Source organism: Streptomyces sp. NBC_01450, assembly GCF_036227505.1.
In the GTDB taxonomy this organism is placed as follows: Bacteria; Actinomycetota; Actinomycetes; order Streptomycetales; family Streptomycetaceae; genus Streptomyces.
Map to the genome: position 1 here is coordinate 6,845,933 of NZ_CP109480.1, position 230,686 is coordinate 7,076,618.

Consider the following 230,686-nt stretch of genomic DNA (forward strand, 5'->3'; position numbering starts at 1 on the left):
CCCGACGGCAAGGTGATCATCGTCCTGTCCGAGGGCCGCCTGCTGAACCTGGGCAACGCCACCGGCCACCCCTCGTTCGTGATGTCCAACTCGTTCGCGGACCAGACCCTGGCCCAGATCGAGCTGTACACCAAGCCCGAGGAGTACCCGATCGACGTCTACGTGCTGCCCAAGCACCTCGACGAGAAGGTCGCCCGTCTCCACCTCGACGCCCTCGGCGTCAAGCTCACCACGCTCCGCCCGGAGCAGGCCGCCTACATCGGCGTAGAGGTCGAGGGCCCGTACAAGTCGGACCACTACCGCTACTGAGCACCCCGCCGAGCAGCGGTACCACCGCTCGGCACACGGATGTCAGCAGGCCCCTGCCCTCGCGGCGGGGGCCTGTCCCCGATGAGGACCTGAACGCCCATGCCCCGCGGTCGATATTCGCTCCATGATCCGCACGATCACACCCCCCTCGCGGAAGAACACTTCCACTGCGCGCCCGGCCCCTCCGGCTGGCGCTATGTCTCCCAACTGACCACCCCCTCCGGGGATCACGCCGGCTCCGTCGATCTGGCCCTCGACGAGCTCGGCCGCCCCATCCGTCTCGAACTGCACGCCGCGAGCTGGCAGGTGCGCGGCGCCGCACTCGACGGCGTCACCTGGGTCCGCACCGATCCCACCGGCACCGAGGCCACCGAAGGCAATGTCCGCGCCCACGCCTTCACCGGCACGTCTCCCGCGTTCCTCATCGCCACCGCCCGTCTCCTGCGCCTCACCCCCGATGCCTCCGCGACCCGCGTACGCCTCGTCGCCTTCACCGACCCGGTCCTCGCCCCCCGCACCGTCGACCAGTCCTGGGCCTTGATCTCGAGAGAAACACACGCCACTGACAACGGCCCCCTGACCGTGGACGAATACCAGGTCACAGCCCTGGACACAGGGGAGCAGCACGCCGTGCACCTCGCGGGAGACGTGGTCCTGACAGCGCCCGGCATAGAGCTCGAGCACCTCGAATCCCCGCCGTCGGTCTTCGCCTGACGACGCCGTGGCACGGTTCGGAACAGGTTCAGGCGGGCGGCGCGAACCCGGTCGCGGGGCGTTCGACCGGCACGTCCCGCGGCGCAGCAGGCGCTGCGGGCGGCGGCGCCTGCTGCGCCGACGCTGCCGGGTGCTCCGGGGCCGCGGAGACCGAGGGATACGAGTCGCCCGCCGCCGGTGACGAGGGAGCCGCCGGTGGATAGGCGTAAGCCTCCGGTTGCCGCGCGACCGGGCCACCGCCCGCGCCGGGCATCCCGGCGACGAGCCCAGCCGGGCCCCCGTGCACCGCCGGAGCGGTCCCGCCGCCGAAGGCCCGTCGAGCGTCGCGCGCCTGTCGTTCCTGCACCACGGCCGCCAGATACGCGGCCGCCGGAACACCCTGCGGCGCCGGAGACCCCGTACGGGCGGCAAGATCGGACGCGAGCCGCTCCGCCATCGCACCGCCGACCTGAGGATCCAGCTGCTGCATCCGCGTCAGGTACTGGCGAATGGCCAGCCACAGCCCGTCCGGCACGGCCGACAGATCAAGGCCGGAGAACCGTCCCGCCAGCCAGGGCGGCGGCGGGGGCACGAAGGCCGTACGTCCGACCGGAATCCGCTCCCGCACGACCAGGGTCCCCGCGAAGACGTCACCGAGCCGTCGCCCCCGAGCCGACACGAGCGACGCGATGCAGGCGATGATCCCGAACGTCATCAGAATCTCGACCACACCGATCGCACCACGCACCAACGCGTGCCGGAACCGGATCGGCCCCCCGTCGTCCCGCACCACCCGCAGCCCGAAGGCCAGCTTCCCCAGCGAACGGCCGTGGCTGAGCGTCTCGACCGCGATCGGCCCGCCCACCAGAAGCAGAAGGAAGCTCGCGATCGACACCGCGATCCGCGCCGCGTCGTCCAAGGCCGCCGTCGCAGCCAGCAGGCCGATGGTGACGACCAGATAGGCGGTCATCGACACGACCAGATCGAGCAGCACGGCCAGCGCCCGGCTCGGCAGTTTCGCGGGGCGCAACTCCAGCGCCACCGCCTCGCCCGTCACTAGCTCACTCACGCTCGCCGTCCTTCCCCTGACCTGCCTTGAGAGTGGTCAGTCTGCCAAGCTGAGGGCGCATCGCGCCGCAGTACGACAAGCTGACACGCAGTACGAGAGGACGAGGAGCAGCAGAACCGATGGACCTCGACGTCTTCGTGTCCGCCCACCGCGCCGAGTGGGACCGTCTCGACGCCCTGCTGCGCCGCCAACGCCGGCTCACCGGAGCCGAAGCCGACGAACTCGTCGCCTTGTATCAACGTACGGCCACACACCTCTCCCTGATCCAGTCCAGTGCCCCGGATCCGCAGCTCACCGGTCGCCTGAGCCAACTGGTGGCACGCGCGCGTGGCGCGGTGACAGGCACCCGCCGCGCCTCCTGGCGCGATGTCACCCGCTTCCTCACGCACGGTTTCCCCGCGGCGGTATACCGCTCGCGCCACTGGTGGGTCCCCACCGCGCTCGTGTCGACCCTGGTCGGTGTCGTCCTGGGGTGGTGGATAGGCACGCACCCCGAGGTCCAGTCCTCGATCGCGGCCCCCAGCGAACTGCGCCAGCTCACACGTCCGGGCGGCGAGTACGAGACCTACTACTCGAGCCACCCGGCCGCGTCCTTCGCGGCCCAGGTGTGGACGAACAACGCTCAGGCCGCCGCGATGTGCCTGGTCCTGGGCGTCTTCCTGGGGCTACCGGTCCTCTGGATCCTCTTCCAGAACATGCTCAACCTCGGCGTGGGCATTGGCCTGATGTCGTCGGCGGGCCGACTCGACACTTTTCTGGGCTTGATCCTTCCGCACGGCCTCCTGGAACTGACCGCCGTCTTCGTTGCCGCGGGCACCGGTCTGCGGCTGGGATGGACCCTGATCGACCCGGGCCCCCGCTCGCGCCGCACGGCACTCGCCGAAGAGGGCCGCGCCGCGCTCGGCATGGCGATAGGGCTGGCGCTGATCCTCTTCGTCTCGGGCGCCATCGAAGGGTTCGTCACCCCGTCCGGTCTCCCCACCTGGGCCCGTGTCGGCATAGGAATCGTCGCTGAACTGGCCTTTCTCACGTACGTCTATGTCCTGGGCGGTCGCGCCGTACGGGCCGGCGACACCGGTGACGTCGACGAGTCCGAGCGCAGCGCGACTCTTCCGACGGCCGCCTGATGTGCGTTTACCCCCGTTGACCTGCTAGTCTCCTCTTCGCCCCACAGGAGCCGTTGACACGGAGCCGGTGGGGAGGTAGATTCGAACAGTTGCCTAGAGCTGGACAAGTCCAGACGGTGACAGTGAGCATCTGTCAGCTTCTCGTGAAGACGATTCCGAGAAGCACCTCCCGATTATTCAGGACTGAGTGGCCGGTAAGGCCGGTCAAAAACTTCTGATAAAGTCGGACTCGCCGAAAGAGAGCCGCAAGGCAATCGAAAAGGCAAAGGCCCTCCAACGGCCACCGGAAATGAATTCCGACCGGAAACGGAACGGAAAACGGATCTGGTAAGGTTGGAAACACCGAAGGGAAGCGCCCGGAGGAAAGCCCGAGAGGGTGAGTACAAAGGAAGCGTCCGTTCCTTGAGAACTCAACAGCGTGCCAAAAATCAACGCCAGATATGTTGATACCCCGTCTCCGGCCGATCGGCTGGGGCGAGGTTCCTTTGAAAAAGTCCTGCCGGGCACTGCCTGGTAGGCGCACAGCGAGGACGCTGTGAACCGGGGGGATTATTCCTCTTCCTGGTTCCGCTCTCGTGGTGTCGTCCCGATTACGGGAAAACATTCACGGAGAGTTTGATCCTGGCTCAGGACGAACGCTGGCGGCGTGCTTAACACATGCAAGTCGAACGATGAAGCCCTTCGGGGTGGATTAGTGGCGAACGGGTGAGTAACACGTGGGCAATCTGCCCTTCACTCTGGGACAAGCCCTGGAAACGGGGTCTAATACCGGATAATACCTGCCTGGGCATCTGGGTGGGTTAAAAGCTCCGGCGGTGAAGGATGAGCCCGCGGCCTATCAGCTTGTTGGTGAGGTAGTGGCTCACCAAGGCGACGACGGGTAGCCGGCCTGAGAGGGCGACCGGCCACACTGGGACTGAGACACGGCCCAGACTCCTACGGGAGGCAGCAGTGGGGAATATTGCACAATGGGCGAAAGCCTGATGCAGCGACGCCGCGTGAGGGATGACGGCCTTCGGGTTGTAAACCTCTTTCAGCAGGGAAGAAGCGAGAGTGACGGTACCTGCAGAAGAAGCGCCGGCTAACTACGTGCCAGCAGCCGCGGTAATACGTAGGGCGCAAGCGTTGTCCGGAATTATTGGGCGTAAAGAGCTCGTAGGCGGCTTGTCACGTCGGGTGTGAAAGCCCGGGGCTTAACCCCGGGTCTGCATTCGATACGGGCTAGCTAGAGTGTGGTAGGGGAGATCGGAATTCCTGGTGTAGCGGTGAAATGCGCAGATATCAGGAGGAACACCGGTGGCGAAGGCGGATCTCTGGGCCATTACTGACGCTGAGGAGCGAAAGCGTGGGGAGCGAACAGGATTAGATACCCTGGTAGTCCACGCCGTAAACGGTGGGAACTAGGTGTTGGCGACATTCCACGTCGTCGGTGCCGCAGCTAACGCATTAAGTTCCCCGCCTGGGGAGTACGGCCGCAAGGCTAAAACTCAAAGGAATTGACGGGGGCCCGCACAAGCAGCGGAGCATGTGGCTTAATTCGACGCAACGCGAAGAACCTTACCAAGGCTTGACATACACCGGAAACGGCCAGAGATGGTCGCCCCCTTGTGGTCGGTGTACAGGTGGTGCATGGCTGTCGTCAGCTCGTGTCGTGAGATGTTGGGTTAAGTCCCGCAACGAGCGCAACCCTTGTTCTGTGTTGCCAGCATGCCCTTCGGGGTGATGGGGACTCACAGGAGACTGCCGGGGTCAACTCGGAGGAAGGTGGGGACGACGTCAAGTCATCATGCCCCTTATGTCTTGGGCTGCACACGTGCTACAATGGCAGGTACAATGAGCTGCGAAGCCGTGAGGCGGAGCGAATCTCAAAAAGCCTGTCTCAGTTCGGATTGGGGTCTGCAACTCGACCCCATGAAGTCGGAGTTGCTAGTAATCGCAGATCAGCATTGCTGCGGTGAATACGTTCCCGGGCCTTGTACACACCGCCCGTCACGTCACGAAAGTCGGTAACACCCGAAGCCGGTGGCCCAACCCCTTGTGGGAGGGAGCTGTCGAAGGTGGGACTGGCGATTGGGACGAAGTCGTAACAAGGTAGCCGTACCGGAAGGTGCGGCTGGATCACCTCCTTTCTAAGGAGCATCTAGGCTGCCGGGCTTGCCCGGTGGTCCAGGGCCATTACGTCGGCAAATGTTCGACGGTGGTTGCTCATGGGTGGAACGTTGATTATTCGGCATTTTCGGTCATCTCAGGCTGTGAGTACTGCTCTTCGGGGCGTGGAAAGCTGATCATGGGTGGCGGGGATGCCGGGCACGCTGTTGGGTGTCTGAAGGTACGGCCGATTGTTGGCTGCCTTCAGTGCCGGCCCCAGTGCACTCGAACCGGAAGGTTCGGGGTGATGGGTGGTTGGTCGTTGTTTGAGAACTGCACAGTGGACGCGAGCATCTGTGGCCAAGTTTTTAAGGGCGCACGGTGGATGCCTTGGCACCAGGAACCGATGAAGGACGTGGGAGGCCACGATAGTCCCCGGGGAGTCGTCAACCAGGCTTTGATCCGGGGGTTTCCGAATGGGGAAACCCGGCAGTCGTCATGGGCTGTCACCCTTGCCTGAACACATAGGGCAAGTGGAGGGAACGCGGGGAAGTGAAACATCTCAGTACCCGCAGGAAGAGAAAACAACCGTGATTCCGGGAGTAGTGGCGAGCGAAACTGGATGAGGCCAAACCATATGCGTGTGAGACCCGGCAGGGGTTGCGTATGTGGGGTTGTGGGATTTCTCTTTCACGGTCTGCCGGCCGTGAGACGAGTCAGAAACCGTTGATGTAGGCGAAGGACATGCGAAAGGTCCGGCGTAGAGGGTAAGACCCCCGTAGTCGAAACGTCAACGGCTCGTTTGAGAAACACCCAAGTAGCACGGGGCCCGAGAAATCCCGTGTGAATCTGGCGGGACCACCCGCTAAGCCTAAATATTCCCTGGTGACCGATAGCGGATAGTACCGTGAGGGAATGGTGAAAAGTACCGCGGGAGCGGAGTGAAATAGTACCTGAAACCGTGTGCCTACAAGCCGTGGGAGCGTCGCGCATTGAGTTTACTCAGTGCGTCGTGACTGCGTGCCTTTTGAAGAATGAGCCTGCGAGTTTGCGGTGTGTTGCGAGGTTAACCCGTGTGGGGAAGCCGTAGCGAAAGCGAGTCCGAATAGGGCGATTTAGTAGCGCGCTCAAGACCCGAAGCGGAGTGATCTAGCCATGGGCAGGTTGAAGCGGCTGTAAGAGGTCGTGGAGGACCGAACCCACCAGGGTTGAAAACCTGGGGGATGACCTGTGGTTAGGGGTGAAAGGCCAATCAAACTCCGTGATAGCTGGTTCTCCCCGAAATGCATTTAGGTGCAGCGTCGTGTGTTTCTTGCCGGAGGTAGAGCACTGGATAGGCGATGGGCCCTACCGGGTTACTGACCTTAGCCAAACTCCGAATGCCGGTAAGTGAGAGCGCGGCAGTGAGACTGTGGGGGATAAGCTCCATGGTCGAGAGGGAAACAGCCCAGAGCATCGACTAAGGCCCCTAAGCGTACGCTAAGTGGGAAAGGATGTGGAGTCGCAGAGACAACCAGGAGGTTGGCTTAGAAGCAGCCACCCTTGAAAGAGTGCGTAATAGCTCACTGGTCTAGTGATTCCGCGCCGACAATGTAGCGGGGCTCAAGCGTACCGCCGAAGTCGTGTCATTGCAGCAATACTCCCAACGGAGGCTGTGATGGGTAGGGGAGCGTCGTGTGCCGGGTGAAGCCGCGCCGGAAGGCAGTGGTGGACGGTTCACGAGTGAGAATGCAGGCATGAGTAGCGATACACACGTGAGAAACGTGTGCGCCGATTGACTAAGGGTTCCTGGGTCAAGCTGATCTGCCCAGGGTAAGTCGGGACCTAAGGCGAGGCCGACAGGCGTAGTCGATGGATAACCGGTTGATATTCCGGTACCCGCTGTGAAGCGTCAAACATCGAACCAGGCGATGCTAAGTCCGTGAAGCCGCCCCGGAGCCTTCGGGCAAAGGGGAGTGGTGGAGCCGACGGACCAGACCTGTAGTAGGTGAGTGATGGGGTGACGCAGGAAGGTAGTCCATCCCGGGCGGTGGTTGTCCCGGGGTAAGGGTGTAGGCCGTGTGATAGGTAAATCCGTCACACATTAAGGCTGAGACCTGATGCCGAGCCGATTGTGGTGAAGTGGATGATCCTATGCTGTCGAGAAAAGCCTCTAGCGAGTTTCATGGCGGCCCGTACCCTAAACCGACTCAGGTGGTCAGGTAGAGAATACCGAGGCGTTCGGGTGAACTATGGTTAAGGAACTCGGCAAAATGCCCCCGTAACTTCGGGAGAAGGGGGCCATCACCGGTGATGAGTCTTGCACTCTGAGCTGGGGGTGGCCGCAGAGACCAGCGAGAAGCGACTGTTTACTAAAAACACAGGTCCGTGCGAAGCCGTAAGGCGATGTATACGGACTGACGCCTGCCCGGTGCTGGAACGTTAAGGGGACCGGTTAGTCACTCTTCGGGGTGGCGAAGCTGAGAACTTAAGCGCCAGTAAACGGCGGTGGTAACTATAACCATCCTAAGGTAGCGAAATTCCTTGTCGGGTAAGTTCCGACCTGCACGAATGGCGTAACGACTTCTCGACTGTCTCAACCATAGGCCCGGTGAAATTGCACTACGAGTAAAGATGCTCGTTTCGCGCAGCAGGACGGAAAGACCCCGGGACCTTTACTACAGTTTGATATTGGTGTTCGGTTCGGCTTGTGTAGGATAGGTGGGAGACTGTGAAGTGCGGGCGCCAGCCCGTGTGGAGTCGTCGTTGAAATACCACTCTGGTCGTGCTGGATGTCTAACCTGGGTCCGTGATCCGGATCAGGGACAGTGTCTGATGGGTAGTTTAACTGGGGCGGTTGCCTCCTAAAGAGTAACGGAGGCGCCCAAAGGTTCCCTCAGCCTGGTTGGTAATCAGGTGTTGAGTGTAAGTGCACAAGGGAGCTTGACTGTGAGACCGACGGGTCGAGCAGGGACGAAAGTCGGGACTAGTGATCCGGCGGTGGCTTGTGGAAGCGCCGTCGCTCAACGGATAAAAGGTACCCCGGGGATAACAGGCTGATCTTCCCCAAGAGTCCATATCGACGGGATGGTTTGGCACCTCGATGTCGGCTCGTCGCATCCTGGGGCTGGAGTCGGTCCCAAGGGTTGGGCTGTTCGCCCATTAAAGCGGTACGCGAGCTGGGTTTAGAACGTCGTGAGACAGTTCGGTCCCTATCCGCTGTGCGCGTAGGAATATTGAGAAGGGCTGTCCCTAGTACGAGAGGACCGGGACGGACGAACCTCTGGTGTGCCAGTTGTCCTGCCAAGGGCATGGCTGGTTGGCTACGTTCGGGAGGGATAACCGCTGAAAGCATCTAAGCGGGAAGCCTGCTTCGAGATGAGTATTCCCACCCCCTTGAGGGGTTAAGGCTCCCAGTAGACGACTGGGTTGATAGGCCGGATCTGGAAGGCGGGTAACCGCTGGAGGTGACCGGTACTAATAGGCCGAGGGCTTGTCCTCAGTTGCTCGCGTCCACTGTGTTGGTTCTGAAACCACGAACAACCCCGTTGTCGGGCCACGGCAATGGTGCGGTAGTTTGAAAAGTTTCATAGTGTTTCGGTGGTCATAGCGTGAGGGAAACGCCCGGTTACATTCCGAACCCGGAAGCTAAGCCTCACAGCGCCGATGGTACTGCAGGGGGGACCCTGTGGGAGAGTAGGACGCCGCCGAACAAATTTTATAGGGAACCCCCGTACCGGGATATCGGTACGGGGGTTTTCTGTGTTCACGGTCATTTTTTTGGGGCCTCTCGGTTCGAGAGGCCCCTTTTTTGTGCCGGTTTACAGTCGTCCCGCTGCCTTGAGGGCCAGATACGCATCCGCGAGGGCTGGCGCCAGGTCGTCCGGAACCGCGTCGACGACGGTGACTCCATGGCGCTGCAGCTGCTCGGCCGTGCGATGGCGTTCCGTCTGGGCCTGGGCCGCGGCCGCCGCCTCGTACACCGCCTCGGCGCTTCCCCGAGACGTCGCCATTTGCGCGATGTGCGGGTCGGCGACTGAGGCCACGAGGACTGTGTGGCGATGGGTGAGACCGGAGAGTACGGGGAGCAGGCCCTCTTCGATGGGGGCCGCGTCGAGGCTGGTCAGCAACACGATCAGCGAGCGGCGAGGGGCCGTACGGAGGGCCATGGCGGTGAGGCCGCGGGCGTCCGTTTCGACGAGCTCCGGCTCCAGGGCCGCCATGGCGTTGACCAAGGACGGGAGGACGTCGCCGGCTGAGCGGCCCTGAACCAGGGCGCGTACTCGGCGGTCGTACGCGAGGAGGTCCACGCGGTCGCCGGCCCGGGAGGCCAGGGCGGCGAGGAGGAGTGCCGCGTCCATGGAAGCGTCGAGGCGTGGGACGTCGCCCACGCGACCGGCCGAGGTTCGGCCTGTGTCGAGGACCAGAAGGATGTGGCGGTCGCGTTCGGGACGCCAGGTGCGTACGGCGACCGTGGTCTGGCGGGCTGTGGCACGCCAGTCGATGGAGCGGGTGTCGTCGCCGGGGACGTACTCGCGCAGGCTGTCGAATTCCGTGCCCTCGCCGCGGGTCAGGACGCTGGTGCGGCCATCGAGTTCTCGCAGGCGGGCCAGTTTGGAAGGGAGGTGCTTGCGGCTGGTGAAGGGTGGCAGGACTCGTACCGTCCAGGGGACCTTGTGGCTGCCCTGGCGGGCGAAGAGACCGAGGGGGCCGTACGAGCGGATGGTGACGCGGTCCGCCTGGCGGTCACCGCGGCGGGTGGGGCGCAGGTGGGTGGTGAGGCGTCGACGCTCGCCTGCGGGGACCGTCAGGCGGTGACGGGAGGCCGCCACCTCGGTGCCCGGCTCCCAGCTGCTGGGGGGCCAGGCGTCACGGAGGCGGGCGCGCAGGAGCCGGCCGGAGGGGTTGGTGACGGTCAGGGTGACATCGGCGGTCTCGCCGAGGCGTACGGAGGTGTCGCCGGAGCGGGCCAGGCCGAGGCGGCGTACGGGTGCGGCCAGGGCGGCGTCGCAGGCGCAGGCCAGGGCCAGGGGAGCGTTCACGGCGAGGATGCCCGCCCAACTCGGTCCCCAGATGCCGACGGGGAGTGTGCCGAGGGCCGCCAGCAGGGCGGCGCGTCCGGTGAGTGCCATCAGCGGGGGACGGGGACGTGGGCGAGGATCGCGTTGATGACCGAGTCGGCCGTCACGCCCTCCATCTCGGCCTCGGGGCGGAGCTGGATGCGGTGGCGGAGGGTGGGCAGGGCCAGGGCCTTCACGTCGTCGGGGATGACGTAGTCACGGCCGGTCAGCCAGGCCCAGGCGCGGGCTGTGGCGAGGAGGGCGGTCGCGCCGCGCGGGGAGACGCCGAGGGTGAGGGACGGCGATTCGCGGGTGGCGCGACAGATGTCGACGACGTAGCCGGTGATTTCGGGGGAGACCGATGTCTTGGCCACGGCGGCGCGGGCGGCTTCCAGGTCGGCCGGGCCCGCCACGGGGCGTAGACCGGCGGCGCGCAGGTCGCGCGGGTTGAAGCCCTCGGCGTGCCGGGTGAGGACGTCGATCTCGTCCTGACGGGACGGCAGAGGGATCGTCAGTTTCAGGAGGAAGCGGTCCAGTTGGGCCTCGGGCAGAGGATACGTTCCCTCGTACTCGACCGGGTTCTGGGTCGCGGCGACCAGGAAGGGCTCCGGGAGCGGGCGGGGGGTGCCGTCGACCGTGACTTGACGTTCCTCCATCGCTTCGAGGAGGGACGACTGGGTCTTGGGCGGGGTGCGGTTGATCTCGTCGGCCAACAGGAGGTTCGTGAAGACCGGGCCGGGCTGGAACGAGAACTCGGCGGTGCGTGCGTCGTAGACGAGAGAGCCGGTGATGTCGCTCGGCATCAGGTCGGGAGTGAACTGGACGCGCTTGGTGTCGAGTTCGAGCGCGGATGCGAGCGCGCGGACGAGCAACGTTTTGGCGACTCCGGGGACTCCTTCTAGTAGAACGTGTCCGCGGCAGAGGAGGGCGACGACGAGGCCGGTCACGGCGGGGTCCTGGCCGACCACGGCTTTGGCGATCTCGGCGCGCAGGGCTTCCAGAGAGGAGCGGGCGGTGCCCGGATCCCCGGTGTACCCGGCGTTGTCAGTGGTCGGGTCCATCATGAACGGCGTACCTCTCTTTCGAGGGCGTCGAGTTGGTCGGCGAGGGAGATGAGGGCCGCGTCGTCGCTGGGCGGCGGGCCGAAGAGGAGGGCGTGCAGGGCCTGTCCGTCGCCGGAGAGGCGGGCTGACAGAGCGGGGAGCAGTGCTTCGGGGGCGTGCGCCTGGACGGGGGATACGCCGATGAGGGGGGCGAGTCGGGTGCGGGTGGTGGAGCGCAGAGCGGCGGCCGCGCGGTCGCGGGCGTTGGCTTTGCGGTAGAGGCGGGCGCGGCCTTCGACGGTTTCGGAGGCGCGGATCGCGACGGGGAGGCGTTCGGGTACGAGGGGGCCGAGTCGGCGTGCCCTCCAGAGGGCGGCCAGGGCTGCCGCGATGAAGAGCTGAAGGGTGCCCCAGAGCCAGCCCGAGGGGAGCAGGTCGAGGAAGGTCTTTTTGCCCGCGTCGGTGGCCGAGGCGTCGGAGAGCGAGGGGAGGTACCAGACCAAGTGGGGGCGGGAACCGAGCAGTTGGAGGGCGAGCGAGGCGTTGCCCTGCTTGTCGAGACGGTTGTTGTAGAGGATGTCGGGGGCTCCGATGACGACGGTGTCGCCGTTCCCGGTGGCTGCGGGGATGCGCAGCAGGGTGGGGAGGCCGTCGCTGGGGTAGCAGACATCGGCGTCACGGGCGCTGGTGCTGTAGCGGATGCCGCCGGTGTCGGCGCTGCCCGCGCGACGGGCGGCGGGCAGGTCGCAGTCGGGGGAGAGCGTCGAGTCGAAGCTGATCGCGGGATCGGCGGTGACTCCGGGGGCGAGGGTGCCCAGGGAAGGCGAGTCCGGGGCGATCAGGATCGTACGGCCGCCGGAGTTCTTGGTCGCCGCGCGAAGGCTGGACTGCTGATGGTCGGTCAGCAGGTCCGGGGCGGCGACGAGGAGAGTGGTGTCGGCGCCGGCCGCGGCGCGGGCCTCGTCCAGGGTGGTGACCACGCGTGTGGAGACACCGCGGTCGCCGAGGAGTTCGGCGGTGGCGCGGCTGCCGTAGGGGTCGGCGGAGCGCGGGTCGAGGCGGCCGTGCTGGGCGCCGGAGCGGATCACGGCGATGGCGACGGCGGCCGCGAGCAGGATCACGACGGCGAGGGCGATGCCTCGGGTGCGGGTCCACAGCTGGCGGGCGGTGGGCGAGGCCGAGGTGGACGTGAGGGTGGCCTCGGTCATGAGGCGGCCCCCTGGCGGGTGTTGCGGTCCGTGCTCTGGGCGCCGCTGGTGAGTTCGGGCTTGGTGCGCTCGATGTCGCGGTCGAGTTCGGTGAGGCGTTGGTATGTGTCGGAGCCCGCGGCCCGGCCGCCGTATGTGACCTCGTCGAAGTCCCTGGCGGCGGCGCGCAGTCGGTCCGTGTGGGAGGGCAGCGTGCGGCCGGCTTCGGCGGCGGCCTCGTCCGCGGTGCGGCCGGGGCGTGGGTCGAGCAGGGCACGCTCCTCGAGGGAGCGCACGACGGCGCGCATGCGTTCCTGGACGGCTTGGTTCCAGTGGCCCTGGGCGGCGTGTGCCTCGGCGGCCGCGCGGTGCTCGGCGGCGCTGCGGGGGCGGTCGTCGAAGAGTGCGGCGGACGAGGTGGGGGTGCGGTGCGGGGTGCCGAGGCGCCACCAGAGGGCGGCCACGACAGCCAGCACCGCCACCACGATGACGACAAGTCCGAGCGCGCCCCCGGGAGTCGCGGTGGAGGCGGCGCCGAACAGTTTGTCGACCCAGTCCCAGAAGGCGTTCAGGGCGCGTTGCACCGGGCTGGGGTCGTTCTCGTGGTACATCCGCTTGGACAGCTCCCGCTTGGCCGCCTCCCGTGCGGGGTCGCGCGGGATCGTCACCGGTGGTTCGTCGCCGCGCGGCAGCGCTAGTACGGCCGTGGCGCCGGTGTGCGGCAGTGCCAGTACCGCTGTGAGAACTCCCCCCGCCGGACTCACCGCATCAACTCCCCGGAGTGGTGCCGGGGGTGCTGGAGCCGTAGTCCTGGACACCGGCGGCGCGGGCCAGGTCGAGGTCGAGGGCCTCGCGGCGGATGCGCTGGTCGATGTAGAGGAGCACGGTGACGCCCGCGGAGATCGGGAAGGTGATCATGGCTCCGATCACCGAACCGATTCCGCTGACGATGAGGAACGTCCAGCCGGCGCTGCCGGCGCCGCTGAGGAAGCCGGTGATGCCGTCGCCGCTCAGGGCGGAGGCGATGAGGGCGAAGGGGATCACGACGATCGACGCCACGATGTTGGCGATGATCGTGGCGAGCAGCTGGATGCCGAAGACTCGCCACCAGGAGCCGCGGACGAGTTTCGCGGAGCGGCTCATCGACTTCAGGACGCCTTGCTTCTCCAGCATCAGGGCGGGCGAGGCGAGCGAGAAGCGGATCATCAGCCAGAGGGCGACGACGCTCGCGCCGAGCCCGCCGAGGACCGCGAGCGCGGTGCCCGCGTCGCTCGAGCCGGCGATCGCGATGAGCAGGCCGGGAAGAGTGCCGACGGTGATGATCGCGATGGCGATGAGCGGCAGCAGGAAGGTGAGGCCGAACAGCTTGGGCAGCTGGGGTTTGGCGTCGCGCCAGGCCTCGGAGGTGGTCACCGACTTGCCGAGCACCGCGCGGCTGGTGACGGAGGTGAGCAGGGCCGTCGCGACGATGGTGCCGAGCAGGCCGATGAGCACGACGACGCCGGAGCTCAGCAGGGTGTCGCCCAGGGCGCGGCTGAGCTCGCCGGCGGTGGCGCTCGGGTCGTTGAGGACGTCCGTGCTCGCGCTGTCGTCCAGGACGAGGCCCTGGAGCAGGATGACCGCGATCTGGGTGACGACGGCGACGGTGAGGGAGATGCCCAGGACGGTGCGCCAGTAGGTCCGCATCGTGGAGACCGCGCCGTCGAGGATCTCGCCGACGCCGAGCGGGCGCAGGGGGATCACGCCGGGTTTGGCGGCGGGCGGCGGGCCGCCCCAGTTGCCGCCCCAGCCACCGGGACCTCCTGGGCCACCGTAGCCAGGGCCGGGGCCTCCCCAGCTGCCGTAGCCACCGCCCTGGCCTCCGTGGCCACCCGTGCCCGGAGGCCGCTGGCCGCCCCAGCCGGGGCCGGGGGGTGGTGGCGGCGGGGCCTGGCCGGGGCCCTGTGGGCTGGGAGCGGACCACTGGCCGGGCGGGGGCTGCTCCTTGGACCACTTCGAGGGCGGCTCCGGATGGTTCGTGCCACCTTGGTCCGCGGGCTGCTCCGGGGGCTCGGCGGCGCCGGAGTTGTCCGGCTCCTGCCCGTCGGAGGGGGCAGATCCGGGCGAGGCCCAGCCCGGAGTGTCTTTCATCGTCGCTCCTTCACGGTGCCCGTCCGCGGTCGCGGCGGCAGGTTGGCAGCCATCGTGCCACGGTGTGCCCGGCATGGGACCGGCCCCCGTATGGGGTGGACATCTTCAATTGTCCGCCTGCTACGGGGCAGACTGGGCGGATGGCTGATCAGAACGCGCAATTCCGCGAGGACGAGGGGCCACTGGAGATACCGGCGATCCGCTGGGACGAGCCCCCCGAAGGGCCGGTGCTGGTCCTTCTCGACCAGACACGGTTGCCGGCCGAGGAAGTTGAGCTGGTGTGCACGGACGCTCCCGCGCTGGTGGAGGCGATCCGCACGCTGGCCGTACGAGGGGCGCCGTTGCTGGGCATCGCCGGGGCGTACGGGGTCGCGCTCGCCGCCGCGCGCGGGTTCGACGTGGACGATGCGGCCCAGGCGCTGGCGGGCGCCCGGCCCACCGCGGTGAACCTCGCTGTCGGTGTGCGCCGGGCGCGGACGGCGTATCGGGCCGCGCTCTCCGGCGGTGGTGATCAGCGGCAGGCTGCCCGGGCGGCGCTCGAAGCGGCGCGGGCGCTGCACCGGGAGGATGCCGCGGCGAGCGCGCGGATGGCCGGGCACGGGTTGGCGCTGCTCGACGAGCTGCTGCCGGGAGGTGGGCACCGGATTCTGACCCATTGCAACACCGGGGCGTTGGTGTCCGGTGGGGAGGGCACGGCCTTCGCGGTGGCACTCGCGGCGCATCGGGCGGGGCAGCTGCGGAGGCTGTGGGTGGACGAAACGCGTCCGTTGCTGCAAGGTGCTCGCCTGACGGCTTACGAGGCGGCGCGCAGCGGAATGGCGTACACCTTGCTCACGGACAACGCGGCGGGATCACTGTTCGCGGCGGGGGAGGTGGACGCGGTGCTCATCGGGGCCGATCGGATCGCTGCCGACGGTTCGGTGGCGAACAAGGTGGGGAGCTATCCGCTCGCGGTGCTGGCCCGGTATCACCATGTGCCGTTCATCGTGGTGGCGCCGGTGACGACGGTGGACCCGGACACCCCGGACGGAGCATCCATCGAGGTCGAGCAGCGCCCCGGTCATGAAGTGACCGAGGTCACAGCACCGCAGGTGCCTGTGGCGGGAGTGGAAGCGGGAGGCGGGATACCGGTGGCACCCCTGGGGACCCAGGCGTACAACCCGGCGTTCGATGTGACGCCCCCCGAGTTGGTGACGGCGATCGTGACCGAAGAGGGCGCTGTGTCGCCCGTGACGGCTGAGGCACTCGCTGAGCTGTGTGACAGGTCACGCCAGGTAACGATTTAGTTAATGGGATGATGTCGTTTATGAAGGGACGAGTCCTTGTCGTCGATGACGACACCGCACTGGCCGAGATGCTCGGCATTGTGTTGCGTGGTGAAGGTTTTGAGCCGTCTTTCGTAGCCGACGGCGACAAGGCGCTGGCCGCTTTCCGTGAGACCAAGCCCGATCTGGTGCTCCTGGACCTGATGCTTCCCGGCCGGGACGGTATCGAGGTGTGCCGCCTGATCAGGGCGGAGTCCGGGGTGCCGATCGTGATGCTTACCGCGAAGAGCGACACCGTCGATGTCGTGGTCGGCCTCGAGTCGGGTGCCGACGACTACATCGTGAAGCCGTTCAAGCCAAAGGAGCTGGTGGCCCGGATCAGGGCACGGCTGCGCCGTTCCGAGGAGCCGGCACCCGAGCAGCTGGCCATCGGCGATCTTGTGATCGATGTGGCCGGTCACTCTGTGAAGCGGGACGGGCAGTCGATCGCGCTGACGCCGCTGGAGTTCGATCTGCTGGTGGCGCTGGCCCGCAAGCCGTGGCAGGTGTTCACGCGGGAGGTGCTCCTCGAACAGGTGTGGGGCTACCGGCACGCGGCGGACACCCGTCTGGTCAACGTCCATGTCCAGCGGCTGCGCTCCAAGGTCGAGAAGGACCCGGAGCGGCCGGAGATCGTGGTGACCGTTCGTGGTGTCGGTTACAAGGCCGGACCGAGCTGACATGTCCCGGGACAGTGCCGCTTCGGCGCCCGGTGAGCCGGGGGTCCGTTCGGGGCGGCCTGTCGGCCGGAAGGTGACAGGCTCCCGTTGGGGACGTTTCTTGGAGGGCGGGCTGCTGCAGGGCGGAGTCCAGGGCAGTCCGGTCCTTCGGTTGTTCATGCGCTGGGTGCGCCGTCCGCTGCTGCCCGTGATGCGGCTGTGGCGGCGCAACATCCAGCTCAAGATCGTCGTCACGACGCTGCTGATGTCGCTGGGTGTCGTGCTGCTGCTCGGCTTCGTGGTCATCGGGCAGGTGCGCAACGGTCTGCTGGACGCGAAGGTCAAGGCCTCGCAGAGTCAGGCCACGGGTGGCTTCTCGGTGGCCAAGCAGAAGGCGGACGCGGCCGTGACGGCCACCGGCGACGACGGTTCGAGTGCTGATGGCCGCCCGTCCAGGAACGTCATTAATTGGATGAGCGACCTCGTGGTGTCCCTCTCCAGTGGTGGGCAGGGCGCCTTCGACGTGGTGACGCTCAGCTCCGGTGGGGCCGGAAACGGCGGCGCGGGGCTCGGGCCGCGCTCCTCGGGCAGTGTCGATCCGACGGTCAGCGTGCCGGTGGCCCTGCGCGCACGCGTCGACAGCAGCACGCTGGCGGCCCAGAGCTACACCCGCGTCGTCTACAAGGACGACAAGGAGTCGCAGCCGGCGCTGGTCATCGGCAAGCAGGTCAACGACCCCAACGGAGAGCCCTACCAGCTCTACTACCTCTTCCCGCTGACGCAGGAGGAGAAGTCGCTGAGCCTGGTCAAAGGGACGCTCGCGACGGCCGGACTGTTCGTCGTGGTGCTCCTGGGAGCCATCGCCTGGCTGGTGGTGCGCCAGGTCGTCACTCCGGTGCGGATGGCGGCCGGGATCGCCGAGCGGCTCTCCGCCGGGCGCCTGCAGGAACGGATGAAGGTCACCGGCGAGGACGACATCGCGCGGCTCGGTGAGGCCTTCAACAAGATGGCGCAGAACCTTCAGCTGAAGATCCAGCAGCTGGAGGACCTGTCGCGGATGCAGCGCCGGTTCGTGTCCGACGTGTCGCACGAGCTGCGTACGCCGCTCACGACCGTCCGGATGGCGGCCGATGTCATCCACGACGCGCGCGTGGACTTCGATCCGGTGACCGCTCGGTCGGCCGAACTGCTCGCCGATCAGCTGGACCGGTTCGAGACGCTGCTCGCGGACCTGCTGGAGATCAGCCGGTTCGACGCGGGCGCGGCGGCGCTGGAGGCCGAGGCGATAGACCTCCGGGAGGTCGTACGGCGTGTCGTCAGCGGGGCCGAGCCCCTCGCCGAGCGCAAGGGCTCGCAGATACGCGTGGTCGGCGACCAGCAGCCGGTGATCGCCGAGGCGGATGCCCGGCGGGTGGAGCGGGTGCTGCGCAACCTCGTCGTCAACGCAGTGGAGCACGGCGACGGCAAGGAAGTGGTGGTCAGGCTCGCCGCGGCGGGCGGGGCGGTCGCCATCGCGGTGCGCGACTACGGCGTAGGCCTCAAGCCCGGCGAGGCGACCCGGGTCTTCAGCCGCTTCTGGCGTGCCGACCCGGCGCGCGCGCGAACCACCGGCGGCACGGGGCTCGGCCTGTCCATCGCCCTGGAGGACGCCCGGCTGCATGGCGGCTGGCTGCAGGCGTGGGGCGAGCCGGGTGGCGGTTCGCAGTTCCGGCTGACGCTGCCGCGGACCGCGGACGAGCCGCTGCGGGGGTCCCCGATACCTCTGGAGCCGATGGACTCGCGGCGCAATCGTGGACTCACTGACGCGGGACTGCCCTCCGGCGGTGGCGACAAGCTCGCCACGGTGCCGGTGCAGAACACGGGCGGGAAGACGGCACCCCACATGCAGCGGGCGTCCGTGGTGCCGCGGCTGGCCGGGGCGTCGCCCACGGCCGATCCGACGGCGCTGCCGGGCAACGGCGCGCGTGTGGTGCCGAGGCCCTCCGGGGCCGTGCGGCGGCCGGACGACATGCCTCCCGTGGGTGGGGAGCGGACCGTGCAGGAGCGTGGCCGGGACGGCGGCGGGCCTGAAGGACTCGGACAAGGAGAGCCCGAGGAACTCGGGCAAGGGGAGGCATTTCGTGGGCGCTGACCGCGAGGGGAGCGGCCGTCTGCGTCCTGCGCGTGTGGGGGTGTACATCGGCTGCGGCGCATTGCTGCTGACCGGGTGTGCCTCGATGCCCGACAGCGGGGATCTGCGCGGGGTCGAGTCGACACCGAGGCCGGACTCGCAGGTCCGCATCTTCGCCCTGCCGCCGCGCGAGGACGCCCCGCCGGCGGATATCCTGCAGGGCTTCCTGGAGGCACTGACCAGTGACGACCCGCAGTACGAGACGGCGCGCAAGTATCTGACGGCGAGCGCCCGCAAGGCGTGGGATCCGTACCGCTCCACGACCGTTCTCGCGGACGGGCCCAACCCCGAGTCGGAGCACTCGGGCACCAGGGAGGGCGACGACTCGTACACGCTCTCCGGCAGCAAGGTCGCCACGGTGGACGCACAGCACGCGTACGCGCCGGACGCCGGTTCGTACCGGACGACGGTGCACCTCACGCTGCAGAAGGACACCAAGCAGTGGCGTATCGACGCGCTGCCGCAGGGCGTGGTGATGGGCAACTCCGACTTCCAGCGCAACTACGTGTCCGTCAACAAGTACTACTTCGCCTCGAACGTGCCCTCCGGCTCGGGCGGACTGCTGGGGACCGTCGCCGATCCCGTCTATGTGCGGGACAAGGTGGACCCGATGACGGAGATGGTCCGATCCCTCCTGAAGGGGCCCACGCGCTGGCTGGATCCGGTGGTGACGTCGAGCTTCCCCTCCGGCACGGAGTTGAAGAAGGGCGTCACGTCGTTGTCGCCCGACGACCGCAACAGGGTGACGGTCCCGCTGAACAAGAAGGCCGACCGGGTCGGAGAGACCCAGTGCGACAAGATGGCCACCCAGCTCCTCTTCACGCTCCAGGATCTGACGCCCACGGGCGTCGAGGAGGTGGAGCTGCAGCGCTCGAACGGTTCGCAGTTGTGCGTGGTCACCGAGAGCCGGGCGCAGACCATCGCTTTGCACGGCACGGCCAAGCACCCCGAGTACGAGTACTTCATCGACGGCAAGCAGCGGCTCGTACGGCTGCCCAGCGGCAACAGGGACAAGCAGCCCGAGCCGGTGCCCGGTGCGCTGGGAGTGGGCGACAAGAAGCTGCGGTCGGCCGCGGTGTCGCGGAGCGAGGACAGCGCGGCCGGTGTGTCGGCCGACGGGAGTTCGCTGTACGTCGGATCGCTGGTGTCGGGCGCCTCACTGGGGGACGCGGTACTGCACAGCCAGGGGGCGACGACGGACGACCGGCTGACGACGCCCAGTTGGGACGGACAGGGCGACCTGTGGGTGGCCGACCGCGATCCGAAGAACCCGCAGCTGCTCCTGCTGGAGAAGGGCGCGGGTACTCCGCTGGAGGTCACCGCGCCGGGCATCGACGGCCGTGTCCAGGCGGTGCGGGTGGCCGCCGACGGGGTGCGGATCGCGCTGATCGTGCAGAAGGACGGCAAGAGCTCACTGCAGATCGGGCGCATCCAGCGCGACACCAGGACCGGCGGACGGCCCCTCATCTCGATCCTCGAGCTGCGCTCCGTGGCGCCGCAGCTGGAGGAGGTCACCGCCATGTCGTGGGCCGGGGACAGCCGGCTCGTCGTCGTCGGGCGTGAGTCCGGTGGAGTGCAGCAGATGCGCTACGTCCAGGTCGACGGGTCCACTCCGGTGGGCGCCGCGCCCTCCGCGCTCACGGGGGTGAAGGAGGTCGCCGCGTCCGAGGACGAACGGCTGCCGCTGGTGGCGCACTCGGAGGAGGACGGAATCGTGCGGCTGCCTGCCGGGGCGCCGTGGCAGAAGATCGTCAAGGACGGCACGGCACCGGTCTATCCCGGGTAGGGATTTTCGCCGGGCCTCCCTTTTCGGGCAGGCCCGGCCGCCGTACGGGTGGACCTGGCCGCCATTACGCGGTGGTTCCCCCGGACGGGTGACGGCCGTGGAGTTGTCCACAGGCGGTTGTCCACAGGGGTGGCTGGTCGGCCCGCGCGTTGGCACAGTGGTGGACATGCGGGGGTGGTGGCAGGACCTCACCGATCTGGTGCTGCCGGCCGAGTGCGGAGGCTGCGGAAGGCCTCGCACGGTGCTCTGCCCGGAGTGCCGTGCCGCCCTGAGTGGGGCCGCACCGCGCCGGGTGCGGCCGGATCCGGAGCCGCCCGGGCTGCCGGTGGTGCACGCGGCGGCCCCATACGAGGACGAGGTGCGCGCGACGCTCCTCGCCCACAAGGAACGGGGGGCACTGACACTTGCGACTCCCTTGGGGACGGCCCTGGCGGGGGCTGTGCGGGCAGGGCTGGGGCACAGGTGCCTCTCGGTCCCGGAGAGGCTGCCCACGGCCTCGGACGGGTGCCTGAGGGGCGGGAGCGGGCAACGGTGGCCCGGCGGTGGTCAAGGGTCCGCGCTGCCTTCCGGCCCAGGGCCTCTGCTGCTTGTTCCCCTGCCGTCCTCGCGGCGGGCGGTGCGGGCGCGGGGACATGACCCGGTGCGGCGGATCGCGCTCGCGGCGGCGGGGGAGCTGCGGCGTACGGGGATGCCGGCCCGGGTGCTGGCCGTGCTGCGGCAGCGGCGTGCCGTGGCCGACCAGGCGGGACTCAACTCCCGGCAGCGACTGGACAATCTCGCGGGCGCCCTGGAGGTGGCCGCCGGAGGCGCCCGGCTGTTGGCGGTCGGCGCTCGGGTCGTCCTCGTGGACGACCTGATGACGACGGGCGCCTCGATGGCGGAGGCGGCCCGTGCCGTACGGGCGGCGGTGGCGGGCGTCGATCCAAGCCCGGACACTGATGCATGCCCGGATTCCGACGCATGCGTCGCGCAAGCGGGGGAAGCAACGGGGGAACGGATGACCGAGGCAACGACAACGGGTACGGACCGGGCACAAGCAGCCCAGGGAATGGCGGGTGTGAGCGGAGCCGGCGACATGATCTGCGCGGCCGTGATCGCGGCGTCGCCAGACTCTTTCGAAATAAACTGGAACTGACCGAGAACTTCCATCGTTGCAGGTAATGACCAGGTCAATTCACCTGAACGGAGGTACGCCGCAGTAGAGGGTGACGACATCCGTCCGGGCGAGATATGTTCGGTTGTGAGGCAATGGCGCAGGCCGTACCTCGACCATCCGGATGCCGTGCTGCGGGTTTCTGAATCACCCGTAGCGCTGGGGTGTAGATCTTGCCCATGGGGGAGGAGGAGGTGAAAGTCACCAAGTCCGAGGTTCCGGCACTCACCGGGGCCTGGTGCAAAAGGGAGACGCTCCGCCAGTGCAGCGGAGCAATCCGGGAACGGAGTTCTGCGTGGACATCGTCGTCAAGGGCCGCAAGACCGAGGTGCCCGAGCGGTTCCGCAAGCACGTGGCCGAGAAGCTGAAGCTGGAGAAGATCCAGAAGCTCGATGGCAAGGTGATCAGCCTCGACGTGGAGGTGTCCAAGGAGCCCAACCCCCGGCAGGCCGACCGTTGCGACCGAGTGGAGATCACGCTCCACTCCCGCGGTCCGGTGATCCGGGCGGAGGCGGCGGCAAACGACCCGTACGCGGCACTCGACCTGGCGGCGGACAAACTCGAAGCCCGCCTGCGCAAGCAGCACGACAAGCGCTACACCCGCCGTGGCAACGGCCGGATCTCGGCCGCCGAGGTCGCCGACCACGTCCCCGGCGCCGCGACGCTCAACGGGAACGGGGCCGTCGTCCACGAGGACGACATGGACAGCGTGCCGACGAAGAAGATCGGCTCCCTCGAGGTCATGGGCGAAGGCCCCCTCATCGTTCGCGAGAAGACCCACGTGGCCGCCCCGATGACGCTCGACCAGGCGCTCTACGAGATGGAGCTGGTCGGGCACGACTTCTATCTCTTCGTCGACTCCGAGACGAAGGAACCCAGTGTCGTCTACCGGCGGCACGCGTACGACTACGGCGTCATCCACCTCAGCACGGACCCCATGGTCGCCCAGGCCGGATCGGACGCGCCGGGCGGTGCGCTCGGCGGCTGACCCGTCCCGATGACGGCTGAGCCGGTGCCCCTGGAGCGCGCGTGCGCCCCCAGGGGCACCGGTGTGCGACCACTTCACGGCCCGCTCTGTCACCGCACTGTCGTCCCGGCATGGAATCATGGCCGAACCGGCCCCAACCGGTGGGCCGTTGCCTCGGATTGGCGATGGCACAGGAACACAGGCCACGGCCTTCAGGGGGAGGAACGATGGCGGACAGCTTCGGACCGATGCGTGACGGGGATGCCGACGGCGGCGTCGTCGGCATGGGCCCGGACGCGGGCTCTTCACGCAAGGAGCCCATTCGGGTCCTCGTCGTGGACGACCATGCCCTCTTCCGCCGCGGTCTGGAGATCGTGCTCGCGGCCGAGGAGGACATCCAGGTCGTCGGCGAGGCGGGTGACGGGGCGGAGGCGGTCGACAAGGCAGCCGACCTGCTACCGGACATCGTGCTGATGGACGTACGCATGCCGAAGCGGGGCGGCATCGAGGCGTGCACCTCCATCAAGGAGGTGGCTCCGAGCGCGAAGATCATCATGCTGACGATCAGCGACGAGGAGGCCGATCTCTACGACGCGATCAAGGCGGGCGCGACCGGTTATCTCCTCAAGGAGATCTCCACGGACGAGGTGGCCACGGCCATTCGCGCGGTGGCGGACGGGCAGTCGCAGATCAGCCCGTCGATGGCGTCGAAACTTCTCACCGAGTTCAAGTCGATGATTCAGCGGACGGACGAGCGCCGACTCGTGCCCGCGCCGCGGCTCACGGATCGCGAGCTGGAGGTTCTCAAGCTCGTCGCGACCGGGATGAACAACCGGGATATCGCCAAGGAGCTGTTCATCTCCGAGAACACCGTGAAAAACCATGTGCGCAACATCCTGGAGAAGCTGCAACTGCACTCCAGGATGGAGGCGGTGGTCTATGCGATGCGGGAGAAGATCCTCGAGATCCGGTGAGTGAGCGTGAGGCTGGTCGGTCCGGCCGGGCCGGTCAGTCCAGTGCGCGGGCGAGTTCCTTCGCGAGGGGCTCGCGGAGCTCCGGGGCGTCCACCCGCTCCACCCGTACGTTCGTGCAGTCCACCCAGCTCGCTGCCTCCAGCAGGGCCTGGGCCACGGCGGGGACCGCCTTGGGGCCGTCCAGCGTGACCTGCTTGGCGACCAGGGTGCGGCCCTCCCGGGCGGGGTCCACACGGCCGACGAGCCCGCCGCCGGCGAGGACCGGCATCGCGAAGTAGCCGTACACCCGCTTCGGCTTGGGCGTGTACGCCTCCAGACGGTGGGTGAAGCCGAAGATCCGCTCCGTGCGGGCCCGCTCCCAGATGAGCGAGTCGAACGGGGACAGCAGCGTCGTACGGTGGCGGCCGCGCGGCGGTGTCTCCAGGGCCGCCGGGTCCGCCCACGCGGGCTTGCCCCAGCCCTCCACCGTCACCGGGACCAGGCCCGAGTCCGCGATCACCGCGTCGACCTGCTCGCCCTTGAGACGGTGGTAGTCGGCGATGTCCGCGCGCGTACCGACGCCCAGGGACTTGCCGGCCAGGCCGACCAGGCGGCGCAGGCACTCCGTGTCGTCCAGCTCGTCATGGAGCAGGGCCTCGGGGACGGCGCGCTCGGCGAGGTCGTACACCCGCTTCCAGCCGCGGCGCTCCGTGCACACCACCTCGCCGTACATCAGCGCGCGCTCGACGGCCACCTTCGTGCCCGACCAGTCCCACCACTCACTGGTCTTCTTCGCGCCGCCCAACTCCGTGGCCGTGAGGGGGCCCTCGGTACGGAGCTGCTTGATGACCTGGTCATAGGTGCCGTCCGGCAGGTCGTGGTTCCAGTGCGGGCGGGCTCGGTAGGCGCGGCGGCGGAAGGCGAAGTGGGGCCATTCCTCTACGGGGAGGATGCAGGCGGCGTGGGACCAGTACTCGAAGGCGTGCGTGTCGGTCCAGTAGGCCTCGTCGACGGTTTTGCGGCCGACCGCGCCCAGGCGGGCGTACGGGATGAGTTCGTGGGAGCGGGCCAGGACGGAGATCGTGTCGAGCTGGACCGCGCCGAGGTGTCGCAGGATTCCGCGGACGCCGGCCCTGCGGTCGGGGGTGCCCAGGAAACCCTGGGCCCGTAGGGCGATGCGGCGGGCTTCTTCGGCGGAGAGGTCGGTGGTGGGACGCGGGAGGCTCGTCATGTTCCACACCGTAGGCGGTGCCACTGACAGTGGACTCGCCCCCGCCGCCCCTACCCGTCCCATCCCTGGGGCTCCGCCCCAGCCCCCGCCAGGGGCTACGCCCCCGCACCCCCGCGGGGCTGCCGCCCCTGAACCCCGCCAGGGGGCTGTGCCCTCGGGCCCCGTGGGGTTGCCGTCCCTGCACCCCGCCAGGGGGCTGTGCCCTCGGGCCCCGTGGGGCTGTCGACCCTGCGCCGTGCCGGGGCTGTGCCCCCGCACCCCGTGGGGCTGTCGCCCCTGCGCCGTGCCGGGGGGCTGTGCCCTCGGACCCCGTGGGGCTGTCGCCCCTGCGGGCCTGTAGGGCTGCCGCCCGGCCCCTGTGGAGCTGCCGCCTCGGGGTTCGGTAGAGCTTCTGCCCGGGCCCCTGTGGAGCTGCTGCCTCGGGGTCCGTAGGGCTTCCGCCCGGACCTGTAGGGCTGCTGCCCCGGACCGTTGTAGGGCAGCCGCCCAGGGACCCCGTCGGGCTTCCGCCCGGACCTCTATGGGGCTGCTGCCCGGACCCCTGTAGGGCTGGGCCCCTACCCCGCTTGGGCTGTTGGACCAAGCCTGTGAGGCTTTGGCTCTGTGTCCCGCTGGGGGTGTGCTTCGGGGGCTGCCGGGCTGGTGCCTTGGATTGGCGTGGGGCTTGTTTCTACGGGGTGGAGGGGGGTGGTGCGGGGAGGTACGGGGCCGTTGATGCCAGGCCCAGGTCCGAGGGGAGCAGGGAGCCGATCCAGCAGTCTCGGCGTACGCCCTTGTTGTTGAGGGCGGAGCGGAGGGTGCCCTCCAGGGTGAAGCCGGCGCGTTCGGCGACCGCGCGGGAGCCCTTGTTGCCGACCTCGGCGCGCCATTCCAGGCGGTCGACGGCGAGGCTCGTGAAGGCCCAGTGGGCGGCGGTGAGGGTGGCTTCGGTGATGTAGCCGTTGCCGCGGTGCTCCTTGGCCGCCCAGAAGCCGACCTCGCCGACCCCCAGAGAACGCATGCTGATGGAGAGCATGCCCGCCAAGTCCCCCGACAGGAGGAACGCACCGAAGGCGAACATGGAGCCGTCCGCCCAGCCGTCCGGCACCATCTGGTCCGTGAAGCCCGTCGCGTGCTCGCGGAGATAGGGCGAGGGGATCGTGGTCCAGCGCTGGATGTCGGGGTCCTGGACGGCTTCGTACACCGCGTCGGTGTCGCGCGAGTCCACGGCGCGCAGGAGCAGCCGGGCGGTGGTCAGTGTGACGGGGTCCATCGGCCGATTCTGCTCGGGCCACCGGAAGGGCGCCATTCCTTTGCGATGAGTGACGGTTCGGTTACTTTTCGCAGCGCGGACGCGGCACCTTCTGCAACGCCTGCCCGTTGTCCTAGTGGCTGTCACCGGCAGACCTCCCGGCGCGGTGGGGTCCTCGCTTACGATAGCCGTTGCTCAAGCTGTGATTTGAATCTGACATTGAACCCGACCGTCCCAGGCCCGACCGGCAAGGAGACAAACCCCCGTGTCCGTCCTCTCGAAGATCATGCGTGCAGGCGAAGGCAAGATCCTGCGCAAGCTGCACCGCATCGCGGACCAGGTCAACTCCATCGAAGAGGACTTCGTCGACCTCTCCGACGCCGAGCTGCGCGCCCTCACTGATGAGTACAAGCAGCGGTATGCGGATGGGGAGAGCCTGGACGACCTGCTCCCCGAGGCCTTCGCCACCGTGCGCGAGGCCGCCAAGCGTGTCCTCGGCCAGCGTCACTACGACGTGCAGATGATGGGTGGCGCCGCGCTCCACCTCGGCTATGTCGCGGAGATGAAGACCGGTGAGGGCAAGACCCTGGTCGGCACGCTGCCCGCGTATCTGAACGCTCTCTCCGGAGACGGCGTTCACCTGATCACGGTCAACGACTATCTGGCCGAGCGCGACTCCGAGATGATGGGTCGCGTCCACAAGTTCCTGGGTCTGACCGTCGGCTGCATCCTCGCCAACATGACGCCGGCCCAGCGCCGTGAGCAGTACGCGTGCGACATCACGTACGGCACGAACAACGAGTTCGGCTTCGACTACCTCCGCGACAACATGGCCTGGTCGCAGGACGAACTCGTCCAGCGGGGCCACAACTTCGCGATCGTCGACGAGGTCGACTCCATCCTCGTCGACGAGGCCCGTACGCCGCTGATCATCTCCGGCCCGGCCGACCAGGCCACCAAGTGGTACGGCGACTTCGCCAAGCTGGTCACCCGGCTGAAGAAGGGCGAGGCCGGCAACCCCCTCAAGGGCATTGAGGAGACCGGGGACTACGAGGTCGACGAGAAGAAGCGCACCGTCGCCATTCACGAGCCCGGCGTCTCCAAGGTCGAGGACTGGCTGGGCATCGACAACCTGTACGAGTCGGTGAACACGCCGCTGGTGGGCTACCTGAACAACGCCATCAAGGCCAAGGAGCTCTTCAAGAAGGACAAGGACTACGTCGTCATCGACGGCGAAGTCATGATCGTCGACGAGCACACCGGCCGTATCCTCGCCGGCCGCCGCTACAACGAGGGCATGCACCAGGCGATCGAGGCGAAGGAAGGGGTGGACATCAAGGACGAGAACCAGACGCTCGCCACGATCACCCTGCAGAACTTCTTCCGCCTCTACGGCAAGCTCTCCGGCATGACCGGTACGGCGATGACCGAGGCCGCCGAGTTCCACCAGATCTACAAGCTCGGCGTCGTCCCGATCCCGACCAACAAGCCGATGGTCCGCAAGGACCAGTCGGACCTGATCTACCGCACCGAGGTCGCCAAGTTCGACGCGGTGGTCGACGACATCGCCGAGAAGCACGAGAAGGGCCAGCCGATCCTCGTCGGTACGACGTCGGTCGAGAAGTCCGAATACCTTTCGCAGCAGCTCTCGAAGCGGGGTATCCAGCACGAGGTGCTGAACGCCAAGCAGCACGACCGTGAGGCGACGATCGTCGCCCAGGCCGGCCGCAGGGGCGCCGTGACCGTCGCGACGAACATGGCCGGTCGTGGTACGGACATCAAGCTCGGCGGCAACCCCGAGGACCTCGCCGAGGCCGAGCTGCGGCAGCGCGGACTCGACCCCGAGGAGCACATCGAGGAGTGGGCCGCCGCGCTGCCCGCCGCCCTGGAGAAGGCCGAGCAGGCCGTCAAGGCGGAGAACGACGAGGTCAAGGAGCTCGGCGGGCTCTACGTGCTCGGCACCGAGCGCCACGAGTCGCGTCGTATCGACAACCAGCTGCGTGGTCGCTCCGGCCGTCAGGGCGACCCGGGCGAGTCCCGCTTCTACCTGTCGCTCGGTGACGACCTGATGCGCCTGTTCAAGGCCCAGATGGTCGAGCGCGTGATGTCGATGGCCAACGTGCCGGACGACGTGCCGATCGAGAACAAGATGGTCACGCGCGCGATCGCCTCCGCGCAGTCGCAGGTCGAGCAGCAGAACTTCGAGACGCGTAAGAACGTCCTGAAGTACGACGAGGTGCTCAACCGGCAGCGTGAGGTCATCTACGGCGAGCGTCGCCGCGTCCTGGAGGGCGAGGACCTGCAGGAGCAGATCCAGCACTTCATGGGCGACACGATCGACGCGTACATCGCGGCCGAGACCGCCGAGGGCTTCGCCGAGGAGTGGGACCTGGACCGGCTGTGGGGCGCCTTCAAGCAGCTCTACCCGGTGAAGGTCACCGTCGACGAGCTGGAGGAGGCGACCGGCGACCGTGCCGGGCTGACCGCCGAGTTCATCTCCGAGTCCATCCAGGACGACATCCACGAGCAGTACGCGGCCCGTGAGGAGCAGCTCGGCTCCGAGATCATGCGGGAGCTGGAGCGGCGGGTCGTCCTGTCGGTCCTCGACCGCAAGTGGCGCGAGCACCTCTACGAGATGGACTACCTCCAGGAGGGCATCGGCCTGCGCGCCATGGCGCAGAAGGACCCGCTGGTCGAGTACCAGCGCGAGGGCTTCGACATGTTCTCCGCCATGATGGACGGCATCAAGGAGGAGTCCGTCGGCTATCTGTTCAACCTGGAGGTCCAGGTCGAGCAGCAGGTCGAGGAGGTCCCGGTCGAGGACGCCGCGCCCTCGCTGGAGAAGAAGGAGGACGTCGTGCCCGCGGGTGCGCGTCCCGAGATCCGCGCCAAGGGGCTCGACGCCCCGCAGCGTCCCGACCGGCTGCACTTCTCCGCGCCGACCGTGGACGGCGAGGGTGGCATCGTCGAGGGCGACTTCGCCAACGATGATGACGAGCCCGTGCGCTCCGAGGCGGACGGCCTCACGCGCGCGGAGCGCCGCAAGCAGCAGAAGAGCAACGGGCGGCGCCGCAAGAAGTGACTCATCGGCTCGTGAGAGCTGATGAGAGTGAGAGCTGAGCAGTGGTGAAGGGCCGGGCACCTGTGGGTGTCCGGCCCTTCACGTTGGTTGGTGAGGGGTGCAAGGGCCCTCAGGAGCGGCTCAGTGGCCTGTTCAGGGCCCGCAGGAGCGGCTCGGAGGGCTGGTCATGGACCCCAGGAGTTGCTCAGTCGTCGTCCCGGCGGGGCATGCGGGGGCCGCCCAGTTCCACCGCCGTGCAGCGCCAGCGGAGGTCGGGGCCCTGTTCCAGGCGGAAGGCCATCGCGCGGAGCCGGTCGCCCGCGCCGATACGGGCGAAGGCCTCGATCGCGCCGGGCCGTGGCACGTAGTAGCCGATGTCCCGGACGACCGGACGGGCGCCGTGGGTGCGCAGTGGGCCGCGTTCGGCGAGCCAGGCCAGCTCGTCGTAGGCCCGGCCCGCGGTGTGGCGCAGCATGCAGTGGACGGGACGCTGACCGCTGAGCACGGCGAGGAGGCGGTCGGCGAAGAGGTCGGTGGGGCGGGGCTGCGGCGGCGGTGAGGACGGCGGCGGCGAGGGCCGTGCGTGGTCGCCCGGTGGGGGCAGGAGAAGGGTGCGGGACGCGGCTTCGGCCGGGGGAGTCGGCGGTGGGGAGTCTCCCGGGGCCGGGCGGGGTGTGCCCGCGCCCGGGGCGCGTGGTGGTGTGGTGCCGGGGCGGCGGGTGTCGTGGCGGCCCGGCGGGCGGGTGCCCGGGCGGCGCTTCGTCCTGGTCATCACCTTGTTCATGAGTCGTCCCCGTTCATGAGTCGTCCCGGTTCACGCGTCGGCCCGCTCGCCGCACCCGGTCGATACCGGGCGGTAACTTCGTGTTGGGGATCTTCTACGAGGCGGGAGCGGGCCCCCGCAAGGACGCTCGGCGCGCGCCGCGGCGGCCGGAAGGTTCACCTATCAGAGTGAGCGGGAGCGGCGGGAGGCCAGGCGGGGAAGGGGCGTACCGGGTGAATCGCGGGCCGGGGGTGGACGTCGTACGGAGGAGGGACCGGGACCCGAAAGGGGACGCCCACACGTATCCTGAAGGCCTTCCCGGGAGGCGCGGGACCGCCCTTCCAGGAGCCCTCCGACCCGGGAACCCACCCGACTACGAAAGCGGCCAGCCATGCGCGTCTACGTCCCCCTGACCCTCTCCGGTCTCGCCGAGGCGTACAAGACGGGGGAGCTGGCGGCGGGACCGGTCGTCGCGTACGCCGTCACGCCCGCGTTGCGCGAGTGGTACCTCTCCGACGACATCGAGGAACTCGAGTACGCGGCGCTGAACCGGGCCGCGCTGGCCTCGCTGCGGCTGCTCGCGGGGGAGCCTGGGGCCGTACGGCGGCGGGTGGTCGTCGCGGTCGACGTTCCCGACCGGGCCGCGGTCGCCGATCCCGACCGGGGGCTCGATCCGGCGGCGCTCGGTGAGGTGCGGGTGCCGGGGCCGGTGGCCCTGTCCAAGGCGGCCGCGGTGCACGTTGACGCCGATGACGCCGGGGAGGACGTCTCAGCCGCCGTGGACGCGCTCGGGGCGGCCGATCACGGGGACGACGACGCGCAGTTCACCGTGGACGGGGCCGAGGACCACGAGTTGTTGTGGTTCGCGACGCAGGAGATTCCCAACCTGGTGGGGCTGGAGGACTGAGCCCGCGCCGAGGGGCGCTGTCAGTGCGGGCGGGTAGTTTCTTGGTATGGGGAAGCAGGGCGCAGCAGCGCACATCGTGTGGGACTGGAACGGGACGCTGTTCCACGACAACGCCGCGATCATCGGGGCGACGAACGCGGCGTTCGCCGAGTTGGGGTTGGAGCCGCTCACGCTGGAGCGGTACCGGGAGCTGTACTGCGTGCCGGTGCCGAAGTTCTACGAGCGGCTGCTGGGGCGGCTGCCGACCGGCGCCGAGTGGGAGGTCATGGACGACACCTTCCATCGGTACTACGCGGAGCACCGCACAACGTGCGAGCTCACCGAGGGGGCGGCGACGCTGCTCGCGGACTGGCGGTCGGCGGGGCGCAGCCAGTCACTGCTGAGCATGTATGTGCATGAGGAACTGGTGCCGCTGGTCAGGGGGTTCGGGATCGAGCCGCACTTCGTGCGGGTGGAGGGGCGGGTCGGGCCGTCCGGCGGCAGCAAGGCCGAGCACATGGTGCGGCACATAGGTTCGCTCGCGGGCGTGGACCCGGAGCGCACGGTGGTGATCGGGGACGCCGCCGACGACGCGGTCGCCGCCCTGCACGTGGGGGCGCGGGCCGTGCTCTACACCGGCGGTTCGCACAGCCGCGCCAGCCTCGAAGGGGTCGGCGTGCCCGTGGTGGACAGCCTGGAGGAGGCGGTCGAGGAGGCCGAGCGACTGGCGGCGTGAGCGTGCGCGGGAGCCGCGGGTTGAGGAGGACGCCTACCGCGGGGTGGGGTGGGCCCTTTCGCCCGGCCCCGGCCCAGCAGCGCCCTCTCAAGCGCGTCGGCACCCCCTCGGCCCCGCCGGTGCACTCCCCGCAGCGTCCTCCCTGCCCACCGGGACTCCCTGCCCACCGGGACTCCCTGCCCACCGGGACTCGTTCAGCCCGCCGGTGCCTTCGCCCTGAGCACCGTGAGGAACTCGCGCATCCAGGCCGGGTGGTCCGGCCAGGCGCGGGCCGAGACGAGGGTGCCGTCGACCACCGCCTCCGCGTCCTGGAAGGTCGCGCCGGCCGCCTGCATGTCCAGTTCCAGTGCCGGGTACGCGGTGACGCGGCGGCCGCGCAGGGCGTCGGCGGCGGCCGTGAGGAGAGGGCCGTGGCAGATCTGGGCCACGGGCTTGTCTGCGTCGAAGAAGGACTTGAGGATCTTGCGGAGTTCGGGGTCGTTGCGGAGGTACTCGGGCGCGCGGCCGCCCGGGATCACCACGGCGGCGTACTGGCCGGGATCGACCTCCGAGAACGCGAGGTCGGCGGGCCAGGTGTAGCCGGGCTTCTCCGTGTACGTGTCGAAGCCGGGTTCGAAGTCGTGGACCACGAAGCGGAGCTTCTTGCGGGTGGGGGCCGCGATATGGACCTCGTAGCCCTCTTCGAGCAGGCGCTGGTAGGGGTACAGGACCTCCAGTGATTCCGCCGCGTCGCCGGTGACCATCAGGATCTTCGGTGTCATGTCGGTGCCGCTCCCTTCGGTGGAGCTTCAGCGGGGCCCAGCCGGTCCCAGCGGGACGCGGAGGGGCTACAGCTCTATTCCGCCTCCACCCCGCCGTCCTCGTCAACGTGATGCCGCGGGAGGGGGTTGCCGGGGGACTGCACGTTCCCGCCCCTTTCGGCCCTGTGCATATTGTCAAAGTTGCACCCCCGGTTTTGTACACATACGGCTCATGACGGGCCGGGGGTAGGGAGCGATAGCCTGGTGGCGTGATCAGCGCGATATCTCGCGGGGGCCCAGTTGCCCCTGCCCCGCGCCCGGAGCGCACGGACGACATCCGTGACCGGGCGGCGGTCGCTGATCTTCAAGGGCGGGACGGAGCGGCGACCGCGGCAAGCACCAGCGGAAACGCGGCCGCAAGCAAAAGCGCAAGCGCGGGCGGTGACGCGGGCGCAAGCGAAATCGCAGGCGCCGGCGGGATCACGAGCGTGCTCCGTGGGCCGCGGACACCCCGGGGACGGACGCCGCAGAGAGCAGCGTCACAGTCGCCGCGGGCCCCGAGAATGGCCGATAACCCCCCGCTCATCTCTCCATGCGGCATAGCGTCGGACCAGACCGGACACCCCGCGTCACGGCGCTACGTCGGAGAAGAGACCGTACTTCTTTCTACGTCACGCAACGGCGCGCGACAGGAGCCAGAGGACAATGCAGACCAAGCTGGACGAAGCCAAGGCCGAGCTGCTCGAGAGGGCTGCCCGGGTAGCTGAGAACAGCCCGGTCGGGGGGCACCTACCGACTGGGACGACGAGCGAGGGCACTCCGGACAAGGACACCGTGCTCGCGTTCCTCCAGCGCTACTACCTGCACACCGCCCCGGAGGACCTGACCGACCGCGACCCGGTCGACGTCTTCGGAGCCGCCTTCTCGCACTACCGGCTGGCCGAGAATCGCCCCCAGGGCACGGCCAACGTCCGAGTGCACACGCCCACCGTCGAGGAGAACGGCTGGACCTGCAGCCACTCCGTCGTCGAGGTCGTGACCGACGACATGCCCTTCCTCGTCGACTCGGTCACCAACGAGCTGTCCCGGCAGAGCCGTGGCATCCACGTCGTCATCCACCCGCAGTTCGTCGTACGGCGCGATCTGACCGGCGAGCTCATCGAGGTGCTGCCCGGCCGGCCCACCCTCGAGGAACTGCCGCACGACGCGCACGTCGAGTCCTGGATCCATGTCGAGATGGACCGCGAGACCGACCGTGCCGACCTGAAGCAGATCACCGCCGATCTGCTGCGCGTCCTGTCCGACGCCCGCGAGGCCGTCGAGGACTGGGAGAAGATGCGCGACGCCGCGCTGCGCATCGCCGAGGAACTGCCCACCGAGCCGACCGCCGACGACCTGCGCGACCAGGAGGTCGAGGAGGCCCGTGAGCTGCTGCGCTGGCTCTCGGACGACCACTTCACCTTCCTGGGGTTCCGCGAGTACGAGCTGCGCGACGACGACTCGCTGGCCGCCGTCCCCGGCACCGGACTCGGCATCCTGCGCTCCGACCCGCAGCACGGCGGTGAGGACAGTCACCCGGTCAGCCCGTCCTTCGAGCGGCTGCCCGCCGACGCCCGCGCCAAGGCCCGTGAGCACAAGCTGCTCGTCCTCACCAAGGCCAACAGCCGCGCCACCGTGCACCGGCCGTCGTACCTCGACTACATCGGTGTCAAGAAGTTCGACGCCGAGGGCAACGTCATCGGTGAGCGGCGCTTCCTGGGCCTGTTCTCCTCGGCCGCGTACACCGAGTCCGTGCGCCGCGTCCCCGTGGTCCGCCGCAAGGTCGAGGAGGTCCTCAAGGGCGCGGGCTTCTCGCCCAACAGCCACGACGGCCGTGACCTGCTCCAGATCCTGGAGACCTACCCCCGCGACGAGCTCTTCCAGACGCCCCCCGACGAGCTGCGCTCCATCGTCACCAGCGTCCTCTACCTCCAGGAACGGCGGCGGCTGCGCCTCTACCTGCGCCAGGACGAGTACGGCCGCTACTACTCGGCCCTCGTCTACCTCCCGCGCGACCGCTACACCACCGGGGTGCGCCTCAGGATCATCGACATCCTGAAGGAGGAGTTGAACGGCACCAGCGTCGACTTCACCGCCTGGAACACCGAGTCGATCCTCTCCCGGCTGCACTTCGTGGTCCGGGTCCCGCAGGGCACCGAGCTGCCGCAGCTCAGCGACGCGGACAAGGACCGGATCGAGGCGCGCCTGGTCGAGGCCGCCCGCTCCTGGGCCGACGGTTTCGCCGAGGCGCTGAACGCCGAGTGCGGCGAGGAGCGCGCGGCCGAGCTGCTGCGCCGCTACGGCAGTGCCTTCCCCGAGGGCTACAAGGCCGACCACACCCCGCGCGCGGCGGTCGCCGACCTGGTCCACCTGGAGAAGCTCACCCAGGACCGGAGCAAGGACTTCGCGCTCAGCCTGTACGAGCCGGTCGGTGCCGGTCCCGGCGAGCGCCGCTTCAAGATCTACCGCACCGGCGAGCAGGTCTCGCTGTCCGCGGTCCTGCCGGCCCTCAACCGGATGGGTGTCGAGGTCACCGACGAACGCCCGTACGAGCTGCGCTGCTCGGACCGTACGACGGCCTGGATCTACGACTTCGGGCTGCGTCTGCCCAAGTCCCTGAACGGCAACGGCGACTACCTCGGCGACGACGGCCGCGAGCGCTTCCAGGAGGCCTTCGCCGCCACCTGGACCGGCGAGGCCGAGATCGACGGCTTCAACGCCCTCGTGCTGAGCGCCGGGCTGAGCTGGCGGCAGGCGATGGTGCTGCGCGCGTACGCCAAGTACCTGCGCCAGGCCGGCTCCACCTTCAGCCAGGACTACATGGAGAACACCCTCCGCAACAACGTCCACACCACCCGGCTGCTGATCTCCCTCTTCGAGGCGCGGATGTCGCCGGAGCGCCAGCACGCCGGTGTCGAGCTGACCGACGCCCTGAGGGAGGAGCTGGACGCCGCTCTCGACCAGGTGGCCAGCCTGGACGAGGACCGGATCCTGCGTTCCTTCCTCACCCTCATCAAGGCGACCCTGCGCACCAACTTCTTCCAGGAGACGCTGGGCGGCAAGCCGCACGAGTACGTCTCCATGAAGTTCGACCCGCAGGCCATCCCGGACCTGCCGGCGCCGCGACCGGCGTACGAGATCTGGGTGTACTCGCCGAAGGTGGAGGGCGTGCACCTGCGCTTCGGCAAGGTCGCGCGTGGTGGTCTGCGCTGGTCCGACCGGCGGGAGGACTTCCGTACGGAGATCCTGGGCCTGGTCAAGGCGCAGATGGTGAAGAACACCGTCATCGTGCCCGTCGGCGCCAAGGGCGGCTTCGTCGCCAAGCAGCTGCCCGACCCGTCCGTGGACCGCGACGCCTGGCTCGCGGAGGGCATCCGCAGCTACCGGACCTTCATCTCGGCGCTGCTCGACATCACCGACAACCTGGTCGCCGGTGCGGTCGTGCCCCCGGTGGACGTGGTCCGGCACGACGGGGAGGACACCTATCTGGTCGTCGCCGCCGACAAGGGCACCGCGACCTTCTCCGACATCGCCAACGAGGTCGCCGAGAGCTACAACTTCTGGCTCGGGGACGCCTTCGCCTCCGGCGGCTCGGCCGGTTACGACCACAAGAAGATGGGCATCACCGCGCGCGGTGCCTGGGAGTCCGTGAAGCGGCACTTCCGGGAGCTGGGCGTCGACACCCAGACCGAGGACTTCACCGTCGTCGGCGTCGGTGACATGTCCGGTGACGTGTTCGGCAACGGCATGCTGCTCTCCGAGCACATCCGTGTGGTCGCCGCCTTCGACCACCGGCACATCTTCCTCGACCCGACCCCGGACGCGGAGACCTCGTACGCCGAGCGCCGCCGTCTCTTCGAGCTGCCGCGCTCGTCCTGGGCCGACTACGACACCGAGCTGATCTCGGCCGGCGGCGGTGTCTTCCCGCGGACCGCCAAGGCGATCCCGGTCAACGCGCACATCCGCGAGGCCCTCGGCATCGAGCGCGGTGTCACCAAGATGACCCCGGCCGACCTGATGAAGGCGATCCTGCAGGCGCCGGTCGACCTGCTGTGGAACGGCGGCATCGGTACGTACGTCAAGGCGTCCACCGAGTCGCACGCGGACGTCGGCGACAAGGCCAACGACGCGATCCGCGTCGACGGCGCCGACCTGCGCGTCAAGGTCGTCGGCGAGGGCGGCAACCTCGGTCTGACCCAGCTGGGCCGCATCGAGTTCGCGCAGCACGGCGGCAAGATCAACACCGACGCCATCGACAACAGCGCGGGCGTGGACACCTCCGACCACGAGGTGAACATCAAGATCCTGCTCAACGCGGTGGTGGCCAACGGCGATCTGACCGTCAAGCAGCGCAACAAGCTGCTCGCCGAGATGACCGACGAGGTCGGCGCCCTGGTCCTGCGCAACAACTACGCGCAGAACGTGGCGATCGCCAACGCGCTGGCCCAGTCCCCGAGCATGCTCCACGCCCAGCAGCGCTTCATGCGCTTCCTGGTCAGGGAGGGCCACCTCGACCGGGCGCTGGAGTTCCTGCCCAACGAGCGGCAGATCCGTGAGCGGCTCAACTCCGGGCAGGGTCTGACCGGTCCGGAGACGGCCGTGCTCCTCGCGTACACGAAGATCACCGTCGCCGACGAGCTGCTCGCCACCTCGCTGCCCGACGACCCGTACCTGCAGAGCCTGCTGTTCGCGTACTTCCCCACCGCGCTGCGCAAGAAGTTCCGTGAGCAGATGGAGGGGCACGCGCTGCGCCGTGAGATCGTGACGACCGTTCTGGTCAACGACACGGTCAACACGGGTGGTACGAGCTTCCTGCACCGCCTTCGTGAGGAGACGGGCGCGTCGCTGGAGGAGATCGTCCGGGCGCAGACCGCGGCCCGCGCGATCTTCGAGGCGAGCGAGACGTGGGACGCGGTGGAGGGGCTCGACAATGTCGTCGACGCGGGCGTCCAGACGCGGATCCGGCTGCACGCGCGCCGGCTCGTCGAGCGCGGCACGCGCTGGCTGCTCAACAACCGGCCGCAGCCGCTCCAGCTCGCCGAGAACATCTCCTTCTTCCACGACGGGGTCGCGCAGGTCTGGGGCGAGCTGCCCAAGCTGCTGCGCGGCGCGGACCTGGAGTGGTACCAGCAGATCTTCGAGGAGCTGACGGGCGCCGGTGTGCCCGAGGAGCTCGCCACGCGCGTGGCAGGCTTCTCGTCGGCCTTCCCGACGCTGGACATCGTCGCGGTGGCCGACCGCATGGACAAGAACCCGATGGCCGTCGCCGAGGTCTACTACGACCTCGCCGACCGCCTGAGCATCACCCAGCTCATGGACCGCATCATCGAGCTCCCGCGTGCCGACCGCTGGCAGTCCATGGCCCGCGCCTCGATCCGCGAGGACCTGTACGCGGCCCATGCGGCGCTCACCGCGGACGTGCTCGCCGTCGGCAACGGCACCTCGACCCCGGAGCAGCGCTTCAAGGCCTGGGAGGAGAAGAACGCCGCGATCCTGGGCCGTGCTCGCACCACCCTGGAGGAGATCCAGACTTCGGACTCCTTCGATCTGGCGAACCTGTCGGTGGCGATGCGCACGATGCGGACGCTGCTGCGGACGCACTCGTAGGTCACCTCTGGGTGCGCTCGAGTCACTCCTGAGTGCACCTGTTTCACTCGATCGGAAGTACGTCGATGGGGCAGCCCCGGCCGGAATGGCCGGGACTGCCCCTGTTTGCGCAGGTGGGGGCAAGCGTCTTGGCCGCCCTCTTGCCTCGCTCTTGCAGATCTCTGGGGGAAACCGCAACCAGAATTTACCTATTGCTGATAAAAGGGACAATTGTGACTGTGAACCTCTCCGAGGGGCGGGCCCGTGTAGGCCGACAGGCCCCCGCACCGGCCCAGCCCGCACCAGCCGCCGCTCCTCCCGGGGTGATCGGAAGGGCCCGGCGGATCGCCCTCGAAGTGGTGAAGTTCTCGGCCGTCGGCGGCAGCGGCATCGCAGTCAACTTCCTGGTCTTCAATCTCCTCCTGCACGGCCTGAAGTGGCCCCCGATGGTCGCCACGGTCATCGCCAGCTGCGTCGCCATGGGCAGCAACTACCTCGGCTTCCGCTTCTTCGCCTACCGTGACCGGGCCTCGCGCACCCGACGTCAGATCGCCCTGTTCTTCGTCTTCAGCGGCATCGGCGTCGTCATGGAGAGCGCGCTCTTCTACGTCGGCTACCACGGCCTGGGCATGACCAGCCCGCTCGGCTCCAACCTGGCCAAGGCGCTGTCGATCGTGCTGGCCTCGGCCTTCCGGTTCCTGGTGTACCGCACATGGGTGTTCGAACAGGTGAAACACGGTCGCTAGACAGCCGCTCGCAACCCTTTGCGGGTGATCCGCATCTACCTAAGCGGTACGCAAATGGAGTAGATCGCCTAGGTTGAACCGTCAGGAATGTCTAGCATTAATAGGATGAGTGTGGATCACCCCCGCCCGCCAGCAGAAACAGCAGCCGTGCCCGCCGTGTCCGTGGTCGTGATCGTCTACAACGACGCGTCCCGGCTCACCACGGCCGTGCGCTCCGTCCTCGACCAGACCCTGCGCGGTGTCGAGGTCGTCGTCGTCGACGACCGCAGCACGGACGGCTCGTACGACGTGGCGCAGAGGCTGGCCGCCGCGCACCCGGACCGCGTCCGGGCCTTCAGGCTGCCCGAGAACAGCGGCGGCTGCGGCGCCCCCCGCAACCACGGCATCCAGCAGGCCCGCGGCGACTACGTCCTCTTCCTCGACAGTGACGACGTCCTGGAGCGCAACGCCTGCCGCAACATGCTGGAGGCCGCCGAGTCCACCGGCGCCGACCTCGTCTCCGGCCTGTGCGTGCGGGTGCACGTCGACTCGCGCACCGGCAAGGAGGTCAAGTGGTACCCCTGGCTGTACGACCGCACCCGCACCCTGGAGTCCATCTCCGAGCTGCCCGACCTGCTGGTCTTCGACACACTGTCGACGAACAAGTGCTACCGCAGGCAGTTCCTGCTCGATGAGGGCCTCGAGTTCCCGGTCGGGATCCACTACGAGGACCTGCTGTTCTCCGCGCAGGCCTACGTGGCCGCCCGCCGCATCACGCTCATCCCGAACAGGGTGTACGACTGGCGGATCGTCGAGAAGACGGCCGCGAAGTCCATCAGCAACCGGCGTGACGAGATCGCCAACTTCACGCACCGCATGGAGATCCACCGCCGGGTCGACCAGCTCCTGGCCGACCACGGCCTGCTGGAGCTGAAGTTCGCCAAGGACGTCAAGTGGCTCAAGCACGACCTGGTGCTGCACCTGCGCGAGCTGCCCTTCCGTGACGAGACCTACCGCCAGGAGTTCGCTCAGATCGCGCGCGCCTACCTGGAGTCGATCGACCGCATCGCCTTCGACGAGATCGAGCCGATCCACGCCATCTGCGCGTACCTCCTCCACGAGGCCGACTGGGACAACCTGCTGCCCGCCGTGGACACGCTCAGCAACCGCGACAAGATCTCCTCGCCGCTCGTCGAGCACGACGGACGCGTGTACTGGTGCGCCGAGCACATCGAGCACGACGCCTTCGCCCGGCACGTCCTGGACGTCACCGAGCTCGGTTACCACACCAAGCCGGTCGAGAAGATGTTCCTGCGCAACGCGCTGACCGGATACGCGGAGACCGACGGCACCGTCCGGCTGACCGGCCGCATCACCAACCCGCTCGGTGTGATCCCGCCCGACGCCCGGCTCTCCGCGCAGCTGGAGTTCTACGCCCGCCGTCCGGGCGTGCGCTTCCAGACCTTCCGCTTCCCCGTGGCCACCGTGCGGCACGAGGGCGAGGCCATCGTCTGGGAGGCCTCGGCCAACCTGGCCAAGGGCCTGCGCCCGCTCGGCATCGTGGACGCGGTGTGGGACGTACGCCTCCACCTCGCCGTCGCCGGTGAGGGCGAAGGCGCGGGCACGGTCCGCACCACGACCCGGCTCACGGCCTCCGAGCCCGAGCTGGCCCAGGGGCACCTGCCCGTCCGGCCCCGTCTGACCCGGCTGGTCGCCGACCGCATCGAGCCCGAGGTCTCCTCCCGCGGCCATCTCTCCTTCCGGCTCGTCCCGGACAAGAAGGCCAACGAACTGGTCCAGCGCGGTGTGCAGGGCCCGACCGGTCGGCTCGCCAAGACCGGCTATCGCAAGGCCAAGGCGCTGCGCAAGGAACTCGCCTCCGGCGACACCAAGCTCCGCGTCTACCACGACGTGTTCAGCCGCCTGCCCGTCAAGAAGGGCCTGGTCGTCTTCGAGAGCCACCTGGGCCGGCAGTACAGCGACAGCCCCAAGGCCATCTACGAGGAGATGCGCCGCCAGGGCCTGGAGTTCGAGGCCGTGTGGGCCTACGCGGACAGCCCCCAGGGCTTCCCGGAGGACGCCACCCTCGTACGCCGCTGGTCGCTGCCCTACCTCAAGGCGCTCGCGCAGGCCGAGTACTGGGTCGACAACCAGAGCTACCCGCTGAAGGTCACCAAGCGGCCCGAGACGACGTACATCCAGACCTGGCACGGCTCGGCGCTCAAGCGGATGGGCTTCGACGAGCCGGAGTGGAAGCTCAAGTCCCGTGCGGAGCAGGCCGAGCAGCAGCGCACCCTCGACCGCTTCGACCGCTTCCTGATCCGCTCCGAGCACGATGTGCGCACCCTCGCACGGGCGTTCCGGCTCCAGGAGCGGACGCTGCTGCGGGTGGGCTACCCGCGCAACGACGCGCTCGTCCAGGCCAAGCAGCGCGAGGAGGCCACCGGGCACCGTGAACGCGGCGCACTGGCGGCCGAGTTCGGCATCCCGGAGGACAAGCAGGTCCTGCTGTACGCGCCGACCTTCCGCCAGCGTGGCGGCAAGCGCCGGTTCGAGCTGCCCTTCGACGTGGAGCGCTTCGCCGACACCTTCGGCGACCGCTATGTCCTGCTCGTCCGCTCGCACTACCTCAACCACGTCGTGCTCCCGCCCTCCGTGCGCGGCCGGATCATCGACGTGAGCAGCTACCACGACATGACCCCGCTGCTGGCGCTCGCCGACGGACTGATCACCGACTACTCGTCCGTGATGTTCGACTACTCCCTCCTCGACCGCCCGATGTTCTTCTTCACCTACGACTACGACGAGTACGTGCACGAGGGCCGCGGAACCTACTTCGACCTGCTGGAGAGGGCCCCCGGCCCGGTCGTCCGCACCGAGGACGAGCTGCACGCGGTCCTCGACTCGCTGGAGGAGCAGACGGTGAAGTACGCGGCCCCGCGCGAGCGGTTCGTCGCCGACTTCGGCGAGTTCGACCAGGGCAACGCCGCGCAGAGCATCGTCGACCAGTTCTTCTCCCAGTGGAGGCGCGCGTGACCGCGTACAGCGAGCGGGACGTCTTCTTCGTCTCCAACAGCGTCGACGAGCTCGGCGGTGTGACCAGCTGGTCGCACCAGATGGCCCGGCTGTTCACCGAGCGCGGCCACCGCGTCCACGTCATCGGCATCACCGAGCCCGCGGTCGTCCAGGAGCTCGGTGAAGTCCCGTACCCCACCACGACGTTGTACGACGTCCACCCGCCGCGCGTGGGCTCCGCGCGCGGCATCAAGGGGCGGCTCAACGTGGCCGAGCGCAGGCTGCGCGCCGAACGCGCCGCCGGGATGCGCGAGCAGGCCGCCAAGCTGACCCGGTTGTTCCAGGCCGCGCGGCCCGGCGCCGTCGTGATCGTCACGCAGGTGTGGGCGATGGAGTGGGTGGAGCTCGCCGACACCACCGGCCTGACCGTCATCGGCATGAGCCACGAGTCCTTCGCGTACTCGAAGGCGACCTCGCGCTTCGGCCGGGTGCAGAAGCACTACAAGGACGTCGACCGGATGCTCGCGCTCACCCGCGAGGACGCCGACCTGTGGATCCGGCAGGGCCTCGACAACGCGTCCTTCATGCCGAACCCGATCCCCTTCATGCCCGAGGTGCCCTCGACGCGCAGCGAGAACGTCGTCGTCAGCGTCGGCCGGCTCTCGGACCAGAAGGGCATCGACATGCTCCTCGACACCTGGGCCGAGGTCGCACCCCGTCATCCCGACTGGACCTTGCGGATCTTCGGCTCCGGCGAGGACGAGGAGATCCTCAAGAAGCAGTGCACCGCGCTGGGCCTCGACGAGTCCGTCGAGTGGATGGGCCGCACCAGCGACGTACCGGGCGCCCTGCGCGGCGGCTCCGTCTTCGTCCTGTCCTCCCGCGGCGAGGGCTTCCCCCTCGCCCTCATGGAGGCCATGGCGACCGCCCTGCCGTGCGCCGCCTTCGACTGTGCCCCCGGCGTCCACGAGATCGTCCGGGACGGCGAGGACGGCCTGCTCGCGGCCCTCGGCAACACCGGCGAACTGGCCCGCCGCCTCGGCACCCTGATGTCCGACAAGGACCTGCGCGACCGCATGGGCGAGGCGGCCCGCGTCAACATCCAGCGCTACACGACGGACGAGGTCGTCCGCAGGTGGGAAGACCTGTTCACCTTCTTGGAGAGGTGAGCGGAGGCGCCCCAAAGGGGCGCGGGGAACTGCGCGCTCAGCCACATACAACCCGCGGCCGACAGCGCACAGTTCCCCGCACCCCCTGAGTCGCCCCTACTTCCCCGTGAACTTCTCGTACTCCTTGAGCACGTCCTCCGTGGGCCCGTCCAAGCGAAGCTCCCCGCGCTCCAGCCACAGCACCCGGTCGCACGTGTCCCGGATCGACTTGTTGTTGTGGCTCACCAGGAACACGGTGCCCGCGTGCTTGCGCAGCTCCCGGATCCGCTCCTCGGAGCGCTTCTGGAAGGAGCGGTCTCCGGTGGCCAGGGCCTCGTCGATCATCAACACGTCGTGGTCCTTGGCGGCCGCGATGGAGAACCGCAGCCGCGCCGCCATCCCGGAGGAGTACGTCCGCATCGGGAGGGTGATGAAGTCGCCCTTCTCGTTGATGCCGGAGAAGTCGACGATCTCCTGGTAGCGCTCCTTGACCTGCTCGCGGGACATGCCCATGGCGAGCCCGCCGAGGTAGACGTTCCGCTCACCCGTGAGGTCGCTCATCAGGGCCGCGTTGACGCCGAGCAGCGAGGGCTGGCCGTCGGTGTAGATCTTGCCGTTCTCCACGGGAAGGAGGCCGGCGACCGCCTTGAGCAGGGTGGACTTGCCCGAGCCGTTGGTGCCGATCAGACCGATGGCCTCGCCGCGGTAGGCGGTGAAGGACACGTCCTTGACGGCGTGCACCTTGCGTACGCCCGCGGCCTTCTCGGTCTGCTTGCGCCGCAGCATGCGGTTGAGCGCGGCGGTCGCGCTGCCCCGCCCCGCACCGGTGCCGTTGACCCGGTAGACGATGTCCACGTGGTCGGCGACGACGGTGGGGACGAGCGCGTCGGCGCCGCCTGCCGCGGCCTGGGGCCGGGCGTCCTGCGTGAGGGTGTCAGCCATGTCAGCCACGTCCGTACGTCTCCTCGGCCTTCCAGAAGTAGATGAAGCCGCCGACCCCGGCGAGCAGCGCCCAGCCGGTCGCCAGCGCCCATACGTGGTGCGGCAGCTGGTGGGCGTGGAAGCTGTCGATGAGCGCGTAGCGCGTCAGGTCGATGTAGACGGCGGCCGGGTTGCTCTCCAGCGCGACCATCGCCCAGTGCGGCATGTGGCTGTGCTTGAGCGTCGAGGCGATGCTCCACATGACACCGGAGACGTACATCCAGGTGCGCAGCACGAACGGCATGAGCTGTGCGATGTCCGGCGTCTTGGCGCCCATCCGCGCCATGATCATCGCCACGCCCGCGTTGAAGACGAACTGCAGCACCAGGATGGGCACGACGAGCAGCCACGACGCGCTCACGGGAACGCCGAAGCCGAGCAGGATGACGACCAGCGCGGCCATCGAGAACAGCAGCTGCTGGAGCTGCTGGATGGCGTACGACACCGGCAACGCGGCCCGTGGGAAGTGCAGGGCGCGGACCAGGCCCAGGCTGCCGGAGATCGCCCGGGTGCCCGCCATGATCGAGCTCTGTGTGAAGGTCCAGACGAAGACGCCGGTGACCAGGAACGGGACGAAGTCCGGCACGCCGCGCTTGGTGCCGAGCAGCACACCGAAGATGAAGTAGTAGACCGCCGCGTTCAGCAGCGGGTTCATCACCTGCCAGAGCTGGCCGAGCTTCGCCTGGCTGTACTGGGCGGTGAGCTTGGCGGTGGCGAAGGCGGTGATGAAGTGACGCCGTGCCCAGAGCTGGCGGACGTACTCCGGCAGGGTCGGGCGGGCGCCGCTGACGGTGAGGCCGTACCGGGCGGCGAGCGCCGCGGGATCGTCGGTGGGGGCAACCGACGTCGGCGGTGTGTGGAGGACCTGGCTCACATCCGCTGCTTTCGCTCGGGGGGTGGGATGCGCGGGCCGTCCTTGACGTTTCTTAACTGCGGCTTTGCCAGTTTCTTACGTCGGAACGGGACCGTATCGTCGCAACGCGAGACTAGAGCTTCTCGACGTCGGAACGCAACCGTTTCGTCGTAACGCCCTATGCTGGAGGACATGACGACCAACGCCGACACCACGAGTGCCGCCGCGGAGGCGGAGAGTGCCACCGGGAAGGCCCCGCGTCGCAGGGCTCCGGCGGGGGCGGCCGTGCTGCGCGAGGACGTGACCGAGGCGATCAGGGCCGCCGTCTTCGAGGAGCTCGCGGCCGTCGGCTACGCCCGGATGTCCATCGAGGGCATCGCGCGCCGCGCGGGCGTCGGCAAGACGGCGGTGTACCGGCGATGGCGTTCGAAACTGCACCTGGTGCTCGACCTGGTCTCCGCCATCGCGATCCAGGGACTGCCCGCCCCCGACACGGGTTCCCTGGAGGGCGACCTGCGTCTGCTGTACGAGGTCAGCTCCCGCGCGCTGCGGCACCCCGTGGCCGGCCAGATCATCCCGGACCTCCAGGCGGAGGCGGCCCGCAACCCCGACATCGCGGACGCCATGCAGAAGGCGCTGCGGGAAGGCCAGCAGGGAGTGGCGAGCGGGATCGTCGCGGCCGCGGCCGCGCGGGGCGAGGTGCGCGAGGGGATCGATCAGGAACTCGCGCTCGACCTCATGTCGGGCCCGCTGTACTGGCGGGCGGTGGTGGTCCGCGGGCCCAAGCTGCCGAAGGGGTACCTGGCGAGCCTGGCCCGGGCCACGGCCGCGGCGCTGCGCGCGTTGTGATCACCCGGTCACCCGGTCACCTGTTCGCCCATGAGGGCTGCCGTTCGCCTAACCTGTGGCCATGCGGGAGACGGTGCGGCAGGCGGCGCGGGCCACGGCCGGCCTTGTCATGGCCGCCGCGCTGGCCTTCGGCACGATCCTCTTCATCACCGTGCTGCTGATCACGGCCACGTTGACGCTCGTGGTCGTCGGCGCCGGGCTGCTGCCGGAGACGGTGCTGCCGATCCGGCGGATCGCCGGGGCCAAACGGAACATGGTGGCCGCGTGGACGGGGCGCGAGATCCCCGAGGCGTACCAGCCCATCGAGGGCCCGCTGCGGCAGCGGCTGCGCACGGCGGTGCGCGGCCCCGGCACCTTCGGCGACCTGCGCTGGATGGTCTTCCACTACGTCTACGGCTTCCTCGGACTGCTCACCGCCCCGCTGTGGCTGCTGGGCCTGCCCGTCGACGGCGTACGACAGGGGCTGCTCGGTCGTTCCCCGCTCGTCCTGCCGCTGATCAGCCGCCTCGCGGACCTCGACGCCGCCTGGTCGACCGCGCTGCTCAAGCCCTCCCCGGAGGCGCTGCTCGCCGTACGGGTCGAGGAGCTGACCGAGACCCGGGCCGGTGCGATCGCCGCGCACGGCGCCGAACTTCGCCGTATCGAGCGCGACCTGCACGACGGTACGCAGGCCCGGCTGGTCGCCCTGTCGATGCGGATCGGTATCGCCAAACGCGCCTACGAACGCGACCCGGAGACCGCGCTCAGACTTCTCGAGGACGCGCAGAGCCAGGCCGAGGAGGCGCTGACCGAGCTGCGCCACGTCGTCCGCGGCATCCATCCGCCGATCCTCACCGACCGGGGACTGGCCGGCGCCGTACGGGCGCTCGCCGCGAGCAGCGGGCTCGACGTCACCGTGGTAGTGGACGGCCTGGAGGACGGGGCGCGGAGCGGGTCCCGGGCCCCGGCGGCGGTCGAGGCGGCGGCGTACTTCGTGGTCGCCGAGTCGCTGACGAACGCGGCCAAGCACAGCGGATCCGAGCGCGCCGAGGTACGGCTGGTCCGCAACCGGGGCGGGCTGAGCGTCCGGGTCGCCGACGAGGGGCGGGGTGGCGCCGGGGGCACCCCCCAGGCTTTCGGCTCCGGGGGATCGGGGGGCGGCTCGGGGCTGCTGGGTATGCGGCGACGCGTGGCCGCGCTCGACGGGACCCTGTTGATGACCAGCCCCGTCGGGGGGCCGACCGTGATCGAGGTGGAGCTGCCGTGCGTGTGGTGACCGGGACAGGGGAGACGAGGCCGCCGTGCGTGTGGTGATCGCCGAGGACAACGCCCTTCTGCGGGAGGGGATGGTGCTGCTGCTGACCTCCGCCGGGCACGAGGTCGTGGCCGTCGCGGGCAGCGGCCCGGAGGTGCTGCCCGCCCTCCTCGAGCACCGGCCGGACGTCGCCGTGCTCGACGTCCGGATGCCCCCGGGCTTTCGCGACGAGGGCCTGCGCGCGGCTCTGGAGGCACGCAAGGAGATCCCCGGCCTGCCGGTGCTCGTGCTCTCCCAGTACGTCGAGGAGTCGTACGCCGCCGAGTTGCTCGGCGGTGGTGCGAGCGGGGTCGGCTATCTGCTCAAGGACCGGGTGGGCCGGGTCGACGAGTTCCTCGACGCCCTCGACCGGGTCGCGACGGGCGGTACGGCTCTCGACCCCGAGGTCGTCACCGAGCTCCTCACCCGCCGTCGCGACGACCCGCTCGACACGCTCACGCCCCGCGAGCGCGAGGTCCTGAAGCTGATGGCCGAAGGCCGCGACAACACGACCATCGCCAAGACGCTGGTCGTCACGGAACGCGCCGTCAGCAAGCACATCGGCAACGTGTTCCTGAAGCTGGGCCTGCCGCCGAGCGACAGCGGCCACCGCAGGGTGCTCGCGGTACTGGCGTACCTCAACAGGGATTCGTAGACCGCGCCGGTTCCTCGACCGCCCGGGGTCCTCGACTTCCCGGGGGCTGGGCGTGGGGTCAGCGCGGTGCGGGGGCGTCCGGGGCGCAGCCGCGCAGGGTGTGGGCGATGACGTGTTCCAGGTCCCTGTCCAGGGTTTCGCCGGGCAGGGTGACGCTGACGGCGAGCCGCGCGAAGCCGTTGAGGGTGCTGAAGATCGGGATCGCGATGGTCTCCAGGGGGCCTTCGCGGACCTCGCCCCGGCGCTGGGCCTGCGTGATGAGTTCCGAGGCCAGGCCCCCCATGCTCTGAGCGGCCTTGACCAGGGCCTCGGACGCCTCCGGGTCGTGCTTGACGGCGAACATGAGGTCGAGGAGTTCCGCGTTGGCGGTGGCGAAGCCCACGTAGGTGCGGGCCAGGGCACCGAGCCGGTCGGCGAAGGACTCGCCCGCGGTCTTCTGTGACGCGGTCAGGGTGGCCAGGAGCCGTTCGAAGCCGGCCAGGGCCAGCGCGTCCAGCAGGGCCTGCTTGTCCTTGAAGTGACGGCTCGGGGCCGCGTGACTGACGCCCAGGTCGCGGGCCAGTTCGCGCAGGGACAGCGCGCCGGGCCCCTTCTCCTTGAGTGTCTCCTCGGCGCGGGTCAGCAGTGCGGCGCGCAGGTCTCCGTGGTGGTAGCGGCGGGGGCGGGTCTGCATGCCCGACAGTCTATCCGGTATGTAACCGGCGACTACATTGTTGGCACTGTCATCTTTGTTGTCGTCGCCACCATTGTTGTCGTTGACATCATTGTTGGCGACGCCTACATTCAATGCATGGCTACCAAGCACTCGGCTGACCAGAACAGCAAGTGGAACGCGGGCGACATCGGTGACCAGCGCGGCCGTACCGCCGTGGTGACCGGCGCCAACAGCGGGCTCGGCATCGCCACCGTCGACGCCCTCGCCCGGGCCGGCGCCCATGTCGTCCTCGCCGTACGCGACCCGAAGCGCGGCGAGGCCGCCGCCCTCACCGTCAACGGAAGTGTCGAGGTGCGCCGACTGGACCTCGCGGACCTCGCGTCGGTGCGCGAGTTCGCCGCGTCCTGGCGGGGCGAACTCGATCTGCTGATCAACAACGCGGGTGTCATGAACATCCCCGAGGCCAGCACGAAGGACGGCTTCGAGACGCAGTTCGGGACCAACCACCTGGGGCACTTCGCCCTGACGAACCTGCTGCTGCCGCACATCACCGACCGGGTGGTCACCGTGTCCTCGGGGGCGCACAAGATGCCCCGCGGCAATCGCATCCACTTCGAGAACCTGAACCTGGCGGGCGAGTACTCGCCCATGGCCGCCTATAGCCAGTCCAAGCTCGCCAATCTGCTGTTCACCCTGGAGCTCCAGAGCCGGCTGGCCGCCGCGGGTTCGTCCGTACGGGCCCTCGCCGCGCACCCCGGCTGGGCCGCCACCAATCTCCAGAGCCGGGACGCCAGCGTCCTGCGGCGCACGCTGATGGCGGCGGGCAACCGGTTCGTCGCCCAGGACAACAGGGCCGGCGCCCTGCCCACGCTGTACGCCGCGACACAGGACCTGCCCGGCGCCAGCTACGTCGGACCCGACGGGCTCGGTGAGATGCGCGGCGCGCCGACACTGGTCGGGCGCTCGGCCGCGGCCAGCGACCCGGTGTCAGCGGTCCGCCTGTGGGCGGCCTCCGAGGAACTGACCGGCGTCACCTTTCCCCGACTGGAGTCCGAGCAGAACCAGAGCTGGACCCCGCAGGCCGTCTCCGTCTAGGTCCTTGTCCGCGGGACAAGCACCAGGTCGGCAGGGGCCCAGGGGCGACAAGGCCCAGGGGTGACAAGCCCTACGAGCGCGCCGCGCCGGGGTGCAGTCGCACCCACCCCGCCCACGCCGACGTGATCATGTCCTGGACGTCGTACTTCGCCTTCCAGCCCAGTTCCACCGCGATGCGGTCGGCCGAGGCGACGACGCGTGCCGGGTCTCCGGGGCGGCGCGGTGTGGTCACCGGGGGACGGTCGTAGCCGGTGATCGCGTTGATCCGGTCGATCATCTCGCGGACCGAAACGCCTTCCCCGCGGCCGATGTTGAGGGTCAGGTCCCGCCCGGGCGAGGCCTCGAGGGCACGGGCCGCGGCCACGTGGGCCTCCGCCAGGTCCACCACGTGGATGTAGTCCCGTACACACGTTCCGTCGGGGGTCGGGTAGTCGTCACCGAAGATGCGCGGCGGCGCGTCCTCCGTGAGTTTCTCGAAGACCATGGGGACGAGGTTGAAGACACCGACGTCGGCGAGTTCGGGGGTCGCCGCCCCCGCCACGTTGAAGTAGCGCAGCGACGCCGTGGACAGGCCCGTGGCGCGGCCCGTCGCGCGGACCAGCCACTCGCCGGCCAGCTTCGTCTCGCCGTACGGGCTCATCGGCACGCACGGGGTCTCCTCCGTCACCAGGTTGACGTCGGGCATGCCGTAGACCGCGGCGGAGGACGAGAACACGAAGGAGCCGACGGACGCCGCCGTCACGGTCTCCAGGAGGACCCGCAGGCCCTCGACGTTCTCGCGGTAGTAGTGCAGCGGGAGGTCGACGGACTCACCGACCTGCTTCTTCGCCGCGAGGTGGACCACGCCGGTGATCGCGTGCTCCTCGATCGTGCGGGCCAGCAGCTCGGCGTCCAGGGTCGAGCCGACCACCAGCGGTACGTCGGAGGGGACCCGCTCGGCGATGCCCGTGGACAGATCGTCGTAGACCACGGCCTGCTCGCCCGCGTCCCGCATCGCGCGCACGACGTGCGCCCCGATGTAGCCGGCGCCGCCGGTGATCAGCCAGGTCATGAACGGTCGTCCCCTCGTGAGTGAGATCGGTGTGAGATCGGTGATGCGGGTGAGGTCGGTGAGCCGACGGTGATACCGGTGTCGCCTCGCTCGCGTATCAGTGAAGCAGGCGCTTGAGCCGACGGCGTACCACGTCGGTCAGTCCTCGCCATCCGGGCGCCAGGCGCAGCGCCAGCGCCCCCGCGTGGGTGCGGTACGGCTGCACCAGCAGGACGCCGTGCCGCAGGTCCGGGACCGCGCGGCGGCGCAGCAGGCCCGCGCCGCCGACCGCGTGCGCGGTGACGTCCCGGCTCGAGCCGTCACGGTAGTGAACCCGCAGTCGCAGGTCCCAGGTGCCCCAGCCGAGCGCCGACAGGTCCACCGGCAGTTCGCCCGACCAGGTGGCCCGGTCCGCGTCCTGCGTCAGCTCGACCGGCCGGCTCAGCCCGATCCGCCCCTCGTCCCGGTGCACGAACTCCACGTCGGCCGAGGCCGGTCCGGCCTCGGCGAGCCGTCCGTACAGGTCGTGCAGGCGCAGCCGCAGCCGTGCCGCACGGGCGCGGGGACGCAGTTGCGCGTCGACCGCGGCGGGCAGCACGTGCGCGGGGCGTCGCAGGTAGTGGTCCAGGGTGACCTGGGGGAGGTCGTCCGACCAGACGGGCGTGCCGTCGGCGGCGCGGGCGTACGGCGGACGCAACCGGGCCGGGCGGGCGGCGAGTTCCTTGAGGCGGGGCAGGTCGCGGGGCTCTTCGGAGGCGAGCACGACACGGGCGATCAGCCGGCCGGGGGCGGTCGGGTTGACGGTGAAGTCGCTCGCGTCGAACGTCGACAGGTAGGTGCGCGTGAGCTCCCACCAGGCGCGCCGGTAGTCGGCGTCGCGCAGCTCCAGCTCGCGTGCGTACATGCGCAGTTCGTGGTCGAGGAACTTGGCGTTGGCGGCCCGGGCGAGCCGTTTCTCACCGGCGCCGAGCAGGATCTCGTAGGCCGTGTGGTGCGCCTCGGTGCGGGAGCGCCAGTTCGCGATGTCCGCGCGGTCCAGCGAGATCGACAACCGCTCGGCGCCGCGCCGCACATGCCACACGTACACCGTGTCGGGGATCAGCGCGACGCGCGGCCCGGCGGCCAGCATGCGCGCGGTGAAAACGAAGTCCTCGTACGGGTGACGGCCCTCGGGGAAGCGGATCGCGTGTTCACGAAGGAAGTCGGTTCGGTACAGCTTGTTGACGCACAGCGTGTCGTGGACCAGACGGGGCCGCTGGGACGGGTGGGGGATCAGCGCGGGCTCCGCGTACAGGTCGCGCTCCCAGGGGACCTCCCGGCCCGAGGGCAGTTCGCGGCGTACGCACAGCCCCGCCGCGACCTCCGCGCGCTGCACCCGGGCGGCCTCGAGCAGCGCGTCCACGGCGCCCGGCGGCAGCACGTCGTCGCTGTCCAGGAACATCACGTACGGGGCGGTCGCCGCGTCGATCCCGTCGTTGCGGGGGCTGCCGCAGCCGCCGCTGTTCTCCGAGCGGCGTATGACCTTCACGCGCGGCTCATCGGCGGCGAGGCGGTCGAGGAGGTCGGCGCTGCCGTCGGTCGAGCGGTCGTCGACGGCGAGCACCTCCCGGACGGCCGGGCCTTGAGCGAGTGCCGAACGCACCGCGTCCGTCACGTGGTCGGCGTCGTTGTAACCGATGACGACGACAGAGACCTGCGAGTGATGAGGTTTCATGGGATCCACGGGACGAAATCGTAGGGCTTGACAGTAATTTTCCGTTAAGAGGTACTTAGTGTCTGGTCCGGAAGACGACAGGAATCGGGTGCGGGTTCCGCTTCGGGGCGTCGTTTTTCGGTTGATCCGCGACGAGCACGGGAAGACCGGAATGCCAAAGCCGGGTGTAGGAGAGGACTGCCGCGGACGTCAGCAGACCGTTGCGGACGAGCATGAGCAAACAGCCCGTCCAGGTGCTGTCGACGACCTCGCTGTACAGGGCAGGGTAGGCGACGGAGCTGACCGCGGTCGCCGCCGCGACGAGCGCCGCCACCGGGCGCTGCGTGGTGTGCCGCGAGGTCAGGCACACGGCGGCCAGACCGAGCAGCCACACCATGTACTGGGGGCTGATCACCCGGCTCGTCACCGTGAACATCAGCACGGCGGTGAGCGCGGCGTCGTAGGGGGTCGCCGCCGTCCAGTGCCGCGCGCGCACCCGCCACAGCAGCAGGAGCGCGAAGGAGACGGCCGTCAGGGCGAGCGAGAGGGTCGCGACGGTCTGGACGTGGGGGCCCACGAACTCCATCGCCCCGTACTGGTAGCGCACGTTGCCGGGCCAGCCCGCGCGGCGCGCGAAGCCGAGCACCGTGCCGCCGAGCGACTCGATCTGCACGCCCCGGCCGCCCTGCTGGCGCAGGAAGTCGAAGGGGCTGCTGAAGGCCGTGGCGAGGACGGCGAGCAGAGTGACCGCGGTGAGCACCGCCGATGTCCAGGCTTCCCGGGTCGTACGGCCCCGGGGTGTGCCGATGAGGGCGAGCGCGGGCCAGACCTTCACCAGGGCGCCGAGTGCGGCGAACGCGCCGCCCACGCGCGGGGAGCGCTTCAGCGCGAGCAGGGAGACGACGGCGAACGCCGTGACCTGTACGTCGTAGCGGGCGAGCGGAATGTGCAGCAGCAACGGCAGGCCCAGCGTCCACAGTGCCGCGCCGCGCGGACTGCGACCGGGTCTGCTGCCCACGCGCGCCAGGGCCAGCGCGATCACGGCGTCGGCGAGGAGCGTCAGGGCCACGAAGGCGTGCAGGTACGTCAGGCCCGGCAGCAGCCCGGGCGCCAGGAGCACGGGGCCCGCGCCCGGCGGGTACTGCCACAGCCGGTCGCCCGCCGGAAGGGCGCCGTGCGACAGGGTCCCGTACCAGCGGAAGTACAGGTGACTCACCTCGCGGGAGACCCCGCCGCTGCCCAGCACGCGGAGGTCGTCGTGGGCGAGCAGCCACAGCATCAGGGCGCGGGTCGCCACCCAGGCGGCGGCGAGGGGGACGTGGCGGGATCGGCCTCGGGGGTTCAGGTAAGAGCTCATCAAGGCCGGATCGTAAGCCTCTCGGATGCCTCACGAGAGCTGATACCTCATCAAGTGCCAGTGAAGGTCAGCTAATAGTAAGAAATCGGACGTGGGGGTAAGGGTGTTGATGAAACGGTCCGACGCCGGCCGCCAAGAGGCCGCGGCGGTCTCGGCCGAGCCCGTGGCGCGGGTCGTCGCGGTGGTCCTGCCCATGGTCGTCATGCTCGCGCTCGGGCTCTGGAGGCTCGACCGCGGGGGCATGTGGCGCGACGAGGCGGCCACTTACCAGGTCGCGCGGCGCTCGGTCCCGCAGATCTGGCATCTGTTGCACCACGTCGACGCGGTGCACGGCCTGTACTACCTGTTCATGCATCTCGTCCTCGTCCCCGCCCCCGGCGAGGTCGCCCTCCGTCTGCCCTCGGTCGTCGGTGCCACCGCGACCGCGGGCCTCGTCGCCGCCCTCGGGATCCGCCTGGGCAACCCTCGCGTCGGCCTCTGGGCGGGCCTGCTGTACGCGGTCACCCCCCTGGCCGGGCACTTCGCGCAGGAGGGCCGCTCGTACGCCCTCGTCGAGGCCGGGGCGACAGGGGCGACGCTGCTCCTGGTGAGGGCCCTGCGCGGGGGCAGGGGCTGGTGGGCGTACGGCGTGACCGTCGCCGTCACCTGCCTGCTGCACGAGTTCGCCGTACTCCTCCTGCTCGCGCACGGCGCGACCCTGGCGCTGACGCGGACGCCCTGGCGGGTGTGGTGGCGATGGGGCGTCGCGGCGGGGGCCGCGGTCCTCGTCCTGGCGCCGCTCGCGCTCGTCTCGCGGCGGCAGTCGGCGCAGGTGGCGTGGCTGGCGGTGCCGAACCGCGAGAGCGTGGACGACCTGGTGCACGCGTTCCTCGGGCAGGCCCAACTGGTGTTCGTGCCCTACCTGTTCCTGATCGCGCTCGCCCTGTGGCGCCCGTTCGCGCGACGCGGTGAGGTGACCCTTGTGGCGGTCGCCCTGCCGCTGCTGCTGGTTCCGCCGACGGTCCTGATCGCGGTCTCCCGCTTCCGGCCGCTGTACGACGAGCGATATGTGCTGTACGCGATGGCGGGGGCGCCGCTGCTGGCGGCGGCGGGGGCGGACCGGCTGACCCGGCGGGTGTCGCGACTGCCGGGCGCCGCGGCTCCCCGCCTCGTCACCCTCGCCGGTGTCCTCGCCGTCTGTCTGGTCCTCGCCGTCCAGTTCCCCCTGCTCCGCGAGGACCGGGACCCCGACCGCCGTCCCGACAACCTCGCCGCCGTCTCCGCCGTGGCCGGTCGTGAACTACGGCCCGGTGACGCGGTGTTGTACATGCCGTCGCTCGCACGCCGTTCGGCGGTGGCCTATCCGGCGGGCTTCCGCGCGGTGCGGGACGTCGCGCTGAAGACGTCCGCCATAGCGTCCGGGACGCTGTACGGGACGGAAGTGGGCCCGCGCGAACTGCGCAGCCGCCTCGACCGGCTCGACCGGGTGTGGCTGATCTGTGAACCGTTCGTGTTCCGGCGGAACTGGCATCCGGACACCTCGGTCGCGACCGAGGAAACCAAACGCGCCGTACTCGCCGAGGATTTCACCCTGCGCGAGCGGATCGTCCGCAGGGGCGTCACCCTTCGCCTGTACGTACGCCACCGCCAGAACCTGTCCGCACGCCACCGCTAGGAGGCGTCCGCTCCGGCCGCATCGAGGACCGGGGGGTCGAGCGCCGCCGCGTCCAGCGCCGCCGTCAGCCGATCCAGCCGTGCCTGCAACTCCCGGATCTCCTCCAGGTCCGCGCCCGTCGCCGCCGCGATCCGGCGCGGCACCCGCAGCGCGCGCTCGCGCAGGGCCGTGCCCTCGTCCGTGAGGTGGACGTGTACGGAGCGTTCGTCCAGCGCGCTGCGCTCCCGTCGCACCAGCCCGGCCGTCTCCAGCCGCTTGAGCAGCGGAGACAGCGTCCCTGAGTCGAGCCGCAGATGCTCGCCGACCTTCTTGACGGGCAGCTCGCCGTGCTCCCACAGCACCAGCATCACCAGGTACTGCGGGTAGGTGAGCCCGAGGTCCTTGAGGATCACTCGGTAGACGCTCCCGAAGGCGCGCGAGGCGGCGTTCAGGGAGAAGCAGATCTGCTGGTCGAGACGGAGGTAGTCCCCGTCGGACGGGGCCTGGGGGCTCGGCGTCGGCATGGCGGTCATGACTCCAGGATAGCTCTCGCCCGCCATTAAGTTGTGCACAATTGAATTGCGTGCTCTAATTGAGGCCGTGAGGCGGTCGGACCGGCCGCCCCGGCAAGACCTTGACTTGAGAGGGACGGTCTCCATGGACACGCTCTACACCGCTGTCGCCACCGCCACCCACGGCCGCGAGGGACGCGCCGTCAGCTCCGACGGCAAGCTCGACCTCCAGCTGGCCCTCCCGGTGGAGATGGGCGGCAATGGCCAGGGCACCAACCCCGAGCAGCTGTTCGCGGCCGGCTACGCCGCCTGTTTCGCCAGCGCCCTCGGCCTCGTCGGCCGCGCCGCGAAGGTCGACGTCAGCGAGGCCGCGGTGACCGGCGAGGTCGGCATCGGCAAGCAGGGCGAGGGCTTCGGCCTCGCCGTCACGCTCCGCATCGAGCTTCCCGACTCCGTGGACCAGGCCACCGGCCGCAAGCTGGTCGAGCAGGCCCACCAGGTCTGCCCCTACTCCAACGCGACCCGCGGCAACATCCCGGTCGAGCTCGTCGTCGAGTAGTTCGGGAGCGAGCGGTCCGGAGTCGGTCCGCAGGTCGTGACGCCGCCCGGCACCCGCGCCCCGTCAGGGACGCGGGGCTGTGGCGTGTGCGGCTCCGCCGCGTGGGCGCGACCAGTCACAGTCGACCCCGCGCCCTACGAATCACCCGCGGCCTCCTGCCCACCCCGCGGAGCGACCCGCGCGAGCACCTCGCCCGTGCTCCGGCTCCAGTCGACCACCGTCGCCTCCTCCGGCACCCGACGCTCCCGAGTGAGCAGCAGCCACCGCACGTGATAGCGACGGACCACGGCGGCGCGCTCGGTGCGGGTCGACGCGGGGTCGAGATAGCCCCGGACGGCCGCGAGCCGCCGTGCCCGCTCCCGCTCGTCCAACGCCGCGTCCGGCCGCGTGGGCGCGGCGAGGTTCGGGCCGTAGCCCGCGATCAGATGGGCGGCGTAGTACCCGTCGGCGATCACCACCTCGCCGGGCTTGATGTGCCGTGCGGCCCAGTCGTACGTCGGCCAGCGCGGCGGCTGGTCGAAACTCACCGGATCGAGTGAACGCGGTACGACGGCACCGGCCTGCACCGTGAGGAAACCGACGCAGGCGCCGGCGGCCGCCACCGCCCCCAGGGCCCGCCGCCACACCGGCCACGGCCGTGTCGCCGCCAGTTCCACCGCGAGCGCGAACTGCGGTGCCACGAGCGCGAGTCCCAGGATCCTGCCGTAGGTGTAGTGCCCGCTGACCCAGCCGTACGCCACCGCCAGACAGTCCAGCGCGAACATCAGCACCAGCGGGTCCCGCCAGGAGCGCCGCGCCCGCAGCCACAGCGCCGGTACCCCGATCAGCGCCAGCCAGAAGTGCCCGGGCACCCCCTCGTACAGCCGCCGGTACAGCGCGTCCATGCTGTGGTCCCCGGGCAGGGTGAAGACGTCGAAGTACGGCCAGAGGTGGGCGATCATCAGCGCCGCCGCCCCCGTGAGCGCCCAACGGGCCGCCACGGCCGCCCGCCATCCCCGCTGCCATCCGGCCACGAACGCCACCGCTCCGAGCGCCGCCGCGAACGCGGTGATCGGATGGACGAGCAGGATCAGACCGTAGAGGACGCCGAGCCCCTTGTGCCCGGACAGGCCCCGCAGCCCGCTCGGGCCGACGTACCGGACCGGGCCGCCGAGCCCTACCGCGAACGTGGCCGTGAGCGCCCAGGCCCAGAAGGTGAGTCCGATGGCGAACGTCGACGGATAGCCGAGGTTCCCCGCCATCGACATCAGCCCGAGGTAGCCGCTCGACCAGGCCCGCTCGGTACCCCACAGCAGCGCCATCGCGAGCAGCGCGCCCACGGGTGCCCAGGGACGGCGGGGCGCCAGGACGCGGACGAAGCGGCCGATCCCCGTCAGCAGCACCAGCAGGTTCAGCGGGGTCGAGAGGCGGACCACCTCCCAGCCCGCGAGGCCCGTCAGCCGGGCGAAGGCGCCCTGCGCCACGGTGTACGGCGAGTAGTACGGGCTGCCCTCGCCCGGCAGGTCCGCCATCGGATGGGCCGGATGGAGGAGGTTCGCCTTGAGGCGCTCGACGACCGCGGCGTGCTGGCCGAAGTCGCAGCACATCGGCACCCGCCAGGAGGCGAGGCACATCACCATCCAGAACAGACCGCCGAAGACTTGGTAGGGCGTGGGGCGCCTGGGGGTGCCGCCACGCAGTGCGGTCGCGCCGGGGGCGGTCCGTCGGACGAGGAGGCCGACGCCGGCCTGAGCTGTTCGGAGCATTTGTCGTATATGCCCACTGAGATCGGCGGCTTTGCCGAAGTTCACCTCATCGAGCGACTCCGGCGTCCAGCTCCGCGTCCGCCCGAAGGGGTCCCGGCACCGTGTCCAGCCCCTGCACCCGAGGCCGTACGACCTGTTCCAGCAGCAGCGGGAGCCCCACCACCGGCAGCACCCACGCCAGCACGATCAGCCGGTCGCCGTAGATGTCGATGTCGGGATGTCCGGCCTGGTTGAGGACGCCGGTGAGCGCGCCCGCGACCAGGAACACCCCGAAGTCCGGACGCCGCCGCAGCGCGCCCCAGGCCCCGGCCGACAGGGCCGTCAGGAAGAACGGCTCCCAGAGCTCGCGGCGCAGCCACTCCACCCAGAAGTTGACCTCCAGGTCCAGGAACTCCGGCCACGGACGGCTGCGGTCGGGCCGGGAGAAGTGGGCCGTGAGCAGGTCCTGGAGGGACTCCGACTCGGACGGGTAGCCCAGCACCTTCGCCGCGAGCAGGGTGACGGCGACCCCGCAGGCCGCCACCACCCCCACCTCCCGCAACGGCCGTGCGAGCCTGCGCAGCGGTTGCCGTAGCCCGCCGCGCCGGACGCCCAGCACCGCGCAGGCGCCCGCCAGGCACAGCCCGAGGAACAGCGCCTGCGAGTGCTTGACGGCGAAGAGCGCGGCCAGGGACCCGCCGACCAGCGCGGTCGCGGCCCGCGTCCGGCCCTGAAGGGCGAGTGCGCAGCCCCACAGCGCGGCCAGTGTCAGCGCCAGCAGCAGACCCTCGGTCATGGGCCGCATGGCGGTCGTGCCGCACGGCAGGACGTAGAAGAGGACCTGTCCGGTCAGGGCCGCGACGGTGGGGGCGCGCAGGGTGCGCAGCACCAGGAAGGCGAGTACGCCCCCGGCGACCGCGATGAGGACACTCGACGTCCACAGGCCCCACTTCACGCCGAGAACGGTGATGAAGGGGACCAGGAACGCCGGATATCCGGGCCGCGCCTCGAAGATTCGCATGAAGCGCGGCGGTATGAACGGCACGGTGTGGCCCGTCGTCTGCCCGGCGCTCAGCCGCTTCGACACCCACCCCCACTGGTCGCGCCGGCACTCCTCGACGACCTGCCGGGCGGGGCTCGGCTCACGGAAGTGGACGACGTCGACGCTCTGGTCGCGGCGCGCGATGGACGCCAGGCCGGCGCAGGCGTAGTCGATGGTGGCCGCGGCCGCCTCGTGCTTGCTCGCGCCGCGCAGACTGAGCGCGTACGAGAGGTAGTTCTTGGTGTCGGGAGTGTCCCGGCCGGTGACGTTCGCGAGCTGGAGCAGGGCGAAGACGGCGGCCAGGGCGAGAACCCAGAACCGGGGCGCACGCGGCTTCGTGAACAGGCCGACGACGGTCATGAGGGCCCTCACGACGATGTGAGGGCGTCGTGTCCCGCCTGCGCGGGCACCACCGCCACCGGCACCGGGCCCTCGAAGCGCTCGCCGAGCATCAGCGTCCGTACCACCCGCTCGGCGGCCCGCCCGTCGTCGAACGCGCAGAACCGCGCCCGGAACCCGGCCCGCAGCCGTGCCGACTCCTGGTCGTGCCAGGACCCGGACGCGAACAGCCGCGCGAGCTCACGGTAGGAGCCCGTCACATGGCCCGGCGCGTCGGCCGTGATGTCGAAGTACGCGCCCCGGCTCGCGGCGTAGGCGCCCCAGTCGTCCGCGTGGATCACGATCGGCCGGTCCAGGTTGGCGTAGTCGAACATCAGGGCCGAGTAGTCCGTGACCAGCACGTCGGAGGCGAGCATCAGGTCCTCGACGTGCGGCTCGTCGGTCGCGTCGAGGACGACACCTCGCCGGTGCAGCTCCGACAGGCCCATCCCGCGCGAGGGGCCGTCCGTGAGGGAGGGGTGCAGCCGTACGAGGAGGGTGTGGCCCTCGCCGAGGTCGTCGGCGAACCGGGCCAGGTCGATGCGGTCGACGAGCCCGCCGCGGACGTAGTCGCGGCGTGTCGGCGCGTACAGCACCACCCGGTGGTCGGCCGGGATGCCGAGGCGGGCGCGGACCGCCGCACCGTGCTCGGGGCGCGCCCGTACGAGGACGTCGTTGCGGGGGCTGCCGGTGCGCAGCGAGGTGAAGTGGCAGGGGTAGGCGCGGTCCCAGACCAGTTCGGAGTGGCGGTTGGCGACCAGGCTGTAGTCCCAGCGGTCGGCGCGGCGCAGCATCTGCGGCACGTCGAAGCCGTGCCGGGCGCCGGGCTTGTCGAGCAGGTCGGCTCCCATGTACTTCAGCGGGGTGCCCTGGTGGGTGTGCACATGGACGCTGCCCTCGCGCTTGACCTGGGTGCCGGGCCAGTTGACGTTGTTGATCAGGTAGGTGGCGCGGGCGGTGACCCGGCGGTGGCCGAGCGAGTCCGGCAGGACGTACTCGACGCCGGGCGGCAGCAGCGGCACCTGGTCCCCGCGCACCACCCACACCCCCCTGATGTGCGGGGCGAGTTCACGCGCCGCGTGGTAGATCGCGCCCGGGTCGCCGAGCACACCGCGGTGCGAGAACGCCGAGTACACCGCGAGGTCCGGGTCCAGCGGCCGGCGTTCGTGCACCGCGGACCAGCCGCTCTTGACCCTGGTCGCCGCCGCCTTGCGCACCTGCAGCCGGCGCCGCCCGAGCTCCGCGCCGAGACGGCCGGACTGCCGCCGGGCGAGGTAGGCCACGTAACCGTCCTGCAGCACGCGCAGTTCACGCGGCACCGGGCCGCCGTCCTGGTGCTTGCGGAAGAGCGCGGCCGTACGCCGGAAGAACTCGTCCTTGTCGGACGCGGGCAGCCGGTCCGGCTTGGCGAGGATGTCGAGACAGTGCTCGCCCATCTTGCGGTGCAGATACGGGCGCCAGCTCGACAGCTGTGGGCGGGAGTCGACGAAGGCGAAGACCCGCTCGTACTGGTCGTGGATGTCGAAGTGCCCCCGGCTGGTGGTGGACAGGATGTTGCCCTGGCGGCGCTGCCGGTAGTTCAGACAGATCCGGTCCAGGGTGGCGATCCGCTCCGCGCTCAGCATGACCGGGAAGGTCCAGGGGGTGTCCTCGTAGTAGCCGGGCGGGAAGGTGAAGCCCTCCCGCCCGACGAACGCACGGCGGTAGACCTTGTTCCACACGACCATCAACAGGTCGAGGATCTCCGGGTGTTCGGCGGCCGTGAAGCAGCCGTCGCCGCCCTCGGCCAGCACCTGCGCGAGGACGTTGCGGCGTGTTCCGCCCCACCAGTAGGTGCGCGCGTAGTCGAAGACCAGCACATCGGGGTCGGCGGTCTCCTCGAGGCGGTCGGCGATGGCACGCAGGGCACCCGGCGTGAGGGTGTCGTCGCTGTCGAGGAAGAGGAGGAAGTCCCCCGTCGCGAACGGCATCCCGGCGTTGCGGGCCCGGCCGAGGCCCACGTTCTGCGGCAGGTGCAGCACCCGCAGGCGCGGGTCGCGGGCCGCGTACTCGTCGAGGATCGCGCCGCAGCCGTCCGGTGAGCAGTCGTCGACCGCGATCACCTCGATGTCGGTGTACGACTGCCCCAGGACCGAGTCGAGACACTCGCGCAGAAAGCCCTGCACCTTGAAGACGGGGACGATGACGCTGAAGCGGGGCACGTCAGCTCCTCACAAGGGTGGACGCGGCCGGGGCCGGAAGGCGTTCGAGGAGGGGGATCACCGCGGGGATCGCCTCGGGCGGCTGGCCCAGCAGCACTCTGCGGACCACCCGTTCGGCGGCCTGCCCGTCGTCGAACTGGCAGAAGCGCTCACGGAACGCGGCCCGCAGGGCCCGCGAGGAGTCGTCCGCGTAGGTGCGGTCGCGAAAGGCCCCCGCGAGCTCCCCCGGGGTGCGCACCACCGGGCCCGGCGGTGCCTCCATCAGGTCGAAGTAGACGCCCCGCGTCTCCCGGTAGATCTCCCAGTCGTCCGCGTACACGACGATCGGGCGGTCGAGGTTGGCGTAGTCGAACATGATCGACGAGTAGTCCGTGATCAGCGCGTCGGCGGCCAGACAGACGTCCTCCGAGGACCGGTGCCGGGTCACGTCGATGATCCGGCCGCTGCTTCTGCCCCTGCCCTCGTCGTAGAAGTAGTGGGCGCGCAGGAGCACGACGAACTCGTCGCCGATCTCCTCGCAGAAGGCCTCCAGGTCGAGCCGGGACTCGAAGCCGGTGCTGTAGTCACGGTGCGTGGGCGCGTAGAGGAGGGCGGTCCTGCCCTCGGGGACGCCCAGCCGGGCGCGGACGCGGGCCACGTCGTCGGCGGCCGCCGTGTAGTAGACGTCGTTGCGCGGATAGCCGTACTCCAGCGTCTCGTACGTGCCGGGGAAGGCCCGCTCCCACATCTGGGTGGAGTGCCGGTTGGAGGAGAGGTTGTAGTCCCAGCGGTCCACCCGGGCCAGCAGCTTGGCGAAGCTGCCGGTCGCGGCGGCCACGATCGGATACGTCGATTGGTCGACGCCCATCGTCTTCAGCGGCGTGCCGTGCTGGGTCTGGAGGTGCACGCTGCCGGGCCGCTTGACGACACCGTCCGCGAAATTGGCGTTGTTGATCAGGTACTTGGCACGGGCCAGCACCTCCCAGGCGCGCGGGCTGCCGATCACCGCGTGGTCGACACCGTCCGGGACCTGGTCCACCGCGTCGGCCTCGACCAGGAACACCGAGCGCAGATGCGGGGCGAGTTCGAGGGCCTTGGCGTGGATCGCGGCCGGACTGCAGGCGTAGCCGCGCCCCCAGTACGCGCAGTACACGGCGAGGTTCTCGTCGAGGGGAAGGCGCAGCCGCGCGGCGTACAGCGCACGGGCGTTCAGCAGGCGGGAGAGCGGCAGCTTCCCCCAAGTGCTCGACCTCGCCCGGCCGGGGGAGACCCCCGTCCCCGCCCTCGTCATCCGCCGGCTGACGCCGCGCAGCGCGCGGAACGCGCTGTACGCCCCGGCCGCCAGGAGCCGGTACTGCACCCCGATCCGGCCCGGCGGCGGCCGGAACCCGGCGGGCCGGTGGCGCCGGTAGAGCCGGCCCGCGCGCCGGAAGAAGGCCCGGCGCCGGTGCGGCGGAAGCCGCTTCGGATGGGCCGCCGACTTCAACACCACCGTGAAGAGGTCACCGAACAGCGCCCGTGACCGCTCCACGGACAGCCCCCGCTCGGCCGCCCGGGTCAGCACCAGGTCGACCTGGTCGAGGAGCTGGAACTGGTGCTCGCCCGGCGTGTTCAAGCGGCTGCCCTGCCGGCGCAGCCGATGCCGTACGACGGTCTGGCGCAGCACCGCGACCCGCTCGGCGGCCACCGTCACCAGGCCGCCCCAGCCGAGATCCGTGAAATGTCCCTGGGGGAAGGTCAGGCGCCGCTCACGCAGGAACGCCCGGCGGTAGGCCGCGCTCCACGCCGGAAGGCCCGCCCCGGTCAGCCGCGGCGCCCGGTCCGGGGTGAACACCCCCTCCGGAGTCCTCGGGAGCGGCGGTGTGCTGGTCCCGACGTCCCACCAGTGGACGCGTTCGTGCCCGAAGTAGAGGACGTCCACCTCCTCGGGCTCCTCCTGGAGTCTGTGGTCCAGGGTGGCCAGCGCGCCCGGCATCAGGACGTCGTCGCCGTCGAGGAAGAGCAGATACGTGCCGCTCGCCGCCCCGATCCCGGTGTTGCGTGCCCCGCTCAGTCCGTCCGTGGGCGGCGAGTGGACCGGGGCGACCCGGGAGTCCCGTGCGGCGTACCCGGTGGCCACCTCGCTCGCCGGGGAGTCCGGCCCGTCGCAGACCGGGATCACCTCGAAGTCGCCGAAGGACTGGTCGAGGACCGAGTCCAGTGCGAGGGCCAGTCGCCCGGCGACTCCATGGGTGGGGACGATGATGCTGAAGCGGGGCATTCTGCTCTTTCTCTGCTTACTTCTCTGGGCTTACTTCTCTGGTTGCTTCTCGGGTCCCGGTGCGGGGTGGCTTCGCCGGGCGCCGATGGGTGTCAGCGCCCGGGCCGCCCGGCGGGGCGCCAGGTGACGGGTCTCGTCGGTGTGGGCCGGGAGGGGCTGGAGGGCATGCCTGCTCCGGTTCAGAGGGTCTCGGCGACAGGGACGGCGGTGACGGGCGCGGCGGCGGGCGCGGGCACGGTGGCCAGGTGCGTCACCGGGCGCGCCGCGGCGGCCGACGGGACCGGGTGGCGCTGCGTGGGCGGCAGCACCCGCGGCAGCCCGCCGCTCTCGCCCAGCACGACATGGCGTACGACCCGCTCGGCGGCGCGCCCGTCCTCGTTCGGGCAGAACCGCTCGCGGAACGCGGTGCGCAGTTGGGTCGAACGGGAGCCGCGCCAGTGGCCGGTCGCGAAGATGTCGATCAGCTCGTCCTCGCTGCGCGCGACCGCGCCCGGCGGGAAGGCGCGCAGGTCGAAGTAGGTTCCCCGGGACGCCTGGTACGCCTCCCAGTCGTCCGCGTGGATCACGATCGGCCGGTCCAGGACCGCGTAGTCGAACATCAGGGACGAGTAGTCGGTGACCAGCGCGTCCGAGGCCAGGCAGAGGTTCTCGACGCTCGGGTGGTCGGAGACGTCGATGAGCCGGGCCCCGGAGTGTGCGCTCAGCGCGGCCGCGTACGAGTGGTGGGCGCGGGCCAGCACGACGAACCGGGGGCCGAGCCGGCGCAGGACGCGCTCCAGGTCCAGGGCCAGGCGCTGGGTGCGGCGGTAGTCGCGGTAGGTCGGCGCGTACAGGAGGGCGACCGTGCCCTCGGGGATGCCGAGGGACTGGCGCAGCCGGGTGACGTCCGTCGAGGTCGCCCGCTGGAACACGTCGTTGCGGGGGAGGCCGTACTCCAGCGTCGTGTACGAGGCGGGGAAGACGCGCTCCCAGACCAGGGTGGAGTGGCGGTTGCCGGACAGGCAGTAGTCCCACTTGTCGGCGCTGCGCAGCAGCTCGGCGAAGTCGGTGTCGCGGGCGGCCGCCGGGCGGTCCTGGAGGTCGAGCCCCATGTACTTGAGCGGGGTGCCGTGCTGGGTCTGGATCATGATCTGGCCGGGGCGCTTGACCAGCCGGCGGTCGAAGTTGACGTTGTTGACGAGGTACTTGGAGCGGGCGAGCGCCGTCCAGTACGCCGTCGTACCCGGCCGCAGACGGCGCGTCGAGGCCGGGATCGTGTGGTGGTGCTCGGGGTGCGCGATCCACGCCGTACGGATGTGCGGGGCGAGAGCGCGGAACGCGGACTCCAGGGCGCCCGGGTTGCAGCCGTGGCCGCGCCCCCAGTAGCTGGAGAAGACGGCGCGGTCGGCGCGCAGCGGCAGCCGGAGCTGGACCCGGTAGTGGAACTGGAGGGCGCCGCCGCGGACCTTGCGCAGCAGTCCCTTGACACGGCGCAGGGCCTTCTTGTGGGCGCTCGTGGCCAGGGCCAGCAGACGGTACGTGCGGTGGTTGCCGAGCCGGACCAGGGCGTGCCGGAGGCGGGTGCGGGGGCGGACGGGGGCGCCCGGCGTGCGGTAACGGCGGTAGTGGGTACGGGCCTTGCGCAGGAACTCGGCGCGGGTGCCGCGCGGCAGCCGGCCCCGCTTGGAGAACACCGTCGAGAGGTGGTCGACCATGCGGCGGAACAGGACCGGGCGCCAGCGCGCCAGCTCCGGGTGCGCGTCGAGATGCGCGAAGACCCGGTCGTACTGCTCGAAGATGTCGAAGTGACTGCGGCTGCTGGTGCCGAGGATGTTGCCGCGGCGGCGCTGGCGGTAGTGCACACAGACCCGGTCGAGCGTCGCGATCGTCCGGGCGGAGATCAGCGCCGGGTAGGTCCAGGGGGTGTCCTCGTAGTAGCCGGGCGGGAAGGCGAGGCCCTCGCGCTCGACGAACTCCCTTCGGTACGCCTTGTTCCACACCACCATCAGCACCCTGAGCAGCCCCGGCCGGTCGTCGAGCCGGAAGGGCGCGGGCCCTCGCTCGCTGAGCTGATCCGCGAAGCGGTTGCGGACGATGTCCCCGTTCCAGTACGTGCGCGCGTAGTCGTAGACCAGGACGTCCGGTTCGGCGGTGTCCTTCAGCCGGTCGGCGATCGCGCGCAGGGCGTCCGGGGTGAGGGTGTCGTCGCCGTCCAGGAAGACCAGGTAGTCGCCGGTCGCGTGGTCGAGCCCGGCGTTGCGGGCGAGGCCGAGGCCCACGTTCCGAGGCAGGTGGACGGGGCGGACCCGGGAGTCGCGGGCGGCGAACTCGTCGACGATCGCGCCGCAGCCGTCGGGCGAGCAGTCGTCGACGGCGATCAGTTCGAGGTCCGGAAAGGACTGCTCCAGGACGGATTCGAGGCATTCGTGGAGGTACGCCTGAACCTTGTACGCGGGGACGATGACACTGAACCTGGGCAACGGACATCCATGGGTCGGCTCGGGCATACTGCCCGGCAACGGCCGAAGGGGTGACTTGGTTACGCCAGATGTGGCATACGGGGGAAACCCCGGGTGAACGCCGAGGGGCGAACCGGCATCCGGCCCGCCCCTGATGTGGTTGTCCGTCCGGCTACTTCACCGCGCCCGCCATCACCCCGGACACGAACTGCCGTTGGAACGCGAAGAACACGGCCAGCGGGATGACCATCGAGATGAAGGCGCCGGGCGCCAGCACGTCGATGTTGTTGCCGAACTGGCGCACCTGGGTCTGGAGCGCGACCGTGATCGGCTGGCTGCCCGCGTCGGAGAACACCAGCGCGACCAGCATGTCGTTCCACACCCACAGGAACTGGAAGATGCCGAGCGAGGCGATCGCGGGACCGCCGAGCGGCATCACGACCCGCAGGAACAGGCGCAGTTCACCCGCGCCGTCCAGCCGGGCCGCCTCCAGCAGCTCCCGGGGGATCTCCGCGAAGAAGTTCCGCAGCAGGAACACCGCGAAGGGCAGGCCGAAGCCCACGTGGAAGAGGATCACCCCGAAGATCGTGCCGAAGATGCCGATCTTGCCGAAGAGTTCGGCGATCGGGATCAGCGCCACCTGCACGGGCACGACCAGCAGACCGACCACCGCCAGGAACCACCAGTCGCGGCCCGGGAACTCCATCCAGGCGAAGGCATAGCCCGCGAGCGCGCCGATGACGACGACGAGGACGGTCGCCGGGACGGTGATCAGCACCGTGTTCCCCAGCGAGCTGGTGATGTCGCCGTTCTCCAGGAGCTTCTGGTAACTGTCCACGGTGAGCTGGGACGGCTCGCTGAAGACCTTCCACCAGCCGGACGCGCTCATGTCCTCCGGTGTGCGCAGCGAGGACAGCAGCAGCCCGATCGTCGGCACCAGCCAGAACAGGCCGACAAGCAGGAGGAAGACCCGGACGATCCCGCCGCTGACACCGCTCGCGAGCCGGGAGCCGAGCGACTGCCTGGCCTTGACGGCGGTGACGGGCGCGGTCTTCGTGAGACCGTCGACATGAGTGGTCATCGTCGTACCTCCCGCCGCAGACGACGCACGTTGAACCACACCACCGGGATCACGAGCAGCAGCAGGAACACGGCGATCGCGCTCGCGATGCCCGGCTGGTCCTCGGAGAAGCCCTTCCGGTACAACTCCAGGGCCAGCACGTTCGCGTCGTCCTGGGACGAGCCCGGCGGGATGATGAAGACCAGGTCGAAGACCTTCAGCACATTGATCATCAGCGTGACGAGGACGACGGCGAGGACGGGCGCGAGCAGCGGCACGGTGACTCTTCGGAATACCTGCCACTCGTTCGCGCCGTCCACCCGTGCCGCTTCGAGGAGTTCACGCGGCACACCCGCGAGCCCCGCCGCGATGAGCACCATGGCGAAGCCGGCCCACATCCAGACGTACGCGCCGATCACGGCCGGGGTGACGAGCGACGGGCCGAGCCAGTCGACGCCGTTGTACGGCTCACGGAAGTTGCTGGCCGGAAGCCGCAGTCGAGCCCCGTCCGCCTTCTCGGAGAGCGTGAAGGTGCCGTCGCCCCGCACCTTCGCCGAATCGACGACCTTGCCGTCCTTCACCGCCTCGATCCTCATCCCCACATAGCCGAGTTCGCCCGGGTCGACCTGGCCGAGCCTGCCGACGCCCTTGCCCCGGGTGAAGTCCTGCCAGGCGGTGCCGGTGACCTTGCCGGGCTCGGACGGGGCCTGCGCGGCCCTCTTCGCGTCGCTCGGCATCTTGTCGGGGGCGACCCCGACGAGGGGAAGGGTGACGGACTGCCCGGCGTGCACGGCCTGTTGCGTGATGAACCCGCCCTTTTCCGCCCGGAGCGGCGACTGCCGTCCCGGATGGGCCTTCGGGAACGCCGACGACTCGGCGAAGGTGTCGTGCACCCCCACCCAGACCGCGTTCGCGACCCCCTTGTCCGGGTCCTGGTCGTACACCAGCCGGAAGATGATCCCCGCGGCGAGCATCGAGATCGCCATCGGCATGAAGACGACCAGCTTGAACGCCGTGCCCCAGCGGACCCGTTCGGTCAGGACCGCGAAGACGAGACCGAGCGCGGTCGCGACGGTGGGCGCGAACACGACCCAGATGACGTTGTTCTTGAGGGCGGTACGGATGCCGTCGTCGGTGAACAGGGCCTTGTAGTTGTCGACTCCGGCGAAACCGTCGCCGGACTGGTTGAGGAAGCTGCGGATCAGCGAGTACCCGATCGGGTAGACCACGAGCGCGCCGAGCAGCATGAGGCAGGGCAGCAGGAACAGCACCGCCACGGTCCTGCGGGTGCCGGTCACGCTTTTGCGTGTACGGGCCGGAGGAACCGGTGGGGTTCCTCCGGCCGTTGCCGACGTCATCGCCGGATCAGCTTCCGCTGCCGTACGCCGCCGCCGCGTCCTTCTCCAGCGTCGCCTGGGTGCCGGCGACGTCGGTCGGGTTCTTCAGGAAGTCCTGGAGGTCCTTCCACTCACCCTTGCCGGGCGTGCCGCCGAAGGCCTGCGGGGCCTGGTCGGACATGTCGAAGCGGAAGTCGTCGCCCGACGCGATCAGGGACTTGGCGATCTTCTGCTGCACCGGGTTCGGGTACGCCGAGTTCGGCACGTTCTTGTTGGGGGAGAGGTAGCCGCCCAGCTTCGCCTGGATCGTCGCCGCGTCCGGGGAGGCCAGGAAGGTGGCCAGCGCCTGCGCCGCCTTGGAGTCCTTGAGGATGACGGCCGCGTCGCCGCCGGACACCACGGGTGCCGTGCCGCCCACGGCCGGGAACGGGAACACCTTCGCGTCCGTGCCCACCTGGGCCTTGGTCTCACCGATGTTGACCTGTGCGAAGTCGCCCTCGAAGACCATGCCCGCCTTGGGCTGGTCGCCGCCGGTGAAGGTCTGGGTCACGGAGCCCGGGAACTCCGTCTGCAGGGCGCCCTTCGCGCCGCCCGCGATGTAGTTCTTCTTGCCCCAGATCCCGGCGAGGGTGGTGAGGGCCTGCTTGACGGACGGATCCGTCCACTTGATCTTGTGCTGGCTCAGCTGGTCGTACTTCTCCGGGCCCGCCTGGGAGAGATACACGTTCTCGAACCAGTCGGTGAGCGTCCAGCCGTCGGCGCCGCCGATGGAGAACGGGGTGACACCGGAGTCGTAGACCGTCTGCGCGGTGGTCAGCAGGTCCTGCCAGGTCCCGGGTTCCTTCGCGCCCGCGTTCTCGAAGACCTTGGCGTTGTACCAGATCAGCGACTTGTTGGCGGCCTTGTAATACACGCCGTACTGCTTGCCGCCCACCTTGCCGATGTCCTGCCAGCCCTGCGAGTAGTTCTTGGCGAGCTCGGCCAGGGCCTCGGGGCCCAGGGGCTTGGCCCACTTCTTGTCGACGGCCTGTTTGATGGCGCCGGGCTGCGGGAGCAGCGCGACGTCCGGCGGCTGGCCGCCCGCGATCTTCGAACCGAGGAAGTTGATGATCGGGTCCTGGGCCGCCACGAAGGTCACCTTCGCGCCGGTGCGCTTCTCGAACTCCGCGAGGACCTTCTTGAAGTTCTTCTGCTCGTCGCCGGTCCACACGGCGGCGACTTCGAGGCTCGCGCCGTCGAGCTTGGGGAGGGTGACGGTGTCGCCGCTGCCACTGGGACTGCTCGTACCGCCGTTGTCGTTCTTGTCCTTGCCGCCGCCACACGCGGTGAGGGCGAGGGCGCCGACGACGAAGACGGCTGCGGCGGCCTGTACGGCCCTGGGTGACCTGCGGTTCCGTGCGGCTCTGGGTGACCTGTGCGTCGAGTGATTGGGCGACCTGTGCGTACGAAGAGCTCTGTCCATCACTGCCCCGTTCTCGTTCCTCGTCGAACGTCCGGCGCTGTCCCGTGCGCTCTGGTCTACGCCGGGGCATCGAGGGCGGCAAGAGCGCCTGCGCTGTCAAGTGGGTGATCGTGACTGGGTCGTGACGTGGTCGGCTGTGAGAACGCGGTGCGAACTCCGTGCGGTGGCCGGTGGGGTGAGGAGACGGCGGTCGGTGGGGCTGGGAGAGATGGAAGATATGAACGCCGGGTGATGGCCGGTCAGCCGGGCGGGGTGGAGCGGACCGTGCCGTCGAGGGGGCCGTCGGTACGGGTGCCCTCGATGACGGCGGCGTCGGTGAAGGCGCCGTCGGTGAGGACGGGCACGGTCGTACTCGCGTCCACCTCGACCGCGATCGCCACGTCGTCGGCGAAACCGCTTCGGGCCAGCTCCAGGGCGGAGGAACAGGCGGCCACGGCGCCGGCCGCGTCAGGGGTCGCGGTGAAGGCGGCCCGTACGGCGGCGGCCTCGGGCGACAGCGGTCCGGTGCCGCCCGTCGCCTGGAGCGCGGCGATGACCGCTCCGGCCCCCAGCAAGTCCTCCAGCCCGGGCCGCAGACTGCCGTCCGGCCAGCGCTCGCCCGAGGCGATCACGGCGAGTGACCGTTGCGGTGTTCCATAACCATGGAGGGCCAGCCACCGGCCGACGGCCGACGCGTTGCGCAGACAGCCCGCGACCACCGCCGATCCGCCCGCCGCCGCGGCGATGGCGGACCCGTTGGGCGAGGGCAGTACGAGCCGGGGGGTGAACGGGGCCCGCCGGAGCGCGGCGGGGGACAGCGACCAGGGAGCGTCCGGGGTCACCGCCCGCCGCCCGACCGCCAGTTCCGCGGCGTTGCTCCGGGCGAAGGCGGACGCCGACTCGTCCCGCCAGGCATAGGGGTGGACCCGGGTCCCCGCCTCGACGGCGACGCTCACCGAGGTGGTGAACGACAGCACGTCCACCACCACGAGACACGCGACGTCGGCCGCGAGCCGCTCCGCCCCGGCGGCCCCCCATTCGAACCGGACTCCGTACTCCCGCTGCAGATACCAGTCACTCATGAGGGCGGAGTCTCGCGCACGTTCCTTCGAAGTGCGCGCACGGACACGTCCTACAGCAGAGACGGCACCTCCACCGCGGCCACCGACCTCGCCGCCCGCTCCAGCGCGCTGGCCAGCAGGGCCAGGTCCGTGGGTCCGTTGCCGAGTTCGCGGACGGGGCGGCGGGCCGGGGGGTCGCCCATGCGGTGCCATTCGAGGGGGACGACCGTGGGGCGGAGGGTGGCCGTGCGGGGGATGCGGCCCGTGACCCGGCCGGCCTGGAAGGGCGTGAGGCGGCCGTCCGGGGTGGACAGGCGGCCACGGCCGGGGGCGGGTTCGTCCGCACCGGGGGACACCGGGTCGAGGGCGATGCGCAGGGAGGCGGCGCGGCCCAGTTCGGTGCTCGCCGTGCGGCCGTCGTCCGCGGCGGCGGCCACAAGGTGCACGCCGAGGCGGTCGCCCTCGCGGGCGACGGCCTCCAGAGCCCGTACGACCGAACCGGCCGCAGGCCGTCCCGGAGATCCCAGCGCCGGGGAGAGCAGCGCGTCCAGGTCGTCGATGATGACGACGAGACGGGCCAACGGGGGGCCCGGATCCGTGCGTTCGCGGGCAGCCGCCGGGCGCAGCCGCAGGGTCGAACTGGGGGGCGTGTCGAGGTCCGCGGCACCGGAGGAGGAGGCGGAGCCGGGCTTCGCTCCCGGGGCGGGTTTGGGTGTGCGCTGGGCGACCATCCGGCCCGACACCTCGCCGCGCGTGTGCCACTCCGCGAAGCCGAGCCGGCCCAGGAGCTCGGCCCGCCGCTTCAGCTCGGCGCTGAGGGACTGGGCGAACTCCCGCATCCGTACGGGGTCGTTGGCGGTGAGGTGGGTGGTGACGTGGGGCAGGTCCGTACACACCCGCAGCCCCTCGGCCCCTTGGGCGGTGCCGTGGCCCCCGGTGCTGTCCCGCCCGTCCATCAGCACGATCCCGAGCCGGTCGGGGCGCTCCGCGGCGGCCAGGGACGCGGCGATCGCGCGGAGCAGCTCCGTACGACCGCTGCCGGGCGGGCCCTCGATCAGCAGGTGCGGGCCCTCGGCGGGGAGGTCCACGGCGACCGGGCCGCGCGGGCCGGCGCCGAGGACGGCCCGGCCGCGGCCGCCAAGAGCCTCCGTGTCGTCCGCCGCGTCCGCCCAACGGGCCATGAGTGACGCCGGGGTGGCCCGGGCCAGTCCCAACTCGTCCAGCAGACGGGCCGCTTGGGGGAGCGGCGCGGACACACGCGCGTGGCGGTCGGCGTGTGTGCCGTCCGTGCGAAGGGGGGCGAGGGCGCGCGCGAAACGCTCCGCCCAGGCCGGTGACACCGCGTCCACCGCGGCGACCGTGCCGTGTCCCACGGGCCCGCTGGATCCCACCCGCATCAGGCGCAGCGCCGTCGCCACGTCCCCGCTGAGCAGTGCGACCGCCCCGCACTCCCGGAACGCCGGTGACGCCGCGCAGGCCGCCTCGTACGTCTCCGTCACCGGGGACGAGGGCGACGCCGACGCCGTCTCGGCCAGACACACCACGTGGATCCCGGCCCGTGGGCCCTCGTGCGTCAGCCGCAGCACCGCCTCCCGCACATCGGCGCCTCCGGGATCCCCGTCCACGACGAGCACGGTGAAGGGCCCCTCGAAGTCCCGGTCCGCGCCCGTCGGGCCCTCGTCGCGGGCCCAGGACGGGCGCCGCGCGCCGCCCCGCGCGTCCACGGGAGCGCGATCGGCCTTGTCGTACGCGCCCCGGGTGCCGCCCGCTTCCGTCAGGTGGTCCTCCAGGCGGCGCAGGAGCTCGTCCGTGCGGGCCGTCGCCTGTTCACGGTCGTAGGCGAGGAGGAGGCGGCAGTCCTGGCCGTGGGTGGGGCGCAGATGCGGGAGCCAGCCGAGCCAGGACCACTCGGTGGTGCGCTCCTCCACCGTGCGGGAGCGGTCCGCGCTGATCAGAACGATGTCGAGGGCGTCGGGGGAGTGCAGCGCGGCGAGCTGGGCGACCACCGAGCGGGCCAGCCCGGCCAGCCGGGTGCGCGGCCCCGCCAGGCCCAGCGAGCCGACCTCCCGCAGGCCCGCGGTCACCGGCACGGCGGGCACCAGGCCCGAACCGTCGGGCGCCGCCCGGTCGGCCGTGCCCAGCCGCACCGTCAGCGTCTCCGGGTGGCCCGGGCCGCGCTCCCACAGCCGCGGTCCCGGGCCCAGCGCGGTGAGCAGCAGCGTCGCGGGGTCGGGCCAGCTCTCCGGGGCCCGTGTGGGCAGCGAGGCCGCCAGGAACTCTGCCGCCCCGTCGTCCCCGTCCGTGTCGTACGGATCCCCCGGACCGGCGCCCGGCAGCTCACCCCTGCCGCCGGTCAGCCGACGCGCCCACGCGCCGATTCCGCCTCGCCTGCGCACTTCCGGCGATATGTCGGTGCCCCGCGTGGGGGTGCCTTTGCGGGTGCCCGGCTCGGGGCGGGCCGAGGCGTGGGCGGTGGCGCCACCCGCCGACGGGTCGGGGCCGGACGGCCGCGCGGGCCTGTTCTCGATGCGGGGCGCCCGGCCCTGCCCGGGCACGACAGGGCCGTGCTCCTGCGCTTCGGGGACGCCGTCCGAGGCTCCCCACTCCGCCGCTCCGAAGCCGTGATGTGTGTCACCGGCGGGCGGGACGGGCAGCGCTCCGGCACCGGAGGCACCCCCTACGCGCGTGTGGGGCACGACAGGGGCGGACGGGGCGGCGGAGGCGGCAGGAGCAGCGGAGGACGACGAGGGTCCGGGGTCGGCGGGCGGCTTCGGGCGGGTGTCCGTACCGGTGGCTGTACCGGTGGCCGTGGTCACCCGGACGTGGCCCTCCCCGTCGGGCGTCGTGCCCAACGGGTCCGTGCCGTCGGGCGGAGCCAGTCGCAGGGCGGACTCGCCGACGCGCAGGAGCGCGCCCTGCCCGAAGCGGACCGGGCGGGTGCCGACGTGGGCGCCGTCCAGCGTCGTGCCGTTCGTGGAGCCCAGGTCGGTGACCGAGACGCGGCCCTCGGGGGTGACCGTGACCGCGCAGTGCAGGCGGGAGACGTCGGGGTCGTCCAGTGGGACGTCCGCGTCGGCGGAGCGGCCGATGTCGATCCGGCCGCCGTGCAGCAGGTGGACGCCGCCCGCGTCGGGGCCCGCGACGACATGGAGCTGGGCCGCGACCCCGTCCACGTCCGGACCGGGTTCGGCGGGACAGCCCAGGGACAGCACGGCGCCGTCGGTCAGCGGCGGCTCGCCCAGCGTGCAGCGCTGGCCGTCGAGGCGCTCCGCGCCCGCGTACAGCACGACGGGACCTCCGCCGAGCTCTCGGCCCCGGTCGTGCTGGCCCGCGCCCTCGCCGCCGACCGCCGAGGCCAGACCCGCCGCCACCGCCGCCAACGCCGTCCCGGCGGGAGCGGTGACCAGCACATCGCAGGCCGCGGCCCGCCCCCGCGGCTCCGAGGGCGAGCCCAGCGGGTCTACGACGGTCAGCCGGATCTGCATCGCCGCCAGCGGTCCCTTCCGCGCAGGCGCCCGCGAGGAGGGCGAGGCTGCGCCGCGGTCCCCCACCGCAGAATCCCCCACCGCACACGGGCACGTCGGCCAGTACTGAAGGCATCCTCGCACCTGTCACTGACAACACGCCCGCCGCCCACCGGCAAGTGATCTTGATTGGTCGGCTCTGCCCGTAAAAGTGCCTGACCAGTGCCCGACCGGTGCCCGCTTGAGATCGGTCACGTCGCCCCCGCGGGCGCTGTCCGGCAACCAACCGCCGAATGCGAGCGTCTTCCCATCGAACATGTGCGGGAACGCGTACGTAAGCGCTTATGCGAAGCACAAGCGCTATGTGGGAAGTAGTGGGAAGCACACGCGGACGACAGCCCAGTGTCATGTACCTCGGCACTACAGTGGGGCGGAAACCGCCGCAGCACGCTGACAACGGCGGACGGACCAGGCAAGCAAGCAACAGGGAGCGCATGACGTGCGGCCGGTAGGGAGCAAGTACCTCCTTGAGGAGCCGCTGGGGCGCGGCGCCACAGGCACCGTCTGGCGAGCCCGCCAGCGGGAGACCGCGGGCGCCGAGGCGGCCGTAGCGGGCCAGCCCGGTGAGACCGTGGCGATCAAGGTCCTGAAAGAGGAGCTCGCCAACGACCCGGACATCGTGATGCGGTTCCTGCGCGAGCGCTCCGTTCTGCTGCGCCTGACCCACCCGAACATCGTGCGGGTACGCGACCTCGTCGTCGAGGGTGACCTGCTCGCGCTGGTCATGGACCTGGTCGACGGCCCCGACCTGCACCGCTACCTCCGTGAGAACGGCCCGTTCTCACCGGTCGCCGCCGCCCTCCTCACCGCCCAGGTCGCCGACGCGCTCGCCGCCAGCCATGCCGACGGCGTCGTGCACCGCGACCTGAAGCCCGCGAACGTCCTGCTCAAGCAGGACAGCGGCCAGATGCACCCGATGCTCACCGACTTCGGCATCGCCCGGCTCGCCGACTCCCCGGGCCTCACCCGGACCCACGAGTTCGTCGGCACGCCCGCCTATGTCGCGCCCGAGTCCGCGGAGGGGCGCCCGCAGACGTCCGCCGTCGACATCTACGGCGCGGGCATCCTGCTCTACGAGCTGGTCACCGGGCGTCCCCCGTTCGCCGGGGACTCGGCACTCGAAGTGCTGCACCAGCACCTGAGCGCCGAGCCGCGCCGCCCCTCCACCGTCCCGGACCCCCTGTGGACCGTCATAGAGCGGTGCCTGCGCAAGAACCCGGACGAGCGGCCCAGCGCCGAGAACCTCGCCCGTGGACTGCGCACCGTCGCCGAGGGCATCGGTGTGCACGCCACCTCCGCGCAGATCGCCGCCGCGGAGGGCGTGGGCGCACTGCTCGCCCCCGACCCGACGCCGGCCGCGGTGCCGGGCGTGCCCGGTGCGGCCGACCCCACGCAGGTGCTGCCGCACAGCGCCCCGGGGGCGTACGACCCGAACGGCGCGACCAGCGTCCTGCCGCACACCGGCGCCCCCGGCATGCCCGGTGCCGCCGACCCCACCGCCGTACTGCCGCACCGCGGCGCGGCCGACCCGACCGCCGTCATGCCGCCGGTGCCCCAGCACCAGCCGGGCGGACAGCCGGGACAGCCCGGGCAGCCGGGGCAGGGCGAGGACCCGCACCCCTGGCAGAGCCAGCTGCGGGCGGCCCGCGACCGCAACGAACAGACCCAGGTCCAGTACCTCGACCCCGACCAGGACCCGCTGCGCCGTCGTCCCCAGCGACAGGTCGCGCGGCCCCAGCAACAGCAGCGCCCGCCACAGGGGCAGCAGCCGCCGCCCGGATACGGGTATCAGCAGCAGCAACAGCCGCAGCAGTACGCGCAGCAGCAACAGCAGTACGCGCCCCAGCAGCAACAGCCGCAGCGCCAGCAGCGCAGCCAGCGGCAGCAGCAGCCGCAGGGGTACGCCCCCGCGCCCCAGCAGCAGCCGCAGCCTCAGCGGTACGCGCCCCCGCCGCAGCAGCCCGAGGCGCCGGCGCCCCGGCAGTCGCGCGAGCCGCGGCAGCGCAGCGCCAACCCGATGAAGATCCCGGGACTCGGCTGCCTCAAGGGCTGCCTGTTCACGATCGTCATCCTGTTCGTCGCGGCGTGGCTGGTCTGGGAGTTCAGTCCCCTGCAGGACTGGATCGGGACCACCAGGGGCTTCTGGGCTGAGCTACGCCACGAGTTCAACACCGTGAAGGACTGGATCGGGGATCTCGGCGGAGGCTCTTCCGGCGACTCTTCCACCAACTAGTTCCCTTAGTTCCTGTTAGCTCCCATGCGACTCTGGGGACTTGTCGACATCTGACGGGTGATTTCCGTCTCCGGAGTGAAGGTTGGCTCTTCGGACGCGTACTTTTAGCGACAACACGCGTCAGTAGGAGCAGTCTTGGCACGCAAGATCGGGAGCCGGTACACCGCCCACCAGATTCTGGGGCGGGGCAGTGCCGGCACGGTGTGGCTCGGTGAGGGACCTGAGGGGCCCGTCGCCATCAAGCTGCTGCGCGAGGACCTCGCGTCCGACCAGGAGCTCGTGGGCCGCTTCGTACAGGAGCGCACGGCCCTGCTCGGGCTCGATCACCCGCATGTCGTGGCGGTGCGGGACCTCGTCGTCGACGGCAATGACCTCGCGCTCGTCATGGATCTCGTACGGGGTACGGATCTGCGCACCCGGCTCGACCGGGAACGGCGGCTGGCGCCCGAGGCCGCGGTCGCGATCGTGGCCGACGTCGCCGACGGGCTGGCGGCGGCGCACGGGGCCGGGGTCGTGCACCGGGACGTGAAGCCGGAGAACGTGCTGCTCGACATGCAGGGCCCGCTGGGCCCGGGGGGCTCGCACCCCGCGCTGCTCACGGACTTCGGTGTGGCCAAACTCATCGACTCACCGCGGCGGACCCGGGCCACGAAGATCATCGGCACGCCGGACTATCTCGCGCCCGAGATCATCGAGGGGCTGCCGCCGCGGGCCGCCGTCGACATCTACGCCCTGGCGACCGTCCTGTACGAGCTCCTCGCCGGGTTCACACCCTTCGGGGGCGGGCATCCCGGTGCGGTACTGCGGCGGCACGTGACGGAGACCGTCGTACCCCTCCCCGGCATCCCCGAAGAGCTGTGGCAGCTGCTCGTGCAGTGCCTGGCCAAGGCGCCGGCGTCGCGGTTGCGGGCGTCCGAGCTGGGGGCGCGGCTGCGGGAGCAGCTGCCCCTGCTGGCCGGGATGCCGCCGCTGGACGTCGACGAACCGGACGGGGAGTCGGCGGAGGACGCCCCCGAGGGCGGCGAGGCGCCGGCGGAGCCGACGGCGCCGGCGTCGCGGGTGCGGCGGGGGGCGGTGCCGTTGGTGCCGGGGGCCGCGCCGGACTCCAATCGGGACACGCACACGTCGATGAGGGTGCCGGGGCCGGACGAGCTGGCGGGTGGCGCGCGGGGGACGGCCCGGGCGCCGCGGGCGGCGGGGGCGCCTCGGCCGGGGTCGGCTCGGCACCGGGCGTCGGCGCGGCGCCGCCGGATCACTCTGGGGGTGGCGGGGGTCGTTCTCGCCGCCGTGGTGGGGGTCGGTACGTGGCTGGCTACGTCGGGTGACGATGCGGGGGCGACTCCGCACGACACGAAGAACTCGGCCCCGGCGTCCCCCTAGCCCCCATCCCGACCTGGGGCTCCGCCCCAGACCCCGGGTGTGTTCTTCGGCTGCGGGTGGGTGGGGGCCGGTCGCGCAGTTCCCCGCGCCCCTGGGGGCCGGGCTGCGCCCGAGCCCTGGGTGGTCGGTTTTCGGCTGCGGGTGGGTGGGGGCCGGTCGCGCAGTTCCCCGCGCCCCTGGGGGCCGGGCTGCGCCCGAGCCCTGGGTGGTCGGTTTTCGGCTGCGGGTGGGTGGGGGCCGGTCGCGCAGTTCCCCGCGCCCCTCGGGGTCGGGCTGCGCCCGTGCCCCTGGGGGCTGGGGCTGTGCCGAGCTCCCCGGACCTTCCAGCCTGTCCGGCGATTGAGGACGAGGCCGTTCAGGCCGGTGGGGGCCGGGGCGGAGCCCCCGGGGAGGCCTTGCGCTGCCCCCGTCGGACGAGGGGCGAGCCTCGCTTGCGGCAGCCGTTACGCTGGAGGCGTGGCAGTCGTCGATGTATCCGAAGAGCTCAAGTCCCTCTCCTCGACCATGGAGTCGATCGAGGCCGTCCTGGACCTCGACAAGCTGAGGGCAGATGTCGCCGTGCTCGAGGAGCAGGCGGCCGCGCCGTCCCTGTGGGACGACCCGGACGAGGCGCAGAAGATCACCAGCAAGCTGAGCCACCTCCAGGCGGAGGTCAGGAAGGCCGAGGCGCTGCGCGGGCGTATCGACGATCTGAGCGTGCTCTTCGAGATGGCCGAGGAGGAGGACGACCCGGACACCCGTGCCGAGGCCGAGTCCGAGCTCGTCTCCGTCAAGAAGGCGCTGGACGAGATGGAAGTCCGGACGCTGCTCTCCGGGGAGTACGACTCCCGTGAGGCCGTCGTCACCATCCGTGCCGAGGCCGGCGGCGTCGACGCCTCCGACTTCGCCGAGAAGCTCCAGCGCATGTACCTGCGCTGGGCCGAGCGCCACGGGTACAAGACGGAGCTCTACGAGACCTCGTACGCGGAAGAGGCGGGCATCAAGTCCACCACCTTCGCCGTCCACGTCCCGTACGCGTACGGGACGCTCTCCGTGGAGCAGGGCACCCACCGCCTCGTGCGCATCTCGCCGTTCGACAACCAGGGGCGCCGCCAGACGTCCTTCGCGGGTGTCGAGATCCTGCCCGTCGTCGAGCAGACCGATCACATCGAGATCGACGAGTCCGAACTGCGCGTCGACGTGTACCGGTCGTCCGGCCCGGGCGGTCAGGGCGTCAACACCACCGACTCCGCGGTGCGCCTCACCCACCTCCCCACCGGCATCGTCGTCTCCTGCCAGAACGAGCGGTCGCAGATCCAGAACAAGGCGAGCGCGATGAACGTGCTCCAGGCCAAGCTGCTCGAGCGGCGCCGCCAGGAGGAGCAGGCCAAGATGAACGCCCTCAAGGGCGACGGCGGCAACTCCTGGGGAAACCAGATGCGTTCGTACGTCCTGCACCCGTACCAGATGGTCAAGGATCTGCGGACCGAGTTCGAAGTCGGTAACCCCGAGGCCGTTTTCGGCGGCGAGATCGACGGATTCATCGAGGCCGGAATTCGCTGGCGCAAGCAGCAGGAGAAGTAGTTCGAGGCTTCAACATCATCTTGATGCCGCTTTGTCGACAAGGCAACTGCCGCCCATCGGGCGGCAGTTGCCTTTTGTGTGGGGGATTTCTGGGTTTTACGTCACAGTCACATGTCCGCACGGCAGGCAAATGTCATTGATCCGGACATCGCGTACGCAACGACCTTGACGTTGCTGTGAAAACTGGGAATGGTGGCGCGTGGCATGCGTATCTCTGGGGCGCATGTGAACCGGGGGGCTGAGAGAGCCACCTGTGACGCCGTGGCCCCGGGCGCTGCTCCATTGACGATCAGCTACTGGGGGTAGCAAACATATGACCAAGAAGACGCGGATCCGCGTGGCACGCATAGCAGCCGGTGTGGTGATCGCCGCCGGTGCTTCGCTGACTGCCGCGGGTGCCGCCTCGGCTCTCGACATCAATGTCGGTGTCACGGTCGACGGGGACCCGAGCGCCACCCCGACCGAGACGGGCATTCCCACCACCCTCCCGACCGATCCGACGACGGACCCGGGTACGCCCACCGATCCGACGACGGACCCGGGTACGCCCACCGATCCGACGACGGACCCGGGTACGCCGACCGACCCGACGACGGACCCGGGTACGCCGACGGACGACCCCACCGACCCCACCGAGAACCCCACCGAGCCCACCGACCCGACGGACGACCCGACGGACGGTTCCGGCACGGGCACCGGCACCGGTGGCAATGACACCAACCCCGACGGTGGCTCCAAGCCCGTCGAGCAGGGCAAGGGTTCCTCCGTCCTGACCGACACCGGAGCGAACACCTCGTCCGACACCTCCGCCCAGGGCAAGAAGGGGGAGCTGGCCGAGACGGGTGCCGGCGAGACCGCGTTCCTGCTGGTCGGCGCCGCCACGATGATCGCGGGCGGTATCGGCTTCCGTCTGCTGCCGCGCCTCGCGAGCGGCCGCGGCGCCGCTGCCTGACGCAGCTGAACACAGCACGAGAGGGGCCCGGAGCGGCTTGCTCCGGGCCCCTCTCGTGTCAGGCGCGCCGTCACGCACGTCGTCGGGCGCATCAGGGGTGCTTCAAAGAGTGATCGCCTCGGATGGCGACCGCCTCGGATTCAGATGGTGACCACCTCGGATGGTGACAGTGGTCACACCGCCGCTCTCGCGAGACTCATGCCGTCTGGTGCGCCAGCAGTGCCACCGCCGCGATCAGTACGGCGAGCAGCGCGATCAGCGCCATCGGGTTCAGTCCCGCGAAGGGGCTCTCCTGCTGCAGCCGCTCCCGGTTCGCACGGCAGACCGCGCAGCGGCCCTCGCTGACGGGCGCCGCGCAGTTCGCGCACACCAATCGGTCGTACGTCATGCGCTTGCCCTCCTTGCGCCGTTCACCGCTTACATAACGCTGCGGGGAACGCAAGCGTTCCCCCTCCACTGTGCCAGGTTCCGCGGAAATCGGCGCGGCTCGCCTTATCCTGCCCTGCGCTCCGCGGGTTAGGCGGGGAAACGGGCGCTTCCGGAGGGGCGGGCGGGGTCGGGTCCGCGGCTGCCGACCGGTGGAGACCGGTGGAGACCGGGCGCGCGGTTCACCGTGCGCCTACGGGGGTGCCCGTACAAAGGCCCGTACAAAAGGGCCCCGCAAAAGACCTGCACAAAAACGCACAAGCCCCGCACAACCCCCGCGCAACCTTGACCGGCGACTGCGCTCGTGCACCCGGTTCGCGTATGGTCACGCTCACCTACCCCCGGCGACCCGTGGTGCATCCGTGATCCGATTCGACAGTGTCTCCAAGGTCTACCCCAAGCAGACCCGCCCCGCTCTCAGGGATGTCACCCTGGAGGTCGAGCGTGGTGAGTTCGTGTTCCTCGTGGGGTCCTCCGGCTCCGGAAAGTCCACCTTCCTGCGGCTGATCCTCCGCGAGGAGCGGACCAGCCAAGGCCAGGTGCACGTCCTGGGCAAGGACCTCGCACGCCTCTCCAACTGGAAGGTGCCGCAGATGCGCCGCCAGCTGGGAACCGTCTTCCAGGACTTCCGCCTGCTGCCGAACAAGACGGTCTCCGAGAACGTCGCCTTCGCGCAGGAGGTCATCGGCAAGTCCCGTGGCGAGATCCGCAAGTCCGTGCCCCAGGTGCTCGACCTCGTCGGGCTCGGCGGCAAGGAGGACCGGATGCCCGGCGAGCTGTCCGGTGGTGAGCAGCAGCGCGTGGCCATCGCGAGAGCCTTCGTGAACCGGCCCAAGCTCCTCATCGCGGACGAGCCGACCGGCAACCTCGACCCCCAGACCTCCGTCGGCATCATGAAGCTGCTCGACCGCATCAACCGGACGGGCACCACCGTGCTGATGGCGACGCACGACCAGAACATCGTGGACCAGATGCGCAAGCGCGTCATCGAGCTGGAGCAGGGCCGCCTCGTCCGCGACCAGGCGCGCGGCGTCTACGGCTACCAGCACTGACGACGGTCCACGGAAAGGCTTAGCAGACGCCATGCGCGCCCAGTTCGTTCTGTCGGAGATCGGTGTCGGTCTCCGTCGCAATCTGACGATGACCTTCGCGGTCGTCGTCTCGGTCGCCCTCTCCCTCGCCCTGTTCGGCGGTTCGCTGCTGATGAGCGATCAGGTGAGCACCATGAAGGGCTACTGGTACGACAAGGTCAACGTCTCGATCTTCCTCTGCAACAAGAGTGACGCGGAGTCCGACCCCAACTGCGCCAAGGGGGCCGTGACCGCCGAGCAGAAGACCCAGATCAAGAGTGACTTGGCCAAGATGAACGTCGTCGAGAAGGTCTCGTACGAGTCGTCGGACCAGGCGTACAAGCACTACAAGGAGCAGTTCGGCGACTCCCCGCTGGCCAGCTCCCTCACGCCGGACCAGATGCAGGAGTCGTACCGCATCAAGCTGAAGGACCCGCAGAAGTACCAGGTCATCGCGACCGCCTTCGACGGCCGTGACGGCGTGCAGTCCGTGCAGGACCAGAAGGGCATCCTGGACAACCTCTTCGGGCTGCTCAACGGCATGAACTGGGCCGCGCGCGCGGTGATGGCGATGATGCTCGTGGTCGCCCTGATGCTGATCGTCAACACGGTGCGTGTCTCGGCGTTCAGCCGGCGCAGGGAAACCGGCATCATGCGGCTCGTGGGCGCCTCCGGGTTCTACATCCAGGCGCCGTTCATCATGGAGGCCGCGGTCGCCGGACTGATCGGCGGAGGCGTCGCCTGCGGATTCCTGTTGGTCGCGCGGTACTTCATCATCGATCACGGCCTCGCGCTGTCCCAGAAGCTGAATCTGATCAACTTCATCGGCTGGGACGCCGTGCTCACCAAGCTGCCGCTCATCCTCGCGACGAGTCTGCTGATGCCCGCGCTTGCCGCGTTCTTCGCGTTGCGCAAGTACCTGAAGGTGTGACGCATGCCAAGGGGGCCGTACTGCCAACCGGCGGTACGGCCCTTTGCGTTGTCCTAGACTCACCGCCATGTCAGGCCGAGACCTGTTCTGTCAGCCCCGCCGCGCAGGCCGCGGGGCCGCCCTGACATTGCTTTTCGCGAGCGTTCTCGTCGCGGGGGCCGCGACCGGGTCGTTCGGTGACCCCGACCGGAGAACCCCGCCCCCTTCGGCGCGTACGACCCCGGCGGCCCACCGGGAGACGGTCACCGACGCGGCCGCCGAGGCGATGGCCGACGGCAAGTCCCCGATGGAGGCCGCCGAGCGGGCCGTCAGCCGCAGCGGAGACCGTTGGGGCGCCGTCTACTCCCAGGGCGAGTACGAGGAGTTCGAGGAGGCCCTCGACGGCCAGTACACGGGCGTGGGGCTGTGGGCCCGGCGCGAGCGTGACGGCCGGATCGAGGTGACCCGGGTGCAGAGCGGCTCGCCCGCGGCGGCCGCCGGGATCCGCAAGGGCGACCGGCTGCGCAGCGTCGACGGCGAGAAGGTGGACGGCCGGCCGGTCACCGAGGTCGTCTCCTTACTGCGCGGGGACGCGGACGACGCCGCCGCCGGTACGAAGGTCTCCCTCGGCCTCGAGCGCGGCACACGCGCGTGGAGCGAGACGCTGCGCCGGGCGAGGCTGTCCACGGACTCCGTGACCGTCCACAAGCTTCCCGGCGGCGTGACCGTGATCAAGGTCGCCGCCTTCACCAAGGGCGTCGGCGACGCCGTACGGACCGCCGTCGAGCAGACCCCCGAGCACGCCGGGATCGTCCTCGACCTGCGGGGCAACTCCGGCGGACTGGTCACCGAGGCCGTCACCGCCGCCTCCGCCTTCCTCGACGGCGGCCTCGTCGCCACCTACGACGTCAACGGCGCGCAGCGCTCCCTGCACGCCGATCCCGGCGGCGAAACCACCAGACCCCTGGTCGCGCTCGTCGACGGCGGCACGATGAGCGCGGCCGAGCTGCTCACCGGGGCCCTCCAGGACCGCGGCCGTGCGGTCGTCGTGGGCTCCAGGACCTTCGGCAAGGGCTCGATCCAGATGCCGAGCCGGCTGCCCGACGGCTCCGTCGCCGAGCTGACCGTCGGCCACTACCGCACCCCCGCCGGGCACACCGTCGACGGACGGGGCATCACCCCCGACCTGGAGGTGGACGCGGAGGCCCTGGAGCGGGCGGAGACCGTACTCAGCGGCCTCGGCGACCCTTCGTAGTCACCAGCGCGGTGCCGCTGTAATCGGCTTTCCCCCGGACCCCCCTGTAGTGCGAAAATGGTCAGCACTATGAGCAAGGGAATGTACGTACCGAAGGAGTCCCAGCCCAAGCAGGGCGGAGGGGCCGCGAAGGCCAAGGACGGCAAGCGCAAGATCGTCGCGCAGAACAAGAAGGCACGGCACGACTACGCGATCATCGACACCTACGAGGCCGGACTCGTGCTCACCGGCACCGAGGTCAAGTCGCTGCGCCAGGGACGCGCCTCGCTGACCGACGGCTTCGTCCAGATCGACGGGAACGAGGCGTGGCTGCACAACGCCCACATCCCCGAGTACAGCCAGGGCACCTGGACCAACCACACGGTGCGCCGCAAGCGCAAGCTGCTCCTGCACCGCGAGGAGATCGACAAGCTGGCGTCGAAGTCGGAGGAGACGGGTCACACGATCGTGCCCCTCGCCCTGTACTTCAAGGACGGCCGCGCGAAGGCCGAGATCGCGCTCGCCCGCGGTAAGAAGGAGTACGACAAGCGGCAGACCCTGCGCGAGAAGCAGGACCGCCGGGAGTCGGACCGCGCGATCGCGGCGGCGAAGCGGAAGCAGCGGGGCGCGTAGCCACGGGTATGGCGCGTGGCCACGGGAATATGGTGGCACCGTCGTGCGTTGGTCACGTACGATGGGATCTGCACCTCACAGCGGGTGCGCAACCCTCCTCGGAGGGGCTTGAAAAAACAACATGGGGATGATCGGTTTCGACAGCGGATGTCGAAGCAGGGGAAGCGTGTCGAGGAAGCGACAATGATCTCGTTAACCATATGTCGCAACCAATAATCGCCAATTCCAAGAGCGATTCCCAGTCCTTCGCCCTCGCTGCCTAATAAGCAGTGAGTGAAGGACCCTTAATGGGTGTCAGCCCGGGGGTGTTCCCGACCCGGATCCTGGCATAATCTAGGGAACTAAACCACCGAGCCCGGTCACGGGGTTCGATGGGAAATCAAACAGTGGCTGGGCCCGTCGGCGACTTGTTCGCGTGATCACCGGGGCCGAGAAAATCGCAGCGAACTGCACACGGAGAAGCCCTGATTCTGCACCGGTGGACGCGGGTTCGATTCCCGCCATCTCCACGATCAGGAGGTCCTCGGGCCTCCACATCCCATGTGGGCAAAGGCCCCTTCGCTTTCGAGCGGCGGGGCCTTTGTCATGCCCGGTGACCGACGGCCGACCCTGCCGAGTGGTCGACCGGTGGGTGGTTTTCGGCCGACTCTGGCGCGGGACGGCCTGCCGGGCCCACCCAGTCGGCCTCCATCTTCACGGGAGGCGCACAGGTAATCCCCTGTTTGTGCACGGGACTTGCTCGCGTCGGGGGCCGTGGACCGCCATGGGCGCTATCGCGCCACGCCGTTCCGGCCTCGAAATATTCCTTGTCCTGTCCCGGTCATCCCTGCCTATGGTGATCGCCGCGCCTGGCCGAGTCTGACCCCTCGGCCGACGCGCGAGTCGATGGGCGACCGGGGGAACACCGTCGCCACGGGAGGGAAAGACCGTCATGCCGCGATACCGCCGTGCCTGTGTCTGCCGCCGCCGCCTCCATGCCGAGGCAGCGAGCTGAGCTTCACGCATCTCCTCCGCCCCTCCGGACGGGCGTCCCCGCCTGCCCTCCGCCGCGATGAAGGACTGGGAAGTCCGCAGCGAGACGGACGTGCTCGGAAAGGTGTTCAAGAAGGGCGGTCCCGGGGCCGGTGAGGAGTCCGGCAAGTCGGTCCGGATCGTGCTGAGGTATGTGGCGAAGAAGGACCCCGTACAGCCGCACAAGCCGACGAACTTCGTCGTCCACACGTCCTATCCGCTCCCGAAGATGCAGTAGAAGCGAGTACGAGCAAGGTCTCGGGCCTCTTGGCACGAAAGAAGGGGCCTGTGACCGTGAAAGGTTCTGTGATGGCGCACCGCGAGGTGTACTACGTGGACTACTCGGCGGACTTCGGCCTCAGCGGTCTGGCCGGGACGGTGTGTGACCGCACGAGGTTCCGTATCGACGAGCCGACGATGGCGGCCCTCGCCGCGCGGGCGGTCCTCGACGAGGACGACCGACTCGGCAGGGACGTACGGCTGTTGCTGGAGTCGCCGCTGCCCGAGGAGACGCTGCGCGCCGTATGGCTGGCCGCCACCCGGCGCGGCTTCGACCCGGCCGAGCACGGCCTGGACGCGCGGGCGTGGCTGCGCCGCGTCCTCGAGACCTGCCCGCCGCGCCCGCCGGCCGGCTCCGAGGGCGGTCCGACGGTGACCGAGGAGGAACTGCGCGACGCCGTGTCGGCGGAACTCCGGCTGCTCGCGCCCGCCCTGACGACCGCGGTCCCGGTGCCGGATCTCGTGTCCGCACTGGAACGGGTGGTCCGGGAGGCCGACGCGGACCTGGGCCTGCGTCTGCTGCTGCGCGCCCTGAAGACGTACTCGGTGAGGGTGGCGGACGATCAGTACCACCGGTTCCTGGACCTCGGTGAACGGCTCGACTACCCCCTCACCGCCGTTTTCGAGGAGCTGAGCGTGTGCTGGCCGCCCCTCGGCGCCGTCCGGCGGGACTTCGAGTTCGGCTTCGGACTGCCGGCGCTCTCCCGGCAGTTCGACGGGGAGTGGGACGCGTGGCGGTACGAGGGCACGGGGACGCCGCGCGAGCATGTCGTCCGGTTCGTGCACGCCGATGCCGGTCTCGTGCCCGGGGTGCAGGCGGCCGTCCTGCTGGAGGACGTCACCTGCCTCCTGGACTCCCCGCTCACCGGCGAGCAGATCACCGCGGTGTGGAGGACAGCCTCCCGTCGGCGGTACACAAGTGAGGAGTTCGACGCCGACGGACGGACCTGGCTGCGCCAGATCGCCGAGGTGTGCCGGGAGCGGCTGAACGAGGTCGACCCCGCGTACACACCCGGGCCACGTCCCCCGCGCACCGATCTCGCGGACGCCGTTCTCACCGAGGTCCAGGCGGCCGCTCCGGCCCTGGGCGCGACCTGCGCCGCCCTGATCGGCGAGGTCGTGACGGAAGCCGATCCCGACCTCGGCTTCCGCCTCCTGCTGCGGCTCCTCGACGCCTACGAGGCTCCGATCACCGAGGCCCGGTACACCCGCTTCGAGCGGCTCGCCGATCGGCTGGGCTGCGGCGAGGACTATGTACGCCGAGAGCTGGAGCGCCGCATCACCCGATAGAGCAATCTGTTCACCCTGCGGTGGTCGGCCCTCTCAAGGCCCCGCCCACCGCTCGCTGCAAAGGCAAGGAAGCGATGACAAAGCTCGTGTCCTTCCCCTCCGGAGGGGAAGGAGAGGACCTCGACTGGTTCGCCACCGCCACCCTCTTCGGCGATGCGGTCGCCTTCATTCTCCGGCGGGTGACGGACGAGCACGCAAAGCGTGATGTCGCCGCGGGCGCCGTATCGGGTTACGTGTTCATCGGCGACCTTCCCGAACCCGATCAGACGAACGTTCTGACCGCGCTGCGTGACGAATTCCCCGACCATGTGGATTCCGTGATCTACCCACCGGATGTGACCTCCAGGATGGACGACACGGAGATCTTCGTCGCGCGTGCCAAGTCGCTCGCGCGGATGGCGAGTAAAAGCATCGCCCTGCGCGAAGCTTCCGGAGCCCTACCGGAAGGGAAGGGATGATGGATTTCTTTCCCCACACGGTTGGCCGTCCATCGTGATCCACAACGAACCCCGGCACCTGCTCGTCCGCGCCCGGGGCGAGCGGTCTCCGTTGTACGAGCCGGCGGATCCCAAGGACCACGAGGACATCGGCGCCTTCACCCGTAACACCCCGCTGGACGATGACGGGCTGGTCCTCCCGGCGGACTTGGCGGATGCGCTGCGTTCCTGGTCGTTGTCCCGCCCATCGGACGGTTTCCCGTCCCGCCGGCACATGCGGAGGTACGTCGAACGAGGCCTGGAGATCGCCCAGGCCGTGGCGAGGCAGCTGGGGCCCACGTGGGTGGTGCGGTACTGGGACGAGAGGCAGGCCAGGGCGAAGTTCGTGTGCTGGGGATGCGGACGCCTGGACTGGGCCCTCGACGAGCACGGCGAGCCCCCGCACCCGCTCCACATCGTGGTCGAAGGCGAGTTCAAGTGGTATCCGCTCCGCGCGGACGGGTTCGGAGACTTCGCGCCGGACGGTCCCGTGGGCAGTCTGCATCTGTCCGAGGAACTGGTGGCCGATCTGTACGCGTGGGCGAAGAGCATCGACACCACGGTGAACCTGGACCTGCGGGACCGGGAGGACTGTAAGTACGACGATGAGTGGGAACGGCTCTTCCACGAAGGGACGGAACTGGCGAGACGCGTCGCGCACGAGCTCGGCCCTGCCCGGAAGGTGACCTACAAAGGCCTGGCGAACGGCGGTCCGGCCGCCATGACGTCGGTCACCTGGCAGGGGGACCGGGAGGTGTGAGAGTCCGCTGAACGCGACCGGTGAAGTGCGGCTCGTGTATGCCGTGAGAGGCCTGAAAAGCCTGAAAAGGTGGAGGGAACGACTGTGACAGGACGGCAAGAGCCGTACTACGTGGACTACGACACGGACTTCGGGCTCAGTGGGCTGACCGAGGCGTTCGCCCTCTCACCCGCTCCGGAGAACACCGACGCGGCACTGGGGCTCGTCACGGCGAAGCTCGACGCGTATGACCGTGAGCGTCCCGTGGGCAGCGTCGACCATCTCGGCGCGGATGAGCGGAGCATCCTCGGCTATGACACCAGCCACGACGAGTGGGGGTACGCCGACGATCTGCGCGAGGACGTGCGCGGGCTCGTCGAGTCGCCGCTGACGGACGAGGCGATCCGGACCGTGTGGCGAGCGGCCGCCGGGGGCGTGTGGGATCCCGCGGCGCACGGCATGAGCGCCCGTGACTGGCTGCGGCGCATCGACGAGACCTGCGCCGCCCGCCCACCCCGGAAAGTCCCCGGGCGGCGCCCGGCACCTTCCCCGCTGTGGGACGCCCGGCCGCCGGCGGCCGACGAGGTGCGTGACGACGTCGTCGCGGAGATACGGTTCTGCCGCAAGCGATCGGCAGGGTCCCTCCCTTCCCCCGACACCCTGTCGGCCCTCGAAGAGGTGGCCGTTGTCCATCCCGAACTTGGCTTCCGGCTCTTCCTGCGGGCCTTGAAGGCCTACTCCGTACGGATCGACAAGGAGTGGTACGACCGGTTCCAGGCGCTCGCCGACAGGTTCGAGCACCACTCCGCGCTGGTCGACTCCGGTCTCGACATCGCGTGGCCGCCCATCGACCCCGCCCGCCGCGATGCCGGGAGACAGCGCCCGCGGTGGTGGACAAGGCCATCAGGCCCCACTGGCATCCCGTTCTCGCCGCGGATGTCATGGACGCGCTGGAACACGTGGTCACCCGGATCGATCCCGACCTCGGGTTCCGGTTGTTCCTCCGCGTCCTGAGCGCGCTGTCCGTGCGACTCACGCAGGAGCAGTACGACCGGTACGAGGCGATCGGCGAGCGGTTCGGGTACGGCGAGTATCACGTCTCCTACGTGGACTATCTGATCGAGGCCGACTGACGGGGCTCAGTGCGAGGTGAGTCACGGCTCCTCAAGGGTTCAGCGTGCGTGGTGCGGTACTCGCGCGTTCCGTCAGCCGGGGTGCGAGGAGCGTGGCCTCGGGTACGCCGGTGCCGCCCAGCTTCCTCATCAGCAGCTCCACCGCCCGCGTGCCCACCTCGGTGGACGGGATGGCGACGGAGGTGACGGGGACGCGGACGTTCTCGGCGAGCTCGTCCGGGCAGATCGCGGTGACGGAGAGATCGACGGGGACCCGCAGACCGAGCTGCTCGAAGGCGTCGATCAGCGGTTCCAGGATCGGCTCGTTGTGCACGACGACGCCGGTGAGCGCCGGCTGTTCGCGCAGAAGCTGTTCGGCGACCCGGCGGGCGGCGGCGGGCGAGGCCTCGCAGGGGTGGACGGAGGACGCCAGCCCGCTCCGGTCGGCGGCGGCGGTGAAGCCCTCCACCACGCGCTGGGCGAACGCCGTCCCCCGTACGTACACCTCGGGCGGCGACCCGACCAGCGCCACGACCCGGTGCCCGAGCCCCGCCAGCCGCTCGACGCACAGCTCGCCCGCCGCCTTGAAGTCCAGGTCGATGCAGGTCAGCCCGGCGGGCCGGGCAGGGAACCCGATGAGGACCGAGGGGCGGTCCAAGGCGCGCAGCAGCGGCAGCCTGGGGTCGTGGAGCTGGACGTCCATCACGATCAGCGCGTCCACCAGCGCGGTGTCCGCGACCCGCCGCAGCCCCTCCTCGCCCTCCTCCTGCGTCAGCAGCAGGACGTCGTGATCGTGCTGCCGCGCCGCCGTCACCACCGACACCGCGAACTGCATCACCACCGGCACATGGATGCCCGCCCGCAGGGGCACCACCAGCGCCAGTACGTTGGACCGGCTGCTGGCCAGCGCCCGTGCCCCCGCGTGCGGGCGGTAGCCGAGCTCGCGGATGCTGGCCTCGATGCGCTGCCGGGTCTCCTCGGAGATGGGGCGCTTGCCGCTGAGGGCGTAGGAGACGGTGCTGGGGGAGACCCCGGCGTGCCGCGCCACGTCAGTGATCTTGACCATCAGGCGGGCTCCACCGTGAGGAACCCGGTCCCCGCCCGCGCCCGCGCGGTCCGCTCCCCGGAGGCCAGCCCCCAGGGTGCCGAGGGATCGCTGCAGGACGCCCGGAGCGTGTCTCCTTCCCGTACGACGGTGAAGGTCACCTCGCCCACCGGCACCGTGACCTGGGCGCCGCGCTCCAGGCCGTACGCGCGCAGGGTGACCCCGTCGGCGTAGGCGTAGTCGGGCCGGTCGTCCACCGCGCCCACCGGGATCACCGCGCCCGGCCGGACCAGCAGCGGCACGCTCAGGAAGCCGTGCCGCTCGCGCACCCAGCGCGGACCGGTCACCGTCCGCCCCGTGAGGAAGTGGGTCCAGGTGCCGTCCGGAACGTAGTAGGAGACGTCCCCGTCGTCGCTGAAGACGGGCGCGACCAGCAGGTCGGGGCCGAGCATGTACTGCCGTTCCAGGTGCGCGCACCCCGGATCGTCGGGGAATTCGAGGACCATCGCCCGCATCATCGGGACGCCCTCCGCGTGGGCGGCGCGGGCGGCCTCGTACAGATAGGGCATGAGGCCGAGCTTCAGCCGGGTGAACAGCCGCAGTACGTCCACGGCCTCCTCGTCGAACAGCCACGGCACCCGGTACGAGGACGAGCCGTGCAGCCGGCTGTGGGAGGAGAGGAGCCCGAAGGCGATCCACCGCTTGAACAGGGCGGGGGTCGGCGTCCCTTCGAAGCCGCCGATGTCGTGGCTCCAGAAGCCGAACCCCGACATGCCGAGGCTCAGTCCGCCGCGCAGCGACTCGGCCATCGACTCGTACGTCGCCTCGCAGTCGCCGCCCCAGTGCACCGGGAACTGCTGGCTGCCGGTCGTCGCCGAGCGCGCGAAGACGACGGCCTCCGCCTCGCCCCGGTGCTTACGCAGCACTTCGAAGACGGTGCGGTTGTAGAGATAGGTGTAGTAGTTGTGCATGCGTTCCGGGTCGGCACCGTCGGCGTACGCCACGTCGACGGGGACCCGCTCGCCGAAGTCGGTCTTGAAGCAGTCGACGCCCTGGGCGAGCAGCGCCTCCAGTTTCGACGCGTACCAGTCACGGGCGGCGGGGCTGGTGAAGTCGACCAGCGCCATGCCCGGCTGCCACAGGTCCCACTGCCACACACTGCCGTCGGGTTTCCTGAGGAGATGGCCCAGGGCCTTGCCCTCGGCGAAGAGCGGGGAGCGCTGCGCGATGTACGGGTTGATCCAGACGCAGATGTGCAGGCCCTTGTCCTTCAGCCGGGTCAGCATGCCTTCCGGGTCGGGGAAGACGCGCGGGTCCCACCGGAAGTCGCACCAGTTGAACTCGCGCATCCAGAAGCAGTCGAAGTGGAAGACGGAGAAGGGGAGTTCGCGTTTCCGCATGCCGTCGATGAAGGAGGTGACGGTGGCCTCGTCGTAGGAGGTGGTGAAGGACGTCGACAGCCACAGGCCGAAGGACCAGGCGGGTGGGAGGGCCGGGCGGCCGGTGAGTTGCGTGTACTTGCGCAGGATGTCCTTCGGGGTCGGCCCGTGGATGACGTAGTACGTCAACTGCTGTGTCTCGGCACTGAACTGGACCCGGGAGACCGCTTCCGAGGCGACCTCGAAGGAGACCCGGCCCGGATGGTCGACGAAGACGCCGTAGCCCGCGTCCGTCAGATAGAACGGCACGTTCTTGTAGGCCTGCTCGGTGGCGGTGCCGCCGTCGGCGTTCCACATGTCCACGACCTGGCCGTTCTTGACGAGCGGGCCGAAGCGCTCGCCGAGGCCGTAGACCTGGGTGCCGACGCCGAGGTTCAGCTGCTCGCGCAGATAGTGGGCGCCGGCCGCGTCCCGCATGATGCCCATGCCCTTGGGGCCGCTGGTGGTGAGGACGCGGCCGTGGGCGAGGAAGTCGACGTGCCAGGGGGTGGTGCGGGCGACCCGCACGGACAGGGCGCCCGCGGTGAGGGTCGCGTGCTCGTCGTCGTACTCCACGGTGGGGGAGCCGTGCTCTTCCGGGGGACATCCCCCAGACCCCCGGACGCTTCGGTGGAGTTCGAAGCGGGGGCCGCGCGGTTCCTCGCCCTGGAAGTGTGTGAACGTGACGCCGATGACGTCCGGCATCGGCGTGTGCGCGCTGATCGTCACGACCGGTCCCTTCAGCAGGTCGCCGCGGTGGCGGATGGGCTGGGTCGGTGCGTGGATCTCGAGGGTTCCCTGTGCCGCGCTGACGTCGAGGACCTCGACCGGGTGGGCCGCGGTGACGCCTTCGCGCAGCAGCCAGTAGCCGTCGGTGAACTTCACGCCCACACCCCTTACTTGACCGCGCCCACGGCGATGCCGCGGGTCAGCGTCCGCTGGAAGACGAGGAAGAAGACGATCGCGGGGAGCACGCCCAGGAGGGCCGCCGCGTTGGTCATGGTCGCGTCCATCAGGCGTTGGCCCTGGAGGACGCCGAGCGCCACCGACACCGTCTGGTTGTCGTTGGAGATCAGCATGACCAGCGGCAGCAGGAACTCGTTCCAGGTCCAGATGAAGAAGAAGACCAGGAGGACGCCGATGGTGGGGCGGCTGACGGGGACCACGATCCGCCACAGCACCTGCCACTTGTTCGCCCCGTCGATCCGGGCCGCCTCGATGATCTCGCGCGGGAACCGCCCGAGGACGGAGGACAGGAGATACGTGCCGAAGGCCGCCTGGACGACGGTGAACACGATGATCACGCTGAGCCGGGTGTCGTAGAGGCCCGCCTGCTTGCTCAGGTAGTAGATCGGGTAGACCAGCGCCTCCTGCGGCAGCATGTTCGCCAGCACGAAGAAGGCGAGGACCCAGGTGCGGCCCTTGATGCGGCCGATGCCGATCGCGTACGCGTTCAGGACGGACAGCACGGCGGCGCCGATCGCCACCGAGCCGGAGATCAGGATCGAGTTGACCAGCTTCTGGCCGTAGTCGACGCGCTGCCAGAAGTCCTTGAGGCCGTCGAGGTAGAGGCCGTGGGGAAGGCTGAGGGGCCCGTTCGAGGAGTACTCGGCGGGGGACTTGAACGCGTTGATCGCGACGATGCCGAACGGCAGCACCATGAACAGGGCCGCGATGATCAGGGCCACGAGGACGGGACAGCGGCGTACGGCGGTCATGTGCGGAGTCCTTCCTCGGCGTCCTCGGCGCGGGTCTGGAGCTTCAGGCCGATCAGGGCGAGGACGAGGATGATCACGGTCAGCACGGTGGAGATCGCGGCGCCGTAGCCGACCTGGGTCTTCTCGAAGAAGGTGGTGAAGGAGAAGTAGGACGGCACGTCGGTCGCGCCGCCGGGGCCGCCCTTGGTGAGGACGTACACCGCTCCGAACACCTTGAGCGCGGCGATCGTGCACCAGAGGAGGACGACGTGGATCTCCGGGCGGATCTGCGGCAGCGTGATGTGCCAGAAGCGGCGCCACCAGCCCGCGCCGTCCAGCTCCGCCGCCTCGTACAGCTGCGGGTCGACGCGTTGCAGCCCCGCCATGAAGACGACCAGCGGGAAGCCGATCTGCACCCACACCATCACGCCCATGACGCTGTAGAGGGCGAAGTCGGGGTCGCCGAGCCAGTCCCGCTGGAGCGAGCCGAGGCCCACCGCCTTCAGGAGTGCGTTCAGGGAGCCGTTGTCGGGGGCGAGGATCCAGCTCCAGACGATGCCGGCGACGGCGATGGGCAGGACCTGGGGGAGGTAGAAGCAGGCACGCAGGACGGCGGCGATCCTGCTGCCGAAGTGCTTGCCGACGAAGTCGAAGAGGGCGGCGGCCAGCACGAGCCCGAGGACCGTGGGTACGGCCGCCATGGCGACGACCATGAACAGGCTGTGCCGGAAGGACGCCCAGAACTCGGAGTCGTCCATCAGCTCGCGGTAGTTGGCGAGCCCCGACCACTTCGGGGAGCCGACGCCCTGCCAGTCGGTGAAGCTCACGCCGGTGTTCATCAGGAACGGGACGACGATCACCGCGAGGAAGGCGAGGACGCCGGGGAGGAGGAAGAGGACGTAGGAGGAGTCGGGGCGGCGCGGGCGCGCCGTACGGCCGTGCTGCCGGTGGTGCCCCCGGGCCACCCGGCCGCCCCGTTCGACGGTGACCGTCATGTCTTCGGCGCGCCCTTGTCGTACGCCGTCTGCAGCGCGCTCAGATAGGCGTCCGGTTTCTCGCTCCCCGTGATCAGCTTCTGGGTCTCGGAGACGAGGACGTCGTAGAAGCCGGCGACCGGCCAGTCGGGGTAGAAGGCCAGACCGTCCTTGCCGGAGAGGGTGTTGAAGTCGGCGATGAGGGTCTTGGCCTTCGGGTCGGTGATGGCGGCGGTGTCGGCGGCCACCGGGACCCCGCCCTTGTTGCCCAGCAGGTTCTGGATCTTCCGCGACATGGTGATGTCGATGAAGTCGTACGCGAGGTCCTTGTTCTTCGCGCCCTTGGGGACGACCCAGAGGTTGCCGCCGGAGCCGAGGGTGAGGTTGCTGCCCGGCCAGAGGAAGGTGCCCCAGTCGAACTTGTTCTCCGTCTGGAAGCGCCCGTACCACCAGCTGCCGCTGAACAGGATCGGGCTCTTGCCCTGGATGAAGGAGAGGCCCGCGTCCTCGGCCTTGAGCGAGGTGGACTTCTCGCTGATGTAGCCCTTCTTCACCCAGTCGGCGAAGGTCGTGGCGGCGTACGTCCAGGCGGCGTCGTGGAAGTCCGTCTTCCCCTTGTAGAGCTCGTACTTGTCGACCCACGAGCGGTCGGCCTTGGAGAGGGCGAGCTGGTACAGGTACTGCTGGGCCACGTACTCGGCGCCCGCGTTCGCCAGCGGGGTGATGCCCTTCGACACGAACGTGTCCATGGCGGCGGTGAGTTGGCCGAGGGTGGTGGGCTCGGCGATGCCGTACTTCTTGAAGAGGTCCTTGTTGTAGAACACCATCGTGTACTCGGCGTAGTTGGGCACGCCGTACCACTTGCCGGAGCCCATGACCCCGCTCGCGTCGTACTGGCTGGTGGTGCGCACACCCGCGCTGAGCTTCTTGTCCCAGCCGCGCTTGGTCGCCTCGGCGGTCAGATCGGTGAGCAGCCCCTGCTTGGAGAGCAGCCCGGCCGTCGCGTTGCCCTTGTTGTACTCCATGATGTCGGGCGCGTCGTTCGAGTTGAGGACCATCGGGGCCGTCTTCTGGATCTGCTCGAAGCCCTTCTCCTCGAACTTCACCTCGACGCCGGGATGCTGCGCCTCGAACTCCTTGATGGCCTCGTTCCAGGCCGCACCCATCGCGCTGTCCGACCCTTCGTAGTGCCACAGCTTCAGGGTCTTGCCGTCCGAGGAACCGCTGTCCGAGCTGCCGCAGGACGCCAGCAGCAGGGAGCCCGCCAGGGCCACCGCCGCCGTCGCCACCGCACGCCTTCGTGTCGTCGACATCCATTGCCTCCAGGGGAGTTGGATGGGTTTCGGGACCGTCACGCAGCGTTCGTCGAATCGTTTCGATGCGTGACGTCGAAGCGCTTCGACGGGGGAAGGTATGTGGGGGTCCCGGGCGCGTCAATGGGGTGCGCGGGAATTGGGGCCGAGGGATGGGCGCCGGTTCGACGGGCCGGACGCCGGTGGGGTCGCGAGGGAGATCGAGAGGGAGATCGCGAGCGCGCTTCCCGCCGCCGCGACCGGTACGCCGTAGCCCGCCGTCGCCGAGATGTGTTCGACCACCCAGCCGCCGGTCGCCGAGCCGCAGGCGATCCCGCCGAGCAGGCCGGTCACCGCGAGGGTCATGCCCTCGTTCAACCGGCCCTCGGGAGTGCGCCGCTGGACGAGGGCCATGCCGGTGACCATGGTCGGGGCGGTCGCGGCTCCGGCGAGCAGCAGCGCGCCCGCCAGGGCCGGGAGCGAGCCGGTCAGGGCGGCCGCGAGCAGAGGGAGGGTCAAGAGGGCCGTCATGGCGGCGAGGCACAGCGGATGGCGCCGCTCGGCCGGACCGGTCGGCTTCCGTGCCCCGTACAGCAGCCCCGCCACGCACGACCCGGCCGCCTGGAGGGCGAGCACCACGCCCGCCGCCGAGCGGTGCCCCTGCGCGTCCGCGAAGGCGATCGTGACGACATCCATCGAACCGAACACGGCACCGGTGGCGAGGAAACAGAGAAGCAGGGGCGGCATTCCGGGAGCCAGGAGAGGGGACTTGGAGGGGGTACGGGGCTGGGGCGGCGGCTCCGTCGAACGCTGGGCGGCGAAGATCAGTACGCCGGTCATCATCAGGACGCCGGCCACCAGCGTGCCCGCCTCCGGGAAGAACGTCCCGCACAGGAAGGACGCGCAGACCGGGCCCAGCATGAAACACAGCTCGTCCGCGGCCTGTTCGAAGGAGTTCGCGGTGTGCGTGGCGGCCGGGTCGTCCCGCAGGAGGTGGGCCCAGCGGGCGCGTGACATGCCACCCGTGTTGGGTGTGGTGGCGGTGGCGGCGTACGCGGCGAACAGGGTCCAGTCCGGCGCCCCGAAGCGCACGCACAGCGGCAGCGCGACGCTTCCCAGCAGGGCGAAGGCCGTGGCAGGCACCGCGATGCGGGCCTGGCCGTGGCGGTCGACGAGCCGTGCGGTCCAGGGGGCGACCAGCGCGGTCGCCGCGAGGCCGGTCGCCGTCACGGCGCCGGCGAGCGCGTACGAGCCGCGCGAGCCCGCGATCATGATCACCGCGCTGACGCTGAACATGCCCATGGGGAGCCGGGCGAGCAGGTTCCCGACGGTGAAGGCGCGGGCGCCGGGGATGGTGAAGAGACGGTGGTACGGGGAGCGCCGCGAGACCTCGCGGCGAGGGCGGAAGTCGACGGCGATCGCGGTGTCGCCGGTGACGGTGAGGAGCTGTACGGGCGGTTGTCCGGAGGGCTGTTGCGGCATGACTCAACCGTCGCCGGGGGCGGTGCGGACGGTCCAACACCTATTCCGTGGTGATTGACGCACCTGCGTTGTAGGTTCGCGTGATGCCCGCCCCCGCCGACCGCTCTCTCGGCCTGCCGCACCGTCATCTCGACCCCCGACTCCTGCGCGGATTCCTCGTCGTCGCCGAAGAACTGCACTTCACGCGGGCCGCCGCCCGCCTGTACGTCGCCCAACAGGCCCTCAGCCGTGACATCCGGCGACTGGAGCGCGAACTCGGGGCGGAGCTGTTCGTACGGACGACCCGGCAGGTGACGCCGACCGCCGACGGTGAGCGGCTGCTGCCGTACGCGCGGCGTGTGCTGGAGGCGCAGGACGCGCTGCTGTCCGCGTTCGCGGGGGACGGCCCTGAGCGGCCGCTGCTCGTCGACGTCAACTCCCCGGGCCTCGTCTCCGGCCGCGTCCTGGACCGGGCCCGTGCGCTCGCGCCCGACTGCGAGCTGATGGCCCGCTTCGAGAGCGGGCTCACCGGCGCGGCGGGGGAGATCCTCGCGGGGCGCCTGGACGCGTCGTTCGGACGGTTCGCGGGCCTCGATCCGGCGGTCAGGGCCCGGCTCGAACAGCAGCCCGTACGGTACGAGCCGATGGCCGTCGTGCTGCCCGAGGATCACCGTCTCGCCGCCCTGGACGTGGTACCGCTCGACGCGCTCGCGGGCGAGACCGTGTACGCCGGGGCGGGGAATCCGCGGACGCGGGAGTGGACCGACCTCGCGCTTCACCTTTTTGAGGGACGCGGTATCGCGCTGGCGCCGCCCGCGCCGGTGGCCCTCGGGGCCGATGAGTTCCGGCGGGTCATGGCCAAGAAGCGGAATCCTGTCCTCGCTGTGGTGGATTTTCCGGCCATGTCTGAAACCGTGCGGAAACCCCTTGTTGGACCCGTTCCGTTGTCACCCGTGTCACTGGTGTGGCGAAAGGGGCTGGTGCACCCCGGGATCGATGCCCTTCGACGCGCCGCCGGAGAGCTGGCTGCCGAGGAGGGGTGGCTGACGCGCCCTGCGGACGGTTGGATTCCGGCCAGCGACGAGCTGGTGATGGCGGGGCAGGATTGACACATAAGCACACGGGTCTTCCCCATGCGCTACATTCATGGTCCGGGTGCAGTGTGGTAAAGGGGGGCGCTCGGGACGAGTGGGGGCTCGTTCCGGACGACATGTACGTAATGCCCGGAGTCGTGCGCGCACCCGAAACCTGTCCCTGGGGGGATGTGCGTGCACGTGGAGAAGTGGCGAAAAGACGCCCAACCCGATCACCGAGATGTCACTCGGCCGGACGGGCGTGGAGCCGAAGAGCCGGCCGCGCCGACGGGGTCCGGAGAGTCCGTGGTGTGGCCCGAGGCCGCCCGCGCGACGTCGACGTGGCCTCAGATCGGAAGTGGCGCCGCCGTGCGGCTCGCCACGGAAGCGGAATCCGACACCGATGTCGAACGCGGTGTCGAAAGAGAGTCTGGAGCTGGCGCGGAAGGCCGCTCGGGCGCCGATGCGAGAACTGGGGCGGAACGTGGATCGGCTACGGAGGGTGCCATCGGCGCGGACCGGTCGCCGGGTGCGGACCGTTCGTCCGGTGCCGGGCGCCGGCCGGGCGTTGAACGACGGTTCGGTGTGGACCGTCGGGTGAGCGCGGACGACGACGCGGGCGCCGATCGTTCTGACGCCGAGCGTCACGACGAGGCGAACCATGGGGAAGAGGCCGGCCCGCGGGCCGGGTCGACCGACGGTGCCGGGGCGGCCGACCGGCCCGCCGGGCCGCGTGACCCTGCGGGAGCGGATCGAGGAGAACAGGCTGACCTGCGGGCCGGGGCGGTCGCCCGCACCAGGCTGGCCGGCTGGGCCGGCGCGGTCGGCCGTGCCGAGGCGGACCGTCGTGCCGAGGCGGACCGTCGTGCCGGGGCCGTCGACCGGACGGCCGGACCGGACGGCCTTGCCGGGGTGCCCGGCCGGCCCGCCGGACGCGAGGCCGGCACCGGGTTGTCCGATCAGCCCGCTGCACCCGACTCCAGTGCCGGGGTGCCCGACCAGCCCGCCGCGCGGCGTGAACGCACCGCGCCGGATCACCTCCCCGGAGTACCTGAGCAGCCCGCCGGACCGCGCGACCGCGCCGGAGCCGATGGCCGCGTCGGCAAGGACGAGCGGCCGGCCACGAGCGGCTGGCCGGACGCGCGCAGGCGCCCCGACACCCTGGGCCGCTCCGACACCCTCGGCCGCTCCGACACCCTCGGCCGCCCCGACACCCTCGGCCGTTCCGACACCCTCGGCCGTTCCGATACGCCTGGCCGACCCGTGAGAGGAGGCTGGCCGGTCGCGGACCGCAGGGCGGACACGCTCGGCCGGTTCGAGGCGGACGGCCGGTCGACCGCGGGCCGTGGGGCCGACACGCCCGGCGGCCCGGCGGCCCCGCCCCGGGAGCGGTTCGACGAACCGGGACACACCCACGATCCGCACGAGGTGACGGTTCAGCTCGACGGAGTCGGACGGCGGAAGACGGAGGACTGGCTGGTCCGGCAGGCCAAGGACGCCCCGGGCGTCCAGGACGGCTCGGACGGCCCGGTGTTCGTCGACGAGTCCGGCCGCCGCAGCCGCAGGTTCCGCCGGCTCGGCATCCTCGTCGGCGTCGCCTGCGCCGTGTACGCCGTCGTCATCGTCGCCACGCTCCTGTCCGGCAACTCCAACGCGCCCTGGCTGCCCGTGCCCGGCCAGCAGGACGACACGCCGGCCGGGAAGGTCGAGACCTCACCGCTGCCCACCGACTCGGTGTCACCGTCCGGTTCGAGCAGCGCCGCACCCGGCGCGAGCGCCTCGGTGAGCGACGGTACGGTCCCGGCACCGGGCGTCAGCCCGACACCGGGCGCCTCCGCCAGCGCCACCGCCCCGGGTACGTCCGCGGACCCGAAGCCCTCGACGTCCGTCACCACCAAGCCGAAACCGAGCACCAGCACCACCAAGGACCCCGTCACCCCGCCGTCTCCCCCGGTGTCCGCCTCGCCCGACCCCAGCCCCTCGGAGGACGGCGCGGCCTCGCCGAGCCCCTCGCAGAGCACGGTCGGCGCCGGCGGCACCGGCACGGTCGCCGACAGCCCCGTGGAACCGGGGCCCGTCGCGTCCGAGCCCGGCATCACCGACTCCTCGTCCCCGGAGAACCCGGAGAGCCCGGCGACTCCGCAGAACCTGGAGAACATCCTCTGATGGCATCCCGCACCAACGCGCACGGGCCCGCTCCCCGTGCGCGGCGTCCGGCACCCGATGTCCGGCGCCGACGGCTGCCCATGCGCTGGCTGCTGCCCTCGCTGCTCCTCGTCGCCATGCTGGCGATGCTGATGCTGCGCGGCTATGTGCACAGCGAGATCCTCGCCGACCACCGCATCCAGCCCGAGGCCGCCACCGACAAGGTGCCGGAGAAGATCCTCGACGGCGGCCCGGTCATCGACACCCGCGGCGGCCGCACGAACAGCCTGAGCGTCCCGGACCACCGTCTCGTCCTCACCTTCGACGACGGCCCGGACCCCACGTGGACAGCCAAGGTCCTGGACGTCCTGAAGAAGCACCACGCCCACGCCGTCTTCTTCGTCACCGGCACCATGACCTCGCGCTATCCCGAGCTGGTGAAACGCATGGTCGAGGAGGGCCACGAGGTCGGCCTGCACACCTTCAACCACCCCGACCTCTCCTTCCAGTCCACGAAGCGCATCGACTGGGAGCTCTCCCAGAACCAACTGGCGCTGGCCGGCGCGGCGGGCATCCGCACCTCGCTCTTCCGGCCCCCGTACTCGTCCTTCGCGAACGCCATGGACAACAAGTCCTGGCCGGTGACGGAGTACATCGGCACGCGCGGTTACATCACCGTCGTCAACAACACCGACAGCGAGGACTGGCAGAAGCCGGGCGTCGACCGGATCATCCGCAATGCCACGCCCAAGGGCGGCAAGGGCGCGATCGTCCTGATGCACGACTCCGGCGGCGACCGCCACCAGACCGTGCAGGCGCTGGACAGGTTCCTGCCGGAGCTTCAGGAACGGGGGTACCGGTTCCAGAACCTCACCGAGGCCCTCAACGCACCCAGCGCGCACACCCAGGTCACCGGCCTCGAACTGTGGAAGGGCAAGGCCTGGATCTACCTGGTGCGCGCCTCCGACGGCGTCACCGACGTCCTGGTCGTCGGCATCGCGATCATCGGCGTGCTCGTCTTCACCCGCTTCGGCATGATGCTCCTGCTCTCCGCCCTGCACGCCCGCCGGGTGCGGCGCAAGGACTTCCGCTGGGGCCCGGCGCCGGTCACCGAACCGGTGTCGGTGCTCGTGCCGGCGTACAACGAGGCCAAGTGCATAGAGAACACGGTCCGTTCCCTGATGGAGAGCGAACACCCCGTCGAAGTGCTCGTCGTCGACGACGGTTCGAGTGACGGCACGGCGCGGATCGTGGAGGACCTGCGGCTGCCGAACGTCCGCGTGGTGCGCCAGCACAACGCGGGCAAGCCCGCGGCCCTCAACCGGGGCCTGGCCAACGCCCGTCACGACATCGTCGTGATGATGGACGGCGACACGGTCTTCGAACCGGCCACCGTCCGCGAACTCGTGCAGCCCTTCGCCGACCCGAGCGTCGGCGCGGTCGCGGGCAACGCGAAGGTCGGCAACCGCGACTCCCTCATCGGGGCCTGGCAGCACATCGAGTACGTGATGGGCTTCAACCTCGACCGCCGGATGTACGACATCCTCGGCTGCATGCCGACCATCCCTGGTGCGGTCGGCGCCTTCCGCCGCTCCGCGCTGGAGAGGGTCGGCGGCATGAGCGACGACACGCTCGCCGAGGACACCGACATCACGATGGCCCTGCACCGCGACGGCTGGCGGGTCGTCTACGCGGAGAAGGCACGCGCGTGGACGGAGGCACCGGAGTCCGTCCAGCAGCTCTGGTCCCAGCGCTACCGCTGGTCGTACGGCACGATGCAGGCGATCTGGAAGCACCGCAGAGCGCTCGTCGAACGGGGCCCGTCGGGCCGCTTCGGCCGGGTGGGCCTGCCGCTCGTCTCGCTGTTCATGGTCCTGGCCCCGCTGCTGGCCCCGCTCATCGACGTCTTCCTGCTGTACGGGCTCGTCTTCGGCCCGACGCAGAAGACGGTCCTCGCGTGGCTGGGCGTCCTCGCCGTCCAGGCGGCCTGCGCGGCGTACGCCTTCCGGCTGGACCGTGAGCGCATGAGGTACCTCATCTCGCTCCCGCTCCAGCAGATCCTCTACCGGCAGTTGATGTACATGGTCCTGATCCAGTCCTGGATCACCGCGCTCACCGGAGGCCGGCTGCGCTGGCAGAAGCTGCGGCGCACCGGCGTCGTGGAGGCACCGGGATCGATCCCGCGTCAGCGGGCGGTACAGAGCGGGAACGATCGGAGGCCGGTCGCATGACCACGCACGAGTACACGGCGGGTGCGACGCCCCCCTCGGGATCCGCCCGAGTCCACTCCGAACAGGCACCCGCGCCGACATCCGCGCCGACATCCATGTCGACATCCGCGCCGACATCCATGTCGAAACCCGCCCCAGGCCCCGCCCCGCAGTCCGCCGCCGCGCCCAAGAAGCCCGGCCGTGACCGCTACCTGGACCTGCTGCGCTCGATCGCCCTGGTCCGTGTGGTCGTCTACCACCTCTTCGGCTGGGCGTGGCTGACGGTCGTCTTCCCCTCCATGGGCGTGATGTTCGCGCTGGCGGGCTCGCTGATGGCCCGCTCGCTCGGCCGCCCGGCCCTCGGTGTGATCCGAGGCCGCGTCCGCCGCCTCCTGCCTCCCCTGTGGGCGTTCAGCGCGGTGGCCCTCGCGCTGATGTTCGCGGGTGGCTGGAACGTGGTGAAGGACCCGGACAACGGCGGCACCTGGGGCCTGATCAAGCTGATCGACTACGTCGTTCCGATCGGCGCCCCGCCCTTCCCCTGGCACGTCGGTTCCAAGTCCGGCCTGCTGGAGGACACCTGGGCGGTCCAGGCGGCGGGCCCGCTCTGGTACCTGCGCGCCTATCTGTGGTTCGTGATCGCCTCGCCCCTGCTGCTGTGGGCCTTCCGCAGGGTGCCGTGGGCGACGCTGCTGGCCCCCCTCGCCCTGACGGCGGTCCTGGGCACCGGCCTGGTCACCATCCCCGGCGAGGCGGGCAACGCGATCTCCGACTTCACGGTCTACGGCGGCTGCTGGGTCCTGGGCTTCGCCCACCACGAGGGCGTCCTGCAGCGCGTCCCCCGCTACCTGGCGATCTCCTGCTCGGCACTGCTCATGGCCTTCGGCCTGTGGTGGGCCTCGGGCCATCTGGGCCCCGACGGCTGGGACCTGAACGACATCCCGCTCGCCCAGGCGGCCTGGTCGTTCGGCTTCGTCGTCATCCTGCTCCAGTACTCCCCGTCCTGGCAGGAACTCCCCGGCCGCCTGGCCCGCTGGGACAAGTTGATCACCCTGTCCAACAACCGTGCCGTCACGATCTACCTCTGGCACAACATGCTGATCATGGCCACGGTCCCGATCATCGACCAGGCCTACAACCTCCCCTTCATGCAGAGCGACAGCGCGGTGGCCGCGCTCGACTCCTCGTACATGGTGTGGATGTTCCTCCTGGTCTGGCCCCTCATCGGCCTGACGATCCTGGCCTTCGGCTGGATCGAGGACATCGCCGCCAAGCGCAGCCCGCGGCTGTGGCCCAACGGGGCGAAGACGAAGAAGGGCGCCCCACGGGCCGGCCAACGGGGCAGTCACCGGGGCTAGGGCCCAGGCAGGGGGCGACGGCACCCCGGACATCCGCACCCGCAGTCCTCACCGTCGCCCCCGCGCTCCCGTGAGAGCAACGTTCCTTTCCGGTCACTCACAGCCACAGCCTCGAAACGCGCCCTCCCTACCTTCGGGACTCAGTCAGTCGTTGTACGACACCTGGGCACCGCACTGGAGAACCGTGGAGGCGTCATGACAGCCCCTAGTACAGCCCCCGCACCGAGCAGGGGAGGCCGCTGGATCCAGGAGTGGGATCCGGAGGACGAGACCTTCTGGAAAGAGACGGGTGAGAAGGTCGCCCGGCGGAATCTGCTCTTCTCCGTGCTCTCCGAGCACATCGGGTTCTCGATCTGGACCATGTGGTCGGTGATGGTGCTCTTCATGGGCCCCGAGTACGGGCTCACCCCGGCCGACAAGTTCATGCTCACCTCGATGGTGACGCTCGTCGGAGCCGTGGTGCGGGTGCCGTACACCTTCGCGGTGGCGGTCTTCGGCGGCCGGAACTGGACCATCGTCTCGGCGAGCCTGCTGCTCGTCCCGAGCGTCGCCGCGTTCGCGGTGATGAAGCCGGGGACCTCGTTCGACACCTTCCTGCTGGTCGGTCTGCTCGCCGGCATCGGCGGCGGCAACTTCGCCTCGAGCATGACCAACATCAACGCCTTCTTCCCGTTGCGGAAGAAGGGCTGGGCGCTCGGCCTCAACGCCGGCGGCGGAAACATCGGCGTGCCCGTCATCCAGCTCGTGGCGCTCGCGATCATCGGCGCGAGCGGGGGACCGAGGGTCCTGCTGGGGATCTACATTCCGCTCATCGTCGTCGCCGCCGTGCTCGCCGCCGTCTACATGGACAACATCGCGTCCGTGAAGAACGACACCGGCGCCGCCAAGGACGCCGCGAGGGACGCCCACACCTGGATCATGTCCTTCCTCTACGTCGGCACCTTCGGGTCGTTCATCGGCTACAGCTTCGCCTTCGGGCAGGTGCTGCAGAACCAGTTCGGGCGTACTCCGCTGCAGGCGGCCTACGTCACCTTCATCGGCCCGCTGCTCGGCTCGCTGATCCGGCCCGTGGGCGGCTGGCTGGCCGACCGCTACGGCGGGGCCCGCATCACGCTGTGGAACTTCGTCGCCATGGCCGGCGCGACCGGTGTCATCGTCGTCGCCTCCACCCAGAAGTCGCTGCCCCTGTTCACGATCGCGTTCATCGCGCTGTTCGTGCTCACCGGCCTCGGCAACGGCTCGACGTACAAGATGATCCCCGGCATCTTCCAGGCCAAGGCCGTCGCCAAGGGCCTCGAAGGGGAGGAGGCGGCCTCCTACGGACGGCGGCTGTCCGGCGCCTCCATGGGCCTCATCGGCGCGGTGGGCGCGCTCGGCGGCGTCGGCATCAACCTCGCCTTCCGGCAGTCCTTCCTGTCCTACGGCTCCGGCACCGGCGCCTTCGTGGCCTTCCTCGCCTTCTACGCGGTGTGCTTCCTGGTGACCTGGGCCGTATACCTTCGCAGCCCCGCCACCCAGACCCGGACGACCACGACCGCAGAGACGAAGCCGCAGCTCAGCTACGTCGAGGTCTGACGTAACACGGGCGACATCAAGGGGAACCGAGCCTGTCACGGGGCGTTGACAGGCTCGGTCGGCGGTGACCGTACGTAGACCCCCAGCGCGAGACGAGAGCCATGGACGACGAACAGCAGCGACCGGCCGGGCAGGGCTGCGGCCCCCTCGCGGGGTTCACCGTGGGCGTGACGGCCGCGCGTCGGGCCGACGAACTCGGAGCACTGCTCCAGCGGCGCGGCGCCGCCGTCCAGCACGCGCCCGCCCTGCGCATCGTGCCGCTCGCCGACGACAGCGAACTGCTCGCCGCCACCAAGGACCTCATCGACCAGGCGCCGGACATCGTGGTGGCCACCACCGCGATCGGCTTCCGCGGCTGGATCGAGGCCGCCGACGGGTGGGGGCTCGGCGAGGCCCTGCTCGGGCGGCTGCGCGGAGTCGAACTGCTCGCGCGCGGACCCAAGGTCAAGGGCGCCATCCGCGCCCAGGGGCTGACCGAGGAGTGGTCGCCCACCTCCGAGTCCATGGCCGAGGTGCTGGACCGGCTCCTGGAGGAGGGTGTCGAGGGCCGCCGTATCGCCGTACAACTGCACGGCGAGCCGCTGCCCGGGTTCGTGGAGTCGCTGCGGGCCGCCGGAGCCGAGGTCGTGGGAGTCCCCGTCTACCGGTGGATGCCGCCGGAGGACATCGGGCCCGTCGACCGGCTCCTCGACGCCACCGTCACCCGCGGCCTGGACGCGCTCACCTTCACCAGCGCGCCCGCCGCCGCCTCCCTGCTGTCCAGGGCCGAGGACCGCGGCCTGCTGTCCGAACTCCTCGCCGCCCTCCACCACGACGTCCTGCCCGCCTGCGTCGGCCCCGTCACCGCGCTCCCTCTGCAGGCGCACGGCATCGACACCGTCCAGCCCGAACGCTTCCGGCTCGGCCCCCTCGTCCAGTTGCTCTGCCAGGAACTCCCCGGCCGGGCCCGTACGTTGCCCATCGCCGGCCACCGGGTCGAGATCCGCGGCCACGCCGTGATGGTCGACGGGGCGCTGCGGCCGGTACCGCCGGCCGGGATGTCGCTGCTGCGGGCCCTGTCCCGCCGCCCCGGCTGGGTGGTGGCCCGCGCCGAGCTGCTGCGGGCGCTGCCGGGTGCCGGGCGGGACGAGCACGCCGTCGAGACGGCCATGGCCCGGCTGCGTACGGCACTTGGCGCGCCCAAGCTCATCCAGACCGTCGTCAAGCGCGGCTACCGGCTCGCGCTCGACCCGGCGGCCGACTCCAAGTACGCCGACGTATAAGGCCGTCGGTACAGGAGCAGGGCGCGGGCGAGGCAGGCCAGCGCGAGCGTCGACAGCAGGGCCCGTGCGACGTTCCAGGCGACCCAGGTGTCCTCGAACCTCTGGCGTACGGCGGCCGGGTCGGCGATCGTCGCGGGGTTCCCGGCGTCCGCCAGGCGGTTGTTGAGCGGGATGTTCACGGCGACCGTGACCAGGAAGGCCAGCGCGTACGCGGAGAGGGCGGCGAACACCCACCACCGGTGGGGGGACTTGCGTGACTGCCAGGCGGAGACCGCCGTGAGGACCAGCGCGCCCATGAAGCTCAGGAAGAACACCGGGTCCTGGATCACGTCGTTGACGTTCTGCATGACCTCGATGAAGACGCGGTCGTCACTGCGGGCCAGTGACGGCATGACGGCGCAGGCGAAAATGTAGAAGACCCCGGCGATCAGGCCCATCGCGACCGTGGCCGCGCTCAGGACACCTCCGGCGGTGGTACGCCGCCCCGTGCTGTTCTCTGTCATGCCGTCGAGTCAACCGGCGTGGTCCGGCGCCGGACATGGCCGAGGCGCGCGGCCCCATAAGCAGGCGTCCACTCCCCGACGGGCACAGGTCTTCCGGTCACGCGTGCAGCCATGCACTGTAGGGGGTACGACCCTTACCGACCCTCACGGCGGTAACCCCAAGGCGGTGACAGGCGCATGGCATCGGGCATGGCCACGGCCTCGTACGAGCTGCGATTCGACTCCGGGCGGATCTGTCTGGACCTCCTGGCGACCACCCACCCCGAGGAACGGCTCGACTCGCTGGACCGGCTGCGCACCTGGATCACCCGCTCCGGACTGGTCCCCGCGGGCACTCCGCTCGCGGCGGCCGACATCTCCTGGCTCGTGGGCTTTCGCGAACTTCGCGGCCATGTCGCCCAGTTGGTCCGCGGTGAGCTGGACGCGCGGCCCGCGGACGCCGCGCTCGCCCGCGTCAACGCCGTCGCGCTCGCCGCCCCGCCCGCCCCCTGGGCCGTACGCGCGGACGACGGCTCGCTGCGGAGCCGGCTGCACACCCCGCCCGGCTGCCCCGGGCTGCTCGCCGTCATCGCCCGCGACGCCCTCGAACTGCTCACCGACCCGGCGGCACGGGCGAGCCTCAGACAGTGCGAGGGGGACAGCTGTCCGATCGTCTACCTCGACACCTCCCGGGGGCGGCGCCGGCGGTGGTGTTCCAGCGAGGTGTGCGGAAACCGGGAGCGGGTGGCCCGGCATCGGCGTCGGGCGGCCCTCGCCCGGGCGTGAATCATGCGCGAACCGTGTGTGAAACGCGTCACAGTGCCGGGATCCCGGCGAGTCGATCCGGAACCTTCACTTCACCCCTACGTGATCTTTCGATCGCTTCCAGTGATCAACAAACTTCCTTCACAACTCTTCCAAGAAATATGTCCTATCTCTTTGAACATACGCACGCCCAGACGCGTACTCCGGGATGAGCGACCGACTGGGGGATCCCCCGGACACCGGAGGTAGGCGTGCGCAAGGATTCCGCCGTGGCTGATGAACGAAGGTCAAGGGCCCGACATCGCATGAATCCGTCTGCGTCGGCTTCGTCTAACGAACCCGACGAGGAGCTGATGCGTGCGCTGTACCGGGAACACGCGGGTCCGTTGCTCGCGTACGTGCTGCGGCTGGTCGCGGGGGATCGGCAGCGTGCCGAGGACGTTGTGCAGGAAACACTCATCCGTGCCTGGAAGAACGCCGGTCAGCTCAACCGGGCGACCGGTTCGGTACGACCCTGGCTGGTGACGGTCGCCCGGCGCATCGTCATCGACGGCCACCGCAGCCGGCAGGCCCGGCCGCAGGAGGTGGACCCGTCACCGCTGGAGGTCATTCCCGCGGAGGACGAGATCGACAAGGCGTTGTGGCTGATGACACTGTCGGACGCGCTGGACGACCTGACCCCTGCTCACAGGGAAGTTCTGGTCGAAACGTACTTCAAAGGGCGTACGGTCAATGAGGCTGCCGAGACTCTCGGCATACCCAGCGGCACCGTGCGCTCCCGGGTGTTCTACGCCCTGCGGTCGATGAAGCTGGCGCTGGAGGAGCGGGGGGTGACGGCATGAACGCATACGGGGGTTACGGAACAGGCGGTCCAGGAGCCATGCAGGGACCACGGGGACAACAGAACCCCGGTGACAACATCCACGAAACCGTCGGCGCCTACGCCCTCGGTATCCTCGACGACGCCGAAGCGACGGCCTTCGAGGCCCACCTCGCCACCTGCGAGTGGTGCGGCCAGCAGCTCGACGAGCTCGCCGGGATGGAACCGATGCTCGCCGCGCTCGCGGATCTGCCCGCCTCGCAGGGCACCCCGGCCATCGGTGAGTCGCTGGCCGCCCGCCCGAGCCCACAGCTCGCGGAACGGCTGGTCGACGAGGTGTCGGAGCGACGCGCGGTCAAGCGCCGGCGCGGCCTGTACCTCGTGGCGGCCGCGGCCGCGCTGATCATCGGCGGTCCGCTGACGGTGATGGCGGTCAGCGGCGGCGGCACCACCACCACCGCGTCGCCCGACTCGGCGATGGCCACCAGCCCGGCCAAGGCCGCCTTCGACGTCATGACGGACAAGAAGTCGGCCACGGACCCGAGCACCAAGGTCAACGCCGTCGTCGCGATCGAGAAGAAGGACTGGGGCACCCACGCCGTCCTCCAGCTCAAGAACGTCAAGGGTCCGCTGAAGTGCTCGCTGATCGCCGTCGGCAAGAACGGTGAGCGCGAGACGGTGACCTCCTGGGCGGTCCCGAACTGGGGCTACGGCATCGCCGACGCCAAGACGGAACAGGCGAAGAACCCCCTCTACGTCCACGGCGGCGCGGCCTTCACCCCGAACCAGATCGACCACTTCGAGGTCATGACCTTCGACGGGAAGCGGCTCGTCGAGGTGAACGTGTGAGCGAACTCAGGGCGCGCACGTAGCCTCACGGGGCCCCCTTCGCGTACGGTTGACGGCTGCCCAGCACGTCAGAAGGGGGCCCGGTGGCCGCTCAGGCTCAGCAGGAAACCGCGCTCGACCAGATCCACGATTCCGCACAGGACGATTCCGTACGGGATCGTGAGATCAGCGTCGAGCAGCAACATCTGGACCGGGTGTACCGGCGCCTCGAGGAGAAGATCCACGAGGCGGAGTTCCTGATGAACGACGCCGCCCAGCGCGGCCAGGTCGGTACACCGGGGGCGCTCGCGGAGCGCGACGCCCAGGTGTTCCGCGCGGGGGTTCATCTGAACCGCCTGAACAACGAGTTCGAGGACTTCCTCTTCGGCCGGATCGACCTGCTCCTCGGGAAGGACGGCAAGAAGGGCCCGGACGGCGCCTACACGGCCGTCGAACCGGCCGAGGGTGTCGTACGGGCGGACGAGACCGGCCAGTACGCCTCCATCGCCGAGACGCTCCACATCGGCCGCATCGGGGTGCTGGACGCGGAGTACGCGCCGCTGGTCATCGACTGGCGGGCGCCTGCCGCGGCCCCGTTCTACCGCTCGACGCCGGTCGACCCGGGACGGGTCGTACGCCGCCGGGTCATCCGCTCCAAGGGCCGCAAGGTCCTCGGCGTCGAGGACGACCTGATGCGCCCCGAGCTCAAGGCCACCCTCGACGGCCAGGAACTCCCCGTGATCGGTGACGGCGCCCTGATGGCCGCGCTCGGCCAGGCCCGCAGCCACACCATGCGGGACATCGTCGCGTCCATCCAGGCCGAACAGGACCTCGTGATCCGCGCCCCCGCGGCGTCGGTGACGTACGTGGAGGGCGGCCCCGGCACCGGCAAGACGGCCGTGGCCCTGCACCGGGCGGCCTACCTCCTGTACCAGGACCGCCGCCGGTACGCGGGCGGCATCCTGATCGTCTCCCCGACCCCGCTCCTGGTCGCCTACACGGAGGGCGTGCTGCCCTCCCTCGGCGAGGAGGGCCAGGTCGCCATCCGCGCCATCGGCTCCCTCGTCGACGGCGCGGAGGCGACCCTGTACGACTCCCCGGCCGTCGCCCGCGCCAAGGGCTCCTACCGGATGCTCAAGGTGCTGCGGAAGGCCGCCAGGGGCGCGCTGGAGACGCCCGGCGCCAGCCCGGGCCGGTCCACCGCCGACGGGGACCGGTCGGAGCAGCTCGCCTTCGGCGAGGAGGCCGCCCCGGCCCCCTCCGGCACCCCCACGCGCCTGCGTGTCGTCGCCTTCGGGCGGCGGCTGGAGCTGGAGGCCGCCGAGCTCGACCGCATCAAGCACAACGCGCTGAGCGGGACCGCGCCGGTGAACCTGCTGCGCCCGCGCGCCCGCAAGCTGCTGCTGGACGCGCTGTGGGCGAAGTCCGGGGCCGGTACGCGGCACACGGACCCGGAGCTGGCCGCCGAGCTGCGGTCGTCCTTCGACGAGGACGTCGCCTCCGAGGACAGCTTCATCGACTTCCTGAACGCGTGGTGGCCGGAGCTGACCCCGCGGGGCGTCCTCGCCGCCATGGCCGACGAGCGGCGCCTGGGCCGCTGGGCGCGGCGGATCCTCAACCCCGGCGAGGTGCGCCGGGTCGCGCGCTCGCTCAAGCGGGACGGGCTGTCCGTCCACGACGTGGCGATGCTGGACGAGCTCCAGGCGATCCTGGGGATGCCCGCCCGGCCCCGCAAGCGCCGTGAGCTGGATCCGCTGGACCAGCTCACCGGTCTCGAGGAGCTCATGCCCGTACGCGAGGAGACGCAGCGCGAGCGGGCCGAGCGGCTGGCGCAGGAGCGTGTCGAGTACGCGCACGTCATCGTCGACGAGGCGCAGGACCTCACGCCCATGCAGTGGCGGATGGTGGGCAGACGTGGCCGGCATGCCACCTGGACCGTCGTCGGCGACCCGGCGCAGTCCTCGTGGTCAGACCCCGACGAGGCCGCCGAGGCCCGTGACGAGGCCCTGGGGACCCGTCCCCGGCGCCGCTTCACCCTCACCGTCAACTACCGCAACCCCGCCGAGATCGCCGAGCTGGCCGCCAAGGTCCTCGCCCTCGCCATGCCCGGCTCCCAGTCGCCCTCGGCCGTACGGTCCACCGGCGTCGAGCCGCGTTTCGTGGCGACGAACAACGCGGGCGCCGTCGCACGGGACTCGCTCGCGCAGACGGTGCGCGGCGAGGCCGCGCGGCTGCTGGACCGTGTGGACGGCACGGTGGGCGTCGTGGTGGCCATGAACCGGCGCGAGGAGGCCGCGCGCTGGCTCGCCGGGCTCGGCGAGCGGGTGGTGGCGCTCGGGAGCCTGGAGGCGAAGGGGCTGGAGTACGACGCGACGGTGGTCGTCTCTCCGGCGGAGATCGCCGACGAGTCGCCCGCGGGTCTGCGGGTGCTGTACGTCGCCCTCACCCGGGCCACGCAGCAGCTGACGATCGTCTCCGGCGACCGCGACGAACCCGACGCGAACGGGGTGCCGGATCTGCTCCGGGACTGACACTCCCGGGGCCGACGCCCCGAATGAACTCTCGGGGTGGGAATTGCCTTACGGGGATCCTTTGTTACCTTGGATGTGACACCGGCCCGATCCAAGCCCCCGGGCCCAACCTTCGTCGCTACGAGCGACCACTTGCCGCGAGGCGAGCATGGCGGGTCGGTGTCATTGAACGAGAAGAGGCTCACGTCACCTGGTGACGTGAGCCTCTTGCGTTGTCCGGCTTTCGGCGGCCGACCGTTTCCCATAAGGCCGCGCGCTCTCGTACCGTGGAAGCGTTCTTCCGAAATCGCAGGCCTCAGCTGCGAACAAAACGTTCGCAATCCGGGGCGGCTACCACGTACCGAGGGGTAGGTGCGACGATCGGACGGCGTACCCGCGACACAGCAGTACCCGGTGAAAGCAGAGGAAGTCGGCCATGGCAACGGCGCCCAGCGTCTCCTACTCGATTACGGTCCGGCTGGAGGTGCCCGCGAGCGGAACCGCGGTCTCCCAGATCACCACGGCCGTAGAGTCCCACGGAGGCTCGGTGACCGGCCTCGACGTGACCGCCTCAGGCCACGAGAAGCTCCGCATCGACGTCACCATCGCGGCGAGCTCGACGGCCCACGCCGACGAGATCGTCCAGCAGCTGCGCGGCATCGAGGGCGTCACGCTGGGCAAGGTCTCCGACCGTACGTTCCTCATGCACCTCGGCGGCAAGATCGAGATGCAGTCGAAGCACCCGATCCGCAACCGTGACGACCTCTCCATGATCTACACCCCGGGTGTGGCCCGTGTGTGCATGGCGATCGCGGAGAACCCCGAGGACGCCCGTCGCCTCACCATCAAGCGCAACTCGGTTGCGGTCGTGACGGACGGCTCGGCCGTGCTCGGCCTCGGGAACATCGGCCCCAAGGCCGCCCTCCCGGTCATGGAGGGCAAGGCGGCCCTCTTCAAGCGCTTCGCCGGCATCGACGCCTGGCCGCTGTGCCTGGACACCCAGGACACCGACGCGATCGTCGAGATCGTCAAGGCCATCGCCCCCGGCTTCGCGGGCATCAACCTCGAGGACATCTCCGCGCCGCGCTGCTTCGAGATCGAGGCCCGGCTGCGCGAGGCCCTCGACATCCCCGTCTTCCACGACGACCAGCACGGCACCGCGATCGTCGTCCTCGCGGCCCTCACCAACGCCCTGCGCGTGGCGGGCAAGGCCATCGGTGACATCCGGATCGTCATGTCCGGCGCGGGCGCGGCCGGTACGGCCATCCTGAAGCTGCTCATCGCCGCGGGCCTCAAGAACGCCGTCGTCGCCGACATCCACGGCGTCGTGCACGCGGACCGCGAGGACCTCGTCGACGCGGCCTCCGATTCGCCGCTGCGCTGGATCGCCGACAACACCAACCCCGAGGGCCTCACGGGCACGTTGAAGGAGGCCGTGCGCGGCGCCGACGTGTTCATCGGTGTCTCCGCCCCGAACGTGCTCGACGGCGACGACGTGGCCGCCATGGCCGAGGGTGCCATCGTGTTCGCGCTCGCGAACCCCGACCCCGAGGTCGACCCGGCAATCGCCCGTCAGACCGCGGCAGTTGTCGCGACCGGCCGCTCCGACTTCCCCAACCAGATCAACAACGTGCTGGTGTTCCCGGGCGTCTTCCGCGGCCTCCTGGACGCCCAGTCCCGCACGGTCAACACCGAGATGATGCTGGCCGCCGCGGCCGCCCTCGCGGACGTGGTGACCGAGGACGAGCTCAACCCGAACTACATCATCCCCAGCGTCTTCAACGACAAGGTCGCGGGCGCGGTCGCCGGAGCGGTGCGCTCCGCGGTGAAGGCCGCGGGGGCGTCGGCGTCGGTGTCGGCCGAGTAGGCACCCCGGGCCGGTGCGGGCGGCACCGGGGGCCGCCGCCCCCGCACCCCCGCCTCGGCCCGGACGGCCTCGTCCTCGAACGCCGGACGGGCCGGGAGACCTGCGCGGGATGATCGTCGTCGGTGGTTCCAGTGGTGTGACTTGCTGTGACGATCGCCACGACGACCGCGCGTCGGCGCGTCGTGAGATGCGGCGTCCCTGGCCGCCCTCTAGGGTGGCGGCCAGGCTAGAGCCTCCCAGGCCCTGCGGTCCGCTGCCGGGAGCGGACGGAGCGTCACCACACTGAGGCAGTGGCGCTTTTCGTGTGACTCCCAAGGGTGTTCGTGTGACTCCCAGGGGTGCCGGATTGGCTTTCCCGCCGCAGGTGGGGGCAGGATGCGTCTTCGGGCGCGAGGGTCTGGCTACGGACCCGGGTCCGGGGACCGACCGAGGGCCCTGGCAGCATCGGCTTCGCCGCATCCAACATGCGGCTCCGCCGCGTGGCACGCCTCAACGGCAAGAAGAACACGGGAGTAACAAAATGAACCGCAGTGAGCTGGTGGCCGCGCTGGCCGACCGCGCCGAGGTGACCCGCAAGGACGCCGACGCCGTTCTGGCCGCGTTCGCCGAGACCGTCGGCGAGATCGTCGCCAAGGGCGACGAGAAGGTCACCATCCCCGGCTTCCTGACCTTCGAGCGCACCCACCGTGCCGCTCGCACCGCGCGCAACCCGCAGACCGGCGACCCGATCCAGATCCCCGCCGGCTACAGCGTGAAGGTCTCCGCGGGCAGCAAGCTCAAGGAAGCGGCCAAGGGCAAGTAAGCCGCGTTCGTGTGCCACGGGACGGCGCACGACCCGCAGTAACGCCAATGGGGCGGCCCCCTGGACCGGGGGGCCGCCCCATCGTCGTACGTACGACTGGAACTGTCGCCCGCGCGACAACGCGGCCGTCCGGACGACAGACAGCCACGCTCTCCGAGCTATCCGAGCGCCCTGCCCGGACCGGAGGGGAGAGGCTGAGGTCAGCCGAGCGCCTTGCCCGGCAGCTCGACCTTGGCGCCCAGCTCGACGAGCTTCTCCATGCTGTGTCTATCCGGGGGCTGTGACATCAGCGGCTTCGCCGCGGGCCCCCGGACCCCCAGCCGGGAGCAGCTGCCCCGGACCGGAGGGGAGACGCTGAGGTCAGCCGAGCGCCTTGCCGGGCAGCTCGACCTTGGCGCCCAGCTCGACGAGCTTCTCCATGAAGTTCTCGTAGCCGCGGTTGATCAGGTCGATGCCGTGGACGCGGGAGGTGCCCTGGGCCGCGAGGGCGGCGATCAGGTACGAGAAGCCGCCACGGAGGTCGGGGATGACCAGGTCGGCGCCCTGGAGCTTGGTCGGGCCCGAAACGACGGCCGAGTGCAGGAAGTTGCGCTGGCCGAAGCGGCAGACCGAGCCGCCGAGGCACTCGCGGTAGAGCTGGATGTGCGCGCCCATCTGGTTCAGCGCGGAGGTGAAGCCGAGGCGGGACTCGTACACCGTCTCGTGGATGATCGACAGGCCCGTGGCCTGCGTCAGGGCGACCACCAGCGGCTGCTGCCAGTCGGTCTGGAAACCGGGGTGGACGTCCGTCTCCAGGGCGATGGACTTGAGCTGCGAGCCCGGGTGCCAGAAGCGGATGCCCTCGTCGTCGATCTCGAACGCGCCGCCCACCTTGCGGTAGGTGTTCAGGAACGTCATCATCGAGCGCTGCTGGGCACCACGCACGTAGATGTTGCCCTCGGTCGCCAGCGCCGCGGAAGCCCAGGAGGCGGCCTCCAGGCGGTCCGGGAGGGCCGCGTGGGTGTAGCCGCCGAGCGAGTCCACACCGGTGATGCGGATCGTCCGGTCGGTGTCCATGGCGATGATCGCGCCCATCTTCTGCAGCACGCAGATGAGGTCCTCGATCTCGGGCTCCACGGCCGCGTTGGCCAGCTCGGTGACGCCCTCCGCGAGCACCGCCGTCAGCAGCACCTGCTCGGTCGCGCCGACGGACGGGTACGGCAGCTGGATCTTCGTGCCGCGCAGCCGCTGCGGGGCCTCCAGGTACTGGCCGTCCTCCCGCTTCTCGATCTTCGCGCCGAACTGCCGCAGCACCTCGAAGTGGAAGTCGATCGGCCGGCCGCCGATGTCACAGCCGCCGAGACCGGGGATGAACGCGTGCCCCAGACGGTGCAGCAGCGGGCCGCAGAAGAGGATCGGGATGCGCGACGAGCCCGCGTGGGCATCGATGTCGGCGACGTTCGCGCTCTCCACGTGCGACGGGTCGAGGATCAGCTCGCCCGGCTCCTCGCCCGGCCGGACCGTCACGCCGTGCAGTTGCAGCAGCCCGCGCACGACGCGCACGTCACGAATGTCGGGGACATTGCGCAGTCGGCTCGGAGCGCTGCCCAGCAGGGCGGCGACCATGGCCTTCGGTACGAGGTTCTTCGCACCGCGGACACGGATCTCGCCCTCGAGCGGGGTTCCGCCGTGGACAAGCAGTACATCGTCAGAGCCGTTGACGGTCATGTATCTCGCGTTCCGATGAGTTGGGCAGGAGTATGCGTCGGCAGGCCGGTTGGGCGGGAGCCGAAGAGCAAGGGTAATCGCCGCCCACCCCCCTTAAGTAAGCCCAAGGACCACCCAGCAAGGTCATAGGTTGGACACAACACGAACCGTTTCGAATCGGGCACACGGGGTCACCGACAACGGTGTGCGCGGGGGACGCTTCTCTGCGCCCTGAGCTGCATTCACTCGGGTACGGGTATTGGGTCCCCCTACGCGGGGAAGATGCGGGATCATGTCTGGCATGACCGAGGTGTCCTCGCTCACAGGGCGGCTGCTCGTGGCCACGCCCGCCCTGGCGGACCCGAACTTCGACCGCGCGGTGGTGCTGCTCCTCGACCACGACGAGGAGGGCTCGCTCGGTGTCGTCCTCAACCGGCCGACCCCGGTCGACGTCGGCGACATCCTGGAGGCCTGGGCGGACCTGGCCGGGGAGCCCGGCGTGGTCTTCCAGGGCGGCCCGGTGTCGCTGGACTCGGCGCTGGGCGTCGCGGTGATCCCGGGCGGCGTCGCCTCGGGGGAGCGCGCCCCCCTCGGCTGGCGGCGGGTGCACGGCGCGATCGGCCTCGTCGACCTGGAGGCCCCACCGGAACTCCTCGCCTCGGCCCTCGGCTCCCTGAGAATCTTCGCCGGGTACGCCGGCTGGGGCCCCGGCCAACTGGAGGACGAACTGACCGAGGGCGCCTGGTACGTCGTGGAATCCGAACCGGGAGACGTCTCCTCCCCGTCCCCGGAACGTCTCTGGCGCGAGGTCCTGCGCCGCCAGCGCAACGAACTCGCGATGGTGGCGACGTATCCGGACGACCCTTCGCTCAACTGATGTCTGTGACCAGCGGGGCAGGTTTACCGTGTTCGAATGCAGTTGCGGTGAATGCCGGATAGCGTCACGCGGGTGAAGCTGGTGGCGCAGGTAAAGCTGCTGCCGACGCCTACTCAGGCTGTGGCACTTGAAGCGACCCTGCACGCCTGCAATGACGCGGCTACTTGGGTCAGCCGGATCGCTTTCGAACGGGATGTGAAGAAGAACTTCGCTCTGCGAAAGCTCACCTATGACGCGGTGAAGTTCCGATGGGGGCTCGGCGCGCAGGCCGCCCAGCATGTGATCAAGAAGACCTGCGACGCGTACACGACGCTTCGGTCCAATCTGAAGGCTGGTAACTACGGCGGCCCTGGCTCGAAGCGCTACCGGAGGGTCACGGAGAAACCGGTCGTCTTCCGCTCCGAGGGTGCCCAGCCCTACGACGACCGCATGCTCTCCTGGCAGATCCGGGAACGCACGGTCTCGATCTGGACCGTGGAGGGTCGGGTGAAGAACCTGGCCTTCACCGCTGATCCGGAGCAGTTGGCCCGCCTGGCGTTGTACCGGCAGGGGGAGTCGGACCTGCTGTGCCGTGACGGTATGTGGTTCCTGATCGCCACATGCGAAGTCCCAGAGGCGGCGTTGAAGACCGAGCCGGTGGACTTCCTCGGCGTCGATCTGGGGATCGTGAACATCGCCGCGACGAGTGACGGCGAGATCATGGCAGGGCGCGAGCTGAATCGGGCCCGGGTTCGTGACCGCGACCTGCGGAGGAAGCTTCAGAAGAAGAACACTCCGTCCGCCAAACGCCGCCTGAAGAAGCGGCGACGCAAGGAGGCCCGGCGGGCGAAGGACGTCAATCACAAGATCGCGAAACGGTTGGTGGCGGAGGCTGGGGGTGCCTCCCACGCCCTTTAGGCAGTGGGGGAGCACCGGTCGCGGAATTGCCCTGGAAGATCTCACGGGCATCCGCGAGCGGGTACGGCTTCGCAAGCCTCAAAGAGCCACCCACTCCTCCTGGGCGTTTGCCCAGCTCGGAGCCTTTATCGCGTACAAGGCGCGCAAGGCGGGGGTTCCGGTGGTGTACGTCGATCCGGCGTACACCTCACGCACCTGCGCCGAGTGCGGGCACGTGGACAAGGCGAACCGGGCCTCGCAGGCCTGGTTCGCGTGCCGGAGCTGCGGATTCGTTGATCACGCAGACCGGAACGGCGCCCGTAACATCCAGGCCAGAGGCATGGAGTTGTGGCGACGCGGGGCCCCGTCGACGGCCCCAGCCCCACCCAGGCAGCGACAGCGTGGGGCTGGACGCAAACGAGGTGTCACAGCCAGTGGCGCGCTCGTTGTGCAAGCCGAGGAACCATAGTTCCCGGCAGTTGATTACCCTTGGCTCTCATGAGCACTCTTGAGCCTGAGACCCAGCCGCAGCGAGGCACTGGGACGGGGACCCTCGTAGAGCCGACGCCTCAGGTGTCGCACGGCGACGGGGACCACGAGCGCTTCGCCCACTATGTCCAGAAGGACAAGATCATGGCGAGCGCCCTCGACGGCACGCCCGTCGTGGCCCTCTGCGGCAAGGTGTGGGTCCCGGGCCGCGACCCGAAGAAGTACCCCGTGTGTCCCATGTGCAAGGAGATCTACGAGTCCATGGGCGCCGGCGGCGACAAGGGCAAGGGCGGCCAGGACAAGTAACGGGGCCGAAGGCCCGACGATCACAAGGCCCTCGGGGCGCGTTTCGGCGCGCCCCGAGGGCCTTTGTGTCGTGTGCGCCGGCGGTCTTTGCGGTCTTTGCGCCGGGTGCCGTTGCACATGGTGCGCCCCGTGGTCACAGAGTGGTTGAGACCTCTTGTGGACATGTTCATGTAGTCCCTAGCCTCCGGTGTGTTGTGCAGAGCGAAACCGCCATTGCGTATGTTGCAACGTCCCCCATCGGAGGATGCTCGATGAAGCTCTCTGCGAAGCTGCCCGTGAGGCTCCCCGCGCGAACGGCCGTCGCCCTCGCCGCACTTGTCGTCGCCACCGCCTGTGCCCCCCAGGCCTCCGACAACTCCTCCTCCGGAAAGGACGAGAAGACCGGCACGCTGCGGGTCTGGCTCTTCCAGGAGGTCACCAACGGGCCGAAGGAGAAGGTCGTCGACGCGGCCGTCAGCACCTTCGAGAAGGCCCACAAGGACACCAAGGTCACCATCGAGTACATCCCCGTGGAGACCCGCGCCCAGCGCATGAAGGCCGCTTTCAACGATCCGAAGAGCGCCCCTGACGTCATCGAGTACGGCAACACGGACACCGCCGGTTACGTCAAGGACGGCGGACTCGCCGACGTCACCAAGGAGTTCGCCGACTGGAGCGAGGCCAAGGACACCGACCCGACCGCCAAGCAGTCCGTGACGGTGGACGGCAAGATCTACGGCGCCCCGTTCTTCGTCGGCGTCCGCGCCCTTTACTACCGCACCGACATCCTCAAGGACCTCGGCCTCGAAGTCCCGAAGACCCAGGCCGAGTTGATCTCCACCGCGAAGAAGATCCGCGCCGCCGATCCCGACCTCTACGGGCTCGTGGTCGGCGGCGCCTACACGTACGGCGCGATGCCGTTCATCTGGTCCCAGGGCGGCGAGATCGCCCAGGGCAAGGGCGGCTCCTACGCCGCGACCATCGACAGCGCGGCCGCCCAGCAGGGCATCAAGGCCTACACCTCGCTGTTCGGCTCCGACAACTGTCCCGCCGCCAAGTGCGCGGGCATGACCGGCAACGACACCGTCACCGCGTTCGCCTCCGGCAAGGCGGGCATGGCCATCGGCGGCGACTTCAGCCATGCCGCGATCGAGGCCGGGAAGATCAAGGGCAAGTACGCGGTCGTGCCGTTGCCCGGTGTGAAGTCCGGTTCGGTGGCCCCGGCGTTCGCGGGCGGCAACAACATCGGCGTTCTGAAGAGCACCTCGCACCGCACCCTCGCCGTCGACCTGATGGAGCGGCTGGCGAGCAAGAAGACCCAGAGCGAGCTCTTCGACGCCATGGGGTTCCTGCCGACGTACACCGACGTGCGGGACGAGGTCGCGAAGAAGCAGCCGTTCGTCGCGCCCTTCGTGAAGACCCTCGCCTCGGGCGCCAAGTTCGTGCCCGCCTCGCCCGCCTGGTCGCAGATCGACGCCTCGCTCGTCCTGCCGACGATGTTCCAGGAGGTCATCAGCGGCAAGAAGGACGTGGCGGCGGCCTCGAAGGACGCGGCGAAGAAGATGAACGACGCGTTCGGCTCCGTGGGGTGAACGGGTGACCACGCAAGAGGCCGTCGCCGAACCGGCCACGGTCCCGAAGACCGTGGCCGGCGTCCCCGGCCGCCGGCGCGCCCGCTGGACCCCCTGGCTCTACCTCGCCCCCGCTCTCGTCGTCCTCGGCGCCCTGCTCGTCTACCCCATCTACCAACTCGGCCTGATCTCGCTCCTGAAGTACACCCAGGCACAGGTCAGCGGCGGCGAACCGACCTCCTTCGAAGGGTTCGGCAACTACACCACCCTCTTCGCCGACGACCAGTTCTGGCAGGTCCTGATCGCCACGCTGGTGTTCGCGGCGGCGTGTGTGCTCTCCACCCTGGCCGTCGGCTGCGCCCTCGCCGTGCTCCTCACCCGCGTACGGGCCCTGCCGAGGCTCGCGCTGATGCTGGCCGCGCTCGGCGCGTGGGCGACCCCGGCCGTCACCGGGTCCACGGTCTGGCTGTTTCTGTTCGACCCCGACTTCGGGCCCGTCAACCGGGTCCTCGGAATCGGCGACCACTCCTGGACGTACGGGCGCTCCAGCGCCTTCGCGCTCGTCCTGCTCGAAGTGGTCTGGTGCTCCTTCCCGTTCGTGATGGTGACGGTCTATGCCGGGATCCGCTCCGTACCCGCCGAGGTGCTGGAGGCGGCCGCCCTGGACGGCGCCTCGCAGTGGCGGATCTGGCGCTCGGTGCTCGCACCGCTGCTGCGGCCGATCCTGGTGGTCGTCACCATCCAGTCGGTCATCTGGGACTTCAAGGTCTTCACGCAGATCTACGTGATGACCAACGGCGGGGGTATCGCCGGCCAGAACCTCGTGCTGAACGTGTACGCCTACCAGAAGGCGTTCGCCTCCTCGCAGTACGGCCTCGGCTCGGCGATCGGCGTGGTGATGCTGGTGATCCTGCTGGCGGTCACGCTGGTCTATCTGCGCCTGCTGCGTAGACAGGGGGAGGAACTGTGAGCCTGATACCCGGCTTCGTACGGCGTCCCCGGCGCCCCTGGCGGCTCGCCGCCGAGGCGACCGCGCTGCTGATCGCGGCGGTCGTCGCCTTCCCCCTCTACTGGATGGTGCTCGGCGCATTCAAACCGGCCGGAGAGATCGAGTCCACCGAGCCCCGGCCGTGGACGCTTTCGCCCTCCCTGGATTCCTTCCGGCGGGTCTTCGGGCAGCAGGAATTCGGCCGTTACTTCGTCAACAGCCTCGTGGTGGCGGGGTCCGTGGTCGTCGTCTCGGCGCTGATCGCGTTTCTCGCGGCGACGGCGGTCACCCGATTCCGCTTCCGATTCCGGACCACCCTGTTGATCATGTTCCTGGTCGCGCAGATGGTGCCCGTCGAGGCGCTGACGATCCCCCTCTTCTTCCTGATGCGCGACTTCGGCCAGCTGAACACGCTGGGCTCGCTGATCCTGCCGCACATCGCCTTCTCGCTGCCGTTCGCGATCTGGATGCTGAGGGGTTTTGTGAAGGCGGTTCCCGAGGCGCTGGAGGAGGCCGCGTACATCGACGGGGCGAGCCGTACGCGATTCCTCTGGCAGATCCTTTTCCCCCTCGTCTTCCCCGGGTTGGTGGCCACGAGCGTCTTTTCCTTCATCTCGGCCTGGAACGACTTCCTGTTCGCCAAGTCCTTCATCATCAGCGACACCTCGCAGTCCACCTTGCCGATGGCCCTCCTCGTGTTCTACAAGCCCGACGAGCCGGACTGGGGCGGTGTGATGGCGGCGTCCACGGTGATGACGATTCCGGTGCTCGTCTTTTTCGTACTCGTACAGCGACGCCTGGTCTCCGGCCTCGGCGGAGCGGTGAAGGACTGACGTGAACGATGTGATTCCGGCGCCCCGCGCCGTCGAGGGCCCCATGCGCTGCGGGGTCGAGCTCGATGCGGACACCACCCTGTGGGCCGCGCCCGGCACCGGCGCCACGGAGCGCTGGCTGCGCGCCGCGCTCGGCGCCGCGCTCGGCCTGCCGCTGCCACCAGGGCCGCAGGACGCCCGCAACGCCGTACGGCTGCTCCTGGACGACACCCTGGAGCCGGAGGCGTACAAACTCAGCGTCGTCGTCAACTGGGGTGTCGAGATCCGGGGCGGCAGTGCGGCGGGGGTGTTCTGGGGCGCGCAGACGCTGCGTCAGCTCCTCGGCCCCGATGCCTTCCGTCGCGCCCCCGTCCGGCCGGGGACGACCTACGGAATCCCGCATCAGATCATCGAGGACGCTCCCCGATTTCCCTGGCGCGGCCTCATGCTCGACGTCTCGCGGCACTTCATGCCCAAGGACGGCGTCCTGCGTCACCTCGACCTCATGGCCGCCCACAAACTCAACGTCTTCCACTTCCACCTCACCGACGACCAAGGCTGGCGTGTTCAGATCAAGCGGTACCCGAAGCTGACGGAGGTCGGATCCTGGCGGGCGCGCTCGAAATTCGGCCATCGCGCCTCGCCCCTGTGGGACGAGAAGCCGCACGGGGGCTTCTACACGCAGGACGACATCCGCGAGATCGTCGCGTACGCGGCCGAGCGGCATATCAGTGTCGTCCCGGAGATCGACATCCCGGGGCACTCGCAGGCCGCCATCGCCGCGTATCCGGAACTGGGCAACACCGACGTCATCGACACGACCTCCCTGACCGTCTGGGACACCTGGGGCATCTCCGAAAACGTACTCGCCCCCACTGACAACACCCTGCGCTTCTACGAGGGGGTGTTCGAGGAACTCCTGGAGCTCTTCCCGGCGGACGCGGGCCCGTTCACGCGGTTCTCGGGTTTTGTGCACATCGGCGGCGACGAGTGCGCCAAGGACCAGTGGAAGCGGTCGCCGACCGCGCAGACGCGCATCAGGGAACTGGGCCTCGCGGACGAGGACGAGTTGCAGTCCTGGTTCGTCCGGCACTTCGACAACTGGCTCTCCGCGCGTGGGCGTCGGCTGATCGGCTGGGACGAGATCCTGGAGGGCGGGTTGGCGCCCGGGGCGGCGGTGTCCTCGTGGCGCGGCTACCAGGGTGGCATCACGGCCGCCCGCGCCGGCCACGACGTCGTCATGTGCCCCGAGCAGCAGGTGTACTTGGACCACCGCCAGGCCGCGGGCCCGGACGAGCCGGTGCCGATCGGATATGTCCGCACACTGGAGGACGTCTACCGCTTCGAACCCGTTCCACCGGAGCTCACCGAAGCGGAGGCGCGGCATGTGCTGGGCACTCAGGCGAACGTGTGGACCGAGGTGATGGAGGACCCCGCACGGGTGGACTACCAGACCTTCCCCAGGCTCGCGGCCTTCGCCGAGGTCGCCTGGAGCGCCCTGCCCGCCCCCGCCGAGCGGGACTTCGCCGACTTCGAACGGCGGATGGCCGCCCACTACGGGCGACTTGACGCCCTGGGAGTCGCCTACCGCCCGCCCGAGGGCCCCCTGCCGTGGCAGCGGCGACCGGGTGTGCTCGGACGTCCGATCGAGGGGGCGCCCCCAAACGTGTGAGGTGACCCCTTACCGGCGTGTCCCGGCCCGCTCGCCCCGACGCGGTGGCCCCACAAGGCAAAAGGCCCCCAAGGGCCACCGAAGAGTGGCAATTCGTACTGACCGGCGATGCCGTAGGAAAACGGACCATCTCCCTGGTGAGGGGGCGAATGCCTCCTAGCGGACCCCCGCGTCGAGGGCCCGGGAAGATGTGCCAGAGTTGCCACGTCCGCCCTGTCAGCACGTACCGTACGCGCAACACAGGTGGGACCAGGTGGGGCAGCGGGAAGGGGCAGCCGGTTTGACCACGCACGCACCGCAGGCGGCGCAGGCCGTGACGCTGCCCGCCTCGCTGGACGAGGCAGTGGCGGCGCTGGCCGCCATGCCCGCCGCCGTCCCCGTGGCCGGCGGCACCGACCTCATGGCCGCCGTCAACTCCGGACAACTGCGGCCCGCCGCGCTCGTCGGCCTCGGCCGGATCAGCGAGATCCGCGGCTGGCAGTACCAGGACGGCCACGCGCTGCTCGGCGCCGGCCTCACCCACGCCCGCATGGGACGCCCCGACTTCGCGGCCCTCATCCCGGCGCTCGCCGCCGCCGCGCGCGCCGCGGGACCGCCGCAGATCCGCAACGCGGGCACCCTGGGCGGCAACATCGCCTCGGCGGCCCCCACGGGGGACGCGTTGCCCGTGCTGGCCGCTCTGGAGGCCACGTTGATCATCGCGGGCCCGGGCGGGGCCCGCCGTGAGATCCCGGTGTCGCACCTGCTCGCGGGCATGGAGATGCTCCGCGGCGGCGAACTCATCGGCTACGTGCGCGTGCCGCTGCTGCACGCGCCCCAGGTCTTCCTGAAGGCGACCGGACGCACCGGACCCGGGCGCGCCATCGCGTCCGTGGCACTCGTCCTGGACCCGGCGCGGCGCGGCGTGCGGTGCGCGGTCGGCGCCATAGCGCCGATGGCGCTGCGGCCCCTGGACGCGGAGGCGTGGGTCGCCCAGCTGATCGACTGGGACAACAACCGGGCCATCGTGCCGGAGGCGCTCAACGCCTTCGGGGAGTACGTCGCCGCGGCCTGCATCCCCGATCCCGTGCCGGCCGAGGACGGGTCCGTACAACAGCTTCCGCCCGCCGTACTGCACCTGCGGCGCACCGTCGCCGCGCTGGCCCGACGAGCACTGGGGAGGGCACTGTCGTGACCGACGACCAGCACGGAGAGGGCGCTCCGCGCACCAGCGGCAGGTGGGACCCGCTTCCGCAGGGGGACTACGACGACGGCGCCACCGCCTTCGTCAAGCTCCCCGAGGGCGGAATCGACGCCCTTTTGGCGGAACGCGAGACGCCCCTCGCGGCGCCCGGCCACGGCTATGTGCCCCCCCGGATCACCGCGGCGCCCCCGGCGGCCGACCCCGGGGCGGCGGGCGGGTGGGGCCTGCCGGCCGAGGCGGTCCAGTGGCCGGATCCCAACGCCGCGCACCAGGAAGCCGTACGCCACGAGACCGGGCGTCAGGACGCCGGGCACCAGCAGGCGGCGCACGACGGGTTCTCGTACCACCCCGGCGCCACCGGCCAGTGGGACTTCGGGGACGCCGCCCGCGAGGGTGCGTCCCCCGGGCACCACCCGGCCGACGCGTCCGGACACGACGTCACCGGACAGTGGTCGATTCCGGTCGCCGGAGGTGATCTTCCGGACGAATCGGGCGAGTTCACCACGTCGGCCCTCGTCGAGCAGTGGGGCGGCACGCCGCCCGCCACGCTCCCGGGCGGCGCGGCCGCGCCCTGGGCGACCACGGAGACCATCGGCGAGCCGTGGTCGGCCCCACCGCAAGCGGCGACCCCCGAGGCCCCGGGGGCCCCTGAGGGCCTCGCGGAGCCCGCGCGGCACACACATACGGAATCGCCCGCCGGGGCCGCCCAGGCGGGCGCTCAGGCCGCTCACGAGGCTCCTGAGCCGCTCGCCGGGCCCACGCCCGCGACGGCCGAGGTGCACGGGACCCCGGACGGAGCCGAACCGGACTCCGACCCGGCCACGCCGACTGCCCCGGCAGCAGCCTCGGAGGACGCTTCGGAGCACCCCGCGGAGCACCCCGGGACCCCGGTGCCGGACGCCCCCGGGTCCACCGCCCCCGCGGCGGACGCGAGCGACCCGGACACCCTCCCGCCGCCCCCGCACGACGAACACCCCCTGGCCTCCTACGTCCTGCGCGTCAACGGCGCCGACCGCCCCGTGACCGACGCCTGGATCGGCGAGTCGCTGCTCTACGTCCTGCGCGAGCGCCTCGGCCTCGCGGGCGCCAAGGACGGCTGCTCGCAGGGCGAGTGCGGAGCCTGCAACGTGCAGGTGGACGGGCGGCTCGTGGCGTCCTGCCTGGTGCCCGCCGTCACCGCCGCGAGCAGTGAAGTGCGTACGGTCGAAGGCCTCGCCGCCGACGGACAGCCCTCGGACGTGCAGCGCGCCCTCGCCAAGTGCGGCGCGGTCCAGTGCGGTTTCTGCGTCCCGGGCATGGCCATGACCGTGCACGACCTCCTCGAGGGCAACCCCGCCCCCACCGAACTCGAGACCCGCCAGGCGCTGTGCGGCAACCTGTGCCGCTGCTCCGGCTACCGGGGGGTCCTGGACGCCGTACGCGAGGTCGTCGCCGAACGCGAGGCGCACAGCGCGGCCGCCGCCGAGGCCGTGCCGGACGCGGACGAGCCGCGCATCCCGCACCAGGCGGGGCCCGGCGCGGGCGGCGTCAACCCGTCGGCGTTCGAGGACCCTTCCCCGTACGACTCCCAGGCGCCGTATGAGCAGCCGTACGGACAGGACGGAGGCCAGGCGTGAGCAACGAGACCGTGACCGCGACTGCCGCGGCACCCGAGACCGGCCCCGAGCCGCTGCCGCACGGGCTCGGCGTGTCGCTGCCCGCCGCGGAGGCCCGCGCCAAGACCGAGGGCACCTTCCCGTACGCGGCCGACCTGTGGGCCGAGGGCCTGCTGTGGGCGGCCGTGCTGCGTTCACCGCACCCGCACGCGCGCATCGTGTCCATCGACACCAGCCACGCACGCGAGATGCCCGGCGTCCGGGCGGTCATCACCCACGAGGACGTGCCCGGCGCGGCCCTGCACGGCCGCGGCCGTGCGGACCGCCCGGTGTTCGCCTCCGAGGTCGTACGCCACCACGGTGAGCCCATCGCGGCCGTCGCCGCCGACCACCCGGACACCGCGCGGATGGCCGCGGCGGCCGTCATCGTCGAGTACGAGCTGCTCGACCCGGTGACCGACCCGGAGCAGGCCTTCGAGGCCGAGCCCCTGCACCCCGACGGCAACCTGATCCGGCACATCCCGCTGCGCCACGGCGACCCGGACGCGGTCGGCGAGATCGTCGTCGAGGGCCTGTACCGCATCGGCCGCCAGGACCCGGCCCCGATCGGCGCCGAAGCCGGTCTCGCCGTGCCCCGTCCGGACGGCGGCGTCGAGCTCTACATCGCCTCCACGGACCCGCACACCGACCGCGACACCGCCGCCGCCTGCTACGGCCTGGAGCCCGAGCGGGTGAAGGTCGTCGTCACCGGAGTGCCCGGCGCCACCGCCGACCGCGAGGACCAGGGCTTCCAGCTCCCGCTCGGCCTGCTGGCCCTCCAGACCGGCTGCCCGGTGAAGCTCACCGCGACCCGCGAGGAGTCCTTCCTCGGCCACGCCCACCGGCACCCCACCCTGCTGCGCTACCGCCACCACGCCGACACCGAGGGCAGGTTGGTGAAGGTCGAGGCGCAGATCCTGCTCGATGCCGGCGCCTACGCCGACACGTCCGCCGAGTCGCTGGCCGCCGCCGTCTCCTTCGCCTGCGGCCCCTACGTCGTCCCGAACGCCTTCATCGAGGGCTGGGCCGTGCGCACCAACAACCCGCCCTCCGGCCATGTGCGCGGCGAGGGCGCCATGCAGGTCTGCGCCGCCTACGAGGCGCAGATGGACAAGCTCGCCAAGAAGCTCGCCCTCGACCCCGCCGAACTGCGTCTGCAGAACGCGATGGCCACCGGGGACGTGCTTCCGACCGGCCAGACGGTGACCTGCCCGGCGCCGGTCGCCGAACTGCTCCAGGCCGTACGCGACTACCCTCTGCCCGCGCTCCCCAAGGACACCCCCGAGGACGAGTGGCTGCTCCCGGGCGGCCCCGAGGGCGCGGGCGAACCAGGCGCCGTACGCCGCGGGGTCGGCTACGGCGTCGGCATGGTCCACATGCTCGGCGCCGAGGGCGCGGACGAGGTCTCCACGGCCACGGTGAAGGTCCACGACGGTGTCGCCACGGTGCTGTGCGCGGCCGTCGAGACCGGCCAGGGCTTCACCACCCTGGCCCGCCAGATCGTCCAGGAGACCCTCGGCATCGACGAGGTGCACGTGGCGCCGGTCGACACCGACCAGCCGCCCGCGGGCCCCAGCTGCCGGGGCCGCCACACCTGGGTGTCGGGCGGAGCGGTCGAACGCGCCGCGAAGATGGTCCGTACGCAGCTCCTGCAGCCGCTGGCGCACAAGTTCGGCATGTCCACGGAGCTCCTCCAGATCACCGACGGCAAGATCACCTCGTACGACGGTGTGCTCTCGACCACCGTCACCGAGGCGATGGACGGCAAGGAGCTGTGGGCCACCGCGCAGTGCCGCCCGCACCCGACCGAGCCGCTGGACGAGGCGGGCCAGGGCGACGCCTTCGTGGGCCTGGCCTTCTGCGCGATCCGCGCGGTGGTGGACGTGGACATCGAACTGGGCTCGGTACGGGTGGTCGAGCTGGCGCTCGCCCAGGACGTCGGGCGGATCCTCAACCCCGCGCAGCTCACGGCCCGTATCGAGGCGGGCGTCACCCAGGGCGTCGGTGCCGCGCTCACGGAGAACCTCCGCACCGCCCGCGGCCTGGTCCGCCACCCCGACCTCACCGGCTACGCCCTCCCGACCTCCCTGGACGCCCCGGACATCCGCATCGTCAAGCTCGTCGAGGAGCGCGACGTCGTCGCCCCCTTCGGCGCGAAGGCGGCCAGCGCCGTGCCGGTCGTGACGTCCCCGGCGGCCGTCGCGTCCGCCGTGCGGGCGGCGACGGGCCGCCCCGTCAACCGCCTCCCGATCCGTCCGCAAGCCGCCGTGGTGACCACGACATGAGTACCCCCGAACCGACGACCCCCGAACCGACGACCCACGACCCCGAGCAGCCGCGCTACGAGCCCCCACCGAGCGTCGGGAAGCTGGCGTTGTGGGTACTGCTGTTCGTCGTGGCGGCCGTGGTGGTCGTCCTGGGCGGCGTGTACTTCACCTGAGGCGGACGCGGGCCGCGGCAGGGCGGCCTCCGATGGCTTGAATCCGCGCGTTTCCGGGCCGTACGCCCTGTGTGCCTGGGGGTTTCCGGCGTTGTCAGTGGGGCGGCGTATGGTTCTCGGTCAGTGGGGAACTGCCGCTGGGCGGCGGTGAGTTCCTCGCGGGAAGCACAAATGCGTTCACATGCGCGGGGGAGCCATGAGTACGACTGACACCGATGTCGTCAGCGCGATCACGCTGACCGAGGACGAGCTGGATCCGTACATCACACACACGGGCACAAGGCAGTGGCTGACGGAGCCCGGGCTGCCGGCCGACGGCACGCTGCTGGACTTCGGCGCCCTGCGGGAGCACGGGCTGCGCCGGGTCGCCGACCTGGCCGGTGACGCCGACAGACTCGCCGCGGAGCTCCAGGACCAGCTGGTCGTGGGAGCCCTGCGGACCTTCGACCGGGACCTGGAGTCGATCGTCCTGGACGGGGCGACGGGGGAGATCGCCACGACGTACTTCTTCTCCGACCCCGCTCTGATGGACCTCGCGCCCCTGGCCCCCTCCCTGGAAGCCCTGGTGCGCTTCTCGGCGGCGACGGAGGAACTGACGGCGTCCCGTGGGCGGTTCGCCTCCTACGAGGGCCGGTTCGGCCCGAAGGTGGTCACGGAGGCCTCCGAGTCGCTCGCCGCGGTCTTCGAGGCGGGCGCGGGCGGCGAGGCGGGGGCGCGCGGCGAGGTGGCGCCGTACTGGCGGATGGCCGCCCTGATCCGCCCCCTCGCCCGGATCGCGGGCCCCGGCGAGGGCCTCGTCCTCGACCTGCCCAAGCGACTGCTGGACGAGGAGTTCGGCGCGGGCGCCATCATGCGCTTCGAGGACGTCGACTTCCCGCCCGCGCTCGTGCACGAGCCGACCCGACGCTTCCTGCGCGAGACGGGCCTGCCCGAGGACGGCCTCCTCTTCCAGCTGGACACGGAAGTGCCCCTGCCGGGCCTCGCCGACTACTACGCGGACCAGCGCCCCGACGACTTCTCCGCCGACGAACTCCCCGCGACGGCCGACCGCCTGATACGCCTCGGCTACCTCATCGAGGACACCAGCCTCGTGGTGGACGGCACCACGGGCGCGGTCCTCGCCTGGAGCGAGCCGGACATCACCCTGCGCCCCCTCAACGCCGACATCTCCACCCTCGCCTTCACCCTCTGGCTGCTGCACCGCGAGAAGGCCCTCGACGCGACCCACGACCTCACCGACTCCTACGAACAACTGGCCGCCACCATGGCCCAGACCCTCGCCACGGTCGACCCCGTCGCCTGCGACCCCACCCCCACGCTGGAGGGCGACGACGGCCGGCGCTACTGGCCGGAGGCATTCGAGGACGAGGCGGGCGGCACCCTCCACGGCTAGCCGACGGACGCCCCCCACACGCACGGATCGGCCGCCCCCGGGCCACGGGGACGGCCGATCCACCTCACAGGAGGCCGTGGCGGGAATTGAACCCGCGTAACTCGCTTTGCAGGCGAGCCCCTGAGCCACTCGGGCACACGGCCGTTCTCAGGTGCGGCACGGCTCACTCGTTCCGAACCTGATGGGTCGACCGTAGGCGGGGCCCGGGGCGGGCTCAAGGGGTGCGGGGGTGCTGCAACGGGACTGCCATATGTCGTTCATGAACGCCGGTTCCCGAGACCGGGGCGTACGACCAAAGGCCCAGGCGATCACGGTCTTCGGACAGGAGTCACTGCTGGTCGTGGCCCTTACGCTGGCGGCCATGACAGCGTTGGAAGCACGTGACGTTGCGGCTGGAGCCGTACCGGGACCGGCTGATGTTCCTCGGAATGGTGCTGCTTGCGGCGGCGATCGTCTCCGTGCCCAGCGTGCTGATCCCCGCCGTGCCCGTGTGGACCGTTGCCGTGGCTCGGGGTGTTCAACTGCTCGGTGTTTTCTGCCAGTTACTGCGTGTGAGTGTGCGGAGGCGAGCGTGTTCTCTTTCGCCTGTTCATGGTGGAGGGGTCGCCTGGATGTTCGGGGTGGGAACGGGTGACCTTTGCGGGGGGTGGTTCGTTGATCTGCGTGACGCGGGGGTTGCGGGCTGGAGCGGGGGTGGGTGGGGTGCGTGGGAGGGGGGAGCGGTCGGCTTCCGGGCTGCGGGCGTTGGCTGGGCCGTTCGTCGCTCCGGGCCCGTCCGGTGTGGCGGTACGCGGCCGGCTCAAGCATCTGACGGCCGGGGATGTGAGGGTGCTGCGGCTGGTCGGCGAGCACCTCGGTGCGCTGGCGTCGCGGGATCTCAAGGCGCGGTGTGCTGATGGTCTGAGGCACTGCGCGGATGCGTGGGCGGCGCGGAAGCGTGGGCTGACGCCGTTGTCGTCGTCCCGCTGGGCCGGTGCGCTCACCAAGGCCTCGCATGATCAGTGGGCGCTTGCGCGGCGTTGCCAGGCAGCGCACATCCACAGCCTGGAGGCCGGCATCAAGTCCATCCGGCACCGCCTGTCGCTGTCCGTGGGGGAGTGGGGCTCGAGACGGGCTCCGGGTGGCTACCGCTCCGCGCGGGAATGGCATGCGAAGTCGCGTCGGCTGGCCGCGCTGGAGTCCCGGCACGCGGCGGCCGTCGCGGACTGGCGGGCCGGGCGGGTGCGTGTGGTGCGTGGTGGCAAGCGCCTGGCGAACACCCGTCACCACCTCGCCGAGGCCGGGCTTGCCGAGACCCGGTGGCGGGAGCGGTGGGAGGCGGAGCGCTGGTTTCTCGCCGCTGACGGCGAGTCCGGGAAGCGGTACGGCAACGAGACCATCCGCGTCACCCCCGACGGCGAAGTCTCCGTCAAACTCCCTGCCCCGCTCGCCGGACTGGCGAACGCCCCGCACGGACGGTACGTTCTCGCTTCCCGTGTCGCCTTCCCGCACCGGGGCGTCGAGTGGGCCGACCGCGTGGAATCGAACCGGGCGGTGGCCTACCGCATCCACCTGGACGTCGGGCGCGGGCGCTGGTATCTGACCGCTTCCTGGCAGCACCCGCCCGGGTCATGCCGCTGGCTTCCGCCCTCGCGCAGGGTGTGATCGGTGTGGACGCCAACGCCGACCACCTCGCCGCCTGGCGCCTCGACACGCACGGCAACCCCATCGGGAACCCACGGCGCTTCCCCTTCGACCTGTCCGGCAGCGCCACCCACCGGGACGCCCAGGTCCGCCACGCTCTGACCCGGCTGCTGAACTGGGCGAAGTCCTGCGGCGTGGCCGCCATCGCGGTCGAGGACCTGGACTTCACCGCCGAGAAGACCCGCGAGAAGCACGGCCGCAAGCGCCGGTTCCGGCAGCTGATCTCGGGCATGCCCACCGGCAGGCTCCGCGCCCGTCTCACCTCTATGGCCGACGCCACCAACATCACCATCATCGCCGTGGACCCGGCCTACACCTCGCGGTGGGGCGCCCAGCACTGGCAGAAGCCTCTCACCAGCAAGACCCGTAAGACCACCCGGCACGATGCGGCAAGCATCGCGGTCGGAAGGCGCGCCCAAGGACATTCGGTCCGGCGACGGACGGCACCGCCCCACACCCACCAGAGCGATGGCTGTGGGCATCGGACCGTCCAGGCCCGACCGGACGCCCTTGGGCGTGAGGAACCCCGCCCCCGTATTCCCGGACCACGCACACGATGCGTGCCGCCCGGATGCGGAGCGAACGCGGGGAACCAGCACGCCCAACACCGCTCGGGACGTGCGGCTGAGCGTGAGCCCTGGCGACAGGACTCACTCCCGCTCAGTCTTTAGGAACGGTTCGGCTGCTTCGGGATGGGGCTGGTGATCGCCTCGACGAGCGTGCTGCTGCTGCGCTTCTCGGCGCCGGAGGAAGTCGGCGCCAACTCCGCCGCGCTGCAGATCTCCGACGGCCTCTCCGACATCGTGCTGCTCGCGGCGGGCGGCGCGGCGTTCGCGGCGCTGGGCGGCGGCAAGGTCGCGGAGACGGCCACCTCGACGGCCGGCGCTTCCCACCCCGCCGCGTTCGCCGCCGTGTTCCTGCCGATGGCCGGGGTGGCGCTGGTGGGGGCCTGGGTGACGACCCGGGTGCGAGAGCGGTGATCTGAAAAGAGAGCGGTGATCCTAAAAGGGAGCGGTGCTCACCCGCTCGTCGACGGGAACAAGCGGACCGCCTGGCCGGCCGCCGCCACCTTCCTCGCCGTGAACGGCGTCGACCTCCCCGGCTGCGACCAGGACACGACGTACGACCTGGTCATCGCCGCGGCGTCCGGTGAGGAGAGCGACATCGGGGTGATCGCCGACCGGTCGCGGGCTCTGTGACCTCAGTCCCATCCACGGGTGACCCGGCGTCGTGCGCGCGTTGACACAACCGCGGCGCCGGTAGGGTGGCCCGGTTGTCATACGTAGCCGAGCCGCTCAACCACCCCACGGAGACCGTGACTACCACCGCCGCCAGCGCATCCACCTCGCACCACCTCTCACCCGCCTTCCCCGGCCGCGCCCCCTGGGGTACCGCCAGCAAGCTGCGTGCCTGGCAGCAGGGGGCGCTGGAGAAGTACATCCAGGAGCAGCCGCGCGACTTCCTGGCCGTCGCCACGCCCGGCGCCGGCAAGACGACGTTCGCGCTGACGCTCGCGTCCTGGCTGCTGCACCACCACGTCGTGCAGCAGGTGACCGTGGTCGCGCCGACCGAGCACCTGAAGAAGCAGTGGGCGGAGGCCGCCGCGCGGATAGGGATCAAGCTGGATCCCGAGTACAGCGCGGGGCCGCTCAGCAAGGAGTACCAGGGCGTCGCCGTGACGTACGCGGGTGTGGGTGTGCGGCCCATGCTCCACCGCAACCGCGTCGAGCAGCGCAAGACCCTCGTCATCCTGGACGAGATCCACCACGCCGGTGACTCGAAGTCCTGGGGCGAGGCGTGCCTCGAAGCGTTCGAGCCCGCCACTCGACGGCTCGCGCTCACCGGTACGCCCTTCCGGTCCGACACCAACCCCATCCCCTTTGTCGCGTATGAGGAGGGGAACGACGGGATTCGGCGGTCTTCCGCCGACTACACATACGGGTACGGCAACGCGCTGGCCGACCACGTCGTGCGGCCCGTCATCTTCCTCTCCTACAGCGGCAACATGCGGTGGCGTACGAAGGCGGGGGACGAGATCGCGGCCCGCCTCGGCGAGCCGATGACCAAGGACGCCGTCTCGCAGGCCTGGCGCACCGCGCTCGACCCGCGCGGTGAGTGGATGCCCAGCGTGCTGCGCGCCGCCGACCAGCGGCTGACCGAGGTCAGGAAGGGCATCCCGGACGCGGGTGCGCTCGTCATCGCCTCCGACCAGGACTCGGCCCGCGCGTACGCCAAGCTCATCCGTGAGATCACCGGCACGAAGGCGACCCTCGTCCTGTCCGACGACACGGGCGCGTCCAACAGAATCGACGAGTTCAGCCACAGCGAGGACCGGTGGATGGTCGCCGTCCGCATGGTGTCCGAGGGCGTCGACGTGCCGCGGCTCGCGGTCGGCGTGTACGCCACCACCATCTCCACGCCCCTGTTCTTCGCGCAGGCCGTCGGCCGTTTCGTACGGTCCCGGCGGCGCGGCGAGACCGCCTCCGTCTTCCTGCCGACCGTTCCCGACCTCCTCGGCTTCGCCAACGAGATGGAGGTCGAGCGCGACCACGTCCTCGACAAGCCCAAGAAGGAGGGCGAGGAGGACCCCTACGCCGAGTCCGAGCAGGAGATGGACGAGGCGAACCGGGAGCAGGACGAGGACACCGGGGAGCAGGAGCAGTTCTCCTTCGAGGCACTGGAGTCCGAGGCCGTCTTCGACCGAGTGCTGTACGACGGTGCCGAGTTCGGGATGCAGGCCCACCCGGGGAGCGCGGAGGAGCAGGACTACCTCGGGATTCCGGGGCTGCTCGAGCCCGACCAGGTGCAGTTGCTGCTGCAGAAGCGGCAGGCGCGGCAGATCGCGCACAGCCGCAAGAAGCCCGACGACGAGGCCGACCTTCTCGAACTGCCCGCCGAGCGGCGGCCCGTGGTCTCGCACAAGGAGATGCTGGAGCTGCGGAAGCAGCTCAACACCATGGTCGGCGCGTACGTCCACCAGAGCGGCAAGCCGCACGGCGTGATCCACACCGAACTGCGCCGTGTGTGCGGCGGGCCGCCGAGCGCGGAGGCGACGGCGGGTCAACTGCGGCAGCGGATCGCCAAGGTGCAGGAGTGGGCCACCCGTATGCGGTGACGCTGGGCGCTGTGCCTGGCGGTCATGGTTCGTGGGGCCCTGCTTGTGCGTTTTCTGCGGATCCGCTGTGGCTGGTCGCGCCCACGCGGCTGAGCCGCAATGTCAGCGCCCCGCGCCCCTTTCAGGGGCGTGTGCGCCGTGTGTGGGGGGCGTGCGCGCCGCGTGGTGGGTGCCGTACGTACGAGGACAAAGGCTCTGCAAAGGGGAGGAGTTCGTGTCAGGACGTGACCGGATTCTGGACGGAGACTTCCGCTGAGCGAACCCGCTCGCTACTGTCCCGCTACGCACACGCCCCGTGGCAGCGCCGCCGCGGAGCGCAGCCGTGTAGCGACTCCGCCCGGGAAGAGCCCGGGTCGTCAGCCGACGGCGGCCTCTGAAGCGCGTCGCCGACGGGACTCGGAGACGCAACCGCCGCGAGGGGGCCGCCGACCTCACCACTAAGGAGTGGGCGTCGTGACCGCGGAGACCTCTCAGACGCTCGACCGGGGACTGCGTGTCCTCAAGCTGCTCGCCGACACGGACCACGGGCTGACCGTCACCGAGCTCTCGAACAAACTGGGCGTCAACCGGACCGTTGTGTACCGCTTGCTCGCCACGCTGGAGCAGCACGCGCTCGTACGCCGGGATCTGGGCGGCCGCGCCCGGGTCGGCCTCGGGGTGCTGCGGCTGGGGCGCCAGGTGCATCCGCTGGTACGGGAGGCCGCGTTGCCGGCGCTGCGCGCGCTGGCCGAGGACATAGGGGCCACGGCCCATCTCACGCTCGTCGACGGGACCGAGGCGCTTGCCGTCGCCGTCGTGGAGCCGACGTGGACGGACTATCACGTCGCCTACCGCGCCGGGTTCCGGCATCCGCTGGACCGGGGCGCCGCGGGTCGCGCGATCCTCGCCGCCCGGCAGCACGCGCCGACGGACGCCCCCGGGTACACGCTCACGCATGGCGAGTTGGAGGCGGGCGCGAGTGGAGCCGCCGCTCCCCTGATAGGGGTGACGGGGGTCGAGGGCAGCGTCGGTGTCGTCATGCTCGCGGACTCCGTGCCGGAACGGGTGGGGCCGCGGGTCGTGGACGCGGCGCGAGAGGTCGCGGACGCGCTGCGCTGAGGCCCGCACTCCGTCGCCCGACCGCCCGACCGCCCGTACTCCGTCGCCCTGACGGCCCCGTATGCCGTCGTGCTGACGCCCCGCGCCCCGATGCGCCGAGGGTTCTTGTTTCCGGTCACCCCCTGGCTTTGGCCGACCCGCCAAACCACCCCAGCCAACTCTGGCCGATGCTCCCACCGCGTCTCGCCCCGCCCTCCGCATCATCAGGGCACTGAAGGCGCAAGGGCGGAACGGTGGAGGGAGCAAGGCGTGGAGACGGAGACGGTACGTACACGGCCGGACGTCGGTCGAGGGGGCGGACGGGCGGCTCGGCTGACCCGGCGTCAGGGCGTCGGATCGCTGGTCGCCGAGGCCGCCGGGAGCCCGCTCAGGCGGACGATGGGCGTCGGGCAGCTCACCCTGCTCAGCGTGGGCGCCACGCTCGGCACCGGCATCTTCGTGGTGCTCGGCCAGGCGGTGCCCGAGGCCGGTCCCGCCATCGTCGTGTCGTTCGTGCTGGCCGGTGTGACCGCGCTGTTCTCCGCACTGTCGTACGCCGAGCTGGCCGGCATGATCCCGGGCTCCGGCTCCTCCTACAGCTACGCGTACGCCACCCTCGGCGAGCTCGTCGCCTGGGTGTGCGGCTGGTGTCTGATCCTGGAGTACGGGGTGTCCGTGGCCGCCGTCGCGGTCGGCTGGGGGCAGTACGTCAACGAACTGCTCGACCTGACCGTCGGGGTCACCCTCCCCGACACGCTCAGCGCGCCGCCCGGCGCGGGCGGTGTCCTCAACATCCCCGCCGCCGCGATCGTCGTCCTGTCCATGGTCGTGCTGCTGCGGGGCGCCCGCGAGAGCGCCGTCGCCAACACCCTCATGGTCGGCGTGAAGATCGCCGCCCTGGTGATGTTCTGCGCGGTCGCCTTCACCGCCTTCCACGCCGGGAACTTCACGCCTCTCTTCCCGCTCGGCACGGCCGGCATGAGCGCGGGCGCGGCCTCGCTCTTCTTCTCCTACATCGGCTTCGACGCCGCCTCGACGGCCGGGGAGGAGGCGAAGAACCCACAGCGCGACCTGCCGCGCGCGATCATCCTCTCCCTCGTCCTCGTCACCGCCCTCTACGTCCTCGTCGCGGTCGCCGCGCTCGGCGCGATGCCGTGGAAGAAGTTCGAGGGCACGGAGGCCACGCTGAGCGAGGTGCTCGTGCAGTCCGTCGGCGGCGGCAGCCTGTGGCCGATCCTGCTGTCCGTCGGCGCGGTCGTCGCCACCACGAGCGTCGTGCTCACCGTGCAGTACGGGCAGATCCGCATCCTCTTCGCGATGTCGAGGGACGGGCTCGTGCCGCCGCTGTTCTCCAAGGTGCACCCCACCACCGGGGTGCCGCGCGCCAACACGGTCATCGTCTCCTCCTTCATCGCCGTGCTCGCCGCGCTCGTCCCGCTGGGCGCGCTCGCCGACGCCACCAGCATCGGTACGCTCTTCGCCTTCATGCTGGTCAACCTGGCGGTCGTGCTGCTGCGCCGCCGCAGCCCGGAGGCGCCCCGCTCCTTCCGGGTCCCCTTCTCGCCGGTGACGCCGGTCCTGGGGGTGGGCTTCTGCGTCTACATGCTGTTCAGCCTGGGGTCGGACACCTGGGTCGCGTTCGGCGCGTGGATGGCCGTCGGCCTGGTGATCTACTGGCTGTACGGGATCAAGCACTCCAAGCTCGAAGACAAACTCGGCGACAAGGTCAGCGGCCAGGTCGATGACAAGCCCGGTGACAAGGAAACGGCGTGAGCACCCTCGACCTCACCGCCGACGTCGTCGCCCTCACCCGCGCCCTCGTCGACATGCCCTCCGAGAGCGGCGAGGAGGCCCGGCTCGCGGACGCCGTCGAGGCGGCCCTCGCCGTCCTCCCGCACCTCACCGTGGAGCGGATCGGGAACTCGGTGGTCGCCCGCACCGACCTCGGCCACCCCGAACGGATCCTGATCGCCGGCCACTTGGACACCGTTCCCGCCGCCGGGAACCTGCCGTCCGTCCTGCGAGGCGACCTCCTGTACGGGCTCGGCGCCTGTGACATGAAGGGCGGCGTCGCCGTCGCGCTCCGGCTGGCGGCGACGCTCCCCACGCCCACCCGCGACGTCACGTACGTCTTCTACGAGTGCGAGGAGGTCGAGGGCGACCGCAACGGGCTCGGCCGGATCGCCGCCGTACGGCCGGAGTTGCTGAAGGCCGACCTCGCGATCCTCATGGAGCCGTCCGACGCCGGGGTCGAGGCGGGCTGCCAGGGCGTGCTGATGGCCGACATCACGGTCCGCGGCGAGCGCGCGCACACCGCGCGGGCCTGGCGGGGTGCGAACGCCGCGCACCGCGCCGGGGCCGTCCTCCAGCGCCTCGCCGACCACACCCCGGAGCGGGTGGTGATCGACGGATTGGAGTACCGGGAAGGGTTGAACGCCGTCGCCGTACGCGCCGGGGTCGCGGGCAACGTCGTGCCCGACGAGTGCGTGATCACCGTCAACTCCCGTTTCGCGCCGAGTCGTTCGGCCGAGGAGGCGGAGAAGTACGTACGGGATCTCTTTCCCGAGGACGCGTACGAGGTCGACGTCACCGAGGTCGTCGCGGGTGCGCTGCCCGGGCTCGACCGGCAGGCGGTCGCCTCACTCGTGCGCATGCTGGGGGCCACGCCCCGTCCGAAGCTGGGCTGGACGGACGTGGCCCGTTTCGCCGCCCTCGGCACGCCCGCCCTCAACTACGGCCCCGGCGATCCGGTCCTCGCGCACACGGCGGGGGAGTACGTCCCCGTCGGACAGCTGCGGGCGTGCGAGGAGCGGTTGACGGAGTGGCTCACGCGGGGAGGAGGCTGAGCCACTCCATCAGGAACTTGGTGAAGACGTACGGCTTCTCCATGTTGGCGTAGTGGGCGGCGTCCTCGACGGTGGCCGTGCGGCCGTCGGCGACGGCGTCGACGAGGCGGTCGGCCATCGCGATCAGATCGGCCGCGTCCAGGGCGCCGTTGATGGCCAGGACGGGGACCGTGATGGTCTTGGCGCGCGCCGCGGTGTCGGTCACGGGGACGGACCGGTCGGGTTCGTCGGGCGTGTGCTTGGAAATAGTCCCCCGCGCCATTTCCCGCACCCGTCGTACGACCTCCGGGTCCACCTCGTCGAGCGTGCGATACGGGCCGGCCACGACCGAGGCGAAGACGTCGACCCAGCGGTCGATGTCGCCGGCGGCCAGGGCACCGCCCCAGCGGTTCTTGATGTCCAGGGTCCAGGAGTCGGTGTCCTCGGGGTCGGTGATCCCGGCGCCGCTGACGACGAGCGCGCGGACGAGGTCCGGGTGCTCCAGCGCGGTGTCGACCGCGGTGGCCCCGCCCATCGACATCCCGACGAGGATCGCGGGGCCCGTGTCGAGGTGGCGCAGGAGGTCGGCGAGGTCGTCGGTGGGGCGGAAGGGCTTCGTCGCGTTGGCGGACCGGCCGTGGCCGCGGGCGTCGGGCGCGATCACCCGGTGGCCGACCGCGAGGAGCGGCACCAGGTCGTCCCACATGCGGTGGTCGGTGAAGCCGCCGTGCAGCAGCACCAGCGGGGGGCCCGTGCCGACCTCGCGGTAGGCGAGCGGGCCGTCGGCGGACTCGAACATGAACACCTGAGAGGCATCAGTCATGACAACTAAGGTGTCATGTTGGGCCCGACTTGGCAACCAAGGTGTCATCCTGTCTCCGTGACCGACGACTGCAAGCCCGACGACAGCAACCCCGACCGCGCCAAGCCCGATCGCGCCGAGCGTGACGAGAACGAACCCCTCTCGCCCGACGACCTCGCCCCCCGCCTCTACGAGGTGTTCGCCGTGCTGGGGCCCCTGTACCGGCGTGTGAGCCGCAAGGTGGAGCTCAACGAGCCGATCGAAGGCCTCTCCATCGGCGTGCGCGCCGTACTGGACCTCCTGCGCGCGCAAGGGCCCCTGACGGTTCCCCAGATGGGGCGCGCGCAGGCGCTCAGCCGTCAGTTCGTGCAGCGGATGGTCAACGAGGCGGCGGCCCACGGGCTGGTCGAGGCCATCGCCAACCCCGCGCACCAGCGGTCCTCGCTGATCCGGCTGACCGACGACGGCCGTTCGGCCATCGACGCGGTGATCACCCGCGAGAGCGCGCTGCTGAAGCGGGTGGGCGGCGACCTGACCGAGGCGGACGTGCAGACGTGTGTACGGGTGCTGGCGCGGATGCTGGAGGTCTTCGAGGACGTGGACGTCAACTGACGGCCGGGCCCGAAGGGCGGCTCAGTGACGGCTGCCGAGCCCGCCCAGCGTCCTCAGCTGCAGCCACAGCACCAGCCGTTCGTCGGGATCGTCGAGGTCGATGCCGAGCTGCTGCTGGGCCTGCCGGAGGCGGTAGCGGCAGGTGTTGGCGTGCACGGCGAGCAGCCGCGCCGCGCCCGCCATGTCGCAGCCCGCGTCCAGCCAGGCGACGAGGGTACGGGCGTACTCGGTGCCGTGCTCGGCGTCGTACGCGAGGACCCGCTTCCACCCGCCCGCACTCAACTCCCGTCGCTCGCCCAGGACCTCGGCCAGCCGGAGCAGGGTGACGCGCGGGCGTACCTCCTCCACGGTCGCCACCGGCAGCTCCGGGCCCAGGACCCGCAGGACGAGGTCGGCGTCGTCCCGGGAGGCCCGTACCTCCGCGAGCCCGCAGACCACGTCCCCCAGTCCGGCCCGCACGGGCACCCGCAGCGCCTGCCCGGCCCGCCCCACGATGTCCTCCGCCAGCCCCTTGTGGCGCGCCCCGCCCCGCTCCCCGACCGCGGGCAGCAGCGCGTAGACGACGCCGTCGACGAGGACGCCCGCGTGCCGCCCGTAGCGCGCCTCGCACTGGAGGCGTACGAGGTCCAGGAGCCGTAGCGCGGTCTGTTCGACGTCCGCGGCGGAGACGGTGGAGTCGAGGACGAAGGCGGCCACGCGGACGGGCGCCGGTTTCCCGTCCGGGCCGAGGCCCAGCCCCAGGCGGTGGGCGGCGCCCGCCGGGTCGGCGGTGCCGTCGAGCAGACGGCGCAGCAGGTCGCCGTTCTGGTGGCGGGCCAGTTCCTGCGCGGCGCGGGCCCTCAGCAGGAGCAGGGCCGCCGTGGACGCGCCCTGGGCGAGGGCCTCCTCGGCGTCCGGTGCGAGGGCGCCGTCGTCGACGACCCAGAGCGAGCCGAGGGTCTCGCCGCCGGCCCGGACGGCGACGGCGAGGCGCGGCAGGTTGTCGCTGCCCTCCAGCGCGGGCAGCCGGACCACGCCCTCGGCCGCGAACAGCACCCGGTACTGCTCCGAGTTGGCGGGGCTCCCGGGCACCTGGAGGCCGAGGATGCCCGTGCGGCGGTCCTCGTCGACCGGCTGCCCGGCGACCGTCGAGTACGCGAGGATCCGCTGTCGGGGGTCCTCGATCGCGGTGGCGCCGCCGACGGCCGCGGCCACCGCGTCGGCCAGCGCGAACAGATCCCCCAGACCGGTCCCGGCGGCCGACGGCCGCGCGCCGATCGCGGAGGCGAGCAGCAGGTGCACGTGGTGCCAGGCGGCGTCCTCGTCCACGGACAGCAGGGCCACACCGGCCGACTCCGCCTCCGCGAGCGGACCGTCCGGGCCGCGTACGACCAGCCCGCTCATCCCCGCCTCCGCCGCCGCCCGCGCCAGCGGCCCCGCCGCGGACGCCCGCACCCCGACCGCGAGCAGCAGCGCCCCGGGTGCACGGGGCAGCGGCGCGTGGGCGTCGTACAGCAGCGCCTCGGTGACGGGCACGGCGAGCCCGGCGGGCGCGGTGTGCAGGCGTACGGAGGGGCCGCCGACGACGTCCAGCAGGTCACCGAGGGTGCAGGCGTCCACGGGGCTCCTTCCGGAGGGACGACAAGGCCGGTCGGCCGCTCCCGTAGCGGGCGTGGTTGGCCGATCTCATCAGGAACGTACGCCGGTGTTGTCCTGATGTACAACGCGAGCGCCGTCAGGAGCTTCGAGACTCGGTTCCATGACCGAAGTCAGCATCCGTACCGTTCACGACGTCGCCGGGATCGCGGCGGTGGCCGACCTCTTCAGCGACGTGTGGCAGACACCCCGCAGCATCCCGCCCTACCCGGCGGAGGTGCTGCACAGCCTGGTGCACGCCGGGGGTGCGGTGCATGCCGCGTACGACGGGACACGGCTGGCCGGAGCGGCCGTCGCCGTGTTCGGGGAGCCGGGGCGGCAGGACACGTACTCGCTGGTCGCCGCGGCCGATCGCGGGGTCGGGTACGCCGTGAAGCAGGCCCAGCGCGCCTGGGCCCTGGAGCGCGGTGCCCGCACCATGCGCTGGACGTTCGATCCGCTGGTCGGCCGCAACGCCCGCTTCAACCTGGTCAAACTGGGCGCCACCGGCACGGAGTACCTGGTCGACTTCTACGGGCCCATGGCCGACGGGGTCAACGACGGGGACGAGAGCGACCGGCTGACGGTGACCTGGGATCTGGCCGCGCCCCGTACGCGGGGTGAAGCCGGCGACACAGGGGACACGGGTGACACGGGCGCCCGCGACGGATCCCCCGACCGCGACGGTTCCCCCGTCACCCACCTCGCCCCCGACGACGCCTCCCTCACCCGCCGCGACCTCGCCGGCCGGCATATCTGGTGCCGCGTCCCGGACGACATCGTCAAGCTGCGCGCCGCCGACCCGGCGTTCGCGCTGCGCTGGCGCCACGCCGTCCGCGCGGTCTTCACCGAGGCCTTCGCCGAGGGGTACGTCGCCACGGGGATGTCCCGCGACGGCTGGTACACCCTCACCCGCCCTGCCACGGAAGGCGCCGCATGAAACTCGAACGCGTCGAAGTCGTCCACATCGCGCTGCCCCTCGTCACCCCCTTCCGTACCTCCTTCGGCACCATGACGACGAAGGACACCTTCCTCCTGCACGTCGTCACGGACGCGGCCGAGGGCTGGTCGGAGTTCGCCGCCGACCCCGAGCCGCTGTACTGCTCGGAGTTCGTGGCCGGTGCCGAGATCGTGCTCCGCGACTTCCTGCTGCCCCGCGTGGCCGCCCTCCCGCACCTCACGGCCGCCGCGCTCGCCCCCGCGATGGCGAAGATCAAGGGGCACGAGCTGGCGAAGGCGGCCCTGGAGACGGCCGTCCTCGACGCCGAGCTGCGCGCGTACGGCATGTCGCTCGCGACCTACCTCGGAGCCGTCCATGACCGCGTGCCCGCCGGAGTGTCGGTCGGCATCAAGGACTCCGTCCCGGCACTCCTCGACGACGTCGAGCGCTACCTCGCCGAGGGGTACGTCCGGATCAAGCTGAAGATCGAACCCGGCTGGGACCTGGAGCCCGTACGGGCCGTGCGCGAACGCTTCGGGGACGCGCTGCCGCTCCAGGTCGACGCCAACACGGCGTACTCGCTCGCGGACGCCGAGCACCTGCGCCGGCTCGACGCGTTCGGACTGCTGCTCATCGAGGAGCCGCTGGAGGAGAACAACCTCCACGCGCACGCACGGCTCCAGCAGCGCGTCGCCACCCCCGTCTGCCTCGACGAGTCCCTGCACAGCGCCCGCGACACCGCCTCCGCGATCGCCATGGACGCCTGCCGGGTGGTCAACGTGAAGCCCGCCCGGGTCGGCGGCTATCTGGAGGCGCGCCGCATCCACGACGTCGCGCACGCGCACGGGGTGCCCCTCTGGTGCGGCGGCATGCTGGAGACGGGCATCGGCCGGGCCCCGAACCTGGCCCTCGCGGCCCTGCCGGGCTTCACCCTCCCCGGCGACACCTCCGCCTCCAGCCGCTACTTCGCCGAGGACATCACCGAGCCCTTCGTCCTCGACGACGGCCATCTGCCGGTGCCGCGCACCCCGGGCATCGGCACCGAGCCGCTGCCGGAGGCGCTGCGCCGCTTCACCACCGCCCGGCGGGACCTGTACGGAGGCCGCGCCGAGCGGTGACGTTAGATTGATCCCGTGCTCTCTCGCCTCACACGCCTCCAGGCCATCGCCGTCTGCGCCGTTCCCGTCGTGGCCCTGCTCGCCACGGCGGCGTTCGCGCCGCTGCCGTTCTCCGTGGCGCAGCCCGGCATGACGGCGAACGTCCTCGGCGAGAACAAGGGCGACCCGGTGATCACCATCAACGGAGCGCCCACCCGCACGACGAGCGGGCAGCTGCGGATGACGACGATCGAGGCGACCGGGCCGGACGCGAGCGTCAGCCTCGGTGACGTGATCGACGGCTGGTTCCGCACGGACCGGGCCGTGATGCCGCGCGACTCGGTCTACCCGAGCGGGAACTCCGTCAAGGAGATCGAGCAGCACAACGCCGACCAGATGAAGCAGTCCCAGGACGCGGCCACCGAGGCGGCCCTGTCCTATCTGCACGAGAAGAACGACGTGAAGGTCACGCTCAAGCTGGCCGACGTCGGCGGGCCCAGCGCCGGACTGCTCTTCACGCTCGGGATCATCGACAAGCTGGACGGCGACGGCAGCGGCGGCGACCTCACGGGCGGTCGCACCGTCGCGGGTACGGGGACGATCGACGCCGACGGCAAGGTCGGCGCGGTCGGCGGGGTCGGTCTGAAGACGCAGGCCGCCCGGCGCGACGGCGCGACGGTCTTCCTGGTCCCGAAGGCGGAGTGCTCGGACGCCAAGTCGGAACTGCCCAAGGGCCTGCGACTGGTTCCGGTGACCACGCTCAAGGGCGCGGTCGACGCGCTGGTCTCCCTGGAGAAGGGGAAGGGCTCGGTCCCGAGCTGTTAGGCGACCGCCGGCTTCGGGGCGGCGGCTAGGCGCAGGCCGACCTCTACGAGGGTCCAGCCGAGGCGCGTCCGCAGTTCGCCGGGGCGGCGGGCGGAGGCGGCCAAGCGGTGGGCTTCGGCCCGGGCCCGGAGCTCGGCGGCGCGCTGGTGGTGCAGGGCGAGGTGGGTGTCGGGGTGCGTCATGGCTGCGTCTCCGTTCGGTCCTGCGCGACGGGGAAGGCTTGTGTGTGGAAGCGGACCTGCTCCGCGTCGGGGTCGTCATCCGCGCGGGCCAGAGGGCGGTAGCTCTCGAGCAGGTCGTGCATTTTCTGGATGAGTTCGCGGGTGAGTTCAGGTGTCAGCCGTAGCGTCTCGCTGCTCATGTCCCAGACGCGGGACCATTCCTCCGGCCACTCGGTCCGGTTGCCCATCCAGGTCGACAGGTCCCGGGTCTGCGTGGTCGCGACCTCGTGGAGGTACATGTCGGCGGCCCCGCGCACGACCGGGTCGGGGTGAGTGAGCAGAGCGTCGTCGAAGCCCAGGCCCCGGTGGACCGCCTTCCACCACCGTTCCCGCCCCTTGCCCCGCTCGGGGGCGTCCTCGACGAAGCCGTGTGCGGCCAGCTGCCGCAGGTGATAGCTGGTGGCACCGCTCGACTCACCCAGCTTCTCGGCGAGCTGGGACGCGGTGGCCGGACCGCCGAAGCGCAGAGCGTCCAGGAGCTGGATGCGCAAGGGATGCGCGAGCCCGCGCAGCGAGCGGGCGTCGAGATTGCGGACCTGTGGATCCCGAGGCTCTTCCATGCATGCAAAGGTAGCGTTGCAAAGGAGTAGTTGCAAGGGTTTCTTTGCAGCCATTGTTTTGGAAGTCGCCGCACCGCTCACCCTCCCCTGACGAACCCCTCCTGCTTCATCCAGTCCAGCGCCACCTGATGCGGATCCTGCCCGTCCACATCCACCTTGGAGTTCAGGGTCTGGGCCACGTCGTTGTCGAGCTTCTTGGTGATCGGGTCCAGGACCTGGGCGATCGCCGGGTACTTCTTCAGGGCCTTGGAGTTGATCACGGGCGCCGCGTTGTAGTTGGGGAAGAACTTCTTGTCGTCCTCCATCACCGCCAGGTTCATCGACTTGATGCGCCCGTCGGTGGTGAACACCTCCCCGTACGTGCAACTCCCCTTCGCCACCTGGGTGTAGATGATCCCGGTGTCCATCTGTGTGATGTTCTTCGCGGGCACGTGCATCCCGTACGCCTTCTCCATGCCCGGCAGCCCGTCGGCCCGGTTGGCGAACTCGCTCTCCACGCACAGCGTGACCGCGCCCGGGTTCGACTTGGACAGCGCGGCCACGTCGGAGAGCGTCTTCGTGCCGTACTTCTTGAAGTTGGCCTGGTTCATGGCGAGCGCGTACGTGTTGTTGAGCGCGGACGGCGGCAGCCAGGTCAGCCCGTTCTTCAGGTCGGCGTCGTGCACCGCCTGCCACTGCTGCTGGGGGTTGGGGATGGGCTTGCTGTTGCCGAGGTACGTGATCCAGGCGGTGCCCGTGTACTCGTACATCCCGTCCGCGTCCTTGTTCTTGACGGCCTCGCGCGCGCCGATCGAACCCTGGATGCCCGTCCGGTCGAGGACATCCGCGCCGGCCGCCTGGAAGGCGATGCCCATGATCGCGCCGAGGATCAGCTGCTCGGTGAACTCCTTCGACGTCACCGTCAGATGGGCGCCCTTGAGCGGCTGCCCCTGCCCGATCGAGCCGGGCCCGACGTCGTCGACCATGGGGGAGCCGCTGGTCAGCCCGCAGCCGGAGGCCAGGACCAGCGCCCCGGCCGACACCAGACACGTACGCCTTCCGGCCGACACCGGACACGTACGCCTTCCGGCCGGCACCGGACCCGTACGTCTCATGAGCCGGCCTCCAACCCGCGCGGCCTGAGGAGCAGTTCGACCAGGGAGGCGAGCCAGTCCACGAGCAGGGCCAGCGAGACCGTGAGGACCGAGCCGAGGACCAGGACGGGCATGCGCTGGGTGGTGATGCCGGTGGTGATCAGGACGCCGAGGCCGCCGCCCCCGCCGAACGTGGCGAGGGTCGCCGTGCCCACGTTCAGGACCAGGGCCGTCCGTACGCCCGCGAGGATCAGTGGCACCGCCAGCGGGAGTTCGATGCGGGTCAGCACCCCCAGGGGGGACATGCCGATGCCGCGGGCCGCCTCCAGCAGGATCGGGTCGTTGGCCTTCAGGCCCGCGATCGTGTTGGAGAGGACCGGCAGGATGGCGTAGACGGTGATGCCGATCAGGGCGGCCTTCTGGCCGGTGCCGAGCCAGATGACCAGCAGCGCCAGCAGGCCGATCGCGGGCGTGGCCTGCCCCATGTTGGCGAACGTCATCGCGACCGGGGTCGCCTTCCGGAACGCCGCCCGGGTGAGCAGGATGCCCAGGGGGATCGCGATGATCAGCACGAAGAAGGTGGAGATCACGGTCAGCCGGATCTGCTGCCACAGGGCCTTCGACACCTGGCCGTTCGACAGCGCGTTCTCGGAGATCGGGTCCAGCCGCGCCTGCTGGAACCAGATCCAGGTGGCCAGCAGCACGGCCGTGAGAACCAGGGGCAGGAACGTCAGCTTCTGCCAGGTGATCCGGCGCTCGGGGGCGAGCTTCGGAGGCGGGGCCTCCCCCTCGACGCCGCCTTCACCGTCCCCGGGAAAGCCCCCGGGAAAACCTTCGGGAAGGTCTTCGGGGAAGTCCGCGGAGTTCCGCGAGAACGCGCCACCGCTCCCGAACGCGGACCCCTTCGCCTCGTGCACGCCCTTGGGTCGCCCCTTGGGTGGGGGAGTGTTCACGCCTTCGCCTCCCCGCTCGTACCCTCCTGCTCGAAGTGGGTCTGCTGGGCGCGCGCCTCCTCCAGCTCGTGCTGGTGCTCCATCGCCTCCAGCCGGTCTTCCTCCAGCAGCTCGTGCACGGAGTTCATCAGCGTCTCCATGTCGACGACACCGATGTACTCGCCGCGCCGCCCGGTCACCGCGACCCGCCCCGAGCTGTCCGTGAGGACTGCCTCCAGGGCGTCGCGGAGCGTGGCATCCCGGGACACCGTGGCCTGCACCAGCGTCCCCGCGCGGGCCAGCGAGCCCTTGGCGCGCATCAGGTCGCCGCGCCGCAGCCACTTGTAGGGGCGGCGCCGCTTGTCGAGCAGCAGGATCTCGTTCGTACCGCTCGCCCGGAGCAGGTTGAAGATCGCCTGGAGCGGATCGTCCACGGTGACCCTCGGATAGTCCCTCATCTCCACATGCCGCACGCGGGTGAGGTTGAGCCGCTTCAGCGCGGCGCCCGCGCCCACGAACCCCGACACGAAGTCGTCGGCCGGGTTGGTGAGGATCCCCTCCGGGGTGTCGAACTGCGCGATGTGCGAACGTTCGCGCAGCACCGCGATCCGGTCACCGAGCTTGATCGCCTCGTCGAAGTCGTGGGTGACGAAGACGATCGTCTTGTGCAGCTCCTGCTGGAGCCGGATCAGCTCGTCCTGGAGATGGTCGCGGGTGATCGGGTCCACGGCGCCGAAGGGCTCGTCCATCAGCAGCACGGGCGGGTCGGCCGCGAGCGCCCGGGCCACGCCCACGCGTTGCTGCTGGCCACCGGAGAGCCCGCGCGGATAGCGGCCCTGGAACTCGGCCGGGTCGAGGCCGACCAGGTCCAGCATCTCCTCGACGCGGGCCTTGATCCGCGACTTCGACCAGCCGACCATCTTCGGTACGAGGGCGATGTTCTGGGCGACCGTCATGTGCGGGAAGAGACCGGACGACTGGATCGCGTAGCCGATCTTGCGGCGCAGCTTCACCGGGTCCATGTCGGTGACGTCCTCGCCGTTGATGCGGATGCGGCCGCCGGTCGGTTCGATCAGCCGGTTGATCATCTTGAGCGTGGTGGACTTGCCGCATCCCGACGGACCCACGAAGACGACCAGCTCGCCCGCCTTGATCTCCATGTTGACGCTGTCCACGGCGGGTTCCCGGCTGCCGGGGTAGCGCTTGGTGAGGTTGTCCAGCTCGATGGTGGCGCCGGTCGTGGAGGTGTGCGTGCCTTCCGGCGCCCGCGCCGCCTCGGTCGTCTCAGGCACGGATCCCCCTCGGAATGGTCATCCGGCCGATGAGGACATAGGCGGCGTCGAACAGCAGCGCGAGAATGATGATCCCGATCGTGCCCGCGAGTACCTGGTTGAGCGCGTTCTTGCTGCCCAGGGAGGCGAGGCCGCGGAAGATCTCGTTGCCGAGGCCGGGGCCGGAGGCGTACGCCGCGATCGCCGCGATGCCCATCAGCATCTGCGTGGAGACCCGGATGCCGGTGAGGATCGGCGGCCAGGCCAGCGGCAGCTCGACCTTCAGCAGCCGGGCAGGACCGGACATGCCGATGCCCTTCGCCGCGTCCACCAGCGCGGGGTCGACCCCGCGCAGGCCCACGATCGAGTTGCGCACGATCGGCAGCAGTCCGTACAGCGTCAGCGCGATCACCGTGGGCGGCACGCCCAGGCCCACGATCGGGATCAGCAGACCGATCATGGCGAGCGAGGGGATGGTCAGGATGCCGGAGGTGGTGATCGTGGCGACGCCGCCCGCCCAGTCGCTGTGATAGGTGACGACGCCGATCACCACACCGATGAGCGTCGCGACGACCATGCACTGGAAGACCACGCTGGCGTGCTGGTACGTGTCCGTGAGCAGCTGCTGATGGCGGCTGCTCAGGTACTGCCAGAAGTTCACGCCACCTCCCCGGTCCTCGGTCAGTGCTCGGTCGCCGCCTGCTTCACCAGCGGGATGATCCGCAGCGGAACGGGGTTCTCCATGACGATCGCCGTGGAGGCCCGGACGATGCCATCAAAACCGACGACCCGGTCGATCACACGTTGGAGATCGGCGTTCGAGCGGGCCACCAGCCGGCACAGCATGTCGCCGCTGCCGGTGGTCGTGTGCAGCTCCAGCACCTCGGGGACGGTCGTCAAGTGCGCCCGTACGTCGGGGCCTTGTCCCTGCCGGATCTGCAGGGTCGCGAAGGCCGTGACGGGGTAGCCGAGCGCGGCCGGATCCACCTGCGGACCGAATCCCCGGATGACTCCATTCGATTGAAGGCGGTCGAGCCGGGCCTGCACGGTGCCGCGCGCGACCCCGAGCCGCCGGGACATCTCCAGCACGCCGATGCGCGGCTCCTCGGCCAGCAGCACGATGAGCCGGCCGTCCAGGTGATCGATTGCCATGCCGCCCTCCCCGGGTGGTCATCATGTACAGAACGCCCGCCGAAGCGAGCAGTTTACTGAGCACATTGTCCAGCCTGATCGCGAACTATTGCGCACCTTGTGGAACGGGGGGAGTCTGCGGCCATGACGCAGACCACACACCTCACTCCCGACACCGCCCGGCAGGCAGACCCCTTCCCGGTCAAGGGAATGGACGCGGTCGTCTTCGCCGTCGGCAACGCCAAGCAGGCCGCGCACTACTACTCCACGGCCTTCGGCATGCGGCTGGTCGCCTACTCCGGACCGGAGAACGGCAGCCGCGAGACGGCCTCGTACGTCCTCGAGAACGGCTCGGCACGCTTCGTCCTCACCTCCGTCATCAAGCCCGCCACGACCTGGGGCCACTTTCTGACCGAGCACGTGGCCACGCACGGTGACGGTGTCGTCGACCTCGCCATCGAGGTCCCGGACGCGCGCGCCGCGTTCGCGTACGCCGTCGAGCACGGCGCCCGCCCGCTCGCCGAGCCCTACGAGCTCAAGGACGAGCACGGCACGGTCGTCCTCGCCGCGATCGCCACGTACGGCGAGACCCGGCACACGCTCGTCGAACGCACCGGCTACGACGGCCCGTACCTCCCCGGCTACACCGCCGCCGCCCCGATGGTCGAACCGCCCGCCCACCGCACCTTCCAGGCCATCGACCACTGCGTCGGCAACGTCGAACTCGGCCGCATGAACGAATGGGTCGGCTTCTACAACAAGGTCATGGGCTTCACGAACATGAAGGAGTTCGTGGGAGACGACATCGCGACCGAGTACAGCGCGCTGATGTCGAAGGTCGTCGCCGACGGCACGCTCAAGGTCAAGTTCCCGATCAACGAGCCCGCCATCGCCAAGAAGAAGTCCCAGATCGACGAGTACCTGGAGTTCTACGGCGGCGCGGGCGTCCAGCACATCGCGCTGAACACCAACGACATCGTGCAGACCGTACGCACCATGCGCGCGGCCGGGGTCCAGTTCCTGGACACGCCCGACTCGTACTACGACACCCTCGGCGAGTGGGTCGGCGACACCCGGGTCCCCGTCGACACCCTGCGCGAGCTCAAGATCCTCGCCGACCGCGACGAGGACGGCTATCTGCTCCAGATCTTCACCAAGCCGGTCCAGGACCGGCCGACCGTCTTCTTCGAGATCATCGAACGGCACGGCTCGATGGGCTTCGGCAAGGGCAACTTCAAGGCCCTCTTCGAGGCGATCGAGCGGGAGCAGGACAAGCGCGGCAACCTGTAGGGCTCATCCGCGGTCAGCGTGACGTCGGGCGGCGCGGTGCCGGTGGCGGTGGCGGTGGCGCGGGTGGTGACGGTGCCGGTGGGGGTGGCGGTGTCGTTGTCGGGTGCGGTGCCGGCTTCGGTGCCGGTGCCTGTGCCGTGGGACGACGTGGCGGCCGCGGGGCCGCGGGGTTCGCCGGACGCGCGGGTGCGCCCGGCGGCCCTTGCGCACCCTCGGGCTCCGCCGGGGCGGTGTCCTTCGGCTCGGGCAACGGCTCCGGGGCGGGCTCGCCGAGATCGGTCAGGGCCCGCCGGGCCTGGGGCGCGAGGACGGGGGAGAAGTACGGGTTGATCTGGAGGGACTCCGCGATGTGGCGGCGCGCCGAGCCGGACAGACCCAGCTCGCGTTCGATCTCGCCCCGGTGGTAGACGTACAGCGCGCTGCGGACGCCGCCGCCCGCCGTCTTGTCCGTCGCCTTCGTCGCGAACTTCAGCGCCTCCTCGTCCTCCTCGGCCCGGTGCAGCGCCCACCCCAGCGCGTCCGCTACGGCGATACCGGGCTGGCGCTTCCACTCCTCGCGCAGCCGGCGCACCGCCTCCTCGGGATCGCCGTGGTCCGCCTCGAACAGCCCGAGGACCAGCTCGTCGTCGACACCGGCCGAGGCGTCGGTGCGCACCCGCTCCCGCAGCAGCGCGTACTGCGTCTGCGCCGCGTCGCGCACCCCCAGCGTCTCGTACAACTCGCCCAGCTCCAGCGCGTACCGCGGATCGGGCTCCTGGGCGAACGCCGTCTGGTACGCGCGCAGCGCCTCCGCGCTGCGCCCGAGCGCCGCCAGCGCACGCCCCTGTCCGGCGAGCGCGCCGCGCTGGTCGGGGTCGCTGCTCAGCGCGGCCTCGTAGTAGCGCAGCGACTCCTCGCGGTCCCCGCGTTCCCAGGCGAGCCGGCCCGACTGCGCCAGCCAGGTCGCCCGCTCGGCCGGAGCGGTGGCACCCGCCGCGGCGTCCGCGAGGGAGGCCATCGCGTCCTCCCGCCAGCCGCGGTCCCAGTACACCCGGGCGGCCTCGGCCAGCACCGGCGGCCCGTGGTGCAGCCCCTGGAGCTTCTCCAGCGCGGCGCGGCTCGCCTTGTAGTCACCGAGGCCGGTGCAGGAGTCGATCAGCAGCGGATACGCCGTCCAGCGCTTCGGCGCCTGCTTCAGTGCCTCCTCGGCCCACTTCCGCCCGGTCTTGAAGTCGCTGCGGGCGTTGGCGAGCGCGGCCAACCCCTCCAGCGCCGTCGGGTTCCCCTTCGGGTTCGTCTGCAGCGACGTGCGCAGCGCCTGCTCGGCCTTCGGGAAGTACGCGGGCGTGGCCGTCCGCCGGCCCTGCTCCACGTACGCCGCGCCGAGCACCGCCCACGACCGCTCGTCACGCGGATGGGCGCGCAGATGGGCCTCGTGGTCGCCGATGAGCGCCGCCAGATCGGGCAGCGCGGCGGGCACCCCGGCCCCCACCGCCGTCACCGCCCGCGCCACCGGACCCGGCGACGGCGCCGCCGTGGTCCGCCGCTCGGAGGGCAGCAGCACCAGCACCCCGCCGAGGACGACGGCCCCCGCGACCAGGCCGATCAGCATGTGCTTGGCGACGGAGGGACGCCGCCTGGAGGGCCCCTGGGGCGTGAGCCCCGTGAGCACCGGCTGTCGCTCTTCGATCTCCATGCCGCTCACTGTGCGTCAATACGAAGACCACACCCCGGCACGCCAAGCCCCGCGTGGATGGGGTTCACACCGATGGCCCCGAGTGCGACGCTGTGATCATGAGCCGTATCGAAGCCCCGCGCGACGAAGTCACCGGCAACCTCGTGGACCGCCTGCTGAGCGGCCTGCCCGCCGAGGCCGTTCTCATCGACCCGGACGTCACGGCCTCGTACGCGAACGACATGGCGAGCTTCTGCGAGGCGGGCACCCCCGCCGTCGTCGTCCTGCCCCGTACCGTCGAACAGGTCCAGCACGTCATGCGGATCGCGACCGAGCTGCGGGTCCCGGTCGTCCCGCAGGGCGCCCGCACCGGTCTGTCCGGCGCCGCCAACGCCTCCGACGGCTGCATCGTGCTGTCGCTGGTGAAGATGGACCGCATCCTGGAGATCAACCCGGTCGACCGGATCGCCGTCGTGGAACCCGGCGTCATCAACGCCACCCTCTCCCGCGCCGTGGGCGAACACGGCCTGTACTACCCGCCGGACCCCTCCAGCTGGGAGATGTGCACGATCGGCGGGAACATCGGCACCGCCTCCGGCGGCCTGTGCTGTGTGAAGTACGGGGTGACGGCCGAGTACGTCCTCGGCCTGGACGTGGTGCTGGCCGACGGGCGGCTCATGTCCACCGGCCGCCGTACGGCGAAGGGGGTCGCCGGGTACGACCTCACCCGCCTCTTCGTCGGATCCGAGGGCTCGCTCGGCATCGTCGTCCGGGCGATCCTGGCGCTCAGGCCGCAGCCGCCCCAGCAGTTGGTGCTGGCGGCGGAGTTCGGATCGGCGCGGGCCGCCTGCGACGCCGTGGTCCGGATCATGGAGGGCGGGCACGTCCCCTCCCTCCTCGAACTCATGGACCGTACGACGGTCAAGGCCGTCAACGACCTGGCCCACATGGGCCTCCCGGAGAGCACCGAGGCGCTCCTCCTCGCCGCCTTCGACACCCACGACCCGGCCGCCGACCTCACCGCCGTCGGCGCGCTCTGCGAGGCCGCGGGCGCGACGGAGGTGGTCCCCGCGGAGGACGCGGCGGAGTCCGAACTCCTCCTCCAGGCGAGGCGGTTGTCGCTCACCGCGCTCGAAGCGGTCAAGGGCACGACGATGATCGACGACGTGTGCGTGCCGCGCTCCCGGCTCGGCGACATGCTCGAAGGCATCGAACGGGTCGCCGAGAAGTACTCCCTGACCATCGGTGTCTGCGCGCACGCGGGCGACGGCAACACCCACCCCACCGTCTGCTTCGACGCCACCGACCCCGACGAGTCCCGGCGCGCCCGTGAGTCCTTCGACGAGATCATGGCGCTCGGCCTGGAACTCGGCGGCACCATCACCGGCGAGCACGGCGTCGGAGTCCTGAAGAAGGAGTGGCTGGCCCGCGAGCTCGGACCGGTGGGCGTCGAGATGCAGCGCGGCATCAAGGCCGCCTTCGACCCACTGGGCATCCTGAACCCGGGCAAGGTCTTCTAGGGACGCCGGTAAGGGTGTTCCAGGGAACGTCGGTATCGGAAACAAGGGCGCGAACGGGTTCACTCGCCGTCCTTCGACTCGTCCGACGGCCACGGGTCGCGCAGCCACAGGTCGTCGGCCGGGGTCGGGGCGAGCAGCTCGGCGAGGCCGTCGTCGAGGCCGAGCTCCTCGGCCTCGGTACCCGGCGGGACCGCCCGCAGGGTGCGCTCCAGCCAGGAGGACACCTGCGCGGCGGGCGCCAGCAGGAGGGCGTCCCCGTCCGGGGAGCTGAGCGCCATCAGAACGACGCCGCGGCCCGCGACCTTCGTCGGCCACACCCGTACGTCGCCGTGTCCGCACGGCCGGAACACGCCCTCGACGAGCAGTTCGCGGGCGAAGGTCCAGCCGACGGGATGGTCGGAGCCGATGTGAAAGGTGATGTGGACGGCGTACGGGTCGTCGGAGCGGTAGTTGAGCCGGGCCGGTACGGGGATGCTGAGTTCGGGCGACAGGACGAGGTCGATCTCGAGTTCGCGTTCCACCACGGTGAGCATGTCGATGCGCTTCCTCTCGGGTACGGGGCCCTCGAGGCGGGCCCGTACGAGTGGAGAGCTCGATCACACGGAACCATTACGCGGGTTCGAAGAAGTTTTTTGGCGGGCGTTCCGAGGCCGTGTTCCGCGCGGCGACCGCTTGTGGCGGAACCTTGCCCGAAAGAGGTGGGTACGGCGGGAGCGCCGCTGACAGGCGCGCCCGTCTGATAGATGTGGAGCCTCAAAAACCCCCGAGCAGATACGGGACGACGGACATGAGCGCCCCAACCCCGGCCCCCGGTGACGACCAGCCCCGTGAAGGGTATTACCCGGACCCCTCCATTCCTGGATATGTCCGGTACTGGAACGGTGCCTCCTGGGTACCGGGTACGAGCCGTCCCGCGCCCTCCGACGGCGCACCGCTCACGCCGCCAGGCCCCCGGCCTGCGGCCTCCGTTCCCACGCCCGCGGCCGCTCCCGCCGAGGAGACCGGCCCGCACTTCTTCGACGAGGACCCGCGACCCGCCCCCGACCCGCGCCGGGTGAGCCCGGCCGAGGCACAGCACGGCAGCCGGCCCGAGCCGGCGGCCGCGTGGGGCGCCGACCGCTCCCAGCAGTCCGGCTTCGGCGGTGAGCAGGACCGCCGGGTGTCCTGGGGCGCGCCCCCGATGGCCGACCCGCGGCTGCCGCGCGCGGCCGAACCGGGTGACGCGGTCGTCCAGCCGGACGGCGAGTCCGCCCGTGCCGACGGCACCGCGACGATCCCGCCCGCGGACCGGGGCGGCACCCCGCAACCCCCCGCCTCCGACGGCACCATGATGTTCCGCCGTCCGACGGGACCGGCGCCGTCCACCGGCGCCGAGGGCGCGTCCGGGGCCGCGGCTCCGGCGGGCGGCGCGCGGTTCACCGGCACCGGTCACCCCGACAGCGCCGCACACCCCGCCCCTTCCGAGGGCGCCATGACGTTCCGTCCGTCCGCCCCGCGCACGGGGCCGCAGCGCGGGGCGCAGCCCGGGGGCACGGCTTCGGCCGACGGCGCACCGGGGGCGGACACCCCCGCGGCGAGCGGCTCGGCGGGGGCCGGGGGCGGCTTCGGCGCCGGACAGGCCGCCCAGGCCGCGGCCGAGGCGGCGGCCAGGCCGGCCCAGCCCGCCGCCGCCGCGCAGCAGCCGCCCACCCCCGCACCCTCCACCCCCGCCACGCCTTCCGTCCCGCAGCAGTCCACCGGCCCCGCCGGCACGCCCCTCACCAGCGGCCCCGGTGGAGGACAGCCGTCCTGGGCCCAGCAGGTGCACCGGCTCGCGGGTGACCCGGGCGCCGACGGACAGCCCGTCACGCCGTGGAAGCCGCCGGTGGACGACGTGTTCCAGGCCGCCGCCCGCAGACAGTCCGCGGCGCGCCCGGCGAGCCTCGGCAGGCGGCTGCTGGCCCGGATCGTGGACACCGCGGTCCTGGCGACCGTCACCGCCGTGCCCGCCGTACCGCTGGGCACCAAGGCGATCGACCACATCAACGAGAAGGTCGACGCGGCCAAGCGGTCCGGCCAGACCGTCACCGTATGGCTGCTCGACGGGACGACCACGGGCTACCTCGGGATCGTCCTGGCCGTCCTGCTCCTCTTCGGCGTCCTCTACGACGTGCTGCCCACCGCCAAGTGGGGCCGCACGCTCGGCAAGAAGGTGTGCGGGATCGAGGTCCGGGACATCGAGAGCCATGAACCCCCGTCCTTCGGGCGGGCCCTGCGCCGCTGGCTCGTCTACGCCGTCCCCGGCGTCCTCGTCATCGGCGCCATCGGCGTCCTGTGGTGCGTGTTCGACAAGCCCTGGCGCCAGTGCTGGCACGACAAGGCGGCCCACACCTTCGTGGCCGCGTAGCCGCCCGTACGCCGTCCGGGCCGTAGGGCCTGACCCTCCGGACGGGTGGCGCGGCCGCCGGGAGCCCGGTCCCCCGGACGGCCGCTCGCCGGATGCGCGGCGGCGGGGTTCGCGGTCGACTCGGGCCATGAGCAGCGAACCGCCGCCCCCGGGTTCGGGTCAGCCACCGGACGAGGATCCGTTCAAGAAGCAGCCCCCGCCCGCCGAGGGCGGCGGCTCCCCGTACGACACCCCACCGTCGTCGACACCGCCCCAGGGCTCCCCGTACGACTCCCCGTACGGCAATCAGCCGCCTCCGCACGGCGGCGGGGACCCGTACGGCCCCGGCGGCCCCTACGGCGGTGACCCGCTGGCCGGCATGCCGCCGCTCGCCGACAGCGGCAGACGCACGGTGGCGAGGATCATCGACATGATCCTGGTGGGCATCGTGGTGTGGCTGCTGACCTTGGCGTTCGGGGTCGACGAGTACACGCTGAACGCGGACAAGATGGAGTACAGCAGGGGTTTCGGGCAGGCCGTGATCGCCGCGGTGCTCTACGTCGGCTACGACACCATCATGATCAGCAGGTCGGGGCAGACGCTCGGCAAGAAGCTGTTCAAGCTGCGTGTGGCCAACCTCGACAACGGCTCCACGCCCTCCGTGCAGACCACGCTGGTCCGCTCGCTGGTGCTGTGGATCCCGTTCGCGTTCTGCTGCGCGTGCATCTGGACCGCGATCGCGGGCGGTTGGAGCTTCTTCGACAAGCCCTACAAGCAGGGCCTGCACGACAAGGCGGCCAAGACGGTGGTGGTCAGCACGGGCTGAACGGCCTGAACGAGCTGAACGGGCCGACGTACGCGATCAGCCGCACTCCACGGGGAGACGGCTGATCGGGACAGCGGCGGGTTCGTGGAATCACGGGCCCGCCGGTTCGCGTACGGCGGAGACGGACGCCGACGACACGGACAGGGACGCGGCGACGGACGCGGTCTCGCGCTGTGCGGGCACCCGCTCCTGAACGGGAACCGGTGCGGGGGCCGGTACGGCGGCCACGGAGCCGGAACGCACGCGCTTCGGCAGCGGAACCGTTACGGCGACGAGCAGTCCGAGAGCGAGTGCCGAGAGGGTGATCACCGCGATCCCCAGGCCCGAACTCGTCTGAGACAGCAGCAGCATGGCGAGGGTGGAGAAGATCACGGTGCAGGAACCGTAGGCGAGCTGTGCGGCGGTCGGACGAGGCATGGCGATTCCTCGGGGTGGGGGTACTCCCCCCGTGCCTCTCGCGATGGGGGAGGATGCGGACAACAACGGGACCGGACGGCGACCGGAGTGATCGACAACGGGAGTGGGGCCGCGTATCCGGATGGGGCTGCGAATCGTGGGACGACAACGGTGTCTCCTTGCCAATCCGTTGACATTCCCACGTTCCGCCAATCGACTCTATTCGCCTGCATGCCCGAGTGGAACGTCCGGTAAGCGTGACCTTACCCACGGTGCCGGAGCACAGGGGGCGCACGGAGTCATCGCGTCCACCAAGTGGACAGCGGGACGCGCCCGTTGAGGAGCCCCGCCTCGGTTCGGATACCGAACTACAGCTCCGCATAGTGCAGTTGCCAGGTTCAAGTCAAGATCTGTCTTTTCTTTGGTAACTCCGGTCAAATGTCGTCACTTGACACGCGTATACGCGCGCGGACCTCCATGACCCCCGGGATCCCCCCATCCGCGCGAACGGACGCGGGGGAGGACTTCAAGTGACCAGCAGACCATGGACGTTCAGAGCAGCCGCGGTGGGCGTTGCCCTCGCGGCGGCTACCGCCACGTTCTCGACGTTCGCCGTGGCGCAGGCAGATGATGCCGCATCGGCGGCGGCTTCGGCGAGCGCGAACCGCCACGAGCCCCAGCCGGCCGGCAAGGAGGCCGAACACGACCTCGACGGCCCGCTCAGCAAGACCCAGGAAGCACAGCGCGAAGAGGCCCTGAACCAGGTCATATCCGGGGACGCGAAGGTCCAGGACCGGAACGGTTCACAGGTCGTCAAGCTCAAGGGCAAGAACAAGTACGTCGAGCTCGGCCGCGAGAAGACCGACAAGATCTTCACCATCCTGGTCGAGTTCGGCGACCAGGTCGACAGCCGCTACGGCGGCACCGTGGGCCCGCTGCACAACCAGATAGCCGCGCCCGACCGCGCCCAGGACAACAGCACGGCCTGGCAGGCGGACTACAACCAGGCGCACTTCCAGGACCTCTACTTCGGCACCGGCAAGAACACCGAGTCGCTGAAGAAGTACTACGAGAAGCAGTCCTCGGGCCGCTACTCGGTCGACGGCGAGGTCAGCGACTGGGTCAAGGTCCCCTACAACGAGGCCCGTTACGGCTCCAACAAGGCGTCCACCGGCGCCTGGTACGCGGTCCAGGACGGTGTCACCGCCTGGGTCGGCGACCAGAAGGCGGCCGGCAAGTCCGACGCGGACATCAAGGCGGACCTGGCCAAGTACGACCAGTGGGACCGCTACGACTACGACGGCGACGGCAACTTCAACGAGCCCGACGGCTACATCGACCACTTCCAGGTCGTGCACGCCGGTGAGGACGAGTCCGCGGGTGGCGGCGCGCAGGGCGAGGACGCCATCTGGGCGCACCGCTGGTACGCGTTCGGCACCGACGCGGGCGCCACGGGTCCGGCCGGCAACAAGCTCGGCGGCGCCGCGATCGGCGACACCGGCATCTGGGTCGGCGACTACACCATCCAGCCGGAGAACGGCGGACTCGGCGTCTACGCGCACGAGTACGGCCACGACCTCGGTCTGCCGGACGAGTACGACACCACCAACTCGGCCGAGAACTCCACGGGTTTCTGGACCCTGATGTCCTCCGGTTCCTGGCTCGGCACCGGCAAGAACGCCATCGGCGACCTGCCCGGTGACATGAACTCCTGGGACAAGCTGCAGCTCGGCTGGCTGAACTACGACACGGCCAAGGCCGCGACGAAGTCGAAGCACAAGCTGGGTGTCGCCGAGTACAACACCAAGAACAAGCAGGCCCTGGTGGTCTCGCTGCCCGACAAGGCGGTCACCACCGAGATCGTCGCCCCGGCGCAGGGTTCGACCCAGTGGTGGAGCGGCAGCGGCAACGACCTCAAGAACACGCTGACGCGTTCCGTCGACCTCACCGGCAAGTCGTCGGCCGCCCTCTCGCTCGACGGCTGGTACGACATCGAGGCCGACTTCGACTACCTGTACACCGAGGTCTCGACCGACGGCGGCGCCAACTGGACCGCGCTCGACGGCACGGTGGACGGGCAGCCGATCCCGCGCGACGGCAGTGGCAAGCCCGCGCTGACCGGCACGGTGGACGCGTACAAGAAGCTGTCGTTCCCGCTCGACGCCTACGCGGGCCAGAAGATCGACCTGCGGTTCCGCTACCAGAGCGACGGCGGCGTGGCGCTGAAGGGCTTCGCGGCCGACGAGATCACGGTGACCGCGGACGGTTCGGCGCTCTTCTCGGACAACGCCGAGACCGCGGACGCCGCGTGGACCGCCGCCGGGTTCTCCCGGGTCGGCGCGTCCTTCACCGACGACTACGCGCAGTACTACATCGCGGAGAACCGTCAGTACGTCTCGTACGACAAGACCCTCAAGACCGGCCCGTACAACTTCGGCTTCTCGACGACGCGTCCGTCCTGGGTGGAGCACTACCCGTACCAGAACGGCCTGTTGATCTGGAAGTGGGACACCTCGCAGAAGGACAACAACGTCAGCGCGCACGCGGGCTCCGGGCTGATCCTGCCGGTCGACTCGCACTCCACCGCGCTGAAGTGGTCCAACGGAACGGTGATGCGCAGCCGGATCCAGTCGTACGACTCGCCGTTCAGCCTGTACCGCACGGACGGTCTGACGCTGCACAACGCGGACGTGGCGACGAAGATCCCGTCGAAGCCGGGGGTGCCGGTCTTCAACGACCACACCAGCACCTACTACGACACGACGGCCCCGACCGCGGGTGTCCAGATCACTGACACCAACACCAAGATCAAGATCGTCAAGGAGGCCCGCGACGGCTCGACGATCTCGCTCGAAGTGGGCCGTGCGGTGAAGTAAGCGGCATTCTCGCAGGTCAGAAGCGTATCGGCGGCAACCCCCTGGCGGGTTGCCGCCGATCGTGTTTAGGTGCGTCCTGTGGATTTCTTATTGACACCGGTGCGCACGGGGGTGTGACTGCATGGCCGCAGGAGGTTTCTGCAAGCTGCCGAACGGCAGCGTGGTGGTGGCGCTGAACCTGCCGAGACCGGCGGGCTCGGGCCCTGGGCAGGTGCGTTTTCTGGTCCTGGCCCAGAACCGGGCCCGGGCACTGACGCGCCTTCGCAACCTGGGCCTGCGCGCGGTGTACCTCCGAGGGAACGCGGCCCCGCCCACCCCCGACGAGATCACCGCCGTCCTGCACCACCCCGACGGCCTCATATGGCGCACCACCCCTGACGACGGTGTCCAGGGCTCCGACCTCGCCCAGGAACTGTGGCGCCCGTTCAGATCCCTCCTGAGACGCCCGGCGGCACCGGCGTAGGGCCCTGTGCCGCCTTTCGGGCCACGGGTTGGACCGCGGGTTGGACCGCGGGTCAGACCACGGGCTTGCCCGTGAGCTCCACCCCGGCCGCCCGCAGCTCCTCCAGCGCGCGGTCCGTGGTCTCCTCGGAGACGCCGGCCGTGAGGTCCAGCAGGACCTGGGTGCGGAAGCCGTTTCGGACGGAGTCCAGGGCGGTCGCGCGCACGCAGTGGTCGGTGGCGATGCCGACCACGTCCACCTCGTCGATCTCGCGGGCGCGCAGCCAGTCACCCAGCGAGACCCCGTTCTCGTCGGCGCCCTCGAAGCCGCTGTACGCCGCCGCGTACGCGCCCTTGTCGAAGACGGCGTCTATCGCGCCGGAGGCGACCACCGGGGCGAAGTTGGGGTGGAATCCGACCCCCTCCGTGCCGGCCACGCAGTGCGCGGGCCAGGAGTGGACGAAGTCGGGGTTGTCGGCGAAGTGGCCACCGGGAGCGATGTGGAGGTCACGGGTGGCGACGACATGCCGGTAACCGGCGGGCGCCTGCCCGATCAGCTCCGTGATGGCGGCGGCCACATCGGCACCTCCGGCCACCGCGAGGCTGCCTCCCTCGCAGAAGTCGTTCTGCACGTCTACGACGATCAAGGCGCGGCGCATGGTCGGTGTCCTTCGACTGTTTCGACTATGGGGTCGGTGGATGTGGCTGGGAGCGCGGGACCGGCCTGTGGGGCCGAGCCTAGAGACTTCACGCGCGGCACGGGAGGGGGCTTTCGGTTACGGCCTGCTGCGGCGGAGATGTGGTGTTGCGTGTTGCCGTTGCATTCCCGCTGACCGCCCGTTCATTCGTGCTTCGCCCAAGCGTGGCCTGAGCCGGCCGGAGCGCCGCCCGCGCGCGCTCCGGCGCACCCCGCGCACACCACCGGGGCCGTGTCAGACGTATTCCGTCGGAATGACCGGTTCCCCACGGGAGAGCTGCGTCGCCGACAGCGGCAGGCCGGCCAGCGCGGCCGCGTGCCGGTCGCGTACGACGTCGAGGGGCTCGCGGGAGAGGACCTGCCCGCCCTTGACGAGCTCCACCAGCAGCTGTCGGTCGGCCAGCTCCGCGGGGACCGGCCCGGTGCCGATCACCTCGGCCTCGGGGACCCCCCACTCGTCGAGCCGGCGCGCGGCCCACTTGCGCCCGCCGATGGAGGTCTTGCCACCGGTGGACCTCTTGGCCACGGGCTCCAGCGGAAGCTTCGGGTCCGCCGACTCGGCGCGGGCGACCAGCTTGTAGACCATCGAACAGGTGGGATGGCCGGAACCCGTCACCAGCTGCGTGCCGACTCCGTACGCGTCCACGGGGGCCGCGGCCAGCGAGGCGATCGCGTACTCGTCCAGGTCCGAGGTCACGATGATCCGCGTGTCGGTCGCGCCCAGCTCGTCCAGCTGCTGCCTTACCCGGTGCGCGACCAGCAGCAGGTCCCCGGAGTCGATCCGTACGGCCCCGAGTTCCGGCCCGGCGATGTCGACCGCCATCCGTACCGCCTCCGTGACGTCGTACGTGTCCACGAGCAGCGTCGTTCCGCGGCCCAGCGAGTTCACCTGGGCCTGGAAGGCGTCCCGCTCGCGGTCGTGGAGCAGGGTGAAGGCGTGTGCGGAGGTGCCGACGGTCGGGATGCCGTAGCGGAATCCGGAGGCCAGGTCGGAGGTGGTCGTGAAGCCTCCGACGTACGCGGCCCGTGCCGCCGCCACCGCGGCCAGCTCGTGCGTGCGCCGGGCGCCCATCTCGATCAGCGGCCGGCCCCCGGCGGCGGAGGCCATCCGGGAGGCGGCGGCCGCGATCGCCGAGTCGTGGTTGAGGATGGAGAGGATCACCGTTTCCAGGAGCACGCACTCCGCGAAGGACCCCTCGACCCGCAGGATCGGCGAGCCAGGGAAGTACACCTCGCCCTCGGGATAGCCCCAGATGTCCCCGCGGAAGCGGTACGAGGCGAGCCACCGCAGGGTCGGCTCGTCCACGATGGCGTTCTCGCGCAGGAAGCCCAGGACGTCGGCGTCGAAGCGGAAGTTCTCGACGGCGTCGAGGACCCGCCCGGTGCCCGCCACGACGCCGTAGCGCCGCCCCTCCGGCAGCCGCCGCGTGAAGACCTCGAAGACCGAGCGCCGCTCGGCGGTCCCCGCGGCCAGTGCGGCCTGCAACATCGTCAGCTCGTACTGGTCGGTGAAGAGCGCCGTCGAGGGAACGTCCACCGGCAGCCCAAGGTCCGCTGTGTTCATAAGCCTGGATGGTACCCCCATCTCGTCACTCTGACGATTTGTGGGGTCGATGTATGTCGATGTATTCCGGTTGTATCCCCGTGGCATTCCGGGGGTCCATTTGTGCGGGCCCCCCTCTCTGGTGGCAGCATGGGCCGTGTGACCGCTCCCGCACCCCTAGAGATCGAAAAGACCGAGTCGGCGGAGGAGGTCTTCGCCGTACCCGAGCCTGACGTCCCCTGGGTCACCATCGTGCACAACGACCCGGTCAACCTCATGAGCTATGTGACGTATGTCTTCCAGACGTACTTCGGCTACACGAAGGACAAGGCCACCAAGCTCATGCTCGACGTCCATCACAAGGGCCGGGCGGTCGTCTCCAGCGGCACGCGCGAGGAGATGGAACGCGACGTACAGGCCATGCACGGCTACGGTCTGTGGGCCACCCTTCAGCAGGACCGGAAGTAGCAGGACCGGAAGCAGTCGGACCGGAAGCAGCCGGACCAAAGCATCCGAGCCCTCCCTGTAAACCGCGAGCAGGACCGGAAGTAGCGAACTCACTCCATGCCAGGACACTTCGAACCGCTCCCCGGCGGCGGCGCGGCCGTCGCGCTCGACGAGGTCGAGATCTCCATCATCCGCTCCCTCGCCGTACAGCTCCTGGAGCTCATCGGTCCCGGCCCCGCGGAGAACGCCCCCGACGACCCGCTCGCCGAACTGTTCGCGGAGGGCCCCAGCGAGCCACCCTCCGACCCCGTGCTGCGGCGCCTCTTCCCGGACGCCTACAGCGGCCCCGACGTCGCGGCCGGCTCGCCCGAGGAGGCCGAGGAGCAGCGCGCCCACTCCGCCGAGTTCCGCCGCTTCACCGAGAACGACCTGCGGGCGGGCAAGCGCGAGAACGCCCTCGCGGTGATCCGCTCGCTGGACGCCCTCACCACGGCGGGCGACGGCGGAGCGGTCCTCAAGCTCTCCCCCGGGGAGTCCGAGCAGTGGCTGCGCGCCCTCAACGACCTGCGCCTGGCGATCGGCGCCCGGCTCGACGTCGTCGAGGAGGAGGACACCGACCTCCTCTACCGCCTCCCGGACGAGGACCCGCGCAAGCCGATGGTGATGGCGTACCTGTGGCTGGGCGGTCTCCAGGAGACGCTCGTCGAGACGCTGATGCCCTGACCAGGGGTTTGTTCAGGGTTCAATCGGTGTTCGCTCAGAGGACGCTCAGATCCGGATAACGATCCCGTCACCGCTGTGGCCTGCTATCCACCCTTGAGTGGTTTTTGTCCGCTTCTTCCTGTGGCGTGCCTTACATCGCCCGAAGGCTCCCCATGTTGCGGCCGTGATAAATCTTCACGACCGCCCGACAGGACACCACCCACGTCCGGTCGGGTGCGCCACCGAGCCGGCGACCGCCGGCCAGGCAACAAGCTCCATCACATCCGGGGGGATCGGAACCCGATCCGAAGCCGAGGGACCGGCTCGGATCGGCATGGAGAAAGGCGCACCACACATGACCTCGTCGCAGGTCGGCAAGACCGAAGAGCCCCGTGCCGGCAGTGAGGCCGTGGGCGGCGACGCCCCCGAAGAGGGGTACGAGCGCGGGCTCGGCAGTCGCCAGGTCCAGATGATCGCGATCGGCGGCGCCATCGGCGTCGGCCTGTTCCTGGGCGCCGGGGCGAACATCGCCAAGGCGGGGCCCAGCCTCATCTTCATGTACGCCCTCGCCGGCGTGATCATCTTCTTCATCATGCGGGCGCTCGGCGAGCTGCTCCTGTACCGCCCGGTCTCGGGCTCCTTCGCGGAGTACTCCCGCGAGTTCCTCGGCCCGTTCTTCGGCTACTTCACCGGCTGGACGTACTGGCTGATGTGGGTGGTCACCGGCATGGCGGAACTCACCGCCGCCGCGATCTACGTCCACTACTGGTTCCCGTCCATCCCCCAATGGGTGACGGCACTGGTCTTCCTGATCGTCCTCTTCGTGGCGAACCTGATCTCGGTGAAGCTCTTCGGAGAGATCGAGTTCTGGTTCTCGATGGTCAAGGTCACCGCCCTGATCGGCATGATCGTGATCGGCCTCGGCGTCCTCACCTTCGGCTTCAGCTCGGCCGGTGACACGGCCTCCGTCGCCAACCTGTGGCAGTTCGACGGCTTCTTCCCCAAGGGCATCGGCTCGTCCCTGATGACCCTCCAGGGCGTCATGTTCGCCTACCTCGCCGTCGAGCTCGTCGGCGTCACGGCGGGCGAGTCCGAGGACCCGGAGAAGACCCTCCCCAAGGCGATCAACACCCTCCCCTGGCGCATCGCGCTCTTCTACGTCGGCGCGCTCACGGTCATCCTCTGCGTCGTGAAGTGGACGGAGTTCGCCCCGGGCGTCAGCCCCTTCGTCGAGGCCTTCGCGAAGATCGGCATCCCGGCCGGCGCCGGCATCGTCAACTTCGTGGTCCTGACCGCCGCCCTGTCCTCCTGCAACTCCGGCATGTACTCCACTGGCCGCATGCTGCGCACCCTGGCGGACAACGGCGAGGCCCCCAAGGTCTTCAGCAGGCTCTCCTCGACCAAGACCCCGGCGATCGGCATCACCGTCTCCATGCTCTTCATGGGCATCGGCGTGATCCTGAACTACATCGTCCCGGAGAAGGCCTTCGGCTACGTCACCTCCGTGGCCACCGCCGCCGGCATCTGGACCTGGCTGATGATCCTGATCAGCCACATCCTCTACCGCCGCGCGGTCGACGCCGGACGCCTGCCCGCCTCCTCCTTCCCGGCCCCGGGCGGAGCGAAGTGCAGCTGGATCGCGGTCGTCTTCCTGCTCTTCGTCACGGGCCTCATCGCCTACGACGCCGACTCCCGCGTCTGCCTCTACGTGATGGCCGGCTGGGCCGCGGCCCTGGCCATCGGCTGGTGGGTGCTCAAGGCACGCAACCCCCAGGTCACCGAGCGCCGCGAACCGGCGTTCGAGAAGGTCGGCTGACCTTCCCGGTTCGGCACGGCCGACCTTCCCGGTTCAGCATGTGGGCCGCCCCGTACCACCCCTCGGTACAGGGCGGCCCTTCTGCTTATCCTGACCGACATGCTGACCATCACCCAGGCCCTCGTCGACCAGATCGTCGCGCACGCGCGCCAGGACCACCCCGACGAGGCGTGCGGCGTCGTCGCGGGCCCGGTGGGCTCGGGCCGCCCCGAGCGCTTCATCCCGATGCTCAACGCCGCCCGCTCGCCCACGTTCTACGAATTCGACTCCGGCGACCTGCTGAAGCTGTACCGCGAGATGGACGACCGCGACGAGGAGCCGGTGATCATCTACCACTCCCACACGGCGACCGAGGCGTACCCCTCCCGCACCGACATCTCCTACGCCAACGAGCCGGGCGCGCACTACGTCCTCGTCTCGACCGCGGACGCGGACGACGCGGGTCCGTTCCAGTTCCGCTCCTACCGGATCCTCGAGGGAGAGGTGACGGAGGAGGAGGTCAAGGTCGTCGACGCGTACTGACGCCGCCCCGACGCCGCCTCCACGCCGCCACGATCCCGGACTTTGGGCAGAATTCATCCACCATCTGAGATCACACTCCGGGACCCGGACCGGGAATCGATACGATGAGCCCATGGTTTCCCAGGACGTGAGCGACAAGACGCCGGGCACGCTGCTCGTGGCGCGGCTGCACGTCGACCTGTGCAGGCTGCAGAGCGCCATCTGTACGCGCTGAACCCTGCCGCCGTACGGCCGTGAGCCACGGCTCCGCGGGACCACGACCGGCGTCCCGCCCCGCTACTCCCGCGCTGCAGCGCGCCCACCGACCTGACTTTTCCTTCCGACAGGAGCCCGCAACCATGGCCATCGAGGTCCGCATCCCCACCATCCTCCGCACCTACACCGGCGGCGAGAAGGCCGTCGAGGGCGGCGGCGCGACCCTCGCCGAGCTCTTCGCCGACCTCGAGACCCGGCACGCGGGCATCCAGGCCCGGATCGTGGACGACGGCCAGCTGCGCCGCTTCGTCAACGTGTACCTGAACGACGAGGACGTCCGCTTCCTCGACGGCATCAACACCAAGCTCACCGACGGCGACAACGTGACGATCCTGCCGGCCGTCGCCGGTGGCATGGTCTGATCGGCCGCTGATCGCTGATGCGCTACGACTCCCCGCTCGCCGCGGTGGGCAACACCCCTCTGGTGCGCCTGCCACGCCTGTCGCTGTCCGCCGACGTCCGGATCTGGGCGAAACTGGAGGACCGCAATCCGACGGGTTCGGTCAAGGACCGCCCGGCCCTCCACATGGTCGAACAGGCGGAGAAGGACGGCCGGTTGACCCCGGGCTGCACGATCCTGGAGCCGACGAGCGGGAACACCGGCATCTCGCTGGCCATGGCGGCGAAGCTCAAGGGCTACCGCATGGTGTGCGTGATGCCGGAGAACACCTCTCAGGAGCGGCGGGACCTGCTGGCCATGTGGGGCGCGGAGATCATCTCCAGCCCCGCGGCCGGCGGTTCCAACACCGCCGTGCGCGTCGCGAAGGAACTGTCGGCCGAGCACCCCGACTGGGTCATGCTCTACCAGTACGGGAACCCCGACAACGCGGGCGCCCACTACGCGACGACGGGCCCGGAGATCCTGGCGGACCTCCCCTCCATCACGCACTTCGTCGCGGGACTCGGCACGACCGGCACCCTCATGGGCGTCGGCCGCTACCTCCGGGAGAACAAGCCGGACGTGAAGATCGTCGCCGCGGAGCCACGCTACGACGACCTCGTGTACGGCCTGCGCAACCTCGACGAGGGGTTCGTCCCTGAGCTGTACGACGCGTCGGTCCTCACCACCCGCTTCTCGGTCGGCTCCGCCGACGCGGTCACCCGCACCCGTGAGCTCCTCCAGCAGGAGGGCATCTTCGCGGGTGTCTCCACCGGGGCCGCGCTGCACGCCGCGATCGGCGTCGGCAAGAAGGCGCTCGCCGCGGGGGAGTCCGCCGACATCGTCTTCGTCGTGGCCGACGGCGGCTGGAAGTACCTGTCGACGGGCGTCTACACCGCCGCGACCACAGAAGAGGCCATCGAAACCCTCCAGGGCCAGCTCTGGGCGTAGGCCGCACGGGGCGGGGGCCCGGAGTTCCTCGCCCCCGCCGCCCCTACCCGTCCCATCCCTGGGGCTCCGCCCCAGGCCCCGTGGGGCGGTCCTGCGGCTGCGGGTGGGTGGGGGCTGGTCGCGCAGTTCCCCGCGCCCCTCGGGCGGGGGCTTTGCCCCGCATCTTCAGCCTGTCCGGCGTTTGAGGACGAGGCCGTTCAGGCCGATCGGGGGGCTGGGGGCGGAGCCCCCAGGTTGAGGATGGGACGGGTAGGGGCGGCGGGGGCGAGAGACGGCCTCAGCCGGCCAAGTAGCGGACCTGGTCCCAGAGCACCGGATCCACGACCCCCACCCGCCGCCGGAACTCCCACAGCGGCACCTCACGCAACTCGTCCGTCTCCAGGAAGCTCGCCCGCCCATGGGCGTCACCCACGGCACCGGGCGGCAGCGGAATCACCCCGGCCCGCTCGTCGTGGTACTTGCTCGTGATCTTCGCGACGGTCACCCGCTCACCCCGCACGGCCAGCACCAGACACGGCCGGTCCCTCTCCCCGGGCCCGTCCTCGTAGGGAACCTTCGCCCACCAGATCTCGGCGGGCCGCGGCCGCGGCACCCGTGGCCGCCCCCGCCCCCCGGCCGACGGCCGCCCGGGCGGCCGAGTCCGGCCGGCGGGCCGGTCAGCTCGGTGCCCACGGCGCCCCCAGCCGTCCACCAGCGTCGCGACCAGCGCGAGCAGCACCACGGCCGCCAACGCGAGCCACCAGGACGTGTCCATACCAAAGAAGGTACCGGCGCGCACCCCGCCCCGCTCCCCGCCCGCGCAACCCACGCACCCGACCTCCGGTCGACCATCCATCCGAACCGGTGACAGCACAGGTGAGTTCGCCCACAACGGCCCCTGGTGGAGGAGCGACCCGCCCTTTTGCGCCTTACGCTCGACGGACCGCACGACCCCCGTTCCCGTATCTGCATCCGAGTATCTGCACCCCGCATCTACTCTCTGCACTTCCTGCCAGCGCGGAGGTTCCAGCTCTTATGAAGCTCACCGTCGTCGGCTGCTCGGGGTCGTTCCCGTCCGCGGAATCGGCCTGCTCGAGCTACCTCGTAGAGGCCGACGGCTTCCGGCTGCTTCTCGACATGGGCAATGGTGCCCTTGGCGAGCTGCAGCGCCACTGCGGTCTTTACGACCTCGACGCGATCTTCCTCAGCCATCTGCACGCCGACCACTGCATCGACATGTGCGCGTACTTCGTCGCGCGCTACTACCGCCACGACGGCGGCCGCTGCGACCCGCTGCCCGTCTACGGACCCGAGGGCACGGAGCAGCGTCTGACCACCGCGTACGCGGACACTCCCACCGCCTCCTCGATGAGCGAGGTCTTCGACTTCCACACGGTCAAACCGGGCTCGTTCGAGATCGGCCCGTTCACCGTGCACACGGAGCGGGTGCGCCACCCCGTGGAGGCGTACGCCATCCGTGTCGAACACGGAGGGAAGTCGCTGACGTACTCCGGGGACACCGGCGTCACCGACGCGCTGGACGAACTCGCCCGGGACACCGACCTGTTCCTCTGCGAGGCCGCGTTCACGCACGGCAAGGAGAACATCCCCGACCTGCACCTCAACGGCCGCCAGGCGGGTGAGAGCGCCAACCGCGCCGGCGCCCGCCGTCTGCTGCTCACCCACATCCCGCCGTGGACGGACCCCCGGATCAACCTGGCCGATGCCCGCGCGGTGTACTCGGGCCCCGTGGATCTGGCGAGGCCCCGGGTGACGTACGAAATCTAGAAGCCGCCGCGGCGTCGCAGCCGTCCCCACCCGTGCGTACGAAAGGGCCCCCGGAGGATTCTCCGGGGGCCTTCGGTCGTGTGCGGGGGCTACTTGGCCTCCGCCTTCAGCAGCTCCGCCAGCTCCTCGTCGGACTCGCGGCCCGGCGTGGGGAGGTTCCACTTGATGATCGCGAAGCGGAAGACCGCGTAGTAGACCACCGCGAAGCACAGACCCACCAGGACCAGGCCCCACGGATTGGTCGCGATGCCGAGGTTCAGACCGAAGTCGACCGCGCCCGCCGAGAAGCCGAAGCCGTCCTTCATGCCGAGCGCCCAGGTCAGCGCCAGCGAGACACCGGTGAGGACCGCGTGGATGGCGTACAGGACCGGCGCGATGAACATGAACGTGAACTCGATCGGCTCGGTCACGCCCGTCACGAACGAGGTCAGCGCGATCGAGAGCATCATGCCGCCGACGACCTTGCGGCGCTCGGGCCGGGCGCAGTGCACGATCGCCAGGCACGCGGCCGGGAGGCCGAACATCATGATCGGGAAGAAGCCGGTCATGAACTGGCCCGCGGTCGGGTCGCCGGCCAGGAAGCGCGCGATGTCACCGCTCTTGCCGTGGTAGTCGCCCGCCTGGAACCACGGGTAGGAGTTCAGCAGGTGGTGCATGCCGATCGGGATCAGCGCGCGGTTGGCGACACCGAAGATACCGGCGCCGACGGCACCCGAACCGACCAGCTTCTCACCGAAGTTGTGCAGACCCGTGCCGAGGACCGGCCAGATGTAGCCGAAGACGATGCCGATCAGCAGACCCGCGAAGGCGGACAGGATCGGGACGAGCCGACGGCCGCCGAAGAAGCCCGCCCAGTCGGGCAGCTTGGTCCGGTAGAACCTCTGGTACAGCAGGGCGACGACTATGCCCATCACCACACCGCCCAGGACCTTGGCGTCCACGGGGGCGTTCACCATGACCACCTTGCCGTCGACGGCCGTGGCCACCTTCGGCAGGTTCTTGTCGGTGAACGTGGCCAGCACGTTCTTGAAGACCAGGTAGCCGACCACGGCCGCCAGCGCCGTGGAGCCGTCCGACTTCTTCGCGAAGCCGATCGCGATGCCCACCGCGAACAGCAGTGCCATATTGTCCAGAATGGCGTTGCCACCGGCCGTCATAAAGCCGGCGATCTTGGTGAAGAACGTGGGGAAGGACGGGCGTCCCAGCATGTCCGTGTTGCCGAGACGCACGAGGAGCGCGGCGGCGGGCAGTACGGCGACCGGCAGCATCAGGCTGCGGCCGATGCGCTGCAGGACAGCCATCGCGCCGGAGCCCTTCTTCTTGTCGGCCGCGGGAGCGGCGCTGGCCGTGGTCACAACTTCCTCCAGTGGGCAAGGCGCCGCCCAGGGGACAAGGAAGGTGGGTGGGGACGGCGTGGTCTACACCACTCAGTGGTGTAGACCTGTTGTAGCACGGTGAAGGTGAGATAAGGAACCCGCGAATTTTGTGGCCCGGGTCATAAGGGGACGAACCGGTTCCGGGCGCGACAGAGCCGCGCCCCACAGGGGCGCGGGGAACTGCGCGACCAGCCCCCACCGGCCCGCGGCCGAAGAGCGACCCGCATCCGGCCGCCCCCGCGGAGCGCTTACGCCTTGGTCGTGTCCTCGTGCTCCTCCTCCGACTCCCGCCCCGGAGTCCGCAGGTCGAACTTCGTGATCGCGAACCGGAAGATCACGTAGTACACGACCGCGAAGCACAACCCGATCGGCACGACCGCCCACGGCCTGGTCGCCAGATGCCAGTTGATGACGTAGTCGATGAGCCCCGCGGAGAAGGTGAAGCCGTCGTGCACGCCCAACCCCCACGTCACCGCCATCGACACCCCCGTCAGCAGCGCGTGGATCGCGTACAGCACCGGCGCGACGAACAAGAACGAATACTCGAGCGGTTCCGTGATGCCCGTGACGAACGAGGTCAACGCGACCGACAGCATCAACCCGCCGATCTCCTTGCGGCGCTCGGGCCGGGCACAGTGCGTGATGGCCAGGGCCGCCGCCGGCAGCGCGAACATCATGATGGGGAAGAACCCGGACGTGAACTGCCCGGCGTTCGGATCGCCCGCCAGGAACATGTTGATGTCACCGTGCACGACCGTCCCGTCCGGCGTGGTGTAACTGCCGAACTGAAACCAGACGGGCACGTTCAGAAACTGGTGCAGGCCGATCACCAGCAGCGCCCGGTTGGCCACCCCGAAGACACCGGCACCCCAGTAACCCAGCCCCACCAGCCAGTCGCCGAAGTGCTCAAGGCCCCGTCCCACCGGCGGCCAGATCCACAGACACAACGCCGCGAAGGCGACGGCCACGAACGCCATGATGATCGGCACCAGCCGTCGCCCGTTGAAGAAGCCGAGCCAGTCGACCAGCCTGGTGCGGTGGTAGCGCTGCCAGAAGTACGCGGTCATCAGCCCCATGACGATGCCGCCGAACACCCCCGGATTCTGGTACGTGAACGGCGCCACCGAAGAGTCGGCCGCCTGGCAGCCGATGTTCGTGAGCACCTTCGCCCCGCCCGCGCAGCTCACCGGGAACTGGCGCAGCACGTTGTAGTAGACGAGGAAACCGGCGACCGCCGCGAGCGCCGTCGACCCGTCCGCCTTCTTCGCCATACCGATGGCCACGCCCACGCAGAACAGCAACGGCAGCCCGAGCGACCCGTCGAGCAGCGCGCCGCCCGCACCCCTCATGACCTTGGAGACGTTGTCCCAGCCGAGCCCCTCGGCACCGAACACACCAGGCTGACCGAGCCCGATCAGGAGGCCCGCGGCCGGCAGCACGGCGATCGGCAGCTGGAGGCTGCGGCCCATCTTCTGAAGCCCCTGGAACAGCTTGTTCCAGCGGGCCCGTGCGGGCGCGGGGGCGCTGTCGGCACTCATGGGCGTCCTTCGGACGGGGCCGGGTTGGCTACGCGCCGCCCACTGGTGTAGACCAGTCGACGAACGGTCGCACTGTCGTGAACGCCATCATTCGGCACACACGACAAGGCCGCTCGCAAAGATGGGCCAACTGTGGGTTACTGCGACAAAGCGGTTCTGATCAGGGAGTAGGACATGGCCACGAAGGCTGAGAAGATCGTCGCCGGGCTCGGCGGCATCGACAACATCGAAGAGGTCGAAGGCTGCATCACCCGCCTGCGCACCGAGGTCGTGGACCCGAGCAAGGTCGACGAGGCCGCCCTGAAAGCCGCAGGCGCCCACGGCGTCGTCAAGATGGGCACCGCCATCCAGGTCGTCATCGGCACCGACGCCGACCCCATCGCCGCGGACATCGAAGACATGATGTGAACCGCATCGAAGACATGATGTGAACCCATGTGAGACAACGGGCCACCCATGAGCCCCGCACCTCACCCCTGAGTGGCCGCTTCCGCAACCGGAGGCGGCCACTCAGCCGTATACGGCTAGGCTCATCGCCATGTCTCGAATCGACGGCCGCACCCCCGAACAACTGCGCCCCATCACCATCCAGCGCGGCTGGAGCAAGCACGCCGAGGGCTCCGTCCTCGTCTCCTTCGGCGACACCAAGGTGTTCTGCACCGCCTCCGTCACCGAAGGCGTCCCGCGCTGGCGCAAGGGCAGCGGAGAGGGCTGGGTCACCGCCGAGTACTCCATGCTCCCCCGCGCCACGAACACCCGCGGAGACCGCGAGTCGGTCCGCGGCAAGATCGGCGGCCGTACGCACGAGATCTCACGCCTCATCGGCCGCTCCCTGCGCGCCGTCATCGACTACAAGGCGCTCGGCGAGAACACCATCGTCCTCGACTGCGACGTCCTCCAGGCCGACGGCGGCACACGTACGGCGGCCATCACCGGCGCGTACGTGGCCCTCGCCGACGCGATCACCTGGGCACAGGCCAAGAAACTGGTCAAGCCCGGCCGCAAGCCCCTGACCGGCACGGTCTCCGCCGTCTCGGTCGGCATCGTCGGCGGAGTCCCCCTCCTGGACCTCTGCTACGAGGAGGACGTGAAGGCCGACACCGACATGAACGTCGTCTGCACCGGCGACGGCCGCTTCGTCGAGGTCCAGGGCACCGCGGAGGCCGAGCCCTTCGACCGCAAGGAGCTCAACGCTCTGCTCGACCTCGCCCTCGCCGGCTGCGACGAACTCGCGACGATCCAACGGACGGCCCTCGAGGCAACCGCGGAATAACTCTTAGCGTTCTTAGGGGTACGGGCGTACGGTCCAGCCGTGCGCCCCGTCGGCCCCCGCACGGGCCGAGCCGACCGCGCCACGGGGTCGACCACATGTTTTGTCCACGGGGAGGGACCATTCCATGGCCGCGCGCCACCGACGCCGCACAGCCGCATTCGCCGTCGCCGCCGTACTCGTCGCCCTGCCGGCGGCCGTCGGCTGCGACGCCGTCAACAAGGCCCTGGACTGCGTCCAGACCGCCGACTCCATCGCCGACAGCGTCACCGATCTCCAGCAGGCCGTGGAGAACGCGGCGAACGACCCGACGCAGACCGACGAGTCCCTCAACGCGATAGAGAAGAACCTCGACAAGATCGGCGACAAGACGGACAACGCCGACGTCAACAAGGCGGTCGACGACCTCAACAAGGCCGTCGGCAACGTCCGCACGGCCATCAAGAACGGCGACAGCACCCCCGACGTCGGCCCGGTCACGGACGCGGCCGGCGAACTGACCAAGGTGTGCACGCCGTAACGAGCAACTCTCCGGCCCTTGGATACTGGTCCCCATGACCCGCCTGATCCTCGCCACCCGCAACGCCGGAAAGATCACCGAGCTGAAGGCGATCCTCGCCGACGCAGGTCTCACCCACGACCTCGTCGGCGCGGACGCCTACCCGGACATCCCCGACGTCAAGGAAACCGGCGTCACCTTCGCCGAGAACGCCCTCCTCAAGGCCCACGCCCTGGCCCAGGCCACCGGCCTGCCCGCCGTCGCCGACGACTCCGGCCTCTGCGTGGACGTCCTGAACGGGGCCCCCGGAATCTTCTCCGCCCGCTGGGCGGGACGGCACGGCGACGACCGCGCGAACCTGGACCTCCTCCTCGCCCAGCTCTCGGACATCGACGAACTCCACCGGGGCGCCCACTTCGCCTGCGCGGCGGCGCTCGCCCTGCCGGACGGCACGGAGCGGGTCGTCGAGGGCCAGCTGAGGGGCACGCTGCGCCACACCCCGACCGGCACGAACGGCTTCGGCTACGACCCGATCCTCCAGCCGGAGGGGGAGAAGCGGACGTGCGCGGAGCTCTCCGCCGAGGAGAAGAACGCGATCAGCCACCGGGGGAAGGCGTTCCGGGGGCTGGTGCCGGTGGTTCGGGAGTTGTTGGGCTGACACGACAGAGCCGTGGGGTCGCCCTCGGGGGGCGGGCCCACGGCTCTGTCGGCAGTGCGGCCGGTGGGACTCGAACCCACACGGGTGTGAACCCACTGGGACCTAAACCCAGCATGACTGCCAAATTCCATCACGGCCGCTCAAAAACGGTCATCGCGCTCGACCGGCGGCGTTCAGTCTACGGGGAGAACAGGTCACCCGGCGAGAGGCGCCCTCCCCTTCTGGCGGCACCACGTCTCCGTCAGTGCATGACAGTTGGGGCACAGGTATCGCAGATTCTCCCTGCGGTTGTCCCGCCAGTCCCCATTGACATGGTCGATCTGCAAGGTGATCGGGCGGCCTAGCCACTCACCGGCGTTGCCGCACCCCGTACAGGTATATGGCACCCCAATCTCGGTCATGGCGCGGTGGAGCTGGGCCCTGTTGGTCCGTCCGGCTTGGTCCGGCAGGACGACCAGCACCCGGTGCGCGGTTGATGAGAGTGCTGGGCGCTCCGGCCGCCCCCAGGCCCGGCGCTTGAAGTGGCTGGTGTCGAGATCGAGGCGGGAGGCGGCGCGCCGGACGCGCCGGTGATTGGTGTCGTTGACGTCCATACCGAGACCGCGCAAGACGTCGGCATAGCTGGTGGAGCTGCGCACGAGACAGATCAACCTGTCCTCGGGAATCGGCGCACGCCGGTAGGAGAAGTGCCCGATATCGATGCGCTGGATTGCCAGCATGCGGCTCAGCGTTGCGCGCGAGCGGCTGTCGTCCGGAACGCCCAGCGCGCGGGCCACGCCACGCACGCTCGCGGCTGCGGCTGCGGCTGTCCGTAGTTCCTCCGAGGTGAAGGGCAGGTCCAACTCGGGCCGATCCATGCCCGGGAAGTGGCTGATGTCGATGCCCGCCGCGCTGATGCGGCGTCGGATGTGGGAGAGCGTTCCCGTGGCCGGGGTGGCGCCCAGTTTCAGGGCCACTTCGCGCAGCGAGGACGATGAGGCGGCAGCTTCGGCGATGGCGACATCCGGGTACTTGCGCCATGGGCTGCGCTTGACGAAGTGGCTCGTGTCGAGCCCGTGACTCGCTACTTTCTCCTGGAGTACACGACGTTGGCCTCCACTCGTCCTGAGACCGAGCCGTCGCATGAGATCGGTCCAGTTGCGCGCCTCGGCGATGACCGGCGCGAGTCGTTCCCTGCAATACGGGTCTGGTTCTGGCGCGGCGTGGCCGGGGTTGGTCGCCATCGGTTCCGCTGTACTCCGCACGCTCATGTACCCCACCTGTCTCGACTGCACGTTCGTGGCCTCGTACGGAGTAACGAACCGTTTATCGGATGGTCACGTCCGGCTTTTGGTACCGTGCTGATCAGCAGTCAGGCCTTTCGGATTCGGACATGGCGTCCACCCGGGAGGCTTTTTTCATGCCCGGGATCCGAAATCTTTGGAGGGGGACCATGTCCGACACGGCCGTGCGCCTCGCCGATGACGCCGACCGCCCCGTGCTCGACCGTCTCTGGGCGCTGTTCCAGCACGATCTGTCCGAGTTCCGGGGCGTGTTGCCCCATCCGGACGGCTCGTTCCGCAGTGAGCGGCTGGAGGCGGCGTTCGCGGACGGTGACCGGGTGCCGTATCTGGTGACGAGGGGGGAACACCCCGTCGGGTTCGTCTTCGTGCGGGGGCTGGACGGTCCGATCCGCGTGCTCAGCAGCTTCTTCGTGGTGCGCGGGGCGCGTCGGACGGGGGTCGGGCTGTGTGCCGTCTGTGAGGTCGTCGCCCGGCATCCGGGGCCGTGGGAGGTCGCCTTCCAGGACGACAACCCGGGCGCCGTGCGCTTCTGGCGCCGTGTCGCCGCCGATATCGCGGGCGATGCCTGGACGGAGGAGCGCAGGCCGGTACCGGGGCGACCGGACCTGGCTCCCGATGTGTGGATCTCGTTCTGACGCGGTGGGAGCGGGAGGGGGTGCCCTCAGTGCCCCGACGTCACCTTCAGGCCCACCACCGCCACCAGGAGCAGGCAGACGAAGAAGATGCGGGCGGCGGTCGCCGGTTCGCCGAGGACGAGCATGCCGAGTAGCGCCGCGCCGGCCGCGCCGATGCCGACCCAGACGCCGTAGGCGGTGCCGATGGGGAGGGACTTGGCGGCGCAGGAGAGAAGGATCATGCTCGCCACGATGCCCGCGCACGTCAGGACGCTCGGGACCAGTCGCGTGAAGCCGTCGGTGTACTTCATGCCGATCGACCAGCCGACTTCGAGCAGGCCGGCGACGAGCAGCAGGATCCAGGCCATGGGAGGCACCTCCGTGAGTGATCTGAGTGATCAACAGGGGTGCGTCGTCTTTGCCTGGGAGCTTTTTCGCTCTCCGCCCGGTACGGCGCGTCTCGTCGGGGTCCTTCCAGCGCCTTCCACGGTAGCAAAGCACAGGCAAAAGGGGCTGGTGACCATGGTCACCAGCCCCGTCGTGCGGGTTGCGAGCTACAAATACAGGCCGGTGGAGTCTTCGGAGCCCTCGAAGCGGTCCGCCGCCACGGCGTGCAGATCGCGCTCGCGCATCAGGACGTACGCGATTCCCCGCACCTCGACCTCGGCCCGGTCCTCGGGGTCGTAGAGGACACGGTCGCCCGGTTCCACCGTCCGTACGTTCTGTCCGACCGCGACGACCTCGGCCCAGGCGAGGCGTCGGCCGACGGCCGCCGTCGCGGGGATCAGGATGCCGCCGCCGGAACGCCGCTCGCCCTCGGCGGCGTCCTGCCGGACCAGCACGCGGTCGTGCAGCATCCGGATGGGCAACTTGTCGTGGTGGGGGGTCTGCTTGTCCCGATTGGCGCTCACGTCCAGAACCTACCTGCCTTTGAGCCGTCCGTACGCAGCCGGGTCGGGCCGGGTCACGTCGAGTCGGGCCGGGTCAGCGCTTGCGGCGCCGTGAGCCGACGACGAGCAGGCCCACGCCTGCGGCCGCGACGAGCGCGATGGGCACGATGCGCTCCAGGCGCGGCGCGCCGTCCTCGGTGACGAACTGGCCCTTCACATCGCCGACGACCCGGTTGACGCCGACGTAGGCGCGGCCGAGGGTGTGGTCGATCTGGGCGGCGACCTTGGCCTTGGCGTCGCCGACGATCGTCTTCGGGTGGACCCGTACGCCGATCTCGTCGAGCGTCTCGGCGAGAGTTTCGCGGCGGCGCTTGATGTCCGCCTCGATCTGCGCCGGAGTCCTGGTATCCGACGTTCTCGACGTATCCGACACCGCGCTGCCTCCGTGGTCGTGTTCCGATCTTTGCCTCTGTGCCTTCGACAGTCTGTCAGCTCGGGCCGCCGCCCACCCCTCGGCACCCCCATTACGCTCGTTCCCGTAGTTCCGTAAGCATTCACCCCGGCCACGTGAGGTTCCGATGAGCGAGCGACTCCAGCCCGGCGACACCGCCCCCGCCTTCACCCTGCCCGACGCCGACGGCAACGAGGTCTCCCTCGCCGACCACAAGGGCCGCAAGGTCATCGTCTACTTCTACCCAGCCGCCCTGACCCCCGGCTGCACCAAGCAGGCCTGTGACTTCACGGACAACCTCGATGTGCTGGCCGGTGCCGGGTACGACGTCATCGGGGTCTCCCCGGACAAGCCCGAGAAGCTCGCCAAGTTCCGTGAGAAGGAGTCGCTGAAGGTCACGCTGGTCGGCGACCCCGACAAGGCGGTCCTGCAGGCGTACGGCGCCTACGGCGAGAAGATGAACTACGGCAAGACGTACGTCGGTGTCATCCGCTCCACGGTGATCGTGGACGAGGAGGGCAAGGTCGAGCGGGCGCTGTACAACGTGAAGGCGACCGGCCACGTGGCGAAGATCATCAAGGACCTGGGGATCTGAGGTCCTGGACCTGGGGTTCCTGGATCTGAGGTTCCTGTACCCGCGGATCCAGGAACCGCCGTTCGTCCGGCCGGGCGCGGGTCACTGCTTTCGTGACGTCAGCGCGCCCAGTGGTCCCCCTCCCGCGGTCGTCCCCGCCGTGCCGCCGTCCGTGGTCCCGCCCGACGGGGCCGCGGTGTCGCCGCCGGTGGTGGTGCCGGCGTCCGTGGTGCCGCCGGTGGTCGTCCCGTCGGTCGTGCCGCCGCCGGTGGTGGTGCCGCCGTCCGTCTGGCCCTGCGTCTGCCCTTGGGTCTGACCTTGCGTCTGGCCCTGGGTCTGGCCGTCCGTCTGGCCCTGGGTCAGCCCCTGCGTATCGTCCGAGGGCGGGCTCTGGGTGGCCGTTCCGCCGGTGGTCTGGCCCCCGTCGGTCTCGTCGCCGGTGCCGGGGGGCTGGTCGGTGGGGCCGGTGCTCGGGAGCTGCTGCTCCTGCGCGCCGGGCTGGAGCTGGAGGTCGAAGTCCTTCGGGCTGCTGCCCTTGAGCGCGGCCTTCGTGTACTGCGCCCAGATCTGCGCCGGGTAGCCGCCGCCGTTGACGCGGGGCTGGCCGAGGGCGCCGTAGAGGGACTCGTGGGTGCCGGTGTCGGGGTCCTGGCCCATGACGGAGACGACGGTGGCGAGGTCGGGGGTGTAGCCCGCGAACCAGGCCGCCTGGTCCTCCTCCGCGGTGCCGGTCTTGCCCGCGGCGGGCCGGCCGGCGGCCAGTGCGGCCGTGCCGGTGCCGCCCTCGACGACGCTCCGCAGGACGGACGTGGTGGTGTCGGCGGCCTCCCGGCTCACCGCCCGCTCGGTGTCCTGCTCGGGCAGGCTCACGGCCGGCATGCCGTCCTTGGTGACCTTCTCGACGAGGGTGTACGTGCCGTGCCTGCCATGGTTGGCGAGTGTCGCGTACGCCTCCGCCATGTCGAGGACGCTGGCCGTGGACGGGCCGAGCGCGATGGAGGGGGTGGCGGTCAGGTCGGGGGTGGTGGAGGGGATGCCGAGGGCGACGGCCGTCTGCTTGACCTTGCCGGGGCCGACGTCCACGGCCATCTGCGCGTACACGGCGTTGACGGACTTGTCGGTGGCAGTGCGAACCGTGATGGGCCCGTACGAGACGTTGTCCTCGTTCTCGGGCGCGTACGAGCCGCCGTTCCAGCCCTGCACCGGGCGCTTGTCGGTGCCGTCGTAGACGGTGTTCGGGGTGATCGTGCGGCCGTCCTGTGTCTGCGAGCCGTTCTCCACGGCCGAGGTGAACACGAGCGGCTTGAAGGTGGAACCGACCTGGTAGTCACGGCGCGTCGCGTTGTTGACGTACTGCTTGGTGTAGTCGATGCCGCCGTACATCGCGACGACGTCGCCGGTGGCCGGGTCGATGGAGACGCCGCCGGCGCGGACGTACCGGTCGACCTTGCGGTTCTTCTTGTCGAGCTTCGACATCACCTGGTCGTCGACGGCCTTGACGAAGGCGTTCTGCCTGGACTTCTGCAGGGTGGTGGTGATGCGGTAGCCGCCGGTGGTGAGGGTGTCCTCGTCGATGATCTTGTTGGAGACGAGGTAGTCCTTGACCGCCTGCACCAGGTAGCCGCGCTGGCCCGACATGGCGGCCGCGACCACCTCCTGCTTGGGCTGCGGGAACGTGACCTTGGCCCGGTCCGCCTGGGCCAGCCACTTCTTCTTGACCATGCCGTCGAGGACGTAGTTCCAGCGGGCGAGGGCCGCGGACTTGTTCTCGGGGTGCGCGACCACGTCGTACTCGCTCGGTGCGTTCAGGAGCGCCGCGAGGTAGGCGCCCTGGCCGACCGACAGGGTCTTGGCGTCGACGCCGTAGTACGCCTGGGCGGCGGCCTGGATGCCGTACGCGTTGCGGCCGAAGTAGCTGGTGTTGAGGTAGCCCTCGAGGATGTCGTCCTTGCTCTTCTGGCGGTCGAGCTTGATGGAGATGAAGAACTCCTTCACCTTCCGTGTGGCGGTCTGCTCCTGGCCCAGGTAGTAGTTCTTCACGTACTGCTGGGTGATGGTCGAGCCGGACTGCTTGCCCTTGCCGGTGGCGGTGTTCCAGCCGGCGCGGATCATCGCCTTCGGGTCGACGGCGGACTCGGTGTAGAAGTCGCGGTCCTCGGCGGCGAGCGCCGCGTGCTGGGCGGCCTTGGAGATCTCCGCGAGTGCCACGTTCTCGCGGTTGACCTCGCCGTCGCGGGCGAGCTGGCTGCCGTCGGCGTACAGGTAGACGTTGCTCTGCTTGGTCGCGGCGGCGTTCGCGGGCGGGATCTTGACCAGGTAGTAGCCGAGTGCGAACAGGCCGATCACGAGCAGTATCGCGCCGAGGATCGTGCCGAGCACCATCCGCCAGGTCGGGATGAGCCGTCCCCAGCCGGTCCGCTTGCGCCTGGGCTTCTTCCCCGGCTTGCCCGGGTTCCCCGGTGCGTCCGTCCCACCCGGCTCGCCCGGTGTGCCGTCCCTGCCCGGCTCGCCCGGTGCCGCGTGAAGCACCGGTTCCGGTTCCCTGGGGGCCCAGCCCTGGCTGCTCTGCTGCGGCTGCGGCTTGTCACTCATCTGTTCGCCGGACTCCTGTTTCGCATCGTACGTCGCCGTACGCCCTCATACGCCTGGTGCGCCCCCTGTTGAAGACTGTCGTACCAAGCGTTCCGTTCCCGGATCCCGGCACGTGTCGCGCCTGAAAATGCCTGGCAGGCGAAGCCGGGCGGAGGCTAGGCTCCTGCGCTTCGGCCACAACGGCCCTTCAGGCGCAAGGAGGACTTCCTCGTGGGGACAGGGCGGTTGTACACGGCCGTCGCGGTGGGCGGGTTCCGGCGCTACGCCACTTATCGGACGGCGACGGCGGCAGGGGTGTTCACCAACACCGTGTTCGGGCTGATCCTGGCGTACATCTTCATGGCGCTGTGGGACGAGAAACCGCACCTCGGCGGCTATGACCAGGCTCAGGCGCTCACCTACGTGTGGCTCTCCCAGGCGCTGCTCATGGCGATGGCCACCATGGGCGGCGGCTTCGAGGACGAACTGATCGAGCGCATCCGTACGGGTGACATCGCGATCGATCTGTACCGTCCTGTCGACCTCCAGTTGTGGTGGTTGTCCCAGGACGCGGGGCGGGCCATGTTCCATCTGCTGGGGCGCGGAGTGGTGCCCCTGGCGTTCGGCGCGCTCTGCTTCGAGCTCGCGCTCCCCGCCGACCCGCTGACGTGGATCGCGTTCCTGGTCGCGGTCGCGCTCGGGATAGTCGTGAGCTTCTCGATCCGCTACCTGGTGGCGCTGTCCGCGTTCTGGTTGCTCGACGGGGCGGGTGCGGCGCAGATGTCCATGATCGCGGGTGTCTTCTGCTCGGGGATGCTGCTGCCGCTGAACGTCTTCCCGGGCGCGCTGGGCGAGGTCGTACGCGCTCTGCCCTGGTCCTCCCTGGTCCAGGGCCCCGCGGACGTCCTCCTCGGCACCGCGGATCCCCTCGGCACGTATGTCTTCCAGGCGTCCTGGGCCCTCGGGCTGCTGGCCCTGGGCCGGCTGATCCAGTCGGTGGCGACCCGGAGGGTGGTGGTGCAGGGTGGCTGACTCGGTGGACGCGGGGACCGGCGGCCCGATGGACGGATCGGTGGGCTCGGTGGATGAGCGGCCGGTCCAGGGTTCGAGGGATGGGTGGCCGGTCCAGGGCTCGGGGGCGCCGGGCTCGGGGACGCTGGGTGCGCGGCAGGGCACGTATGCCCGCGTGCGCGACGGTGTCCGCGCCTATCGGATGATCGCCGCGATGTGGATCCGCTCCACGATGGCCTACCGCGCCTCCTTCGTGATGACCACCTTCGGGAACTTCGCGGCGACCGCCCTCGACTTCGTCGCGGTGCTGCTGATGTTCTCGCGGGTCGACCGGCTCGGCGGCTACAGCCTGCCCGAGGTCGCCTTCCTGTACGGCGTCTCGGCCACCTCCTTCGGGATCACGGACCTGGCGGTCGGCTCGATGGACCGGCTCGGGCGCCGGGTGCGCGACGGCACGCTCGACACGCTTCTCGTACGCCCCGTCCCGGTTCTCGCCCAGGTCGCGGCCGACCGCTTCGCGCTGCGCCGCCTCGGGCGGGTCACCCAGGGGCTGTTGGTCCTCGGGTACGCGATGGTCGTACTCGACATCGACTGGACGCCGCTCAGACTGCTCATGGTCCCGCTGATGCTGCTGTGCGGCGCCGCCGTCTTCGCGGCCGTGTTCGTGGCGGGCGGGGCCTTCCAGTTCGTCGCGCAGGACGCCTCCGAGGTGCAGAACTCCTTCACGTACGGCGGCACCACGCTCCTGCAGTACCCGCCGACCGTCTTCGCCAAGGACCTGGTGCGTGGGGTCACCTACGTGCTCCCGCTGGCCTTCGTGAACTGGCTGCCCGGGCTGTACGTGCTGGGCCGGCCCTATCCGCTCGACCTGCCGACCTGGGTCGCCTTCACCCCGCCCCTGGTCGCGGCGGGCTGCTGCGCGCTGGCGGGGATCGCGTGGCGGGCGGGACTTCGTTCCTATCGCAGCACGGGGAGTTGAACCGACATGGAAACAGGCCTGATGACGGACCCGGTCAGGGATCCGGTGGGCGATTTCATCGAACTCGAGGGCGTCGAGAAGGTCTTCGACGTCCGTAAGAAGACCGGCTTCCTGCGCAGCGAACGGCGCCAGGTACGGGCCGTGGACTCCCTCTCCTTCACCGTGGCACGCGGTGAGATGGTCGGCTACATCGGCCCGAACGGCGCGGGCAAGTCGACGACCATCAAGATGCTCACCGGCATCCTCACCCCGAGCGCCGGCCGGCTGCGGGTGGCGGGCATCGACCCGTCCCGCGAGCGGACCCGGCTCGCGCAGCGCATCGGGGTCGTCTTCGGGCAGCGTACGACCCTGTGGTGGGACCTTCCGCTGATCGACTCCTACCGGCTGATGCACCGCATGTACCGGATCCCGGACGCCCGTTACCGCGAGAACCTCGACCGCTGCGTCGAACTGCTGGACCTGGAAGCCCTGTTGGACGTCCCGGTGCGCCAGCTCTCGCTGGGCCAGCGGATGCGCGGCGACATCGCGGCGGCGCTGCTGCACGACCCCGAGGTCCTCTACCTGGACGAACCCACCATCGGCCTCGATGTGATCAGCAAGGCCAAGGTCCGTTCCTTCCTGCGGGACCTGAACGCCGAGCGCGGTACGACGGTGCTGCTGACCACGCACGACCTCACCGACATCGAGCAGTTGTGCCGGCGGGTGATGGTCATCGACCACGGACGGCTGATGTACGACGGTCCGCTGACCGGGCTGCACGAGGTGGGGGAGAGCGAGCGGACCCTCGTGGTCGACCTGGAGCGGGAGCTTCCGCCGATCGAGGTGGACTCGGCGCGGGTGGTGAAGGTGGAGGGGCCCCGGCAGTGGCTCGCCTTTCCCGCGTCGGCGTCGGCGGCCGAGCTGGTGGCGCGGATCGCGGCCGAGTTCCCCCTGGTGGACCTCTCGGTGCGGGAGCCGGACATCGAGGCGGTCATCAGCCGCATGTACGCGGAGAAGGCTCTCTCGTAGGGTGAGTCCCATGACCGAGGATGCGCCTTCCAGGGGAAGCGACGACCAGCGACCGACGCCGGCGGACCCCGGAACCCCGGGCTCGGAGCTCCGGGCTTCCGACGCCGATCGCGAACGGGTCGCCGAACAGCTGCGGGACGCCCTCGCGGAGGGCCGTCTCGACATGGAGGAGTTCGAGGAGCGGCTGGAAGCGGCGTTCAAGGCGCGGACGTACAGGGAGTTGGCGCCACTCACCCGTGATCTGCCGGGCGCGCACGCCGCGGCCCCGGTCTCCATGGTCAAGCAGCCCGAGGAGAGCGGGAGTTGGGCGGGGCGGATCGTCGGTGGCGAGGGTTCGTCCTCGTGGGGCGTGGCGATCCTGTCGGGCTTCGAGCGCAAGGGCCGCTGGACGGTGCCGGGGCGCTTCAACTCCTTCGCCTTCATGGGCGGTGGCGAGATCGACCTGCGCGAGGCGAACTTCGCGGACCGTGAGGTCGTCATCAACTGTGTCGCCGTCATGGGCGGCATGAACGTCATCGTGCCGCCCGGCGTCGAGGTCGTCGTCCGCGGGATCGGCATCATGGGTGGCTTCGACCACCGCGAGGAGGGCCGGTCCGGGGACCCGGGCGCCCCGCGCGTGATCGTCACGGGCTTCGCCTTCTGGGGCGGCGTCGGTGTGGAGCGCAAGCTGACCCGTGCCGAGCGGCTGCGTCTGAAGGAGGAGCGCCGCCAGGAGAAGCTGGAGCGCAAGAGCGCCCGCAAGGAACTGGAGGGTTCCCGGCGGGACGGCCTCGGTGACATGTTCGACGCTCTCGACGATGCCCAGGACCTCATCCGCGAGCGCCACGAGGAACGCAGGGAGCGCCAGGAGGAGCGCAGGGAACGCCACCGGGAGCGCCGGGACGAGCGGCATCGGCGCAGGCACGGCGGCTACTAGTCTCCGGTTGAGTGGAGCGCCCCGTTCACAGCTCCGCAGGCGTCGCCCCCTTCAGATCCCCGAGCTCGAACACCTCCGCCATCCGCTCGTACCCCTTGTCGCTGGGGTGCAGATGGTCCCCGGAGTCGTAGTCGGCCCGCAGTCGCCGCGGATCGTAGGGATCCCGCAACGCCTCGTCGAAGTCGACGATGGCGTCGTACACCTTCCCCGCCCGGATCTCCGCGTTGACGGTCCGGCGCACGGCGTCACGCGTGCGTGAGTACCCGCGGTGCCCGCCGAAGGGCATCAGCGTGGCCCCGACGACCCGCAGGCCGCGCGCGTGCGCCCGCCGCACCATCTCCCGCAGTCCGTCGGTGATGGCCGCCGGATCGGCCTGGCCCTGGTTGCGCAGGATGTCGTTGACGCCGAGGTCGATGACGACGGCCTTGACGTTCGTACGGTCGAGCACGTCGCGCTCGAGACGGTTCAGCCCGCTCGGGTTGTCGGCGGGCCGGCCGAGTCCTTCGGCGAGGACCTGGTTGCCGCTGATGCCCTGGTTGACGACGCTGTAGCGAGGTACGTCCCCGGAGCCGGCCGCGGTGCGCAGCCGGTCCGCGAGGATGTCCGTCCAGCGGTGGTTGGCGCCCTCCGTGGAGGTGATGCCGTCGGTGATCGAGTCGCCCAGGGCGACGACGGTGCCGACGGATTCGTCGCTCAGTACGTCGAGCGCGGTGAGGTAGCGCCAGTGCGGGGTCCGCTCGGTGTACGCGGTGGCGGTCACGTCCTCGGTGCGGTCGCCCTGGGCGGCGTAGGAGATCTGCCGTGCGTGCGGGTGGTAGGTGACCGGGCCGGACGGGGTCGGGGAGTACGTGGTCACGAGGACGTCGGAGTCGCGCGGGACGCGGACGCGCACGGCGTCGCTCATGACCTGCTGCCCGGGCGGGACGATCACGGTGGTGCTGCCGGAGAAGGTGAGGCGGCGCATGGTGTCGGCCACCGCCGCCGCGTCGTTCTCGGCCGCGGCGACGGCGATCGAGGCGTGCGTGATGTTCAGCGGCTGCTGCCCGTAGAGGTTGGACAGGGTGATGCGGGCCTCGGTGCCGCCGACGTCCGTGTGCACGACGTTGCGCACGGAGCGGCCCGCCATGCCGTTCGTCTCGGTGCCGGGCTCGGCCGCGGCGGGGGAGGCCGACCAGGTGCCGACCCAGGTGCCCGCGGAGGCGGGGGCGGCCGAGTCGCGCGGGGCGCGGTTGTCGGCGGTGGCGTTGCGGGTGCCGCCCGTGCCGTGGTCGGCGGCGACACCCACGTATATGGCTCCGGATATGGCCACGATCATGGCGATGACGGCGGCCAGCAGGGCATAACCGTGACGCTTGGTCATGCGGTGCGTGTCTCCTCGGGCGAGGGGAGCCCGAGGCTCCGAAGTGATGATCACATGATGCGGTACGGGGTGGGGAAGAAATCGACGGGCCCCTACCGTGGCCTCGAACGACCCTGAGATGTCCCGGAGACGGCCCCAGGATTCCCCTGAGTTCCCCCCGCCCGAACAGACGCAGGGAACTCCTGTTCCGTTCCGGGAGTCGGTCAGGAAGGGACAATGTGTACGGAGCCCTCGGACGGCTCGGCGAACGGGTGGAGTGAATGGAACGAACAGAACCGGAAGACGCGGGCGCCGAAGGGCGGCACGCCCTGCCCGGCGCCCCCACCGACCGCGCGACGATCACCATCGAGCAGGCCGAGCGCACGACGGCCGGCCCCGGCCGGGAACGGCGGGCGACGACCGCCCCGGGCCCGCCGAACCGCGCGATGACCTCGTTCAGCCCCGCCGACGAGGAGAGGCGCCGCGGCGTCCGCCGTATGAAGGTGACGGCCACCGGCCTGCTGCTCTTCGTCGCCCTCGTCTACGTCCTCGCGAAATGGGCGTCCCACGAGGGCGCGGGCGGCTGGGCCGGTTACGTCGCGGCGGCCGCCGAGGCCGGCATGGTCGGCGCGCTCGCCGACTGGTTCGCGGTCACGGCCCTCTTCCGTCACCCGCTCGGCCTGCCCATCCCGCACACCGCGATCATCCCCACCAAGAAGGACCAGCTGGGCGTCTCGCTCGGCGAGTTCGTGGGCGAGAACTTCCTCTCCTCCGACGTCGTACGACAGCGTCTGCGCGCCGTGGGCATCGGCAGCCGCCTCGGTTCCTGGCTCGCCGAGCCGGAGCACGCCGACCGGGTGACCGCCGAGCTCGCCGCCGCGCTCAGAGGTGCCCTGACCGTGCTGCGCGACTCCGACGTGCAGGCGGTGGTCGGGGAGGCGATCACCCGCCGCGCCGACGCCCAGGAGATCGCGCCCGGCATAGGGAAGATGCTGGAGAAGATCGTCGCGGACGGCGGCCACAAGCGGGTCGTGGACCTGATCGTCGTCCGCGCCCATGACTGGCTGGTGTTCCACGACGAGCAGGTCATGGACGCGATCCAGGGCGGCGCGCCCGGCTGGACCCCGCGCTTCGTCGACAAGAAGGTCGGCGAGCGGGTCTACAAGGAGCTGCTGCGCTTCGTCACCGAGATGCGCGACGCCCCCTCCCATCCGGCCCGCGGCGCCCTCGACCGGTTCCTCAGCGACTTCGCCTCCGACCTCCAGTCCGACACCGACACCCGCGCGCGCGTGGAGCGCCTGAAGGGCGAGGTGCTCGGCCGCGGTGAGGTCCAGGACCTGATCGCCTCCGCCTGGACGGCCGTACGGTCCATGATCGTGTCCGCCGCCGAGGACGAGCGCAGTGAGCTGCGGCTGCGCGTGCGGGCCTCGCTGCTCTCGCTGGGCGCCCGCATGGCCACCGATGCCAAGCTCCAGGCGAAGGTCGACGGGTGGGTCGAGGGCGCGGCGGTGTACGTCGTGACGACGTACCAGACGGAGATCACCTCCCTCATCACCGACACCGTGGCCGGCTGGGACGCCGAGCACACGACCAGGAAGATCGAGGCCCACATCGGCCGTGACCTGCAGTTCATCCGGATCAACGGCACGGTGGTGGGTTCGTTGGCCGGGTTGCTGATCTATACGGTGTCGCGGATCGTGGGGGCGTAGATCCCTCTCGGGAGGGCGTGACCGCACTCGGGCGGGCGTAGGCCGTGCTCCGGAGGGAACCCGGGCAGGCGTCGCTCGACGAGGAGGGAGCCTCATGTCCGCCGTTGAGGAAGAGGGCCGGGGGAGAGGCCCCGATCAAGCCGGGGGCCGGGTCACCACCGCCGTGCCCGCCCGTCTCGACCGCCTCCCGTGGTCGCGCTGGCACTGGACCGTGGTGATCGGCCTCGGCACGGTGTGGATCCTCGACGGACTGGAAGTCACGGTCGTCGGCAACATCGCGGGCCGCCTCTCCGAGCCCGGCAGCGGCCTGCCGATCACCTCCGCGCAGGTCACCGGCACCGCGGCCGCCCTCTATGTGGCCGGCGCGTGCGTCGGGGCGCTGTTCTTCGGCCGCCTCACCGACCGCTTCGGCCGCAGGAAACTGTTCATGGTCACCCTGGCGGTCTACCTCGCGGCCACGGCCCTGACCGCCCTCTCCTTCGAGCCCTGGTGGTTCTTCACCTTCCGCTTCCTCACGGGCTTCGGCATCGGCGGCGAGTACGCGGCCATCAACTCCGCGATCGACGAGCTGATCCCCTCCCAGTACCGCGGCCGGGTCGACCTGATCATCAACGGCAGCTTCTGGCTGGGCGCGATCGGCGGCTCCCTGCTGTCGATCGTCGCGCTGGACACCGACCTCTTCCCGGCGAACATCGGCTGGCGGCTGACCTTCGCCCTCGGCGTGGTCCTCGGCCTGGTCATCCTCCTCGTACGCCGCAATGTCCCGGAGAGCCCACGGTGGCTGCTGATCCACGGCCGGCAGGAGGAGGCCGAACGGCTGGTGGCCTCGGTGGAGGAACAGGTCCGCGCGGAGCTGGGCGGCCGCGAGCTGCCGCCCCCCGCCGGGGAGATCACCATCCACCAGCGCAAGAGCATCGGCTTCCTCACCATCGCCCGCACGGTGTTCGCGACCTACCGCAAGCGCGCCGCGCTCGGCCTCTCCCTCTTCATCGGCCAGGCGTTCCTCTACAACGCGATCACCTTCGGCTTCGGCGCGATCCTGACGAAGTTCTACGATGTCCCGGCGGGCGCCACCGGCTACTACTTCGCGGTGATCGCGTTCGGTAACTTCCTCGGCCCGCTGCTGCTCGGCAGGTTCTTCGACACGGTGGGCCGCCGCCCGATGATCTCGTCGACGTACCTGCTTTCCGGGCTGCTGCTGTTCGGCACGGCCTGGCTCTTCGGCCGGGGCTCGCTGAGCGCGGTGACCCTGACGGCCTGCTGGTGCGTGGCCCTCTTCTTCGCCTCGGCGGGTGCGTCGAGCGCCTACCTCACCGTCTCCGAGATCTTCCCGATGGAGACCCGTGCGATGGCCATCGCCTTCTTCTACGCCCTCGGCACGGCGGCCGGCGGCATCAGCGGACCGCTGGTCTTCGCGGACCTCACCCAGTCCGGCGTGGTCGGCGACACCGTGCTGGCCTTCCAGATCGGCGCGGGCCTGATGTGCGCGGCGGGCCTGGTCGCCGCGTTCCTCGCGGTGAACGCCGAACGGCGCTCGCTGGAGGACATCGCGACCCCGCTGTCGGCGGCACCCGCCGAATCCACCTGAGCGCGAGAGGCCGAGTACGGGAACGGGAGTACGGGAACCTGAGTACGCGTACTCTGTCGGCCCGCCGCCCGGACGGGAACCCTCGTACGCATGACCGAGAAGCTGTTAGGCCCTCTGCGAACGCGCCCCTGGCCGGAACGCTGGCTGACGCGCGTGCTCGGCGCCGCCCTCTCCGGCGCGGCGTACCTCCTCTGCCTCCCCTGGGACCTGCGCAACCGCCCCGGGGCGACCGGGTCGATCACCGAGACGACCTCGATGACCGTCCTCGGCGCCGTCCTCCTCGGCGTGGCCCTGCTGCTCCTGGCCGCTTACCTCGGCCGTCGGGACGCGCTGGCCTGGCCCCTGCTGCTGGTGGCGGGACCACCGGCCGCACTCATGTACCTGTCCTTCCACTCCCACCCGGAGCCCCCGGACGCGACGGTCTGGCCGCTTACCTGGGCGTTCTTCACCCTGGTGGTCGCGGCGGGGGTACTGATCGCGACGGCGGTGGCGAGGCGGTACCGGGCGGCGGACTGGGCGAAGTCCTCGGACGTGGGGGACTTCTGGGACACCGGGGACCGCTGGGACTCACGGGCCGCGGAAGTGACGGCTTACGGACCGTAGAAGTGACGGTTTACGGGCCGTAGACGTACGCCTGTCCCCGCATGAGCCGGATCCCATGGCTAAGCACCCGTGGTGGACCCCGGTCGGACGATCATCAAGATCGTGACGGTGGCCCACAGGAGGTTGAAGAGCCCGGTGAACATGGCGAGCCGGCCGGTGGCCCGACGAGCCGCCTCGCCCGCACCGCTGTTTCCTACGTTTCCCATGGTTCCTATGCCCTCCATGAGCGCGGTCTGCCGGGGCAGGACCAGCGCGGCGAGGACGACGGCGGCCAGGGTCGTCAGCGCGATCGAGACGATCAGCCAGGTGTCGCCGAGCACGCCCATGTTCTTGGCCGTGGCGAACCCGAACACGGGCACGGCGACGCCGACCGTCGCGTACACACGGCAGATGCCGTGCAGCACCCGGACGGTGGAGAGGGCCTGGGCGTCCCCGGGCTCGGCGAGCGCCTTGCGCACACTGGGCGGGAACATGCTGGCGGCGACGGTCACGGGCCCGACGGCGACGATCGCGGCGAGGACGTGCACGGCGAGGAGGAACTTGTTCACGGGCCGACGCTAGGGGCGCGCACGATCACACGGAAGCGGCACTTCTGCCACGACCCAACGGATTCTCGCCATGACACTCACCAGGGTTGCGACGCCGCGATTCCACGGAGCCGGGCACGACCGTACGAGGCCATACAGCCACAGACCCCTCTTGGCCGCAATCCGTCGTATGTCTACGCTTTGGCCATGCACACCGTGGCCGTACTGGCACTCGACCAGGTCATCCCGTTCGACCTCTCCGCCCCGATCGACTCCTTCGGCCGGGCCCGGCTGCCGGACGGCCGGGAGCCCTACCGGATCCGGGTCTGCTCGCCCACGGCGGACGAGGAGGTGAGCGCGGGCCCGTTCACGATCCGCGCCCCCTACGGCCTGGAGGCGCTCGCCGAGGCCGACACGATCATCCTGCCCGGCGTCGCGGACCCGACCGCCCCGCTCCCGCCCGGCGTGACGGAGGCACTGCGCGCGGCGGCCGCGAACGGCACCCGGATCGCCTCGATCTGCGTCGGCGCCTTCCTCTTCGCCGCCACCGGCCTGCTGGACGGACTGCGCGCCACCACCCACTGGGTCGCGGCCGCGGACCTGGCGGCCAGGTACCCGGCGGTGACCGTCGACCCGAACGTCCTCTACGTGGACAACGGCCAGTTCCTCACCTCGGCGGGCGCGGCCGCCGCCCTCGACATGTGCCTGCACATGATCCGCAACGACCACGGTTCGGCGGTCGCCGCGCACGCGGCCCGGATGTCGGTCATGCCCCTCGAACGGGAGGGCGGCCAGGCCCAGTTCATCATCCACGACCAGCCCCCGGTACCGGCGGGCACCACGATGGAGCCCCTCCTCGGCTGGCTGGAGGAGAACGCGGACCGCGAGCTGACCCTGGAGGACATCGCCGCCCACGCCGGCATGAGCACCCGTACGCTCAACCGCCGCTTCCGCGAACAGACCGGCACCACACCGCTCCAGTGGCTGCACCGCGCCCGGGTCCGCCGCGCCCAGTACTTGCTGGAGACGACCGCGTACCCGGTCGAACGCATCGCGGCCCAGGCGGGGTTCGGCTCACCGACGGCGTTCCGGGAGCGGTTCAAGCGGGTGGTGGGGACGAGCCCGTACGCGTACCGCCGCGCGTTCCAGAGCACGGAACCGACTGCGGTCCCGGGCCCGGTCCCGGCCACGCTCCCGGAGTCCGTGTCCGCTGCTGCCGCCGCCGCGGCCTCGTAGGCCTCAGGCCCTCGGACGCCGAGGGGCTCTGTGCTTGCTCAGGACCGCCGGTCGGCCACGGCCCACGAGGCGAGGGCCACGGCCCCGGCGACGCCGAACACGGAGGGCCAGGCCCCCACCTTCTTGGCCAGCGGGTGGGACCCGGCGAAGGCGGCGACGTACGCGACGGTCAGCGCCCCGGCGGCCTTCCCGCCCGCCTGCCGCCGCCACTGCTGCGCCGCCGTGGCCCCGGCGGCAGCCAGCACCACCCCACCGAGCTGCCGCTTCCTGGTCCACCGGGCCACGCCGTACCCGCCGATGAGCCCACCCGCGGCCACCGCCGCGGCCGGTACCTTCGCCATTGCTGCCTCCCGCTCCTGCCTGCGTCTGTCGAACAAACCGAGGCTAACGCGCACGAACGGGGGCCCGACGGCCGCCCTACCCGCGGGCGACCGTGCGGGGTGCGTTGTAGGCGGACACGCTGAGCGCCGGACGGTTCGACGGCAGCGCGTGAGCCGGCCAGGACAAGGTGACCGTCCGCGACTCGCCGGGCAGCAGCCAGAGGTAGTTGTCGCTGTACAGCGTCGGCAGGACGCGGTCACCGCTGTGATCGTCCAGCAGCGACATCCGGACCATCGGGGCGAGCGCCGACCCACGGTTCTTGACGACGGCGGTCAGCTCATGGCGGGTACCGGAGCGCGACACGCGGGTGATCGAGGCCGAGAGCCCGACCCGCGGGAGGTCGTTGAGCGCCTTCATCGCGGCCGGGGTCCGGTGGCGCCAGTAGGTGTTGCCCGAGAGCGTACGACCCGCGTGGTCCTCGAGGGTCAGGCGCAGCAGGTGCAGATCGGGCAGGTCGTCGGTCCAGTCCACGGAGAAGGAGCGGGTGGTGGCGGCCGACGCGACGTCGACCACGGCCTTCCTGGTCCCGCCGATCTGGCGACCGGTGAGGTCGTGGATCCGGGCGGTGACGGTCGCGCCCTCGACCGCGCGGCGCGTGTGGTTCACCACGAGGAGCTGCCATTTCAGCGGGTCGGCCTGGACGTGCAGGGGCTCGCAGGCGGTGCGGGCACCGTAGTAGGTGCCGTTGACGTCGAAGTCGTAGTCGTAGGTCTGCCAGACGGTGCTGTGCCAGGCGGGGTGGGACATCCACAGCATGAGGCCGCTGGCGTCGTCCCACAGGTGGGCGTTCCATGCCTCGAACATGCTGCGCGCGTTCTCGTAGTTGACGAACTGCGCCTTGCGGGCGAAGTCATCGAGGCCTGTCGCGGTGCCCAGACGCGCTTCGATCGCCGCCCGGTACTGCTGCGGGGCCTGGTTCCCGTGTTCACTCCAGTCGTGGTAGTACCACGCTCCGCCTATCGGCCACTCCTTCTCGTCGCCCACCAGGTTGCGCATGCTCTCGGCGGTCGAGACGACCGGCATGCCGATCTCGGTGTGGAATCCGAAGCTCTTGCTGCCGTAGGTCGACGGGTCGTAGTACTTCTCGGGCTCCACCCAGTTGTAGGGGCCGCCGCCGGTGATGATGCCTCCGGCGGAGTTGTTCTGGTAGAGGATGCCGGGGGCCTGCTGCTCCACGGCGTCGCGCATGCCCTTGTCGATGGCGGCCGGCGGGTCGCCCTCGTTGGCGCCGCACCACACCACCACGCTGGGATGGATGCGGTAGCGCAGTACGGTGTCGCGCGCGATCGCGTTGAAAGCGTCATGGTCCGGGGGGTCCATGGCCCAGGCATTGGGGAAGTCGTTCCACACCAGGATGCCGTGCTCGTCGCAACTGGCGTAGAACTCCTCGCGGTTGATGCTGCCGACCCAGTTGCGGATCATCGTGAAGTTCATGTCGCGGTGCATGCGCACCGCCGCGTCCATCCGCTCGGCCGGCATTCGCCGCAGCAGTTCGTCCCAGCCCCAGTTGCCGCCCCGGGCCAGCACCCGTACGCCGTTCACGCTGATCTTCAGCGGCTCCGGGGTGTTGTCCACGGACTTCACGTCCGTCCAGGTGTCACCGTCGGACGACACCTGGATGACGTAGCTCTTCGGATAGGCCTGCTCCCACAGGATGGCCACCCGGTCGAAACTCTGCGCGGAGCCGAGGTCGACCTGGATCCACTGGTGGTCCTCGTACTGCGACGACCACCGGCTGTCGGGGCTGCCGTCGGTGGCGGCCGCCGCCGGATGGTCGGACTCCTCCGTGGAGGCCGTGGCCGCCTTGTGCAGCGCCAGGTCGGTGCCCGGACGCGAACTGTCGATCACGGAAAGGGACCACAGGGAGTTACCCCAACTGGTCTGACGAATGCCGCAGTTGATCCGTACGAAGCGGGCGGTGCGGGCGGTGAAGTCCTCCACCCGCAGGCTAGCCCGGTCGGTGTTGAACGGCAGCGGTACGGCCGTGTTGTCCACGGACTTCACGTCCGTCCAGGTCGAGCCGTCCGTGGACACCTGGACCACGTACGTCCGGGCGTAGGCCTGCTCCCACACGAGGTCGACGCCGTCGAAGGACTGCTGGGACCCCAGGTCCACACGGATCCACTGATCGTCCTGGTAGGCCGAGGACCAGCGGGTGCCGGGGTCACCGTCGGTGGCGTTGCCGGGGCCGTGGTCGTCACCGTCCGTCGTGGAGGAGGTGGCGCTCGCGTGCAGGGCGAGGTCGGTGCCCGGTCTTGCGCTGTCCCTCACGGACAGGGTCCACAGGGAGTTGCCCCAGTCCGTGGCCCTGGTCAGGCACTGGACCCGTACATAGCGGGCCTGCTGCCTTCCGACCTCCAGCGACTGGGTGCAGGCGTCGCCGGACGAGGTGAAGGGCAGCGGCACGTCGTACTCGTAGCCGAACTGGCGGATGCCGAAGCGGGTGGTGCGCCGGTCGCTCTCCGTCCCGTCGGCCGAGGCGGTCAGGGTGAGGTCGTGAAGGTCGGGGCTGCCGAGCCCGTTGGGCCACCACAGTGCGGGGTTGCGCAGCCGCAGTCGGCTGAAGGCGTCCGGGGCGAAGGAGACGTCGACGCTCCGGCCGGCCGGGACGGTGACGGCCTTGGAGACACGTACGTCGCCGAAGGACGCGGAGACGGTCGTGGTGTGCTCGACCGCATCGGCGTTACGGACCGGGACGGTGAGGGTGACTTCGGCGACGGAGGTGTCAGGCAGGTCCGGCAGGACCGTGTCCACCCGGGGGTCGCCGATGACCACGGGCCCCGTGGACCTCAGCCGGACATGGTTCCAGATCCCCGAGACCCGGTCCCGTACGGCGGGCATCCAGTCCCACCCCGAAGCGGCCAGATACGTGGGTGAGTTGAGGTTCATCTGCCCCGCGCCCGCGTCCACCCAGGACTCCCCGGCGGGCCCCTTGTCCCCCGGGCTGCCGGGGACGGGCATCGGCGTGATCTTCACAGCCAGCGCGTTCTTGCCCTTCCCGGCGAGCAACTCCGTCACGTCATGGGCCGAGCGGGCGAACGGGTAGGTGAGCCCTCCCACCTGGTGGCCGTTGAGCCAGATGTCGGCCTGATGGTTGATGCCGTCGAACTCCAGCCAGACCCTGCGGCCAGGACCGGTGCGCAGACCGGACGGCAGGTCGAAGTCACGCTTGTACCACCAGGAATGGCGGGAGAGCGCCTCAGGGATGTGCAGATTGTTCAGACCGGCGACCGGGTCCGGAAGCTTTCCCTGGTCGACGAGCGACGCGAGGACTGTGCCGGGCACGGTGGCGGGCAGCCAGCCACTGGTGTCCACGGTCGGCTTCGACAGGTCGGGGCCCTTGCCCTCGGCCCAGTCGTCCAGGGTCAGCCGCCAGCCCGACTCCAGCGGCACAGTGCCGTCGGCCGCGACGGCCAGCCGCGGAGCCTCACCGTGGTGGGTGCCCCAGTCGGTCCAGCCGGTGGCCGCGGGACGCCGCCCGCCGGCCGTGCCGTACACCTCGAACCCGTTCAGGCCGAGCGGATGGGGACTGGACCGCCGCTGAGCCGTCATCCGCACCCACCGTGCCGTCACGGACGGCGTCAGCGGAATGTCCACCACCCCGCCCGTACCGGCGGCCGTGCGATACACGCTCGTCCAGGAGGTGCCGTCCCTGGACGTCTCGACGACGAAGGCGAGCGCGTAACTGGACAGGATCTCCTTGCCGGTGGTGCCCTGGGCCGGGTTGCCGGTGGCCGGAGGCGTGAAAACCGGATCGCTGGCGTCGGCCTCGAAGGTGAGCCGAACCCGCGAGACCCGGCAGTCGCCCTGCAGATCGACCGAGATCCACTGCGGATCGTCCCCCGCCGCCGCACGCCATCCACTTCCCCGGACCCCGGGCGACGCGAGACGGTCGACCACGAACTCGCCCGGAGTCGCCGCGTAGTCCGTCGAGGAGACCTCGACGGGCCGGTAGGCGGCGAGTTCACCGGACGGCGCCGCCGCCGCGGTGAGCGTGTCGCCGCCCCCGGCGGCCACGCTCGTCGCCGGAAACAGAGCGTTCAGACCAAACCCCGCGAGAAGAGTCGAACCCGTAGTGACCACCGACCGCCGGGAAGGACCGGAAGGATCCCGCGGCGCATGTGACTGACCTGCCATGAACGTGAGTCCCATCAGAAAACAGCGCGCCCGGCGAACACACGGAGGCGCCGGAGCCGTGGCGTGACAACGTTGCCAGAGTGTCTGACAACGTTGCCAAAGGTGGCCGCGCGCCCAAGCTCCTGTCAAGACCTCGCACACGATCACTGTTGCTGCGACGCGATCACGGCCGCCGAGCGGTAAGTCGCCCCAGGGGTGGGGGAGTCATGGAGAGTGGGCATGCGGCAGGTCGTGGAATACTCGGCGTGCCGCCCCACGGTGAGGCCCGCACGGACAGCCGAATCAGGGAGCCGGGGAGCCGGGGAGTAAGCGCACTTGCGAACCAGAACGGCTGATCACTCTGTCGGCGAGGCGCCGATGGCCCCGCCCCACCGGCCCACCGCCCTGGCGCCACGGGCGATCTTGGTCGTGAACCCGTCTACCAGGAGCTTCAACACGTGCGCAGACCAACCGGCATACCCGTGAACCGGGTTGGCAGTCGACTTCATCGCCGCGGGTTCTGTATACGCTGGTGCGCGTGGATGTGACGGGATGTCTCGGGTGTGACCTTCTGGCCGGGCGCCGGGAGTTGCCCGGGGGCGTGCTGCACGAGACGGCTGCGTGGGTGGTGAACCACGTCGTCGGTCCGATGAATCTCGGCACCTTGGTCGTCGGTCCGCGGGAGCACGTCGTGGCTATCGCGGAGCTCGACGACACGGCAGCGGCGGAACTCGGCCCCTTGCTGCGCGATACCGCTCGTGTCGTGGAGACGTTGTGCCGGCCCGAGCAGACCTATGTCTGCATGTGGTCCCACGGCCGCGACGCGCGCAAGCACCTACACATCGCGGTCCAGCCGGTAACCGCGGAGGTGCGGGCCCGCTACGGCGGGCTGCGCTCTGAGCAGCTCCAGGCCCGGATGCTGGCGGACGGCGACGAGCCAGATGCCACGGATGTCGAGCAGTTCTGCGAGCGGGCTCGCGAGCTGTTCCGAGCCATCACCGACAGCAGCGCCGAAGACCGCAGCTGATCAACGGTGCCGGGCCGACGTCACGGCGCAGTCGGGCGAGCACATGCGAGGAAACTGCAGTCTTCCCCATCACGCACACTCAACGTGAGGTTGGAAAGGCTCGGTGTCCGCCGTCCTGCAAGAACTCGAAGAAACCGGGACGCATCATCCCCTTCACTCCCGATAAACGGGCGGCGCATTCCTGTACGTATGCCCAGTGGGACTCGTCCAACTGGCAATCCCGGTATGCGGATCCCGCGTGACCCTCCACCCGGGATGGTGAGTCTTCAGCCGATGATGCCGCCGACACAACGGCTGCAGATTCTCGGGAACCGACAGCCCACCCGCCTCAGGACGCTCGTGATCGAACGGCCTGACGTGGTCGACGTCGCAGCGATGCGCAGGCATCCGACAACTGGGAAAGGCGCAGTACTGGTCGCGGGCAATGACCTGCCGCTCGACATCGGCGGTGGGTCGGTAGGTGGTCGGATCGACCTTCACGAGCAGCCCACTGCCAGGATCGGTAATAAGCCTCCGCCAGATCGTCCCCGGAGCAAAAGCGATCTCACGCGCCTGCCCCGCGGTGATCGGCCCGTAGCCCTTCAGCTCGGCAGGCCCGTCCTCGGCCCCCACCAGCACATCAAGTGGCACGGTGACCTGCACGACGGCAGCAGCCCGCCCACGCACCGGACTGCCGCAATCTCCCGCCACACCACTCCGGTTGACCACAAGGTCGTACAACGCGTCGGCACGCTTCTGCGCCAGAGTCCGCCCGTCATTGTCGAAGGTGGCCGCATGTGCATCGACGGCTTGTCCCATCTCGGCGGCCTGCTCAGCGGGCAGGACGGCGCCGAAGAGGGCCATCCCATCCTCGCGCGGATAAAAGACAGTCTCCCGATCCGCCTTGCGCCGCCGATGCCGCCTCTCAGCCCCGTCCGGATCGGCCTTATGAATCTGCCGACGCAATAAGGCCCGCGTCTGCCCGACGGCCAACTCCGGAATCTTCACGACCATGACGGTCTCAACCTGCCCAGCCGTCTCCGGCTCGAGAACCGCACACAATTCCGTGACGGCCTCCGCCTGCAGATAGGAGATCTCCCCACGCTTCAGCAACTCCAGAGTTGCCGGATACCGAGCGCACAGCTGCTGCGCTACATCGAGCCGCCGCGAAGCGGTGCCACTGGCCAGCCGCAAGGCGCAAGCCACTTCATCGCTCGCGGCATCCCACTCCCGCAGCAGCCGAGCATCGAACGCCTCACCGGCTACGGCAGCATCGGCCCCAGAGTCCGCGTACTCCCCAATCGCCGCGAGCACCTCGACCTGCATCCCCTGAAGCCACGCAAGATGCCTCTCGAACACAGCCAGGGCATCAATCCGCCCCCGCGCCGAAAGCCGCTCACCGGCCAACTCGACCAGCAACCCCAGGGTCTCCACCGAAGGCGCGCACGACCGCAATTCAGCGATCCACTCGTCTGCCACCGCAGACGACACATCAACTTCGGACTCCACCACAACAGCCACCGCGCTCACCCCCGTCCCCCATGAAAGCGCCGAACCTCACCCACCCGCCAACGATCCGACCCCTCCATTATCCCTCACGGAGAGTGATATCCCCAGTTCATTCCGGCATTTCATCCGTCGGAAGGATCTACCCCGGAACCGGGAACTCCGCCTGGTGCCGACCATCCGCCAGCCCGGGCAGCGCACCATCCCAGCTGGCGTCACGCCGAGATGACGAGCACTCCGGTCCGCCCGAACCACCCCACACGGGCTCGCACCCCACCCACCATCCGGAAGCCGCCAAACCAACCCGGCGTGCGCGGAAGGCCATAGGCGTCCCCCAAGCCACAGACTCCCGGCACCCGGCAACGCGGAGAAACCCCGTCCCCGCTTCCCCCGCCGCCCCCTTTCGGGCCGCCCGGCCAGGAACACTCCGCGGTGGAGGGGTGAGGGTCAAGAGTGGAGCGAAGCGAAATCGGCGCAGCCGACGCCCAAAGGGCGCTCTTGACGCTCACCCCGGAACCGCCACACTTAGCAAAACCGGGCGGCCTTGGGTGCCCCGTAAGCGGAGGGCGATTTCGGCAAGCTTCTACAGAGCGGCGGAAGCGGCACTTGTTCAACGGGAATCTGGCTGGAGGTCGTCAAGCGGCCCGCAAGGAGAACTATGGTGCCGCGGAACTAGCCCAGTGCCGCCTAGCGCTAGCGTTCCCGAGCCTGGCGATTCAACTGCCGTATAAAGCTCTCCCAAGCGACGCTTCCTACGGTGACCATCGGGCTGTTTGGATCCTTAGAATCGCGCACGAGGGTGCCCTCGCTCATGCGCGCGCACTCGACGCATTCGGTGCCGCTGCCGCCGCTGTAGGACGACTTGAACCAGTGAGGCGCCAGCGGTCCGGGCATCAGGACTCCTTGCTTATGCGGTGGACGAGCGCTGCGGAGGATTCGAGATCGAGTGCCTGAGCGCTGAGGTACTCGAACGCCAATCTATAGCGCCCCAGTTCCTGTGGCTTCTCCATGAAGAGCCCGCCGCCGAGGATGTCTACGTACACCACGTCCAACTCGGGCGAGGGGCCGCGCAGGACGACGAAGCTGCCGACTGCAGCGGCGTGAGCGCCTGTTGAGAAGGGGAGCACCTGCGCAGTGACGTGGGGCAGTGCCGACATAGTCAGAAGATGCTGAAGCTGCTCGTGCATGACCTTGCGTCCGCCGACACTGCGTCGAAGCGCCGCCTCGTCGATCACGCACCAGATGTGCGGCGGTTCATCACGCTGAAGGAGTTCTTGTCGCTTCATGCGGATGTCGACCATGTGCTGCACCTCCCTCTCTGAACACTGCATCTCCGAGGCGCGGTGTACGGCCTCGGCGTAGGCGCGGGTCTGGAGGAGGCCAGGGATGTACATGCAGGCGTAGTGGTCTTCACGCACCACCTCGTCCTCAAGCGTGAGCATGAGATTCATGGACTCGGGGATGGGATCGGCGAGTGACCTCCACCAGCCTTGGATCTTGGCGCCCTTCGCGAGTTCGACGAGTGCGAGGCGTTCTTCGTCGGACGTGCCGTACTCACGGCACAGTGCGTCGACAGCAGGCCACTTGACCGATCCTTCCTTGGTCTCATAGCGGCTGAGCGTCGCCTTTGAGATGCCTACGCGTGCGCCCGCCTCTTCCAGGGTCAAGCCCTTGTGTTCACGGAGACGGCGCAGATCGGCGCCAAGTTGGCGTCTGCGAGTGGTGGGTCCAACTGTCATATCCCACACCTTTCGTGTTGATCTCCCAGATCGTGCTGCTTGCCCGAGCGTGACAGCAAGACAGCGTGCGCCGGGGCGCGCGAAGCGTGGCCGTGCTCCCAGTCGCTCTCCTCAATCGCAAGATGAGAGTTCCATTTTGAGAGTTCCAGTGCAACTCTCAGTGTGATGGCGATTGCAGAGCGCAATCCATCGTGCAAGGGAAAGGACTTGAGACATGGACTGCGCGGGCTGTGTGTCGAGGAAGCCGTGGGACATCCCGTTCGTAGCGGAACCGAGGGAGGTGTCGGCTCTGCGTCGCATCATGCGGCTTCACCTTGGACTCTGGGGCCTGCACGAGATCGCCGAGGCAGCCCAACTGTGTGTTACCGAGCTGGTTTCCAATGTCATCACGCACGTGGGCGCCGGCACCCCGACCACGCTCGCCGTCTCCATGAACGGCACCTACTTGCGCATCGAGGTCCAGGACCCTGACACCCGTGCCCTGCCAACCCTCATCCAGGCGGGAGCCGACTCCGAAGGCGGGCGGGGCATGGCTCTCGTTGATGCCATTGCCGACCGCTGGGGTATCCAACTTCACCCCGACCGAAAGGTCACCTGGTGCGAGCTGTCCACCGGACTGACCTCACCCAATGGCCACAGCGGGGGTGCTCGTGTGGCAAGAACAGGATCGATGCTCGGCTTCTACGGCGCAGCGAAGACACCTGGCCCTCAGGGCCCAAGCCCGCTGAGCGTGGCCGTAGCGCAGGAGGCAGCGATTGGCGTTATCGCCGACCTCCTCCACTGGCTTCGCGTGCATGGCCTTGATGCCGATGAAGCCCTTGATCGAGCCCAGATGCGCTTCGAGTCGGAGGCGGAGCAGACAGGAGGTGAGGAGTGAGGATCAACCAGCGGCAACGGCGGAGTACGTCCACACGTCCGCCGGGATGTCGTGCGCCAACTTCCATGTAATCGCCATCGGCTTGCTCCCCTTGTGCTTGACGTACTCAGCCGGGCCGAGCAGCATCCACGGTTGGGCTCCGCCGATGTCGGTGCTCTTGTAGCGGCGGACGAACAGTAGGACGTGGCTGCCTTCGGCTCTGTGGTGTTGGTAGCGCAGGCCCGTGGCGGATGTGGCCGAGGTCTGGTTCTGGGACTCCCAGTGGAAGAGGGTCTCGCTCAGCGCGTAGTCGTGGTAGCGGGTCTGGGGAGAGAAGTCCTTGTCGTCCTTGTCCAGAGTGATCATCAGGGCATCGGTCTTCGCGGACTCACACCACTTCACGCCCTCGCGGAAATCGCCCGGCATGAAGCCGCCGATGTAGGACTGGCCGAGTGCGGGGAGGATCTCCTCTCTGCTGTAGGAGGCGTGGATGGTCAATGGGAGACCAGTTTGGCCGCCGATGCCAAGGAGTGGGATCGGGACGTGCTCGGTATGGGCGAGGTTGTACTCAAGCACCTGGCGAAGCTCGCTGCGCACGGCGTGCTGGTCTCGGAGTGCCGCGAAGCCAGTGTCGTAATCCTTGAATCCCTTGCGGGTGATGCCTCCGAGAGGCCAGAGCTGGAAGAAAAGCATCCGAGCGTAGGCCTGTCCCCGATCGTCGAGCTCGCCGTACGAAGGGGCATCATCCTCCAACATGCGGGTGTACGCATCGACACGCAGTGGGTCGTCAACGTGGAGGAAGGAAGGCACGCGCTTGAGTAGAGTCGATTCGCCCTCCGGAGGCTCGCCCTTGAGGAGTCCGGAACGCCGGAGCAGTCCCGTCCAGGAGTTGCCATTGCCGCGATACAGCTCCTTCAGCTCGCGGCCGCTCTCATAGAGATAGGCGCTCAGTTGAGGCTCAGCGTAAGACGCGACTTCGCGGGCTAGGGCGGTGACGTTGACGCCGATCTGATCCTTGATGTTGTCGATGACGGCGTTCTTGGCCTTCTCCTCAAGGATGATCTGGCAACCGGAGGGGAGTTGCGGGAAGTCATGCTCGATGTTGTCCAGGAGCCGTTTGCGGGTGAGGTTCGTCAGGGCCCGGAACTGGTTCTCGAAGCGGAACTCCTTGCGGTGCTGTCCGATGAAGTCGAGCACTGTGAGCACTGCTTTGTTCTCGCTCCGGCGAAGACCTCGGCCGAGTTGTTGGAGGAACAGGGTTGCACTGGAGGTAGGGCGCAAGAGGAGCAGGGTGTCTACGTCGGGGATGTCGAGTCCCTCGTTGAAGAGGTCCACGGAGAAGATCACTTGTAGGGCGCCGGACTTGAGGTCAGCGAGGGCTTGCCTACGTTGTTCGCCCGGAGTCTCGCCGGAGAGCGCTAGGGCGTTCAGACCTGCGGAGCGGAAGTACTCGGCCATGAAGTGGGCATGCGCGACCGAGACGCAGAAGCCCAGCGCTCGCATGGCGCCAGGCTCGACGAGCTTCTCCTCTACAGCCTTCACGATGAGTCGCGCCCGCGCGTCATTGCCGGTCAGGACGTTGCTCAGGGCGGCGTCGTCATAGGCGCCGCGCTTCCACTCCACCGCACTCAAGTCGGTGTTGTCGCTGATTCCGAAGTAGTGGAAAGGGCTGAGGAGCTCGTTCTCCAGGGCCTCCCACAGGCGCATCTCAGCAGCGATGCGCCCGCCGAAGAACTCGTCCTGGATGTTCCTACCGTCCATGCGCTCGGGCGTCGCGGTCAGACCCAGTAGCTCCATCGGCCGGAAGTGATCAACAATCTTTCGGTACGTCGGTGATGTGCCGTGGTGGAATTCATCGATTACGATCACGTCGAAGTGGCCGGCGTCGAGCTGATCCAGTGCCCTAGCGTTAAGCGACTGAACGCTGGCAAAGACGTGGGTCCAGCGCTCCGGGATCTCCCCACTGTGGAGTGGTTCGCCGAAGTTCGCGTCCACCAAGATGTCTTGGTAAGTCCGCATCGACTGTTGCAAGATTTCCTTGCGGTGCGCGACGAACAGCAGGCGCAGATCCCGGCCGTATTTCTTGCACAGGTTCTTGTAGTCGAGCGCCGCCATTACCGTCTTGCCGGTCCCTGTCGCGGCAACTAGGAGATTCCGATGCCGGTCGTGTACCTCTCGCTCCACGTCCAGCCGCTCCAGCATGTCGCGCTGGTGCGGGTATGGGCGTACCTCCAGGCCGGACAGAGTGATCCTGCGGTCCGCGGCTGCGATGGATGATGTTCCGCCCGCAATGGCCAAGGCCTCCTGGAGTCTGGTGCCGTCAGCGTCGGGGTCGTACGTCTCGAATGACGGGTCGTTCCAGTAGGCGTCGAAGGTCGCATCGAATTTCCGCAGTACGTCAGGCGTGGCGATGGACGACAGCCGGACGTTCCACTCCAAGCCGTCGAGCAATGCAGCCTTGGAGAGGTTGGAGCTACCGACGTAGGCAGTGTCGTATCCGCTGTTGCGACGGAAGAGCCATGCCTTGGCGTGGAGACGTGTTGTCCGCGTTTCGTAGTTGACCTTAACTTCGGCGTTGAACTCCCTCACAAGTCTGTCCAGCGCCCGTCGCTCGGTCGCCCCGATGTAGGTCGTCGTGATGACACGTATGGGAACGCTTCGTTCGTGAGCCGCTCTGAGTGACTGCTCGATGATGCGTAGCCCGTGCCATTTAACGAAGGCACAGAGCAAGTCCACGTGGTCGGCTGTGGCGAGCTCTGCGCGAAGCTCAAAGCCGAGGCTTGGATCGTCCGGGGAGTTGGTGATCAGACCCGGCAGCTGTAGTTCTTGATCGTCATGGTGGTGTCATGTGGTCGCGGCGGCGGTGACGTTGTTCCAGCGCCGGTGGCAGGCTTGCGCGATGGCCTGGTGACGGCGTCGCCAGGCGGACCAGTGCAGGACATGGCCGATGTCGTGGCGGAGCGGGGGCAGGGTGGTTGCCCGCAGGATGGTCAGCAGCTCGCGTGCGCTGACCGGGATGAGGCCGACGGCCATGGTGGTGGTCGCGGTGCGGGCGCGGGTGACGGCCAGGACGGCGGTGGCCAGGATGCTGATCAGGGTCCAACGCATCCAGGAGTTCCAGCAGGTCGTCTGGCCCTGGTCGAGTCCGGTGACGCCCTTGGCCAGCTGGAAGTCCTCTTCGACCTGCCATCTGGTGCAGATGATGTGTATGAGGCCGGCAAGGGTGACGGGTCGGGTGGAGTAGCAGCGGTAGAAGGAGAGTTCGCCGGTGAAGCGGTGTCGGCGCACGACCAGGACGGATGTCCCGTCGTCCTCGGTGTCGGGGGCGTCGTCGCTCTGGATGTCGGTCCAGGTCCAGTCGTAGTGGCGGTCGCCCTTCAGGCCGTGACCGGTGAGCATCCGCATCCATGCCCGCCGGGGCAGCCGTGCGGCCAGGGTGGTCGCGGTGAAGCGGCCACCCGGGGTGGTGACCTGGTGATCGGCGCGGACCGACAGGGCGTAGTCGAAGCCGAGCCGGCGAGCACTGCGGCGCAGTTCGCGCCCGCCGTAGACCTCGTCGCCGGCGAACCAGCGTGCACGCAGGCCCAGCTGTCGGGCCCGGGTGAGCATGGCGGCAGCAAGTTCGGGCTTGGTGGCGAAGTCCACGTCGTCGGGGACGTGGGTGAGCAGGCGGCGTTCTTCGTCGGCGGCCCAGTCGGCGCCCAGGTACAGGGCCCGGTCGATCGGGGCATGGCCACGTGCGGAGGCGTAGGTGAGATGGACGGCGACCTGGCACAGACCGATCCCGCCCAGCGCACCGGAGTATTGCCTTGCCGCCCCGACGGCGTCGGTGGAGGACTTCTCGTCCCCCGTCTCGTCCACGATCAACACGGCGTCGTCATCCGCGAGTTCACCGGCCGCCCAGGTGGCCGTCCGGTCGCGCACGGCGTCGTGATCCCACACGCCGCGGGACAAGAAGTGCTGCAGCCGGGACGGCGACGCGTGCCCCAACGCCTCAGCGAGCGTCCAGCAGTTGCGGGTCTCGAGCCCCGTCAGCATCGCCTCGGCCATGTCCCTGGCCAGCAGCCGCGACTCCCGTCGCGGGAAGCAGGCGGCCACCGCCGCCATCGCCGCCCTGAAACACTCGCTCCACACCCCACCGGCTATCGTGGCGCCCACGGCCACCGCGTCCTGATCTGTTGTCACAGACGATCATCATCGCGGTGGCCGTACTCGTTCCCGCGGGCACCCCATCAGGCCGCTCACCAGCACGAATCCGTCAACGATCAAGAACTACAGCTGCCGAGTCAGAGCCGTATCGGACAGCGGGGTGGCTGGACGGACAGCGAAGACGCCAGGTGCCTCTTGTCTTGTCAGGGCGAGGAGTTGGCGAGGGCCTGTGGCCACGAGGTCCACCCACTCCCGTGCTCCGTCGAGGGTGCTGATGGACTCAAGGATGTGGTTTGCGGCGTACACCCGCTCCTCGGTCGGCAGGTCTTGTAGTACGCGCTTCACCGTCTCTGCGACATGGCGTGCCAGCACGTGAGGAACGGATTCGTCACCTACAGCGTCGCTGATCGGGCGCCAGCCTTGGCCATCAAGCTCCCTGAGCTGCTGCTCAAAGCGCAGAGTGATGAGCTGCTCGTACAAGCCTGCGACAGGTTGTGACAGGTCCGTCGGCTCGGACACGCTGGCTCCCTTGATCGCCCGGACAGCTGTGCCATGTGTAACAGAGGCCAGTGACAGTGGGTGCGGAGGGGGTGATCCGGAAGCTCGAGGGACCAGTATCGGTCAACTCTGAATACATGTTTGACGCAAGTGATCGACTTCGCGTCAATATGTATGCATGGAAATCGAACGAGTCATCGGTCATATCGAGGGCGTCGCTCCGGGGGCGGTCTTCCATCGGCGGATAGACGTGCTCCGGGCGAAGCTGCACCGCACCAATCAGGCCGGCATCTCTTGGCTCATAGACAAGGACGGCAGCAAGGTCGGGGACGCCATCGTGTTGCATGGCGGCTACGAGGATGACGAGGATCACGGAACTTGGTTGAGATACACGGGCGCCTCGCCGGGCAAGGACAAGAGCGGGGATGGGACGCTCCTGCGTAGCCAGTCATGGACGTATGAGGACAACGCGGCTCTCAAGCTCAGCTATGAGAGAAAGTATCCCATTCGTGTCATCCGAGGCTTTGAGGGCGACCCGGAGTATTCACTCCCGGATGACTACAGGTACGACGGTCTGTACGAGATCACTGCGATTCGCACGGCAGTATCTAAATCGCTCGCACCGGATGGCTCAGAAATCAAGATCTGCCAGTTCGACCTGAAGTGCCTGCCTGACTCCTCTCAAGGGTGCAACGAGTAGAACTCGTCTCGCAGAAGTGCTCGGGAGCAGGCTTACTTGAGCTAGTACTGCAGTACTAGACTTCTGTGATCTACAGCGCGGGGGTGGGATGCCGGGGTACAGGAAACTTGCACGGATCGCTGTCGGCGGGCAGGCCACGATCCATCGAGGTATCGACGTAGACACGGGGCGGGAAGTCGCTCTCAAGTACCTGACCCCTGAAGGAAATAGAAAGTCGAGCCCAGCTGAGGCCGGCAAAGAAAGAACTCGATTTCTGCGTGAAGTTAGAGAGCAGAGCCGTCTACGCCACGCGAACATCATGCCCGTCCTGGGCTTCTCCGGGCGAGGGCAGAAGCCGTGGTATGCCATGCCGCTCGCCAAGGCCTCGCTTCAGGATTTTCTCAATTCAGCCAGGCTGGGGATCGAATGGTCTCTAAACGTGGTGCATAAAATAATTGACGGCATGGAGTACGCCCATAGCGAGGGGGTAATTCACCGAGATCTAAAGCCGAATAATATCCTGCTCGCCGAGAGTGAATGGATGGTATCGGATTTCGGCTTCTGTCGCAACATGAGTTCTGAGAGTTTGCGAATAACTCAACCTGAAAAGCTCGTCGGCACCTTAATTTATGCCGCGCCAGAGCAGTTCGACGATGCCCATATAGTGGGCCCCACTGCAGATGTTTACTCGATCGGCAAAATCCTCATCCATTGCCTCACTTGGAACATGCCGCCCCCTGGGGGAAATAGGCTCAATGAAATCCCCTCGGAATTCAAGCCGACAGTGATCCGATGCGTTGCAGAGGATCCAGAGGAGCGTTTTCAGAAAATGGCCGATGTTCGAGAGTCGCTAATCTCCGCCTTCGAAGGTACCAAGAAGGGTTAGGGCGTCATGTCATCAATGTTCAAGGAGGATCCTGTATTCAAGGCGCTGCCTGAATCGACAGGTTCTCTCGTGGTAGCCATCAGGAAAGGGGCAATCGCGCTTCCGGACTTCCAGCGGGATTTCGTATGGGAACCCAGGCGAACGGTAGAACTCCTTAAGTCCATCATTTCTCGCTATCCTGCCGGGACTCTACTTACTTGGACTCAGAACGATGACGTCAGCTTTGGATATAGGTACTTCGATGGTGTAAGTGATACAGAGCGTCGGCCAAATCGACTCGTACTCGACGGACAGCAGCGCCTCACCTCGATCTATCAGGCGCTGACAGGAACGGGTGACCATAAATTCTTCATTCGTGTTTGGCCTTTCATTGATCGAGAATCCGGAACTCTTCGTTCGCTCGACGACGTTGAGCTAGACGACGCAATCTTCGCGCATGACTCCCGCGCTCGGTCACGCTTCAACCCGAATGACCCAGAGTGGCAGATTGAGAACGCTACATTTTCCGTTTCGCAGTACGAACGTCTGCGCCCTTGGTTCAAGGCGCTGGCCAGAAGAGTGGAGCCGGATCGGGACGCCGCGGATGAGCTCGAAGAGCTGCTGAACCAGTTCCGTGATAGCTACCTCCAGCCGCTGGAGTCGTACGCTTTTCCCGTTGTGGACCTGCCTGCCAGCACACCGCTCGTCGCCGTGTGTAATATTTTTGAAACTCTGAACAGGACCGGTAAGGAGCTCACACCGTTCGACCTCCTCACCGCGAAGTTCTACCCGCTGGACGTTCACATGCGCGACCGGTGGAATGCTGCATTGAACCGCTATCCTTTGATCGGCGAGTTTGGTGTAGAGGCATACAGCCTCCTCCAGGCGGTTTCTCTGCGAGTTCGCGGAACGGCGCAGCGGGCGGATGTCTTGAACAAGCTGACCGCCCAAGAAGTGCGTACCCACTGGGATGCAGCAGTTGCAGGAATGTCTGACACCCTCGACTACCTGAAAAGCCAATGTGGTGCAGTATCTAGCTCCTGGCTTCCATACAGCATGATCCTTGTCCCCATGGCTGCGGTCTTTACGGATATCGTAGATCTGCGCTCAAAAGCGAGGATCGAGGCGATGGAGAAGCTGGGCCACTTCTACTGGTGCTCGGTGTTCTCTGAAAATTACGATCAAGGCGCAAATAGTCAGGCAGGTGCCGACTATCGTGCACTGCGCGATTGGCTTTTCTCCGAAGACCCTAAGCGCCTTCCCGAGGCTGTCGAGAAATTTGATCTAGCAGATTCGGACCTTTTGATGGCTCGCGGAAACAGAAAGGCCTTGTTTCGCGGAGTGATGACGCTACTGATTCGATCTGGGGCAAAGGATTTTAAATCCGCTCAAGCGATTTCCAATACTGCCGCGGAGACCCTTGGTTATATTCGCGTATTCCCCGCAAAGGTTATTCAAGGAACCGCTTTTGAGGGCGGCGAGCTGCGAGACCCCGATCTAATTCTGAATCGAATTTTGGTCGACAAGGACACGAAGCGGGCGATCAGAGATCGTCATCTTGTGGACTATGGAGAGGATCAAGAGGAGGCTTCTCAAAAGAAGTTCGCCGAAGTGCTGGAATCGCACCTTATCGAGGCAAGCGAAGGTGGTGGGCTGATGGAGCGCTCTTATGAAACATTTCTGCGGGAGCGCCTGAGTCTTCTTGTCGATCTCATCGAGGATGTGACGGGGCAATCTATCGTTTATGAGTCCGAGTAAGACACCTGGCAGTCGGCGGCCAGTACTGCAGCCGCAGTTAACGGCATCATGTAGAGAGGCATCATGCCGGAGCCATGGACGGTCTGCGTGCGGCTACCACGATAAGACCAGCACCAGACGAGGTGGAGTGGGACGAGTATCGGCGGCGGCTGAATCCTCGATTCATCCGTTGCCGACAGCGGGCCGATGCGCGGGTGAGTCCTGTCCGGTTCCTCAAGGATGTGAGGTGATCGTGGAACGCTCCCGTGCGGTCCGCCGATTGCTGTCGCTGTCGTCGCTGCCCAAGGCAGTACGTGATTTTGATGAACTCCTTCACGGCGTCTATCTGTAGGAGGGGGATCGGCTATGCGTGTGGGGATTACCGGGCATCGAGGTCTGAGTCGAGATGTTGAGCAGCGGGTTCGGCAGCTTCTCGAAGCGGCTGTTCGCGAATTTGATGCGGCTGAACTGGTAGGGGTCTCGTGCATCGCGGATGGTCCGGATGCGTGGTTCGCGGAGGCGGTGCTGAAGCACGGCGGGGAGCTTGAAGTCGTTGTTCCCGCTGAGCAGTACCGCGAAGGGTTCCCGGAAAATCACTGGCCGGTCTACGACGAGTTGATGCGTCGTGCGGCGCAGGTGCACCACACGGGCATGACGGTGTCGGACCCGGCCGCACACATGGTGGGCAGCGAGATTCTGGTCGGCTTGGCCGAGGAACTGTTCGCTGTCTGGGACGGGAAACCAGCGTGGGGGTACGGGGGCACTGCCGATGTGGTGTCGTACGCCGAACGCAACGGGGTCCCAGTCCGTGTGTTGTGGCCGGAGGGCGCGACACGCGAGTGGGGCCGGACCAGGTGGCGTATGAGGGGATAGAGGGGGACGATCGAAGTGTGGGGGCAGAAATCTCGCAACCCCGCAAGTTCGGAGTTCCATACATCACCGAAGGCGACAACCATGAAAATGGCAAAGCGCAACCTTAGGTGGTGCTTCGGCGTTCTCGCCTCGCTTCTCCTCGCCTCGCCGGCGCTGTCACCAGCCGTTGCCGAGGCCGCTGTTGTTCCGCAGGCGGCAACATTGAACACGTCAGCCGCGGACACCCTGAGTCCTACCGCACAACAGGACCATCACCGGGACTATCAGCGAGGTTACCGTGCAGGCTATTACGACGGGTCGGGTGACTACGGCTGCTATCTGCACGTGCCCTCGGTCGGAGGTTCAAGGTGGTACCAGTCGGGCTATAGGGCCGGATACAAGGCGGGTTGGAAGAACCACCACTGTGTCGCCTGACAAATCCGGGGTCGCGGTGGTGTGTTGTCAGGTGACGTCAAGTCACGCGAAATCCCGAGGCTAACCGCAATACCGGTAACTTAGGGGCAATCTGGTCGTTGTTGTTGATGCGTCAAGAGCGGGTCAACTGAAGTCATCTGGTGAGCGGCTGTCGGACCGGGTCGCGGTCGGGGTGCTGACACAGGCGTTTCCTCAGTCTCTTGTGGACGAGGTGTTGGCGGAGACGGGTCGGGTGCAGCAGCGGAACCGGCTGCTGCCGGCCCGGCTGGTGGTCTACTTCGTGTTGGCGATGTGCCTGTTCTCCAGGCAGAGCTATGAGGAGGTCGCCCGGCTGCTGACCGCGGGTTTGCAGGGTACGCGGCGCTGGCGTAGGTCGCGGGTGGTGCCGAGTACGGCGGCGATCTGGAAAGCCAGGTCCCGGCTGGGGGTGGAGCCGCTGCGGCAGTTGTTCGCGCGGGTGTGCCGTCCGGTTGTCACACCGGACACTCAGGGTGCCTACTACCGCGACTGGCGGTTGACCGCGATCGACGGCACGACATTCGACTTGCCCGACACGAAGGCGAACGTGGAAGCGTTCGGCCGTCCGCCCCGCTCCGGGCGCGGTGAACAGGACGTCGGCTACCCGCAGTTGCGCATGGTCGGTCTGGTGGAATGCGGCACCCACGCCGTCTTTGGTGCTGCGATCGGAGCCCTGCGCATTGGAGAGCAGACTCTGGCTCGGGCGGTCCTTGTGTCCCTGCGGCGGGGAATGCGGCTGCTGGCCGACCGTGGTTTTTACGGCGTGGACCTGTGGCGCACAGCCGCGGCCACGGGAGCGGACCTGCTGTGGCGGGCCCGCAAAGACCTCGTGCTGCCGGTGGTCGAGCAGATGCCGGACGGCTCGTAGCTCACTGAGATCTTCGACCGTAGCGACATCCACCACACCCGTCGTGGGGTGCCAGTACGTGCGGTGGAATACGCCGTCGCCGGCCACGAGGGCGTCTACCGGCTCATCACCACGATCCTCGACCCGGACAAGGCCCCGGCCGCGGAACTGGCCGCCCTCTACGCTCAGCGGTGGGAGTTCGAGTCCACCCTCGACGAAATCGAGACCCACCTCGGCGGGCCACACCTGGTACTGCGTTCGCAACACCCCGAGGGAGCCGAGCAGGAACTCTACGGCTTCCTGCTCGTCCACCACGCCATCCGGCACCTGATGCACCAGGCCGCACGGCAAGGCGACCGGGACCCCGACCGGATCTCCTTCACCCGCTCACTGCGTGTCGTGCGCCGCCAGGTCACCGACCAAGCGGCATTTTCCCCCGGCCGACTCGCCCGTGCGGTCAAAGCCACCCACACTGAGCTCCTCGAACGCCCCCTGCCTCCCCGACGGCGCCGGGCCAACCCACGTGTCATCAAACGCAAAGTCGCCGGCTGGCCCCTCAAACGCGCCGCCCGCCGGGCTGCAGACCGCCGAACCACCGCGGCCATCACCCTCGTTGGCGCCACCAAACCCAAACGGGGCAAACGCACATCAAAGCACTAAGTTACCGGTATTGAGGCTAGGACGGGCGGGCGTGACTGGCGTGGGATCGGATGAGGTCCGGGTCGGAGGGCGGCTGAACGGCGGGCTTCTGTGATTTGATCACACCCGGATCGATATGGATGACGTGGGCGTATCCGTCCGCGTCGAATTTCTCGTACGTGCGTCGGTAGTGCGCGTTGTTGTGGGCGTCGACGGTCGAATCCGCGTTGCCCTTCACCTCTTGCGCCACGAGACCCGTGTGCAGCTTGTCCGAGTAGTTCGAGTTAAAGATGACCACCACGTCGCCGGGCTGAGCCTTGGCGGGATCGTTGCCGACGTCCGCGCCGAGACCGTAGTCCATAATGAAGTCGTAGAGGCTTCGGTAGCCGATGACGTCCGAGATTAGCAGGAGATTGTATTCCTTGCCGTTCGGTGCCTTGTAGTGGTAATAGGAGTCCTGAGGATCATCCGGCTTCAGTCCGGGGACGAGGCCGCCCGCGGCAAGAGCGCGAGCGACGAACTCGGCGCACTCGAAATAGGGCTGAGCCTGGCCGTCCTTCACCCGGGGGGTGCTGTCGTCCCATGTGGCCCAGTTCCAGTGGGCATCCGCGTACTGGACGGCCGTCGCGCGCCATTTGTCGGAAGCTCGGGCGGTTTTCTGTGTTTTCTGGTGCCCGACTGGAACTGCTTGCACGAGACCGGCGCTCATCCCCAGAAGTGCAACTCCCAGGGTGATGGTGGGAAAAGTGCGAAGGGATTTCCCCAGGAAGGACATGGCGGTCACCTCTCGGCAGTTCCAGGTATCGCGCGCGGTTGTGCACTCGTGTGGCGACACGCTACCGCGCCTCAGGACGATCTTGTCCGCGGAGCAACCTTTTACCAGGGGTCTGGATTGAAAAACTCACTCGGTAGGCCGAAGGAAATCCCCTCCGCGCACTCTCAATTCCGCAAGGCTGCTGCAAACGTGATCTCGGCCGATGCGGCTTCGCACAGCGATTCTTAACCTCGCCGTTTCGGTTGGGGTGATGAGGCGTCTCTGATTGTCAGCTGTCGGGTGGGCGAAGTGTTTTCGCTAGGTGTACGCGTACTCGGTCTGCCAGTACGGGTATGCGCACTCGTCCGCGCCTTCAAGGGTGGCGGGGTAGCCGTCGATGCGTATCTGCTGGACGTCGTCGTGTGCGGTGGCGGCGCCGACCTCGCTGTGGCCGAGGGCTCCGGGTGTTGAGGCCACGGTGCTCAGGAGGGTATCGGTGTCGCTGACCTCGCAGCGGCCGGGCTTGGTCTCGTCCAGTGCCGTGCAGTCGTTCGCGGTGACCGCCAACAGGGGCTTGTTGGCCAGGACTTGGCGTTGCAGGGTGGTCCGGGTGCCTGAGCCGGGGTTGCGGCTGACGAGGTGGATGGGCACGTTGTTGCCCTTCACCTGGTTCCAGTTGGTGATCTTTCCCGCGTAGATGTTCCTGATCTGGTTCAGGGACAGGTCCTGGATGCCGGTGTCCTTGTTGACGACCAGGGCGAACAAGGACAGGGCGACGGGTCTGGGAAGCAGCTGCGGACGGCCGTCGCTCTTGGGGCCGTCGCTGAACGTCAGCCGTTCGCCCAGTCCCTGACTGCCCGTCGGTTTGGTCTTGCGGCCCGCCGCGGCGAGGGCGTCGAGCCCCGACACGCTGCCGTGGAACGTGTCGTCGGTGATGGGTATGAAGGCGTCGGGGCAGGTCTTGTGGTACTGCTTCGCCGCCTCCTGGAGCACTGGCGCGAACGCGGTGGAGCCGGACAGGGTGAGCGTCCCAGTGGCGCAGTCCAGTGGTGCGGCCGTGGCACCCTGCCTGGTGAACGTAAGGATGGACTGGACGGCGCTGACCATGACGAGGAGGGCGAGCACCCACCTGACCGGCTTCGAGGCGAACGGGTAGTACTCGGTCTTCTTGATCTTCCCGCGGCGTACTCCGCCCACGATGCTCGCGACGACCTCGGGCTCGGGGAACTCCTCGTCCGCGAAGCTCTCCTCGCATTCCAGGACCGCCAGCACCTTGTAGTGGTCGCCGCGGTTCAGTTTCACCTTGGGCAGTTCGATGACGCCGTCGGTGACCCCGAGGCCGGGGACGTGCGGCGTGGGGTGCTGGTCGTCGCTGCTCGGTGTGAAGAAGCCGCGCAGCTCGTTGCGGCTGAGTTCGGTCACGACCATGCCGACGACGCGGCGGCCCCGGCACTTGACCTGGATGCCCGCGTGGCCCCGGTCGGGCGCCAGGTAGCTGTTCTCCACGATGGGGGCCCAGCCGCTGTTCTCGATCCGCAGCAGCACGAACGACGGGTCACGCAGCGGCCCGCCGTTGGTCCGCTGCATCTGCTGAAGCACCCCGGCGTACGGTAAGGCGCGTTCGTCCCGGGCGGTCGTGTCCATCTGGACCCGGTAGCCGAGCCGTTTGCGGCCGACGAGGACGAACTCCCAGAGCGCCGCGATCCCGGGAAGGGCCAAGCCCAGTACGGCGAACGCGAGTTGCCAGGAACCGTTCACGGTCGACTCCCGCAGAAGAAGGGGCTGGGAGGGCCATGGTGGCGGGCGGGTTCCCGGGGTACCGGGGGTGCTCAGATCCTTGCGATTGATTTCACCGGGGTGTCACCTGGGACACCGGGGGTTTGCCGAACAGAGCGACGGCATGACTTCGAGAGCCGGGAGGGCAAGCCTGGTTCTCCCGGCTCCGTGCCGGTGCAAGGGGGTCTCGTTACTCGTTGGTGGTTCCGTGGCACTCCCCATAACCCCGCCCCGCCCCACACCAGCACTCGACCCCCCGCTGCGGTGGCCAAGCCACCGCCAAGCCCCGTGCCGCCAGCGTCGTGGCGTACTGCGGGAGCAGGGTCGCGTCCGACGGGGAGGACGCCTCCGAGGCGGCGAAGGCCTCGTAGGACGGGACCGTGCCCGTGACGATGCCGAGGTTCGGGGTGCCGGAAGCGGCCAGTTCCCGTAGCGATGCCTCTATCGTCGCGAGGTGTTCCTCGTGGGACGGGTAGTCGGCGGACAGGGACGGGTACGCGGTGAGGAGTTCGGTCAGTTCGGTGGTCGGCCAGTGGAGGATCGCCACCGGGAACGGGCGGGACAGCGCCTCCCTGAACGTGCCCAGCTCCGCCCTCAGGCGGGAGATCTCCGCCTGGAGTTCGGCGGGGTTGTCCGAGCCCAGGGACCAGACGCGCTTCGGGTCGTGGAGTTCGTCCAGGGAGACCGAGGACGAGTGCAGGGTGTCGGCGAGGGTGTCCCAGTTGTCGTGGGCCTCGCCGAGCATGCGACGGACGCGGTGGCGGCCGAAGAGCAGGGGGTAGGTGGCGTACGGGGGCTCCGACGCGTCCGACAGGAGGAGCTGGGCGGCCGCGGTGAACGTCTCCTGCGACGCCTCCAGCTCGTCGTGGGACTCCAGTGCCTCGGCCACGATCACCCAGGGGGCCGGGTCGCGGGGGGACGCGGCGCGGATGCCGTCGATGATCGCCCGGGCCTCGGCCTCGTGGCCGTACTCCCACAGGTTCGACGCCTTGAGGGCGCGGACCAGGTGGGGGTGTTCCAGGGGCGTCGAGGACGCCAGCAGGCGGTCGTAGAGCGCGGTGGCTCCGGGGCGGTCGCCGGCCAGTTCGAGGTGGGCCGCGGCCTGCACGAGCAGGTGTTCGGCGTCCTCGGGGTAGAGGCCAGCGGTCCGCTCCAGGCGCGCTGCTTCGGCGTTGTGGTCGACGTGCTCGGCAGACGTGTCGGGGCGCATGGGGGACACCGTACTGCCGTTGTCGTACGAGGGAGAGATACCTGCAGGCCAGAGGGCGGGATCTCTTCGTCGCCCTTGAGTGCGGCCCTTGCGTGCGGAGGAACGGTTCGGGCGGTCATGGGGCTGGTGAGTTCGGGGCGCAGCCCTTATCTTGCGGGCCCGGTCAAGGCGGCTAGGTGTCAAGGCGTCAAGGCGGCGAGGCGTCAAGGCGTCAAAGCGGTGAGGCGTCAAGGAGGCGAGGCATCGGTATGCGGGCTCCCGGCATCGTGCGACGCGGCGTCATGGACCACCGCACTCGGCGACGGCGGGCCGCGTACCGGCGGGTGGTGTGGGGCGGGGGTGAGGTTCTCGTCACCGTTGGCGTGGTTGTCCTGCTGCTCGTCGTGCATCAGCTCTGGTGGACCAATCGGCAGGCCCGGGAGGGCGCCGAGAGGAAGGTTCAGGCGCTGGAGAGGGAGTGGGGGAGCGGCGGGAAGGGCGGTGCGGGGGCTGCCGATGTGTCGGGGTCGGGGAGCGAGGGGAACGGGGGGAGTGGCTCGGGGGTCGCGGGGGGCGGTGGGGCGTCCTCCGGCGGCGGTTCTGGTGGTTCCGGTGGGAGTGGGCGGGATCAAGGGGTGCCGCGGTCGTCGCAGGCGTACGCCGTTCTCTCCATTCCCCGGCTCGGTCTCCGTGTGCCCGTCGCGGAGGGTGTCAGCAAGCGGGGTGTCCTCAACAAGGGGTACGTCGGGCACTACCCGCACACCCAACAGGCCGGACAGGCCGGGAACTTCGCGCTCGCGGGGCATCGGAACACCCATGGGGAGCCGTTCCGGTACATCAACCGGCTGCGGCGGGGGGACGAGATCGACGTCGAGACCGCGGCCGTGCGCTACGTATACGTCGTCGACAAGACGCTTCCGCAGACGTCCGCGAGTGATGGAGGGGTCGTTCGGGAGGTGCCGCGCAGTACCGTTCGGCCCGCCTACGGGTACCGCGCGCCGGGGTACTACATCACCCTCACCACCTGCACGCCCGAGTACACCTCCCGGTATCGGCTCGTGGTGTGGGGCACATTGACCTCCATGCGCCCCCGTTGACCACGGAAGACGTCAGCCCCGGTCCCGAAGGGCCAGCACGCTCGCGCCCGCCACCAGCGCCAGCCCCGACGAGACCGCGATCGCGATGTCCGCGCCGTGTGCGAGCCCGCCCGTGGAGGTGACGATCGCGATGGTCAGGGCCACGCCGGCGCACGAACCGATGTAGCGGAACGTCTGCTGCGCGCCCGAGCCCATCGCGGCGCGCGTCGCGGGGACGGACTCGACCGCGACCAGGGGCAGCGCGGCGTTGAGGAGCCCGCTGCCCACGCCGGAGATGACGAAGCCGGGCAGCAGGCGGGTCCATGAACCGGCGTCGAGCGCGCCGAGCATCGTCAGGACGCCGACCGCGTGCAGCGCGAAACCGAGGGCGAGTTGGTGGCGCGGGGAGACCCGGCCCGCGAGGCGCCGCGCCTGCAGGGCGACCCCGAAGGACAGTCCGGACCAGAGCAGGAACAGCCACGCCGTGTCCAGCGCGGACAGCCCCAGGGTCTGCTGGAGCAGCGCCGGCAGGAAGCTGAACAGGCCGATCACCGCGAGGCCGGTGAACAGGCCGCTCGCGGAGGAGGCGAGGAAGCCGCGGTGGCGGAGCAGGGAGAGGTCGATCATGGGGGTACGGGTTCGGTGCTCGACGAACACGAACGCCGTCGTCAGGACGACGAACGCTGCCAGCAGGAGGCCCACCGACGGGCGCAGCCAGCCATCCCGGCCCAGGGTGAGCGCTGCCACGAGGGCGACCAGCGCCAGGCCGAAGGTGAAGGCGCCGGCCAGGTCGGGGCGGCCGCCCCGGGAGGCCCGGGACTCGGTGAGGGCCCGGGTGCCCAGCAGGGCGACCAGGAGCGCGGCGGCGCCCAGGACGGCGTACGCGATCCGCCAGTCCAGCGTCTGGGCGATCCCGCCGGCGAGCAGGGGGCCCAGGGCTATGCCGCCGCTGACGAACGCGCCCCACACGCCGGTCGCGTGCAGCCTGCCGCGGGCGGTCGGGAAGGCGTGGACGAGCAGGCCCAGGCTGCTGGCGAGGATCGCGGCGCTCGCCGCGCCCTGCGCGACGCGGGCCAGTGTGAACAGCCAGGTGGAGGTCGCGAGCGCGCCGAGCGCGGTGGTGATGCCGAGGGCGATGGTGCCGGAGAGGAAGATCCGGCGGCGGCCGTAGTCGTCGGCGAGGCTGCCCGCGACCAGGAGCAGCGCGGCGAGGCCGAGCGGGGTGCCGTTGAGCAGCCAGGCCTGGGCGGAGACGGGGGTGTGCAGGGCGGCGGCGGTGTCGGGGAGCGTGACCATCGGCGCGGTGTACGTCATCAGGGCCACGGCGGTGGCGGCGCTGGTGACGGCGAGGGTGGCGGTCGCCCGCGGGGGTGTCTCGAGGGGTGTGCCGTGGGGTGCCGAGGACGCCTTCGCGGTGGTGGCGTGGTCGAGCTGGGACATGGTCTGCCCTTCGGGCTCCGGAGCGGATCGGTGGAGGTGGAGAGGTGTGGAGGTGGAGAGGTAGAGAGGCGGAGCAGGGGGGGTGGAGCTGAGATGTAGGTTCGATCAAGTAGGTTCAGTTAATGAACCTTCTGCACGCGTTGACCGTAGCACCTAAGGTTCATTCACTGAACCTAAATGTCGAAAAGTGGCTACAGTGGGGTCATGGCTCTCGGCAAGGACTACGCGACGCAGGAGTGCTCGATCGCCAGCGCGCTCGAGATCGTCGGCGAGCGGTGGACGCTCCTCGTCGTGCGCGACGCGCTCTACGGCGTGCGGCGCTACAACGACTTCCTCGTCCACCTCGGCATCCCGCGCGCCGTCCTCGCGGCCCGCCTCCAGACGCTCACCGCCGAGGGCGTCCTCGAGAAGCGCCGCTACCAGGAGTCGCCGCCGCGCGACGAGTACGTCCTCACCGACCGCGGCATCGCCCTGTGGCCGACGCTGCTCTCGCTCGGGCGGTGGGGCCGCGAGCAACTCGGCGAGGTGCGGCTGCGCTACTTCCGGCACGCGACCTGCGGTACGGAAATCGGCTCGTACGGCGAATGTGCCGTGTGTGGAACCGTCGTACCCGTCCCGGACGTCGAAATGGTGCCGGGACCCGGACTCGATCCGGACCCGGCGGATCCGGTCAGTCGCGTGCTGCTCAGGCCGAAGCGGCTGCTGGAGCCGATCGACATCGGTCACGCATAGGTCACGCACAGCGGGTACGGGGGACGTGAGCGCCCGCGTACGAGACGAGGGGAGGGGCGGTCCGTGGTCCGGAGCTCGGCGAACGCGCGGAATCCGCGCCCTGTCGCCCTTCTGCCCGTTTTGCCCGTGCTGCTCGTACTGCTCCTCGAAGTCGCCGTGCTCGACGTCGGAAGCCTTCCGGCGGCCGTCGCCGTCGCGTTCACCGCGACCGCCACGGCCGGCGCCGCGCTCGCCGTCTGCGCCCTCATCGGCTCGCGTCGTGCGACCGCCGTCCCGCGTACGCGGGTTCGTACGGCGATCCGCGATCGTGAGCACCGTACGGCGTTCCTGCCGCAACGTGATCCCGACGCCTCGGGGCGTCCGCGCCCCCGAGCACCCGGGCGGGCCCTTCTGACGGCCGCCGCGTAGGGATCCCGACAGGAACTCGTCACTCGTACCACCCCTGTCTGCCCACCCCTGTTCGCGTACCCCGCGCGGGTCGTCATGCCGACGCGTCACTTCTCACTTCCGGCACGACGAGACCCCCGGAGGGCTCATCCATGTCCACATCCATGTCCACATCCATGTCCACCTTCATGTCCGCGTCCGAGTCCATGTCCCTACCCATGTCCGCTTTCGCCGGGCTGGTCGAGCGGCTCGCCGATCTGCTCGAACCGCTGTTCCACACCACCGCGGCCGCCGCCGCGATCGTCCTGTTCACCGCGCTCGTACGACTGCTCGTGCATCCCCTGTCCCGGGTGGCGGCGCGTGGGCAGCGGGCGCGTGCCGCGTTGCAGCCGCGGATCGCCGAGCTGCGCAAGAAGCACCGGAAGGATCCCGAGAGGCTGCGGAAGGCGGTGCTGGAACTGCACGAGAAGGAGAAGGTCTCGCCGCTCTCCGGGATCCTGCCCGGGCTGCTTCAACTGCCGGCCTTCTTCCTTCTCTACCACCTGTTCTCCAGCTCCACCGTCGGCGGCGACACCAACGCCTTGCTGAGCCACCAGTTGTTCGCCGCGCCGCTCGGTGACCGGTGGGCGGACGCGCTCGGGGGCGGTGGGGTGTTCGGTGCCGCCGGGCTCGTCTACCTCGGCCTGTTCGCGGTCGTCGCCGCGGTCGCCACCTTCACCTACCGCCGTACGAAGCGGTCGATGGCCGTCTCGGTACCGGACGCCGGAGGGGCGCAGGTGCCCGGCCTCGGTGCGGTGAGTGCGTTCGTGCCGTTCCTTTCCTTCTTCACGCTGATCACCGTGGCGGTGGTGCCGCTGGCCGCCGCGTTGTACGTGGTGACCAGTACGGCCTGGAGTGCCGTGGAGCGAGCGGTCCTGTTTCCCTGAGGGTGTATCCCTGAAGGTGAGGTGGCGGTCCAGTCCGTGAACGGGGTATTGCGGACTGGACGTGCAGCTTGGAGGATCGACCAGTCCTCCGATGGCTGCACCCATCGGCGGCTGCCCGCGATCGAGGGAGATTGTGATCATGAAGCTATTGCGAGTCGGTACGGCGGGATCGGAGCGGCCCGCGCTGCTCGACGCCGAAGGAGCTCTTCGGGACCTGTCGGGTGTCGTGCCGGACATCGACGGGGCGCTGCTCGCCGACGACGCGGCGCTCGGCCGGGTCCGTGCGGCCGCCGAGGCGGGGGAGCTGCCCGTGCTGGACGCGGACGGGCTGCGCGTCGGGCCACCGCTCGCCCGGATCGGCAAGATCGTCTGCATTGGGCTCAACTACCACGACCATGCTCGCGAGACCGGCGCCGAGCCGCCCGCCGAGCCGGTGATCTTCTTCAAGGCGGCGGACACGGTGGTCGGGCCGCACGACACCGTGCTCGTGCCGCGCGGGTCGGTCAAGACCGACTGGGAGGTCGAACTCGCGGTCGTCATCGGACGTACCGCCCGCTACCTGGAGTCGCACGAGGAGGCGCTCGCGCATGTCGCCGGGTACGCGGTGGCGCACGACGTCTCCGAGCGGGAGTTCCAGATCGAGCGCGGTGGGACCTGGGACAAGGGGAAGAACTGCGAGACGTTCAATCCGCTGGGGCCGTGGCTGGTGACGGCGGACGAGGTTCCCGACCCGCAGGACCTGTCGCTGAAGTTGTGGGTGAACGGTGAGCTCAAGCAGGACGGGAGCACGGCCGAGCAGATCTTCTCGGTGGCGGAAGTGGTGCGGTACGTCAGTCAGTTCATGACGCTCTACCCGGGGGACGTCATCAATACGGGGACGCCGGCGGGGGTTGCCTTGGGGCAGCCGGAGCCGAAGCCGTATCTGCGGGCCGGGGATGTGGTGGAGTTGGAGATCGGGGGGTTGGGGCGGCAGCGGCAGGAGTTCAAGCCGGCGTAGGCACTCCCCTGAAGGAATGCGCAGCTCCCCGCGCCCCTGAAGAACAGGGGCGCGGGTGTGGGCTTAGCGTCCCAGGAACTGGTGGAGCGCCTTGACGACCATGGCGTGGTCGTCCAGTTGGGGGAGGCCCGAGACCACCACGGTGCCGATGACGCCCGCGCCCTCGACCGCGAGGGGGAACGCGCCGCCGTGGGCCGCGTAGGTGTCGGGGTCGAGGCGGGAGGAGTCCTCGAAGGTGGTGCCCTTGGCGCGGAAGCGGGTGCCGACGAGGAGCGAGGAGCAGCCGTAGCGCTCGACGACGCGGCGCTTGCGGTCGATCCAGGCGTCGTTGTCCGGGGTCGAACCGGGCAGGGCGGCGTGGAAGAGCTGCTGGCCGCCGCGGCGGATGTCGATGGCGACCGGGGCGGCGGCCTCGCGGGCCAAGTCCACCAGCAGGGTGCCGAGCGTCCAGGCGTCGTCGTACGTGAAGTGGGGGAGGACCAGCTGTCGCTCCTGGGACTCCAGTTCCGTGATCTGCTGCGCGAGCGGCCGCGCGGCGTTCTCGGTGCTCACAGGGACACCGCCGTGCCCTCGGTGGCGGAGCGGCGGGCCGCCTCCAGGACGTCGAGGGCGGCCGCGGCCTCCTGCGCGGTGACCGGGTTCGGGGCGCCGTCGCGGAGGGCGGCGGCGATGGCCTCGTAGTACGCGGGGTACGCGCCCGGCAGGGTGGGCTCGGGTCGGCCGCCGCCGGTGAGCGGGGACTCTCCGGAGCCGACGCGGCCCCACAGGGACTCCGGCTCCACGCCCCACTCGGTGCCCGCGCCGGGACGCCTGCCCTCGCGCAGGTCCGCCTCCTGCGGGTCGAGGCCGTGCTTCACGTAACCCGCCTGTGAGCCCAGGACGCGGAAGCGCGGGCCGAGTTGGGCGGTCGTCGCGGAGACGTAGAGGTGGGACCGGACGCCGTTCGTGTGCGTGATCGCGATGAAGGTGTCGTCGTCGGTCTGCGCGCCGGGGCGGCGGATGTCCGCCTCGGCGTACACCGAGGCGGCGGGGCCGAAGAGGACGAGGGCCTGGTCGACGACGTGGCTGCCGAGGTCGTAGAGGAGACCTCCGATCTCTGCCGGGTCGCCGGACTCGCGCCAGCCGCCCTTGGGCTGCGGGCGCCACCGCTCGAAACGGGACTCGAAGCGCCATACGTCGCCCAGCTCGCCCTCGGAGAGCAGCTTGCGCAGGGTCAGGAAGTCGTTGTCCCAGCGGCGGTTCTGGAAGACGGAGAGGAGCAGGCCGCGCTCGTCCGCCAGCGCCGCGAGCTCACGGGCCTCCGCCGCCGTACCGGCGAGGGGCTTGTCGACGACGACCGGCAGGCCCGCCTTGAGGGCGGCGGTGGCGAGCGGGACGTGGGTCTTGTTCGGGGAGGCGATGACGATCAGGTCCAGCTCGTCGGCGCGCGCCCAGAGCTCTTCGGGCGTGGCGGCGAACCTGACCCCGTCGCCGAACTCGGCGCGGGCCTGCTCCTGCCGCTCCGGGTTCGAGGTGACGATCGTGTCCAGGGCCAGGCCCTCGGTCGTGGCGATCAGCGGGGCGTGGAAGACGGAGCCGGCGAGGCCGTAGCCGATGAGGGCCACACGGAGGGGAGGAGTACCAGTCATGGCATCCACTTTCGCAACGCTGTTGCCAAAGTGCAAGCGCGGGGGACAATGGCGTACGTGAACAGGACCAACACCGAGTCGGGAGTGAACCTGCTCGCCCTGCGCAGTCACAACGCGGCGCTCGTGCTCGATCTGCTGCGCACGGCCGGGGAGGGTGGCATCAGCCGGCTCGAACTCGCCGAGCGCACCGGACTGACCCCGCAGGCCGTCAGCAAGATCACCGCGCGGCTGCGGGCGGACGGACTGGCGGCGGAGGCGGGGCGCCGCGCGTCGACCGGCGGCAAGCCGCGGACCGTGCTGCGGCTCGTACCCGAGGCCGGGCACGCGGTCGGACTCCACCTCGACCGCGACGAGGTGACGGTCGTGCTCTGCGACCTCACCGGCGCGGTGGTCGCCGAGCGGCGGGTTCCGCTCGATCTGGGGGCCGGGGCGGAGGCGGTTGTCGAGTCGGCGGCGAGGGAGGTCGAGGCGCTGCTCACGGGGGCGGGGGTGTCCGTGCTGGGCGTGGGTGTCGCCCTGCCCGGGCCGCTCGACCATGTCCGGGGTGTGCTGCATCGGGTCACCGGGTTTCCCGAGTGGGACGGGTTCCCGCTGCGGGACGCGCTGGCGGGGCGGCTCGGCGTGCCCGTGGTGGTGGACAAGGACACGAACGCGGCCGCGTTGGGGATCGCGGTGGTGGGGAGTGGCAGTGGCCATGGCAGTGGCATCGGGACGACGGGGGATGTGCCCTCCGGTCCCCTCGAATCCTTCGCGTATCTGCATCTGGGTACGGGGCTCGGGGCGGGGCTCGTGATCGGTGGGGGCGTGCACCGGGGGGCGCGTACCGGGGCGGGGGAGTTCGGGCATCAGGTCATTCAGCTGGACGGGCCGCCGTGCGGCTGTGGCAACCGTGGCTGCGTCGAGGCGTTGTGCCTCGCCGCGGTGGACCGTGGTGCCGTGGGTGAGGCGGCGCGGGTGCTCGGGGTGGGCGCCGCGAATCTGGTGGGGCTGCTGGACATCGACCTGGTGCTGCTCGGCGGGCGTACCGTCGCGGCGCATCAGGAGGCGTTCGTACGGGGTGTCGGTGCCGTTCTCGAGGAACGGGCCCGGCTGGAGGGCGTGGCCGACGGGGCGGTTCCGGTGCGGGTGGCGCCCGGTGGCGCGCGCGGGGTCGCGGAGGGCGCGGCGCAGTTGCTGCTGGCGCCGTTGTTCGGGCGCGGGGAGGGCTGAGCGGCTCGGCTGTTCGGGCGCGGGGAGGGCTGAGCGGCTCGGCTGTTCGGGGGGACTTCCGCGGCCGGGCGGGGTGTATCGCGGGCGTGGCGGGGCGGTGCGGGCCGGCCGGCGTGGGACGGTCACGGGGCCGTTGCCCTGTACGCCGTCGCCCTCACCGCCCGACGCTCCCGCCCCCCTCCCGCCGCCCTTGATCGGCAAAGGCCCCTCATGCGACTGCGCAAGACCAGCCCCTTCGTCCTGACCGCCGTTGCCCCCGCCCTGGGTCTCGCGCTCGCACCGCCGCCCGCCGCCCACGCGCTCACCCCCCTCGGCTCCACCGAGAGCCCGCGCCCCACCTGTGCCGCGCCGGACACACGGGCCTTCCCCATCAAGACCCGGATCCACGGCGGGCCGGACGGCTATGACGTCGGCGGCGACTTCCGGACCTGGTACATCGACCTGACCAACACCACCGCGCACTCCTGCGGCAACATCCACCCGATCGTCGTACTCGTGGACAGCAAGCGGGTGCTGCGGCCGGAGCAGGCGCGGCTGGAGTTCTACGAGGGGGAGCGCACGCATCCCGTCACGTTCGAGAAGAGCGACCAGGACGAGAACGTCGGGGCGTTCGACGACGGGTTCCCGGGGTTCACGGTCGGACCCGGCCGGACGCTCACCGTGAAGGTCAGGCTCTCCGTGACCTCCGACGCCACCGTGCCGAACGACGTCGTCGCCAACGCGGCCGTGGTGCAGCGCCACAACAACGACGGGGACTGGGTGGGGGAGTCGAACGAGTACCGCTTCCGGATCGACAACGAGAGCAAGACGAGCGACGGGGACGTTGTGGAGGCCGGGGGCACTGGGGGGACCGGGGACACCGGGGGTACCGGGGACGGCGGGGACGGTGGGGGCAGCGGTAGTGACGGCGACAGCGACGGAGGCGGCGGAAGCGATGGCGGAGGCGACGGCGGTACCGGCGCGGCTCCCGACCCCCGCGGCACCGGCAGCAGCACCGGGACCAGTTCCGGCACCGGCACCGGGACCAGCACTGGGACGAGTACCGGCGACGACGGTGAGGGCGGCGACGGCGCCGGCGGCGGTACCGACGGCGGTGACGGCGGTGACGGTGACGCGGTGGGAGGGAAAGAGGGAAAGGAACGGGAAGGGTCCTCGGCCGCGGACGAGTTGGCCAGGACGGGGGAGGGCGCCCGCCATGGGCTCGGCGTGGGGACGGGCGTCGCGCTGTTCGCGGCGGGAGCCGCCCTGCTCGCGGTGTCCCGCTGGGCGTGGTTCAGGCGCCGTTGAGACCAGAGGCCCGGGCGGCGAACCCGGGCCGGTGGTGCGTGACGATCACACGATCAAACAAGGTCGACAAGATCCGCGATGGAGTCCACGACCTTGGTCGGGCGGTACGGGTAGCGGTCGATGTCGCCCTTGCCCGTGAGCCCGGTGAGGACCAGGAACGTCTCCATCCCGGCCTCCAGGCCCGCCAGCACATCTGTGTCCATGCGGTCACCGATCATGGCGGAGGTCTCGGAGTGCGCTCCGATGACGTTCAGTCCGGTGCGCATCATGAGCGGGTTCGGCTTGCCCACGAAGTACGGCTCCTTGCCGGTCGCCTTGGTGATCAGTGCGGCGACAGAACCGGTTGCGGGCAGGGCGCCCTCGGGAGAGGGTCCCGTGTTGTCCGGGTTGGTGGCGATGAACCGGGCGCCGTCGTTGATGAGCCGGATCGCCTTCGTCAGCGCCTCGAATGAATAGGTCCGGGTTTCACCCAAGATCACGAAATCCGGCTCCGAATCGGTCAGCACATAGCCGGCGTCGTGCAGCGCGGTCGTCAGTCCGGCCTCACCGATGACGTACGCGGTGCCGCCGGGGTGCTGGGTGTCCAGGAACTTGGCGGTCGCCAGAGCAGAGGTCCAGATGTTCTGCACCGGCACGTCGAGGCCGATGCGGTTCAGCCGGGCCTGCAGGTCGCGCGCCGTGTAGATCGAGTTGTTGGTGAGTACGAGGAAGGGCTTGCCGGACTCACGCAGCTTCTTGATGAAGGCGTCGGCCCCGGGCACCGGAACCCCCTCGTGCATGAGCACGCCGTCCATGTCGGTGAGCCATGATTCGATGGGCTTGCGCTCTGTCATGGGTGCGGACTCCTGCCCTGTTGGCCTGTGGAGTGGCCATGGTATTCATTCATTCGGCCGAAGGTCGCTGGCCTTGACCAGGGACTTCACCGCAGCGCTGCGGTGACGGGGCTCGCCCCCGGAGGATCGACGTCAGTATCTCCGCGCGATATCTACGTCAGTACCTCCGCGCGATCTCGATCCGTTCGGGTCGGGATGCCCCTCGCTGTGAGCCGCCCTTCCCGGCGGGACCGACTACTACGGCTTCGAGTCAAACCATTTGAGACCCGTATGGAGCAGTGGGGGGCATCTGAGGATGCGTCCCGGGGTTCGCGGGGGGAGTCTCCAGATATCTGGAGGTTCACGATGGGTTCATGTCGACTCGCTCTCTGTGCGCGACTCACTCTCTGCGCCGGTGCCGTTCTCGCGGCGGCGTTCACTCCCACCGCGTACGCGGCCGACGGGGGCGTCTCCGTCTCCCCCGTGTCCCCGGCCCCCGGCAGCGACATCCAACTGCGGGCGCTGGGCTGTACGGGCACGACCGGCACCGCGGTCTCGACGGCGTTCGTCGCGGACGCGCGGCTCACCGGCCAGGGCGGGGTGCTCGTCGGTGACACCCGCGTCCGCTCGTCGGCCAAGGCCGGTGCCTACGCGGTCAAGGTCAGCTGCGACGGCCGGCAGGACCGGGTGACCGGCACGGTCACGGTCGCCGCGCCGGGCGGGCCGACCGCCCTGAGGTCCGCCCTCGCCCTCCCGACCGGCCTCGCTTCACCCGTGGCCCCCGTGCACGCGGGCGGCGGCGGCACCGCGCACTTCGCCTCCGTGGACCCCCGTGCGTCGAGCCCCGGCACCAAGCACGCGGTGATCGGCCTCATCCTGGCGAGCGCCGCCGCGGTGGCGGTCGCGGTCCGCAGTGCGCGCCGGGGCCACGACACCCGCGACTGACATGTCCGACGACCTGCCCGAACACGGGCGTTCCTCCGGCGCCGGACGGCTGCTGACCGGTGTCGCCTGGGCGGTGCTGCTGCTCGGGCTGTGGCTGTGGGGCCGTGAGCTGACCGACGTACGGCTGGGGATCGCGGCTCCGACGACGGGGGACATCGCGGCGGTCGGACGACCGCCGGAGGTACGGCTGCCCCCCGCGCTGAAGCCGCTGGCGAACGCCGCGCCGCAGCGCATCGACATTCCGTCGATGGGGGTGCAGGCGCCGGTCGTGGGCCGTGGGCTCGACGGGCAGGGGGCGATCGATCCGCCGCCCTACGACCAGCCGGGCGTGGTCGGCTGGTACGCCGCCGGAGTCCGGCCGGGGGCGGCCGGAGCCGCGCTGTTCGTGGGGCACGTCGACACCGAGACCCGGCCGGCGGTCTTCTACAAGCTCAGCACGGTACGGCCCGGGCAGACGGTCCGGGTGGTCCGCGACGACGGGACGGTCGCCGAGTTCACCGTGGACGACGTACAGGTCTTCCCGCGCGACCACTTCGACGCCCGACAGGCCTACGGGCCACGGGAGTCGGGGCGGGCCGAGCTGCGGCTCGTCACCTGCGGCGGCACCTTCGACCGGGTGAGCCGCACCTACACCGCGAACGTGGTCGTGTCGGCGTACCTCACGGGCCGCGGCTGATGAGCGGGTGACCCGTGACCGGTGCCCCTGTCACCCGTTTCACCTGGCCCGGTCGGCGACCCGCTCCCCCCGAAGTCGCCGACCGGGCTGGTCCTCGACCGCGCTCGCACGGGCTGCGGGAGTAACCCGGCGGTCGGCGCGGGAGGTTCTGGGTCCGTTTGAGGCAACTCTAGAACGTATGAGCGTTCTGGCCTAGGGGGATCACGCAGGACCGGCCCGCCCACCGGGCAGCCCGTCCACGGGGCTGTAACAGCTCATCGAAAAGGGTTGGACGATCTCGTGGGCGAGGCGACACCTATGTCACGATTGACCCCAAGGACAGTGCACCCGAGGGGGAGTTGCATGTACGGCAGTAAGGGGGCCGGGGCACGGGCGTCCGTTGCGATGGTGGGGGCGTTGTTGCTGCTCGCGGGGTGTTCCTCCGGAGGCGGCGGCGAC

The 230,686-nt window shown here is 69.7% G+C and carries 185 protein-coding genes, 2 tRNA genes, 3 rRNA genes, 1 other RNA gene and 6 pseudogenes (2 of these 197 cut by a window edge); 120 read left to right on the forward strand and 77 right to left on the reverse strand.

Annotated features, from left to right (window positions below):
• Both ahcY and OG568_RS30590 read left to right on the forward strand, forming a co-directional pair.
• Positions 1 to 309, forward strand: partial view of an adenosylhomocysteinase gene (gene ahcY, locus OG568_RS30585; protein WP_266582781.1) — the final stretch only. 1,149 nt of this gene lie to the left of the window's left edge; the window shows 309 of its 1,458 coding nt (coding positions 1,150-1,458); the start codon falls outside the window, past its left edge; it ends in the stop codon at positions 307 to 309.
• A gap of 99 nt (positions 310 to 408) precedes the next feature.
• Entirely contained in the window at positions 409 to 1,023 is a 615-nt protein-coding gene (locus OG568_RS30590) for a hypothetical protein (protein ID WP_329533863.1), read from the forward strand.
• Positions 1,024 to 1,051: 28 nt separating this feature from the next.
• Here OG568_RS30590 and OG568_RS30595 read toward each other — a convergent pair whose 3' ends face one another.
• A complete protein-coding gene (locus OG568_RS30595) occupies positions 1,052 to 2,071 on the reverse strand; it encodes an RDD family protein (protein WP_329533864.1) in 1,020 nt (339 codons plus the stop codon).
• Positions 2,072 to 2,190: 119 nt separating this feature from the next.
• On the opposite strand from OG568_RS30595, the gene OG568_RS30600 reads away from it, so the two are divergent.
• The 4 genes from OG568_RS30600 to rrf all read left to right on the forward strand — a co-directional run bounded on the left by OG568_RS30600 (position 2,191) and on the right by rrf (position 8,978).
• On the forward strand, positions 2,191 to 3,198 hold the full coding sequence (locus OG568_RS30600; protein WP_329533865.1) for a stage II sporulation protein M: 1,008 nt from the start codon (positions 2,191 to 2,193) through the stop codon (positions 3,196 to 3,198).
• A gap of 603 nt (positions 3,199 to 3,801) precedes the next feature.
• Positions 3,802 to 5,327: ribosomal RNA gene (locus OG568_RS30605) — 16S ribosomal RNA — on the forward strand.
• 317 nt (positions 5,328 to 5,644) lie between these two features.
• Positions 5,645 to 8,766, forward strand: a 23S ribosomal RNA gene (locus tag OG568_RS30610).
• A gap of 95 nt (positions 8,767 to 8,861) precedes the next feature.
• Positions 8,862 to 8,978, forward strand: a 5S ribosomal RNA gene (gene rrf / locus OG568_RS30615).
• Together the 16S, 23S and 5S rRNA genes form the textbook arrangement of a ribosomal RNA operon.
• A gap of 108 nt (positions 8,979 to 9,086) precedes the next feature.
• Here the strand turns inward: rrf and OG568_RS30620 are convergent.
• The 5 genes from OG568_RS30620 to OG568_RS30640 are packed head-to-tail and all read right to left on the reverse strand — an operon-like array spanning position 9,087 to position 14,685.
• Positions 9,087 to 10,397, reverse strand: a complete 1,311-nt coding sequence (locus tag OG568_RS30620) for a DUF58 domain-containing protein (protein WP_329533866.1) — start codon at positions 10,395 to 10,397, stop codon at positions 9,087 to 9,089.
• A complete protein-coding gene (locus OG568_RS30625; protein WP_329536504.1) occupies positions 10,397 to 11,386 on the reverse strand; it encodes an AAA family ATPase in 990 nt (329 codons plus the stop codon). The genes OG568_RS30620 and OG568_RS30625 overlap by 1 nt, the downstream gene beginning before the upstream one ends.
• Entirely contained in the window at positions 11,386 to 12,576 is a 1,191-nt protein-coding gene (locus tag OG568_RS30630) for a DUF4350 domain-containing protein (RefSeq protein WP_329533867.1), read from the reverse strand. The genes OG568_RS30625 and OG568_RS30630 overlap by 1 nt, the downstream gene beginning before the upstream one ends.
• Entirely contained in the window at positions 12,573 to 13,319 is a 747-nt protein-coding gene (locus tag OG568_RS30635) for a DUF4129 domain-containing protein (protein ID WP_329533868.1), read from the reverse strand. Before OG568_RS30635 ends, OG568_RS30630 begins: the two co-directional genes overlap by 4 nt.
• 4 nt (positions 13,320 to 13,323) lie before the next feature.
• A complete protein-coding gene (locus tag OG568_RS30640) occupies positions 13,324 to 14,685 on the reverse strand; it encodes a DUF7544 domain-containing protein (RefSeq protein WP_329533869.1) in 1,362 nt (453 codons plus the stop codon).
• 140 nt (positions 14,686 to 14,825) lie between these two features.
• Between OG568_RS30640 and mtnA the strand changes: the two genes are divergently transcribed.
• The 7 genes from mtnA to OG568_RS30675 all read left to right on the forward strand — a co-directional run bounded on the left by mtnA (position 14,826) and on the right by OG568_RS30675 (position 23,698).
• The gene (gene mtnA, locus OG568_RS30645; RefSeq protein WP_329533870.1) at positions 14,826 to 15,971 is read left to right on the forward strand and encodes an S-methyl-5-thioribose-1-phosphate isomerase; all 1,146 of its coding nucleotides are present in this window, start codon (positions 14,826 to 14,828) and stop codon (positions 15,969 to 15,971) included.
• Positions 15,972 to 15,979: 8 nt separating this feature from the next.
• Complete coding sequence (mtrA, locus tag OG568_RS30650; RefSeq protein WP_015659998.1) at positions 15,980 to 16,669, forward strand: two-component system response regulator MtrA; 690 nt, start codon at positions 15,980 to 15,982, stop codon at positions 16,667 to 16,669.
• 1 nt (position 16,670) lies between these two features.
• Complete coding sequence (gene mtrB / locus OG568_RS30655; protein ID WP_329533871.1) at positions 16,671 to 18,779, forward strand: MtrAB system histidine kinase MtrB; 2,109 nt, start codon at positions 16,671 to 16,673, stop codon at positions 18,777 to 18,779.
• The gene (locus tag OG568_RS30660; protein ID WP_266413441.1) at positions 18,769 to 20,604 is read left to right on the forward strand and encodes an LpqB family beta-propeller domain-containing protein; all 1,836 of its coding nucleotides are present in this window, start codon (positions 18,769 to 18,771) and stop codon (positions 20,602 to 20,604) included. The genes mtrB and OG568_RS30660 overlap by 11 nt, the downstream gene beginning before the upstream one ends.
• Positions 20,605 to 20,770: 166 nt before the next feature.
• Positions 20,771 to 21,739, forward strand: a complete 969-nt coding sequence (locus OG568_RS30665) for a ComF family protein (protein WP_329533872.1) — start codon at positions 20,771 to 20,773, stop codon at positions 21,737 to 21,739.
• A 313-nt stretch (positions 21,740 to 22,052) separates the two neighbouring features.
• Complete coding sequence (gene hpf, locus OG568_RS30670) at positions 22,053 to 22,745, forward strand: ribosome hibernation-promoting factor, HPF/YfiA family (protein ID WP_443077787.1); 693 nt, start codon at positions 22,053 to 22,055, stop codon at positions 22,743 to 22,745.
• A 206-nt stretch (positions 22,746 to 22,951) separates the two neighbouring features.
• Positions 22,952 to 23,698 (forward strand): response regulator, encoded by a 747-nt coding sequence (locus OG568_RS30675; RefSeq protein WP_266413445.1) that lies wholly within the window; start codon positions 22,952 to 22,954, stop codon positions 23,696 to 23,698.
• A 34-nt stretch (positions 23,699 to 23,732) separates the two neighbouring features.
• Here the strand turns inward: OG568_RS30675 and OG568_RS30680 are convergent, their stop codons facing one another.
• Positions 23,733 to 24,908 (reverse strand): winged helix-turn-helix domain-containing protein, encoded by a 1,176-nt coding sequence (locus OG568_RS30680; protein ID WP_329533874.1) that lies wholly within the window; start codon positions 24,906 to 24,908, stop codon positions 23,733 to 23,735.
• Between the two features lie 670 nt (positions 24,909 to 25,578).
• Positions 25,579 to 26,160, reverse strand: a complete 582-nt coding sequence (locus OG568_RS30685) for a GNAT family N-acetyltransferase (RefSeq protein ID WP_266413462.1) — start codon at positions 26,158 to 26,160, stop codon at positions 25,579 to 25,581.
• Between the two features lie 244 nt (positions 26,161 to 26,404).
• On the opposite strand from OG568_RS30685, the gene secA reads away from it, so the two are divergent.
• On the forward strand, positions 26,405 to 29,221 hold the full coding sequence (secA, locus tag OG568_RS30690) for a preprotein translocase subunit SecA (protein ID WP_266582768.1): 2,817 nt from the start codon (positions 26,405 to 26,407) through the stop codon (positions 29,219 to 29,221).
• 184 nt (positions 29,222 to 29,405) lie between these two features.
• Here secA and OG568_RS30695 read toward each other — a convergent pair whose 3' ends face one another.
• Entirely contained in the window at positions 29,406 to 29,984 is a 579-nt protein-coding gene (locus OG568_RS30695; RefSeq protein WP_329533875.1) for an Rv3235 family protein, read from the reverse strand.
• Positions 29,985 to 30,354: 370 nt separating this feature from the next.
• On the opposite strand from OG568_RS30695, the gene OG568_RS30700 reads away from it, so the two are divergent.
• Positions 30,355 to 30,870 (forward strand): DUF6912 family protein, encoded by a 516-nt coding sequence (locus tag OG568_RS30700; RefSeq protein ID WP_266582766.1) that lies wholly within the window; start codon positions 30,355 to 30,357, stop codon positions 30,868 to 30,870.
• 46 nt (positions 30,871 to 30,916) lie between these two features.
• Positions 30,917 to 31,585, forward strand: coding sequence for an HAD family hydrolase (locus OG568_RS30705; protein WP_329533876.1), 669 nt, complete (start codon positions 30,917 to 30,919; stop codon positions 31,583 to 31,585).
• A gap of 194 nt (positions 31,586 to 31,779) precedes the next feature.
• Here OG568_RS30705 and OG568_RS30710 read toward each other — a convergent pair whose 3' ends face one another.
• A complete protein-coding gene (locus OG568_RS30710) occupies positions 31,780 to 32,346 on the reverse strand; it encodes a DJ-1/PfpI family protein (protein ID WP_266413469.1) in 567 nt (188 codons plus the stop codon).
• A gap of 684 nt (positions 32,347 to 33,030) precedes the next feature.
• Between OG568_RS30710 and OG568_RS30715 the strand changes: the two genes are divergently transcribed.
• The 4 genes from OG568_RS30715 (at position 33,031) to OG568_RS30730 (ending at position 42,859) form a co-directional block, all read left to right on the forward strand.
• Positions 33,031 to 37,971 carry an NAD-glutamate dehydrogenase gene (locus OG568_RS30715; protein ID WP_329533877.1) on the forward strand — a complete coding sequence of 1,647 codons (4,941 nt, stop codon included), beginning with the start codon at positions 33,031 to 33,033 and terminating at the stop codon, positions 37,969 to 37,971.
• Between the two features lie 218 nt (positions 37,972 to 38,189).
• Positions 38,190 to 38,696: a GtrA family protein gene (locus OG568_RS30720; protein ID WP_329533878.1), complete on the forward strand. Its 507-nt coding sequence runs from the start codon at positions 38,190 to 38,192 to the stop codon at positions 38,694 to 38,696.
• 105 nt (positions 38,697 to 38,801) lie between these two features.
• A complete protein-coding gene (locus tag OG568_RS30725; RefSeq protein WP_329533879.1) occupies positions 38,802 to 41,711 on the forward strand; it encodes a bifunctional glycosyltransferase/CDP-glycerol:glycerophosphate glycerophosphotransferase in 2,910 nt (969 codons plus the stop codon).
• Positions 41,708 to 42,859, forward strand: a complete 1,152-nt coding sequence (locus OG568_RS30730; protein ID WP_329533880.1) for a glycosyltransferase — start codon at positions 41,708 to 41,710, stop codon at positions 42,857 to 42,859. Before OG568_RS30725 ends, OG568_RS30730 begins: the two co-directional genes overlap by 4 nt.
• A 96-nt stretch (positions 42,860 to 42,955) precedes the next feature.
• On the opposite strand, the gene OG568_RS30735 is transcribed toward OG568_RS30730, so the two are convergent.
• Together OG568_RS30735 and OG568_RS30740 are read right to left on the reverse strand one after the other, a co-directional pair.
• On the reverse strand, positions 42,956 to 43,780 hold the full coding sequence (locus tag OG568_RS30735; RefSeq protein ID WP_266421687.1) for an ABC transporter ATP-binding protein: 825 nt from the start codon (positions 43,778 to 43,780) through the stop codon (positions 42,956 to 42,958).
• A gap of 1 nt (position 43,781) precedes the next feature.
• Positions 43,782 to 44,693, reverse strand: coding sequence for an ABC transporter permease (locus OG568_RS30740; RefSeq protein ID WP_329533881.1), 912 nt, complete (start codon positions 44,691 to 44,693; stop codon positions 43,782 to 43,784).
• 171 nt (positions 44,694 to 44,864) lie between these two features.
• Here OG568_RS30740 and OG568_RS30745 point away from each other — a divergent pair, with 171 nt between their 5' ends.
• The 3 genes from OG568_RS30745 (at position 44,865) to OG568_RS30755 (ending at position 47,449) form a co-directional block, all read left to right on the forward strand.
• Positions 44,865 to 45,521, forward strand: a complete 657-nt coding sequence (locus tag OG568_RS30745; protein ID WP_266413477.1) for a TetR/AcrR family transcriptional regulator — start codon at positions 44,865 to 44,867, stop codon at positions 45,519 to 45,521.
• 61 nt (positions 45,522 to 45,582) lie between these two features.
• Complete coding sequence (locus OG568_RS30750) at positions 45,583 to 46,776, forward strand: sensor histidine kinase (protein WP_329533882.1); 1,194 nt, start codon at positions 45,583 to 45,585, stop codon at positions 46,774 to 46,776.
• A 25-nt stretch (positions 46,777 to 46,801) separates the two neighbouring features.
• Positions 46,802 to 47,449, forward strand: coding sequence for a response regulator transcription factor (locus OG568_RS30755; RefSeq protein ID WP_099922356.1), 648 nt, complete (start codon positions 46,802 to 46,804; stop codon positions 47,447 to 47,449).
• Between the two features lie 58 nt (positions 47,450 to 47,507).
• Here OG568_RS30755 and OG568_RS30760 read toward each other — a convergent pair whose 3' ends face one another.
• Positions 47,508 to 48,122, reverse strand: a complete 615-nt coding sequence (locus OG568_RS30760) for a TetR/AcrR family transcriptional regulator (protein WP_329533883.1) — start codon at positions 48,120 to 48,122, stop codon at positions 47,508 to 47,510.
• Between the two features lie 117 nt (positions 48,123 to 48,239).
• Here OG568_RS30760 and OG568_RS30765 point away from each other — a divergent pair, with 117 nt between their 5' ends.
• Positions 48,240 to 49,199 (forward strand): oxidoreductase, encoded by a 960-nt coding sequence (locus OG568_RS30765; protein WP_329533884.1) that lies wholly within the window; start codon positions 48,240 to 48,242, stop codon positions 49,197 to 49,199.
• Positions 49,200 to 49,269: 70 nt separating this feature from the next.
• Here the strand turns inward: OG568_RS30765 and galE are convergent, their stop codons facing one another.
• The 3 genes from galE to OG568_RS30780 all read right to left on the reverse strand — a co-directional run bounded on the left by galE (position 49,270) and on the right by OG568_RS30780 (position 53,279).
• Entirely contained in the window at positions 49,270 to 50,250 is a 981-nt protein-coding gene (gene galE / locus OG568_RS30770) for a UDP-glucose 4-epimerase GalE (RefSeq protein WP_329533885.1), read from the reverse strand.
• A 97-nt stretch (positions 50,251 to 50,347) separates the two neighbouring features.
• Entirely contained in the window at positions 50,348 to 51,943 is a 1,596-nt protein-coding gene (locus OG568_RS30775) for a glycosyltransferase family 2 protein (RefSeq protein WP_329533886.1), read from the reverse strand.
• Positions 51,944 to 51,998: 55 nt separating this feature from the next.
• Positions 51,999 to 53,279, reverse strand: a complete 1,281-nt coding sequence (locus OG568_RS30780; RefSeq protein WP_329533887.1) for a glycosyltransferase family 87 protein — start codon at positions 53,277 to 53,279, stop codon at positions 51,999 to 52,001.
• A 109-nt stretch (positions 53,280 to 53,388) separates the two neighbouring features.
• Here OG568_RS30780 and OG568_RS30785 point away from each other — a divergent pair, with 109 nt between their 5' ends.
• Complete coding sequence (locus OG568_RS30785) at positions 53,389 to 54,933, forward strand: glycosyltransferase family 39 protein (RefSeq protein ID WP_329533888.1); 1,545 nt, start codon at positions 53,389 to 53,391, stop codon at positions 54,931 to 54,933.
• On the opposite strand, the gene OG568_RS30790 is transcribed toward OG568_RS30785, so the two are convergent.
• Complete coding sequence (locus OG568_RS30790) at positions 54,930 to 55,445, reverse strand: MarR family winged helix-turn-helix transcriptional regulator (RefSeq protein WP_329533889.1); 516 nt, start codon at positions 55,443 to 55,445, stop codon at positions 54,930 to 54,932. The genes OG568_RS30785 and OG568_RS30790 overlap by 4 nt on opposite strands.
• 124 nt (positions 55,446 to 55,569) lie before the next feature.
• On the opposite strand from OG568_RS30790, the gene OG568_RS30795 reads away from it, so the two are divergent.
• Complete coding sequence (locus OG568_RS30795) at positions 55,570 to 55,983, forward strand: organic hydroperoxide resistance protein (RefSeq protein ID WP_266582752.1); 414 nt, start codon at positions 55,570 to 55,572, stop codon at positions 55,981 to 55,983.
• A 134-nt stretch (positions 55,984 to 56,117) separates the two neighbouring features.
• Here OG568_RS30795 and OG568_RS30800 read toward each other — a convergent pair whose 3' ends face one another.
• The 10 genes from OG568_RS30800 to OG568_RS30845 all read right to left on the reverse strand — a co-directional run bounded on the left by OG568_RS30800 (position 56,118) and on the right by OG568_RS30845 (position 74,389).
• Positions 56,118 to 57,728 carry a hypothetical protein gene (locus OG568_RS30800; protein ID WP_329533890.1) on the reverse strand — a complete coding sequence of 537 codons (1,611 nt, stop codon included), beginning with the start codon at positions 57,726 to 57,728 and terminating at the stop codon, positions 56,118 to 56,120.
• Between the two features lie 46 nt (positions 57,729 to 57,774).
• Positions 57,775 to 59,109, reverse strand: coding sequence for a hypothetical protein (locus OG568_RS30805; protein ID WP_329533891.1), 1,335 nt, complete (start codon positions 59,107 to 59,109; stop codon positions 57,775 to 57,777).
• A gap of 8 nt (positions 59,110 to 59,117) precedes the next feature.
• Positions 59,118 to 61,328 (reverse strand): bifunctional glycosyltransferase/CDP-glycerol:glycerophosphate glycerophosphotransferase, encoded by a 2,211-nt coding sequence (locus tag OG568_RS30810; protein WP_329533892.1) that lies wholly within the window; start codon positions 61,326 to 61,328, stop codon positions 59,118 to 59,120.
• 1 nt (position 61,329) lies between these two features.
• Complete coding sequence (locus OG568_RS30815; RefSeq protein WP_329533893.1) at positions 61,330 to 63,567, reverse strand: bifunctional glycosyltransferase/CDP-glycerol:glycerophosphate glycerophosphotransferase; 2,238 nt, start codon at positions 63,565 to 63,567, stop codon at positions 61,330 to 61,332.
• Positions 63,568 to 63,746: 179 nt separating this feature from the next.
• The gene (locus OG568_RS30820) at positions 63,747 to 66,026 is read right to left on the reverse strand and encodes a bifunctional glycosyltransferase/CDP-glycerol:glycerophosphate glycerophosphotransferase (RefSeq protein WP_329533894.1); all 2,280 of its coding nucleotides are present in this window, start codon (positions 66,024 to 66,026) and stop codon (positions 63,747 to 63,749) included.
• Between the two features lie 151 nt (positions 66,027 to 66,177).
• Positions 66,178 to 67,086 carry a carbohydrate ABC transporter permease gene (locus OG568_RS30825; RefSeq protein WP_266582746.1) on the reverse strand — a complete coding sequence of 303 codons (909 nt, stop codon included), beginning with the start codon at positions 67,084 to 67,086 and terminating at the stop codon, positions 66,178 to 66,180.
• Positions 67,083 to 68,423 carry a carbohydrate ABC transporter permease gene (locus tag OG568_RS30830; RefSeq protein WP_329533895.1) on the reverse strand — a complete coding sequence of 447 codons (1,341 nt, stop codon included), beginning with the start codon at positions 68,421 to 68,423 and terminating at the stop codon, positions 67,083 to 67,085. The genes OG568_RS30825 and OG568_RS30830 overlap by 4 nt, the downstream gene beginning before the upstream one ends.
• 7 nt (positions 68,424 to 68,430) lie before the next feature.
• Positions 68,431 to 69,864 carry an ABC transporter substrate-binding protein gene (locus OG568_RS30835; protein WP_329533896.1) on the reverse strand — a complete coding sequence of 478 codons (1,434 nt, stop codon included), beginning with the start codon at positions 69,862 to 69,864 and terminating at the stop codon, positions 68,431 to 68,433.
• Positions 69,865 to 70,103: 239 nt separating this feature from the next.
• The gene (locus OG568_RS30840) at positions 70,104 to 70,925 is read right to left on the reverse strand and encodes a 2-phosphosulfolactate phosphatase (RefSeq protein WP_329533897.1); all 822 of its coding nucleotides are present in this window, start codon (positions 70,923 to 70,925) and stop codon (positions 70,104 to 70,106) included.
• A gap of 50 nt (positions 70,926 to 70,975) precedes the next feature.
• Entirely contained in the window at positions 70,976 to 74,389 is a 3,414-nt protein-coding gene (locus tag OG568_RS30845) for an FHA domain-containing protein (protein ID WP_329533898.1), read from the reverse strand.
• A gap of 478 nt (positions 74,390 to 74,867) precedes the next feature.
• On the opposite strand from OG568_RS30845, the gene OG568_RS30850 reads away from it, so the two are divergent.
• The 4 genes from OG568_RS30850 (at position 74,868) to OG568_RS30865 (ending at position 80,556) form a co-directional block, all read left to right on the forward strand.
• A complete protein-coding gene (locus OG568_RS30850) occupies positions 74,868 to 76,661 on the forward strand; it encodes a serine/threonine-protein kinase (protein ID WP_329533899.1) in 1,794 nt (597 codons plus the stop codon).
• A 135-nt stretch (positions 76,662 to 76,796) separates the two neighbouring features.
• Positions 76,797 to 78,041: a serine/threonine-protein kinase gene (locus OG568_RS30855; protein WP_329533900.1), complete on the forward strand. Its 1,245-nt coding sequence runs from the start codon at positions 76,797 to 76,799 to the stop codon at positions 78,039 to 78,041.
• Positions 78,042 to 78,497: 456 nt separating this feature from the next.
• On the forward strand, positions 78,498 to 79,604 hold the full coding sequence (gene prfB, locus OG568_RS30860) for a peptide chain release factor 2 (RefSeq protein ID WP_097284945.1): 1,107 nt from the start codon (positions 78,498 to 78,500) through the stop codon (positions 79,602 to 79,604).
• Positions 79,605 to 79,917: 313 nt separating this feature from the next.
• Entirely contained in the window at positions 79,918 to 80,556 is a 639-nt protein-coding gene (locus tag OG568_RS30865) for a hypothetical protein (protein ID WP_329533901.1), read from the forward strand.
• A 196-nt stretch (positions 80,557 to 80,752) separates the two neighbouring features.
• On the opposite strand, the gene OG568_RS30870 is transcribed toward OG568_RS30865, so the two are convergent.
• Positions 80,753 to 80,944: a hypothetical protein gene (locus OG568_RS30870; RefSeq protein WP_266413524.1), complete on the reverse strand. Its 192-nt coding sequence runs from the start codon at positions 80,942 to 80,944 to the stop codon at positions 80,753 to 80,755.
• 400 nt (positions 80,945 to 81,344) lie between these two features.
• Between OG568_RS30870 and ftsE the strand changes: the two genes are divergently transcribed.
• The 10 genes from ftsE to OG568_RS30920 all read left to right on the forward strand — a co-directional run bounded on the left by ftsE (position 81,345) and on the right by OG568_RS30920 (position 89,638).
• On the forward strand, positions 81,345 to 82,034 hold the full coding sequence (gene ftsE / locus OG568_RS30875) for a cell division ATP-binding protein FtsE (RefSeq protein WP_067379910.1): 690 nt from the start codon (positions 81,345 to 81,347) through the stop codon (positions 82,032 to 82,034).
• 31 nt (positions 82,035 to 82,065) lie between these two features.
• Positions 82,066 to 82,983, forward strand: a complete 918-nt coding sequence (gene ftsX, locus OG568_RS30880; RefSeq protein WP_329533902.1) for a permease-like cell division protein FtsX — start codon at positions 82,066 to 82,068, stop codon at positions 82,981 to 82,983.
• Between the two features lie 67 nt (positions 82,984 to 83,050).
• On the forward strand, positions 83,051 to 84,217 hold the full coding sequence (locus tag OG568_RS30885; RefSeq protein ID WP_266413529.1) for a S41 family peptidase: 1,167 nt from the start codon (positions 83,051 to 83,053) through the stop codon (positions 84,215 to 84,217).
• 69 nt (positions 84,218 to 84,286) lie between these two features.
• Complete coding sequence (gene smpB, locus OG568_RS30890) at positions 84,287 to 84,829, forward strand: SsrA-binding protein SmpB (protein WP_329533903.1); 543 nt, start codon at positions 84,287 to 84,289, stop codon at positions 84,827 to 84,829.
• A 123-nt stretch (positions 84,830 to 84,952) separates the two neighbouring features.
• Positions 84,953 to 85,341, forward strand: a transfer-messenger RNA (tmRNA) gene (gene ssrA / locus OG568_RS30895).
• Positions 85,342 to 85,880: 539 nt separating this feature from the next.
• Complete coding sequence (locus OG568_RS30900; RefSeq protein WP_329533904.1) at positions 85,881 to 86,078, forward strand: hypothetical protein; 198 nt, start codon at positions 85,881 to 85,883, stop codon at positions 86,076 to 86,078.
• A gap of 56 nt (positions 86,079 to 86,134) precedes the next feature.
• The gene (locus tag OG568_RS30905) at positions 86,135 to 87,409 is read left to right on the forward strand and encodes a hypothetical protein (protein ID WP_329533905.1); all 1,275 of its coding nucleotides are present in this window, start codon (positions 86,135 to 86,137) and stop codon (positions 87,407 to 87,409) included.
• An 86-nt stretch (positions 87,410 to 87,495) separates the two neighbouring features.
• Positions 87,496 to 87,867 (forward strand): hypothetical protein, encoded by a 372-nt coding sequence (locus OG568_RS30910; RefSeq protein WP_329533906.1) that lies wholly within the window; start codon positions 87,496 to 87,498, stop codon positions 87,865 to 87,867.
• Positions 87,868 to 87,901: 34 nt separating this feature from the next.
• On the forward strand, positions 87,902 to 88,645 hold the full coding sequence (locus OG568_RS30915) for a hypothetical protein (RefSeq protein WP_329533907.1): 744 nt from the start codon (positions 87,902 to 87,904) through the stop codon (positions 88,643 to 88,645).
• Between the two features lie 84 nt (positions 88,646 to 88,729).
• Positions 88,730 to 89,638 carry a hypothetical protein gene (locus tag OG568_RS30920; protein WP_329533908.1) on the forward strand — a complete coding sequence of 303 codons (909 nt, stop codon included), beginning with the start codon at positions 88,730 to 88,732 and terminating at the stop codon, positions 89,636 to 89,638.
• 150 nt (positions 89,639 to 89,788) lie between these two features.
• On the opposite strand, the gene OG568_RS30925 is transcribed toward OG568_RS30920, so the two are convergent.
• The 6 genes from OG568_RS30925 to OG568_RS30950 all read right to left on the reverse strand — a co-directional run bounded on the left by OG568_RS30925 (position 89,789) and on the right by OG568_RS30950 (position 97,644).
• On the reverse strand, positions 89,789 to 90,802 hold the full coding sequence (locus OG568_RS30925) for a LacI family DNA-binding transcriptional regulator (RefSeq protein ID WP_329533909.1): 1,014 nt from the start codon (positions 90,800 to 90,802) through the stop codon (positions 89,789 to 89,791).
• Positions 90,802 to 93,084 (reverse strand): alpha-xylosidase, encoded by a 2,283-nt coding sequence (yicI, locus tag OG568_RS30930; RefSeq protein ID WP_329533910.1) that lies wholly within the window; start codon positions 93,082 to 93,084, stop codon positions 90,802 to 90,804. Before yicI ends, OG568_RS30925 begins: the two co-directional genes overlap by 1 nt.
• A gap of 11 nt (positions 93,085 to 93,095) precedes the next feature.
• Positions 93,096 to 93,917 (reverse strand): carbohydrate ABC transporter permease, encoded by an 822-nt coding sequence (locus tag OG568_RS30935; RefSeq protein WP_266582732.1) that lies wholly within the window; start codon positions 93,915 to 93,917, stop codon positions 93,096 to 93,098.
• Complete coding sequence (locus OG568_RS30940) at positions 93,914 to 94,891, reverse strand: carbohydrate ABC transporter permease (protein ID WP_329533911.1); 978 nt, start codon at positions 94,889 to 94,891, stop codon at positions 93,914 to 93,916. The genes OG568_RS30935 and OG568_RS30940 overlap by 4 nt, the downstream gene beginning before the upstream one ends.
• Positions 94,888 to 96,183: an ABC transporter substrate-binding protein gene (locus tag OG568_RS30945; protein WP_329533912.1), complete on the reverse strand. Its 1,296-nt coding sequence runs from the start codon at positions 96,181 to 96,183 to the stop codon at positions 94,888 to 94,890. The genes OG568_RS30940 and OG568_RS30945 overlap by 4 nt, the downstream gene beginning before the upstream one ends.
• A 120-nt stretch (positions 96,184 to 96,303) precedes the next feature.
• Complete coding sequence (locus OG568_RS30950) at positions 96,304 to 97,644, reverse strand: MFS transporter (protein ID WP_329533913.1); 1,341 nt, start codon at positions 97,642 to 97,644, stop codon at positions 96,304 to 96,306.
• Between the two features lie 83 nt (positions 97,645 to 97,727).
• On the opposite strand from OG568_RS30950, the gene OG568_RS30955 reads away from it, so the two are divergent.
• The 6 genes from OG568_RS30955 to OG568_RS30980 all read left to right on the forward strand — a co-directional run bounded on the left by OG568_RS30955 (position 97,728) and on the right by OG568_RS30980 (position 107,246).
• Positions 97,728 to 98,732: a LysR family transcriptional regulator gene (locus OG568_RS30955; protein ID WP_266582728.1), complete on the forward strand. Its 1,005-nt coding sequence runs from the start codon at positions 97,728 to 97,730 to the stop codon at positions 98,730 to 98,732.
• Between the two features lie 561 nt (positions 98,733 to 99,293).
• Positions 99,294 to 100,862, forward strand: a complete 1,569-nt coding sequence (locus tag OG568_RS30960; RefSeq protein ID WP_329533914.1) for a hypothetical protein — start codon at positions 99,294 to 99,296, stop codon at positions 100,860 to 100,862.
• Positions 100,862 to 103,072 (forward strand): glycosyltransferase, encoded by a 2,211-nt coding sequence (locus OG568_RS30965; protein ID WP_329533915.1) that lies wholly within the window; start codon positions 100,862 to 100,864, stop codon positions 103,070 to 103,072. Before OG568_RS30960 ends, OG568_RS30965 begins: the two co-directional genes overlap by 1 nt.
• 119 nt (positions 103,073 to 103,191) lie before the next feature.
• Positions 103,192 to 104,409: an acyltransferase family protein gene (locus OG568_RS30970; protein WP_329533916.1), complete on the forward strand. Its 1,218-nt coding sequence runs from the start codon at positions 103,192 to 103,194 to the stop codon at positions 104,407 to 104,409.
• Positions 104,410 to 104,604: 195 nt separating this feature from the next.
• Positions 104,605 to 105,984 carry a nitrate/nitrite transporter gene (locus OG568_RS30975; RefSeq protein WP_329533917.1) on the forward strand — a complete coding sequence of 460 codons (1,380 nt, stop codon included), beginning with the start codon at positions 104,605 to 104,607 and terminating at the stop codon, positions 105,982 to 105,984.
• A gap of 101 nt (positions 105,985 to 106,085) precedes the next feature.
• Entirely contained in the window at positions 106,086 to 107,246 is a 1,161-nt protein-coding gene (locus OG568_RS30980; RefSeq protein WP_329533918.1) for a uroporphyrinogen-III synthase, read from the forward strand.
• Here OG568_RS30980 and OG568_RS30985 read toward each other — a convergent pair.
• Complete coding sequence (locus tag OG568_RS30985; RefSeq protein WP_329533919.1) at positions 107,195 to 107,749, reverse strand: anthrone oxygenase family protein; 555 nt, start codon at positions 107,747 to 107,749, stop codon at positions 107,195 to 107,197. The two genes, OG568_RS30980 and OG568_RS30985, sit on opposite strands and share 52 nt — an antisense overlap.
• Before the next feature lie 177 nt (positions 107,750 to 107,926).
• Here OG568_RS30985 and OG568_RS30990 point away from each other — a divergent pair, with 177 nt between their 5' ends.
• The 6 genes from OG568_RS30990 to OG568_RS31015 all read left to right on the forward strand — a co-directional run bounded on the left by OG568_RS30990 (position 107,927) and on the right by OG568_RS31015 (position 115,320).
• Positions 107,927 to 108,514, forward strand: coding sequence for a CGNR zinc finger domain-containing protein (locus OG568_RS30990; protein ID WP_329533920.1), 588 nt, complete (start codon positions 107,927 to 107,929; stop codon positions 108,512 to 108,514).
• Positions 108,515 to 108,798: 284 nt separating this feature from the next.
• Positions 108,799 to 109,335, forward strand: a complete 537-nt coding sequence (locus OG568_RS30995) for a sigma-70 family RNA polymerase sigma factor (RefSeq protein ID WP_054229655.1) — start codon at positions 108,799 to 108,801, stop codon at positions 109,333 to 109,335.
• Between the two features lie 38 nt (positions 109,336 to 109,373).
• Positions 109,374 to 110,162, forward strand: coding sequence for an anti-sigma factor family protein (locus OG568_RS31000; protein WP_266413551.1), 789 nt, complete (start codon positions 109,374 to 109,376; stop codon positions 110,160 to 110,162).
• Between the two features lie 83 nt (positions 110,163 to 110,245).
• Entirely contained in the window at positions 110,246 to 112,672 is a 2,427-nt protein-coding gene (locus OG568_RS31005; protein WP_329533921.1) for a HelD family protein, read from the forward strand.
• Between the two features lie 415 nt (positions 112,673 to 113,087).
• Entirely contained in the window at positions 113,088 to 114,518 is a 1,431-nt protein-coding gene (locus OG568_RS31010; RefSeq protein WP_329533922.1) for an NAD-dependent malic enzyme, read from the forward strand.
• A gap of 520 nt (positions 114,519 to 115,038) precedes the next feature.
• Positions 115,039 to 115,320, forward strand: coding sequence for an HU family DNA-binding protein (locus tag OG568_RS31015; RefSeq protein WP_007382399.1), 282 nt, complete (start codon positions 115,039 to 115,041; stop codon positions 115,318 to 115,320).
• Between the two features lie 360 nt (positions 115,321 to 115,680).
• Here the strand turns inward: OG568_RS31015 and murA are convergent, their stop codons facing one another.
• A complete protein-coding gene (gene murA / locus OG568_RS31020; protein ID WP_266413558.1) occupies positions 115,681 to 117,027 on the reverse strand; it encodes a UDP-N-acetylglucosamine 1-carboxyvinyltransferase in 1,347 nt (448 codons plus the stop codon).
• A 280-nt stretch (positions 117,028 to 117,307) separates the two neighbouring features.
• Here murA and OG568_RS31025 point away from each other — a divergent pair, with 280 nt between their 5' ends.
• From OG568_RS31025 to OG568_RS31080, 12 genes and pseudogenes are all read left to right on the forward strand, one after another.
• Positions 117,308 to 117,883: a YqgE/AlgH family protein gene (locus tag OG568_RS31025; protein ID WP_266413560.1), complete on the forward strand. Its 576-nt coding sequence runs from the start codon at positions 117,308 to 117,310 to the stop codon at positions 117,881 to 117,883.
• A gap of 72 nt (positions 117,884 to 117,955) precedes the next feature.
• Positions 117,956 to 119,228 (forward strand): annotated as a pseudogene (locus OG568_RS31030) (RNA-guided endonuclease InsQ/TnpB family protein).
• A 29-nt stretch (positions 119,229 to 119,257) separates the two neighbouring features.
• A complete protein-coding gene (locus OG568_RS31035; protein ID WP_075029065.1) occupies positions 119,258 to 119,554 on the forward strand; it encodes a DUF3039 domain-containing protein in 297 nt (98 codons plus the stop codon).
• A 251-nt stretch (positions 119,555 to 119,805) separates the two neighbouring features.
• Entirely contained in the window at positions 119,806 to 121,125 is a 1,320-nt protein-coding gene (locus OG568_RS31040; RefSeq protein WP_329533923.1) for an extracellular solute-binding protein, read from the forward strand.
• 52 nt (positions 121,126 to 121,177) lie between these two features.
• A complete protein-coding gene (locus OG568_RS31045) occupies positions 121,178 to 122,074 on the forward strand; it encodes a carbohydrate ABC transporter permease (protein ID WP_329536505.1) in 897 nt (298 codons plus the stop codon).
• Between the two features lie 2 nt (positions 122,075 to 122,076).
• Positions 122,077 to 122,925, forward strand: coding sequence for a carbohydrate ABC transporter permease (locus OG568_RS31050; protein WP_385074489.1), 849 nt, complete (start codon positions 122,077 to 122,079; stop codon positions 122,923 to 122,925).
• 1 nt (position 122,926) lies between these two features.
• Positions 122,927 to 124,576, forward strand: coding sequence for a beta-N-acetylhexosaminidase (locus OG568_RS31055; RefSeq protein ID WP_329533924.1), 1,650 nt, complete (start codon positions 122,927 to 122,929; stop codon positions 124,574 to 124,576).
• A gap of 280 nt (positions 124,577 to 124,856) precedes the next feature.
• Complete coding sequence (locus OG568_RS31060) at positions 124,857 to 125,750, forward strand: FAD binding domain-containing protein (protein ID WP_266582716.1); 894 nt, start codon at positions 124,857 to 124,859, stop codon at positions 125,748 to 125,750.
• Entirely contained in the window at positions 125,747 to 127,375 is a 1,629-nt protein-coding gene (locus OG568_RS31065) for a 2Fe-2S iron-sulfur cluster-binding protein (protein WP_329533925.1), read from the forward strand. The genes OG568_RS31060 and OG568_RS31065 overlap by 4 nt, the downstream gene beginning before the upstream one ends.
• The gene (locus tag OG568_RS31070) at positions 127,372 to 129,678 is read left to right on the forward strand and encodes a xanthine dehydrogenase family protein molybdopterin-binding subunit (protein WP_329367801.1); all 2,307 of its coding nucleotides are present in this window, start codon (positions 127,372 to 127,374) and stop codon (positions 129,676 to 129,678) included. The genes OG568_RS31065 and OG568_RS31070 overlap by 4 nt, the downstream gene beginning before the upstream one ends.
• On the forward strand, positions 129,675 to 129,833 hold the full coding sequence (locus OG568_RS31075) for a hypothetical protein (RefSeq protein WP_329533926.1): 159 nt from the start codon (positions 129,675 to 129,677) through the stop codon (positions 129,831 to 129,833). The genes OG568_RS31070 and OG568_RS31075 overlap by 4 nt, the downstream gene beginning before the upstream one ends.
• Before the next feature lie 196 nt (positions 129,834 to 130,029).
• On the forward strand, positions 130,030 to 131,226 hold the full coding sequence (locus OG568_RS31080) for an SUKH-4 family immunity protein (protein ID WP_329533927.1): 1,197 nt from the start codon (positions 130,030 to 130,032) through the stop codon (positions 131,224 to 131,226).
• 71 nt (positions 131,227 to 131,297) lie between these two features.
• Here the strand turns inward: OG568_RS31080 and OG568_RS31085 are convergent.
• Positions 131,298 to 131,369 (reverse strand) — tRNA-Cys (locus OG568_RS31085).
• Positions 131,370 to 131,928: 559 nt separating this feature from the next.
• On the opposite strand from OG568_RS31085, the pseudogene OG568_RS31090 reads away from it, so the two are divergent.
• The 7 genes and pseudogenes from OG568_RS31090 (at position 131,929) to dapE (ending at position 139,947) form a co-directional block, all read left to right on the forward strand.
• Positions 131,929 to 133,580: pseudogene (locus OG568_RS31090) on the forward strand (IS200/IS605 family accessory protein TnpB-related protein).
• 6 nt (positions 133,581 to 133,586) lie between these two features.
• Positions 133,587 to 133,889: pseudogene (locus OG568_RS31095) on the forward strand (MFS transporter); the annotation flags it as partial.
• Positions 133,890 to 133,904: 15 nt separating this feature from the next.
• Positions 133,905 to 134,108: a hypothetical protein gene (locus tag OG568_RS31100; RefSeq protein ID WP_329533928.1), complete on the forward strand. Its 204-nt coding sequence runs from the start codon at positions 133,905 to 133,907 to the stop codon at positions 134,106 to 134,108.
• A 116-nt stretch (positions 134,109 to 134,224) separates the two neighbouring features.
• On the forward strand, positions 134,225 to 136,024 hold the full coding sequence (locus OG568_RS31105) for a DEAD/DEAH box helicase (protein WP_329533929.1): 1,800 nt from the start codon (positions 134,225 to 134,227) through the stop codon (positions 136,022 to 136,024).
• A gap of 453 nt (positions 136,025 to 136,477) precedes the next feature.
• Positions 136,478 to 137,122 carry an IclR family transcriptional regulator gene (locus tag OG568_RS31110; protein WP_266413581.1) on the forward strand — a complete coding sequence of 215 codons (645 nt, stop codon included), beginning with the start codon at positions 136,478 to 136,480 and terminating at the stop codon, positions 137,120 to 137,122.
• Between the two features lie 249 nt (positions 137,123 to 137,371).
• Positions 137,372 to 138,874: an amino acid permease gene (locus OG568_RS31115; RefSeq protein ID WP_329533930.1), complete on the forward strand. Its 1,503-nt coding sequence runs from the start codon at positions 137,372 to 137,374 to the stop codon at positions 138,872 to 138,874.
• Positions 138,871 to 139,947: a succinyl-diaminopimelate desuccinylase gene (dapE, locus tag OG568_RS31120; RefSeq protein WP_443077788.1), complete on the forward strand. Its 1,077-nt coding sequence runs from the start codon at positions 138,871 to 138,873 to the stop codon at positions 139,945 to 139,947. Before OG568_RS31115 ends, dapE begins: the two co-directional genes overlap by 4 nt.
• Here dapE and OG568_RS31125 read toward each other — a convergent pair.
• The gene (locus tag OG568_RS31125) at positions 139,928 to 140,749 is read right to left on the reverse strand and encodes an alpha/beta fold hydrolase (protein WP_329533931.1); all 822 of its coding nucleotides are present in this window, start codon (positions 140,747 to 140,749) and stop codon (positions 139,928 to 139,930) included. The two genes, dapE and OG568_RS31125, sit on opposite strands and share 20 nt — an antisense overlap.
• Positions 140,750 to 140,806: 57 nt before the next feature.
• On the opposite strand from OG568_RS31125, the gene OG568_RS31130 reads away from it, so the two are divergent.
• The gene (locus tag OG568_RS31130) at positions 140,807 to 141,340 is read left to right on the forward strand and encodes a MarR family winged helix-turn-helix transcriptional regulator (RefSeq protein WP_443077789.1); all 534 of its coding nucleotides are present in this window, start codon (positions 140,807 to 140,809) and stop codon (positions 141,338 to 141,340) included.
• Between the two features lie 21 nt (positions 141,341 to 141,361).
• Here the strand turns inward: OG568_RS31130 and OG568_RS31135 are convergent, their stop codons facing one another.
• A complete protein-coding gene (locus OG568_RS31135) occupies positions 141,362 to 142,939 on the reverse strand; it encodes a PucR family transcriptional regulator (protein ID WP_329533932.1) in 1,578 nt (525 codons plus the stop codon).
• A 139-nt stretch (positions 142,940 to 143,078) separates the two neighbouring features.
• Between OG568_RS31135 and OG568_RS31140 the strand changes: the two genes are divergently transcribed.
• From OG568_RS31140 to OG568_RS31150, 3 genes are read left to right on the forward strand one after another with little or no spacing between them, the layout of a single operon-like run.
• Positions 143,079 to 143,894, forward strand: coding sequence for a chorismate synthase (locus OG568_RS31140; RefSeq protein ID WP_329533933.1), 816 nt, complete (start codon positions 143,079 to 143,081; stop codon positions 143,892 to 143,894).
• Complete coding sequence (gene menC, locus OG568_RS31145; RefSeq protein WP_329533934.1) at positions 143,891 to 145,012, forward strand: o-succinylbenzoate synthase; 1,122 nt, start codon at positions 143,891 to 143,893, stop codon at positions 145,010 to 145,012. The genes OG568_RS31140 and menC overlap by 4 nt, the downstream gene beginning before the upstream one ends.
• 15 nt (positions 145,013 to 145,027) lie before the next feature.
• Positions 145,028 to 145,816, forward strand: coding sequence for a S16 family serine protease (locus OG568_RS31150; RefSeq protein WP_329533935.1), 789 nt, complete (start codon positions 145,028 to 145,030; stop codon positions 145,814 to 145,816).
• Here OG568_RS31150 and OG568_RS31155 read toward each other — a convergent pair.
• The 7 genes from OG568_RS31155 to OG568_RS31185 all read right to left on the reverse strand — a co-directional run bounded on the left by OG568_RS31155 (position 145,813) and on the right by OG568_RS31185 (position 151,025).
• On the reverse strand, positions 145,813 to 145,998 hold the full coding sequence (locus OG568_RS31155) for a hypothetical protein (protein ID WP_266582701.1): 186 nt from the start codon (positions 145,996 to 145,998) through the stop codon (positions 145,813 to 145,815). The two genes, OG568_RS31150 and OG568_RS31155, sit on opposite strands and share 4 nt — an antisense overlap.
• Positions 145,995 to 146,597 (reverse strand): ArsR/SmtB family transcription factor, encoded by a 603-nt coding sequence (locus tag OG568_RS31160; protein ID WP_329533936.1) that lies wholly within the window; start codon positions 146,595 to 146,597, stop codon positions 145,995 to 145,997. The genes OG568_RS31155 and OG568_RS31160 overlap by 4 nt, the downstream gene beginning before the upstream one ends.
• A gap of 77 nt (positions 146,598 to 146,674) precedes the next feature.
• The gene (locus tag OG568_RS31165; RefSeq protein WP_443077790.1) at positions 146,675 to 147,691 is read right to left on the reverse strand and encodes a glycine betaine ABC transporter substrate-binding protein; all 1,017 of its coding nucleotides are present in this window, start codon (positions 147,689 to 147,691) and stop codon (positions 146,675 to 146,677) included.
• A complete protein-coding gene (locus OG568_RS31170) occupies positions 147,688 to 148,623 on the reverse strand; it encodes an ABC transporter permease (protein WP_329533937.1) in 936 nt (311 codons plus the stop codon). Before OG568_RS31170 ends, OG568_RS31165 begins: the two co-directional genes overlap by 4 nt.
• Positions 148,620 to 149,894: a betaine/proline/choline family ABC transporter ATP-binding protein gene (locus tag OG568_RS31175; RefSeq protein ID WP_329533938.1), complete on the reverse strand. Its 1,275-nt coding sequence runs from the start codon at positions 149,892 to 149,894 to the stop codon at positions 148,620 to 148,622. The genes OG568_RS31170 and OG568_RS31175 overlap by 4 nt, the downstream gene beginning before the upstream one ends.
• Entirely contained in the window at positions 149,887 to 150,534 is a 648-nt protein-coding gene (locus OG568_RS31180; protein ID WP_329533939.1) for an ABC transporter permease, read from the reverse strand. Before OG568_RS31180 ends, OG568_RS31175 begins: the two co-directional genes overlap by 8 nt.
• Before the next feature lie 20 nt (positions 150,535 to 150,554).
• A complete protein-coding gene (locus OG568_RS31185; RefSeq protein WP_266582699.1) occupies positions 150,555 to 151,025 on the reverse strand; it encodes an Lrp/AsnC family transcriptional regulator in 471 nt (156 codons plus the stop codon).
• 123 nt (positions 151,026 to 151,148) lie between these two features.
• Between OG568_RS31185 and hppD the strand changes: the two genes are divergently transcribed.
• Entirely contained in the window at positions 151,149 to 152,294 is a 1,146-nt protein-coding gene (hppD, locus tag OG568_RS31190; RefSeq protein ID WP_329533940.1) for a 4-hydroxyphenylpyruvate dioxygenase, read from the forward strand.
• 13 nt (positions 152,295 to 152,307) lie between these two features.
• Here hppD and OG568_RS31195 read toward each other — a convergent pair whose 3' ends face one another.
• Entirely contained in the window at positions 152,308 to 153,969 is a 1,662-nt protein-coding gene (locus OG568_RS31195) for a tetratricopeptide repeat protein (RefSeq protein WP_329533941.1), read from the reverse strand.
• Between the two features lie 92 nt (positions 153,970 to 154,061).
• Here OG568_RS31195 and OG568_RS31200 point away from each other — a divergent pair, with 92 nt between their 5' ends.
• Positions 154,062 to 155,468, forward strand: coding sequence for an FAD-binding oxidoreductase (locus OG568_RS31200; RefSeq protein WP_329367864.1), 1,407 nt, complete (start codon positions 154,062 to 154,064; stop codon positions 155,466 to 155,468).
• A gap of 59 nt (positions 155,469 to 155,527) precedes the next feature.
• Here OG568_RS31200 and OG568_RS31205 read toward each other — a convergent pair whose 3' ends face one another.
• Positions 155,528 to 156,001, reverse strand: coding sequence for an SsgA family sporulation/cell division regulator (locus tag OG568_RS31205; RefSeq protein WP_329533942.1), 474 nt, complete (start codon positions 155,999 to 156,001; stop codon positions 155,528 to 155,530).
• Positions 156,002 to 156,255: 254 nt separating this feature from the next.
• On the opposite strand from OG568_RS31205, the gene OG568_RS31210 reads away from it, so the two are divergent.
• Both OG568_RS31210 and OG568_RS31215 read left to right on the forward strand, forming a co-directional pair.
• Positions 156,256 to 157,854: an RDD family protein gene (locus tag OG568_RS31210; protein WP_329533943.1), complete on the forward strand. Its 1,599-nt coding sequence runs from the start codon at positions 156,256 to 156,258 to the stop codon at positions 157,852 to 157,854.
• 127 nt (positions 157,855 to 157,981) lie between these two features.
• Positions 157,982 to 158,659, forward strand: coding sequence for an RDD family protein (locus OG568_RS31215; RefSeq protein ID WP_329533944.1), 678 nt, complete (start codon positions 157,982 to 157,984; stop codon positions 158,657 to 158,659).
• A gap of 90 nt (positions 158,660 to 158,749) precedes the next feature.
• Here the strand turns inward: OG568_RS31215 and OG568_RS31220 are convergent, their stop codons facing one another.
• Positions 158,750 to 159,076 carry a hypothetical protein gene (locus OG568_RS31220; RefSeq protein WP_329533945.1) on the reverse strand — a complete coding sequence of 109 codons (327 nt, stop codon included), beginning with the start codon at positions 159,074 to 159,076 and terminating at the stop codon, positions 158,750 to 158,752.
• A gap of 509 nt (positions 159,077 to 159,585) precedes the next feature.
• Between OG568_RS31220 and OG568_RS31225 the strand changes: the two genes are divergently transcribed.
• Together OG568_RS31225 and OG568_RS31230 are read left to right on the forward strand one after the other, a co-directional pair.
• The gene (locus OG568_RS31225; protein WP_329533946.1) at positions 159,586 to 161,931 is read left to right on the forward strand and encodes an immune inhibitor A domain-containing protein; all 2,346 of its coding nucleotides are present in this window, start codon (positions 159,586 to 159,588) and stop codon (positions 161,929 to 161,931) included.
• A 121-nt stretch (positions 161,932 to 162,052) separates the two neighbouring features.
• Positions 162,053 to 162,394, forward strand: a complete 342-nt coding sequence (locus tag OG568_RS31230) for a hypothetical protein (RefSeq protein ID WP_329533947.1) — start codon at positions 162,053 to 162,055, stop codon at positions 162,392 to 162,394.
• A gap of 52 nt (positions 162,395 to 162,446) precedes the next feature.
• Here the strand turns inward: OG568_RS31230 and OG568_RS31235 are convergent, their stop codons facing one another.
• Together OG568_RS31235 and OG568_RS31240 are read right to left on the reverse strand one after the other, a co-directional pair.
• Positions 162,447 to 163,031: an isochorismatase family protein gene (locus OG568_RS31235; RefSeq protein WP_266413616.1), complete on the reverse strand. Its 585-nt coding sequence runs from the start codon at positions 163,029 to 163,031 to the stop codon at positions 162,447 to 162,449.
• 273 nt (positions 163,032 to 163,304) lie between these two features.
• Positions 163,305 to 164,633: a nicotinate phosphoribosyltransferase gene (locus OG568_RS31240; protein ID WP_329533948.1), complete on the reverse strand. Its 1,329-nt coding sequence runs from the start codon at positions 164,631 to 164,633 to the stop codon at positions 163,305 to 163,307.
• A gap of 129 nt (positions 164,634 to 164,762) precedes the next feature.
• Here OG568_RS31240 and clpS point away from each other — a divergent pair, with 129 nt between their 5' ends.
• The 7 genes from clpS to OG568_RS31275 all read left to right on the forward strand — a co-directional run bounded on the left by clpS (position 164,763) and on the right by OG568_RS31275 (position 169,684).
• Positions 164,763 to 165,080, forward strand: a complete 318-nt coding sequence (clpS, locus tag OG568_RS31245) for an ATP-dependent Clp protease adapter ClpS (protein ID WP_054229692.1) — start codon at positions 164,763 to 164,765, stop codon at positions 165,078 to 165,080.
• A 96-nt stretch (positions 165,081 to 165,176) separates the two neighbouring features.
• Positions 165,177 to 165,782, forward strand: coding sequence for a DUF2017 domain-containing protein (locus tag OG568_RS31250; RefSeq protein ID WP_329533949.1), 606 nt, complete (start codon positions 165,177 to 165,179; stop codon positions 165,780 to 165,782).
• Positions 165,783 to 166,116: 334 nt separating this feature from the next.
• Positions 166,117 to 167,577, forward strand: coding sequence for an amino acid permease (locus OG568_RS31255; RefSeq protein WP_329533950.1), 1,461 nt, complete (start codon positions 166,117 to 166,119; stop codon positions 167,575 to 167,577).
• A gap of 99 nt (positions 167,578 to 167,676) precedes the next feature.
• Positions 167,677 to 168,099 (forward strand): M67 family metallopeptidase, encoded by a 423-nt coding sequence (locus OG568_RS31260; protein WP_266582689.1) that lies wholly within the window; start codon positions 167,677 to 167,679, stop codon positions 168,097 to 168,099.
• A 112-nt stretch (positions 168,100 to 168,211) separates the two neighbouring features.
• On the forward strand, positions 168,212 to 168,313 hold the full coding sequence (locus tag OG568_RS31265) for a putative leader peptide (RefSeq protein ID WP_329533951.1): 102 nt from the start codon (positions 168,212 to 168,214) through the stop codon (positions 168,311 to 168,313).
• A gap of 124 nt (positions 168,314 to 168,437) precedes the next feature.
• Entirely contained in the window at positions 168,438 to 168,716 is a 279-nt protein-coding gene (locus tag OG568_RS31270) for a MoaD/ThiS family protein (RefSeq protein ID WP_054229696.1), read from the forward strand.
• Positions 168,717 to 168,733: 17 nt separating this feature from the next.
• Positions 168,734 to 169,684: a PLP-dependent cysteine synthase family protein gene (locus tag OG568_RS31275; RefSeq protein ID WP_329533952.1), complete on the forward strand. Its 951-nt coding sequence runs from the start codon at positions 168,734 to 168,736 to the stop codon at positions 169,682 to 169,684.
• A gap of 277 nt (positions 169,685 to 169,961) precedes the next feature.
• Here OG568_RS31275 and OG568_RS31280 read toward each other — a convergent pair whose 3' ends face one another.
• Positions 169,962 to 170,438: a type II toxin-antitoxin system PemK/MazF family toxin gene (locus OG568_RS31280; RefSeq protein WP_329533953.1), complete on the reverse strand. Its 477-nt coding sequence runs from the start codon at positions 170,436 to 170,438 to the stop codon at positions 169,962 to 169,964.
• A gap of 260 nt (positions 170,439 to 170,698) precedes the next feature.
• Between OG568_RS31280 and OG568_RS31285 the strand changes: the two genes are divergently transcribed.
• On the forward strand, positions 170,699 to 171,451 hold the full coding sequence (locus OG568_RS31285) for an MBL fold metallo-hydrolase (protein ID WP_329533954.1): 753 nt from the start codon (positions 170,699 to 170,701) through the stop codon (positions 171,449 to 171,451).
• Between the two features lie 89 nt (positions 171,452 to 171,540).
• On the opposite strand, the gene OG568_RS31290 is transcribed toward OG568_RS31285, so the two are convergent.
• Both OG568_RS31290 and OG568_RS31295 read right to left on the reverse strand, forming a co-directional pair.
• A complete protein-coding gene (locus OG568_RS31290; RefSeq protein ID WP_266413632.1) occupies positions 171,541 to 172,806 on the reverse strand; it encodes a PTS transporter subunit EIIC in 1,266 nt (421 codons plus the stop codon).
• 269 nt (positions 172,807 to 173,075) lie between these two features.
• Entirely contained in the window at positions 173,076 to 174,365 is a 1,290-nt protein-coding gene (locus OG568_RS31295) for a PTS transporter subunit EIIC (protein WP_266413633.1), read from the reverse strand.
• A 174-nt stretch (positions 174,366 to 174,539) separates the two neighbouring features.
• On the opposite strand from OG568_RS31295, the gene OG568_RS31300 reads away from it, so the two are divergent.
• The 4 genes from OG568_RS31300 to rdgB all read left to right on the forward strand — a co-directional run bounded on the left by OG568_RS31300 (position 174,540) and on the right by rdgB (position 176,792).
• A complete protein-coding gene (locus OG568_RS31300; RefSeq protein ID WP_030569190.1) occupies positions 174,540 to 174,773 on the forward strand; it encodes a glucose PTS transporter subunit EIIB in 234 nt (77 codons plus the stop codon).
• A gap of 130 nt (positions 174,774 to 174,903) precedes the next feature.
• On the forward strand, positions 174,904 to 175,638 hold the full coding sequence (gene rph / locus OG568_RS31305; protein WP_266624991.1) for a ribonuclease PH: 735 nt from the start codon (positions 174,904 to 174,906) through the stop codon (positions 175,636 to 175,638).
• Between the two features lie 124 nt (positions 175,639 to 175,762).
• A complete protein-coding gene (locus tag OG568_RS31310; protein WP_266413635.1) occupies positions 175,763 to 176,155 on the forward strand; it encodes a hypothetical protein in 393 nt (130 codons plus the stop codon).
• Between the two features lie 34 nt (positions 176,156 to 176,189).
• Complete coding sequence (gene rdgB, locus OG568_RS31315) at positions 176,190 to 176,792, forward strand: RdgB/HAM1 family non-canonical purine NTP pyrophosphatase (protein WP_266624989.1); 603 nt, start codon at positions 176,190 to 176,192, stop codon at positions 176,790 to 176,792.
• A gap of 55 nt (positions 176,793 to 176,847) precedes the next feature.
• On the opposite strand, the gene OG568_RS31320 is transcribed toward rdgB, so the two are convergent.
• A tRNA-Leu gene (locus OG568_RS31320) sits at positions 176,848 to 176,932 on the reverse strand.
• A gap of 54 nt (positions 176,933 to 176,986) precedes the next feature.
• The gene (locus OG568_RS31325) at positions 176,987 to 178,015 is read right to left on the reverse strand and encodes an HNH endonuclease signature motif containing protein (RefSeq protein WP_329533955.1); all 1,029 of its coding nucleotides are present in this window, start codon (positions 178,013 to 178,015) and stop codon (positions 176,987 to 176,989) included.
• Positions 178,016 to 178,224: 209 nt separating this feature from the next.
• Here OG568_RS31325 and OG568_RS31330 point away from each other — a divergent pair, with 209 nt between their 5' ends.
• Positions 178,225 to 178,710 (forward strand): GNAT family N-acetyltransferase, encoded by a 486-nt coding sequence (locus OG568_RS31330; protein WP_329533956.1) that lies wholly within the window; start codon positions 178,225 to 178,227, stop codon positions 178,708 to 178,710.
• A 26-nt stretch (positions 178,711 to 178,736) separates the two neighbouring features.
• On the opposite strand, the gene OG568_RS31335 is transcribed toward OG568_RS31330, so the two are convergent.
• From OG568_RS31335 to OG568_RS31345, 3 genes are all read right to left on the reverse strand, one after another.
• Complete coding sequence (locus OG568_RS31335; protein ID WP_329533957.1) at positions 178,737 to 179,057, reverse strand: DMT family transporter; 321 nt, start codon at positions 179,055 to 179,057, stop codon at positions 178,737 to 178,739.
• 186 nt (positions 179,058 to 179,243) lie between these two features.
• A complete protein-coding gene (locus tag OG568_RS31340; RefSeq protein WP_187285621.1) occupies positions 179,244 to 179,546 on the reverse strand; it encodes a GroES family chaperonin in 303 nt (100 codons plus the stop codon).
• 127 nt (positions 179,547 to 179,673) lie between these two features.
• Positions 179,674 to 180,012, reverse strand: a complete 339-nt coding sequence (locus OG568_RS31345; RefSeq protein ID WP_329533958.1) for a DUF3618 domain-containing protein — start codon at positions 180,010 to 180,012, stop codon at positions 179,674 to 179,676.
• A 145-nt stretch (positions 180,013 to 180,157) separates the two neighbouring features.
• On the opposite strand from OG568_RS31345, the gene bcp reads away from it, so the two are divergent.
• Positions 180,158 to 180,625 (forward strand): thioredoxin-dependent thiol peroxidase, encoded by a 468-nt coding sequence (bcp, locus tag OG568_RS31350; RefSeq protein ID WP_329533959.1) that lies wholly within the window; start codon positions 180,158 to 180,160, stop codon positions 180,623 to 180,625.
• 81 nt (positions 180,626 to 180,706) lie between these two features.
• On the opposite strand, the gene OG568_RS31355 is transcribed toward bcp, so the two are convergent.
• The gene (locus OG568_RS31355; protein WP_329533960.1) at positions 180,707 to 183,196 is read right to left on the reverse strand and encodes a transglycosylase domain-containing protein; all 2,490 of its coding nucleotides are present in this window, start codon (positions 183,194 to 183,196) and stop codon (positions 180,707 to 180,709) included.
• Between the two features lie 210 nt (positions 183,197 to 183,406).
• Here OG568_RS31355 and OG568_RS31360 point away from each other — a divergent pair, with 210 nt between their 5' ends.
• The 4 genes from OG568_RS31360 to OG568_RS31375 are packed head-to-tail and all read left to right on the forward strand — an operon-like array spanning position 183,407 to position 187,089.
• Positions 183,407 to 184,207 carry an ABC transporter permease gene (locus tag OG568_RS31360; RefSeq protein WP_266650449.1) on the forward strand — a complete coding sequence of 267 codons (801 nt, stop codon included), beginning with the start codon at positions 183,407 to 183,409 and terminating at the stop codon, positions 184,205 to 184,207.
• Between the two features lie 28 nt (positions 184,208 to 184,235).
• The gene (locus tag OG568_RS31365; protein ID WP_443077894.1) at positions 184,236 to 185,165 is read left to right on the forward strand and encodes an ABC transporter permease; all 930 of its coding nucleotides are present in this window, start codon (positions 184,236 to 184,238) and stop codon (positions 185,163 to 185,165) included.
• A gap of 6 nt (positions 185,166 to 185,171) precedes the next feature.
• Positions 185,172 to 186,173, forward strand: a complete 1,002-nt coding sequence (locus OG568_RS31370) for an ABC transporter ATP-binding protein (RefSeq protein ID WP_266413646.1) — start codon at positions 185,172 to 185,174, stop codon at positions 186,171 to 186,173.
• 10 nt (positions 186,174 to 186,183) lie between these two features.
• Positions 186,184 to 187,089, forward strand: coding sequence for a DUF1707 SHOCT-like domain-containing protein (locus OG568_RS31375; protein ID WP_329533962.1), 906 nt, complete (start codon positions 186,184 to 186,186; stop codon positions 187,087 to 187,089).
• A 25-nt stretch (positions 187,090 to 187,114) separates the two neighbouring features.
• On the opposite strand, the gene OG568_RS31380 is transcribed toward OG568_RS31375, so the two are convergent.
• A complete protein-coding gene (locus OG568_RS31380) occupies positions 187,115 to 188,449 on the reverse strand; it encodes an SGNH/GDSL hydrolase family protein (protein ID WP_329533963.1) in 1,335 nt (444 codons plus the stop codon).
• Positions 188,450 to 188,709: 260 nt separating this feature from the next.
• Between OG568_RS31380 and OG568_RS31385 the strand changes: the two genes are divergently transcribed.
• From OG568_RS31385 to OG568_RS31395, 3 genes are all read left to right on the forward strand, one after another.
• Positions 188,710 to 190,137 (forward strand): DUF445 domain-containing protein, encoded by a 1,428-nt coding sequence (locus tag OG568_RS31385; RefSeq protein WP_443077791.1) that lies wholly within the window; start codon positions 188,710 to 188,712, stop codon positions 190,135 to 190,137.
• Between the two features lie 94 nt (positions 190,138 to 190,231).
• Positions 190,232 to 191,725, forward strand: coding sequence for an MFS transporter (locus tag OG568_RS31390; RefSeq protein ID WP_329533964.1), 1,494 nt, complete (start codon positions 190,232 to 190,234; stop codon positions 191,723 to 191,725).
• Between the two features lie 90 nt (positions 191,726 to 191,815).
• Positions 191,816 to 192,328: a hypothetical protein gene (locus OG568_RS31395; protein ID WP_329533965.1), complete on the forward strand. Its 513-nt coding sequence runs from the start codon at positions 191,816 to 191,818 to the stop codon at positions 192,326 to 192,328.
• Between the two features lie 59 nt (positions 192,329 to 192,387).
• Here OG568_RS31395 and OG568_RS31400 read toward each other — a convergent pair whose 3' ends face one another.
• Positions 192,388 to 192,876, reverse strand: coding sequence for a DUF2269 family protein (locus OG568_RS31400; RefSeq protein ID WP_266582672.1), 489 nt, complete (start codon positions 192,874 to 192,876; stop codon positions 192,388 to 192,390).
• A 186-nt stretch (positions 192,877 to 193,062) separates the two neighbouring features.
• Between OG568_RS31400 and OG568_RS31405 the strand changes: the two genes are divergently transcribed.
• Positions 193,063 to 194,091 (forward strand): GlxA family transcriptional regulator, encoded by a 1,029-nt coding sequence (locus OG568_RS31405; RefSeq protein WP_329533966.1) that lies wholly within the window; start codon positions 193,063 to 193,065, stop codon positions 194,089 to 194,091.
• Between the two features lie 38 nt (positions 194,092 to 194,129).
• Here OG568_RS31405 and OG568_RS31410 read toward each other — a convergent pair whose 3' ends face one another.
• Both OG568_RS31410 and OG568_RS31415 read right to left on the reverse strand, forming a co-directional pair.
• On the reverse strand, positions 194,130 to 194,432 hold the full coding sequence (locus tag OG568_RS31410; RefSeq protein ID WP_266413653.1) for a hypothetical protein: 303 nt from the start codon (positions 194,430 to 194,432) through the stop codon (positions 194,130 to 194,132).
• A gap of 76 nt (positions 194,433 to 194,508) precedes the next feature.
• Entirely contained in the window at positions 194,509 to 198,609 is a 4,101-nt protein-coding gene (locus tag OG568_RS31415) for a discoidin domain-containing protein (protein WP_329533967.1), read from the reverse strand.
• A gap of 580 nt (positions 198,610 to 199,189) precedes the next feature.
• On the opposite strand from OG568_RS31415, the gene OG568_RS31420 reads away from it, so the two are divergent.
• Positions 199,190 to 199,615: a hypothetical protein gene (locus tag OG568_RS31420; protein ID WP_329533968.1), complete on the forward strand. Its 426-nt coding sequence runs from the start codon at positions 199,190 to 199,192 to the stop codon at positions 199,613 to 199,615.
• 153 nt (positions 199,616 to 199,768) lie between these two features.
• Here the strand turns inward: OG568_RS31420 and OG568_RS31425 are convergent, their stop codons facing one another.
• The 3 genes from OG568_RS31425 to OG568_RS31435 form a co-directional block, all read right to left on the reverse strand.
• Positions 199,769 to 201,115, reverse strand: a complete 1,347-nt coding sequence (locus OG568_RS31425) for an HNH endonuclease signature motif containing protein (protein WP_329533969.1) — start codon at positions 201,113 to 201,115, stop codon at positions 199,769 to 199,771.
• Positions 201,116 to 201,793: 678 nt separating this feature from the next.
• A complete protein-coding gene (locus OG568_RS31430) occupies positions 201,794 to 201,994 on the reverse strand; it encodes a DUF397 domain-containing protein (protein WP_329533970.1) in 201 nt (66 codons plus the stop codon).
• Positions 201,994 to 202,839, reverse strand: coding sequence for a helix-turn-helix domain-containing protein (locus OG568_RS31435; protein ID WP_329533971.1), 846 nt, complete (start codon positions 202,837 to 202,839; stop codon positions 201,994 to 201,996). The genes OG568_RS31430 and OG568_RS31435 overlap by 1 nt, the downstream gene beginning before the upstream one ends.
• 214 nt (positions 202,840 to 203,053) lie before the next feature.
• On the opposite strand from OG568_RS31435, the gene OG568_RS31440 reads away from it, so the two are divergent.
• Positions 203,054 to 203,716, forward strand: a complete 663-nt coding sequence (locus OG568_RS31440) for an ATP-binding protein (RefSeq protein WP_329533972.1) — start codon at positions 203,054 to 203,056, stop codon at positions 203,714 to 203,716.
• A gap of 3 nt (positions 203,717 to 203,719) precedes the next feature.
• Here the strand turns inward: OG568_RS31440 and OG568_RS31445 are convergent.
• The 3 genes and pseudogenes from OG568_RS31445 to OG568_RS31455 all read right to left on the reverse strand — a co-directional run.
• Positions 203,720 to 206,503, reverse strand: a pseudogene (locus OG568_RS31445) (DUF3427 domain-containing protein); the annotation flags it as partial.
• Positions 206,504 to 206,539: 36 nt separating this feature from the next.
• A complete protein-coding gene (locus tag OG568_RS31450) occupies positions 206,540 to 207,880 on the reverse strand; it encodes an IS701 family transposase (protein ID WP_329533973.1) in 1,341 nt (446 codons plus the stop codon).
• 102 nt (positions 207,881 to 207,982) lie between these two features.
• Positions 207,983 to 208,363, reverse strand: a pseudogene (locus OG568_RS31455) (DUF3427 domain-containing protein); the annotation flags it as partial.
• A 157-nt stretch (positions 208,364 to 208,520) separates the two neighbouring features.
• Between OG568_RS31455 and OG568_RS31460 the strand changes: the two are divergent.
• The 5 genes and pseudogenes from OG568_RS31460 to OG568_RS31480 all read left to right on the forward strand — a co-directional run.
• Positions 208,521 to 209,042, forward strand: coding sequence for a YDG/SRA domain-containing protein (locus OG568_RS31460; protein WP_329533974.1), 522 nt, complete (start codon positions 208,521 to 208,523; stop codon positions 209,040 to 209,042).
• Between the two features lie 88 nt (positions 209,043 to 209,130).
• Positions 209,131 to 209,907, forward strand: a complete 777-nt coding sequence (locus OG568_RS31465; RefSeq protein WP_329533975.1) for a serine/threonine-protein kinase — start codon at positions 209,131 to 209,133, stop codon at positions 209,905 to 209,907.
• 6 nt (positions 209,908 to 209,913) lie between these two features.
• On the forward strand, positions 209,914 to 211,644 hold the full coding sequence (locus OG568_RS31470; protein ID WP_329533976.1) for a GmrSD restriction endonuclease domain-containing protein: 1,731 nt from the start codon (positions 209,914 to 209,916) through the stop codon (positions 211,642 to 211,644).
• Between the two features lie 345 nt (positions 211,645 to 211,989).
• On the forward strand, positions 211,990 to 212,496 hold the full coding sequence (locus tag OG568_RS31475; RefSeq protein ID WP_329533977.1) for a hypothetical protein: 507 nt from the start codon (positions 211,990 to 211,992) through the stop codon (positions 212,494 to 212,496).
• 505 nt (positions 212,497 to 213,001) lie between these two features.
• Positions 213,002 to 214,213, forward strand: a pseudogene (locus OG568_RS31480) (IS4 family transposase); the annotation flags it as partial.
• A gap of 238 nt (positions 214,214 to 214,451) precedes the next feature.
• Here OG568_RS31480 and OG568_RS31485 read toward each other — a convergent pair.
• From OG568_RS31485 to OG568_RS31495, 3 genes are all read right to left on the reverse strand, one after another.
• On the reverse strand, positions 214,452 to 215,189 hold the full coding sequence (locus tag OG568_RS31485; protein ID WP_329533978.1) for an amidase domain-containing protein: 738 nt from the start codon (positions 215,187 to 215,189) through the stop codon (positions 214,452 to 214,454).
• 297 nt (positions 215,190 to 215,486) lie between these two features.
• Positions 215,487 to 216,926 carry a substrate-binding domain-containing protein gene (locus OG568_RS31490; protein WP_329533979.1) on the reverse strand — a complete coding sequence of 480 codons (1,440 nt, stop codon included), beginning with the start codon at positions 216,924 to 216,926 and terminating at the stop codon, positions 215,487 to 215,489.
• Positions 216,927 to 217,134: 208 nt separating this feature from the next.
• The gene (locus tag OG568_RS31495; protein WP_329533980.1) at positions 217,135 to 218,154 is read right to left on the reverse strand and encodes an SEC-C domain-containing protein; all 1,020 of its coding nucleotides are present in this window, start codon (positions 218,152 to 218,154) and stop codon (positions 217,135 to 217,137) included.
• Positions 218,155 to 218,435: 281 nt separating this feature from the next.
• On the opposite strand from OG568_RS31495, the gene OG568_RS31500 reads away from it, so the two are divergent.
• Entirely contained in the window at positions 218,436 to 219,230 is a 795-nt protein-coding gene (locus tag OG568_RS31500) for a class E sortase (protein WP_443077895.1), read from the forward strand.
• A 12-nt stretch (positions 219,231 to 219,242) separates the two neighbouring features.
• Here the strand turns inward: OG568_RS31500 and OG568_RS31505 are convergent, their stop codons facing one another.
• Complete coding sequence (locus OG568_RS31505) at positions 219,243 to 220,649, reverse strand: MFS transporter (protein ID WP_329533982.1); 1,407 nt, start codon at positions 220,647 to 220,649, stop codon at positions 219,243 to 219,245.
• Positions 220,650 to 220,853: 204 nt separating this feature from the next.
• On the opposite strand from OG568_RS31505, the gene OG568_RS31510 reads away from it, so the two are divergent.
• The 4 genes from OG568_RS31510 to OG568_RS31525 all read left to right on the forward strand — a co-directional run bounded on the left by OG568_RS31510 (position 220,854) and on the right by OG568_RS31525 (position 223,691).
• Positions 220,854 to 221,381 carry a winged helix-turn-helix transcriptional regulator gene (locus OG568_RS31510; protein ID WP_266582660.1) on the forward strand — a complete coding sequence of 176 codons (528 nt, stop codon included), beginning with the start codon at positions 220,854 to 220,856 and terminating at the stop codon, positions 221,379 to 221,381.
• Positions 221,382 to 221,444: 63 nt separating this feature from the next.
• Positions 221,445 to 221,789 (forward strand): DUF6412 domain-containing protein, encoded by a 345-nt coding sequence (locus tag OG568_RS31515; RefSeq protein WP_443077792.1) that lies wholly within the window; start codon positions 221,445 to 221,447, stop codon positions 221,787 to 221,789.
• Positions 221,790 to 221,986: 197 nt separating this feature from the next.
• A complete protein-coding gene (locus tag OG568_RS31520) occupies positions 221,987 to 222,694 on the forward strand; it encodes a YidC/Oxa1 family membrane protein insertase (RefSeq protein ID WP_329536510.1) in 708 nt (235 codons plus the stop codon).
• A 139-nt stretch (positions 222,695 to 222,833) separates the two neighbouring features.
• A complete protein-coding gene (locus tag OG568_RS31525) occupies positions 222,834 to 223,691 on the forward strand; it encodes a fumarylacetoacetate hydrolase family protein (RefSeq protein WP_266413677.1) in 858 nt (285 codons plus the stop codon).
• Positions 223,692 to 223,754: 63 nt separating this feature from the next.
• Here the strand turns inward: OG568_RS31525 and OG568_RS31530 are convergent, their stop codons facing one another.
• Both OG568_RS31530 and OG568_RS31535 read right to left on the reverse strand, forming a co-directional pair.
• The gene (locus tag OG568_RS31530; RefSeq protein ID WP_329533983.1) at positions 223,755 to 224,243 is read right to left on the reverse strand and encodes a heme-degrading domain-containing protein; all 489 of its coding nucleotides are present in this window, start codon (positions 224,241 to 224,243) and stop codon (positions 223,755 to 223,757) included.
• Positions 224,240 to 225,319, reverse strand: coding sequence for a Gfo/Idh/MocA family oxidoreductase (locus OG568_RS31535; RefSeq protein ID WP_266413679.1), 1,080 nt, complete (start codon positions 225,317 to 225,319; stop codon positions 224,240 to 224,242). The genes OG568_RS31530 and OG568_RS31535 overlap by 4 nt, the downstream gene beginning before the upstream one ends.
• Before the next feature lie 48 nt (positions 225,320 to 225,367).
• Between OG568_RS31535 and OG568_RS31540 the strand changes: the two genes are divergently transcribed.
• Entirely contained in the window at positions 225,368 to 226,528 is a 1,161-nt protein-coding gene (locus OG568_RS31540) for an ROK family transcriptional regulator (RefSeq protein WP_329533984.1), read from the forward strand.
• A gap of 210 nt (positions 226,529 to 226,738) precedes the next feature.
• Positions 226,739 to 227,815 (forward strand): hypothetical protein, encoded by a 1,077-nt coding sequence (locus OG568_RS61500; RefSeq protein WP_443077793.1) that lies wholly within the window; start codon positions 226,739 to 226,741, stop codon positions 227,813 to 227,815.
• A gap of 53 nt (positions 227,816 to 227,868) precedes the next feature.
• Here OG568_RS61500 and OG568_RS31550 read toward each other — a convergent pair whose 3' ends face one another.
• Entirely contained in the window at positions 227,869 to 228,648 is a 780-nt protein-coding gene (locus OG568_RS31550; RefSeq protein ID WP_329533985.1) for an HAD-IIA family hydrolase, read from the reverse strand.
• A 345-nt stretch (positions 228,649 to 228,993) separates the two neighbouring features.
• On the opposite strand from OG568_RS31550, the gene OG568_RS31555 reads away from it, so the two are divergent.
• The 3 genes from OG568_RS31555 to OG568_RS31565 form a co-directional block, all read left to right on the forward strand.
• Entirely contained in the window at positions 228,994 to 229,572 is a 579-nt protein-coding gene (locus OG568_RS31555) for a hypothetical protein (RefSeq protein WP_329533986.1), read from the forward strand.
• A 1-nt stretch (position 229,573) separates the two neighbouring features.
• Entirely contained in the window at positions 229,574 to 230,248 is a 675-nt protein-coding gene (locus OG568_RS31560; protein ID WP_266582653.1) for a class F sortase, read from the forward strand.
• A gap of 342 nt (positions 230,249 to 230,590) precedes the next feature.
• On the forward strand, positions 230,591 to 230,686 hold the beginning of the coding sequence (locus OG568_RS31565) for a glycoside hydrolase family 6 protein (RefSeq protein WP_329533987.1). 921 nt of this gene lie beyond the right edge of the window; the window shows 96 of its 1,017 coding nt (coding positions 1-96); it begins with the start codon at positions 230,591 to 230,593; its stop codon lies off the right edge, out of view.

Coding starts and splice junctions, on each gene's coding strand:
- OG568_RS30735 (WP_266421687.1), bottom strand. CDS start 43,780: ATGGCTGACACCCTCACGCAGGACGCCCGGCCCCAGGCCGCGGCAGGC.
- OG568_RS30965 (WP_329533915.1), top strand. CDS start 100,862: ATGGCATCCCGCACCAACGCGCACGGGCCCGCTCCCCGTGCGCGGCGT.
- OG568_RS30625 (WP_329536504.1), bottom strand. CDS start 11,386: ATGGACCCGACCACTGACAACGCCGGGTACACCGGGGATCCGGGCACC.
- OG568_RS31415 (WP_329533967.1), bottom strand. CDS start 198,609: ATGGCAGGTCAGTCACATGCGCCGCGGGATCCTTCCGGTCCTTCCCGG.
- OG568_RS30840 (WP_329533897.1), bottom strand. CDS start 70,925: ATGAGTGACTGGTATCTGCAGCGGGAGTACGGAGTCCGGTTCGAATGG.
- OG568_RS30870 (WP_266413524.1), bottom strand. CDS start 80,944: ATGACGTACGACCGATTGGTGTGCGCGAACTGCGCGGCGCCCGTCAGC.
- OG568_RS30685 (WP_266413462.1), bottom strand. CDS start 26,160: ATGGACCCCGTCACACTGACCACCGCCCGGCTGCTCCTGCGCGCCGTG.
- OG568_RS31125 (WP_329533931.1), bottom strand. CDS start 140,749: ATGACTGATGCCTCTCAGGTGTTCATGTTCGAGTCCGCCGACGGCCCG.
- OG568_RS31370 (WP_266413646.1), top strand. CDS start 185,172: ATGGAAACAGGCCTGATGACGGACCCGGTCAGGGATCCGGTGGGCGAT.
- mtnA (WP_329533870.1), top strand. CDS start 14,826: ATGGCTGATCAGAACGCGCAATTCCGCGAGGACGAGGGGCCACTGGAG.
- OG568_RS31460 (WP_329533974.1), top strand. CDS start 208,521: ATGGAAATCGAACGAGTCATCGGTCATATCGAGGGCGTCGCTCCGGGG.
- OG568_RS61500 (WP_443077793.1), top strand. CDS start 226,739: ATGCGACTGCGCAAGACCAGCCCCTTCGTCCTGACCGCCGTTGCCCCC.
- OG568_RS31495 (WP_329533980.1), bottom strand. CDS start 218,154: ATGCGCCCCGACACGTCTGCCGAGCACGTCGACCACAACGCCGAAGCA.
- OG568_RS30925 (WP_329533909.1), bottom strand. CDS start 90,802: ATGGTCAAGATCACTGACGTGGCGCGGCACGCCGGGGTCTCCCCCAGC.
- OG568_RS31365 (WP_443077894.1), top strand. CDS start 184,236: ATGGACGGATCGGTGGGCTCGGTGGATGAGCGGCCGGTCCAGGGTTCG.
- OG568_RS30640 (WP_329533869.1), bottom strand. CDS start 14,685: ATGAAAGACACTCCGGGCTGGGCCTCGCCCGGATCTGCCCCCTCCGAC.
- OG568_RS30705 (WP_329533876.1), top strand. CDS start 30,917: ATGGGGAAGCAGGGCGCAGCAGCGCACATCGTGTGGGACTGGAACGGG.
- OG568_RS30665 (WP_329533872.1), top strand. CDS start 20,771: ATGCGGGGGTGGTGGCAGGACCTCACCGATCTGGTGCTGCCGGCCGAG.
- OG568_RS31355 (WP_329533960.1), bottom strand. CDS start 183,196: ATGAGTGACAAGCCGCAGCCGCAGCAGAGCAGCCAGGGCTGGGCCCCC.
- OG568_RS31470 (WP_329533976.1), top strand. CDS start 209,914: ATGTCATCAATGTTCAAGGAGGATCCTGTATTCAAGGCGCTGCCTGAA.
- rph (WP_266624991.1), top strand. CDS start 174,904: ATGTCTCGAATCGACGGCCGCACCCCCGAACAACTGCGCCCCATCACC.
- OG568_RS30845 (WP_329533898.1), bottom strand. CDS start 74,389: ATGCAGATCCGGCTGACCGTCGTAGACCCGCTGGGCTCGCCCTCGGAG.
- OG568_RS30950 (WP_329533913.1), bottom strand. CDS start 97,644: ATGCCGCAACAGCCCTCCGGACAACCGCCCGTACAGCTCCTCACCGTC.
- OG568_RS30725 (WP_329533879.1), top strand. CDS start 38,802: ATGAGTGTGGATCACCCCCGCCCGCCAGCAGAAACAGCAGCCGTGCCC.
- OG568_RS30945 (WP_329533912.1), bottom strand. CDS start 96,183: ATGTCGACGACACGAAGGCGTGCGGTGGCGACGGCGGCGGTGGCCCTG.
- mtrB (WP_329533871.1), top strand. CDS start 16,671: ATGTCCCGGGACAGTGCCGCTTCGGCGCCCGGTGAGCCGGGGGTCCGT.
- OG568_RS31240 (WP_329533948.1), bottom strand. CDS start 164,633: ATGAACACAGCGGACCTTGGGCTGCCGGTGGACGTTCCCTCGACGGCG.
- OG568_RS30985 (WP_329533919.1), bottom strand. CDS start 107,749: ATGACAGAGAACAGCACGGGGCGGCGTACCACCGCCGGAGGTGTCCTG.
- OG568_RS31285 (WP_329533954.1), top strand. CDS start 170,699: ATGAAGCTCACCGTCGTCGGCTGCTCGGGGTCGTTCCCGTCCGCGGAA.
- OG568_RS30590 (WP_329533863.1), top strand. CDS start 409: ATGCCCCGCGGTCGATATTCGCTCCATGATCCGCACGATCACACCCCC.
- clpS (WP_054229692.1), top strand. CDS start 164,763: ATGGGCCGTGTGACCGCTCCCGCACCCCTAGAGATCGAAAAGACCGAG.
- OG568_RS31540 (WP_329533984.1), top strand. CDS start 225,368: ATGGCGTACGTGAACAGGACCAACACCGAGTCGGGAGTGAACCTGCTC.
- OG568_RS30940 (WP_329533911.1), bottom strand. CDS start 94,891: ATGACGGTCACCGTCGAACGGGGCGGCCGGGTGGCCCGGGGGCACCAC.
- OG568_RS31235 (WP_266413616.1), bottom strand. CDS start 163,031: ATGCGCCGCGCCTTGATCGTCGTAGACGTGCAGAACGACTTCTGCGAG.
- OG568_RS31550 (WP_329533985.1), bottom strand. CDS start 228,648: ATGACAGAGCGCAAGCCCATCGAATCATGGCTCACCGACATGGACGGC.
- OG568_RS31430 (WP_329533970.1), bottom strand. CDS start 201,994: ATGCCCGGACCGCTGGCGCCTCACTGGTTCAAGTCGTCCTACAGCGGC.
- OG568_RS30805 (WP_329533891.1), bottom strand. CDS start 59,109: ATGACCGTCGTCGGCCTGTTCACGAAGCCGCGTGCGCCCCGGTTCTGG.
- OG568_RS31080 (WP_329533927.1), top strand. CDS start 130,030: ATGAGTACGACTGACACCGATGTCGTCAGCGCGATCACGCTGACCGAG.
- OG568_RS31405 (WP_329533966.1), top strand. CDS start 193,063: ATGCACACCGTGGCCGTACTGGCACTCGACCAGGTCATCCCGTTCGAC.
- hppD (WP_329533940.1), top strand. CDS start 151,149: ATGACGCAGACCACACACCTCACTCCCGACACCGCCCGGCAGGCAGAC.
- OG568_RS30710 (WP_266413469.1), bottom strand. CDS start 32,346: ATGACACCGAAGATCCTGATGGTCACCGGCGACGCGGCGGAATCACTG.
- OG568_RS30980 (WP_329533918.1), top strand. CDS start 106,086: ATGGACGACGAACAGCAGCGACCGGCCGGGCAGGGCTGCGGCCCCCTC.
- OG568_RS31010 (WP_329533922.1), top strand. CDS start 113,088: ATGGCAACGGCGCCCAGCGTCTCCTACTCGATTACGGTCCGGCTGGAG.
- OG568_RS31210 (WP_329533943.1), top strand. CDS start 156,256: ATGAGCGCCCCAACCCCGGCCCCCGGTGACGACCAGCCCCGTGAAGGG.
- OG568_RS31205 (WP_329533942.1), bottom strand. CDS start 156,001: ATGCTCACCGTGGTGGAACGCGAACTCGAGATCGACCTCGTCCTGTCG.
- OG568_RS30775 (WP_329533886.1), bottom strand. CDS start 51,943: ATGAAACCTCATCACTCGCAGGTCTCTGTCGTCGTCATCGGTTACAAC.
- OG568_RS31255 (WP_329533950.1), top strand. CDS start 166,117: ATGACCTCGTCGCAGGTCGGCAAGACCGAAGAGCCCCGTGCCGGCAGT.
- OG568_RS30620 (WP_329533866.1), bottom strand. CDS start 10,397: ATGGCACTCACCGGACGCGCCGCCCTGCTGGCGGCCCTCGGCACACTC.
- OG568_RS31195 (WP_329533941.1), bottom strand. CDS start 153,969: ATGGAGATCGAAGAGCGACAGCCGGTGCTCACGGGGCTCACGCCCCAG.
- OG568_RS31330 (WP_329533956.1), top strand. CDS start 178,225: ATGTCCGACACGGCCGTGCGCCTCGCCGATGACGCCGACCGCCCCGTG.
- OG568_RS31310 (WP_266413635.1), top strand. CDS start 175,763: ATGGCCGCGCGCCACCGACGCCGCACAGCCGCATTCGCCGTCGCCGCC.
- OG568_RS31440 (WP_329533972.1), top strand. CDS start 203,054: ATGGACTGCGCGGGCTGTGTGTCGAGGAAGCCGTGGGACATCCCGTTC.
- OG568_RS30865 (WP_329533901.1), top strand. CDS start 79,918: ATGACCAAGAAGACGCGGATCCGCGTGGCACGCATAGCAGCCGGTGTG.
- OG568_RS31560 (WP_266582653.1), top strand. CDS start 229,574: ATGTCCGACGACCTGCCCGAACACGGGCGTTCCTCCGGCGCCGGACGG.
- OG568_RS30700 (WP_266582766.1), top strand. CDS start 30,355: ATGCGCGTCTACGTCCCCCTGACCCTCTCCGGTCTCGCCGAGGCGTAC.
- OG568_RS31160 (WP_329533936.1), bottom strand. CDS start 146,597: ATGGAAGAGCCTCGGGATCCACAGGTCCGCAATCTCGACGCCCGCTCG.
- OG568_RS31465 (WP_329533975.1), top strand. CDS start 209,131: ATGCCGGGGTACAGGAAACTTGCACGGATCGCTGTCGGCGGGCAGGCC.
- OG568_RS31505 (WP_329533982.1), bottom strand. CDS start 220,649: ATGTCCCAGCTCGACCACGCCACCACCGCGAAGGCGTCCTCGGCACCC.
- OG568_RS31510 (WP_266582660.1), top strand. CDS start 220,854: ATGGCTCTCGGCAAGGACTACGCGACGCAGGAGTGCTCGATCGCCAGC.
- OG568_RS30715 (WP_329533877.1), top strand. CDS start 33,031: ATGCAGACCAAGCTGGACGAAGCCAAGGCCGAGCTGCTCGAGAGGGCT.
- OG568_RS31555 (WP_329533986.1), top strand. CDS start 228,994: ATGGGTTCATGTCGACTCGCTCTCTGTGCGCGACTCACTCTCTGCGCC.
- OG568_RS31525 (WP_266413677.1), top strand. CDS start 222,834: ATGAAGCTATTGCGAGTCGGTACGGCGGGATCGGAGCGGCCCGCGCTG.
- OG568_RS31155 (WP_266582701.1), bottom strand. CDS start 145,998: ATGACGCACCCCGACACCCACCTCGCCCTGCACCACCAGCGCGCCGCC.
- OG568_RS31260 (WP_266582689.1), top strand. CDS start 167,677: ATGCTGACCATCACCCAGGCCCTCGTCGACCAGATCGTCGCGCACGCG.
- OG568_RS31335 (WP_329533957.1), bottom strand. CDS start 179,057: ATGGCCTGGATCCTGCTGCTCGTCGCCGGCCTGCTCGAAGTCGGCTGG.
- bcp (WP_329533959.1), top strand. CDS start 180,158: ATGAGCGAGCGACTCCAGCCCGGCGACACCGCCCCCGCCTTCACCCTG.
- OG568_RS31380 (WP_329533963.1), bottom strand. CDS start 188,449: ATGACCAAGCGTCACGGTTATGCCCTGCTGGCCGCCGTCATCGCCATG.
- OG568_RS31340 (WP_187285621.1), bottom strand. CDS start 179,546: ATGCTGCACGACCGCGTGCTGGTCCGGCAGGACGCCGCCGAGGGCGAG.
- OG568_RS30800 (WP_329533890.1), bottom strand. CDS start 57,728: ATGCTCCGAACAGCTCAGGCCGGCGTCGGCCTCCTCGTCCGACGGACC.
- OG568_RS31250 (WP_329533949.1), top strand. CDS start 165,177: ATGCCAGGACACTTCGAACCGCTCCCCGGCGGCGGCGCGGCCGTCGCG.
- OG568_RS30780 (WP_329533887.1), bottom strand. CDS start 53,279: ATGAGCTCTTACCTGAACCCCCGAGGCCGATCCCGCCACGTCCCCCTC.
- ftsX (WP_329533902.1), top strand. CDS start 82,066: ATGCGCGCCCAGTTCGTTCTGTCGGAGATCGGTGTCGGTCTCCGTCGC.
- OG568_RS31015 (WP_007382399.1), top strand. CDS start 115,039: ATGAACCGCAGTGAGCTGGTGGCCGCGCTGGCCGACCGCGCCGAGGTG.
- OG568_RS31275 (WP_329533952.1), top strand. CDS start 168,734: ATGCGCTACGACTCCCCGCTCGCCGCGGTGGGCAACACCCCTCTGGTG.
- OG568_RS31185 (WP_266582699.1), bottom strand. CDS start 151,025: ATGGCAATCGATCACCTGGACGGCCGGCTCATCGTGCTGCTGGCCGAG.
- OG568_RS31410 (WP_266413653.1), bottom strand. CDS start 194,432: ATGGCGAAGGTACCGGCCGCGGCGGTGGCCGCGGGTGGGCTCATCGGC.
- menC (WP_329533934.1), top strand. CDS start 143,891: ATGAAACTCGAACGCGTCGAAGTCGTCCACATCGCGCTGCCCCTCGTC.
- OG568_RS31500 (WP_443077895.1), top strand. CDS start 218,436: ATGGACCACCGCACTCGGCGACGGCGGGCCGCGTACCGGCGGGTGGTG.
- OG568_RS30835 (WP_329533896.1), bottom strand. CDS start 69,864: ATGGACAGAGCTCTTCGTACGCACAGGTCGCCCAATCACTCGACGCAC.
- OG568_RS31075 (WP_329533926.1), top strand. CDS start 129,675: ATGAGTACCCCCGAACCGACGACCCCCGAACCGACGACCCACGACCCC.
- OG568_RS30825 (WP_266582746.1), bottom strand. CDS start 67,086: ATGACCACTCATGTCGACGGTCTCACGAAGACCGCGCCCGTCACCGCC.
- OG568_RS30675 (WP_266413445.1), top strand. CDS start 22,952: ATGGCGGACAGCTTCGGACCGATGCGTGACGGGGATGCCGACGGCGGC.
- OG568_RS31375 (WP_329533962.1), top strand. CDS start 186,184: ATGACCGAGGATGCGCCTTCCAGGGGAAGCGACGACCAGCGACCGACG.
- OG568_RS30695 (WP_329533875.1), bottom strand. CDS start 29,984: ATGAACAAGGTGATGACCAGGACGAAGCGCCGCCCGGGCACCCGCCCG.
- OG568_RS31435 (WP_329533971.1), bottom strand. CDS start 202,839: ATGACAGTTGGACCCACCACTCGCAGACGCCAACTTGGCGCCGATCTG.
- OG568_RS31295 (WP_266413633.1), bottom strand. CDS start 174,365: ATGAGTGCCGACAGCGCCCCCGCGCCCGCACGGGCCCGCTGGAACAAG.
- OG568_RS31390 (WP_329533964.1), top strand. CDS start 190,232: ATGTCCGCCGTTGAGGAAGAGGGCCGGGGGAGAGGCCCCGATCAAGCC.
- OG568_RS30935 (WP_266582732.1), bottom strand. CDS start 93,917: ATGACCGCCGTACGCCGCTGTCCCGTCCTCGTGGCCCTGATCATCGCG.
- OG568_RS31025 (WP_266413560.1), top strand. CDS start 117,308: ATGACCGAGGTGTCCTCGCTCACAGGGCGGCTGCTCGTGGCCACGCCC.
- OG568_RS31325 (WP_329533955.1), bottom strand. CDS start 178,015: ATGGCGACCAACCCCGGCCACGCCGCGCCAGAACCAGACCCGTATTGC.
- OG568_RS31265 (WP_329533951.1), top strand. CDS start 168,212: ATGGTTTCCCAGGACGTGAGCGACAAGACGCCGGGCACGCTGCTCGTG.
- OG568_RS30790 (WP_329533889.1), bottom strand. CDS start 55,445: ATGACCGCCATGCCGACGCCGAGCCCCCAGGCCCCGTCCGACGGGGAC.
- OG568_RS31475 (WP_329533977.1), top strand. CDS start 211,990: ATGCGTGTGGGGATTACCGGGCATCGAGGTCTGAGTCGAGATGTTGAG.
- OG568_RS30750 (WP_329533882.1), top strand. CDS start 45,583: ATGCGGGAGACGGTGCGGCAGGCGGCGCGGGCCACGGCCGGCCTTGTC.
- OG568_RS30970 (WP_329533916.1), top strand. CDS start 103,192: ATGTCGAAACCCGCCCCAGGCCCCGCCCCGCAGTCCGCCGCCGCGCCC.
- OG568_RS31385 (WP_443077791.1), top strand. CDS start 188,710: ATGGAACGAACAGAACCGGAAGACGCGGGCGCCGAAGGGCGGCACGCC.
- OG568_RS30600 (WP_329533865.1), top strand. CDS start 2,191: ATGGACCTCGACGTCTTCGTGTCCGCCCACCGCGCCGAGTGGGACCGT.
- OG568_RS31535 (WP_266413679.1), bottom strand. CDS start 225,319: ATGACTGGTACTCCTCCCCTCCGTGTGGCCCTCATCGGCTACGGCCTC.
- OG568_RS31000 (WP_266413551.1), top strand. CDS start 109,374: ATGCAGGGACCACGGGGACAACAGAACCCCGGTGACAACATCCACGAA.
- OG568_RS31220 (WP_329533945.1), bottom strand. CDS start 159,076: ATGCCTCGTCCGACCGCCGCACAGCTCGCCTACGGTTCCTGCACCGTG.
- OG568_RS30760 (WP_329533883.1), bottom strand. CDS start 48,122: ATGCAGACCCGCCCCCGCCGCTACCACCACGGAGACCTGCGCGCCGCA.
- OG568_RS30765 (WP_329533884.1), top strand. CDS start 48,240: ATGGCTACCAAGCACTCGGCTGACCAGAACAGCAAGTGGAACGCGGGC.
- OG568_RS30795 (WP_266582752.1), top strand. CDS start 55,570: ATGGACACGCTCTACACCGCTGTCGCCACCGCCACCCACGGCCGCGAG.
- OG568_RS30885 (WP_266413529.1), top strand. CDS start 83,051: ATGTCAGGCCGAGACCTGTTCTGTCAGCCCCGCCGCGCAGGCCGCGGG.
- OG568_RS30630 (WP_329533867.1), bottom strand. CDS start 12,576: ATGACCGAGGCCACCCTCACGTCCACCTCGGCCTCGCCCACCGCCCGC.
- OG568_RS30990 (WP_329533920.1), top strand. CDS start 107,927: ATGGCATCGGGCATGGCCACGGCCTCGTACGAGCTGCGATTCGACTCC.
- galE (WP_329533885.1), bottom strand. CDS start 50,250: ATGACCTGGCTGATCACCGGCGGCGCCGGCTACATCGGGGCGCACGTC.
- OG568_RS30955 (WP_266582728.1), top strand. CDS start 97,728: ATGCCCGCCCCCGCCGACCGCTCTCTCGGCCTGCCGCACCGTCATCTC.
- OG568_RS30975 (WP_329533917.1), top strand. CDS start 104,605: ATGACAGCCCCTAGTACAGCCCCCGCACCGAGCAGGGGAGGCCGCTGG.
- OG568_RS31485 (WP_329533978.1), bottom strand. CDS start 215,189: ATGTCCTTCCTGGGGAAATCCCTTCGCACTTTTCCCACCATCACCCTG.
- OG568_RS31165 (WP_443077790.1), bottom strand. CDS start 147,691: ATGAGACGTACGGGTCCGGTGCCGGCCGGAAGGCGTACGTGTCCGGTG.
- mtrA (WP_015659998.1), top strand. CDS start 15,980: ATGATGTCGTTTATGAAGGGACGAGTCCTTGTCGTCGATGACGACACC.
- OG568_RS30785 (WP_329533888.1), top strand. CDS start 53,389: ATGAAACGGTCCGACGCCGGCCGCCAAGAGGCCGCGGCGGTCTCGGCC.
- OG568_RS30680 (WP_329533874.1), bottom strand. CDS start 24,908: ATGACGAGCCTCCCGCGTCCCACCACCGACCTCTCCGCCGAAGAAGCC.
- smpB (WP_329533903.1), top strand. CDS start 84,287: ATGAGCAAGGGAATGTACGTACCGAAGGAGTCCCAGCCCAAGCAGGGC.
- OG568_RS31395 (WP_329533965.1), top strand. CDS start 191,816: ATGACCGAGAAGCTGTTAGGCCCTCTGCGAACGCGCCCCTGGCCGGAA.
- OG568_RS31215 (WP_329533944.1), top strand. CDS start 157,982: ATGAGCAGCGAACCGCCGCCCCCGGGTTCGGGTCAGCCACCGGACGAG.
- OG568_RS31270 (WP_054229696.1), top strand. CDS start 168,438: ATGGCCATCGAGGTCCGCATCCCCACCATCCTCCGCACCTACACCGGC.
- murA (WP_266413558.1), bottom strand. CDS start 117,027: ATGACCGTCAACGGCTCTGACGATGTACTGCTTGTCCACGGCGGAACC.
- OG568_RS31280 (WP_329533953.1), bottom strand. CDS start 170,438: ATGGACACGTCCTGGTGGCTCGCGTTGGCGGCCGTGGTGCTGCTCGCG.
- OG568_RS31230 (WP_329533947.1), top strand. CDS start 162,053: ATGGCCGCAGGAGGTTTCTGCAAGCTGCCGAACGGCAGCGTGGTGGTG.
- OG568_RS30995 (WP_054229655.1), top strand. CDS start 108,799: ATGAATCCGTCTGCGTCGGCTTCGTCTAACGAACCCGACGAGGAGCTG.
- rdgB (WP_266624989.1), top strand. CDS start 176,190: ATGACCCGCCTGATCCTCGCCACCCGCAACGCCGGAAAGATCACCGAG.
- OG568_RS30745 (WP_266413477.1), top strand. CDS start 44,865: ATGACGACCAACGCCGACACCACGAGTGCCGCCGCGGAGGCGGAGAGT.
- OG568_RS31520 (WP_329536510.1), top strand. CDS start 221,987: ATGTCCGCTTTCGCCGGGCTGGTCGAGCGGCTCGCCGATCTGCTCGAA.
- OG568_RS31035 (WP_075029065.1), top strand. CDS start 119,258: ATGAGCACTCTTGAGCCTGAGACCCAGCCGCAGCGAGGCACTGGGACG.
- OG568_RS31040 (WP_329533923.1), top strand. CDS start 119,806: ATGAAGCTCTCTGCGAAGCTGCCCGTGAGGCTCCCCGCGCGAACGGCC.
- OG568_RS31140 (WP_329533933.1), top strand. CDS start 143,079: ATGACCGAAGTCAGCATCCGTACCGTTCACGACGTCGCCGGGATCGCG.
- OG568_RS30830 (WP_329533895.1), bottom strand. CDS start 68,423: ATGACGTCGGCAACGGCCGGAGGAACCCCACCGGTTCCTCCGGCCCGT.
- OG568_RS30815 (WP_329533893.1), bottom strand. CDS start 63,567: ATGCCCCGCTTCAGCATCATCGTCCCCACCCATGGAGTCGCCGGGCGA.
- OG568_RS31300 (WP_030569190.1), top strand. CDS start 174,540: ATGGCCACGAAGGCTGAGAAGATCGTCGCCGGGCTCGGCGGCATCGAC.
- OG568_RS30900 (WP_329533904.1), top strand. CDS start 85,881: ATGAAGGACTGGGAAGTCCGCAGCGAGACGGACGTGCTCGGAAAGGTG.